The following is a 230,686-nucleotide window of genomic DNA, read 5'->3' on the forward strand; positions in this document are numbered from 1 at the left end:
CCATGTCTCCTCAACTGGCCAGGACTCCTATGCAGAGTAATGCATCAGGTGAGTTAAACTGTATCAGCTGTCACGGCCCTCACGAAGTAGACCTGCAATATGCTGCAGTAGAGGCATGCCTCAGTTGTCATAGTGATGAGCACAGCCTGGCCTATAAAGAGTCCCCCCATTTTAATGCGTGGGAGTCTAACCCCGAGCAGGGTGCCAACTGTGCAAGCTGCCATCTCCCACGGGAAGCCCATAGTGAACAAATCGTGGTGAATCACAACCAGAACCATAATCTCCGCCCCAACGAAAAAATGTTACCGGTTTGCCTAAATTGCCATGGGGCTGAGTTTTCCTTGGCAGCAATGGCAGACAAAAAATTGATCTCTCAGAATTTCAAGTATAAACCTGCGGATAAACACGAGACATTTGACTTGATTCGTGACCGTATTGCGAAGATTTCCAACAGCAAAAATAAGCAAACACAATCCCAATAGGAGGGGAACACTATGCGTATTGCCGCTTGTTTTATCGCCGGACTGGCACTGCTCACTGGCTGCGAAAAAAATCAGGGAGTTGCGCCCGAGCGAATGGCGGATGCCATCTTTGCCGTGATTGAGGCGGATCGAGCAAACTACACCAACAAGGTAGTTAACCGTTTGCAGAATGAAGAGAAAATTCTGGACGCTGACGAACACTGGCAGGATAAAAAATTACTGCCGCTACCCGCGCAAATGATGCGTATGGGAGCCGAGCGTGTTGCAGAAAAAGACTCTGGTTTTAACTATGCCCTGCTATCCCTTTGGCCTGTTAACAAACAGAATAAACCGCGCACTGATATGGAAAAAGAAGGGCTACAGTATGTAATCGATAACCCAGGTAAGAATTTTTACGGCCGTGAAAAACTGGGCGACACAGAATACTTTACTGCAGTCTATGCTGATGTCGGCGTATCCCCCGCTTGCGTCAGCTGCCACAATGACCATGTGGACAGTCCACGAGACAACTTTGAGCTCGGAGAAACTATGGGTGGTGTAGTTATCCGTATCCCGCTCTGACTTAAAAATAGCACAATCTTAAAGGGGCCTTCATTGGGCCCCTACGCCTTCCTATGCTCAACGCATCAGTACTTGGGCCCGTCAAGTCCTACTTTATTTCTGATTTTTCGCACAATCTCCAACCAATCAAATTTTTTAGGAAAACTAAGCACCTAACTCATAAGAGTTGGGCGAATTGAGCGCTTTCGCGGACCGAGATCAGCAACTTAAATTTGAGCTGCTTACAATTAATTAGCGGCCGAAATCATTTCGACCGCTCCCTCTTTCAATTGACTGGCTCTACTCCCGCTGCAACCTCGCTGAAATCATTCAGACCAGTGGTCACCCGCTGTGGGCCTATTTCCGGGTAAGTCCAGTCTCCATTACGGACCGCTTATTGTTTCACTTCGCTCCGCGAAGCACACCTAGGCATTAATATATTAGTCACTCAAAGAGGGATATCAAAGAAGATACATATTGCACTTAAGAATTTGGACAAATAGGAAAAACTTATAAAAGCTTTTCAAGTGTTACTTTGCTTTAATGGGGTGATAAGCCCCTGCAACCCTTCAACTTTGATTTCCAAAGTCAACGCCATCAGTTGCCCCAGTCTACCCTCGGGAAATCCTTTTTGGGAGAACCAAAGCAAATACTCTTCAGGAAGATCAATAAGCGCTCGCCCCGTATATTTGCCAAAAGGCATCGGCGTCCGCGCTACCTCTATTAGGTACTGTTTTTCAAACATATCAAAATCCGACAAAACTTCACTTTTGTGCTATAGCAAGCTCTCGCCCTGGAAATTTGTTGCTGCTTTCTGCCCACCTTACACTGGCTCCGAAATTGTTCGGCCTAATCCGCCGTTCCTATACCTCAGGCAATTACTAACAGAGGTGCCTATGCGTATTAAAGCTATTAAATATCTCAGCCTGGCAGCTGTGCTCAGCGCTAGCCTGGGAGGCCAAGGCTGTGCCAATATGAGTGATACCGACCGCCGAATAGGCACCGGGGTTGGCATTGGGGCCGTTACCGGCGCCCTGATTAGCGGCGGACGTCCAGGCGGTACCGCTGCAGGGGCAGTTATTGGGGCTGGAGCCGGCTATCTCTACGACAGGGAGCGCAAACGTAGAGACTACTATCGTTATCGCGGTCGCTACTATCGCTACTAATTTACTGCTATCGATCCAGGACAGGAACAGACAGTCAGTAGATAATGGTCTACGGGTGGGTGCAGCTTAAAGCCGCCCCCACCCTTAATGTTAAGAAAAGACGCTTCCCCAACCATTAAAGGAGTTGTCTAATCACATTGATTCAACCTGGACAGAAATTACCGGTGGGAAACATCCTTAGAGTAACCGGGTCTTATTTTTTCCACAGCGCTCACAACGATACTCAGTGACCAGCTTTCCCTGTTTAACATCAAACTTACGCTCGGTGATCACCTTCCATTTATGGAAACCCTCTCTACACAGGGTTTTCCCCTTGTGTTTCTGCCAGGCAGTTTTCTTTTTAAAAGGGATTACATCTCCCATATATTTTCACACATCATATTTTGAATTCTAACTATCATTTGGAATAATAAAAACTGAACTCCAGTTAAAAAACTAGCAAATGTATGCTTCCGGAGCGGAGCCTAGGCCACGCTAAAATAAGACGTACTATAACTATTCATCGTTAATCTTGGCAAGCATATACAAGCTTTTATCATATGACTAAGAATCAATTGACCGAACAGTCAACTTCTATTCTCTCTTTAAAGCTAAGAGCCCCATAAACATACAAAGCCTACTTAATCTTAATATTCTAAAGCTAGTTAAATCTCTTGAATGAGAGGCTTATGAGCGAAGCTGGCAGAGAGGTTAACCTTGACTCCACCTATCAACTGAAGCATCAATAGTAAAGACTCTAATTGGCAGTCAGAAGCTTTACGATTTAATGAATAGAGCCCACCGTAAAATCAACTGACATTTTGAATATTAATTTTTACCAAAATACCTGTTTTCAACTTCTTTCTTAAGTGTAAAATTTAAATACCGGTGCATTAATGTAATTCTCTCTATGCCTTGGTAATAGCCGAGAATTTTTACTGGAAAGACCTAATAAACTATAACGCCCTATATATGTAGATTCATCAACCTTATCAATATGGATTAAGATTTTAATTTTGGATAATTGTTTGAGGATAACGTTAATAAAAACTTGCTTAGTGGTGTTACGAATAAAATTAACTAGACTCCGGGTATTCGGTATGGGTCCCATACTACCCAGAAAAACTCTCAAAAAAATGAGTAGTCTAACTTAAGAACCGCAATATTGCCTCTAAAATCAATCGGCTTAACGGTAATCAATTGCATTCAAAATAGTCATTTTCCTACTTCACATCTCCCAACCACTTTCTCTAAATTTGTGATCTTGATCTTATTCGGAAATTGATTTTTATCAATCGACAATTCCAGTATTCACAAGGGAATTGTTTGCCTACGAGAATCCTTCTGGCTAGGAGGTTGGAGTTTCTACCCACGCACCCAATCATATTTTACAACTGCACTGCAATGGACAATCAATTACTCCAACTGCAGTGCAACTTGATTAAATACACATGAAATCACTAAAAACCAAGCACCTTGTGAAAACTTCAATTAGACGAAGAAAACACAAAACTCTTCACAGAATATTATTTAGTACTTAATCTACAGGACATACTCGAATTATATGGCCATCTGGATCTTCAACAAGAAAAGTACGGCCAAAGACCTCATTGTAAGGTTCTTTCGCAAACTTGATTTCGGTATTCTCTCGCCAATTCTCATAAAGAGAATCTACATCTTCACTAGAAGGCAACATAATACCAATCTCAGAGAAACGAGGGGTATCAGCATTTGGCTCTGCTCCCCCTGTCCAAAGGGCAAATAATGCTTCGCCATCCGCTGCAAATGCCACATAACGAGGACTGGAAAATATCGGATCTGAATTGAAAAGCATTTTGTAAAAGCCCGTTGAACGTTCAATATCAGACACGTAGATAAGTTGAAGATTAGGTTTGGGGGATACTTTAATCATATAACTTCACTTCCCTAAAGCAGGTTAAAAAATCCTGTACCAAATTAATTATACAAGGCCTAAAAATCAGCAGCAAGAATAGTTTTATCGCTGGATGCTGATATCTATAGAAAATAAATAAATAAATTTTAATAGCGTACAATCAAACAAAATCAATATATTTTAAACACTAAGGTCGCTGATTACATTGCACAGTCAAAAATTCGAGCATTGGAAAATTACAACTCTAAATATTAACAACAAACTCCGTACCGAAAATTCGTCCCTTATTTAAAATTGTAAATGTCGATTCCTGGCTATAAATTGGCATACTGGTATTAAGGCCTTCCGTTACTTCATTAAGAAGATTACGGCCATAAAGCGAAAACTTCCAGCCACCATCAGCTGGTTCTATCGAAAGGTTCACTTCGAGCATATCTGCCGCGCTCAGCACACCGCGATTGTTATCGTCATAGAATTGTCTGTCCCGGTGATTGAAAGCAACACTGCCACTGAAAATGCCAATAGAGCCAATATCTTGGGAATAGATTACCGAGGCACCATAACTCCAAGGAGCTAAACGCGGCAGGCTCAGCTTCTTATCAAAACTATTAATTTCCCCATCTTCATTAAGATCATAAAATATATGTGTATATTTATCATCCATATATCCAATATGACCAGTAAATGAAATTTTGTTCGATAGGTATACTTGACTTTCTAACTCAACACCCAATATCTGTGCATCCGCAGCATTAGTTATTGTTTGAAAAGTAACATTATCCTGTCCTATAAAGGAAATTTCCCTCTGAAGATCGTGAATCTCGTTATAGAAAGCCGATAAATTAACTCGTGTGGTATTTGAGAAATCTTTTTTGACACCAACCTCATAGGCATCCTGTTTTTCTGGATCGAATGGGCCAGGAATTGTGGTATCGTTATTACGGAAATTGTAGCCACCACTGCGAAATCCGCGAGTCCAAAAAGCGTAAACCTGAGTATCATCATCTGGTACCCATTGAAACCCAAATTTTGGAGTATAGGCTTTCCACTCTTCATTGTCATTGAACGTCACATTACAACTTTGTCTCATGAGGCTGCATCCACTAGGCACGAGATCTGCAAGGGCCGCTTCTTTTTCTTCGTGGGTAAAGCGAATACCTGCATTTAATAGCCAATTTTCAGATAAGTGCCAATCTGTTGAAGCAAAAAAGCCCAAAGTTTTATAGGTCTGATCCCCACCACCAGTTAAACGTAACGCTCCAGTATTCACCAACCGGTCTTCGATATAGTCAATATTCTGAGTAAAGTAATAGATACCCGCGGTCACGTCTACTAAGTTAAAAGTACCTGAGTAACGCAGCTCATTACTGAATTGCTCCTGGTCAGTCCATGTTTCAGCATGAGCACCTATAATTGGAGAAGAATCAATATCCGATAAGGTACCGGCTTCGTACTGACGCCAGGCAAAAACGTTGGTGAGAACACCATCTCCAAGTGCAATATTGATATTGCTCTCCGATACTGCGCTTTTCCAATCAACATCGGAATACCCGGGTTCATCAATTTGAATGTCGAATTCGCCCAGTGCCGCAATGTCCCTGTTTTGGTTGGCAGGACCATCTCCCTCCATTTGACCCAACTCCAACTTTAGGATCATTTGTAGTCCATCCAGAGGGTAAGCATTTAATGCATGACGAATAATTTTGGTCTCAGAGCGACCGTGCCGGTCACCGGTGTGTGTGTTTTCAAACCACCCAGAATCGTCGGAGTAATAGGCGGCAATCTTAGCATTTAAAAGATCGTTAATTACCGGTCCAGACAGCACTCCACTAGTGATCTTTTTTGTTCCACTTTCAAGAGCAAAACGCCCATTAGCTTGTAATTCATCACCTGGGACTGTTGTATTTAATAGAATTGCACCGCCAGTAACGTTTCTACCGAACAAAAGTCCCTGAGGGCCACGCAATATTTCTATGCTCTGTAGATCAAAATTGTCAAAAAGCACACCACCACTAATGCCCAGATACATACCATCGACAAAAACACCAACTGTTGGATCAATAGAAGGTATAGAGCTATTGATACCAAGTCCACGTATGGAGAAATTTGCATATCCAGGAAAAGTACCAATATCATCAAGGGATACATTCGGCACACTGTATCCCAAGTCACCCAAAGAAGTTACATGCCTATTTTCTAGTTGAACATTGTCAAATGCGGTGACAGCTGTAGGAACATCTTGAATACTAATCACCGTCGTTTTCTTCATTGCCGTAACTACTACTTCGTCCATGACTGAGTTCATGTTGGCTGTCGCGCTATTGGTTATGGTTAGGATTAAACTTGATATTCCAATTACTCGACAAATCAATAAATTGGTACTCGATTTTACTATCATATCTTTCATCCTGAAAAAGTTTTAATATTCCTTCATCATCCCAAATTTCATTACCACTTCACATACAAGCTGTTAAATTTGCTTTCTATTCTGCTAACTGGATTTTAACCATTGAGTGTGAACCCGAAGTCCCCGATTACACATTAAGAAATCAGCTAAATAGCCATCGTGAGGTACCCGATAATCCATCCAGGTAGTGGGAATAATGCCAATATAAACATTGGAAATGGAAGCATCCGATAGTACTCGGTGAATTAGTTCTTTCTCGCGGGATAAAAGCGTAACAACAAGAGAGCCAGATAATGCACTAAAATCTTCCTGCCGATTAAAAGGTGCAACAGTTATACAGGGAAATGGCAGTTCACGCTGGACCTTGGCATCGGTAGCACTCTCAACTAAGGTAACATGGGGTTTTAAGGGGTACCCATTAGTTGAAGTATGATCATATAGCCATGGATTTTCTTCAGCTTGCAATAGATTCATATATGCATCAACCTCCCGCCTTCTACCCAGGGTAAGGGGTTGCTGTTTCGCGCGAACTTCTAGTTCAAGCCTTAGCCGATGAGCAAAGCCATAGGGGTCATCCTCCACCAATACTGCACTGGCGCAGACGCAGGCCGCACCACCTCGTGATAAAACAGACTCAGCAACAACAGTGACAGCCTCTTCATGATCAACATCCCTACCTACAACCATTTTCGATCGTCCCGGACCTTGGACTAGAACTTTAGGATTGCTTCCATACCGCGTAGTAACCTCTGGGCCACCATAAACTATTGCCAGATCACTTAGCTCAATCAGGCTATCTACCCCCCTGTGATCAGTCGGGATCAAAGCAACGTATTGTTCCAACCCCGCCAACTCAAGAGCGCAAATAAGTCTCTGTGCAGTGAAGGGTTCGCGGGATGAAGGTCTGACCATGGTTCGGTATCCCATAGCAATAGCCTGGGGCCAAAGGCCATGGACACCCGGACCGTTACCTGCCGCAATAATTGAAACAACATCCCCTCGACGTGACAACAAGCTACAACCGTTACTGGCGGCGGAGTCTCGGTAATCCCAAACAGCGCCGGCTGGGGTAGCGGCCTGCATAATCCCGAGCATATTATTAAGACTATGAGAAATGTGAGTCATAGACTCGGCCACCAGGGATTTCTGCAACCCCGTTACATTAGCAACCATCGAAATATAGGCGTCCGGTTCCAGGCCTGCTAAATTTGCTTCCTTATATATCTGGCCAGCCTTTGCTAATCGCTCATAGCGTTGCGAAAGTGTTAGTGATTCCCCTTTCCGCATCTGTACGATTTTATCTTGTATATAAACGGTAGGGACGATCGCACTTTCACCAACGATGCGATCAGATACATCCATTATCGGCTGCCGTCGCCTGGTATGATGAGAAGCACCTAGGCAACGTGCTTCCACCTGTAGTACCTGTTGCTCAAAAGGAGTTTTCCGGACATCACTAGTGAGCGCTGCCATCAATACACTCCTTCAATCACTGCTTTACCGGAGACCTGCGCAACGGGTTTTACATCACTGACAGAAGAACCGGGACAATTCCCTAAAGTGGGAAGTCGCACTGCCGTATCACGCTCAAAGATATTGGGGAAAAATGCAAAGCGACTCAGGTGATTCATCACCACCTGTCCTCGCCCATTGTACTCAACGGGTTTTCCACTTTCTGGGTCGACCACCTCCAAAATGACATAAGGTGCGTAGCTGTCAAAGATAGGAGATCCGTTATAGTCCTGATTAATCCGCGCTTTGGTCTCCGAAAGAATCATAGTGCTTCCATAACTCGCTGTTATAGGGACATCAGGGAATACCATCGTTTTCAAATAATCTAGTGTGTCTACATCCATATGAGTTCCTCCCCAAGTGATCATCTCAAGGGTACTGTTGAGAGTTTCAGCTAAGGAGCGGCGACGCGCTATCGCCTCTAACAAAGGCGGTGTTGCAATAAGATATTTAATAGCTTGTGTAGCAATGATGGGTTCCGCCTGGTCAATAAGATGATCGGAGTAGTCCCTGGCACCTTCCATATTTTCTGCCTGGATCAATTTTTTTACCCAACGGGGATCTAAATCTACAGTGAAGCACTGCCCACCAAAAGCTCTGGCACGACGACGGTTGATGGCTCCTACGATATGAGGGCCCGTCGGTATAATTGCCAGCGTATTTTTCGGAGTCTTATCTGTTGAGGTTTCAAATCCCTCCAAACGCCAACTAACCACCTGCTCAAGCCACGCCTCATAAGCAACAACCCGTTTGGCTGTCCCCGTTGTCCCGCCACTTTCAAATATCCCGGCAAGCCTATAATCGGCCAGTCCTTTAGGTTGCAGATCTTCAATCGCTATCTCACGAAGCAACTGGCTGATATCAGGAAATAAAGACAGATCGGCCAATGATCGGACATCCTTAACTGGATCAAAATCAAGTTGACTGCGCATTGATAACCAAAATGGAGAGCCGGTATCCGGCGAAAAATGCCAGTTCAAAATGTCAGCCAAATGACGTTGGAAGTCAGGTGATTCCATAGGAATGTTCCTCCGTTGAGTAGGTGACTAAGGCTGAAGTCGTATATGCTTCCACTCCGTTTGATCCCGTTCGAATCGCAACCTCTTGTGAAGCCGATTAGAACTCGACGACCAAAACTCGATTGCTTGAGGCTCGAGAACATACACTGAAAACCTCTCGGGACAAGGCAATGCGCCTACACGATCAAGCTCTTGCGCAGCAGCTAGCAGTTGATCATAGGAATCCAAAGGCTCACTTTGATGAGAAACCGTCGACATCGCGTGCAGAGGTATTGGGCGAGCGTCCCACTCTCTAACTGCCCGCTCTCGATCAAGCTGCTTAATTTTCCCACTTACGGAGAGCTGGCGACCAAGCTCGCGCCAGTAAAAATGTCCACAGGCAAAGGGGGTCTCTTCGGTATCTTTTATTTTACGGCTACAGCTGTGCGTGGCGAAGATGATACCAATGGTCGCAAAATCCAATATAGCCATGACTCGCGATGACAGAGCGCCTGAGAGGTTCGCTGTCGCCATTACCATCGCCCGAGGTTCACGAACCTTGTTATCGATAGCCTCCTGGAGCCATTGTCGTGCAAGAGACATGGGGTCACTAGGAGGGGTCTCGTATTCAGAAAAGCTTTGATCCACTTTCCCTGTCATGCTTTCAAAAGTACTGCTCATAATTCCTTCCTAGATAAAATATTGACCAGTAGCTACCTGAAACCCATAGCCACCAACTTTGAGGAAAGGGGAGTCATTTTTTATATTGGCAATAGCATTCATACGAGAAGGTCTCCCCATTTCCACCCCCTGTGTGATCTTTATTTCTGCACCGAACTTTACCAATCCATAACGCGAAAGATGCAGTGCCAATGGCCCCGCTGCAGAACCTGTGGCCGCATCTTCTGCAACACCATAGGCTGGAGAAAACATACGAAGTCGCCAGCTCTCTCCTATATCCGGGCTAAAACAGAGCGCTGCCATATTGTGGAAATCTGATAGTCTCCTCAGGTCTGGACTGATTTGGGCAAGCTCATCCTTATTATCCACCCCGACAAAGACGTGTCTGGGCCCCACATCATACATATCTACCGGCAATGTACTTCGCCTCACTCCAAGCGCCTCAAGTAATGCCTCTTGATAATCAAAGGATGAAATTACCGGGCAGGGCTGCTCCATCTGTATGTAAGCTGAGAAAGGATTTTCTTTAACGGGTTGCACTGCAAAGTTAAAAAGGCCTTTTTTGGTTTCGATCTTTAATTCCGTAAGATCAGTTGCTTTCGATAAAGCCAATGCGGTGCCCAACAGCGGGTGCCCCGCAAAATCCAGTTCATTGACAGGCGTAAAAATCCTGACATTGACATCGCCACCTTTGCTCGGGGTTCCAATAAACGTTGTTTCTGAAAGGTTAAGTTCAGCCGCAATTCTCTGCATACTATTGCTGTCCAGGTCATCGCAATCAAAGAAAACGGCTACGGGATTACCAGTAAATGGTTCTCTACCAAAGGCGTTTACAACAGTGTATCTATGCATTTTATTATTCCATTAATCGAATACTGAAAACTCTAACCAAATTAAGGAGCCTCTGAACAACTCCGTGATGCCTCTGGCTTGCAGAGTGGTTTAAAATTAAGGCGCGGCTTCGCAGGAATATCTAGACCTTTCAAGAAGTCGCAATGCGGGGTGTGAATCGCTCCGCAAGCCCCGAAGAGTGGGCCTTAAAGGTCACGGTTACTGCGTTGCAGTTCCTGCAAAGGGCTAATGCCATTCTTTGATGCTATGCCCTATGAATTTCTATCCAGCTGGTTTGCTTTCAAAGCACACATCAAAGGCTATTCGATGATCAGGCGGTCTGTTAATAATTTCCGCTGAGATATTAGGTGGCATATCAGAGAGATTAGGTTTATCTCCACACCAGATCATTAAAGCACCCCAGCGGGGAGTGTCCTCTGAGACAAGCCAAAGCTTCGTTATCATATTAGGCACAAGCTCCCATTCCTTGAGAACTTCATCGGTTAAACAGCCCTTAAGCTCATCGGGCGCGGGATCATTATCATCAAGATCCCACCAGGCTAGTTCAATACGCATTCAACCCTCATTGATAAAACGGCATCCCTCAGAATTCTGAAGCCATCCATTGTCAATACTGATTCAGGATGGAATTGCATCGAGCAAAAGTTGGGCCCTTGTAACCCGTGAACCTGGTTTGACCCCGGATCACGATAAATACGTACTTTACCCACTGGACTTTCGATATAATCCGTGTCAGATATCGCAGTAAATGTGTTGTAAAAGCCGACTGTCTCTGTTTTTCCAAAGATAGAAATCTGCTTCTGCAGCCCCTGATTAGGCTGTTCAAGTGGCTTTATCGGTAAACCTAGAAGCGAGCATAAAATCTGGTGACCAAAACAGATAGAAACAAAAGGTTGATTATTTTCCCAAGCTTCAGTCATCACACGTCGACTGGCAACAACCCGTGGATCGTTGTGATTACATGGATCACCAGGACCTGGCCCTACAATAATAAGTTCGGAATCTGTAACTGAATTAATTAAGGTGTGGGGCACGACCTTAACCTTTAAACCTGCAGCGCGCAGTTGGTACTCCATCATTGAAGTGAATGCATCTTCATTATCAAGAATCGTAACTGTAAGCCTCTCATCCTGCTCCAAAGTAGGATCGTTCATACCTGAAGTCCCACTCAACCAAAAACTGGATAGACGTTTATTTCTATTAAGTAGAGACTGGCCAATACACTCCTTCTTTGCCAGGGAATCCATTGCACTGACACCCATGGCAGCTTGAAGTGCAGCAGCTTTCGCCGCTGTTTCTTTAGTTTCCGAGTGAGGGTCAGAATCGCGTACCAAAGTAGCACCTACTCCTACTCTCATATCTCCACTCTTTAATATCTCAGCGGTACGGATAAGAATTGCCGAGTCTAGCAAAGTCCCACAATCATTATTTTCGATCATCGCTGCAAAACCACTGTAGTAGGAACGCCCACTGGTTTCATAGCGGGCTATCACCCTGGTAGCATTTTCAAGAGGACTGCCAGTTACCGTTGGTGCAAACATCGATCGCTTCAATATTTCAGAAAGTGGCAAATCCGTGGAACCTTCAATTCGGTAACCAACATGAGCTAATTGGGACATCTGAATAAGATAGGGACCCTTTGCAATGACTTCGGAAGAACATATATGAGTCATCATTTTCAGTTCTTCATCAAGAACCATTGATAACTCATCTTCCTCCTTGCCATTATTCAGAAATTCCAAAAGTCCATCCTGGGTCGGACCCAAGGAGGGAAATCGGTAGGTACCACTGATAGGCGTCATGGAAAGCGATTTCGAATTAAGTTTTATATGCATTTCCGGGGAGGCGCCTACTAAAGTAAGATCGCCCATTCTGATAAAAAATAGCCAGTAAGCTCCCTTTTCCTGCTTTACCAAGTTGCGGAAAATAGTCAATCCAACGTGATCCTTGTAATCAGCTAGCTCACCAGTAAAGGTACGCTTGATTACAAAATTTGCTCCTTCTCCCGTTCCAATTTCCTGTTCGATCACTGCCCTTACTATATTTTCATAACTTGCATCATCGGGTATAAAGTGAGCATCTCTGAGATTGACGGGGACATCCGGTAATTCAGACAGGCCTGTTTCGAGCGGTATTGTTCTATATTGATCAACGTCAAGTGCCCGAAAAGGCACTTGATCATCGATAACTGTAAAACCACGTTCTTCAATCTGACGATATGGGGTAACAACAAGTGTTCCCCAACGACATGTATTTTTCTGCTCTTCCTGAATGAGTTCCAGTTCAGCCAGATTTTCCAGTATGCGCTCGGTTCCCGTCAAAACCTCAAGTGTCGGTTGTTTATATCGCTCGGGTCGGTAAACCAATGCATAGGCATCATAATGACCATCAATAACATTTTGTAAAACATTCGATGCATTGGCGGCGCCATCAAAGGTCATTGGCATACCTCCTCTGTTGGCAATACTTTAGCGCAACATTCCGCCGCATAATTTAATGCTTGCAAATGGTCCTGCTTGGAAAAGTCAGCAATAGAATCCTGAACGAGAAAGACCTCTATATCTCTTGAATAAGCATCCACAGCACTAGCGAGAACCCCAATATGAGCGAAAACACCACAAATAATAATTTGATCACGGTGTGTATTATGAAAAATATCATCAAGGGAAGTGGCATGGAACGCACTATAACGCCACTTGGCCAGCACCGAGTCTTCTTCCCTAGGTGCAATTTCCTCAGTAATAGCGGTATGCTCAGGACTGTTGCTCATCCCCTTTCCCCAAATATCAAAAAGAAGCCCCCGCTGTTTCTCCGACATATCTCCGCATTGCGCCGTATAAACCACTGGTATGTTATGTTTTCTTGCGTACAAAACAAGCGCCTGACAATTTTCAATCAGTGCTCTACGTAGTGGGTTCGGAAACATCTTCAGAAAATATTGCTGCATGTCATGAACCAGCAAAATACTGCGACTATTTACTTTGCTCCAATTAACAATATTGTCTGCACTTAAATCCGACGCTTGAAGTGTGTAATTCTCGATTCTTGGAATACTCATGCCCCGCCCCACATTGCCGTAGCCTCTTAATTATATATTTTCAAGAAGAAAATAATTCTGGCTTAGCAGTAAAATAAGCTGCTCGCCCTTGAAACAATCTAAATCAAGCCGGTATGCCTGCCCTAACAATCTGAGGTACCGCAATACCCAATGCCTCGAACTGCTTGCAGGGGTTCATAAATTCACGTTGAATTTTTATTTTACCGTTCTCAAATTCAAAGCTATGGATAAAATGATTTTCATAGAAACCTTCTGGATACCCTTCGAAACAGATACGGCCTTTGCCATCACACTCTACCCAAAAGAAATCCGGGTTCTGGCCATCAAATATTTTAATGTTGAACCAAAGCCAGTCAGGAAAGCACTTGAGAGACCATACAGCATGCTCCGCTAAAAGTTTTTTGCTGCGTATCATAATGGGCTCACCAGTATCGGTGGTCCAAAGACCTCCGCAGCCATCTTCAGTAAACAGTTCATGGCGCTTTAATCGATCTTGTCCCTGGGTATTCATATACTTTTCAACAATACGACGATTGTGTTGTCTTTGCTCATCTTGAGTCATGTAGTCATCTCCTATGATGTAGAACAAATTTACGAAGGGAACACCGTTGATGCCCTATCAGTAAAAAGTAACGTTTTTTCCTACCAGTCGCTGGCAAGCTACTCCTTTATCGCTGCATAGCTTAATCATCTTGTCAGATTCAATAATTTGCTCTGAATTATCTTTATAATCCAGACCCATAAAATATTTGTACCAGGGTTCTAATCCCATGGCATAAAGAAAAACCTGCCGGGCGTTGAAGGTTTCAACCATATGATATGCCTGCTCAGCATTTGAGCCGTTTAAGCGGCGTGAATGACTGATATCTTTACTCACAGGCTCAGTGTTAAGCGCACCATAAATCCATGTATAAGGCGCCCCAACACATTCCATGCCAATAGCCAGAACATCAACATCCCCAACCAACTTATGAACATGGCGATACATTACTGGATCGCTATTATTGGCATCGGCGCCAAATAAGAATTTCTTACCCATAAGCTCAATATACCAAACGGTTTTTGAACGTATATTAAGATCGCCGTGCTCTCCCAAAAAAGGTATCGCCTTTATTTTTCCATCAGAAACTTCAACTTCCTCAATGTCGCCCACCTCTATCACTTTAAAGCCCAGCTGTTGGGCGATTAGTTTCATGGAGGGGTCAATTATTGTTCCACCATTATTAACGGGTAGAATCAGTTTATCCGCTTTATGACGTAACTGTAGTAAAGTTTCCAGATTGAAATGATCGTGATGATTATGGGTAATACAGATATAGTTAATTGTCTCAGGTAGCTCAGAGTAACTGATAACATCATCGGCATAATGTTCACCTCTAACAGGAATTACCGGATCTATTAAAATATTAATCGAACGGGTTTCCAGCATAAATGAGGCATGACCGAGAAAAGTTAATTTTACTCCACCATCAGATATTGGCTTATGACGTCTTGTCGGCGGTTGCGAGGTAAACAATTCATTGTAATGTAGTCCGCCACGCACTTCGGTTCTTGAAAATATAGCTTCAGCTACTTCCCGCACTATTCCTTCTGTACGTGATTTAATTATTAAGTCTACCTCTGGCGTGCAGAAATCGACCATCCATTGCATATGATTCTCATCGGCCAGACGGGGGGTAGAGAAACAGAATGGTCTTTCCCCCACCTTGGAAAGCAAACCAAAGTAAACACTTTGTAGTGATTTTCGATAGTGTTTTGAATGATAGAGTAAAGGTTCTATTAAACGATAACCCGGATTGTGATTGATGTCCTGTACAATCTCAATGAACCCCCTTAGAGGCTCTGGAGTTTTTTTATACAGGTATTCAATCGATTTTCCGTCACTATGGGCACGGATTAATTTATCCAGTTCTTCAACCGCTTCAGAAAGTTCTAGTACATCGGTAAGTTGATTTTCCAGTTCAAGCAACAGTGATTTAATATCTTCCACCTGGTCAGCTCGGGCATTAAGAAATTCTCCACCCGTAAGAGCAGGCACTTGTGCTGCCATAATGTGAACTCTGGCATTTTCAACAAAAGAAGACATAATCCTTTTGTGCGTAATGGCCATGTAACGTGCGGCCTGAACCGGCGGAATTAAATAAGACCATGCAAACCAGTGATTAACTAAAGGTTCGAAATAGGCTTCTTCTTTCAGGTATATCAAGTCACTAGACATCCAACATCCCTATTTTGATCTAGTCAGATTTTTATTTGTTGGGGTTTTCACATTCCAGTAAAAAACATCCCCATTTCATGCCACTTGAAATTGCGCTCAGCACAATCCGATCACCTGGGTGGATATTTCCCTGCTTCCGCTTGATATCGAGAGAAATTAACTGCTCAGCGCTGCCCATATGGCCGATTTCCGCCACTAGATCTGCGTTGGTTTTATCCAATGGTATCCCTAGCCTTGATGCCAGACTCTCCATACTTTGCCGACCTTCTAATGTATGTAAGAGGGTAAATTCAGATTTTAAACTCCACCCCGCTTCAGCCATACAGGATTCAATCATTTGAAGAGTATTATCAGCACGTAGTTTCAGAAAACCTTCGAGATCACTACCGGAAAAACGATAGAGATCCATTACCCTTTCACGACCGAGTTGGTCCTCGCGACTGTCATGATTGGGCAGTAGTACCGGATTTAGACCTCCACCCCGCTCGATTCGCATCATATCCACGAAGCGAGTTTCAGAGATATCACGACCTCCCCTATAGTAAAAACTACACCCTTTCGTCGGCGAATCAGATTTGCTCACAATGGCAGCCACAGCGCCATCTGTGAGAATCGCATTCATTAATCCGAACCGGTCAAGGTGAGGCTCACTAACGCGTTGGGCATGCACAATCACACCCACTTGCCCCACTTCCAAACTGTCTATCAGGGCGCTAGCACTAATCCAGGCACTGATACTGGAGCCACAGCCTTCCACCAGGTTTAGGGTTTTAACTTGTAGGCCTCCCAACTCAGCACCAATCTGGCATGCGAAGTCGATACCAATGAAATCTGGTACATTGGATTGGCCACCAACTATAAAACCAATATCATCGACGCTATATCCTGACTCATCCAAAGCTTTGACGACAGCCTGAGCGCCGAACTCTCGGACACTGCCATTGTGCACCCAATATTTGTCATATCCGGCGTGTCGAATTGCCCTCAGATGCATTTCATTAGGATGGTCCAAATCCTCCAATCGATGAGGTTTAGCCAGGACATGGCCAAGTCCAATCATTCTCATTCCACGACCTCCACAGTAGTTTGTCCACAGATCGTTTGAATAGATTGAGTTTTGTCACGTTCTACATCAGTCGTTATCAAAACGCATTCCAGGGTATTACCTAACAGCCGAGCCACATCAACCTCAATATTGTCCCTGTCCTTCAAATTGATCGCGAGCTGAAGTGCCAGGAATGAGTTCCCACCCAGTTCAATAAAATTATCAGTTGGCCGAACGTCCGTTTCATTTAGGAGCTGCTCTACCTCGCGAATTAGCGCTTTTTGATCAGTACTCTTCCTGTTCATACATACTCCTCCTTAACGACATTCTGTCGGTTTTTCCTCTTTCGTTAATCGGCCATTGTTTATCATCAAACAATCTATATCGACTGGGCCTTAAGTAAGGCGGTAGCTTTGAGCAGGCCAGTCGTAGCTCCCGCGTTGAAAGTTCAACATCTCTGCATCCCCTAACACAGGCCAATAACAGATCTCCTTGATTGCTGGTATTCTCGACCCAAACCACAGCCTCATCTACTTTCTCATGGGACTGTAAATACTCCTCAATTTCGTATGGCTCTACACGAAAACCGTTAATTTTTTGGTAACCACTGGATCGGCCGATAAAAACAAATCTGCCCTGTTCGTCGAGCCTGCATATATCCCCAGATTGATATCCGTCGGTTAGAGGCTCTCCACCTTCATAGCCCGCAAATACTTGTGCACCACAAATTTTAAGCTCGCCGAATTCCAAATCCTGAACGTCAACTCCATTAAGCTCCAAATTTTCGGCTTCCAGATCATTAGAATTCAGCAATTCAAATTTAATGCCGGGAAAAGGCTTGCCGATAGGTATCGACTCCAGAGCCAGGTCACCTTTGGTGACAACATGAGTTGCGCAAAACACCGTTGTCTCCGAAGGTCCGTAGGCGTTAATTAGCCTCACCTTCGCTTTGTCTAACTGGTTAAAGAAGGGTGAAAAAGTACTGGTTGACAGCTTCTCTCCTGCAAATAGGATTTCCGTTAAAGGGTAGTCCTCCCAATTTACAGATCCTGCTTCACTGGAGAACAGGTAGCGGAATTCAGAGGGCGTCACCGACAATACATTTATTCCCGCTTTAGCCATCAACCTTTGTGTAGATCTGGCGTCACGCTTTTTATTTTCATCCAGAACTACCAGACACCCGCAATGAACCAAGCATCCAAAGGTTTCCCATATCGCGTAGTCAAAAGAGAGATCGTGAGTCCACAACCATTTAGCATACAGGTCAATTTTCAATGCTTTTTGGGAATTTTCCAAAAAGGAGGAGAGCTGGCCACGCATAATAGGTACAATTTTGGGTTCACCTGTTGTACCAGAGGTTCTCACGCAATAGACTTCATCACCGGCGATATCACTTCTTACCAGACCCCGGTTTGATTCGGGTAACTTCCAGAAGGTCCCAATTCCTCTTAATGAAAGGCCACCATTAAGTGGTAATTCAGTATCTGTCAGGATACCCACACAATTTGCTCTTTTAGCTTCCTGAAGCTGTTCGGATTTATCGAAGCCCCGGGGTAATGACATAAAGGATACGCCCGTGATCAAACAGCCAAGCATCAACTCATATAGCGCTATGGATCGAGGTATATCCAAAGCCAGGCGCTCACCCGGTAAGATAGCCATCTCTGTTAATTGGGTAGCAATATTTTGTGCGGACTCACAGAGTTGGCGATATGATCTCACCTTATCGTTATGTATTACAGCAGGAGCCTCCGGGTTCTCCTCCAGGGCCTTATTTAATGCCTCAACTACAGGTTGTAGCCCAAAACCCAGCTGCATCACCGTTTCTCTATACGCTTCCATACTCTTTCTTCTGCTTAAACAGTTGTACTGTCACGGCTAGGCTCTACAGAACAGGACGACCTCTGACCTAAACAGTATTCCCAAGTACCCACTTAAATACGCGATATTCGTAGGACGGATTTTTAACTAAAGTTAATGAATAAACGGGTTAAAACATTCGCGTAAGCTCTTTAGGATCACGCTCAACTCTTGATAGACCAATGGCTTCTTCTGGTACAAATTTGGAAAATCCACCATGGCGGGCTCCCACATTAACGTCCCTCCAGATTCGTTCCAAAGGGCTGCCTTTATCCAGTCCCGAAGCTCCATATATCCAAAGCAGGTCTTGAACAATCGACAAACAACCACGCATGATCTGTGTCGCACGTCCACGAATAGCAACCCGATCTTCAGTCGTTAATGTTATTTCTGGCTCTCGCGCAGCATGGTCAATGGTGTCAGCATTAAATTCCGCTGCCCGCTGGTAGATATCAAAACTGCTCCAAAGTCGCCCTATTTCAGACCTGATAGCCCCCGAATCGCTCATTGATGTATAGGTACTACCAAGAACAGGGTGTTTTCCGGCAGCGGCTGCAACATACTCCAAACCTGCTTCTGTCGCGCCGAGCATAGAACCCACCAGGCAATTCATCAGTACACCAGTGAAAAGACCTGCGTAGGATGCATGTTCTTCCCTGCCAGCTAACGCATTTAACCTACGATTCTCACCGGAGAGAATATGAGAATAGTTCTCCACATTACTATTGGGGATCTCAATATCCCTAGCCCGCACTGTGAGACTTTGCGTACCTCGCAAGCCAGCTGAGTTCCAACTTGCAGCTACATCCAGCTGCTCTGCGGGAACAGCGACCACTTGAATATCTTGGGTATCCGCACCTTCAACGGTCGCCAGACAGAAAAAATAACTGGCATAGGTCGATCCTGATGCGTATCGCCATTCACCATTTAGAAGCCATTGATTCGATGTGGGATTTTTTTTCAGCAACCCTGGTCGCCCAAGTACCATGGCCAGAATTTTATTCCGCTCCATGGAGTAGGGCTGTGCCTCTAGCGAATGAAAACAACCACGCATAGTCCACGCTGAATTGGATACACCGGCAATCCATGCTAGAGATGCATCGGTCTTCCCGAGAATTCGGCAAACACGAAGAACTTCACGTAATGACCCCGGGCCAGAATCTCTGTTTTCATCCAGGATTTTTACGATGTCAGAGGAACCAAGCACTTCTATCAAACCACTCGACAGCTCTTCCCGATCCCCCTCAGAAAAAGTACTAACTACTCTCTCAATTTCAATATCGTTGTCAGTACTTGACAGTGGTAAAGCATTCAATTTAATCGACATGCGCGGATCTCCAATCTCTAATTTTTTCCTGTGCCTCTTTTATGGCAAAATCAACAAACTCAGGCGATGTCGCCATACGTTTAGGCATCACTGACGAATCAAATATTTTCCAAAAGAAGGGCAGACTCGCTGCCGGATCATTAATGGTGTAACCACATGAGGATCGACTGACAAGATCTTGTTTATTATATTCGGACCGGGTTTCCTGGCGGCGGGCGTAAGTCGTCGCCCACCCGGTTTTATGGGGTCCGGGTTCAATACAACCCACTTGAATTCCAAAATCCTGTAGTTCAAGACGCAAGGTATCGGCTATAGCTTCAATAGCATATTTACTAATTTGATATGCACCTAGAAGAGGCCAGCAGGCCACACCACTCATACTCGAAACCAGTAATATTCGTGATGCTTCGCCCTCACGCATCATTGGTATTAGTGGCCGAATTACATTAAGCGTACCCTCAACATTCGTTTTAAACTGCTCCCTGATTTGCTCGCTGGACAAGTCCTCCAGTGTTCCAAATTGTGCAAAACCGGCAGCAGTGACTACCCGCGTTGGTTTTCCAACTTCCTTAACCGCTTGATGTAATTTTTCGCTTAGCGTGAATGAATCTCTGACATCTGCAATACACGGCACAAAGAGATCTTTGTATTCCTCCAACATTGCTCCAGCAGCATTATCAGAGCGAGTAATACCAATAACCGGTTCACCACGATCCCTAATGATCGAATCTGTCCAGCAACGACCCAGCCCACTTGAACATCCACTTAGCACCCAAATATTCATGTATTTAAAACCTCCCCCTGTACTGAATCCTGCCTACTGCTTCGAGACAGATAGGCCGCAATTGATAAGCCCAGAGCAATCAATAGGAAGCACACCAACGTTGCTAATCCCGTGATACCCGGAGACTCCCGGAGATTGGTAGCAGTTATCTCGAGATCAATTCCTAATTTCAGCCGTACAATCCAGTCAAAAAGAATTGCCACTATAACTGCCCCCATAGCACTCAACGCCTGACGTATAGAGTTAAAAAATGCTGCGGCCCGCCCCAGAGCCTCAAAGCTAACCCTGCTAAGTGCCAAGTTGGCGAGGGGTGCAAAGGCCAGGCCGGTACCCGCCCCTCCGATCATCATGACCAGGAAAAGCGCTATAAAAGTGACTGTTCCTCCCGGCATAAGAACACCAATAAAACCCAGTAACCCATTGGCAAGAGCAAATAACATCAAACCACTTCTAACTATTCCTTCAGGTTTTATACGATCGGATAGATGGCCAGCGTAGGGGCCCACCACGGCGTTGGACAGGGCGATTGTCATCATTAGTACACTGATAGCCACTGGACCAAAGTTCATGCATACATCCAGGAGGAAAGCTAATGGTAAATAGAAGCTAGCGACCCCTAATCCCAGTAATCCCGAAATAAAACAGATCCTGAAAAAAGTACCGTCAAACCACAACTCAGGGGATAAAATGTAAGCACTTTTATTCTTCACTTCTTTGCGAATCAAAATAGCAATGACTGCAGCTCCGATTAATATCAAAGCTATACCTACTCCCCGTAATATCCCCGCGACACTGATATAGTGAATACCTATAATTACACCAGCCAAACAGAGCCCATAAACTGCACTGGCAAAGGTTTCCGATAGTCGGATACCACTACCGGGATCACTGGGCAAACACCGCAGGGCGATAACTAAAGCGGCCAGTACAAAAGGAATATTAATCCACATTACCCAACGCCAATCCGCAGTCGTTAATAGTAATTGTGTAATCACCGGGCCGGTAGCAGTTGCAATTCCTGCAACTGCACCCCAAACCCCTAACGCTGTCCCCCGTCCCCCTTTAGCAAAGAGGATAGAAATGTAGGCCATGCTTTGAGATGTCAAAAAGCCAGCGCCAATTCCCATCAATGCACGCCCAACAATAACCTCTACAAAGGTTTGTCCTGCCCCACTAATCGCAGCCCCCAAACCCAAAACCAGAAGTGCACCTATTAATACAATTTTTCTATCCGTCGAATCTCCGAGCCGCCCCCCCAAAAGAAGAGATGCAGCATAAGTGATAAGATAAATATTATTGACCCAGGCAACCCTGGCTGGACTGACCGTGAATTCATCCATCAGAGTTGTGTACATCAATGGCACAGTGGTCATATCCATCATGACAATAAAAAAACCAAGGCATAGCCCAACAAAAGAAATGTGCTTATATTTCACTCTTCTTTTTCCTTGTTGGTGAATTTCTATACGGAAGCTTGAAGGGTTAAATGCCATGCGGGTAGTCTTGTCCTGCCATGACTATCCTTCTCAATCCTTAACCCTTTCTTTTTCTGGAAGTCTTCAATAGCGGCAGCATTCCCTTTGTATTCAACTCTGTCCACACACTTTATGCTCCAGCCACTGGCCTCAACACTAGCTGCAATCTCAGATAGTTCGTTAGCCAGGGGCTTGGGCATTCCTAGTCTCGAGGGTGCGAAAGTAATCAAATGAAAAACCGTTTCTTTTGTGGCCAGTCGGCGCATTTCCTCTAAATAGACGATGCGCTTATCTGCAGGTATGGCATGATAAACTGCCGAATCCAAAATGAAGTTGAACCCCGACTGCAAACCCGTATTGCAAGCATCACGTACCTCAAACGATATGCCGGAATCAGGATATACTTCCCGGCATTTCTCAATCGCTGTAGAAGAAGTATCTATAGCTATCACTTGATAACCTCGATCAGCAGCTGCTTTTGCGTTTCGACCAAGACCACAGCCGATATCCAACAGGCGACCGGGATGAGCTCTATCAAGAATTTCGCAAACCGCGGGTTGCGGTACTCCAATTTCCCAGGGAACGCTCGTTATTTCTGCGCTCCCGATTAATGATTTGCCTTCATACACACCATTGAAATCAGCATGATCATATTCGCTCATAAGATATCCTTAAATTCTATTTGGCCCGATATATTTTGAATAGAACATTTAATCTATATCGAAATATTCCTGTCCTGGCATTCATTTAACTTCAACTGAATCAACCTCGTATAGAACATCCAAACTTTAAGGCCAAATGGATATCAGCCCAACAGATTAGCTCCAAATACCGGCTAGAGTTCAATTTGTGATAAATGGAAATATTTTTTACTGGCGCTGGATAAAAACGTCATTAACCTGGGAAATGATATCTATTGTCTCATCCCAACCAATACAGCCGTCGGTGACTGAAACACCGTATTTCATCATATCCTTTGGTAAATGAATGGCTTGCTTACCTTCATTAAGGTTACTTTCCAACATTAATCCGACAACTGAGCTATTACTGTGTTTTAGTTGTTCAATAAGGTTATCGACAACCACCCTCTGCTGCCTGAAATCGTAATTGGAATTTGCATGGCTGCAGTCAATTACCAAATTACTGGGCAGCCTTGCTTCGGATAGAGTGCGAGCTACCTCTTCGACTGCTCGTTTCTCGTAGTTGGGATTCTCCCCACCTCTTAAAACAATATGAGTATTCAGGTTTCCCAGGCTGTTGATCACTGAAATTCTTCCATCTGAGTCGATTCCAAGAAAACTGTGTTTTCCAGACGCAGACTTCATGGCGTTCATGGCTACCTGAATATTTCCATCGGTATTATTCTTAAATCCAACCGGCATAGATAACCCACTAACCATTTCACGATGGGTCTGTGACTCAGTGGTTCTGGCACCGATGGCCGCCCAGCTTATTAAATCTCCCAGATACTGAGGTGTTACCGGGTCCAATACTTCCGTTGCTACGGGAATTTCAAGCTCCGCCAGGTTGATCAATAGTTTTCTGGCGGCGGTTAGACCAGCTTCCACATCAAAGGAGCTATCTAACTTAGGATCATTGATAAATCCTTTCCAGCCAACTGTCGTCCTTGGTTTTTCAAAATAGACCCGCATAACAATTAGTAGATTTTCACTGTAATTATCACTCAGGGACTTAAGGCGACTCGCATATTCCTTGGCGGCATCGATATCATGAATTGAACAAGGCCCCACAATTACTAAAAATCGCGGGTCTTTCCCATGTAAAATCTCGGTTATTGATTGCCTGGAGCGCTGAATAAAATCAGCCACATCAACGCTAACAGGATAGGCGGACCAGAGTTTTCTCGGGCTTACGATGCGATTAGCTGAAACAAAATTCAGGTTATTGGTTTGACTTGGCACAAGAACATCGAGCATATCAACAATCCTTATTCAACAATAGAAACCAACTTTACAATCTATAAAATACCTTTAACCACTATGTGAAATTTAAAATACAAAGGAATCCCTACCAGAATGAAAATTCCAGATCAACAAAAAAGGAATCCTGTCAGTACAAAAAATTAAATCTTACATAATGTACTCTTGATTTAAATCAATTCACAATTAGAGTGTTTTCTGCACGAGAGTCACAGACAAGCGACTAGTTCTTCTTTATAAGAAAACTATCAGTTTTCACAATAAGAATATGCATTACACTCTTCCGTTTTAAAAAAAATTTTATATGGCCGACACTTAAAGCCATATTGACATTATTACTATATACCAACTCAGGCTTGGTAAATTGCAACACTTTAATATTTCACAGCATCCTGCAATGAATCGATAATAACCTTATTACTTTATAAAGAAACTATGCTCTAGCTAACTCAGATGAAATTATCATTCAAAATATACAGTTTCATTACAAAACACCGTTATATAATTTTTTCTGTGGAGAAATTTCACCCTTAACTATAAAAAGCAAGCACACATAACTCACTTAACGGTTATCATTTTGAGCAACCGCTTCACCTTTCTAGATATTCATAGAATTAAATCTTATAACGAAACATCGGTGCGAATTTCAAATTCCACCATGGCAAATACCTCCACCTGGCAAATAATTTCTTAATCTTTCGGCCATCCCCTTCACTGTGCACCCTCAGATGAACAACACGTATAGCATCCCCTCTACAGTTAAAATCTCAACTCTCGGCACTCATGCTTTATTTAATTGAATTTATTAACCGATCATCTGCAAGGTGATGGAAACTCTTTACACCTACAATTTTACATCTTTGGACATCAGAATTTTTTCAAGCAAATATAGCAGTCAACTTAAAAACATAGATTACAGAGGTGAAAAAAAAATAAAAGCCGCCAATGCAAAAATAAAACTTTCACGACCAAAATAGATGACCATGTCACATTTTTTCTCATATAATTTTAAATTTCAAATTTGGTATAACCAATCAACATCGCATTAAAGTATTAAATGCTTGTTATTTTTCACAAAAAATTAAACTTAAGTTTACAAAGTTCTTACAGGAATCATATTTCTAAAGTTTTCACGCGGCCAATTTTTAGTTGGAGTTTTATTTTTCATAGATCATTAGAGGTTGCTTTAAGCTTTACCTACTTAAAACGATGGTGTCACTTATTTTTAATTTGACCAAAAAATATCGATAGCAATACTTTTAAAGCGCTCTTGAAGTAATTTATTCATCGAACATTACAACGCATATTGTTTTACCAACCAGAGATATGAATTGATAAAAATCAATTTTTATCCCGACCTACCAAACAACGTCGAGCTTTTATTTACCATCCGTGACAATTGGCTAGTGCAGAGATCTCTCATAAGAGTTTAAAAATAATAGAAAACTGTGATTGGTAAAAATAAATTTCATGAAGTGCAATGGCTCGTATAAGTAAAAATAGCTGCCAACTTATGCCTGACCTGGCAATAATTTTGGTCTTATGCCGAATTTTAATCGACCAACTTCACAGCGTGTAACAGTGATGCCTACAAAAAAAGACAGTATTTATTTCACTGAAAAGGAAGGGAGCTGGGAACCTTTAGTCGTCCGGGTGAGCTCATCGGGTAGTCGGGCTTTTCCAAACTTTACGCCGATCGCTGTTTTCATTTCCCTGAGAGCTGCCACAAATAGTTCATAGTCAGATAGATATAGCTCACTTAACAGCCGTCACACGGTCCTAGAGACTGTTGAAGCCCAGAGGACACAGAGCTGAACCACTACGTCATTGGGCGTGGAAGCTATACTTTGAAATCTATTCGACAAGCTTCAAGAGACTTGTAAATTTGAATAGGTGATGGCGGCATCAATTCAATAAAAGCTTTTATAAACCAGCAGGTTACAGCCTCTAAATAATTTCAGTCACTTATTCAAAGATTATAGTGCTAGGAGTGTATACTCTTTACTGTTCCCAGACGCCATTTGTTCTCGCACAATAAAGTTTGAACACTAATTTTATTTTGGAACAATAAAGTTTGAACACTAATCACTTCAAGAGCCTAACTGTACCTTTGGGGTATCAAACAGGTGAGATAAATGAAGAGGTAAGTTGCTTCAAATTACACATACATACCGACAATTTTATCCTAAAAAAAGAAAAAATTAGATATAGCATACCAAAAAAATCTTTATTCAAAAAATTTTTTCTAGTTATTTGCTTATTGGTTGGTTACACATCTAGCGCTCATACCTCATCATTACAAGTGAACCACTCGATCTTTGATGGAATCCATCTAGATTTGTAGCAACGCAGCCACTAATCCTCGGCAATGGAGCGCTCAGTCAGAAAGGTCAGAAATAGAAGAGTTATCTAGGTGGTAAAGACACGTCTAACGCCGCCCCCAGCTGTATTTCCCTACTTAACCAGGGAAATTAATAAACCCCAGCCCCCATAGCCTCTGAAATTCCCTATCAGATAGCAGGAATACACCTTTCGATAATCACAGATACTCAAGGTTCATATCTCTATCCAGAGATGGCTAATTCTGCGCTCTTGCAAGAGCGATCAATCGAGAATTACTCTCCTCCCAGTTTGCCTATGATAATTATAAGTGCCGGGAGGGTGCGCGTGCATTTTGAATTCAGAAGTAAAGTTTCAGCACACTATCCGCAACACAAACCATGCGACCTGAACCTTCAACCTCTACCTCAATATGATTGATCATTTCCACACTACGCTTCGATGGCACCAGGGACTTTAAAGTCGTACGAGCTCGGATACGATTGCCAGTCTTAACTGGATAAGGAAAACGCACCTGTTCAAGGCCGCAGTTTATAATCATTCTAGCTTCAGGGTAAGGCGGTTTTTCCGGATTGACAGTATCGGTGAGCTCGGGAATTAGCGATAGGACCAAAAAGCCGTGGGCAATTGTGCCTCCAAACGGCGATTCAGCCCTTGCTCGTTCTGGATCAATATGAATCCACTGGCGGTCCCCAGTTACTTCGGCAAAACTGTCAATGCGCGACTGGTCAACTACAATCCAGCGCCCAATATATATCTGCTGACCAATACGTGCTTGCCAGTCTTGGTAGAAAGCGATGGCCTTAGGGTTCTTAATGACTTGTAATTCACGATTGCTAGCAGGATCAACAACCGGCCCAGCTTTCGAAGTCCAGGAATTTTTAAGCAAGTTACTGATGTAATAGGACAACTGATGCAGGTGATTATCATGGGTGCTTTTGAGGTCCAAATTGTTAATCCGAGCCCTAAGCAACCTTTCCTTTTCCCTGATGTACTCAAGCACGTCCATCATCTCATCCTGTATTAATGACATTGAAGCAGCGTAACTGGACCTAAAATTAATTTTGTGCGGCAGCTACTTCCAACTCCACGTCTTGTTTCTAAAACGCCTTGCGGCTGAGTAGGTTAAAATGGTTTGGTTCCAATCGACCCAAAGGCGACAACGCCGGCGACTCCATCGCTACACAAAGCCAATAACGTTGCGCCAACGTGCAAAGGTTAAACCAAAAGCTCCCCCTTTCTCTTACCTTACACTCAAGCCACGTGGCTGGTTGCGAGTTAAGCAAAGATACAAGATCAAACTCGATCGTAGAAAAAGGCAGTCGAAGCCCCAAACCACACGCTTTGGACACAGACTCTTTAATGCACCAAACCCTTGTTAACAATTCACAGTGAGCAGCGCTTGGGATAGTCATTACCTGGTCATATTGCTCTGGACTAAGTAAATGCCTGAAATTTAGACCTGAGCCCAGTTCACGAGCAAGGGGCTCCAGATCTATACCTGGATCAACGGTAGAGCTAAGCGCAATCGCGACCACACCACTAGCATGAGAAATACTAAATTTTATTGGGGCCACACTTTGGTTTAAAACTCTAGGCCTGCCTTGCTCATCAGGGAAAATTTCCCAATCTGCCGGCAAAATACTTACGCCTCTTTTAGTGGATAAAACATAACGCAATAGGTAACGACCAAGCAGAAAATGTAGGCCCGCCGCTCGATTAACAATCCCACTATATCTTTTCTGCTCAGCCTCGCTAACTGTGGTGAAGACAGTTTGCGGATCATGCTTAATTAGAGTTTCAAACTCCTTCACGGTAGCAATCCAAAGACCTATATCCCTGTTAACTCCGGTCTTCATAGGGTCCGCTCAAAAAGAATAATGCAACTTAAACTCGATAAAATCCTCATCCCGTACTGGATACAGCCAAGTATCACTGCGGCCCACATTGAGGAATAAAAACGCCCGAGTTTCGATTCTAAAATAATCACTCAGACGGTGTTCTAAGCCTAAGTCGAGGTAGTTGCCATGACTATCGAAGTCATAACTTATGACTCCTCGAAATTCGCTGTCACCGGTATCACCGAAGCTAGCTCTAAGGCCGACAAAGAGATCGTTCTGACCTAATGTTTCAGCTTGCTCATCCCTATCGTCGATTAGATATTCGGCGATCAAGGACAGATCTTGCATACTATCCGGTAGCGAATAAATCGGGTGCTCAAGGCCAACGTTTGCAGCAAAGAAACCTTGCTCCAGTTCGCGACCAGTTTTCGCTTCCAACTTAAAGGTCGTGTCGCCGAGGAGATAAAGTGTGTCCAGTAAAAAATTCTCGGTTTCGATGTAAAAGGGAGTCAACATCGTCGCTGAAGGGCTAGGCCTTACCAGTAGTGGCGCCCGCCTAGTGCCTCTGAAGTAACCGATCCCTGTTTCTAAATCACCAGCGTAAAAATGGCCTCGCAGAGCAACATCTCCACCTCTATTCGAGCTTTCAAAAAGTGCCCGGTCCGAAATCGGTAGTCCGAATGACGGGCGCTCTGGAAATTCTCGCTCACGAAAAGTTGGCAGATAGAATATCGATAGTTCGCCGTTATCAAAACGCAGACCTAAAGATGCGAAGGTCTGCCCCATCTTTTCCTTTCCGTCGATAGCTTGGCGCAAGTCAGCCTGATTAAGTACATTGACTATATTCAGAGATTCAGAAACGCCCCAAAAGAAAGTACTAACACCGAGATTCAGCGATAACTGATCACGGCGCCAGTGAAGGCTGGCTTGGCGGATATCGGCATAACGACGCTCCCCATCCTGCTCATCCCAGCTACCAAACAACCGCAACTTATAGCCAGTATCACCAATATCCCCCTCAGCATTTGCTTCAATTTCAAGCCCCGGTCCGAAGCGGTAGCTATCATCAATGGCCAGCGACTCCTCTTCTGCAAATATACGAGCCGTGGCCGCGATATCAACAGAATACTTGTCAACCTTGACCTCTGCGAGGACCGGCATAATGGTAAGGCTTAGACACAGCTGCACCCAAAACGCTAAACGCAAGACCCCCATACCCTTAATCCCGGAGTGTATTGCGATGGAAATTCGCAACTGAGAGACCGGTACCAAACTCGATGCGGCTATAGCTTAAGATCGTTACGTTTCCACTCTGCTGATTATGCATAACCACCTCCATGGGCCTCCAATAACGATCGTCGTAGAGGCGAAAATCCCTTGCGGAAAAAGTCTTGAGCAGCGTTTCCTTACGGTCGAAATAGTCTATACGGAAGATACGTCGAGCACTCTGATCAACCCAGACCCGCTGCCGGCTATATGCAGAGTGAGAGTCTTCTGGCACTCGGTCAATTACGTCACAAACCAGGGCACCATCTTCGCATGATTCCTCTCTCACGTAGGTATAGCGGAAATCGTCGACCGCCTTATCAGACAAGTCCTCGAACGAAAACTCACTACCGACGAACGCACCACTCTTATTGCGAGATGAGATCCTCTTAATACGGGAATAGGCAGGCAAATATAACCACTGCTTATCGGTATCCTCTAACTGCGGATGCGTTAGAAGCGCCGTGCCCCGGATATCGGCAGGAAAATTGAAGCGGATTAACGATTTGTCTCCACCCTCGTGACTCTCAAGTGAGCTGATCTGCAGTTCACGTCGAGTTTCATCTCCGGCCCTGTTGCGTAGAATCATCGTCAATTCGGCAACACTGTCGCCGTAACCAAGGTCACGGTTATCCACTGCCACTGCGACCTCCCGCCCCTTTCTAACATCGCTAGCAGCGCCTTGAACCGGCAAACCGATTAGGCCACAAAGTATTGTCACTGGAAGGAGGAGACGGTAATCAGTTCGCATTATTTAGTTCCTTGTCGGTACGAAATTGCAGGTTCGACGTACGTGTCCTGCGCATAAAGGTTAGAACCAAGGCCGGTAGTAATATCAAGTCAAACACCAATGCCAACACAATAGACATCCCCGTGAGCATACCCATCTGGGCATTTTTCTCGAACGCCGAGGTCGACAATAGAAGGAAGCCTATCACTAGCAGCATTGAGCTAATCACGATCCCACCCATAGTCTTACTAATGGTTTCGCTTACGCTATCTTCAGGACTGAGCCCCCGCTTTAGACCGTTGACATACTGATAGAGGAAGTGAACTGTATCATCGACGATTATGCCGATCGCCATTGCCGACACCCCAGCCAGCCCCATTGAGATTTGACCATTAACGAGATACCAAAATCCAAATGCTGCCGCGACTGGAAGCAGGTTTGGAACCAAGCTCAATAGACCAATATCGAGTGAGCGGAATACCAGCATCAACGTCAATGAAATCACCACAAACGCTAGCGAGGCACCTTCAAGGAGACTTACAATATTTGATTGGCCAATGTGGGAAAAAATCACTGCGGGACTGCTGTGATAGATATCAATGGAGCGAGGTTGGTTTTGCAACAACCACTCTTCGACCCGTTTTTCAAAAGCAATTAAGCCCACCGAGCTTAGATTCTTTAATCGTGCAGTCAGTTTCACCGAGGATTTATTCAAATTCACCTGATGGGTCACATCACGACCAAACGGCAACGACATCTCGTATAGCAGGAACTGCTGTGCAGCGGTAATTGTATCGCCAGGTAACCGGTAAGAGTCCTCATCACCACCATTCATCAAACGGTTAAGATCCTTGATTCGGTGCAGGGGGCTTGCAGTTGTAAAAACTTCTGGCTGCTCATGTAGCCAGTCATCGAATGTATCAAGAAACTGTAAAAACTCTGGCTGAAACATACCGTTCTGCTCTGGTACCGAGAGCGAGTAATCGATTGTATAAATACCAGAAAAGTGGCGATCGATACGTTCAGAATCAGCACGGAAGGGCTGTGACTCATCAAAATAGCGGATTAAATCATCGTTTAATTGATTCAATGGACTGAGTGCAGCGACGCATAGGGACAAAGGTAGCATTAGCCACAATATCCGCCGGCGGTAAGCGATAACCCAGCCTGACAACAAAGCCATGCGATTAATCAGTCGGTTGGCACCTGTTTCCCGCGTTGAAAAACGAATACGCAACAGAAGCTGTGGTAGAACCGTCAACGACAAAAGTAGCGAGAAGAGCACACCTAAGGCAACTATATTGCCAAGATCTCGAAACGGCGGTGAGTCACTGAAATTCATCGCCAGAAAACCGATAATAGTAGTGACATGGCTCACCGCAATCGGCTTGAGATTGCGCCGGTAGGATTGCAAGACTGCTTCTTCACGAGAAACACCACTGCGTATCTGGCGCTGAATATAGCTGAGAATGTGGATGGCCGACGCTACTATCACCGTGAACATGATGATTGGAGCCGATACTGATGGCGCAGACAATTGAATACCGAGCCAACCAGCTAGACCCAAAGACCCTAGCAGTGCCAACACTACTACCGTCAAAATAGCGCCACCTGCAGCAGGTGATCCGAGAATCAGAGCAGCGCTGACCAGCACAAAAAGGATCATCAACGGTATCAGCGTGATGAAGTCTTTTTTTGCCGCCTGGAAAAAGGCACCGTTCATCTCCACCACACCGGTGACAAAAAAACGATGATCCGGATATTCCATCTTGAATGACTTAATCAATTCATCGACAGCACCGGTAACGGCTAGCACTTCGGCCTTATGGTCTAACCCTGGCAACCGAATGGTCGCATTGATCGCGGTAAATCGTCCGTTCTTACTAACCAAATTGCCAACCAAGTCCCTCTCACTACTAGCGGCAGTTTCAATAAAGGCGATCCTTTGCGGCGTCAATTCGTCAAGCTCGTAGACGAACTCCTCAATCAAAATATCATCGTCTTCAGCAGAGCTATAGGGGAAGTTCGTTAGCGAATCTACTCGAGAGACATGGGCCGTCCGCCACAACGCGCGTGTCATTTCATGTATAAGGCTCAGAGTACGCTGGTTGTAGATGTTGTCATCCACCGGTTCAATCATGATGAACACGTTATCAGTCGTGCTATAAGTATCTTGCATCTGCTCCAAGCGCAGTAGGTCACGATCGTTATCATCGAAGAAAACGCGATAATCACTGGCCAGCCCCATCCGTTTTAGGCCAACAGCCGACATCAATGTGAGCAACAGCACCAGCGCTAATAGCCACTTACTGGCGCCAGAGCGAATGATCCAATCGGTCTTTATATTTTTGTTCAAGGTATTTCTTTCCTTTCGGATAAAAATGCTCGCAGCGGCACCATTACTCGCTCTACATCCTTCTCAACCCCCATTACCAGCTCCGACGCTCGACAACTAAGCCATTTACGTCCCACTAAGAAAAGCCCAGGCTCTGGAGTCCTTCCATAGTTTTCAATGAAGCCCCTCTCATCGACACAGTGCGGCAACTTTAGCCAGCTCGTTCGGTCGCAATAGCCTGTTGCCCAAATCACTGTATCTATGTCATGCCAACCGACGGAGTCGAAACGGATTTGACGGCCAGAGCACTCCAAAGCACGGCCAACAATCTTTACGCCTTTAGCCTTCAGCCGTCTATTGTTGTATTCACCACAGGGGACAGGGTTACGCTTTTTTAATATCTTCGCGATGAGGCTGTTCTTATCGGCGGAAAGGATACGCAAGCGATCAAGCCACCAAAAAATATCACGTCCGAACAAACGGTTGGGAGGCAGGCCACGTGGGGAACCCGTGGCCAAAAACACATTGCAACGCCCCGCTAGCCGGTCCACGATCTGACGCCCAGTAGCACCATCCCCAATAACGGCAACAGTGTGGCCATCAGAAATGACATCGGTTGAGGCGAGACTACCGTCTAGTTGCTGCACCTCTCCAGCAAGTTGGGAACTTATCGCCGGCACCTGGGGTATCTGATTAGCACCAGTTGCATTGACGATACTGGTGGCGAGCAGAGACGTGCCGTCGGCAAGGTCGACCTGAAAACTGCCGTTCGAAAGGCGATCGAGACCAACAACTTCACAGCCTTCTCGAACCTGAAGATCAAAGTGGCCTGCATAGCTGACCAAATAATCAGCTATTTCTACTGTAGTCGGGAAGCCCTCAGGATCGCCCGGAAAGGCTAGTCCTGGCAGGGCACAGAATTGACGTGAAGTGAATAGCTTCATACCTTCGAGCCGGTTACGCCAAACGTCGCCAATACTATCCCGTTCAAGCAGAAGGTAGTTGAGATCAGCCTGCTGCAGCATTCGTGCGGTGTGAAGACCGAACTGGCCTCCACCGATAACTATGCAATCAAGTCGCGACATCAACTGCGCTCCAAAGCTGTTCTTGAAAAATTCTTTTCGAGATGTGCCACAAGAGCGTTAATCGTTGGGTAGTCGAAGGCTAGCGTCGGATCGACGTCAACAGAGAGGTGGTCCTCCACCATAGTCGATAGCTGGACATGGTCTGCCGAGTCTAGACCTAGACTTGAGAAAGAGGTGTCACTGTGCTTATCAATCGAAAATTCTGGTGTTTTAGCAGCGATAAAATCTGTGATCTGTTCCACCAGGTTTTTCATTCTAAATTCATTCGTCATCTTATATTTCCTATCAACGGTTCATGCGAGCTGCGCCTCTTCGGCTGCAATCAGATCCCTGCAGGCAGTCCTACGAACTTTGCCGCTGGTGGTTTTCGGAATACCGCCAGGCTTGACCAGCAAGAGCTGGTCGAGGGCGACATCATGTGCCAACATCACTGCCTCACGCAGCTCCTGTCGGAGTTCATCGTGGTTTCGGTTAAGAAAGGCGTGGCGGCGAATCTCAACAATGGCTGCCAGTCGGTTTTGGCCATTGCTATCCACAGTGAAAACCGAGGCTCCGTTATTGCCTGCCGCATCAGGATGGTCACTACAGGTACGTTCAATATCGTATGGATAAAGGTTGCGGCCGCGCAGGATTAACATTTCCTTGATCCGCCCGGTGATATACAACTTATTGTCACGGACGAAGCCCATGTCCCCGGTTTTGAGGTAATAATGACCGTCGCAGGGCGATATACGAGCACCGAATTGCTGCTTACTAATCTCAAGGTTGTTAAGATAACCTTGTGCTATTGAGGCACCACTAATCCATATCTCACCAATACAATCCTCATCTGCTAGCCGGCCACTCTCCGGATCAACAACCTTCAAAATCATCCTTGGCGTGATACGACCGCAGCTAACCACTTGACGCCCCTCACCAGTAGATTGCAGTCGACCAGAGTCAAATGCTGCGGGATCGAAAGCCAGGGTTTCAATGCCTACGCCTTTCGGTCCTCCAGAGACAAACAAAGTGGTTTCAGCCATGCCGTAGCAGGGAAAGAAAGCAGTAGAGGAAAAACCGTAAGGCTGGAAACGTTCAGCAAATATCCTCATAGTGTCGGCGCTGACAGGCTCAGAGCCATTCAAAGCCACCTTCCAGCAACTCAGGTCTAATCCCGATAGGTCCTCTCGCTCACCTATGAACTTGATGCAGTGCTCATAGCCAAAATTAGGTGCAGCAGAGCTATGAATTCGATAGTGAGATATCAATTCTAACCACCGGCGTGGACGCTGAACGAACTTCATCGGTGGCATGAAGACGTAGGTACCACCAAGGAACAATGGCTGCAGCATATGGCCTATCAGTCCCATATCGTGGAACTGTGGCAGCCAGCCGCCAGCAATTACACCTTCGCTGTGGCCACACGCCTGCTGGATAGCCAATTGGTTATCGATAATGTTGGCGTGACTTACCATTACACCTTTGGGTAGATCAGTAGAGCCTGAGGTGTACTGAACAAACGCCAACTCATCTGGAGCCGGAAGAGGTAACTCTACATCTTTAGCAGCACCAACCTGCTGCTCATCAATCCAGGCTTGGTCGCCCAAATTAATCGCCGGTAATTCTGCTAATTGCTCAAATAGCTGTTCACGAGTCTCAGCGGTCGTCAGAATGGCTTTGGTCTTTGCATCACCAAGAATACGAACAGTGCGCTCTAATTGCTGAGCATTGCGACTCAGGTTCAGGGGTACAGCAATGACGCCAGCCGCGAGGCAGGCGAGGAAGTTGACCACAAAATCAAGACCAGCAGGGAAAAGCAGAGCAAGCGGCTGGCCTCTATATCCGCGCTCGACTAACAGTCGGGCCCGTTCCAGTACCTGCTGATTCAGTTCACCGTAACTCAGCGATAGAGCACTATCAGGCCCATGAGGCTGGAATACGCAGGCGGTACGGCTAGGCTCATTAACCACGTGTCGGGCGAACTGATCCATGAAGCGCTGAGCTGGAAAAATCTTATCCGTCATGAGCCCAACTCCTCACCCTTTAAAGCTCATGCTTTTGAGCTGTGCCACGCACCGCTGCAATGAATCAACAAAACGATCTATATCATCAAGGCTGGTAAAGCGGCCGAAGCTAATCCTGATCGCACTTTGTATTTCTTCATCACTTAGCCCCATTCCTTGTAATACAGGCGATAGTTGACGGGTCTTGTTGTTACTGCATGCAGAGCCAATCGACACCACAATCCCATCTTTCTTTTCCATTAACAGAGCAAGCGCCTCACCCCGAATGCCTGGAATCGATAGGTTTAAGGTATTGGAAATCGCCCCCTCATAATGACTAGCACCATTGATATGTGTTTCGATAGAGGATTTGCCAAGCTGTTCGATCAAGTGCTGTTTGCACTTCAGACAGTGATGGTCCCAGTACTCAAGCTCCCTGCGACATTCGTCAGCAGCCTCACCGAGTCCGGCGATAGCGACCAAATTCTCGGTACCAGAGCGCATTGCCATCTCTTGTCCACCACCATGAATCAAGGGAGATATGCGATCTATATTCTGGATATATAGGCCGCCAATACCCTTGGGACCATAGAATTTGTGTGCGGAAAAAGAAACAAAATCAGCACCTAATGCCTCGACATCAAGAGGCCGCTTACCTACTGCTTGCACTGCGTCGACATGGAACGGAATGCCTCGGGAGCGGGTCAGCCTTGCCACCTGATCCACAGGTTGAATAACGCCGGTTTCATTGTTCGCATACATCATGGAAATCAACCTGGTGTCAGGCCGGATAGCTTCAGCGACAGCCTCAAAACTGACGGCGCCGCTCGGTCCCGGCTTCAAGCAGGTGACTTCGAATCCGAATTGGTGGGCGCAGTATCGGATAGTTTCTAGAACTGAAGGGTGCTCAATCGCCGTGGTTAGGATATGGCCGGCCCTACCCAGGTCGTTCATCAGGCTTCCTTTAATAGCCCAGTTATTGGCTTCAGAACCGCCGGAGGTAAAGAAAACTTTTTCCGGCGCGGTACCCAGTAGGCTAGCGACATGGGTCTTTGCTCGCTGGATTAGCTCACGATTACTGGTCGAAGGAAGCGTACGCCCAGATGGATTAGCAAAGAGCCGAAGCGCAGAGGACATAGCCGTAGCTACAGCCTCCGACACCGGGGTTGTGGCGTTGTAGTCGAAGTAACCCTCAATCGAGTGAGCATTTGTCATGGCATCACCTCCCGACAATCTTTGCCAACTAAGCTCAGCAACCTATGATGAAGCTGCTGCAAAATCTCAACACAATGGTGTTGTGATGGCTCTAGTTCACCAAGCATGCCTTCTATTTCGCTACTTGTTCTCCCGGCAAGCTGTTCCGGTGCCAACCCCTCAAGCGAGGCACAGAAAATGTTGGCCGTCGCCACCGAAGTAGCGCAACCCCAAGCTCTAAAGCGAGCACTGTCAATCAGTCCATTGGTGATGTTGATCTGAACGCGAATCCGATCTCCACATACTGGATTGCCAATTTCATATTCGTAATTGGGTTCGTTGATATCACCGACATGAGCCGGGTCGGAAAAGTTGTCAATGATGATGTCGTTGTACATGTTGTAGCTCCATCTTGGACAGCTGTAATTAGGCGACGACTGGACAACTGCCGCTAGCAGCCTGCTCTGCGTCCAAATCTTCAAGCCGCTTATCTAAATTAACCGCACAGCAACCAAATTCTTTTGACTCAGGTAGGCGCATTACATACTGCATGCGTTGACCACTTCTTCCCGAACGACTCGCTTCAGGCAACAGTCGCACCAAGTCCTCAGTAAGCATGAAACCAGGCGTCGAACGTGCGAGAGGGTCAAGAATTGCCAATTGGCCGGTCTGGCCCGGTTCGACCTCTCGATCTAGTTGTTTGGGGTCTCTTACCGAGAAATGAACGAAGGGGGAGACATGCTTGATTCCATACTCATCGTCAATAGCAATGACATTGGATTCAACCAAGGCGTAGATATCACGGATCTGGCTCTCTTCAACGCCCAAGTACTCGATACATTCACTGTTGAATTCTGCACGTGACAACATCTGGCCTGAGAAGCGCTTCCACCCCCCAAGAGTGATGATGTAACTACTCTTATCGAGTTTAATTCGGGTGTTGGTAGCTTTGAGGTAGCTGATAAAACGATTGATCAGGAATGGAGGACCAATCAAATGGCGACTGAATTTATCATTCCAATCCTCAAGCTGTTCTAAGGCCTCTTCGGGCTTAAAAGATTCTTGCCGAACCATGAATCTATGAGTGTCCAGTAGACCTGCGAGCATATTGAGCGCCTTGATCATGCCCATTTCAGGAATTTCCTCGGTTGAGGGGCAAAGATAAAGGCCGGCACCTTTGGAGATCTTTAGGAATTCGCGATACATCGAGTAAATCCCCAGCACCGCATTGTCAACGGTGTCTGCGCAGCGGCGCGAAACGCTGGGAATACCAGAGGTACCTGTGCTTCGCATTTCTAGCTCTACATCACGTAGGCTGACTGAAAGTAACTTATGGCTATCGTTTGATTTAAAAAGCTCAATGGGAATCAGAGGTATTTTGATCAGGTCAGCTGGAGTTGAGATCATATCCGGTGTCACTCCTTTGCTATCGCAAGCGGAGCGGAAAAAAGCATTGTTCTCATAGTGATAAGCGAATGCCTCATGGATCAAGCCTGTCTTGAAATCCAGTAAGTTATCCTCTGTCATCGAATAGAGTTCCGCCACAGATGACAGTGCCACCTTTAAAGGGTCTAACCCGTTTTCCTTGAGTATGTTTTGTAACTGTATCGACATTTCAATCTCCGTTTTTAAAGTCAAATAAGACACGGCCTCAATCGTCTATGCGGAGGCATTTAGGCTATTTTTTTACTGTTTTAATCAAGCTGATATATATCAAAAAACTTAACAAAAACCTCAAAGCTTGAATTAAGAATGGTTTAAACATCAGAGAATTTAGAACTCGACTGAAAGACCACCCGTCCGGGAATCATGCCGGGTAAACCTGCCGGGTAAACCTGCCGGGTAAACCTGCCGGGTAAACCTGCCGGGTAAACCTGCCGAGTAAACCTGCCGGGTAAATCTGCCGGGTAAATCTGCCGGGTAAATCTGCCGGGTAAATCTGCCGGGTAAATCTGCCGGGTAAATCTTTGACCACCATCAAGAGTCTCTACTCATCGATTCTATTTATTATTTTCCGAGAGAAATATTAAACACATTAGAAATTTTAACAATCACTTCAAAGTAATTTTCTTTATTTTTTTATTTTTCTTGCCGCGCAGTATGGTTTTTTTTTGCTACATGACCAGCCCATCTCACTTACACCCGCTTACAATCTTACCCCTTCAAATTACCTCTAAAAATTAGCCAGAACAATCGGTCCGCCAATCACATGAAAATCATCCTGCGATCATGAGCTCACAACAAAACGAACAGGTTTTATGCGTATTTTTTTTACTATTGAAGCTTGCACTCACACCTAACTCCGACTCCCAACGGGAAACCCAAGAAAGCTCCTTGCCGCCAATTACAGCAAATCACAGCTTATATTTTGGTAACATATTGTGACCAGTCAATTAACAAATATAAACTATTTGATGACAAGCTTACTGGAATTAATTCCATCTTAGGGGTAGCGTAAATTCGCACAAACATTCAAGCGTACACTGTCGTTTTTCCTCAATCTTTAATCTCCCTGCTATTTTTCAGCAGAAAATTCGTATTTTTAAGTAAAGATTGACACATCACATTCACATAAACCACACCACAATTAACAATACGCCCCGCAACCCAAAGTAATTTATTGGATATTTTTTTATTACAACAATCCACTTTAAGGAGAATAGTACCAAGTAAGGCGCAACTGTACTTCCACCTCCTTTTCTTTTACCTGCACCAACTAAACGCCATTAATTCTCATGACTAAAATACAAAACTCAGTCTAATTTATGAAATTCGTCCATGATAATCTATTTATTACTCTTTATTTTTTAACTATTAACAAAAAATCATCCGCATTATCATTGCGAGATTCCCTATTGCACAATTAAAACCACAGAAGCAATGGCCATTTTCAACACACAAAAAACCAGAATACCGCTTTAGACATCCCTCAGAAATACCCAATCGTGCTTACACATTTTATTACCGTAGGGAAATAGCTATTTAGCTGGCACTTTAGAAGCATCCACCAAACTAAAAATGCTGAAAGCTGAGCACCGGGGATAGATTTATCTACATTCGTAGATGAACTGAAAAGCATTATCTTTGCTGGCCAGTTTACAGAAGCACTACAAAATCGGCTTCACATATAAAGCGCATACCAAATCTCGCAGATATGACTGAGGATAAGAGCTGATTTCTAGCTAACTTTAGGAGCACTTTGCAAAATGAGAGAGCATACGGCACACGCAACCTACGTAACATTCTCTTATTTCATCTAACAATGGCGATATTTAGTATCTATAGAAACAGAGCACCTTTCTAGCAGCTCCGAGCCCCCCATTTAAGCCCCATACTTCGCCCTAACTTAGGGTTAAATTATTAAACTCAACTTTCCCACCAAAAGTATCCACTAGGCCGGAAGTTATGAAGAGTATAAATTTTTACAGGCACAGAACCACACACTTAATTGAAAATCGTTATCATTACCAATATTACCTATAGAATATGAGCGACAGAGAACTTTCTGAAACATCTAACTCGATGAAACAGCTGCTCGACAACTATTTGTCATACTGCTTTAAGACTGAAGAGATATAGATCAAATCACCGATCTAAAGCATTGCACCATACTTTGCGAGGAAGCTCACTTAGTAGACATTAATGCCGCGGCTCAATATTCTTTTCAACAGAAGGTACGTATCAATTTTTAGTTATAGTCGACTAAAGATTTAGAGCTATGAAAAAACACTTGAGGATTTCTTAGGCTTCTATACCCAAATGAAAGATATTCAACACCAACAATACTTTGACTAGGTCCTTTGGAGGCTGTAAGGGAATATTCGGCAGTATATAATAATAAAATTTCTGCCTAGACCATCTAGGTCAAAAGTGAAAAAAGTGCGTCATGTCATAACGCACTAAAATGGATACACAAAACTGCTCTATGAGAGAAAAGCACTCATAAGTTCGCCAACTCAAGCCTTAAGGGATCACTGCATCTTTTGCTCTCATAAATTAGTGACAAGCATCTTCAGGTAAGACTTCCATTGATCTACAAACTATTTTAGACAAGCCACTAAGAAGCTGATATCACTCATTACTATTAAAACCTTAAGGTCACTTAGGATATTTTGGCTTTTCGAGTGGACTCTCTCGCCTCTTTAAGAATCAAAAAACCACCTCGAATAACAACAGCTGAAATTATTAAGCCTATAGCAAGATCAGGGAAACGACTATCGATTACCGCGACTAGTAGACCTGACATAATCACTCCTAAATTTGCTACAACATCATTGGCTGAAAAAATCCAAGCAGCTCTCATATGTACCCCTCCTTCCCTATACTTAGATATTATTAGGAGGCAAACAACATTTGCTAACAAGGCAGAGGCCCCTATTGATATCATCAGTATACTTTCTGGCTCACTGCCAAAAAGCGATCTCCTACAAATCTCATACAACACCCACAACCCCAATATAATTTGAATTATTCCACTGACATTAGCTGCCTTTGCTTGATATATAACCCCTCTACCTACAACAAATAAAGAAATCCCATACACAGCAGCATCAGCTAACATATCCAGAGAGTCTGCAATCAATCCTGTTGACTGAGCAAACCATCCAAGAGTTAATTCAAGCACAAACATAATTGCGTTGATCACTAGCAGCACCATTAAAGTGCTTCTCTCTAATTTATCTGCTTGCTCTAAACCGCAACCACATTCAGACATATTCACGCCCTCTCTAAACAGAACTCCACTTAGGGATATTTATGCTTTAAATATCAACAATTACTTACTTCAAAGTCTCGCTCAAGGCTAGTTCCTGTCTTTTTTAAAAAACTCAGATCATATTTATAAGTCAACTTCATGAGAAGTAAAATTACAATTCACTAAAATCAGAAATCAAGGGCACCAGCACTTCTGTCCACTCTATTTAGGATCTATAAAGGCTGCCTTTGAACCAGAATAAAAATCTGCAAGCAGTAAACCCATACTAAACCTACACACTAAAACCCCGTCACTCTATTGAGACAATAGAAACATCTATTATTTTCTACTTATCTAATGTAAATATCAAACGTATCCATCTCTTTCATACTCAAAAATGAACCAGCGCACACTTAAATATTTTTATTAAAATTTTGCCCACCCCTACCTAAATATAGGCAAAGGTGAGCATCGTAAATTATGTTTTTATTTTTAATATACCCTCTCTTCCATGCACTATCCGATAAAGCAATGGCAGTACAAACAAGGTTAGGAGAGTAGAAGAAATTATGCCTCCAATCACCACCGTAGCTAGTGGTCTTTGAACCTCTGCTCCAGTGCCTACATTCAAAGCCATAGGAACAAAACCGAGACTCGCAACCAACGCAGTCATCAATACTGGACGCAGGCGGATCATAGCGCCATCGATAATAGATGTGAGCAACTCACCACCTTGCTGTCGAAGTTGTCGAATGAAGGAGAGCATTACCAAACCGTTTAACACCGCCACACCAGATAGTGCAATAAATCCTACTCCGGCAGAAATAGATAAAGGCATATCGCGCAACCATAGGAACAAGACACCTCCAGTAAGCGCGAGGGGTACTCCACTGAAAATAATTAAGGCATCCTTGAATGAACCAAAGGCCATCACCAGAAGCCCCAGAATTACCAATAGTGTCAGTGGAACCACTATCGAGAGGCGAGTACTGGCGGACTCCAATTGCTCGAAAGTGCCGCCGTATACTAGCCAATAACCTGCAGGCAAAGAGACCTGCTGATCAATACGACCCTTCGCCTCTTCAACAAAGGAACCCAAATCACGGTCACGGACGTTGGCCGTTACCACAACACGGCGCTTACCATTTTCCCGGCTAATCTGGTTGGGGGCAGGGGTCATTTCCAAGTTAGCAACTTCTGACAAGGGCACATAGCTACCTAATTGGCTATCAGTGGGTAACGGAACAGGTAAATCCCCAAGGTTCTCATAGTCTCGTCGTAAGCCTTCCGGCAGACGCACTACCAGATGAAAACGGCGATCGCCTTCGTAAATCAGTCCAGCCTCTTCCCCTCCAATAGCCGTTGAAACCAAATTTTGCAAGGTTTGCAGATCTATTCCATAGCGGGCGAGTGCGACTCTCTTTGGCACTATTGATAGAATCGGTAGACCTTCCACTTGTTCTACACGAGCATCAGCAACACCCTCAATTCCATTTAACACACCGAGAATTTCATTTGAAGAAGCCACCAGCTGATCCAGATCATCACCGAATACTTTAATACCTAGGTCTGCACGTACACCGGAAATTAGTTCATTAAAACGCATTTGGATTGGTTGGGTGAACTCGTAGTTATTTCCCGGTAACTGACGCACAGCTTTTTCGATTTCAGCAACCAATTGTTCCTGGGGCAATTTCGGATCAGGCCATTGGTCACGTGGTTTCAGAATCACAAAGTTGTCGGCTACATTTGGCGGCATTGGGTCTGTTGCTACTTCTGGTGTACCAATTTTTGCGAATACTTTATCTACCTGGGGAAACTCCTTAATACGCTGCTCCAACAAGCTTTGCATTTCTACAGATTGCTCTAAACCAGTACCAGGAATACGCAGGGCGTGTAGTGCGATATCACCCTCATTGAGCTGAGGAATAAATTCAGAGCCCAGTGTTGTTGCAAGCCAGCTGCAGAACAGTACTAATGCAAGAGCCCCAGAAAGTACTAACCACCGCACTTTCATTGCAGCAATCAACAATGGTTTATATAAAGATTTGGTCGCAACAATAACTTTGTTTTCTTTTTCACTGATTTTACCTGTCAGGAAAACGGCAACTGCTGCAGGCACAACGGTTAAAGAAAGCACCAATGCAGCGAGTAATGCCATCACTACAGTGGCAGCCATGGGGTGGAACATCTTCCCTTCCACACCTGTAAGCGAAAATAGGGGGATATACACCACGGTAATGATCAAAACACCAAACAAACTTGGGCGAATCACTTCGTTGGTAGCTTGGAATACTAGCTCCAAACGCTCTTGTAGGGGCAGCTTGCCTCCCTTGCGATGCTGGGCTTCTGCAAGTCGGCGAATCGCGTTCTCCACAATTATCACGGCCCCATCGACAATCAGGCCAAAGTCAAGAGCTCCGAGACTCATCAGGTTGGCGGAAACACCCGTTTGCACCATGCCGAAAATGGTCGCAAGCATGGAAAGCGGGATTACTGCTGCAGTAATAAAGGCAGCTCGAATATTTCCCAGCAACAAGAACAATACCACGATAACCAGCAGCGCACCCTCAACAAGGTTTTTTTGCACTGTAGCGATAGCTTTATCTACCAGAGTGGTCCGATCGTAAACCGCCTCTACCTTAATACCTTCTGGCACGGTTGATTTTATTCGCTCTAAGGCTTCCGCCACACTTCGAGCTACCTCCCGGGAGTTTTCCCCGACCAGCATCATGGCTGTACCCAATACGGTCTCTTCACCATCGCGAGTGGCTGCACCGGTGCGAAGCTCTTTTCCAATAGCCACTTCGGCCACATCCGAAATTTTAACCGGCACCCCGGCGCGACTGGTAATTACCACATCCTCAATTTCGGCAATATTTCGCAACTGCCCAGGTGAGCGCACTAGAAGTTGCCGTCCATTCTCCTCCAAATAACCAGCGCCGCGACTTTCGTTATTGCGACGCAGCGCTAGGGCGATATCTTCCATGGATACGCCAAAGTTAAGCATCTGCCGGGGTTCAGGTGTTACGTGATACTGCTTGTTATAGCCACCGATGGTATTAACTTCAGTAACTCCGGGGACTAAGGATAATTGCGGTTTTATAATCCAATCTTGAATTTCCCTCAGTGAAGTAGCGTCGTAAGGCTGCCCATTGGGCTGGGTGGCGCCAGGCAGAGCCTCCACGGTATACATAAAAATCTCACCGAGTCCGGTAGCAATAGGACCCATTTCAGGCTCTAACTCCGGAGGCAAATGACTTTTAATACTACTGAGACGGCTATTAATTAAGTTCCGAGCAAAATAGAGATCTGTACCCTCTTTAAAAACAACAGTGACTTGGGACAAACCGTAGCGAGAGAGCGAACGGGTATATTCTAAATTAGGCAAGCCCGCGAGTGCCGCCTCCACAATGTAAGTAATCCGCTGCTCCGCCTCTAAAGGTGAATAACCAGGAGCCTCGGTATTAATCTGTACCTGAACATTGGTGATATCTGGAACCGCATCAATTGGAAGTCTCTGATAACTCCAAACCCCCAGGCCCACCAATACAAAGATCAGGGACAGTACAAAGTAGCGCCGCTCAATTGAAAAGCGCAGTATACTTTCAATCATCTTCTGGCCTCATTTAATGGCTATGTTCAGCGCCGGACTTTTCAATATCCGCTTTGATCAGGTAGCTGTTCTCGGTGACATAGCGATCACCCACATTGAGACCACTCAACACTTCGGTAACAGTGCCGTCGCTACGGCCCAGTTTAAGTGGACGAATTTCATAGGTTTCTCCCACTTTGATAAATACCACCGTCCAATCGCGGAAAGGTTGTAGCGCACGATTCTCGACCACTAAAGGCACAGATTTTTCATTGGTTACTACTTGGCCTTGGACCATTAGATCGGTAGTCCAGAGTTCATTGGGGTTTTCAATCACCGCTCTTGCAATCGCGAAGGGCTGACCATTACTGCTCGGAGCAAGGCTGGTGATAGTTGAGTCAAAAGAACGGTCACCAGCTGTAATTGAAACCTGTTGGCCTAATTTGATCTGATCGCGACGCATCGGAAATACTTGCAACTCAGCCCACAGCTGGTCGTAGTTAGCTATGGTAAACAGTACCCGTTCGCCACTGAATTCACCTTGGCTGGCTTGCTTATCAATTATCTGACCGCTAATAGGAGCGACCAGTGGATAAATTTGCAAGCTGTCATTGGATTCGATAGTAGCAAGCTCTTCCCCTTTCGCTACCAAATCGCCAAGCGTTTTATTAACAGTGATTACGGTTCCTGGGTAACGTGCACGCACATGACTGAGGTTACGATGATCTATCGCAGTTTTACCATATAAGGTAACGCTTTCTTTAATTATACCTGGAGCAGCAATTGCAGTTTTAATGCCTGCCTTTTTTGCCATTTGTTCAGAGATCTGCACTCGACCTTCATGGGACTCATAATCCCAACTTGTGCGCTCCCCGTTGTAAAAAACAGAAACGGCAACATCAAAGGAGTGAGGTTCCTTTACTACGCCTTCACCGCGGTAATACCCAACACTATCCTCCCAGGCAAAGGGTATTTGATCCACTTTTCCGCCAAGTCTTTCAAGCTCTACGGAAACACGAGCATTCTCTAAAGGTTTACCATTCAGAGAAATCCAGGCTCGAAACTCTGGCTTTACACCACTTTCATAAATAAGCAACTCAGCCGTTAGATCCCCCTCAGTCAGTAAACGGCCACCATTGGGGCCCTTTTCCTCCCGATGGTCTTCATGTCCGCCATGGTTATCATTATGTCCATGACTAGAGAATTTCTTCTCTTCCCGTTCATCATGCTCATCATGGCTATTATTGGAGCCCGGCTCCTCAACTTGCTTAACATGTTCATCATAACCACCATTTGCATGACCCAGGCTTGCAATCCAAAATCCAGAGAAAATGAGGAATATGGATAATATTGCCAGGCGAATTACTTTACTTAATCTGCTCATATCTAAATCCAAAATTATTTTCCGTTTCCTACACTCTCGGAACCTAAAGGCCCTGCTGTAAGCTGCTCAATCTCAGCGCCGAAAAGAAGTACAGACCGCGCTGCTTCGATTCGTGCACGTTCAGCATCAAGTAACTCTTCCCGAGCAACAATTAAGTCAAGATAAGAACTCCGGCCACGACGATAGGCACGATCTACTTCAGCCAATGCCTCGCGAAGCTTAGGGATTACAGAATCCTGCAAACTGGAGACAGTAGCCAAGGCCAGTTCGCGACTGGTAACGGCAAGAAATAGCTGAGGATAAAGTTTTAGTAATGCCGCCTCGCGACGGAGCATAACCTCATCCAACTCAGTCATTGCTGTTAGCTCGGTACCACGATTGCGTTTTGCAGTAAAGAGTGGAACTTCGAAACCAGCTAAAGCAGTAGTTTCGTCAACAGCCCGATTCACGAGAAGACCTGCAAACCACCCGACATCAGGCTTAGAGTTGGACTGGGTGAGGCGAAGCTGTGAGGCTCTAAGACGGTCTTCGGAAGCAAAGCGCGCTATAGCTGGGTTTTCCTGTGCACGCGCATAAAGTTCGTCAAAACTAGCTCCGGGCTCAAAACGATAGAGCTCACTGGAGTCTACTCGATAATCTATACTCGGCTGTCCCCACAGAGCCGATAAGGCATGCCTGTAGTACACTAGCATGCTCTCATCCGTCTGCTTAGCGAGGTTTGCTTTTTCCAGGGCGGACTCCGCTCGTAGGCGTTCAGAAACCGGGCTAGCAGCAGCGCTGACTCTGGCGCTAACAGCGCTTAGCGTTTCACGTGCGAGTAATACCTTCTCTCCAGCCAATACGACTAATTCCTGGGCAGCAAGAACCTGAGCATAGCGACGGATAACTTCTGCCAGAAGATCTAGCGCCTTAGCTTGCTCATCCGCGATCAGTAAATTACGCTGGGCATTGACTACATCTATTCGAGCTCTACGTTTATCCCCTAGCTCAATTACGGACGATAAAGTTACCGTCAATTCAAGCTCATTGTCGGCATCATCCTCGGGATCTGGCGCATTATTGGAGCCACCATCACCAAAGTTCTTGTATTGAGCCTCACCTCCTAGGCTTAACGCAGGCCTAAGTGCTGCTGTCTCTTCAGCACCATCTAGACCTCTTCTCTGTAATGGGAATACCGCAAGCTCCGGATTCTGTGCGAGCGTCAGCTCAATCGCATCCGGTAATGTCAGTAAATCCCCCTCCTGCGCGGATACTGATTGCGCAGCTAAATACATTATCGCCACCATCAACTGGAATATGGCACGACGACGAATCACACTCTCAGTGAGCGTGCAGTAAAAATCCATGGGTATCTCCCAAGTCAGTTTTTATTCGCGCAAGGGGCCTAGTAGCTCTCCTTACTCGCGCGGTATTGGAGCAATCAGACTTGGGTTATAGGTGGGCGGAGTAGAGGCGTAAAATAACCACTGGGAACACGTGTATTGCCGAATTCTCGATAATTCACGATTCCGTTCAGAGTAGAGTGTAGTGATTGACCTACCAGAACGGTACACGTACTTCCATGGCAATGACAGCAGTGATTACATAAATCCAGAAGAAGTGAAGATTGGTCAGTCTCATCCCCACTGGAGGGGGCCTGTAAACTTAAATCAGAAAAGGAACTGTCCGGTTGAAACGGTAAATTTCCGAGCAGATCTTCATCATGATGTAGAGACAGGTGATTCGTTACCTCCTGAACTTCTTCATGGCTATCATAGAATGCACCTGCGGTCTGAAAGACCATAAGTACAATCAACAAAAATGATAGTCGAACTACATTCATAAAGGTTACAGGGAGACCAGAATCTACTGACTGCGATTTTAGCAAGTAAATCCAAATGCCTCAACTAAGCTCACTGCCTTAAAGTTATCATTAATCCTAAAGTATCTATTTGGTCACACCTTCTATCCAAGTGAGGAGTCAGCCTCTAGAAGGCTCGACTTACAGATAGTGACACTTACACTAGTAAGGGGTCTATCAGCCCCATAGTCTACGGAATTTTAGTTGGTAAGGTAGAGCTTTAGAAGGGCTATATTCTTCAATTAATCAGGATGCGAGACCATAATACTAATGTTAAAGTCATTGGATAAATTCGATTTCTTTTAGCTACCGTTAACCTTGCGTGAAAGTGGGGGGTTAACTTTGAATAAGCGACCCAAATAAAAGTCTATGCGACATTCATTTAGGAATGATTTTGATAAGAGAGCTTTCGTGAAGTCTTAGGAAGTTTATTCAATTATACGAGAGGGCAGAGTTTAAATATGCCCACATTATAACTTACCTTGGAGAACAAATGAATGAAGACACTTACTCGTGAATACTTATCAGAAACCCCTATGCTTGACTTTGAGAATAAAACCATTCAGATGTTAATTGAAAATAAGAAATGGCGTAAGCTATCTCAGTATGACGCCATTGGTGCCATCTATAAGTTTGTTCGTGATGATATTTTATTTGGTTACAATAGTGATGATCGTATTCCAGCTAGCAGGGTACTGAAAGACGGGTACGGACAATGTAACACTAAAGGAACATTGCTAATGGCTTTGCTTCGCGCTGTTGGCATTCCTACACGCATTCATGGATTTACTATTTTTAAAGACCTTCAGAAAGGTGCTATACCTAGTTATCTATTCTATATCGTACCTGAACGAATTATCCACAGCTGGGTGGAAGTATATTCAAATGATAGGTGGATCAACCTTGAAGGATATATTATCGACCGCCCATACCTGAACAAAGTCCAAGAAGGGTTTCGTAACCAATGCTCTGAGTTTAAAGGCTATGGTATTGCCACAAAATGCCTACAAAACCCACCCATTGACTGGGAGGATAAAGATACATTTATACAGAAAGAAGGTATCGCAGACGATTTCGGAGTTTATACGCAACCTGATGATTTTTATCTGCTCTATGGAAGTAATTTAACTGGCATTAAGAAATTACTATTTCGCTTCGTGATCCGTCATTTAATAAATATCAATGTTAAACGGATTCGAGCAAAGGGCTTAGGTAAATGTAATACCTTAGAATTAAGCTGATAAAGTATACCAACTCTAGCTCTAGTTTGAGATCTAAATATGTAACTTAACTGCCACTATAGGAGATATGGTGGGCATCATTTCCTTTAGATACGATATCCCTAATGAATCCCAGAAAATATAAAACAATCTTTTTAAACAAACCCAGGGTTACATAATCATATAAACTAATTTAACTTTCATATCAACAACCAATCAAAGTGGAGTATCTAAATAATATTAAATCGAGTACTCTTGATCTTCCCGCAATAAAAGATTAAGAGTCATAAAATACAATAGCCATCTATGAATAGATGACACAAATTTCTATGACATGAAAGGCAGAGGTTAAGCCTCTTATACAATCAAAATTATATTTATAATAAGTACATCACCTATTCGAATCAAACCAACGATACATTTTTTAAATAGTCAAGTAAGGAAGTATTCTCGAAATATTACGTGCATCATCCACACCGCGATGCTGCTGACCTTCAAAGACAATACCGAGAGACTGTAGAGCAGATCCAAGTCCTGAACGACGCTTCTTACCTGTCTTTTCTTGCCATACTGCTTTCAGGTTGATATGCGGTTTAGCAAAAAAATCTGGCGCGCAACCGTGCCGTGTCAGCTCTACTTTGATCTGCTTCCAATCGTATTCCCCCCAGCTAGCCCAGGCTTGATACTCATAATGAGATAACCATAGGTTAAGGAGACTCGTGCTTTCTCTAAAATCAGGCGCACTAGCCACCATGCTATTTTTGATACCTGTAAGCTCACTGCAAAACTTACTAAGTTTCGGATTAATCACTGGTCTAACAAATTGACTATGACTAGCTAAGATGTCACCATCCAAAGTAGTCAGTACAAGTCCGAATTCAATGACCTCCATTACCCCAACAGATAGTGGGCGATCATTCCAACAAGTTGCCTCAAGATCTACAATCAGCAGGCGCTTAATACCATTGAAGCAATTCTGAAAAACCATGCTAAACCCTATAGTATTTTTTAAAAATGAAAAAAATCATTAGCATACAAAAATTATAATATACATATAAACAGAGTGAAATATTGAGAATGAGCCCGACATCAATTGACGTGGCTCAATAGAGTATTGGAAATTTTTCAAGGGATATACTATATGGAAACAATAACATGTCCTTTAAGTACTTTTAATTATTAAATATTAGATTTCTTGGTATGTCAGTAGGTATTCATAAAAAATAATAGGCATTTCAAAATATATGTGTGTATATTTATGAAACTCTATAGCTCTCAGAAAAAACTTATCAGCAAGCTAGATAGAGAAACTACAATCCACACAATATTTCTATATTGACAATATGGTATAACCATGCTTAGAGCATTGCAACAGCCGGATGAATCCATCCATTCCTTTATATTAAGAGTTTTTATAAAAGCTGGGTTTCGGAATATAAATAGCTTAATAGCTGGCGGGGGTGGATGGAGAGAGTACCCTTCAATTCCGGATACAGCCAAAAAATATTTCACTTTTTATCCCGAGAAAGTACTGATTGATATTTTTGACTCTACTTACTCTATCGGAACAGAGGACACTTTTAGCAGAAATAGATTTACACATTTTAAAGGCTTCCCACAAATTCTTAACTACTCTCATGGGCAATTTACTGGAAAACGAATACCTATTAAGTTTTGTAAAAAGTGTATTGAAGAAAAACTTGCAAATCAGGGTCATGCGTTTTTCGAAAGCAAGTGGTTATATATATCATATTGCGAAAAGCATAACTGTCCGTTATGGCAAATCAAAAGAACTCCTTCAGTAAAAAACAAAATTAAAAACGTGATTTTAAGTGTTTTATCGGCTAACTGGGAGAAAGTATCCAACTCAATAAAACACTTAACTTCAGAAGTAGACAGCAATAAATATTATCTGGACCCCATAAAGAAGTGGAAACTTTATTTTTCTCCCTGTGCAAAATTAAGCTACATAAAATATTTTGTTCAGACTTTATCCTATCAGAAAGATTACATTGAAAGGTTTTCTGATAGGAGACTAGCAGAACCCACGGGCGACCTAAACCTCTTAAGAGCAAGATTAAAGAGGTATTGTCTATTGAGCTTTTATGATGTGTACAGCAAAGAATTAAAATCAAACTACAAAAACATTAAAAACTTCGAAAAAGAAGATCTTGAAATTATAAAAGTTAGACAATGGGGAATGGAGTTCCCTGTACTTAAAGATAAAAAAGAAACCTGCGCATCTTGTGCCCGATGGAATATAGATTCTTTCACTGATTGTTCAATTTCAGGCGTTATAGCTAGTTCTCGTGAAAGCGATCATTCAAGAATGGTAATTAACAGCAATAACTATATTGATTTTACAAAAAGGTGCACCATTACTTGGCTAAATATACAAAGGTATGAGTTCCGCAAGAAGTATGGTTATAAACATCCCTTAGGCCTCCCTGCACCTCTCAATGAATAAATATTTCCTCTATTTTTTAGGATACCTCCCTTTAGCCTTTAGAGGTTTAGGTAGAGCAACCTCTAGCCACTCACGATCATATAAATACAACCAATAAAAGGCTTTATTACAGTGAAACTTAATATCTTTACGAATTGCTTTAGGGTGTAATTTGTAATATTTAAGAATTTTTAGTCTATAGCGACGTCGCATTGACTCCATATGGCATCGTTTACGATAAGTTACTAGTTCAGGGTGAGTTGAGATAACTTGCTCTACTGATCCTACACCAATTTTGCAGATTGTAGCTATTCGATGCCGGTTCATCCTTGTATACCCTAGGCGAATAATTTCATCTATACAGGCCTTAGATATTTTTCGCGGCTTAAGATTCAAGGGGATATTGTGGAGCGCTGCAAGTCTTTTCAGATAAGTTCTACTTCTTCCTGTAATTTTAGAAGTTTCGTTAAGCGACCTGCTTCGTAGAAGCTCAACACATTTCCTCTCCCTCCTTTTCGTCCTCTTAGCAAATTCCTTTTTACGGGTCTTAAACTCAAACTCTACACTATTATGACCCTCTAATAATTGCTGGAAGGTAGAAAAAAGCCAGCTTGAGAAAAAAATATGCTGGAAGGGATTATGGTTTTCTCCTGGGACTAAAAGTTGAGAAATATATCTGAAGTCTTCAGACGATTTGGGGAGCGAGCTATTATAAAATGGTCGATAGTTTTGTGAAAATACATAAAAATTTTGCATTAATTTTAGACGCCTAATACGGCCACTATTCGTTACCAGGCCCATACTTTGCAATTTATAGCGATATTTTGAAGAAATATCTATTAACGGAATAGGCCATTTGATCTTTCTTAAAAGATCATATCCAAACTTACCTACTTTATATTCAACACTAGATGCTTCTTTAGCACGGCAGGTTACTGATGGTAACATCCCAAGGCTAATTCGTTGACGATTATGTAAGTCAATTCTCTCTAAGAGAACTGGATGTATACCACAAGAAGAGACTCCAGGGATTTGATGCGATCTATGCCAATAAGCAACTCCATATTGATTTATATCGCTACAGGCGCACTCTTGACACCATTTCAAGCATAGCGAAGAACCTGCACCAAATGATGGGAGCTGACTTTCCCTTATTGATCTCGCGCTATCATTACTCAACATAAATTTTATTATGTTATTTGAGTACTTAGGCAAATAAAATATATATATTGGAGCCAATGTCTGACCAAATAAAATTTCGTACGGTTCATCATCTGTAAGGGCTGAAAGTTTTTTTAGATTCGATGTCAAAAAGGGGTGTATGGAGGCCCTCTCCTCAGCAAGATATATTTTATTAAACTCTTTACCCTTTAATCCAGAAATAGTAGCAAAGCGAATAACTCGACTAAAGAAAAGTTCATCAGGAAAAGCTTTGGGCAGGAGCATATTGCCACATATGGGGTGAAACTTACTTTGAGGATAGATGCTTGATCGGATTTTTAAATAAAACTCCCATTTTTTTTAACTCAGCTTCAGGATTCTCTGAAATAGATGCTCGCCTTATCAAGTCTGGATCTTTAATAAGTTCATTTAAGTCACCAATAGATTGTAAGTAAGATAGCTTCTGATGAAACTCATGGTGCTGGGGGCGATTTAAATCTCCAGGGATAATCATAACTTCTGATGTCGAAGTATCTATAGATTTAAATGAAATTTCACTAGTTTCGACCTTAGACCTATTATTACTCTTTTCCCTTCTGATACGCCGAAATTTTTCAAGCCTATTTATCCTTGCTTCATCTACAGATTTTTTGGAGAAATTTATAGCTTTCTTTGCTGCATACTCCAGGACATATTCCGTTATAGACTCGTTATCTGAACCAATTACTAAACGCTGAGATTCCCTATAAATTCTTACAGCCAGATCCATATTACCAATAGATAGATCATATAATTTGTCACTAAGAGATTTAGTTAAAGGAGTTTTTTCCTTTGTCCATTGCAACACCCAAAGTTCTTCAATAAACATGCTCCACTCCTCATCATTCTTCATCAAGTCCATAGTAAAAGAAGCTTGACTTTCTGCACGCCTTGCTGTCTTTAGAGTTTTCCCTAATAACTTGTCAAAGGGAGGGTTTGCACACAGAAGAATGGGAACTCCCAATTCATTCATAAGATTATGAAGAAACCCCAGAAATTTATCTTCGCCTCCAGCTTTTGCCAAATTTAAATGCTGCATTTCATCTATTATTATGACACCTAAAAAGCTAGACTTTATTTTAGCTTCAATTTGCTTAACAAGTAGATCACTCGTTTTTTCTGGCTTAGTCTCTTCTCCTCCAAGCTTTCTATCAATTTCCGATAAAATCTTAAGACAAAGGGCTCTGATACTCGAATTTTCTGGGCAATCTACTTTAGCCCATACTACTTGCTTAATATATAAAGGCTCACCTTGGTATTTACGATGCTCAATAACTTCTGGAAAACAATTTAAAATCTGCTCTAGCATACAACTTTTTCCGACACCGCTTTCCCCAAGTAAAGTTATACCACTCCCGTTAGATTTGAAATAACCTGTTCTAGGAGCAACTTTAGATCGTTGGTCTATAGGGTAGTGTAAATAGTTCATGGTTGTCGGCGACAGGGGATTCTTGCTTGAATAACCTTTCTTAATCGCAATTTCAATTGCTCTAAAGCATTCTAGATATACTGGAAGAGGCTGCCTTAACTCATCGATTCTTGTAAGGTATTCAATACGCTCGAAAGCACTCAATTTTCTCTCGCTTTCAGAAAATGAAGGATAGCTACTTAATTTTTCTACCAAATCCTCATCTTTCAATTTTTTTGGTAATGCTTCGATCAAGGGGTTCCCCCGATGCTCCGGGAGTATTGCAATGTTATACTCTGCATCATTTACACCCCTCACTGGTTCCGCCTCTTCCTTTTTATTAATGAGACAGCTTCATTTTTCCTTTTTGACTCTAGGTTCTGATCATCGGGATATACTTCTGATTTCTCTTCTCTAATGGATTCACCGTGTTCAATTCGTCTATCAAGAACCGCCTCTTTTCTTCGTGTTCTCATTCCCTTTATTCGCTCAGTCTTACTCTTATCTTGTATATCTTTTTTTGTTTCACTTTTTGCTACTTGGCTAACTAATTTACGTCTATTATGTCTTTCTATAGACTTTTTACCTGGTTTATTTTTACTTTTTTCTTTCTTTTTCCAATCTTTAAAATACAATATATCAGCTTGATGTTTATCACTAAGGCTTGCAGAAAACTTCATCAAGTTGCATTTAGTGAACCCTTCGCGCTCCTTAAGGCGAACATATATGAATGAAGAGTTATCTTGATCGATACGAGCTTCCATTTTCCAGCACTTGGTAGACCGGGCAAGCACTTTCCATTCTTGAAATTCTTCCCGGTCACATTCATAGTACATATCCTCATTTAAGCGGATACCTTTACTCGTCATAGATACTTCTACCGCAGGTAGAAGTTTAGCCCTTACTTCGGACTCCTCTGATCTACTTAAAGCATGTCGATGCTTTTTTAGATGGATATTCCAATAATTAAGCGGTGTAGGGGCCAATCCATTTTGCACTAACAAGACGGATTGTGCAGCTAAGCCGTCAAATAGAGAATTATTATGCTCCATAACTTCATCAATAAGTAATTTTGTCACTTCATCTAATGTATATGTTGCATCGAGACGTGGATCACGATCACCTCGAATATAATGATGTCCTCTAGTTGTTCCTAATAATTCATGGACTAGATTTTTATTCAAAATTTCGAATCTTCGTTCCACAATGCCTTTAAGATCGGCGCGATAAGGTGGAGCTATACTCAGGTGACCGATTAATGGAACGGCTAATTTTTCAGCGCTCTTACATATAAACTCCCCTCGATCGCAAAGCAAACGCTGGGGGATATGATGGCAAGGCCATTCATGATCTTCGATTTCGATACCGAACCTAGAGCAATAACTTTTCTTATCCGTAAAGCTATTGACAAGAGCTTGACGGCCTGCACGCCAAGAAGCATATTCCATAGAAACGTGAAGCCCAACAATCATCCTGCTTTCTTTATCTACCACACAATAAACAGTAGGCCTACCTAGAACATGAGAGCGCCTAAATTCAGAGACAATATGAACATCCAGTACCGTTGAATCCAATTCAAAGCAACTTCCAGGAACTTCGGTATGATCTGTCGCAGCTCCTCTTAATCCACGCTTGTTTCTTTCAAAGTCACCCGCTGTAGTTTGCTTTCGGATTATTTCATTTTTTGGAATTAATTTTTTAATCCAATATATAAAAGTACGATATGATGGAACATTCGGCGACCTAAATTCACTCTCTGCCAGTATTAGTTCTTGTGAGTATAACTCCTTCAACATTTTTTCATAAACTTGACTAAATGGAACTCGACGCCCTTTCAAGCCATACTTCTTCATCGCGAAAATAAAATTATTCTTATCATTTTCCGTAGTGTTAACCCCTTGATATATTTCCATGCTCGGTGTAAGCATTCTTACTGGAGCTCCACGTTTAAGACATCCTGAAACCCTAACTCTTCCAGCTCCTCCTGAATTCTTGTAAGCAGGCAGGAGGGCATTTCTTTCTTGCCCACCCCTCCAATATTGATTTAATAACCTATATATTCTCTGAGCCCTTACCCCTTTACTTTTCGCCTGATTTACCAGAACTTTGCTTCTTTCTTCAGTAGAAATCTCAAGGAGAAAATCTGGATTTTCTATTAGCTCACTTATCAGCTCAATATTTCTATCACGTTTTTTAATATGAGCTTCAGGTATCAACCCCTCATCAGCTAGCTGATAGTAGGGAAGAGGACTAAAGTTTCTTTTCACAGCTCCTCCTTTAATCGCACACAAAAATCTGGAGCTATCAATCTTAATAGGCCTTCTTAAACCTCCAGATTCTTCAAGATTAAAAAGAACCAGAATATTTATATCATAAAAAAGTTCAAGAACACGATACACACCACTATCAACCCCATCAATATCAGTTACACTCCAAACACTGTTTCGTTCAACTCGCATTTTTACCTACCGATTGATGAAAGAATATTTGTTATATCTATAACTCCAGACTCTACTATCGGTTTACTTAAGTCTACCTCAACTTTCTTAATAGCGATTAAATGCTTCAAAAGTACTAAAGCTTCATCGTTCTCAACATCTAAATTTTTACAGAATCCATTGCATATATCTTCGATTAAATTGATCCCAACATGTAATGTCTCTATGGCTTGCTTTTCTATATTTTCCTTAAATCTACGTCCTTGTCTATATGCAGAGGTAAACCACTGAATATTTTTAGATTGAATAACCGATATTTCATTTATAGTATATATATGGAAATTTACCCCCAGAAGCTCCCACCAAATACGTTCAATTTCTAATTTTTCAGCTGTACGCTTTATTGATAGTTCTTGGGCTGATTTAACAGAGATAGCCTCATACCAAAAGTCGTGTTTATCTGTGCAAGTCAAAACAAAGTCTGTAGTCATGACATTGTATGATCCAGAACCAGGCACTTTTGGATGATTTATATCTAGATTCTTTGCAATCTTGATAGAAAAGTCTAAGGGGAGAAGGGGAAACTGTTCCCTTATATCGATTACTGAATCACAATTTTCAACCAGATAGAAGAGACAGCTTTCGTTTTCTGAGAGGGTATGATGCTCTCTATTAACTTTAATGCCCTGAATTTTTCCACTATTTCCCTTAGATTTAACATCCTGAACTCTCAGCCAGGGTTTGTATTCTTCTCCAGCTCCCAGCCCATACTTGTTTTTCAGAGCTCTTTGAAAATCAGTTAGCCTCTCTAACCTTCTGTGTCGCGCCAAAACTTTTCACCCCAATCTGATTTATGACTAAAGCATTAACATCTTAGGTCTGTAAGATTTATTAATCCGATATCTATAGTATACATACTGAGGTCATATTTAAGTGGTTGTGTTCATCCTTATTCAAACATTATGAAATTTAGCAAATCTTACAAATTCGTAGGACCGCTATGCCTAAACCGTAGAGTGTTTCTACCTATTATAAATCTGATTTTTTTATGTTATATGATTTAAGGATTGTCTTGATAATTTCTTATAAAAAGAAAATATCTCATAAAATTTTCAGCCAAAGTAAATCTACTATGAGTCATAGAAATAGGCTCTATGACTCATTTAATGGGTATTTTGTGAGTCATAGAAATAGGCTCTATGACTCATTTAATGAGTATTTTATGAGCCATATAAAGCCTTACACAACTTCTGAGCTTGGCTTAAAATACGGATGGCCTTAAAAGGTGGCATTCAAGTCAACAGTTTGCACTTAAAATCTATATATAAGATTTGGTTTGTTATCGATTTTGAACTAGTAACGAAGGATATATTGTTATATTCATCCTCATTTATTCCAGCTGCATAGGCTGCACGACTACCTCTCCCGCTGAGTACACTCGCAGATGTGGCAATATTCAAACTTTATAATTAGTGTTCAAACTTTATTATTCAGTGTTCAAACTTTTTCTACAGTGTTCAAACTTTATTGTACCGGCACACCATTAGACAACCTCCCCTGCAGCATGACCTGAAGCCCAAGCCCATTGGAAGTTAAAACCTCCCAACCATCCGGTCACATCAAGCACTTCCCCAATAAAGAAGAGCCCCGCCTGGGTTTTACATTCCATTGTGCGCGAAGAAATCTGTTCAGTATTCACCCCACCCAAGGTAACTTCAGCAGTGCGATACCCCTCGGTGCCCGCGGGTACCAGCTTCCAGATTTGCAGCTTGCTACCCATATCGCGAAGTTCACCGTCCCCAAATTGCTTCAAGGGGCGGCTGGAGAGGTTTTCTCGTTGCAGGAAATACTGCACCAGCTTTTTACTCCAGATCTCGGCCAATACGCTATGTAAATGGCTTTCCGGATTCTGTTGGCGACGCTGCTGTAGCCAGTCAGGCAGACTATGGTTAGGGGCAAGATTAATTACAACTTCCTTGCCTTCACTCCAGTGACTGGAAGCCTGTAAAACTGCTGGGCCGCTCACCCCCCGGTGAGTAAATAGCATTTGCTCTAGGAAACTGCCCTCGCCACAGGAAGCAGAGACTTCAAGAGCACTACCCGGCAGAGTGCTTTGCCGTTCCAGCTGGCGTTTGTGTTGGGTAAAAGGTACCAACGCTGGACGAGTGGGAACCAAGTCCAGGCCAAACTGCCTGGCAATCTCATAGCCAAACCCTGTAGCCCCCATAGTGGGAATCGAAAGACCACCTGTAGCCACAACTAAGGATTCACAGGTAACGGTGCCCAAACTGGTTTTCACCTGATAGCCCGCGGCTTGTGCCTTTATCGTGGATACAGAACAACGGGTGCGAATCTGTGCTTTGGCTGCACGACACTCAGCTAGCAGCAGGTCGACGATATCCTTGGACTTGTTATCGCAGAATAGCTGGCCGAGAGTTTTCTCGTGATAGGGAATCCCATATTTTTCAACCAGTGCAATAAATTCCCACTGGCTATAACGCGCCAAGGCGGATTTACAAAAGTGGGGATTACGACTGTAGAAATTTTCAGCGCTGGTATAGAGGTTGGTGAAATTACAGCGACCACCACCGGACATCAGAATTTTTTTACCGACCTTATTCGCATGGTCCAGTACCAGCACACTGCGACCACGCTGCCCAGCTGTGGCAGCACACATTAATCCCGCTGCCCCGGCACCGATAATCAATACATCGACGCACTCAGGCAACTGGCTATTGGATACTTCAGACATGGAAAGATAGCTTATGCAGCTCAATCGCCCTTGGCGATCAGGTCCGGGGCAGGGTTACACCACGCTGCCCCTGGTATTTACCACCTCGATCTGCATAAGACACATCACAGACCTCATCAGATTCGAAAAACAGCATCTGTGCCACGCCTTCGTTGGCATAGATCTTCGCCGGCAGATTAGTAGTATTTGAGAACTCAAGGGTCACGTGCCCTTCCCACTCGGGTTCCAACGGAGTGACATTGACGATAATCCCACAGCGCGCGTAAGTGGATTTACCCAAGCAAATAGTCAGCACCGAGCGGGGAATACGGAAATACTCCACCGTACGTGCCAGGGCAAAGGAATTCGGTGGAATAATACAGTACTCGCCCTCGACATCGACAAAGCTGTTCTCATCGAATGTCTTGGGATCCACGGTAGCAGAGTGCACATTGGTGAAGATCTTAAATTCACGGGCACAGCGCACATCATAACCATAACTAGAAGTGCCGTAGGAGATGAGTCTGTCGCCATCATTGCCATGGCGTACCTGGCCCGGCTCAAAAGGCTCAATCATGCCGTGCTGCTCAGCCATCCGGCGAATCCACTTATCGGACTTGATACTCACTCCGTCCCCCTAAAAAGAATAATCAGTACTCAACAAAAGAAGCGGAATCATAGCCGGTTTAGGCTGTGCAAAAAAGTGCCGATCAACCCCTCCCTCTCTTGTTGCCCTCAATCATTTACTGTATAAATTAACAGCAATACTGTACAAGCATACAGCTCTTTGCCAGCTTCAGGCCGGTAGGAGGGCCTGAATGGAGCGGCGGAATCCGTGAATAGCGCAGAAAACTTCCTTCAAAACAAGCAGTTAAAGCATCAGTCTGAGCGCCGAAATCTAGAGCAGATACTGGCGAGAACGGATATTTGGCAGGCAGCCAATGAGCAGCGGCGCCCTCTCAGCGGTATCCCCACTGGTTTCAGAAGCCTGGATGCCGTTCTCAGAGGCCACGGTTGGCCTCGCAATGCCACTACTGAACTTCTGCTCAATCAAACCGGTATTGGCGAAATGACCTTATTACTGCCAACTCTGGCCCAGCTGACTCAAGCAGGACAAATGGTAATACTGGTCAGTCCGCCTTTTATTCCCTACGCTCCAGCACTGGCTCAAAGTGGCATTCAACTGGGAAATTTATTGCTTATACACCCCCGGGGACATAAGGATACTCTCTGGGCGGTGGAGCAATCTCTACAATCCGGAAGCTGTGGTGCCTTATTGAGCTGGCAAGGGAATCATACTTTAGAGGATAAGGAACTGCGGCGTCTGCAACTGGCAGCTCGCAATGGGGAGTGCCTGCACTTTCATTTCCGCCCTATATCTGAATCCCAGAACCCCTCTCCCGCCAGCCTGCGCCTGCAGCTAGGCAGTGATGGGGAACAACTGGCTGTGAATTTATTAAAGCAACGGGGAGGCACTGGCGGCCAGTCTTTGCACTTGGCCCGAGGCGCCAATTTGATTCGCCGTGACAGGCCAATACATTGACCATCGCCCCGAGGTCCAGCTCATGCTTTGGCTTTGCATCCAATTTCCCAAGCTTCCTCTTGAAGCCCTCATCCGCGCCCAGGGTCGAGATACACAGCCAGGCGTTCTCGCCGTGGTCGAGAAGCAACTTGTTGTTCAGTGCAGTAAAACAGCCACTGATCTCGGTATTGAGCCAGGCCTCAGTATCGCTACCGCCTGCGCACTGAGCGCAGACCTTCAACTGTTAGAGCGGGATATACAGAGAGAGCAACTGCAACTCGAACGGCTGGCCCAGTGGGGCTACAGCTTTACCCCAGTCGTCTCCCCCAAGGCTGCCAACACTGTAGAAAACGGAAGCAGTGACCCAGCCTGCTTGAATCTTGAGCTCAGCGGATGCCTGAAAGCGAATGGTGGCCTCAGGGCCTTTCTGGATCAGTTACAGAATGAGCTGGGCCAAATGGGGATTAGCAGTGTTATGGGACTCGGACACAGCCCCAGTGCCGCACGGATGCTAAGCCAACTGAGAGAACATCGCCAGTGGCTGGCAGAAACTCGTGTAGCCCCCAGCCCACAACAGTGGAAACTATGGATTAGTTTTTCCCCGAGCAAGCTACTCGACTGCGACAATAAAACCATTACCAAACTATATGCCTGTGGTATTAAGCGAGTAAGCCAATTGCTTGCCATTCCCCTATCCGAAGTGGGCTCCCGTTTTGGTCGTCCTTTTGTAGATTATTTGGCACGTTTAAATGGTAGCCGTCAGGACCCCGTACCCAACTTTAACCCTCCCGCCCGGTTCGATAGCGAATTATTTTTTCCCGATCCACTGGATAACAGTGAACAGCTGCTCTTCCCCGCCGGCCGCCTGATTAGAGAGCTATGCCAGCAGCTACAACGCCGCCAGCTTTATACCCAGCAATTACACTGGCAGCTGGATTATGGGCAGGGAAAAAACAAGGAACTCATCGTGGAAGTCTCACACCCACTGCTAGATCCACAGCGCTTAATAGCGCTTACCAAGCTGCAGTTTGAAAGAGTATCCCTGGAGTGCCCGGTACAAACACTGCGCTTGAGTAGCAAGCAACTACAGCCGTTAGTGGAAGAAGAGTTCGGAGAGGACTTCTTTGATGCAGGCAACCAAGGCGAGCGCAGCTCTCAACTTTTGGACAAACTCAAGGCCCGTCTTGGACACCAAGCGATCTCCGGTATTGCCCTGAAAGAGAGCTACCTTCCCGAGCAGGCCTGGCAGAGCGCCGATAGCTTGCTAATAAAAACCAGCTCAAAGAAAAAAACTCACCAATTGACACCAATAAAAGCACCGCGCCCCTCCTGGTTGCTTCCCCGCCCTACCAAATTACTCAGCCGCAATCAAAAACTATTTCATCATAGTGAATTACAGCTGCTACAGGGCCCTGAGCGAATTGATGGCTACTGGTGGCAACATGGCCGCCATGGACGAGACTACTATATAGCTAAAGACCAGGACGGCAGTCTTTGTTGGATATTCCAGGATCTGACAACTGAAGAGTGGTTTTTACACGGCATATTCTCTTAATTATTGACAATTCATATCTAACAAATCTTCAGAAAAGAAACTTAACTTTTTAAAAAAAGAAGCTGAACATTCTTCAAGTTTAAATATCAAAGAGCATCAGCATGAGGTACGCAGAACTCTTTTGCCAAAGCAACTTTTCTTTTTTGCAGGGTGCATCACATCCCTGGGAATTGATACAGGAGGCTTACAATCTAGGTTATTCAGCACTAGCAATAACTGATGAGTGCTCCCTCTCCGGTATAGTTCGCGCTTATAAGGAACTTAAAAACATCAATCTTTCCCAAGAGAATTCAAAAGACAGAAAAAAACGGGAAACGCCCTTCAAACTTATTTGTGGAAGTTATTTTCGCCTTCAAGATGGCGGAAAGGCCGTTCTACTTGCCCCAAACAAAAGTGCCTATAGTGAACTCTGCCAACTTATCTCCACTTCTCGATTAAGAGCAGAGAAAGGCCAGTATAAAACTTTTCAGGAAGACTTACTTAAAATCTGCAGCGAGACTATTGCAATCTGGTTGCCAGAACCTGAAAAAGTCAGCATACCCGAGCCTATCAAGCAACACTTTGATGGCCGGCTATATATTGCTTACAGCAACCTTTTAAATGCAGATAGTAATAAACTGGCACAGGATCTTGCCCAGCTATCAAAGCAAGAGAACATTCCCCTTGTCGCCACCAATGCCATTTTGATGCACTGTCGCAGCAGAAAGCCCTTACAGGATGTACTCAATGCCAATTTTCACAACTGCACCCTGAATGAACTTGGATACCAACTCCAACAGAATGCTGAGCGCTACTTACGCAGTCTTGAAGATATTGAAAGACTTTACCCTGAAGAGGCTATCTATAGAACTATAGCTATCGTAGAGCAGTGCAGCTTCTGTCTCAGTGAACTCCGCTACCAATACCCCTCTGAAGTTATCCCAAAAGATAAATCTCCAGCCTGCTATTTACGGGAACTGGTAAAGCTGGGCCGAAAATTTCGCTGGCCTAAAGGACCGGAAGAACGTATTGATATATTGATCGAAAAAGAGCTATCCATGATCGCCGAACTGGAGTATGAGCACTACTTCCTCACAATTTACGATATTGTCCAGTTCGCAAGAGATAAGAATATCCTCTATCAGGGGCGAGGATCTGCCGCTAATTCAGTTGTTTGCTACTGCCTTTTTATTACTGAAATTGACCCACATAAAATCGGCCTTTTGTTTGAACGTTTTATCTCTCGTGAGCGCAATGAGCCACCAGATATCGATGTAGACTTCGAGCACGAAAGACGCGAGGAAGTCATCCAGTATATTTACCAAAAATACGGTCGAGACAGGGCCGGTCTTGCCGCCAGTAAGATTACTTACCGTTTTAAAAGTGCCCTTAGGGATATTGGTAAAGCGCTTGGTATAGGTTCAGCCACCATAGAACAACTTATTGCGGAGCGTGCCTGGTGGGACTCACTCGATGAATTCCCAAAACAGATGCAAAAGGTCGGCATAGACCCAAACAGCACCACTGGTAAAAACCTACCTCTGCTATTGCAGCAGATATATGGATTCCCGAGACACCTTTCCCAACACGTAGGAGGCTTCGTTATTACCGAGCAGCCACTTTATCAGCTGGTTCCTATTGAAAATGCTGCAATGGAAGACCGCACCCTGGTGCAGTGGGATAAAGAGGATATTGAAGACTTAAAATTGATGAAGGTAGATGTGCTCGCGTTGGGTATGCTGACCGCCCTGCGCAAATCCCTGAGCTATATTTCACTCTATGGCCCCAAACTACGTTTGCAGGATATCCCGGCTGAAGATCCCCAAGTGTACGAAATGATATGCCGCGCAGATACCGTCGGGGTTTTTCAAATAGAATCCCGCGCGCAAATGAGTATGTTACCCAGGCTACAACCCTGCAGCTTCTATGAACTCACCATTGAAATCGCCATAGTTCGCCCAGGACCAATCCAGGGTGGCATGGTACACCCCTACCTGAAACGTAAGCAGGGTCTGGAAGCCGTCAGCTACCCCCATGAAAGCTTACGACCAGTATTAGAGCGTACCCTCGGCGTACCGATCTTCCAGGAACAGGTTATCCAGCTCTCCATGGTTGCTGCAGGCTTCAGCGGGGGTGAGGCAGATGAATTACGCCGTGCTATGGCCAGCTGGGGAAAAAATGGAGATCTCTATAAATTTAAAGACAAGTTGGTTAAAGGTATGCTGGAGAATGGCTATAGGGCTGACTTTGCCGAACAGCTGTTTAACCAAATGAAAGGCTTCGGATCTTATGGCTTCCCCGAGTCACATTCCGCCAGCTTTGCCCTCTTGGCTTATTTTTCTGCCTGGATTAAGTTTCATCACCCAGCTGCTTTTTATTGCGGCCTGCTCAATAGCCAGCCTATGGGGTTTTATGCACCGGCACAGCTTGTTTACGATGCGCAAAGGCATGGAGTAAAGGTGCTGCCTATTGATGTACTTTACAGCTACTGGGATCATCACCTGGAACCTCGAGAGCAATCGAAATTTTTTCATAATAAACCAGACATTATTCACCCATCCCTTCGTTTGGGGATGCGCTTGATTAAGGGCCTGAAGAAAACCGCGGCAAAAGCTATTATCAAGCTTAGGGGAAAGCAAAGGCTGCACTCAATAATTCAGCTTAAACAATGTTACGAACTGGATAATGAACAAATTACCTTTTTGGCAAAAGCCAATGCTTTCCAAAGTTTTGCACAAAATCGTTTTCAAGATAGCTGGCTATCCCTGGGAGATGTACAAGACACTCACCGGGACAATTACCAGACACACTATATAGTAAAAGATGCCACCGATAGCGACTATACCAGCACAGGGCTAAGTTTAAATGAACATCCGATTGCCCAACTACGTCGGAAGAAGCAATTTGAACACTGCATTCGCGCAAAAGACCTTACTCTTTGTAAAAACGAACAATATATCACTTTCGTTGGTATGGTTACCTGCCGACAACGACCTGGAAGTGCCACAGGTATCATTTTTTTAACCTTAGAGGACGAGACAGGGAGCGCCAATATAATTATCCACAAACAGCAACAGGTACGGTATAAAAGAGAGGTTACGCGCGGGAATATTTTAGTGGTAAGCGGGAAGTTACAATTGGTCAAAGACCCTGACAACTTAAACTACCAAACCATTCACCTGATTGGCTATAGGCTTACCTGTCTCAGCTATAAATCCAGCCAGAAAACAAGAAACTTTCACTAAATCCCACTCTTGTATACATGAGCATTCATATCTGTATGATTATGTTCTGGGCAAGCACTCAACACCTAACTGAATAATTCACCAAGATTATATGCTGCCGATAAAATAAGACTAACTAAAGTTAGATCTTAGTAATCCGACAAAATCAGTGGCGCTCCATTCCCCCAAAATCTTGGGCCGCGGACTTGCTCCTGTTGTCCCGCCTGCTGAACAAGGTATTTCCCTGCAAGATCTACAAACACAATTAAGCAAATAGCGCACAAGAATCGCACAGCAACGCTGACCGACTGATTTACTCTCAGAACTTTATGGCCTTCTAGATTAGCCCCTCCTAAGAGCAGCCCCATAAACAAAAAGAACAGCACCTGAGGTGCAGGCATCACAAAAACCCCACTGAAAAGGGAATAAAAAGATGCCGCACACAAGGCATAAAGTAAGGCGGCCTGAATATCTTTTTTTGTACTATCGCCATCACCCTTAAGCTGCTGATAAGAAGTCCAACACACCCAAAGTATGGCAGCCACCGCCGAAAGCGTAGCAATAGCCCCCCATTCATATAAAAACTGCAGAATGCTATTATGGGGATGCCCAAAAAAATAAACAAAGTCACGGAATGTGTAAGCGCCCACCCCATTACCGAAAAAGATATTCAAAGTTGAAAGTTTGCTTAACAACTCCCACCAAATAGCTAGGCGTCCGGAGGTACTGGTACGGAAAATATGACCCACATTACCCAGCCACTCCAAAATCAGGAAGTACGCCATATAAGCAAAAGCACATACAATCAAACCATATAGAATTTGACGGCGCCAAGGCTTAAGAAAAACAAACGACAGCAACCCAGTTACAATAATCGACAACAGCAACCCTCTGGCGCCGCTAGCGAAGGCCAACAGAAAATTAGCAAATAAGAATAAATACGCCAGACTATAAAACTTTGTTCTTGAAGCAAATATCAGCAGAAGCGGAATAATAAAAACCTGCACCTGATTAAAAAAACGGATATTACCAAAAGAAGAAAATATCATTCCCGCACGCAAAGACTCACTTACAAAAACTTCAAACCCCAAATCAAGTAGGCCTTTAAAGACTACCATTCCATGGACGAGCAAATAAATGCCCAAAAGCCTTTGAGTCAGACCTGCCTTGGCGATATAAATGCCAACAAAAAAAACCGAGGGCAACATCAACCAGTGGAGACCCTCTAAAATAGAATGGTATTTATTATCAGAAAAGACCGCGGAGCCAAATATAAAAAAGCAGGAAGTCAGCCAGGGCAGAACCAATCCTCTAAGATTGAGAGTCTTGGAGACTCCAACCCTGTATTCTCTAAAAAAAACCAATAGGGTCGCAATCCCTATCAATACTATCTGCACAAACCTCTTATAATTGTAATAACCCGAGCCGAGATCCAATATCAAAAGGTGGAGAGGATTAATGGTTAGAAAAAACCATAATGAACAAATGGCAATACAAAACCAACCATATTTACTCTCACGACAGAAATCAGTTCCATGCACGGTAGAAACTGAATCACGAGCAGGTAATATTTTATAAAGCTGTGCCATTATTATTTTTAATACTATCTGCTAGTGCAAGGCAGCCAACAGCAAAGAGTTCTTTATTAGCAGGATTTTCAAATAAAAATGGACCACTAAAGTGGTCCATTTTTCAATAAAGCAGTCAGTCTTTACTGTATATTAAGAAGCATTGCGACATTCTGCTGGAACGTATTTCTGGTTAGCTTCAGGAACACTACCACATGCCCAATTTACACTACCAGTGGCTTCAACGGTCGGTTTTAATTTAAAAGAAACGCTCTTAGCTGCAGCACCCATAGTTACAGTGATTTCTCCACTAGAACATGCCAATGAGGCTACATCACCTACTGCAGTAGTAAATGTATTTACCCCATTACAGGTAGAAGCATCCAAAGTACCTGTGCCCGCATTAGCTATATTCTCGGCAATTGTGGCTTTAGCGGCAGATGCCAAGCCAATACCTTCAGAAACACGTGCACGCACTGTGTAATCCTGGTAAGCCGGCAGTGCTACCGCCGCCAAAATACCAATGATCGCTACCACGATCATCAATTCAATCAGTGTAAAACCCTGTTGCTTTTTCATTGTAACCGTCTCCATACAGACTTTTAAATAATGGTGAATCCCGTGAGGAAGTCCCGGAACAAGATACAAGGACTGTGCCAAGTTTGGCAAGCTGTAAGGAAAATTAAGAGTTGTCAGTGAGTAACCCATCACTTCCCACTAGAAAGTGCGTAGTGCTATAGCATTACCGCTGACAGCAGATGCCCAGTTATGACAAAATTTGTCATCTTCTGTATGTGTATGTACTTATCAGGGCCTTGCATGATACTCATAGTGATGTTTGGCTCGCGCCCGGTAATTCGCTATATTTTACCTTCCTTCTTTTTATACGCCTGGGTTTACACAGGGCGGGCAATAAACTGGCCCATTCTCAATACTTGGCCCAAGGTAATTTTAGCGGCAGCGTAATCAATGACAACTTCCCCCCTTAGCGGCCTGGCCAAACGCCTGGTCGCAGATCAGGTTCTCGATGAATCGACGGCAACTTCTGCCATAAAAGCTGCGCGCAGGGAGAACCAGACCTTTGCCCAGCATGCAGTGGAGGCCAAGCTGGTCAAAAGCCGCGAGCTGGCCAATATCGCCTCCCAGGCCTTTGGTACCCCCTTGTTTGACCTGGGTGGCTATAACTTCGACCTGATCCCCAAGGATGTTGTCGATGAGAAATTAATCAGCAAGCACTTCGCACTACCACTATACAAACGCGGCAACCGCCTGTTTATCGCCGTGGCAGACCCCACCAACCTGGCCGGCCTGGATGAGATAAACTTCAATACCGGCCTAAGCACCGACGCGGTATTGGTTGAGGCGGATAAACTGGCCAAGGCTATTGAAAACTATCTGTCCGACAGCGGTGATATGGGTGCCGGCCTGGAGGGTATGGACGATGAAGAGCTGGATGCTCTGGATGTTGGTGGAGATGAGAAAAGCGAGGCCGATGATAATGACCCCGGCGGAGATGAGGCCCCTGTTGTGCGTTTTGTCAACAAGGTACTGCTCGACGCAATACGATCGGGTGCTTCAGATATCCATTTCGAACCCTATGAAAAATCCTACCGGGTCCGTTTTCGTACTGATGGCGTACTCCACGAAGTAGCCAAACCTCCTATCCAGCTCGCACCCCGCCTCTCAGCCCGCCTGAAAGTAATGTCCAAAATGGATATTTCCGAGCGGCGTATTCCACAGGATGGCCGTATCAAAATGAAGCTGTCCAAAACCAAGGCGATCGATTTCCGGGTTAACAGTTTGCCTACGCTTTGGGGAGAAAAAATCGTTCTGCGTATTCTGGACCCCTCTTCTGCCAAACTGGGAATTGATGCGCTCGGCTATGAAGATGAGCAAAAGCAAATCTATATGGACGCCCTGGCCCAGCCTCAGGGAATGATCTTAGTAACCGGCCCCACAGGTTCAGGCAAGACCGTGTCCCTGTATACTGGCCTTAACATCCTAAATACCGCAGAGCGCAATATATCCACGGCGGAAGATCCAGTGGAGATTAATCTGGAGGGCATCAACCAGGTCAATGTACACCCCAAGGTAGGGCTTAACTTTGCCGAGGCATTGCGATCTTTCCTAAGGCAAGACCCAGATATTGTTATGGTGGGGGAGATTCGGGACTTGGAAACCGCGGAAATTGCAATCAAGGCTGCGCAAACCGGTCATTTGGTGCTCTCCACGCTACATACCAACTCAGCTCCTGAAACCTTGACACGCCTCATGAACATGGGGGTTCCCACTTTTAACATCGCCACTTCTGTCAGTGTAATTATTGCACAGCGATTGGCACGACGTCTGTGTAATGAGTGCAAGAAACCGGTGACATTGCCATCAGAGGTCTTGGAGGCGGAAGGTTTCGCTACGGTTACAATTCCTAAAAGTGAGTGGGCGATTTTCCAGCCCGTTGGTTGCGAGCATTGCTCCAAGGGCTACAAAGGACGCGTTGGCGTGTATGAAGTGGTTCGCATCACCGATGGCATCTCCAGAATTATAATGGAGGGCGGCAATTCGATTCAGATTGCGGACCAGGCCCGCGAAGAGGGCTTTAATAATCTGAGGATATCGGCACTGCGCAAAGTTGTGATGGGTGTCACCAGCCTGGAAGAGGCAAACAGGGTGACCAAAGATTAGTCCTTTACGACTAGTGAAAACCTATTTGTCCTAAACAGCACAGCTCTGGAACCTGAATTTTATTTTGATCAAAATTAGTTCCAGTACCCGAGAATTAGCATCTATTTTCGAAAGAGACATTAGAGCAAGTTAATTAACATACACTACTTCAACTTTTCAGATCTTCGCCTAGTTGAAGCTCTACACTCACGAACAATAGAGTTAAGAAGTACAAGAAATTTCAGGTTTTTCTGAGATAAGAGATAAAAAGCAGGAAAAGCAAATATGGCCAACGCTACAGCAGTTGCATACATCTACAAAGGAGTGGATAGTAAAGGGGCCAAGGTTCAAGGGGAAATAAATGGCACCAGCCCCGCACTGGTAAAAGCCCAATTACGCAAACAAGGTATTATAGCGAACCGGGTACAAAAAAAACCAAAGCCCCTGTTTGGCGCTGGCAAAAAGAAAGTAAAGCCTGCAGATATCGCTCTATTCACCCGGCAGATGGCCACTATGATGAAGGCCGGGGTTCCATTGGTGCAAAGCTTTGAAATCGTTGCCGATGGCCTGGATAACCAGGGGGTCAAAGAGCTTATTTTCAAACTCCGTGATGATGTGGCTTCGGGCACTGCATTTGCGGAGGCACTGCGCAAACACCCACTCTACTTTGATGATCTTTTTTGTAACCTGGTAGCCTCTGGTGAGCAATCCGGTGCACTGGAAACAATGCTGGATAGGATTGCTACTTACAAAGAGAAGACGGAATCGCTAAAAGCAAAGATCAAAAAGGCGATGACTTACCCCATTGCGGTAATGGTGGTAGCGATTGTAGTCACCTCAATTCTATTGATTAAAGTTGTACCTCAATTTGCAGAGACTTTTTCCAGCTTTGGGGCAGATCTGCCCGCATTTACCCAGCTGGTAGTAGGCATGTCCGAATGGATGCAAGCCAATTGGTTTTTTGCGCTGCTCGCTGTAGTAATCAGCATCGGCGGCACTATCGAAGCCAAGAAGCGCAACAGAAAAGTGGCTGAGTTCTTCGACCGCCTAATATTGAAACTGCCCATTCTGGGAACAATCACCTATAACTCCATTTCGGCACGTTTTGCGCGTACCCTATCTACTACCTTTGCTGCCGGTGTCCCTCTTATTGATGCCTTAAAGTCTGTGGCTGGTGCTACGGGTAATAGCCTCTATGAGGAGGCAACGCTTAAGATCAGAGACTCTGTAGCTACTGGTATCCCCCTCAATGCGGCACTTCGCTCCTCTGGCCTATATCCGACCATGCTGGTACAAATGGCAGCCATTGGTGAGGAGTCCGGAGCTCTGGACGATATGCTGGGAAAGGCTGCCGACTATTACGAGGAGGCTGTCGACAATATGGTGGACAACCTTACAACTCTTATGGAACCAATGATCATGGCTGTTTTGGGTATTCTGGTTGGCGGCTTGATGATTGCCATGTATCTTCCTATCTTCCAGTTAGGTCAAGTAGTATAAGAAAGAATACGATGCTCGAAACGTTAGCTTCATACCCAGCGCTGCTCCTAAGCAGCGCTTTTATTTTGGGCCTACTTATAGGCAGTTTCCTCAATGTCGTTATTCTGCGCCTGCCAGTAATGATGGAGCGCGAATACAAGCGGGATTTTTACAGCTACTTTGACACAAAGCCTGACAAAGCCGAGCAAGAGGAGCTGAATAAACCGTTCAATCTGGTGTTGCCCTACTCCCATTGCCCCAAGTGCAAAACCGAAATCAAACCCTGGCAGAATGTACCGATAATCAGTTTCTTATTTCTACGTGGTAAATGCGGCTCCTGTGGCACAGCAATTTCCAGACGCTACCCCACGGTGGAACTGATCACAGGGATTCTCACCGCAGTAATTGTGTGGCAACTGGGCTTTACCTGGCAGGCACTGGCTGGCTGTGTGTTTACCTGGGTTTTGATCGCTCTCACCGGCATAGACTTTGATAAACAGCTACTGCCAGACAACCTTACCCTGCCGTTACTCTGGGGGGGACTGTTCATCAACCTGTGGGGGGTATTTGCCCCCCTGCAAGACGCAGTGATCGGTGCAATTGCTGGCTACCTGTCACTGTGGCTTGTATTCCATATCTTTAAGCTGGTCACCGGCAAAGAGGGTATGGGAGCTGGGGATTTCAAGATACTCGCCGCTATCGGGGCATGGTTTGGCTGGCAGATATTACCATTGGTGGTAGTACTCTCTGCCGCAGTAGGCGCTATTGCAGGTATTGCTTGGAGCCTGGCCAAAGGGCGAGACCATAGACTACCAATCGCCTTTGGCCCCTATTTGGCTGGAGCGGGCTGGATTGCCATGTTATGGGGAGATCAGATCATCGGTTGGTATTTGAACTTTTCGGGGCTCGCAAACTGAAAACTCTTCTCAGTTAGCTCTAGCAGAGTAAGTGATTTAACATAAACCCGGCCCGGCATTGGCCGGGTTTCTTGTTTATAACCCCAGTTTTTAGTTCAAGGAGGCAACATATTGTTCCGGGTAGGCTTAACTGGTGGTATTGGCAGTGGAAAATCTGCCGCCGCTGAGTGCTTTCGTGAGCTGGGCATCCATGTGGTAGATGCGGACTGGGCTGCCAGGGTAGTCGTACAGCCCGGCAAGCCAGCACTAGAGAAAATTGCCCAGCATTTCGGCGCTGGGATTTTACTTGAGAATGGCGAACTGAACCGAGCGCAGCTGCGCAGCCTGATTTTTGAGGATACTGAAGAGAGAGCCTGGCTGGAGGGCCTGCTACACCCTCTGATACGGGAGGAGATCCTCAGCTCCCTGGAACAAAGCCCAAGCCAGTATGCGATACTGGAATCGCCCCTTTTAATTGAATCCAGCCAGTACCAGCTGGTGGACAGGATTTGTGTGGTGGATCTGCCAGAGAACTTGCAGGTAGAAAGGGCCACTGCAAGGGATAACAATCGCGAAGAGCAGATTCGCAAAATCATGGCGGCACAGCTGGGCAGACAGGAACGACTGGATAAAGCCGATGATGTGCTGGACAATTCTGCCGGCCTGGCGGAACTGCGCGGCCAAGTTGAATTACTGCATCAAAAGTACTTACAAATGGCGGCCACCACTAAACACAACTGAATTAGTAATACTCCAAGTTAATATGTCCAAAAGTAAAGAAACCCCAACCTTAAGCTGCCCCACCTGTAAAAAGCCTGTGGAGTGGAATGATAAGTTTCCATTTAAGCCTTTTTGCAGTGAACGCTGTAAGCTGATTGACTTGGGCGAATGGGCCAGCGAAGGGCATAAGATTCCAGGTGAATCTATTTATGATGACGTTCTAAGTGACGACCTGGACCCGACCAAGCAGCGCCGCAACTAAGTTTCGGGCCTAACTGGCCCGAGCTGATTTATTTGCTGACCTTTAAGAGAATGGCGCAACGGTTTTAATCGCCTCAATAATCGCCTGGTTGGCATCGGGAAACTGAAAGTTATCCAACTCCTGAACGGCTACCCAGGCAGTCTCCTGCCCTTCCTGACCCATAGCCTCCCCGGTAAACGCCGTTACCTGCCAGGTATCCAGCAAGACTGTTTTTTCTGGATATTCGTGGCGAATTTCCACCAGAGGAACCAGTTCAGTTATCTCGATTGCCACTTCCTCACGCAGCTCGCGGGAGAGCGCCTGCTGCACACTCTCCCCTTCCTCCACCTTGCCACCGGGAAACTCCCAGCGCCCGCCCATATGCAAGTGGTCCGGGCGGCGGGCAATCAGGATTTTGCCATCATCACGAGATACAACCCCAACAGCAACATGAATAACACTGGTCACTACAACTTCCTCAGGTACGGTACTCGGCGTTGATGGTGACATACTCGTGGGAGAAGTCACAGGTCCAGACATGCTCACTACAGTTGCCACGGCCCAATTCTATTCGAATAGTAAATTCAGGCTTGGAAAATACCTGTTCACCCTGCTCTTCAAGATAATTTACTGAGCGCCCTCCGGCCTCCACCACCTGTACCTGATCCAGGTATATATTGACCTTGGTGGTATCCAGACTTCCCGGGATTGCATTACCAATCGCCATCACCAGGCGCCCCCAATTGGGATCTGAGGCATAGAGCGCGGTTTTTACCAGGGGGGATTCGCCAACTTCAAAAGCAACACGCAATGCCTCTGCGCTACTCCCAGCACCCTCAACCTGTACAGTGACAAACTTGGTTGCACCTTCACCGTCTTTAACAACCGCCTTCGCCAGCTCTATGTGCAGCTGGGTAATGGCCCCCATCAGCGCGGAATAAGCCCGATCTTCGCTGTTTTCAATCTGGCTGCCAGTCGCTCCTGTAGCAATAAGCACACAGGCATCATTAGTTGAGGTATCCCCATCCACACTGACCCTGTTAAAAGAAGCATTCACCGCTTCCTTAACCATCTTATCAAGCAGAGGTTGTGCAACATGCGCATCTGTAGCGACATAAGCCAACATAGTCGCCATATTTGGCTGGATCATGCCGGAGCCTTTGGCGATACCGACGACAGTAATCTCTTCGCCACCAATCTCCAGGGTTCGGCTCGCTGTTTTTGGGTGAGTGTCCGTGGTCATAATGGCCTTCGCAGCACCGTCCCATCCACTATCTGACAGCTGCTCGGCAGCACGGGGAATCGCATCCAGCAAACGCTGGAGCGGCAGATGTTCACCAATCACACCAGTACTAAATGGCAGCACTTGCTCAGCACGGATATTGATCGCCCTGGCCACGGCCTCACAGCAGGCCTGGGCATCACTAAGCCCTCGACTCCCGGTGGCCGCATTGGCATTGCCCGCATTGATCAGCAAAGCGCGCACGTTTCCTTTGGAAATATGTTCCTTCGCCACAACCACAGGCGCTGCGCAGAAAGAGTTCTGGGTAAAAGTGGCTGAAACCGAGGCCTCTTTAGAGATTTCGATCAAAAGCAAATCGTCACGCTGCCAGTCCTTTATTCGAGCTGGAACACTGGCGAGGCGGACCCCTTTAACTGGGGGGAGTAATGAGCTAGACATAACAGTAAGACTTTTGCGCCAACTGGGAGCAAGCGCTCTCGGAGGCCAGTAGTGATTAAAAGAGCGTCATTATTAAAGCGTAACGAAGATTGGGCAAGATAAATTCAGGGCTTAATGCGGATTCAAAGTATCTAGCCGCAGAATATTTTGAAAAGAGATAAAAAAGACCCCACTCATGGCGGGGTCTTTGCGGGCTAAATGCCTCTATCTACGCGCTAAAACTCGTCCAAGACGTTAGCTTTGCGGAGAGGAAGCCAGCTTGCCGTGGCACTGCTTGTATTTCTTACCGGAACCACAGGGGCAAGGATCGTTACGGCCTACTTTTGGCCCGCGACGCTCAGGCACAGACGCTGCCTGTGGCTGTGGTTCGCTCTCGGGCAAGGCGGAAGCCGCGGCATGCTGCAAGTCCAGTTGTTGCTTGCGCTGCTCTTCCAGGCGCTGCTGCTCCAATTCATCCATTTGCTCGCGGGTCATCGGCTCTACATGGGCGAGGATTCGCACCACTTCGTGCTTGAGGTTTTCCAGCATGCTCTGGAACAGGTGGAAGGACTCACGCTTGAATTCCTGCTTGGGGTTCTTGTTGGCATACGCACGCAGACCGATGCCAGCCCTCAGGTGGTCCATGCTGGAGAGGTGCTCTTTCCACAGCTGGTCCAGCACCTGTAACATAATCTGACGCTCGACTGTCGGCATCAAATTTTCATCACCAGAGGATTCACTGATACGCGTGACCTTGGTTGCATAGGCTTCCTGGGCTGAAGCAATCACTTTCTCGCGCAAGCTCTCCTCATGCAGAGTACGGTCTTCATCCAGCCACTGCTGTACCGGCAACTCGATACCCAGCTCTCCCGCCAGCTGTTTCTCCAGTGCAGGAATATCCCACTGCTCTTCAACACTCTGCGGGGGCACCGAGGCAGAAATGATTTCATTGACAACATCTTCACGAATCGCACCAATGGTGTCACTAATCTGGTCCGCCTCCAGCAACTCATTACGCTGACTGTAAATGACCTGGCGCTGGTCATTGGCCACATCATCGTATTCCAGCAACTGCTTGCGGATATCGAAGTTGCGACCTTCAACGCGACGCTGGGCCTTTTCGATAGCGTTGGAAACCATGCGATGCTCAATAGCCTCACCGCGCTCCATACCCAGCATCTGCATAAAGTTTTTCACCCGGTCAGAGGCGAAAATACGCATCAGATTATCTTCAAGAGACAGGTAGAAACGGGTTACACCCGGGTCACCTTGACGCCCGGCACGACCGCGCAACTGGTTATCGATACGACGGGATTCATGGCGCTCGGTACCGATAATATGTAAGCCACCGGCTTCGATTACCTGGTCATGACGCTTCTGCCAATTTTCTTTTACTGCAGCAATCTCATTCTCTGCCAGCTCACGGCCCTTCTCTTTAGCCTGTTCCGCAGCTTCGGCTTCCCAGTTCCCCCCCAGGACAATATCAGTACCACGACCGGCCATATTTGTGGCAATCGTAACTGCACCAGGGCGGCCAGCCTGGGCAATAATCTGCGCTTCGCGCTCATGGTATTTTGCGTTCAGGACCTGGTGCTGGATACCGGCCTTTTGCAGCATGCGGGACATTTCTTCAGAGGTTTCGATAGACGCTGTACCGACAAGGATCGGCGCCTGCTTTTCACGGCAGAACTTCACATCCTCAATGATCGCATCCATCTTCTCTTCTTTGCTCAGGTAGACCAAATCGTTGAGGTCTTCCCGCTGGATATCTTTGTTGGTCGGGATTACTACCACATCCAGACCGTAAATCTGCTGGAATTCGAAGGCTTCGGTATCGGCAGTACCGGTCATACCGGAAAGCTTTGGATAAAAGCGGAATAAATTCTGGAAAGTTGTAGAGGCCAGAGTTTGGCTCTCACTTTGGATCTGAACGTTTTCCTTCGCTTCCAACGCCTGGTGTAAACCTTCAGATAAACGACGGCCTGGCATGGTACGGCCAGTATGCTCATCAATCAGCACCACCTGGCCATTCTGCACGATGTAATCCACATCTTTATTAAACAGTACATGCGCACGCAGAGCCGCGTGAACATGATGCAGCAAGCCCAGGTTACCGGGCGCATAGAGGGACTGATCTTCTTTCATCAGGCCACTGCGGGACAGTAACTCTTCGATCAGCAAATGGCCCTGTTCAGTCAACTCTACCTGGCGAGTCTTCTCGTCTACCGTGTAGTGACCTTCCCCCCCCTCTTCCGCACGCTCAAGCTGAGGAACCAGCTTGTTCATGGCCATATAAAGATGGGAGGAATCCTCCGCGGCACCGGAGATAATCAGCGGCGTACGCGCCTCGTCGATGAGGATCGAGTCTACCTCGTCGACAATCGCAAAGTTTTGCGGGCGCTGGGTGCGATCCTCTTTACGCAACACCATATTGTCACGCAGGTAATCGAATCCGAATTCATTATTGGTGCCGTAAGTAATGTCAGCCTGATATGCAGCTTTCTTATCATCCGGGTGCTGCTGGGAGACAATGACACCCACGCTCATGCCCAGGAATTCGAAGACAGGGCGCATCCAGTTGGCATCCCGGGATGCCAGGTAGTCGTTTACCGTAACAATATGCACACCCTTGCCTTCCAGTGCATTCAGGTAAGCTGGCAGGGTCGCTACCAGTGTCTTACCTTCACCGGTACGCATCTCTGCGATACGGCCTTCATGGAGAGTCATACCACCAATCATCTGCACATCAAAATGACGCATACTCAAGGTGCGACGGCCGGCCTCACGCACCGCAGCGAAAGCCTCCGGTAACAGCTGGTCCAGTGTTTCCCCATCCGCTATGCGCTTTTTAAATTCATCTGTTTTGGCGCGAAGGGCCGTGTCATCAAGCTTCTGGAAATCCTCTTCCAATGCATTGATCTTTTCCACGATCCGTCGCATACGCTTCAGCTCGCGGTCATTTTTTGAACCAAAGACCGATTTAATCAGTTTGCCAATCATTATCTAGAAACCACTTATCTTATGTGCGCTGTCGGCGCCAATTCTGGGCAGATTGTTGCACCGACACTCCTTTATGCGTGGGGTGCAAGTAAACAGGAAGGCGCAACCGCTGGCAACTCTTATGCCAAGCTGCCGGCAATTACGCGTAAAGGAAGAATAGTTGTTATCTGCCTGTGCGGCGGATGTAGCTGGCCGGGTCGACCGTGCGATTATTCTTAAAGATTTCGAAGTGAACATGTGGGCCGGTAGAGCGACCGCTAGAGCCCATCTGGGCAATAACCTGCCCTTTTTTTACCACATCACCGAGGCCAACCTTAAGCTCGCTATTATGGCCATAGCGGGTTGAATAACCATTGCCGTGATTTATTTCTACCAACTGGCCATAGCCATGGCGCTCATCTGCCCAAGTCACCACACCAGCAGCGACGGAAACCACATCGGAGCCCATCTTGCCAGCAAAATCAACACCCTTATGCCAAGTACGGCGCCCAGTGAATGGGTCGGTACGATACCCATAACGGGAAGACATCCAACCCTTGGTGATCGGACGTCCGGCAATAAACTGCTCGTCCTCAAGCTTCAGGTTGGCCATCAGGGACTCAAGGGTATTGAGCTGCATCTGGCGATCGTCAACCTGATGCGACAGATCACCAATAACATCGATAAATTCAGGGGGCTGATAGGGAAGTTCAGAAGCGCCAGCAATGCCCGGATCTTCAGGTCCACCTATAGCAGGCGCCGCGCTGAACTCGAACTCACCTTCATCGAGATTGGCGGCCGCAGTGAGTCGCTCACCGAGGGCATCCAGACGGGTAAGGCGGGCCTGCAGCTCAGCCAGCTTCACCGTTAAGGCCACCAGCTGTTCACGTGCCTCCTGATCAGCCTCCGCAATCTCTTCCTGCTGCTTGCGCAGAGCGCGTTCCCAAGCTTTAGCAGTGCGCGCATCAAACAGGTCTGTTTTAGCCACAGGCAGGTTTGCACCGAGAAAAAAAGCACCTACCGGAAGGCCGAGCAGGCACAAGCTCAGTAGAGCTTTGCTCAGGCCACCGAAATTGAAACTGCGGGTTGCACCGCGCTCATTGACCAGGATTACTTTCATAGTAAGCGGAAGAAGTTCGACATATTCTAATTTTGATCACCACTGATATGAGACGTTATCTGTACGCTACACCTCATGCCAATCATCTGGCGACTTCAATTAACCCAAGGATACCAGAATTGCCAATAGCTTCTCTGTGAATCAGGCACGTAAAAAAGCCGGCAATGTCGTGCCGGCTTTTCGCGAGAGGATCATACTGCCAGTATTGGCTTTATGTAGGAGATAGGAGCCTCCTGCTCACCCTCAAAGGTCACCATTTCCCAGGCATCCTTCTGGGTCATCAGGTGGCGTAGGGACTTATTATTCAATGAGTGGCCAGATTTGAATGCCTTGAACTCACCAATCAGGCTGGTGCCCAGCAGGTACAGATCACCAATAGCATCGAGAATTTTGTGTTTCACAAATTCGTCTTCGTATCGTAACCCACCCTCATTCAGAATACGGTACTGGTCGATCACAATAGCATTATCCACTGATCCACCCTGAACCAATCCTTTGGAACGCAGGTATTCAATTTCGTGCATAAAACCAAAGGTGCGTGCCCGGCTCACTTCTTTAACAAAAGAAGTGCTGGAAAAATCTACAGAAGACGTCAGGTTACGCCCCTGGAATACCGGGTGATCAAAGTCGATCGTAAAGGACACTTTGAAGCCGTCAAATGGCAGGAAGCTGGCAACTTTGTCGCCTTCCTCAACTGTAATTGGCTTCTTGATACGCAGGAATTTCTTCGGCGCGGACTGCTCCTGAATACCTGCGGACTGAATCAGAAATACAAACGGGCCTGCACTACCATCCATAATCGGCACTTCCTGGGCAGACAGCTCAACAACCGCATTATCGATGCCGAGTCCAGCCATGGCCGAGAGAAGGTGCTCAACGGTAGCAATACGTACATCACCCTTTACCAGGGTAGTGGAAAGGAGGGTATCCCCAACATTCTCTGCACGGGCCTCTATTTCAACCACCGGGTCCAAGTCGGTTCTACGGAACACGATGCCGGTGTCTACGGGCGCTGGTTTAAGGGTTAGGACAACCTTTTTACCAGTGTGCAGACCTACGCCAGTGGCGCGAATAGCATTCTTAAGCGTGCGCTGTTTGATCATGAAACTATCTTTTCCCAGTCGGTGGTCTACGCCTAATGCGCAGCAAGCCGCCGATATTAGCATAATTGCGACGCCAATACCAATTATGAGGGGGTGGTCACTACAACATCCGCCACCTACCTTAAAGGATAGCCCAAGCAAAGATTGGAGCGCCACATCCTAGTCGCTAAGACAGCATTCTAAGATCTCAAACTCCATGAGCACTGTAAAAAATTGTTAATTATCTTATTTTTTTCGACCTGCCAGTCTAAAAGATTCCCAAGGAAGCCTTATTTAAAAAACTGCTTACACTAAAATCCGAGCAAACTCAGGGTGAGCCGCACCACAGAAGCGACACCCGATCCGGGAATCGGGCGGACATGAGCGGTGTACTGCCACTGTGGTGCCGACACTTAATCTGCCTGGCGGCGGAGGAAGGCTGGAATATCCAGGTACTCCATATCCGCATCAGCAGGATTCAGTGCAGGTGCTGGTCGCTTGGGACGCTCAACCTCTACACGGGGGCGAGGGTCAGTAGCTTCACGGGACACCAGACCAGCTGCGCCATGGCTCTCTCGCATATCGCGGGACTCACGAGGCTCACGCACCTCTCGCGCATCTGCGCGGCGAGCGTTGTCCACCACCTTAGCAGGGCGAACTGCCGGGGTACCCTCCCCCAAACCTGCTGCCACAACGGTTACTCGCATCTCATCTCCGAGCTTGTCATCCACCGCGGTGCCGATCACAACAGTAGCTTCGTCGGAAGCGATTTCCTGAACAATCTCACCAACCTCTGAGTACTCACCCAGAGTCAGCTCCTGACAGCCGGCTTCTTCGCTGCCGGTAATAATATTCACCAGGATACCGCGGGCACCGGACAGATTCACGTTATCCAGTAATGGGCTGCGCACAGCTTTTTCCGCTGCCTCTCGGGCACGGTTTTCACCGATAGCGGAACCGGAGCCCATCATCGCCATGCCCATCTCAGACATAACTGTGCGCACATCGGCAAAGTCCACGTTCATAATACCGGGGCGGATCATCAGATCAGCAATACCCTGTACCGCACCAAGTAAAACATTGTCAGCCTCTTTGTAGGCAGACTTCATAGTGATCTTGCTGCCCAATACTTCCAGCAAGCGATCATTAGGGATGGTAATCAGGGAGTCGACTTTATCGCGCAGTTCAAGAATACCTTCCTCGGCAACTACAGTGCGCTTACGCCCTTCAATTTTAAAGGGGCGGGTAACAACTGCGACGGTGAGAATACCTAATTCTTTTGCAATTTCAGCAACAATTGGGGCACCACCAGTACCAGTACCACCGCCCATACCTGCGGTGATAAATACCATATCTGCACCTGTCAGAACCTCAGCGATGCGATCGCGATCTTCCAGTGCTGACTGACGGCCAATATCGGGATTGGCTCCAGCACCCAAGCCGCGGGTAATGGTGTTGCCAAGCTGCAGGATTGTTTGCGCCTGAATATCTTTCAGTGCTTGGGCGTCAGTGTTTGCGCAGATAAAGTCCACACCCTCCACGTCGTTGGCCATCATATGCTTAACAGCATTGCCGCCACCGCCGCCGACCCCTATTACCTTGATGACAGGTTTATCCTGTACGCTATCAACTAGCTCGAACATCGCTGTTCCCCTTTCTTGCTCATGTCGAATTTTACAGCCACGCCTAAAAAAAATCCCTTATGGGACGGCTAATTCTGGTTGCACGCTATTACAAATTACCGCGAAACCAGTGCTTTACTTTATCCCACCACGGATTATCGTTACGCGCAGGCTGCATTCTGCCCTCTGCAGCCTCTTCCTGCTGCATCGCATACATCAATAATCCAACTCCAGTGGAGTAAATTGGATTGCTCACAATATCAGTCAATCCAGAAATTCCCTGAGGTACTGCAAGCCTCACCGGCATATGAAAAATTTCCTCAGCCAGCTCAACTGCACCCTCCATTTTTGAAGAGCCTCCAGTCAAAACTACACCTGCTGCGCACAGGTCCTCAAAACCACTGCGACGTAATTCTGCTTGAACCAAAGTAAACAGTTCGTCGTAACGCGGTTCCACGACTTCAGCCAACGCCTGCCGAGACAAATCCCTGGGCGCTCTATCCCCAACGCTCGGCACCTTGATGGTCTCACCTTCCCGCGCAAGCTTTGCCAGGGCGCAGGCATATTTAATTTTCAGATCTTCTGCATGCGGTGTCGGAGTACGTAAGGCCATAGCAATATCATTGGTGACCTGATCTCCCGCAATGGGAATGACACCCGTATGGCGAATCGAGCCACCGGTAAAGACTGCAATATCAGTGGTGCCACCACCGATATCCACCATGCACACTCCCAGCTCTTTTTCATCTTCAGTCAGTACGGCATAACTGGAGGCCAATTGCTCCAAAATGACATCCTCAACCTCAAGGCCACAGCGACGGATACATTTCTCAATATTTTGAGCTGCATTAACAGCACCGCTGACAAGATGTACTTTCGCTTCCAGTCGCACGCCAGACATACCCAGCGGCTCCTTCACTCCTTCCTGGTTATCAATCAGGTACTCCTGAGGCAGTGTATGTAGAATTTTCTGGTCAGCAGGAATAGCCACTGCCCGAGCCGCATCAATTACCCTATCGAGATCCTGCTGGGTTACTTCCCGGTCTTTAATGGCAACAATACCGTGGGAATTGAGACTGCGAATATGGCTGCCGGCAATCCCGGCATAAACTGAGTGAATCTCGCAACCAGCCATTAACTCTGCTTCTTCTACTGCGCGTTGAATGGACTGCACCGTTGACTCAATATTGACTACTACACCCTTTTTCATTCCGGTGGAACGGTGGGAGCCTATACCGACAATATTGAGTTCACCATTCGCCGAGACCTCACCGACAATGGCGACTACTTTAGATGTGCCGATATCCAGTCCTACAATCATGCGCTGATCGGATACTTGTGTCATTTTTGTTCCAACCTCGCTCGGCTGCGTCCAGGGTCTGTTTATTCATTCCACCTGGATACAAGCCTCGCCTTTAAACTTTACTTTCAACAGCAGCTCTCGCTGCATCCCTGTTTACTTTTCTTCGTTCTTCCACTGAACCGCAACCGCGTTACCATAACGGGTATCCACCCCCGCTATCTTATGTAAATGCGGCGCGAGCAAGCCACGACTCAGGAAAAGGAAGCGGTTAACCCGCTCCAGTAACGCATCATGCCCGAGTTTTAATTCAATTCCCGACACTAACTCCAGGTGCCAGCCGCCAAGGTCATCAAATGACAAGCGTTTTACTTCCATATCCCGCGTAGTTAAAAGACCCGCGAGAGCCTGGTATTGAGACATAATTTGTCCAACCAGCTCTTCGTCCCCAGCAAGTTCAGGTAATGCACCGAGACGCATATGCGCTGGGCGCGGTAGTAAAGCTCCACTAGCTACCAGTAAGTGCGCTTTACCCCAAACCGCTAATGGCTGAGCCTCTGTCACCTCAACCACAACACCCTTAGGCCAATGACGGCTAATCGACACCGAAGTAATCCAGGGGTTGGCCATTATCGCAGAGCGCATCGCCCGAATATCTGCGGAAAAAAAACCAGCCTGGAGATAGGGCAACAAAATTTCTTTTAATTGCTCCTCAGACACCGCATTAAAAGTGCCACGAACCTCAACCTGCTCCAGTGTATCCACTTCACTCAGCTGGATTGCTGGTAGGCGCTGCCATAACCACAATCCTCCACTGCCAAGCCCAATAACCAAGCCTGCCACCAGTAATAACAGCAACCAGGGACGCCAGTTAATTCTGCCTGTGCTGCCGTCGCCCCCCATGGGGCTAGCTCCGCGAATAGGCTTATCTTTCTTTCGCGTTAGCTTTTTTTTTGCAGACTTCACCGTACCTTAAGCCTCGGAAGTCTTCTCGCCCAGGCGCCACTGTGCCAACTTCTGGGACAAAGCTCCGACATTCCCGGCCCCCTGAGTCAAAACTATGTCTCCCGGCTCCAACAAATCCGCCAACACTGGTGGAACCTGATCGATGGTCTCAGCAAATATTGGATCAACTTGACCGCGATTGCGCAGGCTGCGTGCTAAGGTACGACCATCAGCACCTGGGATTGGCGATTCACCCGCGCTATATACATCCAACAAAATTAGTTTGTCCACCTCTGACAGAACCTGAACAAAGTCTTCGAAAAGATCCCGGGTCCGCGTATAGCGATGGGGCTGGTAGATCATTACCAGTCGCCGTTCAGGCCAACCATCACGCACAGTCTTGACCGTCGCAGCAACCTCTCGAGGGTGGTGGCCATAATCGTCCACCAGCATCACTTTTTCTGCGCTACCGTCGTCACTAACTGAGAAATTTCCGTAGATTTGGAAGCGACGCCCCACTCCCTGGAAACCATCCAGCCCTTTGCGGATAGCCTCATCACTGACACCCTCATCAGATGCAACGGCTATCGCTGCAGTAGCATTGAGTACGTTATGGATACCTGGTGTATTGACTGATACCCGCAACAAGTCACCACCAGGGCGCTGGACAGTAAAGTGGCTTCTTAAGGGTTCCTGGTTTACCTCGACGATACGGAAGTCATTGCCCTCAGAAAAACCGTACGTGAGCACTGGGCGTGAAAACTTCGGTATCACTTCCTGCACGTTTGCATCGTCACCACAGACCACGGCAAGACCATAAAATGGCAGGTTGTGAACAAAATCGATAAAGATCTGCTTCACTTTTTCGAAGTCGCCGCCGTAAGTTTCCATATGATCCGCATCAATATTGGTAATTACGGTTACCATAGGCTGCAGGTGAATAAAGGAAGCATCGCTTTCATCCGCCTCAGCAATCAGGTATCGGCTTTCACCCAACGCCGCGTTAGCTCCAGCTGCATTGACCAAACCACCAATAACGAAGGTGGGGTCTTTTTTATCTGCGGCAAAAATCGCAGCAATCAAACTGGTTGTCGTAGTTTTGCCGTGAGTCCCAGCAACAGCAATCCCATAGCGATAGCGCATTAGCTCACCAAGCATCTCTGCCCGACGCACCACCGGAATACGCTTGTTATGGGCAGCAATCAACTCAGGGTTATCCCCATGTACTGCTGACGAATTCACTACAACGTCTACGCCCTGAATATTTGCCTCACTGTGCCCTATCTGCACTTCGACACCGAGTTTACGCAGCCTCTCTGTCACCGGTGACTCACGCAAATCAGAACCGGAAACCTCATAGCCCTGGTTCTGCAATACTTCTGCGATGCCGCTCATTCCAGCACCACCAACCCCAATAAAGTGGATACGGCGGATGCGGCGCATCGCAGGAACAGCGTAACTTTTATCTGCGTTTGTACGCTCAGAAGACATTCTCTTAACCTTCGTCCACTTACTATTAATTATCTGGCCAAAGCCAGTTCTTCACTGCAGGCAGTCACTACCTGCTCAGTCGCATCCGTTTTAGCTGCGCGCCGTGCGGCCTCAGCCATCTCCAGTAGTTTCTTTGGGCTCGAAAGAAGTTCCTGTAACAACATGGAAAGCGCCTGTACATCCATTGCGTTCTGTTGAACCACAATAGCCCCCCCCGCACTTTGCAACCACTCCCCATTACGTGTCTGGTGGTCATCAATAGCAAATGGGAAAGGAACCATAATTGCGCCTACTCCTGCGGCGGCAATTTCAGATACAGTTAAAGCACCTGCCCGGCAAATAATCAGATCCGCTGCGCTGTAAGCTTCAGCCATATCTGAAATAAAAGGTACAACCTCAGCTTCTATGCCTGCAGTGCGATACGCTTCCTGAGCCAAGTCCAAGTGGCGCTCGCCCGACTGATGTACTACTTGCGGCCGCAGAGAAATTGGTAATTGAGCTATCGCCCTGGGCACCAGCTCATTAATAGCCACTGCTCCCAGGCTGCCTCCCAGCACCAGCAAGCGCAAAGGTGACTCTGTACCTATACGCAACTGAGGCTCCGGTAAGGAGGCAATCTCACTGCGCACAGGGTTGCCGACCTGTACAGCACCGGGCAGGCCACTGGGAAAAGCTTCTAATACCCTGTTGGCAATTCGGGATAGTAAACGATTAGTAGTCCCCGCCACTGCGTTTTGCTCGTGGATAATCAGCGGAACCCCACAAACCCTTGAAGCCACACCACCAGGGCCTGTCGCGAACCCTCCAAAACCGAGCACCAAGTCTGGCTGTACTTTTTTAATCACTGCGCGCGCCTGAGAAACAGCGCGTATTATCTGTAATGGTGCCTTTAAGAGGGCCAGTTTACCTTTACCACGTACCCCCTCCACTCGAATAAAATGTAGCGGGATATCCGCCTCGGGAATCAAACGCGCTTCTATTCCGCGCTCGGTGCCTAACCATTCAACACTGGCACCCTGATCATGCAAGGCCTTAGCCACCGCCAATGCGGGAAAGACATGCCCTCCGGTACCACCTGCCATTACCAAAAATTTCTTGCCGGGAAAAATCTTTTCGCTCTGGGACATTACACTGCCTCCCCATGGGTCATGGTGCCGCCGGAACGTGCCAGGCCGAACATTGGTAGCTGCCTGAAAAGACCGAGGGCTGCATTACCACCATCTGATTGCGTGTGCAATTCACTGCGAATTCTCAATGCCAATCCAAGTAGCGCACAGCAAATTATTAAACTGCTACCACCGGAACTGACGAAAGGTAAGGTCAGTCCCTTGGTTGGTAATAAACCCGAGGCCACCCCCATATTTACAAAAGCCTGTCCAGCCAACTGCACAGCCATACCAAAGGCCAATAGTGCTGCGAAGAATTTCTGCTGAGTCAAAGCCGTACGTACAAGACGCAGTAGCGAGTAGGTCAATGCCACAAAAAGACCAACTACCACCAGGCCGCCAACCATGCCCCATTCCTCGGCAAGGATGGCGAAAATAAAGTCGGTGTGCGCCTCGGGAAGATAAAATAGTTTCTGCACACTATTACCAAGACCTACACCAAACCACTCTCCCCGACCAAAAGCGATTAACGACTGGGTCAACTGGTAGCCACTGGCAAACTGGTCGCCCCAAGGGTCTAAAAATGTCAGTAGTCGCTGCAAGCGGTAGGGACTCGTGAGAGCCATCAAGGCAAGTCCACAGGCCGCTGCCGCTACCAGCAGGAATGTGTGTGGCAACCGAGCCCCACCCAAAAAAACCATTGCAAGCACTGTACCGGAAAGCACTACCACAGAACCAAAGTCCGGCTGTAATAACAGCAATAGTGCAACAGTGCCTAAAATAACCACCGGAACCATAAAACTGCTCCAGTGATGCAACTGCTTGTTACGGCGAGTCAAAAAGCTCGCAAAAAATACCAGCATGCAAAACTTGGCCACTTCGGCAGGCTGGATGGTAATCCCGGCAAGAACCAACCAGCGACGACTACCATTTACTTCACGCCCAATACCCGGCACCAATACGACAATCAGTAACAGGCAGGAAAACAGTAAAAGCGGCCATGACAAGCGCGACCAAATAGCCAACGGAATCTGGCTCACAACCAGTGCCACCACAGCACCTATCGCCAGGAATGCCAAATGCCTCTTAAGGAAATACCAGGGATCCGCATAAATATCACTCGCAAACGCGATAGAAGCAGAAGCGACCATCACCACTCCGATACTGACCAGTGCCAGTACACTGAGCGGCAATAGGGCATCGAGGAAATCTCGGCTATTTGAAGGTGCCGGGAGTTCGTTCATCCGGCCCCCCCAGCTTCACAAAGTGCGAGAACCGAATTGCGGAAATCATCGCCTCGGGCTTCAAAATTACGATACATATCAAAACTGGCACAAGCCGGCGACAGCAATACGTAGTCACCATTATGCGCCAGCCTTCGAGCCTGAGCGACGGCATCCACCATAGATTCAGCCCGACAAATTTCACACTCGTCTGCAAAACTTTGAGCGACCTTATCGCCATCGGCACCAATAGAAACCATTGCACGCAGTGTATTTACACTGCTGCTCAATGCAGAAAAGTCAGCGCCCTTGCCATCGCCACCAGCAATCAATACTATTTTACGGCTTTCCGTTGCCAGGCCATCCAGCGCCGCCTGGGTTGCGCCCACATTCGTACCTTTGGAGTCATTGACATAAATAACCCCATCCAGGTCGGCCACCCGCTCACATCGATGTGGTAACCCTCGGAAGGTCTTCAGCACTCCAAGCATTGCCTGCATAGGCAATTCAACAGCATTACCCAGTGCGAGCGCTGCGAGAGCATTGGCAACATTGTGCTTGCCCACCATGGCCATTGCTTCTATCGGCAGCAGTCGCTCAGTACCCTGAACCAGCCAACCCTGCCCATCGACAATACGCACACCAAACTGATTAAGATCAGGCTGGTCCAGGCCAAAAGTCCACTCACGTCTCTCTCGTGACAAGGGCCCCTGAGTGAGGGGGTCAGCGCGATTGACAACAAATTGTTCAGCACCGCGATAAACCCGCTGCTTGGCCCGGTGGTACTCCACCATACTGGGGTAGCGGTCCATATGGTCCGCACTCATATTCAAAATCGTGGCGACAGTTGCCGCTAGCGAATAGGTCGTCTCCAATTGGAAACTGGAAAGCTCCAAAACGAACAATTGCGGCAAAGGCTTCTGAAGTAAATCCAATACCGGTACGCCAATATTTCCCCCCACACGCACATCGACACCTGCCGCCTCAGCCATCTTGCCAAGTAAGGTGGTTACCGTGCTTTTGCCATTGGAGCCGGTAATTGCCACTAGCTTTGCGGTAGACTTTTCACGTATAAGCGCTTGGGCAAATAACTCAATATCCCCAATCACGGGAATACCCTCGGCCACAGCTTGTTGCAACACAGGCTCAGCCAGGGCAACGCCTGGGCTGGCAATAATTAAGCTGGCTGCAAGCAGTGTGTCTGGACGTAACGCTCCGGTTTCCACCGGCACTTGCGGAAACTCTTTATAAAAAGCATCTAATCCCGATGGCTTTTCACGACTATCGACAACCACAGGTGTGTGACCGTGACGCAGCAGATAGCGCACCACCGATTTTCCGGTAGCGCCAAGACCAATTACCACTTTCTGTTGCGAAGAAGTCGCGATCAGGCTCATTTGTTTTTATCTAAGCTTGAGTGTTGCCAACCCGGCTAATACGAGGATCACAGTGATAATCCAAAACCGCACAATTACGCGTGGTTCCGGCCAACCTTTTAATTCAAAATGATGATGCAGCGGTGCCATGCGGAAAATACGCTTACCAGTCAGTTTGAATGACGCCACCTGCAGGATGACAGAAACTGTTTCCATTACAAAAACGCCACCCATAATGAACAGTACAATTTCATGCCGCGTAATTACCGCAATGATTCCCAGTGCCGCACCCAGTGCCAGCGCACCCACATCTCCCATAAATACCTGGGCGGGATAGGTGTTAAACCATAAAAAACCGAGCCCGGCGCCACACAGAGCCGCACAAAACACTGCCAACTCCCCAGCTCCGGCAATTGCGGGAATATGCAGATAATTGGCAAACTCAACATGCCCAGATAAGTAAGCAATAATTCCCAGGGCTCCGCCTACCATTACCGTTGGCATAATGGCTAGACCATCCAGGCCATCGGTCAGGTTGACTGCGTTACTGGAGCCGACTACGACAAAGTAAGTCAGTAAAATAAAGCTCACTGGCCCCAGGTTAATGGCAACATCCTTGAAAAAAGGCACAAAAAATTGAGTTTCCGCCGGGCTTGTTGCACTCATATAGAGATAAATCGCAGCGCCCAAGCCAGCAATGGATTGCCAGAAATATTTCCACCGGGCAATTAAGCCGCGAGGGTTCTTATGTACAACTTTTTTATAGTCATCGACAAAACCGACAGCACCAAATACAAAGGTAACCAACAGGGTTACCCATACGTAGCGGTTACCCAAATCCGACCACAATAGTGCAGAGGAAAAAATAGAGGCAAGTATCAGTGTACCGCCCATAGTGGGTGTACCCGATTTACTTAAGTGGCTCTGAGGGCCATCGTCACGGATGGCTTGCCCAACCTGTAAATGATTGAGCCAGTTGATCATGCGCGGCCCAACAATCAGGGAAATTCCCAAGGCAGTAAGTGCTGCCAGAATTGCGCGCACAGTTAAATAATTGAACACCGCAAAGGTGCTCACATGTTGTTGTAATAATTCCGCCAGCCAAAGCAGCATTACATCTCCCCTCTGCTGTTGCCAAGCAGTGCCTGCGCTACCAGTTCCATTCGAGCGCTGCGAGAACCTTTCACCAGTACGGTAGTATTGTTGTCAAGCTCTTGAGTCACAGCCGCGATCAGCAGCTCTCTTTCCCGGTAATTGCGCAGAGACTCATGGCGCCCCTCGATAAAAGCCATACTGGCGGCAGTACCCAGCGGCCCAAAAGTAAATAGCGCATCAAGCCCCCGCTTGCGCGCTAGGGCACCGACACCACGGTGCATATCCTCGGCGTCAGGGCCCAATTCACCCATATCGCCCAATACCAAAATTTTCTTACCCGGCCGTTGCGCGAGCAGCTCTATAGCGGCCCCTACTGAACCCGGGTTTGCGTTGTAGCTATCATCAATCACCGTCGCTCCGGCGATGCCTGGCTGCTCCTGCAGACGCCCGGATACCCCGCTGATATTTGCCAGCCCCTGAACAATTTCCGCAGCCGGGATGCCTGCGGCAAAAGCGCAGCCGGCAGCAACAAGGGCATTGTGAACGTTATGCTCGCCCAGTAACTGCAACTTAACTGGGTGCGTAACACCCTCAATAACCAAGTCAAATGCGGCGCAGCCGGTTGCATCCAACTCAATATTCTCAGCGTACAGCGCACACTGATTGGAGAGACCTATCTCCAAAGTGCGCACACCTTCCGGCATGCGCTGCCGCCAGTAATCCGCATAGTTATCATCGGCATTGATAATTGCAGTACCACCAACTTCCAGACCTGAGTAAATCTGCCCTTTTGCCCTAGCAATGGCATCCACCGAACCAAAGCCTTCCACATGGGCAGGCATCACATTATTGACTGCGCTGACCAGAGGCTTGCCGATACCGCACAAATAACCGATGTCATCAGGCCCGCTGGCCCCCATTTCCAGAATCAGTACATCGTGCTGATCAGAAAGGCCAAAGAGGGTCATTGGCAAGCCGAACTGATTGTTCAAATTCCCCCTGGTCACACAGGGCGTGTGGCGCTGAGAAAAAATAGCCGAGAGCATTTCCTTGACGGTGGTTTTGCCACAAGAGCCAGTGATAGCAATTACCGGTCCCGTAAACTGTTCGCGGCACATCAGGCCAATCTGTCCAAGGGCTACAGTAGTATTCTCCACCCTCCACTGCGGCAAGCTGCAACCGGGGACTTCGCGATCAACCACTAACCCCAATACCTGGCCATCCAACTCGCCTACAAAATCATGCGCATCGAAGTTCTCACCCACTAATGCCACGAACAAAGCTTGGGGATTGAGTTTCCGGGTATCAGTAAACACCTGCGAAAACTTCACGGAACCGTTAACCAGCTCACCGCCAAAACGGGCCTGTAAATCCTGCAGGGACAAAGACCTGATCACTGGGTTTCTCCCTCCATACCCTCAGCCTGCGCAGACTTGCCAGCGCGCAAACGCAGTGCTGCCGCAGCATGTTCTCGATCGCAGAAATGAATTTTTTCACTACCGATAATCTGGTAATCCTCGTGACCTTTGCCTGCAATAAGGACGATATCCCCCGGTTGTGCCGCTGCGACAGCTTGGGCGATAGCTTTGGCACGATCGATTTCCACTTCAATATTATTGGCGGCGCCTTCAAGAATATCGTCGATAATTTTTTGTGGTTCTTCACTGCGGGGGTTATCGCTGGTCACAATTGCACGATCGGCCATCTCTGAGGCAATGCGCCCCATGGATGCACGCTTGCCGCTATCCCGGTCGCCACCACAGCCAAACACGCAGAGTAAATTGCCTCGGCAGTATGGGCGGGCAGCAGCCAAGGCAGCGCGCAGAGCATCCGGGGTGTGGGCATAATCCACTAACACTCCCACTTCATCCGCCCCCTTTACCTGTACTCGCTCCATACGGCCAGGCACCGCTTTTATAGTGGGAAAAACGGCGAGAATTTCCTCAAACGGCATGCCTGCAGATGCCGCCGCTGCAACTACCGCGAGTGCATTGTAAATATTGAAATCCCCGATCAGGGGCGCGTTTAATTCACCACGCCCCCAGGGTGAATCGAGTTCAACAGAAAAGCCCTTTTCATGACGGCAAAGATCGGTCACATGCAGGTCACCAGCTTGCAGTCCGTAAGTCAGCACACGCAGGCCGCGCAATTTACAGCGCTCTGCCAGCTGGGCACCAAAAGGGTCATCCAAGTTGATAATGCCGCGTTTCAGCTTCGGTAGCCCGAACAGTTTTTCCTTGGCAGCACCATATGCAGCCATATTGCCGTGGTAATCCAAGTGGTCGCGGGAAAGGTTGGTGAATATAGCCGTATCAAAAATCAGACCATGCACACGCCCCTGGGAAAGGGAGTGGGAGGAAACCTCCATTGCCGCAGCTCGTACTCCACGATCCCGAAAATTGGCAAAGTCTGCCTGCAGATACACAGGGTCTGGCGTTGTGAGCCCAGTTTCCTGTAACTCAATTTCCCCGTCATTCCAAATACCATTACCAATGGTGCCAATCACAGCGGCGTTGCCAAAATGATGGGCCAATAATTGAGAAGTCAGGTAGGCACAAGTAGTCTTACCATTAGTACCGGTCACCCCAACCAGATGCATTTCTCCACTGGGGTTTCCATGAAAACGCGAGGCAATCTCACCAACACGCTTGGCCAAACCCGGCACACTGACAATCTGAATGTCACCGCGGCTTTTACATTCCAGTGTATCGCCATCAGCTAGCACTGCTGCAGCGCCAGCCTCAATTGCAGAGTCAATATATTCTCGCCCATCTACGATAGAACCGCGCAGCGCCATAAATACATCGCCGGCTTTTACCTTGCGACTATCCAGGGCAACGCCACTAACGGCAATATCGGGGATACCCGCATAACCTGGCACTAATTCCTGTAGGGAAATAAATTGTTTTTCGCGCTGAGTCACGATTTTGAACCTCTCTCGCTTAACTGCGCGGCCAGCTGTCGTTCCGCTGGCTCCACTTGCTCTGGCGGTACCTGCAGCAGGCGCATAGCTCCAGCCATTACCGATCCGAATACCGGTGCCGCCACTTCACCACCGGAATACTTGTCATGGCTGAGATCATCAATAACTACAACCGCAGCCAGGCGGGGTTTGTCAGCAGGGATAAAGCCAGCAAATACCGAGCGGTAACGACTATCTTCATAACCTCTGCGGCCGACTTTGTGCACCGTGCCGGTCTTACCAGCAACACGATAACCGTCCACCTTGGCTCGACGCCCCGTACCACTAGCACCAATAACCGTCTCCAACATGGCGGTTACCTGCTGCGCCAGCGGCCCTTCAATCACCCGTTCGGGCTCAACATCGACTTTATCCCCAGATAACACTAGGGAGACTGGCCGCTTGAGCCCGGCATTGGCCAGCACGCTATAGGCCTGAGCCAACTGCACAGCATTTACTGTTAAACCGTAGCCGAAGGCAAAATTGGCCCGCTCGATTGGGTGCCAGCGACTACGGCTTGGCAGAATGCCCGGTGTCTCTCCAGGAAACCCACTGCCAACTGCCTCTCCCAGGCCCAGGCGGTAAAAGAGTTCCCGTAGCGAATTTGGTTCCAGATCCAAGGCAATTTTTGTGATACCAACCTGGCTCGACTTGGTGATAATGCGAGTGAGATCCAACTTGCCATAATTAACCGGGTCAACAAGGGTTTTGCCTGGCACACGTATATAGCCGGGACTGGTATCAATCTGGGTGTGAGGTTTGTAGCGCCCGGTTTCCAGAGCAGCTAACACAGTCAAGGGTTTTACCGTGGAACCGGGCTCAAACTGGTCGATTAGGGCGCGATTACGCATGGCTGAGGCCTTCACGCCTTTGCGGTTGTTGGGATTAAATGAGGGCTGGTTGGCCATCGCCAACACATCGCCACTATGGGTGTCGAGAATCACCATAAAACCCGAGGCAGCACCATTTTCAGCAACAGCTCGCTTTAACTCACGATAAGCCAGGTATTGCAGGCGCATATCGATGGACAGGCGCAAATCCTGGCCTGGCTGTGCTTCTCTCTGAATGGCCAGCTCCTGGACAGTGCGGCCTTTTAGATCCTTTACTACTTGCTGTGCACCAGGTTGGCCAGAAAGCCACTTATCGTAGGCCAGCTCCAGACCCTCCTGGCCACGATCATCAATATTGGTAAAACCCAAAAGTTGGGCAACCACCTCCCCAGCAGGGTAAAAGCGTCTGTATTCTTTCTTGCTATAAACCCCAGAAAGCCCGAGATCCAGTACCTTGCCGGCCTGTTCAGGGGTCAAGTGACGGCGCAAATACATAAACTCTTTATTGCGGTACTTTTCCAAGCGCGTGGCAAATTTAGATGGCTTTAACTCAAGGGCCCGGGCCAACTCATCAAGCTTTTTAATACCACTTTCTTTCAAAAGCTTGGGGTTTGCCCACAAACTATGCACCGGTGTGCTGACCGCTAGTAGTTCGCCGTTGCGGTCGACAATGGAGCCCCTATAAGCAGCGATTTCCTCCGTGCGAATAGTCCGCGCACGCCCCTGGTCCTGTAGAAACTGATAACCGCGTTCTGCAGCGGGCACAACCTGCAAGCGCGCCAGATGTAGCACCAAAGCCACTGCAAGCAGGCATAACAGAGCTGCCACCAGCACAAAACGCCAGCGGGCAATTCCCGGTTGAACTTGCTTTTTCTTGATTGCGCCCATATTTTTCCAGTTGGCGTTATTTTTTCACTTTGAAATCAAATTCCTTCAGGGCTCTCTTGAACAACCCGCCTAAAACCCTTTACGCTCAAAATTCTTATGCTTATTTTGGTGCCACTCTTCAAAGCACAAAGACATACAAACCACGGGGCCTAATCTATTAAGGCTTGTAGTTCTTAATATCAATCCACCGTTACCAGCACCTGATCAGATGGAGCTGGCACATGCATTTTTAATTCTTCGCGAGCTACCTTTTCCACGCGGCTGTAGGCAGACCAGGCTCCTCGCTCCAACAGCAAACGCTCCTGCTCATAGCGCAATTCATCCTGAGCTTTTTGTGCTCTACCCAATTCAGCGGTCAGTTCTCTGCTGCGCTGGGTTGAATAAACTACAGACAGGGCTGAAGCCATCGCGGCCAACCACAAACACCCGAGCCCGATCAAAAGTTTGCCCCGCATTGCTATCAGTTCCCTGACAGCTTTTCCGCAACCCGCATTACCGCACTGCGCGAGCGCAGATTCTCATCCACCTCAACTTCATTGGCTTTCACTGCCTTACCCAGAGAGCGCAGAGACCTGGCGATCTGACTATCCATTACCGGCAGCCCCCGGGGCAGTTGCGGGCCACGCTCCTTCTCGCGAATAAAGCGCTTGACCATGCGATCCTCCAGCGAATGGAAGCTGATAATGACCAACCGCCCTCCCGGAGCCAGCAGCTGCAGGGATTTATCCAACGCGCTCTGCAAATCATCCAACTCGCCATTAACATGGATACGAATTGCCTGAAAAACCCGGGTGGCGGGATGCTTGCCTTTCTCCCAGGCGGGATTGGCCGCTTTGACTACTTCCGCTAAATCTAAAGTTCGCTCAAAGAGCTTTTCCACCCGGCGGCGCACGATAGCGGCAGCCATACGGCGAGCGAAACGCTCCTCCCCATACTCTTTGAAGACCCTGGCCATTTCAGCCTCATCTTCGGTATTCACCCATTGTGCTGCGCTGAGACCACGACTGGTATCCATGCGCATATCCAGTGGCCCATCCTGCATAAAACTAAAACCGCGTTCAGCTTGATCCAGCTGCGGGGATGAGACGCCCAAATCCAATAAAATGCCGTTGACCCGCCCCGACTGCTCAGCCGCCGCACTGTCCATATCGGCAAAAGAGCCGTGCCAGATCGAAAAACGTGAATCAGACTGAAAGCGCTGATGGGCGTATTCAATCGCCTGTGGATCCTTATCAACGGCCAGCAAACGTCCCTTGGGACCTAGCTGTTCCAAGATTGCGGCACTGTGGCCACCACGGCCAAAAGTCCCATCGATATAAAAGCCGTCTGGATCAGTAATCAGGGCGTCCACGGCCTCGCGCAGTAACACACTGCGATGCAATTCTTGAGACACCCCGTGTACTCCTTATAAAGAGAGGGATGCCATTTCCTCTGGCATTCCCTCCTCATCTTCACTGTCATCGAGCCAGGACATCCAGCGTTCCTCGCTCCAAAGTTCTAATTTTTTTCCCTGCCCTACCAGCATCAGCTTCTTTTCCAGCCCGGCGTATTCACGCAAGGTAGGTGGGATCAATACCCGGCCATTACCATCCACCTGCAATTCGCAGGCATAGCCAATTAAAAGACGCTGGGCGCGGCGCGCCACTTTATTAAAACTGGGTAGGGACTCTATCTTTGGTAAAATCTGCTGCCACTGGGGCGCAGGGTAAACCAGCAAGCAGCGCTCCTCTGTATGCGCAGTAATCACCAAACAACCGGCGCAGTCATCCAGCAGCCGGTCGCGGACCCGCGCTGGTATCGCCAGACGCCCCTTGGCATCCATATTGATTGCATGGCTACCCAAATACACTTTGAGATTTTCACTCGCTATCAATTACGCCTATCGCTGCGAACTGCACCTTTGCAGGTTGCTAGCGGGAAAACCCAAACTTTATTCGCGCAATGTAAACACCCACTTACTGGCTGCGAATAAACCACAAAGTTCCACGATTTTCCACTTTTTCCCACCTTTGACACTATAAAACTGGGTATCGCAAAGTCAAGGAAATCGACCCCAAAGTCCCCATAAACCCCAGTAAACTCGCGGCTTACAGAATAGATTTGGCGAGTGGCGCCAATATCATCTTCACATATCAACAAATTAGTGCGAGTACTCACTCACAAAATGATCGACTATTTTAAACTAACAATCCAAGTCGTGTGACACACGCCACATAGTCGCACTGCAGCCTCGCCACATGAATTAAGCGTCAAAAACAGGGTTCTGGATTTATAGAAAAGAGAAAACCCGGCACTTGCCGGGCTTCGGGAATGGATGAGCTGGCCTATAAGCCGGGTTCTGTCGAGGACAATCATTCATCTGGGATGCCTGTCACCAGACACCTCAAGCGACCTACCCGCCCTCAGTGCGGGTCACACCTATAGAGGGCCTATTTGGTCTTGCTCCGAACGGGGTTTACCATGCCGCGGACTGTTACCAGCCGCGCGGTGCGCTCTTACCGCACCCTTTCACCCTTACCTGTGCTTCCGAAGAAGCCATCGGCGGTCTACTCTCTGCTGCACTTTCCGTAGGCTCACACCCCCCAGGCGTTACCTGGCGTTCCACCCTATGGAGCCCGGACTTTCCTCCATCACACAAGGTGACAGCGATTGCCCGGCCAGCTCGCGGCGAAGAGTAATGAGGCGACAGCGGGATTGCAACAGGCAAAGCTTAATTACAAAGAAAAGCCCGCGCCTTATTTCTGCTGCAAGCTCCAATTGTAAAGCTCTTTCTTGTTAACGCCGGTAATTTCCCCAGCGATAGCCGCAGCCTTCTTGGGCGGCAACTCCGCAAGGAGTAGCGACATCACTCTCTGCGCCTCCGCATCCAGCTCATTGACTAGGCGACGCTCGGCTCCGCGTACCAGCAGGACAATTTCGCCACGCCGCTGATTAGCATCCGAGCGCACCCAGCTGACCAGCTCACCGAGCGGCATAAGGCGGAAAGTCTCGAATGCCTTGCTAAGCTCACGAGCAATTACTGCTTCACGCCCAGCACCAAACACTTTTGCCATTGCTTCAAGGGTATCCGCAACTCGATGTGGCGCCTCGTAAAAAACCAGCGTGCGGGTAGCACCAGCTAACTCTTGCAAAGCCCGCTCCCGGGCTCCGGCCTTGGCCGGCAGAAACCCCTCAAAACTGAAGCGATCACTAGGCAAGCCTGCAGCACTCAAAGCAGCTACAAAGGCGCAGGGCCCAGGTATCGGCGCTACACGGATTCCCCGCTCACGCGCCTCTCGCACCAAACGATAACCTGGATCTGAAATAAGAGGGGTACCCGCATCAGAAATCAGCGCCACCGTCTGCCCCTGCTCAAGCCGCTGCAAAATCTGGCCAGTGCGCTTGTCATCAGAGTGGTCGTGATACGCCATCAAGGGCGTTTCAATATCGAAATAGGAAAAGAGTCTCTGACTGTGACGTGTGTCCTCCGCCGCAACCAGGTCGGCACATTGTAGAACTTCAACAGCTCGCGGTACCATATCGGCCAAATTACCAATAGGCGTAGCGACAATATAAAGCATCGCCTGATCCGGCCCCATAGTTGTTCACTCCAAATATAAATATTGCGGGAGAAGAATATGTCCGCCTCTTCCCGGCGCACGTCTACTGTGATCACCAGCATGGCTGCGGCAGCACTGGCACTGGCTTTAACCGCCTGCCAAACTCCAGCCTCCCGACCGGGGGCTTACCAGCCCACCTACCCGGCCAGCCACAAAGCCAGCCGCAGCGATGCCGTTCGCCTACTGCGTAGCGCCGAGACCTTGCCGGCTCCCGCGCGGGACCAGCAGCGCCTTCGGGCGGCCGCCATTCTATACGAGCTGGGAGAGAAAGAGTCAGCCAAAGAAGCTGTTGTGAAAATTATTCCCGAACAGCTGGATAACACCCTGTATGCCAGCTATGCACAGGTGTATGGCAGTTTACTTGCCGATGGCGATGACTTCTTCGAAGCCCTGGACTTAGCTACATCTCCACGCCTTGAGGGTGCTTGGGCGCAATTGCCACAGTCGACTGCGCTACCCTTACGCAACTTGCGCGCAGACCTTTGGGGCCTCCTTGGTAATCTCGACAGCGCCATTAGTGAGCGACGTGAGATTTCTTACCTTGTGAAGTCTGATGATGCGATCGTTGAGAACAACAATGGCTTATGGCAACTACTTACCCAGCTACCTTCCAGTGAGTTAAAGAATCGTGCCAATAAAAGCAGCGACACCCAAATGCGCGGCTGGTATCAGCTGGCGCTACTGGGTCGAGATACTCAGACTGATATCAGCTCACAACTTACCGCCCTTAGCCGCTGGCGTGAGCGCTGGCCAGCGCATACCGCCAACACACATCCACCACAAGCATTACAGCTGCTCGAACGGCTAGCGGCTCAACGCGCCGATAGCATCGCCCTGCTACTGCCTTTATCCGGCTCACTTGGCAGTGCCGGTCGCGCGATCCGCGATGGCTTTATGGCAGCACACTACACAGCCCTGAACGCCGGAGGAGCCACTCCCAGGGTCATGGTATACGATACCGGCACAGAGCAGCCCTTCGAGGAAATCTACCAGAATGCCGTGGATGCAGGCGCTCAGTTCATTATTGGCCCCCTGAACAAGAGCAAAGTCTCCAACCTACTGGCGACAGAGAAGCTGCCAGTACCCACCTTGGCGCTAAACTATGGTGACCAGGGACGACTCACCAATGACCTAGTGCAGTTTGGCCTCGCTGTTGAGGACGAAGCCCGTCAGATCGCCCAACATGCCTACCGTCAGGGCCACCGCCAGGCAATGGTACTCACCACCAATAGCAGCTGGGGTCAACGGGGGGCCGAAGCATTCCGGGAGGAATGGCAAAATCTCGGCGGCTCAGTCAGTATTGGCAAGACATTCTCCAATAACAGCAAGTTTGCCAGCCTGGTTAGCGATGCTTTACTAATCCCAGCCAGCAAAGCGCGCAAAAAGGAACTGCAGGGCCGTTTGGCCGCGCCATTGGAGTTCACCCCACGGCGCCGCGATGATGTCGATATGGTGTTTGTAGCAGCCCTGCCCCAACAGGCCCGCCAACTCAATCCTATGCTGACCTACTACTACGCCGGCGACCTACCGGTTTATGCCACCTCCCATGTTTTTGGTGGTAGTGTCAATCCAAATCGTGACCGCGATATTAACGGCGTACGCTTTACCGCCCTGCCCTGGCTATTTGAGAATAACCAGACCAAGCAAGACATAGAGCAACAAGCCGCTCCGGCACCAGCATTTGCCCGTTTATACGCTCTGGGCGCCGATGCATTCCGCCTCTACCCACGCCTTCCCATGTTGCGCCAGTTTCCGCAACAGAAAGTACATGGTCTCACTGGGGCACTCAGTCTGAGTGCTGATGGCCGCATTGTGCGAGAACAGATGTGGGCACGAATCGAGAAGGGGGTGCCTGTGCCAATAACAACTGTAGAGCCGCTGTCGATACCTCAAGACAACGGCCAGCTGACAGGAAACAGTGAAGCTCTTTAAGCGTCCAGCCAGTACTGTCGGCGCACGCATGGAGGGTGCCGCAGCGCTTCACTTACAACGCGCGGGGCTCTCGGTGACTGAACGCAATTACCGCTGTCGTCACGGAGAGATAGACCTTATCGCCCGTGAAGGCGATACTGTCGTGTTTGTGGAGGTGCGCTTCCGCCGTAGCAGTCGCTTTGGCGGTGCCGGAGCCAGCGTGGATATTCGCAAGCAGCAAAAGCTGCTAGCCACCGCGCACAGCTATTTACAACAGCACAAACTGGACTGTCCCTGCCGCTTCGATGTCCTTGCCATAGACGGCGATGCGCAAAACATTCAGTGGATTAAGAACGCCTTCGAAGCCTAAGGCAAAACCGAGATTTACCTTGCCAAGTTACGGCGAACTGCGGTTCGCCTGAATTAAGGACACAATGGAACAGCGAGTCGTAACCCTTTTTCACCACAGTCTGGAAGCCACCATGAACGCCGGTGAGATACTGGCGCCCCTGATTGCGGAGGCCAGTGAGATGGTGGTGCACACACTGCTAGCAGAGAGCAAAATACTTCTTTGCGGCAATGGTGTCAGTGGCGCCCTGGCGCAGAGTTTCAGCTCGCAATTAACTGGCGGCTTCCAACGCGAGCGCCCCGGCCTGCCAGCAATGGCACTCAATAGTGACGGTGTCTCCATGGGCACCGTCGCACAAAATCATGGCAGTGCGGATACTTTCGCCCATCCAGTACGCGCTCTTGGCCAACCCGGCGACCTGCTGATAATAATTAGTAGCGATGGCGGGGACTCCAACTTGGTACAAGCTATGCGCGCCGCCCGAGACCGCGACATGGGAATCCTGGCCCTCACCGGTGGAGATGGTGGCGATTGCGCTGCCCTCTTGGATAACCACGATATTGAACTGCGCGTGCCTTCCGATGTCGCAGCAGAGGTACACCAAGTACACCTTCTGACTATTTTTTGCCTGTGCGACTTGATCGACAGCAGCCTGTTCGGTGGCTATGAGGACTGAACCATGAAAACAAAACTATCTTCTGTTGGAAAATGCCTTCTGGCCGCGCTTGCCATAGCCTCTCTGCTTGGCGGCTGCAGTACAGTTATGGAGGCCACTCACGATGGCCCCATCCAGCAAGACCCAGGGAAACGCTCGCTGGGGACTTATATCGATGATGAGAGAATCGAAACCATTGTCACAGTGAATATCAACAAAGCCCACCCCGACCTGAAAGCAGCAAATGTTGACGTAACCTCCTTCAATGGGGTGGTTTTGCTCACAGGCCAGGTACCCAACCAGGAACTTCGCATGCTTGCCGGCCGCACTGCTGAGCAGGTTCAGAACGTACGACAGGTGTACAACGAGACACAGGTACGCGGCAAAGTCACCTTTCTCGCCTCCACCAGTGATGCCTGGCTGACAACTAAAGTGAAAACCAATTTGCTTGCAGATAAGGAAATTGATGGGGCTCGCATCAAAGTGGTAACAGAAAATGGGGTGGTTTACTTGATGGGGCTTCTGACCCCGGCGGAAGCAGAACGCGCTGCGGGCGTAACCCGTTCAATTGGTGGAGTACAGAAGGTCGTAAAAGCCGTGGAGTACATCAATTGATACAGTGATGTTGTACCCCATTTAACAATTTGATATCCGAATAAAAAACGGAGGCTAAGCCTCCGTTTTTTATTGGTGAAGCTTTAAGCCAAAGTTACAGGCGCTCAATAGCTATCGCCGTGGCCTCACCACCACCGATGCAAAGGCTAGCGATGCCCTTCTTAACATCGCGCTTCTCCATAGCGGCCAACAGGGTGGTCAAGATTCGAGCACCGCTGGCACCCAATGGATGGCCTAGGGCACAAGCGCCACCGTTCACATTAACCTTATTCCAGGGGAGTTCCAGCTCACGCATGGCTGCCATGGTTACCACGGCGAAAGCCTCATTAATCTCAAACAGGTCAACATCGGCAGCAGACCAGCCGGTGTTTTCCAGCAACTTATGCATGGCACCCACTGGGGCAATAGTGAACCACTCGGGCTCACGGGCAAACTGAGCTTGCCCTTTGATAACCGCTAATATTTTGAGTCCGCGCTTATCAGCCTCACTTTTTCGCATCAGTACCAATGCCGCAGCGCCATCGGAAATAGAACTGGAGTTGGCTGCAGTGACAGTGCCATCCTTGCGGAAAGCCGGTTTCAACTGCGGGATTTTGTCTGGACGAGCACTGCCTGGAGCCTCATCTACACTGACGACTACCTCTCCACGTCGGGAAGCAATGGTTACCGGGGTAACTTCACGGGCAAAATCACCATTTTCAATTGCTGCCTGGGCACGAGCCAGGGACTCCAGGGCAAACGCATCCTGCTCTTCACGAGAGAACCCATACTTATCCGCAGTACCCTCAGCAAAAGCACCCATCAATTTGCCGTCTTCAGCATTCTCAAGGCCATCGAGAAACATGGAGTCCTTAACCTCACCGTGCCCCAGGCGCATGCCGGAACGGGCTTTAGGCAAAAGGTAGGGGGCGTTGCTCATACTTTCCATACCACCGGCAACAATGACCTTGCCCTCCCCCAACAACAGCGCATCCCGGGCCATCATCACAGTCTTCATACCAGAACCACACACCTTATTGACGGTAGTACAGGGCGTGCTGTCTGGAATACCTGCTGCCAGCGAAGCTTGGCGCGCAGGCGCCTGTCCCACACCTGCTGGAAGCACACAACCCATCAGGACTTCATCGATATCTGCGGGGGCTACCCCTGCATCTTCCAGAGCCGCACGAATTGCCGCTGCGCCCAACTGTGGGGCACTCAAGGAGGATAAGCTACCCTGCATGGCACCCATCGGGGTCCTCGCCATTCCGACGATCACTACGGGGTCTGAAGTTACATCACTCATTCTGTCTGCTCCCAGTTCTACACCGCCCTCTCTGCTGTGGCGGCAATTGTGTTTTATAGTCGCCGCATTATAGCCGAAGCACTACCCTGCTCCGCCAGAGCCAGTTTCACTACTAGCGTCGCCCGGCAGATGGAGCGTGTTACTATCGGCGCCAATCATAAGAAAAAGTGGCGAGAGGACTTATGGAGTTATCAGGCATTATCGTGCTGGTGGTTATTGCTGCACTTTTGTTTTATGGAGTAGGGGTTTATAACAAACTGGTTTCCCTAAAAAATCGCAATGAGAACGCCTTTGCACAGATAGAGGTACAACTGAAACGGCGCCACGACCTGATCCCCAACCTGGTGGAAACTGCTCGAGGTTACCTGAAACACGAACGGGAAACCCTCGAAGCCGTAACTGTTGCGCGCAATACCGCCATCAGCGATCTCAAGGCAGCAGCCTCAAACCCGTCAAGTGCCACTGCCATCGGCAAACTTGGCCGTGCAGAGAGCGCCCTGAATGGAGCCCTGGGACGCTTTACTGCAGTAATGGAGGCATACCCGGACCTGAAAGCCAACCAGAACATGATGCAACTCAACGAGGAGCTGAGCAGTACTGAGAATAAAGTTGCCTTTGCACGGCAGGCATTTAACGACTCGGTCACAAATTACAACATATACAAACAAAGCTTTCCGCCAGTATTGCTGGCTGGTTTTTTCGGGCATCGCGCCAATGCCCAACTGCTGGAATTTGCCGACTCAGATGCCGCTCAGGTAGCTCCTCGTATCGAGTTTTAAGAGATGAATTTTTTTGAGTACCAGGATCGCGCCAGACGAAACAGTCTCCTGCTTGTAGGGCTTTTCGCTCTAGCCGTAGTTTTGCTGATCTCCCTGACCACTTTAGTCGCTGCCGCAGCGATAGCGCTCTCTCGCGGCCAGCCTTTTTCATTCAGTACTATCGAGCAATTACTGGGCTGGCAAACTGTGATATCCATCGCCCTGACGATTGCTGCCATTGTCGCCCTCGGCAGCCTATATAAACTGTACCAACTCAACGCCGGCGGCAGCGCAGTGGCCGAATCCCTCGGCGGACGCAAGCTCAATATTGCTCCGCAGAATTCCAACGAACAACGCGCACTGAATGTTGTAGAGGAATTGGCAATCGCCTCAGGTACCCCTGTGCCGGATGTCTACCTGATTGAGGATGATGCGATCAATGCATTCGCCGCGGGCTCCAAACCCACCGATGCAGTGATCGGCCTCACTCGAGGCTGTGTTGAAAACCTTAATCGAGAGGAACTGCAAGGTGTAGTGGCACATGAGTTCAGCCATATCTTAAATGGCGATATGCGTTTGAATATCCGTATCGTAGGAATGCTGAACGGTATCCTGATTATTGGCCTGCTCGGCCATTGGCTGGTTCGCGGAATTTACCCTGGCAATCGAGAAAACCGAGGGCGTGCGGCTCTGTTTGGGCTCGGTGCAGCATTAATGGTTGTGGGCTATACAGGAACCTTCTTCGGCAACCTGATTAAGTCTGCAGTTAGTCGCCAACGGGAGTTCCTTGCAGATGCCTCTGCAGTACAATTTACCCGGAACAATATAGGTATCGCTAGCGCACTAAAAAAGATTGGCAGTTACGGCTCAAAATCGACTCTGACCAGCGGCAGGGCAGCGGAATACAGCCATATGTTTTTTGCCAATAGCATGAAGCGTTCGCTATTTAACCTCTTCGCCACACATCCGCCTCTGTCAGATCGTATCACCCGACTCGACCCCAGCTGGAATGGCCTTTACCCCGACAATACTAATAACGCCTCACAATCACAGCCCCCTGCATTTGTTGAGTCCGCGCAAGTATCCACTTTCGCAAAATCCGCACCCTTCCAGGCAGCGCTGGATGCTGTAGATAACAGCATTGCCAACCCGAGCGAACAACAGGTGCAATACGGACGCCAGCTGCTTCAATCTATTCCCTCTGGACTTCAGCAGGCAGCTCATGACCCCTTCGCCGCACGCGCGCTAATTTATCACCTGCTGTTACACAAGGAGGGGGCAGAGCGGCAAGTACAACGCGAACTACTCAATAAAATTGCCCATCCAGCAGTGGTGCGGGAAATGCGACAACTGGAGACACAGCTGGAAAGCCTGCCCAATAGTGCACGCTTGGCCCTGTTGGATCTTTGTGTTCCCGCCCTGAGAGCACTGGTCCCTCAGCAGTATCAAGTATTCAAGAGAAACCTGATCAAACTGCTGCACAGCGATGGGAAAATTGAGATTTGGGAGTGGGCCCTATATCGGGTACTGATGCACGCACTGGAGGGCTCTCCTGACCGACAGCGGCTTTCCAATAAAAAGGGAGCCAGCAAAGATGCCAACTGTTTCCTTCTCGCCGCTATCGCCCATTCGGGCAATAGTGAGTATCTACCTGCCAAAAGGGCTTATGAGCAAGGCCTCAAGGCTTTGGGTATAGAGGTCACACCACTGCCAAGTCACAAGGATATAAATTTACCGCGGCTCGACAAGGCCATCGCCATTGCAGGACAGATGAAAGCTCTGGATAAACCGGCATTGTTAAAGGCAATGGTACTAACCCTAAGCCATAACGGGGTGATCAAGGCAGAGGAAATCGAATTGCTCCGGGCCGTAGCAGATAGCTTGGACTGCCCAATGCCACCTCTGCTACCAGCGCAGCCATAAATCGGGTCGACTAACCAACAAGCCGGCATTGCCGGCTTGTTTCCACTTATTTATTAAACGTGATGCTGATAGACAGGGCCTATTCCTACGCTCCACAAAATTACCGAAGTAATTAAGACAGTAACCATCATGACAAGCGCCACAGTGAGCACCGCACAGGCATAAAGAAATGCCCGCTCTTTGTTCATCTTCATCAAAATTGGGATACCGGCAAATACCAGATAGATTGAGTACATCCCCGCAATGCCCACGGCGGCCATAGTAAGCCAAGGGTGGGGGAAAAGAACCACAATACTAGCGAGGAAAATTGGCGTAGTGATAAAGACCGCAAGCGCGGTGCCTTCATAATGGCGTGTAGGTTCATCACCCTCGACACCATAGGACCTCGCCATCCAGTTAATAAATTCCCCAAGGCAATAGACTCCGACCAGTAACGCAAAGTAGGTCACTATAGACAAAACTGCTGCACTCTCCGGAGTCAACTTGGCCAGATGCCCCCCCACCTCAAATCCCACCCGTGTGACACCAAAGTAGCCGGCAACTGTAGGGATCAGAGCCAGAAATGGAACATGGGTCACGAAAACCTGGAAAAAAGAATGTCTATCCGCTCGGATGGCTTTCCACTCTTTTTCAGGATTAGTAAGAATGCCGATTGTGTGACTGAGTAATCGCACGCTGAAACTCCCTTCAATACCCTGCATTGCAGTATCGGGGGACGGCGCGGAATTAACCAATGCGAATAAGAAATTAGGCGCCACTTTTAAATCAGGTTGATTTATATCAAGCGCGAACAGAGACGCGATTCCGGCCGCCCCGCTTTGCCTTGTAAAGGGCCTGGTCAGCGGCCTTAAGGACAGTATCAGGCCCTCTGAACTCCTTACCCCTCTGAGCGAGGCCAATACTAACGGTTACCTTAATCTGTTGATCTGAACGGCGTTCAGAACGCCACAATTTAGGACCGGAAATACGTCCTCCAGAGCGCAAGCGCATGGGATAGGCCGCTATTTTCTCCCGAATAAGCTCCAGCTGTCTTTCTGCGGCTGAAAGGTCACGACCAGAAATAATTAGCACAAACTCCTCCCCCCCATAGCGAAATAATTCCCCTGACGAATTTCGAGCAATCTGGGTAGCAACCATTCGCAGTACCTGATCACCGACCTGATGACCAAAGCGATCATTCAATTTCTTAAAGTAATCGATATCAATCATGGCAATAGAATAATGCCGGCCGGGAGTGAGCATCCGATACCTGAAAGCCCTCCGAGACCGGACTCCGGTCAACTCATCGCGGAAAGCCAGCTCATAGCTGCTACCCAGCAGCGAAAAGATAAGTAGGAAACCAGCTACTGACATTAAAGGAACCAGAGGCATCCCACTCCAGACGCCATACAACGTAAGCAAGATGCAGCTGAATAACCCCACAGCCGTGGGCCCGGGGTAAAGAGCCAGCAGTGCCAATGCGCCAAGTGAGGCCACCATACAGGCCAAGAGTGGTAAAGGTGGGGAAAACCGGTCAAGAGCCAATAGCCAAGCAGGCAGATGCTGCAAAGAAAACATCTGAGCTAACGGCCCATAATATTTCTGCAACCAGAATAGGGCTATCCCCTGTGCACCCAGGATCAACAGCCAAGCGACCCCAAAATTACTCCATATGCTACGGTCGCGGCTGCAGCTAAATAACATCAAGTTGAGGGCGATCAACCCCAGATAGAGGGAAAAATCCTGCTTCAACAGTATTTCGAGACTGATCGTCCCATAGAAAAACATTAATAGTAATGCGGCCAGACCAACCCGGCTTGAGCGATAAAATAAACTGAGCAGCAGCGCTGTTACCAATAACAGAAAAGGCAGCTGGACATTGTTCAGGGACGCCAGATCGAGCCAGGGTAAATGTTGGGCAAGTGGCAAAATCAGGAGCAGTCCGGGCAACCAGCTAAAACGCAGCCACTGCAAATACGACGGCATGGTAAATTGGGAGCAAGAAATAACAGAGAATTATACGCACCTGATAACAGTAATTTCTTAGACTAGGCGCACAAAAGAGAAGACCGACGAAAACAAAAAGAAAAAATAAAAAAGGGGCAAAACTGCCCCTAGAAATTTTTTAAAGCCGAGCTTATTTCACAACGCGCAATGCGGGCTTCTTCACCGACTTTTTGCCCAAGCTGGTGGGCGGGGTAGGTTCGGGCGGTTCTGGGGTTTCTTCTGCCTCAAACACCATACCCTGGCCATTCTCACGGGCATAAATTCCAACTACCGCGCCAACCGGAACCTGGATATCAGTGGGAACCCCACCAAAACGCGCATTAAACCTGATCGCATAGTTATCCATGGTCAGCCTCGCAACAGCACTTTCAGAGATGTTTAGCACTATCTGCCCATCATCATTAACATGCTGTTGTGGCACCAGCACCCCGGAAAGGTGCGTATCGACAAGAATATAGGGAGTGCACCGGTTATCGGTAATCCACTCGTAAAATGCCCGCAAAATATATGGGCGATTGGAGGTCATGACCGGCTTACTCACCTAACTACCCTCAACGCATTTCCCGTTCGTACTCGGTAAGGCTCTGCTGGAACGCTTCACGGGCAAACAGGCGATCCATATAATCCAGCAGCGGCTTCACTTGCTTAGTCTTGGGCAAGCTGATTTCGAACTGCTCGAGACGCCAGAGCAGTGGAGCCATACAGCAATCCACCAGGGAAAATTCTTCATTGAAGAAGTACGGCAGCTCAGTAAACATCGGCGCAATGCCAACCAAGCTATCACGCAGCTCCTTACGGGCGGATGCAGCATCTTTGCCTCCTGCCAGAATTTTATCCACCAGCGGACACCAGTCGCGCTCAATACGATGCATAATCTGGCGACTTTGAGCGCGCGCAACCGGGTAAACGGGCAGCAGCGGCGGGTGTGGGAAACGCTCGTCAAGATACTCCATCATAACCTTGGTTTCGAAGAGCACCAGATCGCGATCAACCAGAGTCGGCAGCGAATTGTAGGGGTTGAGGTCAGCGAGCTCGGCGGGCTTATCATCCGAGTCCACATCTATGATTTCTACGGACACCCCTTTCTCTGCCAGTACGATACGCACCCGATGGCTATAGTGACTGCGACCATCAGAGAAGAAGGTCATAGAGGAGCGCTTGTTGGTAGGCACACCCATGTTCAAACTACCTCAAACTTGTTGGCCGACAAACACCGGCCTTTATTCAAAATATAAAAGGGCGGCAGAGTATCTCCACCACCCATCAAAAAGAAACCTGCGAATCTTAGTGGTGTATGTCTTTCCAGTACTCGCGGTTCAGCAGCCAAGCAAAGATAAAGAATATAAAAATAAACGCCAGCACATAGAAACCAATGCGCTTGCGATCTTCTGCCATTGGCTCTGCAATGTACTCCATAAAGTTGACCAGGTCATACATAGCCTGATCAAACTCTTCCGGATTCATGGAACCCTTCACACTACCAACCTTGAGGCTGCCACAGTCAGCGTCCATGATCGGGTTACCCAGCTCATCGCGCACGATCTTACCATGGTCGCGCTTAGGACCAGGGGCACATTCCGGCAAGCCCTGCAACTCCATCAATACATGCGGCATGGCGACACTGGGGAATACCAGATTATTCACACCGGTAGCACGACTGTCATCCTTGTAGAAACTGCGGAGATAAGTGTAGAGCCATTCCGGTGAGCGGGAGCGGGCAACCAGCGTCAGGTCCGGCGGCGTGGCGCCGAACCATACTTTGGAGTCATCCGGGCGCATGGAGATCTGCATCAGGTTACCGATCTTGTCGTTACCCAGGATCAGGTTCTCCATCATCAGCTCTTTGGGGATATCCAGATCTGTAGCAACACGCTCCCAGCGGGAATAGTTGGCACTGTGACACCCCATGCAATAGTTGACGAAGTACTTGGCTCCACGCTGCAAAGACGGCTTGTCCTGAAGGTCGATACTAATAGGGTCCAGCTCAACACTGGACTCAGCGCCTACCGCTTTGATTGGGATAAAGGTCAGCAGGCCAACAACCACAATACCGATAAACAGAATACCGAATGTTTTTGCTCCAGATGGGCTGGTTACACGCTCAGGCTCTGGGTATACCTCATCGCGGCTAGTAATCCAGGGCAGCAAGGCGAAGAAAGCTGCCAACAAAACAGTCACTACTCCCATAAAGGTATTTACCGAGAAGTTAGCCACTGCCATCCACAGGAACAGTACACCGAAGCCGATGCTTACAACCCAGGAACCCACTCCCTTGCGCCCCTTTGGATTCGTCCAGACCGGCATGGTCAGGAAGAACGCAAAATAGAACAGGGTCGCCACCTGAGACAGGAAGTTACGCTCTGGGGTCGGAGATTTAACCCCCAGGTAACCCAGGATAATAAATACCGCTGCGAACAAAAGGAGCAAACCTTTTGGCAGCCAACCTTTGTAACGGATGGAACGTACGGGGCTCTTATCGAGCCAAGGCAGTACAAACAGCACCGCAATGGCCGCACCCATAGCCACCAAACCAAGGAACTTGGCTGTAAGAGGACCAATATCCATAGTTACCGCACGCAAGATCGCGTAGAACGGCGTGAAGTACCAAACAGGTGCAATATGGGGAGGGGTCTTCAGTGGGTTTGCTTCTTCGAAGTTAGCGTACTCCAGGAAGAAACCGCCCATCTCAGGGAAGAAAAACACAACAGTAGCGAAGATAAACAGGAATACCGCAATACCCACCAGGTCATGTACAGAATAGTAAGGGTGGAAAGGTACGCCGTCTTTGGGGATACCGTTCTCGTCCTTATTTTTCTTAATCTCGATACCATCAGGGTTGTTAGAACCCACTTCATGCAACGCCAGGATATGCAGGACTACCAGCAACACAAGAACCAACGGCAATGCAATAACATGCAGGGAAAAGAAGCGAGTCAGGGTAATACCTGAAATCAGATAATCACCGCGAATCCACTCAACCAGGCTATCGCCAATACCGGGTATTGCACCGAACAGGGATACAATTACCTGGGCACCCCAGTAAGACATCTGACCCCAGGGCAATACATAGCCCATAAAGGCTTCAGCCATCAGCACCAGGTAGATACACATACCAAAGATCCACACCAGCTCGCGGGGCGGCTTATAAGAGCCATACATCAATCCGCGGAACATATGCAGATACACAACCACAAAGAAAGCAGATGCACCCGTCGAATGAAGGTATCGAATCAGCCAGCCCCATTCCACATCGCGCATGATGTATTCAACAGAGGCGAAGGCACCTTCAGCCGAAGGATTAAAACTCATCACCAACCATATACCGGTCAGAAGCTGGTTAACCAGTACGAGCAGTGAGAATACGCCGAAGAAGTACCAAAGATTAAAGTTTTTGGGCGCGTAGTACTTGCCCATATGCTTATCCCAGGCCTGGTAGATCGGCAGACGCTGATCTACCCAGTCACCGAAATCTGCTAGCCATTTCATGCAGTGCCCTCCTGGTCTACACCAATCACGATTACCTCATCGCTCTCATAGGAATAAGGCGGAACTTCCAGGTTGGTAGGTGCAGGAACACCGCTGTAAACACGGCCGGCCATATCGTATTTGGAACCATGGCAGGGGCAGAAAAAGCCGCCCATCCACTCATCACCACCCAAATCGGCGGCGCCCACTTCCGGGCGGTACATAGGTGCACAACCCAAGTGTGTACACAGGCCAACCAGAACCAACAACTTTGGTTTGATAGAACGATTTTCCGGATTTACATAATCTGGCTGGATAGATTCCTCAGAGTTGGGATCGCGCAACTGCGGCTCCACTTTCTCTAGATTTTGCAACACTTCATCGGTGCGGCGTACTACGTAGACCGGCTTGCCGCGCCACTCAACAGTAACCATCTGGCCCGGTTCAAGTTTGCTAATGTTGTATTTAACCGGAGCACCAGCAGCTTTTGCCTTGGCACTCGGATTCCAGGAAGCGACGAAGGGAACGGCAACCCCAACCGCTCCCGCACCACCAACAACTGAGGTGGCAGCGGTTAAGAAACGGCGCCGTCCTACATTTACACCGTCATCACTCATGACGTAGTTCTCCCATCACAGCGATCCCGGATACACCGGAGATGCGCTGGCCCAAACCCAAAAAGTCTTGAAAGAAGTCCCGCTCCGGCAGATTGCCCGCGCGAATAAACCCCACAAATCAAGCGGATACAAATCCGCGCAATGTTAAAGAAAATGCCATTTTGATACAAGGCAAAGACATAGGAACGTCGGGAATTACGCAGCGAAACAGCGAGAAATCGAGCAAAGCATCACAAGCACTGCTCAACACACCAAATGCCGGAGATAAAAAAGCCCGGCAGATGCCGGGCCCAAAAGAAAGCTTAACGCTTGGAGAATTGCGGCTTCTTACGCGCTTTGCGCAGACCGACTTTCTTACGCTCAACCTCACGAGCGTCGCGGGTAACATAACCTGCGGCGCGCAGCGGTTGACGCAGCGCTTCATCGTACTGCATCAGGGCGCGAGTCAGGCCGTGACGGATAGCACCCGCCTGACCAAAAGAACCGCCACCTTTTACAGTTACAGTAACATCGAATTTTTCAACCATATCGGCTCTTTCCAGCGGCTGACGCACGATCATGCGAGCCACCTGACGACCGAAGTATTCGTCCAGGGTACGACCGTTTACAGTGATCTTGCCCTCACCAGGCACGATAAATACACGAGCAGTAGAGGTCTTGCGGCGGCCGGTACCGTAGTATTGAGTAGTTGCCATCAGATTTATTCCCGTTTAGATCGCCAGTTCAGTCGGCTGTTGAGCCGTGTGAGGATGTTCACTACCGCTGTATACTTTCAGCTTCTTGAACATGGCGCGACCCAGAGGACCCTTCGGCAGCATGCCTTTTACGGCGCTCTGAATGGTGCGCTCGGGCGCTTTCTCGATCAGCTTCTCAAAACTGATGGACTTGAGACCACCGGGGTAGCCAGAGTGGCTGTGGTAGATCTTGTCCTTGGCCTTATTGCCGGTCACGCGAACCTTTTCTGCATTAATTACGATAATGTAATCGCCAGTGTCCACGTGGGGCGTATATTCAGGCTTGTGCTTGCCGCGCAGGCGGTGGGCGATCTCGGCAGAAATACGGCCGAGGGTCTTGTCCGCAGCGTCAACAATGTACCAGTCGCGTTTTACCGCTTCTGGCTTGGCACTGTATGTCTTCATGTTATAAACACCTGTAATATGACCCCCTGAATTAGGGGCCGTCCCACAAAAGAGCGCGGATAGTACAAAAGGAGTGCTCGCTTTTCAAGCGATATTTCGACGTGTCACGAGGCGTCATTAGTCGGGGCGATGCGCCCGCTCCAGGTACTCGCGGGACTGCATTTCCAGTAGGCGACTAACAGTGCGCTCAAACTCAAATCGCAGTTGTCGCCCACCATAAAGTTGATCGGCCGACACCTCCGCCGAGATCACCAATTTGACGCAACGGTCATAGAATTCATCAACCAGATTGATGAAACGTCGCGCCTGGGCATCCATCCTTTCATCAAATCTGGGCACCGCAGCGAGCAGCACAGTCTGAAACTCCCGCGCCAGTTCGATGTAGTCATTTTGCGAACGAGGCCCATCACAGAGGTCAGCAAAATCAAACCAGGCCACATCATCAGCTACTTTAAGTGCACGAATAGGCCTCCCCTCCACCTGTAAATCCACATCGCTTCGAACCTCACAGCCATCCACGCTCAACTGTGTAAAGCTGTGCGATAGATTTGCGATCGCAGCGTCATCCAAAGGTGCATGATAAAGCTCCAGTAATTCAAGGGTACGCAAGCGATAGTCGGTACCTCCATCAACATTAACCACTTTGGTATGACGTTGAAGGAGCGCAATCGCCGGCAAAAAGCGCGCCCTTTGCAAACCATCTTTATAGAGCCCCTCTGGCTCGATATTAGAGGTAGCCACAAGGGCCACCCCGCGACGAAATAAGGCCTCCAATAAACCTGCAAGGATCATGGCATCGGCAATATCGGACACAAAAAACTCATCAAAACACAGGACCTGGGCCCGGTTCGCGATCTTATCGGCCACCTTCTCCAGTGGGTTTTTCTCCCCAGCATACTGCTTTAAGCCCCCATGTACTTGGCGCATAAAACGGTGGAAGTGAGTCCGCTGCTTCCTGGGGAAAGGCAAGGACTCATAAAATGCATCCATCAAATAGGTCTTACCGCGTCCCACCCCACCCCAAAAGTAAAGCCCTCGCTCCGGACCGACATCCGCCCTGCGAAGGCGGGCAAACAGATTCCCAATAATGCCCCGCTCAGCCCTCTCGACCAGACGCCGATGCAAATCCTGCAACTCCTGCACCGCCGCTCGCTGCGAGGGGTCCTCAATAAAATCCGGGCGCTGCAGATCATTCTCATAACGCGCTATCGGGGAACAAAATGACGGGTTGGCAGGAGGCATAAAGGAAGATTCTTCAACAACTGTATTACTGGCGCGCACTCTATCAAATTCACTATAGCGCCGCCTAGATAGCAGAGAAGCCGCCATCAGCCCTAGGCCCACCCACTCAACCCAGTGCAATTCGCCAGGAGCCAGCGGCAATTCGGAACTGCAGGCTAACCTGCGTGTCGCAATTTACCAACAGTATTAATTGTCGGGTTAATAATCGCGTATACTGGGTCCGCTAACATGGGGTTGATAGTCACTTGAGGGGGACTACCCGAGGCGTGGGGCAGTGCCACTACCGCGCCGGCATCCATCACGGATCGCCAATGCCATATAAAAGCAAGTTGAGGAGGTAGTAAGTGCACTCTACATCGGTATTAATTCTAGTCGGCGTCCTGGGCATGACCTTGGGCGCCCTGCTGGCATTCCTCGCAGTCCGCGGACGCAGCAGTGTCGACCGCACTCAGGAACTCGAGCTACGCCTGCGGGAAGCCAATAATAAAATGGAGGACTTCCAGCTCCAGGTAAACGAGCACTTTGACCAGACATCCCAGCTCGTTCACAACTTAACCGAAAGCTACAAGGAAATTCACGAGTATTTATCCAACAGCGCTCTGCGCCTTTCCAGCCAGGATATCGGTCGACAAATGCTCGAAGCCGGGAGCGGCAAGCTGAAGGAGGATGACAAACAACTTCAGGATATGGAGCCCCCTAGAGACTGGGCTCCCAAGGAGCCCGGAGCCAAAGGTACCCTTGCGGAGGATTACGGCCTGGAAAAAGAGGCACACGCAGGAAGTTAGACTTAGCCATCAACTGTTACTTCGGCAGAGCTTTCAGTTGATAACCCAATTAAAAAGGCGGGATAACCCGCCTTTTTAATTGGAAACTTTACAAACTCTGATAGTAATCCATGAGAATTTGCGCCACCTCTGGGCGAGAGAACTCTGGGGGCGGAGCGATACCATTACCCAACATCTCACGCACCTTGGTACCAGATAATAGAATGAAGTCCTCTTTAGAGTGATCCGGCACATCACGCATCATCACGACCTTATTCAGCTTTTTTGAATAGGCGGTATGGTCAGCACGAAAGATTTCAATCTCCAATGCACCCTCGGGTACCCTTCCATCAAAAATAGTCTGGGCATCAAAAGCACCATAGTAGTCACCGACACCCGCGTGGTCGCGCCCAACGATCAAGTGGCTGCAGCCACAGTTTTGGCGGAAAACGGCATGCAGTACAGCTTCGCGAGGGCCCGCATACAACATATCGAAGCCATAGCCTGTAACCATTACAGTATTTGCCGGGAAGTAAACTTCCACCATCTTACGAATTGATGCATCCCGGACCGGCGCTGGAATGTCCCCTGGCTTTAGCTGGCCCAGCAACATATGAATCAGCACACCATCGGCCTCCACAGCCTCCAGCGCCATTTTGCATAATTCTTCATGGGCTCGGTGCATCGGGTTGCGTGTTTGAAAGGCAACCACCTTATTCCAGCCCCGCTCGGTAAATTCATTGCGAATTTCCACAGCCGTGCGGAAAGTATCCGGGAAATCATTCTGGAAATAGCTGAAATTGAGCACTTCGATTGGGCCGGAAATTAACTTCCTCCCAGCTGACTTAAAGGTCGCAACGCCAGGATGTTTTTCATCGAGCGTGCCAAATACCTGCTCAGCCATGCTATTCATTTGCTCATCAGTAATGGTCTCAATGGCTTCTACATCCATTACCGCCAGCACTGGGTTGCCCTCAACATTGGGGTCACGTAATGCAATCCGGGAAGCACCTTCTATAGCACCGCAGTCCTCTACCACATTCAAGACAGGAACCGGCCAAAAGAGACCATCAACAGTGCGCAAGGTCTCAGCCACACTCAGCGCATCGGCCAGATTCATATAGCCGTGCAGCGGATTAAAGTAACCAGCCCCCAACATCACTGCATTGGCCGCCGCGGCAGAGCTGACCACAATCGAGGGCAGCGACTCCGCTTCATGCATCAGTTGGTGATGCCTTTCACTGTCGTACACAAAGCGCGGCTGCAGCTCAATACTGCCATGGGGGCGAACTAGGGACATGCTGGTCTCCAAATACAAATATTGCCGGTTAGTCTTAAATTTTCGACGGGCCATTATACGCACTTGCAGGATGCGACCAATGCCAGCCCATCACAGGAGACGGGATTATAGACCCTGCCAGTCCACTCTAATAATTACCCTCCAAAATCTGGTTAACCTCCCCCATGGGAAGGCGCAAGGAGAAAGTGCTATCCAAAAGCGACAAACATCAAAATTGAACAGTGATGGCAAAGGACTTAAAGGAGCATTTAGGAGGGGGGCTTCCATTCACAAAGCCAACTTAACTTGTAGTTTCCTATCAAGGAGGCACCACGTGAGTTGGGCCAACAAAATATAGCAGCGGCCTTTTAGGCTGCTTCTAGATACACGAGAGCACGATCTGAAAGTAGCCTTAAGAAGCTCTGTATACGGCAATTAACTGGGCATAAAGCCTTTGCTTTGAAAGCAAAATTTTACATTACAAATTTGATTTTTGAGATAGGCACGGAAACATATAATAACCCACGAACAGATTGGGCCATAAACGATAGAACAGCAGATAAACCTACAGATAAGAGGCAACAGCCAATAAAAGAGCTGTTTCCTTAGGCCAGCTGTGTATGGACCTTATATTGCCATCTCCACCCCAACACTTCGCATATCAACCTTAAAACCATGAGTAAAGGCCCATATCTACTGACATAAACAATCATAAATCTCCTTTGTCTCTCCTCGGCCAAAGACAGCAAAATGCCCCTCCCGGCGATTCCATTCCAAGACGTGTGTATAATCAGCGCAAAGAGGAGTCGAGAGTGTCCCAAAATCGCTTTTTACAAGACTGGGCTTTACCCATTCTGGTAGGCCTGGCCATGGCGGCCTTGCTGTTAGTTATATTCCCGCAATTGCGTGGCACTGCTCCAACCCCCAAAGGCGGAGATTGGCAGGGCCCCGTATCCTATGCCCATGCAGTCAATGTTGCAGGACCTGCTGTGGTTAACATTTACACCCGTATGGCCCTGCCCCAGCGACAGCACCCACTATTTAATGACCCCCTTTTTCGCCGTTTGTTCGACAATATGAACGTTCCCCAACGGGAAAGGATGCAATCAAACTTGGGATCAGGAGTTATCGTTAGCGACAACGGTTACATCCTTACCAATCACCACGTAGTGGATCAGGCAGACGCCATAGTCATTTTATTAGCCGACGGCCGCGAGGCCCAGGCCCGCATGGTCGGTAGCGATGCTGACTTTGACCTAGCAGTTTTGAAAATTGAACTCGACGGACTCACTTCTATCTCTGTTGGTGAGCCAGAGTCAGCCCAAGTGGGCGATGTCGTTCTGGCCATAGGCAACCCTTTCGGGGTCGGGCAGACGGTCACCCAGGGGATTATTAGTGCCAAAGGGCGTCACTTGGAGAACTCAGGAACCGGCAGCCATCTGCAAAACTTCCTGCAGACGGATGCCGCTGTCAATCCCGGCAACTCCGGTGGAGCACTGGTAGACTCCCGCGGTCGCCTGCTCGGGATTAACACCTCTATCCTCAATCAGTCCGGCTACTCCGGTGGCATTAGCTTTGCAATTCCCGCTAATATCGCCTTCAAAGTTATGCAGGATATTATCGCTTATGGTCGTGTGGTGCCGGGGTGGCTCGGGATCGAAGCCAGTGCCATCAGCCCACAGATGGCTCGCGAGTTCAAACTCTCTTCCTCAGGCGGAGTCATGATCACCGCAATTTACAACGAGAGCCCGGCTCATAGTGCAGGCCTCAAGCCAGGGGATGTGATTACCCATATTGATGGCCTGCCAATTGGCGATGGTAAGCAAGGTGAGGCAACTATGGCTACACTCCGCCCCGGAGATACCATCTCGATCACTTTTACCCGCGAAGGTGCCTCCCACACAGTGGAAGCAACAGTTTCTGTGAAACCAGAAACCACTACGACAACTGAGTAACCATTGGAAGGTGCAAATATGCGTGCAGCCATTCTGTTTATTTTTCTAGCCCTAGTTGCTGGGCAGACTCAGGCCGATGACCGCAAAGATTTACAGAAACTCCTAGACAACTTTATTGCTGGTGCCGCTACTAGTACAGAAGTCCATAAACGTTTTTGGGCCGAGGACCTGATCTACACAAGCTCATCGGGCAAACGCTTTGGTAAGAGCCAAATAATACAGGGGATGGAAAGCAGCTCAACTGAACCTGTAACAACAAGTTACGCAGCAGAGGATGTAGATATCCGCTTACTGGGTGACACTGCCGTAATTGCTTTTAAGCTGGTGGCCAATGATACCTCTAGCAAGGAAACCAGCCACTTCTTCAACACAGGCACTTTTGTGAAACGAAATGGCGTATGGCAAGTGATCGCCTGGCAAGCCACTAAGATCCCAACTGAGGGCTAAATGCCATATGAGGCGGTCAAAAGAAAACCGCCTCTTTCAATTCAGGTTAATTAACCACTTGCTTATCACGCCAATTCGCACGAACTTTTGCCATAAACTTGGATTCACTAGGAACACCTGCATTCGCAATTAACCCACGCGCAAATGCCTCCACCTCCGCCCTATTCCTCCCCACTCCGGCAAAAGAAGCACGAACCTTGATAAATTTATCCTTGCGCACAAACAGGTAAGTGTGTGTGTCAAAACGCTCCCCATCTGCTGCAAGGAAATGACCGGAAAGACGTGTTACCGGAGTCGCCTCTCCATGAACACTCCAGATCTCAGAAACCTCTTCACCGAGATCCAGGGATTGCCAACGCGCCTCCCTTTCAACTAGAGCCAATTCCCGCCGAATCCTTTCGACCTCTCGAATTTGCGCTGACTTTGGGTCTTCCCAATTCCAGTTAGGTATCGGATAAACGAAAACATCCACAGAGTCAAAGTGAAACTGACGGTGCACATAACGAGTTTGCGCACCATAAAGGGGATGATTAGCCAGAACTAAAGGATTGCTTACATACTCTCCTACTGACTCCGGTAAATTGAGAGTTTGGTGATAGTCACTGGCCTCTATCGTTTGGAAAAGTAACTCTGGGGCCATGACCTGATCTTGCTGCAAGCGAGATATCAACTCTGATGCAACTGCCTTTGCAAGATCCCGATCGGCCTTTCCGGCTGGGGTGAGTAGACTTATTCTTGATGTAAATGGAATTTCAAACTGATAGCGCCTTAATGGCAGGCCGTGCCAGGTGAGTGTTGCATCAATATGTATATCACGGCTCGTACTCAAGGGAGCCAGCATCATCGTTGCACCTGCGATTACGGCCCCGCCGATATCCTCTGCTCCCTCCTCCAAATATCCAGCTGAAGTAATGAGCAGTTGGTACGGAACTTCATCTTCACCCAGCAGGACCAAATCAAAAATGCCCGAACTCTCGAGCTCCCTGTGCAACTCCTGATAATCAATCACATCGAACTGGCAGTGCTTAAGAAGAGATCCATTGGCAAACTCATCACAGCGCCGCTCAAAGTCTGGCTCTGGTATTTTGGCAAACAAAGTGACAGGCGGCAGACTCTGTGGGTCCTGCATATAATCGGCAACTACGAAGTCATTGGTTGTCGCACAGGCGACAACCAGTAATGCGACAAAGCACAGAAGTGTTTTTTTCATCTTATGCCTTCCGACAAACTATTTGCACAAGAGGGCAAGCTGGCAACTTAACGCTTTACCCGATAGATGGCCGAGCGCGCATGGGCCTCAAGGCCTTCCCCACGAGCAAGAGTAGCGGCAACACGGCCGAGTTTATCGGCGCCCTCAGGAGAGCAATAAATAACAGAGCTGCGCTTTTGGAAATCATACACACCCAGTGGCGACGAGAAACGTGCAGTTCCACTGGTTGGCAGCACATGATTAGGACCCGCACAATAATCTCCCAAAGCTTCAGCAGTATAGCGCCCCAGGAAAATTGCACCGGCATTGCGAATTTGTGGGAGAAGGGACTCTGGATCTGCCACAGAAACCTCAAGATGTTCAGGAGCTATGCGATTGGAAATTTCCAATGCTTGCTTCACAGAGTCAACCAGTATCAAAGCCCCACGATCAGCGAGGGACTTAGCCGCAATTTCTGCTCTTGGCAGGTCGGTTAACTGGCGCTGCAGGGAGGCCTCCACTGCGTCCAGGAATGCCACATTCGGGCACAACAGAATCGACTGGGCCTGCTCATCATGCTCAGCCTGAGATAGAAGGTCCATAGCGATCCAATCGGGATCGGTAGCACCATCACAAATCACCAATATCTCCGAAGGGCCCGCAATCATATCAATGGCTACATGACCAAACACCGCGCGTTTAGCAGCGGCAACGAAAACATTGCCGGGACCCACTATCTTATCCACAGCAGGGATTGTCTCAGTGCCATAAGCAAGAGCAGCTACAGCCTGAGCCCCACCAATGGTATACACCCTGTCAACACCTGCGATTGCCGCAGCTGCCAGAACCAGATCGTTAAGTACCCCCTCAGGAGCGGGCACTACCATGATGACGGAATCGACGCCCGCAACCTTCGCCGGAATCGCATTCATTAATACGGACGACGGATAGCTGGCCTTACCACCGGGTACGTAGATACCAACCCTCTCCATCGGCATAATTTGTTGGCCAAGTACAGTCCCATCAGCCTCGGTATAACGCCAGGATTCCTGCCGCTGATGCTTGTGATATTCACGCACTCGCTGTGCGGCAGTCTCCAGAGCTTCACGCTCATCAGCACCAATACGCTCAAGTGCTGCAAATAAATCGGATGAGTCAAGTGCAAACTCTTCCGCCAAGGTTAACTCGCGACTGTCAAAACGATTGGTATATTCGATGACGGCAGCATCACCACAATTGCGTACTTGCTGGAGTATCTCCGCAACAGTCGCCTCAACGCTCTGACTAGCCACCGTCTCCCAGGACAGAAGCTGCTTCAACTCTGTATCAAAATTATCAGCGGTGGCATTCAGCCGGCGAATACTCTTTTTAGTCATGATTTCCTAGACTTTTTCACTTTATGCAACTGCCGCTGCCAGCTTCTCAATCAAGTCGCTGATAGGCTTGTACTTCATCTTCATGGCTGCCTTATTGACAATCAGACGGCTACTAATATGCGCAATAGTCTCACGAGCCTCCAGGCCATTGGCTTTCAAGGTATTTCCGCTATCGACAATATCTACAATCTCATCAGCCAGGTCCATTAGTGGAGCCAGCTCCATTGCACCATATAATTTGATGATATCTGCCTGACGCCCCTTGGCAGCGTAATGGCGCTTGGCGCTCTCCACAAACTTAGTTGCCACTTTAATCCGACCGCTAGGCAAAGTTGCACCCTTCACACCAGCAGCCATGAGGCGACAACGAGCAATTCCCAAATCCAGAGGCTCATAGATGCCATCTGAATGATGCTCGAGCAGGGTATCCTTACCAGCTACTCCCATATCCGCAGCGCCATGCTGCACATAGGTAGGCACATCAACACCTCGAAGAAGTAACAGGCGAATACCGTCACAGTTGGTTGGGAAAATCAATTTACGACTCTTGCCAGGGTCCTCCAGTGGCTCCAGCCCTGCAGCAGCGAGCAATGGTAGGGTTTCTTGCAAGATTCGCCCCTTGGTCAGAGCGATAGTGATTTGCATAGTCATGATAAGGCCGGATTATTTTCTGGCAGCCGCCTCAAGAAAAGAGGCGGCGAGTTTCCCTTTAACCGGGTACGCGGCGAATATTCGCCCCCAGCTGCTGTAATTTTTCCTCAATACATTCATAGCCACGGTCAATATGGTAGATACGATCCACAGTAGTAGTACCCTCAGCCACCATACCCGCAATTACCAGACTGGCCGAGGCACGCAAATCAGAGGCCATTACAGGAGCCCCTTTAAGCTTCTCCACACCAGTAACAAAAGCAGTATTACCTTCCAGGGTAATATTGGCTCCCATGCGGTTTAACTCATGCACCTGGATCAAGCGATTCTCAAAAATGGTCTCAACCACTGCTCCTTTACCTTCAGCCACAGCATTCATCGCAGTAAACTGAGATTGCATATCTGTGGGAAATGCCGGATAAGGTGCCGTGCGAAAGCTAACAGCCTTGGGGCGATTCCCCTTCATATCCAGCTCAATCCAGTCATCCCCACAACTCAAGTGCGCACCAGCTTCCTCAAACTTAAGCAATACGGCATCAAGAATATCAGCACGAGTGTGCAATAAACGTACTTTACCCCGTGCAGCTGCAGCAGCCGCCAGAAAGGTGCCTGTCTCAATGCGATCGGGCATGACAGTGAATGTACAGGGAGCTAACTTTGGAACTCCGTGAATACGTAAAGTATCAGTGCCTACACCCTCAATTTGCGCGCCCATGGCAATCAGGAATTCTGCCAAATCGACAATCTCGGGTTCCCTCGCCGCATTGTGCAGAACGGTTGTACCTTCCGCCAACACCGCGGCCATTAGCAAGTTCTCAGTGCCGCCCACAGTCACTTTTTCCATGACGATATTGGCACCTTTGAGGCGGCCGTTGGAACGCGCACGGATAAAACCACCGTCAATTGCGATTTCGGCGCCCATAGCCTCCAGCCCCTTGAGATGGATATCTACGGGACGGCTACCGATAGCGCATCCCCCGGGAAAAGACACGTTTGCCACCCCGTGGCGAGCTAATAATGGCCCCAACACGAGTATTGATGCCCGCATGGTTTTTACCAGTTCGTAGGGTGCTGTCAGGTCATTGACTGAACGGGGATCTATCTCTACACCTAGCTTTTCGTCAATTGTGACATCACAACCCATGCAGCGCAGTAGGGTGATCATAGTGGTGATGTCATTAAGGTGCGGCAGGTTGTGAATATGTACCGGGCCATCTGCCAACAGGGCAGCAGCCAAAATAGGCAGCGCAGAATTTTTTGCGCCGGAAATTCGCAATGTACCGGATACAGGGCTGCCGCCCTCTATTATTAACTTATCCATTCGGTCTCATATTTCGGGAGTCGCTGTTTTCACAGTGACAGGTTAACGACTGGCTTCTTCTGGAGTAAGTGTCTGCATCTGTACTGCATGAAGAGTACCATCGGCAATTTTTTCATTGAGCGCTGCATAAACAAGCTGCTGCTTTTTTAGGCGACTCAAACCTTCAAAGGCACTACTGACCACAGTTACCAGCAGGTGACTGCCTTCAAAAGTGACATCGACATTACTCTCGGGAATATGACCCTCAATCAGGGCTTTGATTTCATCTGGTTGCATAGGCGGGATTTGCGTTGAGTTAAAAAACAGCACGCAAGTGTACTTGAATCGGGGAAAGCGCGCAGCTGCGCGCCCCAAGTTCGCTAACTAGCTCACCTTATCGACAACATCTTCACCAGCAGACCAGTTGGATATGACCTTGTCGATATCACCGTAGGTCTGCATGGACTGGGCAAACTGGCTGCGAAAAGTTTTGCCCAGATTGACGCCATTCAGAATGACATTAATCAACTTCCACTGTCCCGCACGATTACGTACCAGGGTATAGGATACTTTGGTGATGCCTTCTTCACTGCGCACTTCCTGTAAAACATTAACCCGATTTCCAGAGGGAAGGGTTCCAGGATTGACAACTTTCACGTCCAAATTACCAAAATTTGCCACACCACGTGCGAAGGTTGCCACCAGGTCACGACGGAATGTACTGGTGAAGCGGGAGCGTTGCGTCGCCGTGGCCTGCTTGGCATAACGCCCCATAACACCACGCGCAATAAAATCAAAATCCACCACTGGGTCCAGAACGCCCTCAACCGCACTGTAGTATCTCTGGGGGTCAGAATTAGCGTACTGAGAATTTGTCTTAATTACACCCAGCAACTTTTGGGAAACCCCCTCGATCATGTTATAGGGGTTTTGGTTGGCGTGTGCCACAGGAGCCACAGCAGAAACCACTACCGCGAAGAGTAAAAAACTAAGCCACCGGGAAAAATCGTACCGACCAGCCCAAAATGATGTATTCACAAATAATCTCCAATTAGCAAATCATTCCTTGGACGCACATGGCTTTAATAAGTGCCATGACGATGCCACTGCCCTTAAGTCCCATAGGAACCCCTGAGGCCTTGTCGATCGTCCTTTGAGTGACAGAGCTGACAGCAGCGGCGGCAGACTATACCATGGCCGCGCCCGGAGTTGTGGCGGTGTGCGAGCGTGTCATTTAATGCCCCTGAGCCAATTTCTGAACTCTTACAGAGCCAGCTATCCGCTAATAATATAGATTAGCACGACAACAGCCGTGACCTGGTCAAAGCCACCGGCGCCAGAGCCTGGCAAGTGAATTTAGGCGCCATAGGCGAAGAACTACTTTGACCAATATCCCCGACAAACAAAAGTGCTTAACCAGAGGTACTCAATGACCCAAGATTTAGTATTACAAGCAGGACAGCGTACCGTTCGCATGGAGGTGGAAGCCGTTGCTGAACTGGAAAAAAGAATCAACGGTGAGTTTCAACGCGCCTGTGAAATGATTTTACAATGCCGTGGACGCGCTATTGTTACCGGCATGGGGAAATCCGGGCATATCGGCCGTAAAATGGCGGCCACACTGGCCAGCACAGGCACCCCTAGCTTTTTCGTTCACCCAGGCGAGGCCAGCCATGGGGACCTGGGAATGATAACCCGCGACGATCTGGTAATTGCCATCTCCAATTCAGGCTCATCCGCAGAGGTGCTGACTCTGCTTCCATTGCTGAAGCGACTCAGTATTCCAATGATCAGTATGACGGGTAAAAGAGACTCCCCCCTTGCCCAAGCGGCCGACGTCAACCTGGACATTGCTGTACAAACTGAAGCCTGCCCCCTGAATCTAGCCCCCACCTCCTCAACGACTGTCACATTGGTGATGGGCGATGCCTTGGCTGTAGCCTTATTAGAAGCCAGAGGCTTTACTGCAGAAGACTTTGCGTTCTCCCACCCAGGCGGTGCCCTGGGAAGACGCCTGCTATTAAAAGTTGAAGATGTAATGCATGCAGGTGATGAGTTGCCCCAGGTACATACTGATACTTTGTTATCCCAGGCCCTATTAGAGATGACCAGTAAAGGCTTCGGAATGACAACTATTGTCGACCCCAAAGGAGAACTTATCGGAGTTTTCACTGATGGTGACCTACGCCGTGTTATTGACCAAAAAATAGAGTTGGACATAGCCACTATGGAACAGGTGATGAGCCGCCGACCTAAAACAGTCTCAGCTGATACCCTGGCTGCTGAAGCTTTGAGGATCATGGAAGACTACAAAATCACTGCACTGGTCGTAGAAGACGAAGCACACTTCCCAATCGGCGTATTACATATGCACGATATTCTCCGCGCCGGAGTAATCTGAGATAATCAAAAGTTACTGAGCGAAAAAATATCGCCCATCACAGCATGTAAGGAATACCCGGTGATTTCTGAAAAAGAATTGAATTCTGCACTTAAAAAGGTGCGCTGGTTGGTCTTGGATGTGGACGGAGTCCTAACCGATGGCAAACTATATTTTGACAATAGTGGTAATGAGCTCAAGACATTCAATACGCTGGATGGACATGGAATTAAAATGCTGCAGAACTCTGGAGTGAGAGTAGCCATCATCACAGGCAGGCGCAGCAGCGTAGTCGAACGCCGCGCTCATGACCTAGGTATTAAAAAGCTGATCCAAGGCCGGGAAGACAAATTTGCAGCACTAAAAGAGCTACTCGCTGATGAGCCCTGTCGCCTTGAAGATATTGCGTATATCGGCGATGACTACCCGGACCTGCTGGTGATGACGCATATTGGTTGCCCTATCGCACCCCCCAATGCTGCTCCTCCTGTGAAAGACCGCGCCTTGTGGATAACCAGTTCCCGAGGTGGCGAGGGCGCTGTCCGTGAAGTCTGTGATCGCATCATGCTGTCCCAGGGTACTTTTGACGCAGCCTTAGCACCTTATATCGGAGAGCAGTGATGCGCACCTGGTTGCCACTTTTATTTGTGGTAGCGCTCATCAGCGCAGGACTCTGGTTTTCCGAAAGCCCTCCGGAGCAGTTGCTGGGAATCCGTCCAACGCCTCAACAACAGGGCCGTGCTGCCGATTTGATAATCCGCGATGCCAAAACTCGTCATTTTAATGAGGAAGGAAATCTAGCCTACCGAGTTGATGCAGAACAAATTACCTATTACCAGTTCAAGCGCCGAGACAGGGCCGAACTCACCGAGCCTCGAATGCTTTTCTTCCAGGAAGACCAGCCGAAGTGGCGCACTGAGTCCAGGCAGGGAGCAGCATACAACCGTGGTGAGCGTGTTGTTTTAAGTGGTGATGTAGAAATTGATGAACTCCCTTCTCCTGGTGGTATCAAACTGGAGACATCAAGCATCACTATTTTGCCGGATAAGGAATTCGCCGAAACAGACAAAATTGTTACTATTAGCTCCGGTCCTAACCAGACTAAAGGAAAGGGAATGCGCGCATACCTGAATGAAGACCGGGTGGAAATCCTATCCGATGTAAAGAGTAACTATGATCCCAAGTAAACTTTGCCACTACCTAGTCAAGAGTTCCGCGTTCACCATGCTTCTGATTGCGACGTCAATGGCAAACGCACTCCCCGAAGACCGCCAACAGCGCATTAATATTAGCTCGGATGCGATGAATGCGGGTTTAAGCAGCAACCTAGTGGTTTATAACAATAACGTAGTGATAACCCAAGGCTCTTTAAAGATAGAGGCGGACCGAGTAGAGGTTTATTTCACCCCGGAAAAGGAAATCAGTCGTGTTATTGCCTTAGGCAAACCTGCACGCTTCCAACAGAAAATACTGGAAGGCGAGAACCCGATAAAAGCACGGGCTCAGCGCATCGAATATGCAGTCGCCTCTGAAGAGCTACAACTTACCGGGAAGGCCTACGTAGATCGTGACGGCAACACCTTAACCGCAGAGAAAATTGACTACGACCTAACTACCGAACAAATGAGCGCCCAGGGTCAAGCTGGCAAACGGATAGAGATGATCTGGCAGCCAGAGAAAAAAGATGGAAGCCAGACTCCAAGCAACGACGGCAGCCAGTAAAGACATTACCCAGAGCCGTAAAAAGTAAAGATTTCATCTATCACCCTCTTCACCGGCGAGCGTTTGTGCTCGCAACATGGACAGATTTCGGTAAATACTATGCCAACGCTGAAGGCGTTACACCTAGCCAAGCAATACAAGAAAAGAAAAGTCGTTCAGGACGTATCCGTCAGTGTCTCTAGCGGACAGGTCGTCGGTCTCCTTGGGCCTAACGGTGCAGGTAAAACCACATGCTTCTACATGATTGCTGGCCTGGTCCAGGCTGATGCTGGTCAGGTATTGATCGATGATGAGGATATAACCCGGCTATCCATGCATGGCCGCGCCAGAAAGGGAATTGGCTACCTCCCCCAGGAAGCCTCCGTTTTTCGCCGCCTATCCGTTCGGGATAATATCCTAGCCATTCTAGAAACCCGCAAAGACTTAACCCGCGCCGAGCGCCAACAGCAAGCACAGGAGCTACTCCAGGAGTTCAATATCACACATATTGAAAACAGTCTGGGAATGGCCCTCTCTGGCGGGGAACGCCGTCGGGTAGAAATTGCCCGCGCCCTAGCAACAAACCCCAGCTTCGTACTGCTGGACGAACCTTTCGCTGGGGTGGACCCTATTTCCGTCAATGACATCAAGGAGATAATCCGCCATTTGCGAGATCGTGGAATCGGCGTCTTAATTACCGATCACAACGTGCGAGAGACGCTGGATATCTGCGAGACTGCCTATATCGTTAGTGAGGGTCATATTATTGCAGCGGGCACTCCAGATGAGGTGCTGGCCAACCAGCAGGTACGCGAAGTCTATTTGGGACATGAATTTACCATTTAGAGACAGATCGCTACATTTGTCACCAGACATCTTGAATATTGACAAAATTAATCGCCGAAAGAGCTACTTAACAATAAGGCAGCCAATCTAACCGGCATGCTTATTGCTTGTAATACTTTTTAGGCCGGGGTAGTCTGCGCCATCTGAGGTTATTTATACCTCCATGTGATCTCAGCCTGCAGCACCCCAATATGAAGCAGTCTCTTCAACTAAAGCTCGGTACCCAGCTGACCATGACACCTCAGTTGCAACAGGCAATACGCCTATTGCAGCTTTCGACTTTGGACTTACAACAGGAAGTCCAAGCCGCCCTGGATAGCAACCCGATGCTGGAGGCTGAAACTGACGAAATAGCTTCCAGCGCAGATATCTCAGAGCTACAAGCGGAGCCTATTAACGAACAGGCCACCCCCTCTACTGAGCATACCGTAGAGGAGCGGGATCTCATCGAAAGTGACTGGAGTCAAAGCATTCCTGAAGAGCTTCCCGTAGATTCACGCTGGGATGACGTCTACACCAGCCACAGCGGTAGCACCGAGAGCGAAGACCCCAGTTTTGAGCGCAACACCTCTACGGACGGCCTGCAGGATCACCTGCGATGGCAGCTCAACCTGACCACCCTCTCCGAGCTGGACAAATCAATCGGAGAAAATCTGATAGACGGCATAGAACCTAATGGTTTGCTATGCACACCTCTTGATGAAATTGCAAACTCCCTTTCTGTTGGGGAGGATGAGGTGCTTGCTGTGCTCAGGGCTATCCAGCAATTTGAGCCTGCTGGGTGCGGAGCGCGTAATTTACAAGAGTGCCTATTACTGCAGTTACAGCAGCTCCCTGGTGAGACTCCATGGTTAAAACAGGCCCAGTGTATTATCCAGCGCCACCTTGACCTTCTCGGCAAGCGGGATTTCCGTCAGTTAAGTCGGCGCACACGTCTAAATGAAGCCCAACTGGGCGAGGTCATCCGGCTGATCCAAACCCTGAATCCTAATCCAGGTGAGAGATTCGCTGAGCAGGAAGCCACCTATGTGACCCCGGATATTATTGTTTCACGTAGGGAGCTAGGCTGGCAGGCAAACTTAAATCCGGAGATCACCCCCAGAATTCGCGTTAACAGTCACTATGCCTCCATGGTTAAGCGGGCAGACAACTCCAGAGATAACAACTTCCTGCGCGACCACTTACAGGAGGCACGTTGGTTTTTAAAAAGCCTACAGAGCCGCCACGAGACTCTGCTGAAGGTCGCCAATTGCATCGTGGAAAAACAGCAGGGATTCTTTGAAGAGGGACCTGAGGCCATGCGCCCTATGGTACTGGCGGATGTAGCTGAAGCCATTGGCATGCACGAATCTACTATTTCCAGGGTAACCACTCAAAAGTACATGCTCACTCCTCGCGGAACTTTTGAGTTGAAATACTTTTTCTCCAGTCATGTAAGTACTGATTCTGGCGAAGACGCCTCTTCCACTGCTATTCGTGCATTAATTCGCAAACTTATAAATGCGGAAACGCCTCGCAAGCCCCTTTCAGATAACAAAATCACCCAGGAACTGGATCAGCAAGGCATTAAGGTAGCGCGACGCACTGTAGCAAAATACCGGGAATCCATGGGAATTCCCTCTTCCAGTGAGCGAAAACGCCTGGTCTGATCCACAAATATGATTTTTAGACCAACCTAAGAACCTGGGTCACAAACTCGTTGGCACCACACTTCACCCCTCTGCAACCAAACTCCAAACTTTGAGTGTATCCTTCCATTCTGGGCCACTTCCTAGTAGGGTTGCGACCCGAAAGGGAGACGTGCCGGTATGTGATGCACCCGATTAGGAGAAATCCATGCAGATCAACATTAGTGGTCACCACGTCGATGTTACCTCACCAATGCGCAGCTACTGCGAAAGCAAGCTGGAGAAGCTCTCTCGGCATTACGACAATATTACTAACGCTCAGGTTATCCTATCCGTCGAAAAATTGATCCAAAAAGCAGAGGCCAGAGTACATATAAATGGTCACGACCTCTGTGCCGGCTCGGAAGACAAGGATATGTACGCGGCCATTGACGCTCTGACTGATAAGCTGGACCGCCAACTGAAGAAGCACAAAGAGAAGTTGCAGAACCACCGCTGAACTATGACACTGGAAGCTTTACTCTCTCCCCGCCTGAGCCTTTGCCATCTGGCGGGGAGTAGCAAAAAAAAATTATTGCTCAATATTGCCCAGGCTATTGCCGAACAATACCCGCAACATGACTCCGATACCATCTTCAACCAATTGATTGCCCGAGAACGCTTGGGATCAACTGGAATTGGGGAGGGGGTTGCGATCCCCCACTGCCGTCTGCCTGGTTGTGAAGAACCAATTGGCGTTCTCTGTACCATTGAGCCTGCAATTGATTTTGACGCCATCGATCGCCAGCCTGTTGATTTGTTATTTGTTCTACTAGTCCCCGAGGATGCGGAACAGCAGCATTTAGAAACTCTGGCCGAGATAGCAGCGCTATTTTCCAATAGCGTAGTAAGAGATAAGTTACGCCAGGCCAAGACCAGCGACGAACTCTACGCACTTGCCATAGATAGCGCTGCAGCCGCGTGATCCAGGTAGTGAACCAGCCCATGGGTAAACTGAAGTTAAATGCTAATGTTGATGACAACCACTCTGTCACTATCAATCACAATGCAGTTATTTTAAAAATCAGTGATACACAGACCTTAGAAAGGGGACACCCATGCGCTTGGTTATTATCAGCGGCCGTTCTGGTTCCGGAAAAAGCTCTGCCCTTCAGTTATTAGAGGACGAAGGGTTTAACTGTATTGACAACCTACCGACCAGCCTGCTACCAGAACTAGTCAAAAGGGTTCACGAGCAACCGGCAGAAGGGGATACTCAGCTGGCTCTTGGCGTCGACGCCCGAAATCTTTGGCAGGATATCAAACAGGCCCCACGGGTAATTGAATCCCTGCGTGCAAACGGCGTAAAGTGCGATGTTATTTTCCTCGACGCCCGTGAACCAGTGTTAGTTCAGCGCTTCAGTGAAACCCGGCGGAAACACCCTCTCAGCAATGACTGCACCCACCTACTAGAAGCACTCAACCAGGAAAAGGAACTACTCACACCGATCTCTGCGATGGCGGACATGGTGATAGACACCAGCAATCTCAGTTTGCACGAGCTACGTGGATTAGTGAAAAACCGGGTAGTAGGTGAAAAGTCAGAGAGCATGGCAATCCTTTTCCAATCCTTTGGCTTTAAATACGGGGTTCCCGTAGATGCGGATCTGATATTTGACTTACGCTGCCTGCCAAACCCTTACTGGGAGACAAGCCTGAGACAGAAAACCGGCCTGGACCCCGAGGTTGCCGAATACCTACAAGGCCACCCTGAAACCGGTAAAATGCAGGCGGATATCACCAGCTTCCTGAATAACTGGTTGCCCTCCTACCAAAAAAGCAATCGCAGTTATACCTGCATCTCCATTGGATGCACTGGCGGTCGCCACCGCTCTGTATATATGGTGGAGCAGTTGGCCAAGATTTTTTCAAAACAGTTTAATAACGTTCAGATCCGGCATCGTGAGCAGAAGTAACATCCAATTAACTTAGACGCACTTATGCAAAAACAGCGCCTCACCATTATCAACAAGCTCGGTCTACACGCCCGCGCAGCCAGTAAGTTCGCCCAGACCTCTGCGCGATTCTCTGCAGATGTCAAAGTACACTGCCAGGGCAAATCAGTCGACGGAAAGAGTGTAATGGCGCTTATGCTGCTAGCCGCTGGTAAGGGAACGGAACTTGAATTGGAGATTGAAGGCCGTGACGAAGACGATGCGGTGAGCGCTATTAGTGATTTGGTATCAGAACGCTTTGGCGAAGCCGAGTAGTTTGCAAAAATAGCCCCCTCTAGATAGAGTCCCGCCATGGGCATAAAATCGCCACTTATCCCAAGCGACCTCAGCCCGCAATCACCGCTAAGTAGTAAGGATTAGTCGTGTCCAGCCCACCTCAAGCCGAAATTAAATTCCGCGCCCAAAATCAGCTCAGCGAGCTATTTGCCGCGCTCGATAGCGGCACTGGGCAGGAAGTCCGGCGCATGCTCAAAACCCTGACCCCCCAGAGCATTGCCCAGTTACTAGAAAGCTCCCCTCCCCGCATTCGCCAGGTACTTTGGAATTTAATTGAGCGAGATGTAGAAGGTGAGGTACTCCAAGAGCTGACAGATGAGGTGCGCAGCCAGATCCTCGACACCATGGATACCGAGGAGATGGTGGAGATCATGGAGGGGCTGGATGCGGATGATATCGCTGATATCCTCCAGCAACTTCCCGAGCGTGTTGTATCGGAAGTTCTCTCCTCTATGAGCGAGACCGACCGACTGCGAGTGGAAAGTGTTCTTGCCTACGATGAGAACACCGCCGGCGGCCTGATGGATACCAATACCATCTCTGTGCGCCCTAACCTTAGCCTAGATGTGGTTCTTCGTTACCTGCGTCGCCACGAGCAACTGCCAGAATCCACAGACAGCTTATTCGTAGTAAATCGTAAGGGACAGTACATAGGGTTACTGCCACTATCAAAGCTACTGACTACAGATCCATCAGTAACAGTTCGCGAGGTAGTAAATACCGACGTAGAACCTATCCCTGCAGATATGCGCGACACCGAGGTTGCCCGACTGTTTGAGAAGTACGACTGGATCACCGCGCCAGTGGTCGATGAGGATAACCGCCTGTTGGGCCGCATCACAATTGACGATATTGTGGATGTAATTCGCGAAGATGCCGATCACTCACTGATGAGTCTGGCCGGCCTTGATGAAGAAGAGGACACCTTTGCCCCGGTAAGGCGTACGGCTCGAAGAAGAGCTTTGTGGCTGGGCATAAACCTCCTAACTGCCCTGCTCGCATCCTGGGTTATCAGCTTATTCCAAAATACCTTGGAAAAAGTGGTGGCACTTGCAGTGTTAATGCCGATCGTTGCCAGTATGGGGGGCGTTGCTGGCAGCCAAACTCTCACAGTAGTCATCCGGGGCATGGCACTCGGACAGATTGGTAAAAGTAACCTGAACTGGCTACTCTCCCGCGAGCTGGGCTCAGCTGCCCTGAATGCCTTACTCTGGTCACTGGTTATGGGGGTTATTGCCGCACTTTGGTTTAGCGATATCACTATCGCCATTATCATTGTCGCAGCTATGGTAATTAACCTGCTTACCGCCGCATCGGCGGGCGCAATATTACCTGTAGCCTTGCGAGCTATGCGTATTGACCCAGCGCTGGCAGGTGGCGTAGCCCTGACTACCATCACCGATGTTGTAGGGTTTATGTCTTTCCTCGGCCTTGCCACCTGGTATTTTGGCTGAGACGTGAAATATCCCAGTGGCACAATGCCTCTGGTTAGAGCAAAATCGGGAAAGCCCCGGTTAACGTGCGGAATTTGAGATGTACGAAAACGATGATTATGAGGATGACCTGCCAAAGAGTAAAACTCAGGTCAAACAGGAAATGCACCAATTACAGGAGTTGGGCAAACAACTGACTGAGCTATCTAAGGCCCAACTTGCTGAAGTACCACTGGATGAAGATCTGCGCGATGCCATAGATACCATGGCACGAATCAAATCTAACGAGGCCCGCCGCCGCCAGATGCAATTTATCGGCAAACTTATGCGCAGTAGCGATCATGAAGCTATTGAGGCAGTTTTGCTGAAATTCAAAGAGCGGGACCAACGTCACCTGCACTTCGATAAAATGGCAGAGGATTGGCGCAAGCGCCTGCTTGAAGGTGGGAACAGTGCCCAAGGTTCTTTTTTTGATCAGTATCCGCAAGTGGATCACCAACAGTTGCGTCAGTTGGTAAGGGACTCCCAAAGAGAGGTTAAAAACAATAAGCCCCCCACAAATCAGCGTAAATTGTTCCGCTACTTACGCGACTTTTTTATGCAGGATACCTGATACCCCAGAGTAGCTCCCCGGGGTGGTATTTCTCCCGCCCCGAGTCCCTCCCAGCTTACCAAGCCACCATCCCAGAAAGACCTTTAGCAACAATCGCTAATTATTGCTTGTTTACAGTTGCTGGCTCAAAATCTAAGGCAAGGGAGTTCAGGCAATAACGCAGTTGTGTCGGTGCCGGACCATCCTTAAATACATGCCCCAAGTGCTCCCCACATTTTGACAGCACTTCTGTACGGCGCAGGCCCCAACTAAAATCGTCTTTTAAGACTATATTTTGCGGATATGCCACATCCCAGAAACTGGGCCAGCCGGTACCTGACTTATATTTGTGCTTTGAGCTGAACACCGGCAGGCGGCAACCAGCTGTTACATAAGTCCCCTCTTCCTCGTTGTAGAGTAACTTACCAGTAAAGGCTCGCTCAGTATCCTTTTTCCACAGGACCTTGTAACGATCCTCAGGCAGAATCTGTTTCCACACCGATTTGGGAATCTGTTCCAGCCCCTTACCTTCGGAGATCCTCTCCTTGGCCTCTCCTACGGTCATCGTCTGGATACGCTGGTCATCGGCCTCGGAGCATGCCGATAATGCCACGGCTACCACCAACAGGGAGCCGAGTATTTGAGATTTCGTCATTTGCAAAACTCCATTCTCTAGCGCGTTGCCGTTATCCTAAGATTAGAGCGCCTTGAAGTGGATGCAGTTCAGAAAAATCGTAACAGCTAGCTTCCTGCACCAGTACTTATTGGCAGCGTAGATGGCCCCCCCGAGCCCACCTCCTCCACAGCCTCAGCTTTATCTTTTAATGAGGCAGCCCCCTGGCGCTCGGCACCACCGCCATCAAACAGCCTTTCAAAACGCATTTGTGGATCTGCCCAGTCGCCACTGATACGATAGCTAACACTGGCCACTTTTTTCACCTGCTTTTTGAAAGCCTTACTAATTAGATATACCCCTGCAGCAGCCGGAAGTCCTCCTGCCAGTGCAGCGACCAGAGCAAGGTTATTACTTACCGGTAAAGTTGCCACTAGGGTAAGATCTAGGTCCTCGCGCAACAGATTCACCCTGCCAGCCATCTGCAGCTCACTGGTTGGCCCTTCCACTTGAATAGGCACCGCAATCAACAGTTGTCCATCCCCTTCAAAAACCACTTCCCCGCGAACCCGATCAAAGGCCATACCGCTCTTGTAAAGATCAGAGAAATCCAAGCGCAAACGACGCGCCCAGGTATCGAAATTAAAAAGAGATAACAGGCGCAACACCGTAGAGCCAGCCGTACCTGTAGAGCGAAGGAAACGCCCATCCCGGATATCAATCTTAAGCTCCCCAGAGAGCAAACTGCCTTTGACCAGGGCTGGAGATCCGTCCCAGCGCAAGGCGGTATCAAAGCTGGCGGACTTGCTCTCAATAAGAGGCTCATGTCCCATTGTACGCTGGATATCAGCGAGATCATCGGCCGCCAGGCGACCAATAAACTGGGAAGAACTCTTCCCCTCGGCATCGCGCATCCACATCAACTGCGCACCAAGAGTTTCCCCACCTTTGCCGCGCCCTTCAATACGGAAACCACGCACACTACCGCGAATATCACTGACAACCAAACGCTCTTTGGAGGGGCGTACATTAAAGGACCAGCGCCCCAGCTCCTCATCACCAAGCTGCAAGCTCTCAGTACTAAAATCAATAGCCGGCAAGACCTGGAAATCGAAATCTGCCCATGGATCAGGGGCCTCCTCAGCGAAGGGTTCCAGAGAGAAGGGGTCCTGCTGAAGCTCACTCTTTTTCTCAAGGGCAGGCAAGCGTAAATGGGCCAATTGCAACTTCAGAGGTGTCTCTCCACCCAAAGTGCCTTTCAATTCGCCTGCAGCCATCTCACTATCGAAATCCAGCTTCCAATCAGCCCCCACACCATTGCCAGTAACATGAATATGCTCAATATCAACAGCCCCCAACTGCAAGCGGTCGGTACTGAGATCCAGACTCACTGGTAAAACTTCGGCGGAAGCTGCTATTTGATCATCGAGATTTATGGTGGTAACCGGTTTGCCAGAGTCGAATACACTCGCCGCCTGCTCCTCCAGAACCTCAACTCCAGGTTTTAGAACACCATCTCCGGCAGAGGGGGGGGCTTCACGATATACACCCAGTAACTTCTCCCAGTGGGGTAGGTCGATATTGGAAATATCACCGGTGATGGACAACCCACGCTCGGCGGGGAGCTTAGCTTCGGCATTCAGGGCGATAGAGGCACGATCAAGTTCCCCCTGTACCAGCCAGAACTGCCCCTGGAGATGTTCACCGTAGTTCAGGTGGAATAAACTGCCCTGGTCACCAATCGGCGCCCGCAGAACAAAATTGGTCTTTACTTCAGCGGGTTTACCTAAAGGTTCAGGTAAGTTGACATTGATACCCGCCAGGTTGGAGGTAAGCTCAAAAACTGCTGCATAGGGGGCTTCCTTTGCTTTGGCAGGTATAGTGATCAGGGCTTGGTAGTCCATATCGCCATCCAGCCATTTCAGCTCGGGTCGCTGGCTCCAGGTAAAAATTGACTCAATGTCGGCATTACCATCCACTACAACCTGTGTGTCCCTGGAAGCTCCCTTACCAAAGTGACGGATATGTGCGCTGACAGGTCTGCCCCAAAGTGTGCCGCTGACCCGTGTACCTGCAAGCCCTCTCTCGCTATCATAAATCACATCCCCAGACAGCTCCTGTGTCTGCAGACGAAGGTTCTTAAGCTCAAGCTCCCCATCACTTAACTGCAAATCTACATGCTGGCTGCTATTCAGGTCAGCTCCCCCCAAGGCTTGAGTCAAATTGAGCTGGCCGGCAATATTTCCCGCCAAATGCCAATCATCAAACCCACTACCCAACTGCTGACGCAGAGGGGACTCCCTGAGAAGCCGGAGGCCATCAGCTGCAGGACCGGAAAGCTGGGCCTGCACATCCAAGCGCGATCCCTTCCCGGCAAGGGGGGCAACTGCAACGAAAATATCGCTGGCATCAATGTTCCAAAGTTTGGCCTTTACCGCACCAACAGAAACAGCTCCATCATTCAGTAACAAGCGCCCATCGACATTTTTAGCTGAAGGCCATTCCTCAGCATACTTCAAGCTAGCCTCGGTAAAATCCGCTGCTAACTGTATAGTTTGGCGATTACGATGAGCCCCAAGAGCCTGCAGTGACTCCTCTTTTCCATCTGCTCGATAACTACTGCCTCGATAGATAAATGCAGCACTCTCCACTCGCCCGGAATTTCTTGCACCCAGTCCTTTATTGAGCCAGTCGCGTAGATCCTTACTAACAGTCGTTGGTACCAACTGTTCCTGGGTAGTAACGGCAGCATCATGTAAAGATAGAGCCAACACTAGATCTGTCGGTCGGCTCTGAGCTTTGACAGGCAGGGATAACATAAACTGGCCATTAACTTCCCCTAAAGCACCATCAAGCCGTAGAGGACCAGAAAATATGCTGATCTCGTTTGCATCCCTGTCCAGGTTCCAAGCCACAGTGCCACTGGCCTGGTCAAATGAAAAAGTATTTCGATATAAATTTGGGAAGTGTGCGGTAAAAGCTGAGCCATCTAGCTCTACCCTGCCATTTGCACCCTCAAGCTCAAGGTAACCAGTCAAATTGGTAATCGCAGGAGCCCCCCGGAATGCCTTGGCTTGTACACCCTTCAGGTTGGCCTGCAAACTGACCGCCCCCTCCGGGCTGCGCAACAGCTGGACCCGGCGTAACTCACCTCCAGGCTCCAAGGCTCGCAACCAATTATCAGCAGCCCCTTCGAGCACATCCAGGTTTTTGAGAATATCGCTCCAGCCCGCCAGATCGACAACATCGGCACTCATAGATAATCCCTGCTGATCACTGCTGACCTGCAAATTGAGTGGCGGCATCTGCAGATCCTGCCAATCGATCTGGATGTCCTGTAAAGCCAGGCGCCAACGTTCACCGGGCAGCCAATGTCCAGATAGATCGCCGGAGAAAGCCCGCAGCGGCTTCATAACATGGTCATTTGCGATAGTGGCTTCTGCACTGTCATCTAGTACGCTGTCCAGCTTCTCGACTTGGGCGAGGTCTAATTGCCCCACCAGGCGATAGCCATTTTTGGCATCGCTGTGAAGCCACAAGCGACCATCTGCCCATTTGCGCCCATGCCAGTGAAAGCGATCCGGCAGTGGAGTCAGTTCATGCAGAAGGGTAACGATATCTTCATCCAGTAACAGCTCATTGAGCTGCATATAACCACGCAGGGAGAAGCGCTTTTTATCCCGAGGGTTACCGCGCCCCTCAAGAACTAATCGCAAGGTTTCAGAATGCGTATCCTCAATCTCTCCCTCACGGGAAATAAACGCACGGGCTACGAGGCGGTGAAAATCACCCTGGTTTTCAAGTAGTATCTGCGGCAGGTTAATCTCGGCCAGCTGGTCATCGGGGAGCCGAACCGTGATTGCAGCATCCTGAATTTGGATCTTGGGGCTGAGCTGGAACAATCGCGCAGGGTCCGCTGCCTTGGGGTCGGCAACCACCCTACCATCAGGCTTCAGGGAAATATCAGGAAAGCCATCCAGGCGCCACTCTCCCTGTGCATTCCGGCTGAGGCCGGCGGCGAAAGTGTGCATTTGAAGATCTTTCCACACCAATTCGCGATTCCAAAGGCTGGCGAGCAAGTCCAGCTGGAAAAGGCCGTGCCCCATTCGCAGCTCACCATTTTCCCCCAAGCGTAAACCATCTAGCTGCAGTGCTACCTCCAGGGCTTCCCAGCGCAGGGAAATCCGGTCCATTTGCACCGTTACCCCTAGCTGCTCTGACAGCCAGCTGCTGATCTGCGGTCTGTACTCTTCGACCTGAGGGGACAACAAGCGGCCGGTCTGAACCAGGATCGCCAGGGCAATAACCAGGCTAACCGATAGCAGCCAAAACTTGCGGGCGAGCCAGCGAATCACAACCATTACCACCCTCCCCTGAGCGCACGAAGACAATGAACACCGTTGCATTCATTGCCAGGTATCAGAGGAAAAACAACTGGTAACTCACACAAGAACAATGTCGTACTGCTCCTGGTTATAGATAGGCTCAACCTGAAACTGTATAGGACGGCGAATAAATTCCTCCAGGTCGGCAACATTAGCCGACTCCTCATCGAGTAAAAGGTCTATAACTACCTGACTTGCCAGCACCATAATTTTTTCGCTGTCGTAAGCGCGCGCCTCACGGATGATCTCACGAAAAATTTCAAAACAGACTGTTTCAGCACTTTTCAATGTGCCACGCCCCTCACATACTGGACAGGGCTCACAAAGTATCTGCCCGAGGGATTCACGCGTGCGTTTGCGCGTCATCTCAACCAAACCCAGCTCTGAGACACCGGTGATACTGGATTTGGCATGATCCCTCTCCAGTGCTTTTTCAAGTGTTCGCAATACCTGGCGTTGGTGCTCGGGGTCCTTCATATCGATAAAGTCGATAATGATGATGCCTCCTAGATTACGCAGTCTCAGCTGCCGGGCAATTGCGGTCGCCGCCTCCAGGTTGGTCTTGAAGATAGTTTCTTCCAGATTTCGATGGCCGACAAATGCGCCGGTATTCACATCAATAGTGCTCATCGCTTCCGTTTGCTCGACGATAAGATACCCACCTGACTTCAGAGTCACCTTATTTTGCAATGCGCGACGAATTTCCTCTTCCACACCATAGAGATCAAACAGTGGGCGCTCACCGGGATAGTGTTCCAGACGGCCAGCGATTTCCGGTGCATATTTGCCGGCAAACTCCGCGGCGCGACCATGTGCCTCGCGGGAGTCTATACGAATCTTCTCTGTATAGGGACGCGCAAGATCACGCAATGCGCGCATAAACAGTGGTAAGTCTTCGTAGATTACCGAGGGGACAGGGCGCTCGTTGATTCGCTGATCCAGCTCGCCCCACAACTTATAAAGAAAGGGGATATCCCTGAGTAACTCCTCTTCACTCACTCCTTCAGCCACGGTGCGCAAAATAAACCCGCCATCTGCTGAAAGCCCGTCTTCGGCAAGACGAGATACAGCAGCTTCTACCAATTGGCGCAAACGCTCACGCTCACCCTCATCCTCAATACGATTGGAAATCCCAATATGGCGAGTCTGGGGCATATACACGAGATAGCGCGCAGATACTGACAAATGAGTGGTTAAGCGCGCACCTTTACTACTTATCGGGTCTTTGACCACTTGCACCACCAGGGACTGTCCCTCGCGTACCAAAGCGCGGATATCTGCCACTTCGGCATCCCGCGCTTCCATCCCCTCATCATCTAAAGGGGCTATATCTGAAGCGTGGATAAATCCAGCCCGCTCCAGCCCAATATCCACAAATGCGGCCTGCATACCTGGCAGAACCCGAATCACCTTGCCCTTGTAGATATTGCCAACTATTCCTCTTCGCGCGCTACGCTCGAGATAGACCTCCTGCAGTACGCCATTTTCCACCAGGGCAACGCGGGTCTCTGTAGGTGCAACATTGATTAAAAGCTCTTCACTCAAGACTGGTTCTCCTGCCAGTAAGGGATACCCGCATGCTCAAGCATGGGAACCAGTGCCTCCAGGGGCAACCCAACCACATTGCTATAACTACCGCTAATAGACTCAACCAGTGCGGCGCCCATTCCTTGGATACCATAGCCTCCGGCTTTATCTTCAGGCTCACCAGTACTCCAATAAGCTTCAATCTGCGCCTTCGACAAGTGACGAAAGCGCACCCGTGTTTCCACCACGCGGCTAAACTGACGCTCCCAACTACGCAGACAGATCGCACTCAATACCGAGTGTTCAGTACCGGACAAAGACAACATCATGGATTCAAAGTCAGCGTAATCCTTCGGTTTCTCCAGCACCTTGTCCCCGGCGAGTACCACCGTATCAGAGCCCAGGGCCCATACACCTTCCACGCCCCCCAGGCCAGCAGTAGCCTTATCGTGGGCCAATCGCTGAATATATTCCTGGGGAGTCTCAGCCAACTGCTTTTGCTCGGGAACAGCAGGTGTTAACTGGGAAAAAGAGACGCCTATCTGCGTCAAAAGCTCGGCGCGACGCGGGGAACCCGAGGCGAGCAGGAGACGGTTTGATGTGGTGGTATTTGTCACTGTACTACATATTCCCTGTGGGCCAGCGGCTGATTATAGCTATATCGATCGAAAAATGATCAATTTTTTACATTGATTTACAATCTGACGGTTCAGTCAGCGAATGTGAAGGCGATTACAAAGGCCTCGCAAAGGAGGGGTAACACAGGGCCACAATAATGCCGTAGTAAGTGCGGGCCATAGAAAGGTCAGTCCAGGCACTGTTTTTCCCTCCAACCCATGCACCCAGTTTCCTACTACCTGATTAATACCCACCAGGACAAAAACCCACAAGAGTTGTTGAGCCGGGTTGAAGACCCTTGTGCGCTGGTAGGTCAAAAGACTGAAATACGCCAATACAGCGAGGGCCAAAGCATGGGTACCGAGACTTGCTCCAGTTACCAGATCCTCCAGGATTCCCACCAGCCAAGCAAAACCCACACCGAGAGACTGGGGCATCCGCGAAACCCAAAATATGATAAGTAGGGCGGGAAATGCCGGGCGAAACCAGAGCCACTGTTGAGGCAAGGGCATTACTACCAGCAGCATTGACAGAAAAATGGTAGCGGCGATAAACCAGCGGCTACTCGCTTGCAAGGCCCTGCCCCCTGTCACTGATAACCGCAAGCACAAAACGACTGCGGTTCATGCGGCCGCGGGGCAACACTTCAGCCTCCGCAAAAGGCTTGCCCGGGTCACGAGTGACCGACATCACTTCTCCAACCGGGTAACCTGCCGGAAAGCGACCACCAAGGCCTGAGCTCAGTAGCAGGTCTCCCTCGCGAATATCACTGGTATTGGCCAGGTGACGCAGCTTAAGCCGATACAGATCCCCAGTACCTTCGGCTACGGTACGCATGCTGTTGCGCAACACCTGTACCGGGATGGCGTGGCTGGAATCTGTGATCAACAGAATCCGGCTAAATGAATTTCCGGCTTCAATCACCTGCCCGAGCAAGCCGCCTGCATCCATCACCGGTGTGCCCACATCGACACCGTCATCCCTGCCTTTATCAATAAGCAGGACATGCTCCAAGGGGTCAGGGGACACGCCGATAATCTGGGCGACCAGCACACGGTCATCAACCATCTCAGCCGAGTTCATCAGCTCCTTGAGCTGGGTATTTTCCGCCTTTACGGCTGCTAATAACTGGCTGCGTTGCTCCAGCAATAATACCTGGCGCTTGAGGCGGTCATTTTCTTCGAGCAATTCATCACGGGAGCGAAACTGCTCACCGGCCCAATCAGTCACTCTCTCAGGGGTACCGGTAATCCAATAAAGAGGGGCGACGGCATCGAATAGCCGCTCACGGATAGTGTGGAACCAGTCGGTAGAGTAGCTGATTACAAACAGGGCGATTGACAAAACAGCCAAAGTAATCAGGCGGGTCTCTTGGGAGGGGCCGCGGGTAAATAGCGGTTTCAAGGGCAGCCCCCTTTATAAAGATCAATGCTTATTGTTCTCACAATATATATCGGATGTCACTGAAACGTGAAACTAACTGCCAAGACGGCCCCGCTATTCTCATCGGAACACTGCCTCGACCTTACTTGACTTAGTTTGACATCAGATACAAACGGCTGCGATCCAGCATATCCAGGGCCTTACCGCCACCACGGGCCACACAGGTCAGAGGATCATCTGCAACAATTACCGGCAAACCGGACTCCTCCATCAGCAATCGGTCCAAATCGCGAAGCAAAGCACCGCCACCGGTCAACACCATACCGCGCTCAGCAATGTCCGAAGCAAGCTCGGGGGGCGATTGCTCCAGAGCGCTCTTCACTGCTTGTACAATACCAGTCAATGGCTCCTGCAGGGCTTCGAGAATTTCATCTGAATTGAGGGTGAAACTGCGGGGCACCCCTTCCGCCAGATTACGACCACGCACATCGATCTCACGTACCTCACTGCCCGCATAGGCACAGCCAATCTCTTCTTTGATGCGCTCGGCAGTGGCATCACCAATAACGCTGCCGTAGTTACGACGCACATAGTTGACGATGGCCTCATCAAAACGATCACCGCCAATACGCACTGAATCAGAGTAAACCACGCCGTTCAAGGAGATAATGGCAATCTCAGTGGTACCACCACCGATGTCTACCACCATGGAACCACTCGCCTCCTCCACATTCAGGCCGGCACCGATTGCTGCGGCCATAGGCTCTTCAATCAGGGACACCTCGCGGGCGCCAGCACCAAGCGCAGACTCGCGGATCGCACGGCGTTCCACTTCGGTAGACTGGCAGGGCACGCATACCAGCACACGCGGGCTTGGGCGCATCCAGCTGTTTTCATGCACTTTTTTAATAAAGTGCTGCAACATTTTTTCAGTTACCTGGAAGTCGGCGATAACACCATCCTTTAAGGGGCGGATAGCAGTGATATTACCGGGAGTTCGGCCGAGCATACGTTTGGCTTCTACACCGACGGCCTCAACGATTTTCTGGCCATTGTAATGACGAATAGCGACGACTGATGGCTCGTCGAGAACTACGCCGCGATCGCGAACGTAAATCAGCGTATTGGCGGTTCCCAGGTCAATGGAGAGATCACTGGAGAACATACCCCGCAAACGTTTAAACATGGAATTCGATTACCTTGTACTAATTGTCAGCCCCCAGGTCGGGCACTGCGGGCGCGGCTTATTTTATGGATATAAATCCTAATTAGTCCGCGCAAATAATTCTGAGTTCCGAGCCGCATTTCGAATCGGAATTTACGCAACACACCGGAGTCTCTCACCGCCCGGCAGGATTCGGCAAACTCTAACAATGGCGCCGGTTCAGAGCAAGGCTGAAGCTGGACTAATCGATTGCAATAATCCCGAGTTGCCAGGGCCGATGAGAATAACAGCATGTTGTGCTAAATTTGCCGGTTCTGCCCGGCATGCGTCTGGGTAAGCATTGATTCGCAACTCAAGCTGGAGGAGTTCCATCGCCATGGCCGTGGATACACAAACCGTAGAAAAGCTGGCCGAGCTAGCCCGCATCGCCATATCCAACGCAACCATAGAGGAAGTCAGCAGCCGCCTTGGTGACATTCTACAACTGGTAGACCAGCTGCAGGCCATCAACACCGATGGTGTAATCCCCATGGCACACCCCCTTGATGAGGTGCAAACCCTCCGTGCCGATGCGGTAACCGAAACCGACCAGCGAAATAGTTTCCTGTCTTTGGCCCCTCAGTCAGATGAGGGGCTCTATCTGGTACCCAAGGTGATTGACTGAGCCGGGACCCATCACTTCAAAGCCCACTCGAAAGCCAATCATCTGATCCCGCCAAAGCCTTAAGGGAATATCATGCATCAATTTACTATCGCCGAGATCATTCGCGGATTGCGGGGTAAAGAGTTCTCCAGTACTGAGCTTACCCAACATTTGCTCAAGCGTATCCAGCAGCTGGATAGCAACTACAACAGCTTTATCACTGTCACTGAAGAGCTCGCCCTCAACCAAGCTAAAGCGGCCGACGAGCGCCTCGCTGCCGGGGAAGCTCCTGCCTTGTGTGGCGTTCCTATCGCACACAAGGACATTGTCTGCACCAAGGGCATTCGCACCAGCTGCGCGTCAAAAATGCTGGACAATTTTATTCCGCCTTACAACGCCACAATCGTGGAAAACCTGAATTCGGCTGGCACCGTTACCCTGGGCAAAACCAATATGGATGAGTTTGCCATGGGCTCCTCCAACGAAAGCAGCTACTATGGCGCGGTAAAAAATCCCTGGGACACTAATTACGTACCCGGCGGTTCGTCAGGCGGCTCAGCAGCCGCAGTGGCAGCCCTCCTCGTCCCGGGAGCCACCGCTACCGATACCGGCGGCTCTATTCGCCAGCCAGCAGCATTGACCAATACGACCGGCTTGAAACCCACTTATGGCCGTGTATCCCGCTGGGGCATCGTCGCCTATGCCTCAAGCCTGGATCAAGCCGGTCCTATCGCGCGCAATGCAGAAGACGTAGCCTATTTGCTATCCGCTATGGCCAGCCATGATTCAAAAGATTCCACCAGCCTGGATCGCCCCCAAGCGGACTATACCGCGAGACTGAATGATTCCGTCACCGGGCTCAAAGTTGGTGTACCCAAGGAGTACTTCGGCGAGGGGCTCGATGGTGATACCGCTGTCCGGGTGCAGGATGCTCTCAAGGAATTTGAAAAACTCGGGGCTGAATTGGTCGATATCAGCCTGCCGCACACTGAGTTGGCAATTCCCGCTTATTACGTCATCGCACCGGCGGAAGCCTCTGCTAACCTGTCCCGCTTCGATGGTGTGCGCTATGGGCATCGCTGTGAACAGCCCTCCGATCTGCGTGATCTGTACATGCGCTCCCGGGGCGAAGGCTTCGGCGAAGAGGTCCAACGCCGAATCCTGGTGGGCACCTATGCCTTGTCAGCCGGCTATTACGATGCCTACTACAACAAGGCCCAGCAGGTACGCCGCCTGATCAAGCAGGACTTCATGCAGGCCTTTGAAAAAGTGGATGTTATAATGGGACCCACCACCCCCTCCCCCGCTTTCCAACTGGGTGCCAAGAGCGCCGACCCGGTTGCTATGTATCTGGAAGATATTTATACCATCGCCACTAACCTGGCAGGCCTCCCTGGAATGTCTATCCCCTGCGGGCTTGTAAATAATATGCCTGTAGGTCTGCAGATCACCGGAAATTACCTGGATGAGGCTCGCATGCTTAATATTGCGCACCAGTATCAGCAGGTAACAGACTGGCACAAAGCCAGCGCCGTATAAGGAGAAATATCGTGGAATGGGAAATCGTTATCGGGCTGGAAGTTCACGTCCAGCTCTCCACCGAATCAAAACTATTCTCCGGTGCGAGCACCCGTTTTGGCGCCGCCCCCAATACTCAAGCGTGTGCTGTAGATCTGGCCATGCCCGGTACCTTGCCAGTACCCAATGAACAAGCTTTTCGCTATGCGATAATGTTTGGCCTGGCAATGAATGCGGAAATTAGCAAACGATCCGTTTTCGAACGTAAGAATTATTTCTATCCAGATCTACCCAAAGGCTATCAAACTACCCAGCTGGAACAGCCCATCGTCGGAGCAGGGGAAGTGGAAATTCACCTGGAGGATGGAGGCAGCAAAAAAGTGCGCTTGCACCATGCTCATCTTGAAGAGGATGCAGGTAAATCCCTACACGAAGATTTCCATGGCATGTCTGGAATTGATCTCAACCGAGCCGGAACCCCGTTGATTGAAATTGTATCCGAACCCGATATGCGAAGTGCTGCCGAAGCAGTTGCTTACCTCAGGAAAATTCATAGCATCGTGACCTATTTGGGAATTTCTGATGGAGATATGTCCCAGGGCTCCCTACGCTGTGATGCCAATGTATCCGTGCGATTAAAAGGTGAGGAAAAACTGGGCACCCGCACCGAGCTAAAGAATATCAACTCTTTCCGTTTCGTTGAGCGGGCCATCAAAGTGGAAGCAGAGCGCCAGATCGATATCCTCGAAGACGGCGGCAGTATCGAGCAGGAAACCCGTCTCTACGACGCCGACAAAAATGAGACCCGCTCTATGCGCAGCAAGGAAGTTGCCAATGACTATCGCTACTTTCCCTGCCCGGACCTTCTGCCGGTAGTACTCACCGAAGAATATATTGAACAGCTGCGCAAGGAACTGCCGGAGCTGCCGGATACCAAAGCCGAGCGTTTCCAGTCCGAATTCAATCTATCTGCATATGATGCCGATCAACTGACCCAGGATCGCGACAGTGCGGAGTATTTCGAAACTGTATGTAAGTCCTGCGGCGAACCCAAGCTGGCCGCCAACTGGATAACCGGTGAGCTGGCTGCGCTGCTAAATCGCAAGGAAATCAGTATTGCCGAGTCCCCCGTTTCCGCTACACAGCTGGCAGGCCTAATTACCCGTATAAAAGACAACACTATTTCAAGCAAGATTGCCAAGCAGGTGTTTGAGGCAATCTGTGAAGGTGAAGGCAGCGCTGATGACATCATTGAAAAACGCGGCCTGAAGCAAGTATCTGATACTGGCGCCATCGAAAAAATGGTGGATGAAGTTATCGCCGCAAGCGACGCTCAAGTGGATAATTACCGTAGAGCTGACGAATCCAAGCGTCCCAAAATGATGGGCTACTTTGTTGGCCAGATCATGAAAGCCTCCAAGGGTCAGGCAAACCCACAAATGATCAACAAAATTCTCAAGGAAAAGCTGGACGCCCTGCTTTAATTATTAACCCTTGAATACTTGAGCTGGGTAACATCCCGGCAGTAAAGACAGCAGTAAGGAAAAGATTTTGAGCCAGAAAAAAGACAAGCAAAAAGTTCTCGGGGAAGTTTTTGATACGGAGCGTATTGCCGGCTTCCTGATTGGAGAAGCCCCCAAGGGAGTAAACCTCGACTACCACCTGCTTGAGCGTGCTTACCGCAGTATGAAAGCAGAGAGCTTTGCCTCCTTTGTTCAACTATTTCTTGCCGAAGGGAAAGACCTCAACAGCCCTGGCCCCGATGGTAAAACCCTATTGAGCCGAATTAAAGAGCACCGCCAGGGTAAAGAGTACGGTGAAATACTGAAAGCCGCCGGCGCTGAACAATAAAGACTATCGCCGCACCGGTAAGAGGTAAATTTATGACTTCAAACCCCATCCACGGTATCGACGCGCTAGTGCGCGGTGTGCACCTGATAACCCGGCGCGAACTGCGCCCTTTTATCCTGGTTCCATTACTGATCAATCTGGTGCTGTTTATCATTATCAGTGGCATCATGATTTCGCAACTGGGAGGACTCAGCGACTATATTGGCAGCCTGCTATCTCACACCCCTGTCGATACCGCGAATATGTCCTGGTGGGAAGCAATCATGGCCAAAGGTGCCGCCTGGGCCGCCAGCATTTTTCGCTGGCTTGCCTGGATTATTGCATTCCTGGTGTTGTTTCTTTTTTTTCTTGTTTACGGTTATCTGTTTGCTGTAATTACCAATATTATTGCCGCACCCTTCAATGGTATTCTGGCTGAAAAGGTAGAGGAGCTTCTCACCGGAAAGACACCGCCGGCAGAGCCGTTACTGCAAATGATTTGGCGCACCCTTGGCCGAGAACTGCGTAAGCTGGGCTACTTTATATTCTGGGGGCTAATTATTTTATTGGTGGCTACGGCCACCAGTTGGACAATTATTATCCCAGCAGTATTAACTGCTGTCTGGGGTGCCTGGTCCATGGCCATCCAATATGTGGACTACCCCCTCGACAATCACCAACGGCCATTTGATGAGCTTAAAAGTGTCTTGCGCCGTCGTAAACTAACCAGTCTCACATTTGGTGGCACAGTGATGTTGGCAAAGATGGTGCCGATCCTGAATATCTTTGTAATGCCAGCAGCTGTAGCCGGTGGCACTGCACTGTGGATTGAACGCCTGCGACAAGAGGGTGATCCCGGTACAGATAGCTTCCCTACCCAACAGCAAAGCAACTCTTCAAGTAAAAGCATTACTTAAACTTTAGCCTCAGGGGCTCGATACCGAGCCCTGAATCAAACCTCTGCAGCATCCCTATTTACCTTTCTGAGCACTTTTTTCTTTGAGCTAAGCGATACTAGGTCTTTTGCATCCGGGCAATATGTGCTGTCTAAACACGTCAATGAGGCAACCCATCCAATTCTTCCAGGACAGGGACCATAAATTTCCAGCTAGCAGTGTCTGAATTCGGTTTACTAACAACGCATCGTATAAGCCCACGGGACCCTTAATGCCTGCCACAAATAGGTAAGGAGTCCCTGCCGAATACTTTTCTACACAGATTTAGCTCTGAAAAGTAGTCATAGTAAATCTCGATATTTTCATTGAGGTTGGGAAAGCGCACCCAGAATGCTCCAATAACTTACTGGAAGAGCTTAATTTTAAACCGAGGCGCTCAGCTGAGAAGATCTCAAGGCGCTGATTCAGGTAAAAGGTCAATCGGCCATTTTTTTGCACACGTCGATGTAGCCATAGAAGTTTCCTCTTTTCCCTAAGGATAGAAACTCGACTCCCTCACTTCTCAACTGCTGTAAATTCTGCTTGAGGATGTGCTGTAAAAGCTGGACTCAATTTTATGGATGAGGGGAGAGAGTCCGCATTCGCACTATAACAATTTCATGTAAGGGAGAAATTTTCGAATGCTGACACGCCCCAGGGTCAACTGCACCCTGTGTGTTATTGGAGCAACAGTATCCAATTTAATTCAAAAACAAACTTAAATGATTGAAGAGGGCTGAAGACGCACAGCTATTATCCCAATGCTAATCCTACCCGCCGATGAGACAGTATCTCTGTAGACTCATGACAGCAGTAACTTTATTACTAGCGGGCATCAAGGCCTAACCATTGGGGATACTATCCATCATCTGCGGGACCAAGCGTATTGAGCCAAAAGTGCTCAGGTGATCATCATCACGATACAGGGGCTCCCCATCAACCTGAATCTGGCATCGAGATGGACATAATTCTGGCACCAAGCTTACGCGCTCTATCTGGAACTCCTTTCCCAGACTATTAAAGATTCTTGTAACTCTCTTATTACGCTCTTCTACATCTCTCTTGGTCGGAGCGCCCTGCAGTTGTGCGCCGATAAATTCGGCGCTGGCGATGGCAAGCGGAACAGAAAAAGAAATTTCAGGGATCCCCTCTACAATTATTACCTCACGCCCACTCGCACGGATACGAGCAACAGTCTGATGGAGACCTTGGGCAACCAGCTCAAAATTATTCACAGAAGCTCCTCCAGAAGAGGGCTTTTCATATGCCGTCTTTGCCAACCCCATTACTGCCGGCGGGCCACTTTCACCGGCGGAACGACTCCCCTCCACTACCAGCGCCCACCGCGCCACTAAAACTACGGTCTTCACATCCTTTCGCTGTTCCAGCATCTCCATTATTTGGGCATTAAAAGTATCGCATCCATGCATAGCGCCCATCTCTAGACGAACAATACCAAGGAGTGGCGCACAGGCAGATTTTGCAGCCACAATACCGCGATAACCCTTTACTTTCAGCCAGTGCTCAAAACCAGGCAGAAACGCACCTGCATGGGAATCCCCCCAGAGCAGGTAATCCACTGAGGCTCCACTGCTCGCCTCACCCAATTCACAGAGCCCTTCTTCAGGTAAACGCTCCATACAACGACGCTCTTTAGACGTTCGTTCTTTGGCATTTTGATAGGTGGCAAATAATGGCTCGGGAAGACGGGAAGGCACACCCTTTTTGACATTGATTACCAGGGAGACAGAAACGATCAGCATCGCCATTACACCGAAAGTGTTTGCCAGGCCACGTTTTGATACCCCTCGCGCGGAGGGCTGGCGAAAAGGTGCTTCCACAAACTTCCAGCTCACCCAGGCAAGCCCCCCCGACACCAGGATTGCCTTTATGGCTATTTCAAATGGAAGCTCAGCCGAGCCATTTAAAAACCTAAACAAAACCAACACAGGCCAGTGCCAAAGGTATAGAGAGTAGGAAATCAAGCCTACCGAAACCAGAAGCCGCGACGATAGAAGAAAGCCGGCCACTGTTAGTCGCTGACTGCCGGCCCAGATCAGCGTGGCAGTGCCCACACAAGGCAATAAAGCGGCAACACCCGGGAAGGGAGTAGAGGCATCAAATAAAAACACGCTGGTGAGGATCATTAAGGTGCCGAGCGCCCCTGCCAGCTCCAGAAGCCAAGCCCGCTTCACATTCGGAAATGCTCCCAGTGCTACTAACGCTCCAATCCCCAACTCCCATATCCGAGTTGGAGTAAGGAAGTAATTAGCAAAAGGTTGTGCACTGGTGGCCCAGATTGAAAGGCCGAGAGAAAGCAGTGATATTCCCGCCACAACAAGCCACATCGGGCCGCGCCCTCGGGCAGCCAAGAGACATATTAAAAGAGGGAAACCCAGGTAAAATTGCTCTTCAACCGAGAGGGACCAGGTATGCAGGAGAGGCTGCCAATCTGCGCCAGCCCCAAAATAATCCTCTGTGCTCTGCCAAAACCATATATTCGAGACGAACAGGACTGTAGCGAGCACCGATTGAGCAAGCTCTTTCAGAGGCTCCGGCGGTAAAACAAACCACCCCACCGCAATCGTTGTTATTAAGACAGCAAAAAGGGCAGGTAGGATGCGACGGGCGCGCCGTTCGTAAAAATTTGCCAGGGAGAAGCTACCTGCCTCAACCTCCCTCACCAGGATACTGGTAATCAGGTAGCCGGATATCACAAAGAAAACATCGACACCGACGAATCCACCTGAAAACCCTTCTAGCCCTGCATGGGCAAAAACTACCGGCAGAACCGCTAAAGCGCGCAACCCGTCGATATCGCGTCGATAACCAATACTACTCAAAACCTTGGAACCACTAACTCTCAGTATCGATAGATATGCTTTGTATTGGGTTTTAACGCCTTAATGCCGGCGGTGGCGACGGTGACCTCCGCTACTGCGGCTACCTCTATCCTCACGGCTTCGCTGAATTTTCACTCGCGGGGGCTCTACCAATAGTTCCTCCGGCGGCACTTCACATTTCAACTTTTGGCCCAACAGTTGCTCAATCGGCTCAAGGCGCATGGCATCATCTTCACAGGCAAAGCTGATAGAGGTACCTGTTTTGCCCGCCCGGCCTGTACGACCAATTCGGTGCACGTAATCTTCCGGCTCCTCCGGTAGAGTGAAATTCACCACATGACTGATACCATCGATATGGATACCACGTCCGGCAACATCTGTTGCCACAAGGACTTTGGTCTTGCCCGACTTAAAGTCGTCAAGGGTGCGCACACGTTTGTTCTGTGCGACTTCCCCTGAGAGCAAACCAGCAGCAATACCGTGGGCAAGGAGATGTTCGTGCAGTCGTCGGCACTGGTCGCGGCGGTTGGCGAATACAATCAGACTATCGACTTCCTCGCGCTGTAGGATGTTGTAAAGCAGCGCATATTTTTCCTCACTAGCGGCCAGGTATACATGCTGCTCCACACTGTCTGTGGCAACCCGCTCAGGCTCGATTTCCACAATTACCGGATCATCGGTCCACTGCTCAACCAGTGCATCCACCTCGGGCGTGAAAGTGGCAGAAAAAAACATCGTCTGGCGATGAGTTTTGCGGGGAGTTTGGCGCACAATTCTACGAACCTGGGGGATAAATCCCATATCCAGCATGCGATCCGCCTCATCGATTACCAGGACTTCTACCTGGTCCAGATAACAATCGCGATTACCGACAAAGTCCAGCAGGCGCCCAGGCGTGGCAACCAGGATATCCACCAAACGCTCATTCAGGTTGCGCTGCTGTTTGTCGTAATCCATACCACCAACCAGGGTATGGATTTCCAGGCCCGTGTACTTACACAGGGCCTTGGCGTCATCAGCGATCTGCATCACCAATTCACGCGTAGGTGCAATAATCAGTGAACGGGCCTCACCGGCATAGCGCTCGCCTTCGAAGGGGTGGCGAAGTAAGTCTTCAATGACAGTAATCAGAAAGGCCGCCGTTTTACCAGTACCCGTCTGCGCCTTACCGACTAAATCGTGACCATTCAGAGTATGCGGCAGGGAGCGCCCCTGGATAGGGGAGCAATACTGGAAGCCCAGGTCGTGAATTCCCCGCATCAGTTCCGGGGGCAAACCCAGATCGTGAAAGCGTACCTTGCCCTCTTGTTCAGGAACCTGGAAGTCATCCAGTGACCAAGGTGTCACCGCAATCTCCACCTTGGGTTTGCGACTGCGCTGGCGCCCCTTGTGGGAAGCTTTACCGCCGCTCCGGCGCGACCTACCCTCGCCCTGACCAGACTTGTCCCGAGCAGAATGGCCTTTTGAGGCGCGATCCGCTGGATTCTGGTCATCTTTGCGGCGCTTGGAGCGCTCATCTCCCTGGCGTGGGCTCTTATCCTCTTTAGAGGAGGAACGACGGAACAACTTTCCTATCAAGTGAAATACTCGCTCAAATGTTCAAATAATCGGCGAGTATACCATCACTCTAGACGGATTCCCGCCTGCTAAAATGGCGGCACAGCCAATAATCAAGGCTGGCAAAGCGCCCGGCCCCGCTGCAGAGCAGCGCCAACAACATAATGAAATAGGTTGCGGAGAATTCAATACCGTTCTTCAGGACAGTGATACTGCCCGCCTCGGATAACCATTGATAATTACCATGCTCCTTCAACAGCTCAACCGCCCTTTCCTTACGGGTAATGGCCTCATCAATCAAATCCTCACGCCATTCCCAAGGAGCCACTAACGTCTTATCCGGCAGGGCCGACCAACCATTCTCCCAGTGCGCGGTGATCGCAGCCACTGCCATTACAAACATCAGTGGAATCGCCACCACTCGGGTAGCAAAGCCAAACAGAATGGCAATACCACCAAAGAATTCAATCAGCGCCGCTGCCCAAGCCATAAACATTGGCGCCGGCAGGCCCAGGCCCCAGTCAGGATTGCCAAACCACGCAGCCACCTCATCAATACTGCCCATTTTGTTGAGCCCGGCCAAAATAAATATGGGTGCCAGGTAGATTCGTAACGCTAGAGGCCCAAGCCAGTCAATCTTGTGCACGAAATGCAAAAAGCAACCGTACCAGTTGCTCAGGGTATTCATCGCACCACTCATTATCATCACTCTCTTTGCTGTATTTGTTCACTTTAGTCGAGCGAATACGGCATCTCTTACAAGAGAGTCCCTGCCACAGCCAACTATGCTTGTTCCTTCAATGGCAATATGAGGACAGTTGGGTGAACACCTATGTACTTGTCCACGGTATGTTCCTCGGGGGCTGGTGCTGGGCCCGCGTAGTACAGCACCTGATAACCGCCGGGCACCGGGTTTTCACCCCCACGCAGACAGGTTTAGGCGAACGACACCATTTGCTATCCCCATCCATAGGGATGGATACGTTTATCCAGGACCTGGTAAATGTGATTGAATTCGAGGAGCTGGAACAGGTTATCCTGGTAGGCCACAGCTTTGGCGGCATGGCCGCTACTGGTGCCGCAGATGCCATGCCGCAACGTATTCGCCGCCTGGTCTACCTGGATGGCGCTATTCCACTACCCGGCCACGCTTTTGCTGAACAGCTGCCAGAAAAAATACGCTCCCGGCGGTTAGCCGCGGCAAAAGAGACTCAAGGTACTCGCTGCTTTATGCCGATGGACCCGAGGTTGATGGGGATTAAGAAGTCACAGGAGCTAAACTGGCTGCGTAGGCATATGACACCACACCCGGTAAAAACCTACCTGGACCCAATCCAACTGAGCCAAGCCCCGGCACAAGGGCCGCCTTGTACATATATTCGTTGCACCAAGCCTTATTACCCCCCTGCCAACATCAGTGGCGAACAGGCACGCAAAATCCCCGGGTGGCATTACCTTGAAATTGCCGAGAGCCATGGCTGTATCATCAATGCGGCGCAAACAGTCGCCAAACTATTGCAGGAAATCCCCTCCTAACCGCTGGGCGAAGAACAGATTTCACCGTAGAATAAGCGACCTTTTTGGCGACGGGTTACCTGTGCTGTACTTCCCTTTCAGCCCCCCACCTAGCCTTTAAGGCCATTTGGCAAAGCCGGTCAATTCGATAAAAACTGTATTGCCACAGTCTTCTGGTGGAATTGGCTGGTATCTCACAGTTATCCACAGGCACTATTCCAAGAAATCTGGTTCACCCATTGTTTAAGCTTTATCGACGCGCCATCTCCACCGAATTATCCCACCTGACTACGCTGGGGGGACCACTAGTGGTCAGTAACCTGGCGGTAGTGAGTATGGGGGTTGTGGATACTATTGTTGCCGGCCGCGCTGGTGAGGTGAACCTGGCGGGCTTGGCGCTCGGCTCCAGCATCTGGGCAGTATGCGCTGTAACCCTGATCGGTCTTCTTGCCGCAGTATCCCCAGCAGTTGCCCACCTACGCGGCGGAAGAGATGAAGAAGGCTGTGCCAAGCAACTGCACCAAGCCCTGTGGATTGCCCTTATTGGCGGGATACTCGTACTTCTCGCGCTGCTTGCGGTCCCCATATGGAGCCAGTGGATTGATACGGAAGAACCAGTTCGCCAGGTTTTAGAGGGCTATATTCTGGCTCTCACCGCCGGCACGCTACCATTTGCCCTGGGCACCGCACTGCGCGGTTACTGCGAGGGTATGGGGCAGGTGCGCCCGGTCATGCGCATCTATTTAGCTGCCGCCCTGCTTAATATTCCGCTGGATATCCTCTTTGTGTTTGGTGCTGGCCCCATTCCCGCCATGGGCGGCGCTGGTTGTGGTTGGGCCACCGCTGCAGTCAGCTGTCTTATTGCCCTGGCACTGTTCTGGCATGCAGGTAATGATCCGGTTTATCACTCCTTAAAGCTCAGGTTAATACCTGATAAACCCCATTGGCCAACCCTGCGTCATTTGCTCGCGGTAGGCCTGCCTGTGTGCGTGGGCGCTGCTGGCGAGGTAACATTCTTCGCAAGCTTGACAGTTTTACTGGCCCCCTATGGTGCAGCCATCGTAGCTGCCCACCAGATCAGCATGAATATCGGCTCGATTTTTTACCTGGTGGCACTGGCACTAGCGCAAGCACTTAGCATTCGAACAGCGCATCTTCTCGGCCAGGACCGCCCAAAGCGGGCGATGTTTACTGGCAAAGTGGGCATCGGTACCGGTGTAATCTATGCCTTGGGGACCGGTTTGCTGTTAATTACTCTGCGCAGCCTGTTTGTACAAGCCTACACAGATAATGCGGAAATTATCGCTGTAGCCACAAACCTGCTGTTGCTCTGCGCCGCTTTCCAGTTGGTGGATGTCGTCCAAGCTATGACTTGGGGAGCACTTCGGGGTTACAAAGACACCAGGGTTCCCATGTATGTCCAACTTTTCTCCTACTGGTTGGTTGGCCTCCCCAGCGCCTACTGGCTGGGAGAAAATTTCTGGGGTGTTTACGGCTACTGGACCGGTGTGTGTATTGGCCTCGGAACCGCTTCAGTTTTACTGATACTACGATTTAGGCATACCAGCCGTGTAGCGATAGCACGCGCTAGATAGCCCCTGTAGTTGGCGATGTATCACATTCTCAGGGAACGCTTTGACTATACTGGCGCTCCAAGTCCCCAAGCGTGCTGAACACCAGCCAATAATCAGCACAGCCCGCCATACGAAGTTGACCGGAGTACCGAATGATTTTGCGCCTCTCCCTGACCAGGCCGCACCGCCTGCTTAGCCTCGCCCTATTTTTTACCTCGACCCAGGCCACAGCCCTGAGTGAGGGTGATAAGGGACAGGAGCAGGCCGTGCCCAAAGCGGAAAACTTACAGCTGGATCAGCCAGTTATCTCAGAGCTAGGCCCACCGACAGGAGCCAGTGATGACGACAACAGTACAGAAACTGTACCGGCAACTACAGGGAATGAGAAAAGCGCGGAGCAGCAACCTCTGCCACAGGCAGAGAATCTGCAGCTGGATCAACCAATCGGCGAGCTCGAAGTTACCCCCACCACCAAGAAAGAGCCGGAAACCAACCCCTCTGCTCAGCCAGTATCCAAGGCAACCCCAAGCTCCCAGGGAAATATTTCCATAGAGGTAGAAAAGGCCAAACCCCTTCGCCTGCTCGGCGCCGAGGTACCTCCAGCCACCTCCACTCGCCTGGCTTGGTCACCCAGCCAGCATTTTGAGGGGGTTTACAGCCCTACTGCTGTACTCGTGGTCAATGGAGCAAAGCCCGGACCGGTACTCTGCCTTACCGCTGCGGTTCACGGAGATGAACTAAATGGTGTCGAAACAGTGCGCAGGGTTATGTATGACCTGGATGCTGAGCAGCTAAACGGTGCGGTTATTGGGGTACCTATTGTCAATTTACAGGGTTTCCACCGCAGCTCCCGCTATCTCACGGATCGCCGCGACCTCAACAGGCATTTTCCCGGTGATCCCAATGGCTCCTCCGCTTCTCGCATTGCAAATTCTTTTTTTCACGAAGTGATCACCCACTGTAATGCAGTGGTTGATCTGCACACAGGTTCCTTTTACCGCACCAACCTGCCCCAGTTACGCGGCGACCTGACCAATCCAAAAATTGTAAAAATGACCAAGGGCTTTGGCTCTACCGTGGTACTGCACAGTGCCGGGGCCAAGGGCACACTGCGCCGAGCAGCCGTGGAGGCGGGCATCCCCACAGTGACCCTGGAAGCCGGCGCACCCATGGTCCTGGATGAACGCTCTGTCAGCCACAGTGTGAAAGGTATTCGCACCCTGCTTAACCAGCTGGGAATGGTAAGTAAGTTCCGCCTGTGGGGGGATCCTGAGCCCGTGTATTACAACTCCACCTGGCAGCGGTCCTCCAATGGCGGCATTATTTTCAGTGAAGTTCAGCTGGGTGAGTTCGTACGCAAAGGAGACCTGCTAGGTACAGTCACCAACCCCATTACCAATGTGCGTACCGAGATACGTTCAGAGCACGACGGAAGAGTACTTGGTATGGCTCTGGACCAGGTAGTGCAGCCCGGATTCGCCGCCTACCATATCGGCATCCAGGCCCCTCAGGAGCAGATCAGCCAGCCTCAGGAAGTTGTCGCGGAAGGGCCTGCCAAGGAAAACACCCACAACAAAGCCAGCAAAGCTTCAGCAGCTGCCCCCTCTACTGAAAACCCAGCGAAGTTGCGGGGCGAAGAGGACTAAGCGCCGCTGACATTATCGATAATAGTGATACTTTCCTGCGCTATAGGCTCCGGCTGCAGGGTAATATGATCAATACCAAAGCGCTTGATCAGGGTCTCCCGCAAGCGCTCCAACACCGCCGGCCAAGCCTGCAGATCATCCACCACAATATGCGCCGAAAGAGAGATGGTACTGGAGTCCAGCCGCCAGATATGCAAGTCGTGCACTGAACGCACTCCGGTAACCTGCACGAGGGTCTCCCCCACTGTTGGCAGGCTCAGTTCACGCGGCACCCTTTCCATCAAAACATCTACAGCATCGCGCAGCAGGCGCACACATGAAATCAGAATCAGGAAGCAGATCAGCAGCGACAACAAAGGGTCAATCGGCACCCAGCCAGTGAAATAAATCACTGCCCCCGACGCTAAAGCTGCTATTGAGCCCAGCATATCTCCCATCACATGTAGCAGTGCGCCGCGAATATTGAGCGTGCGCTCCCCCCGTAACAATACCCAGGCCGCCAGGATATTGATCAATAGGCCTGCTGTAGCTATCAGCATCACGGTGCTACCGTGTACCGGCTGCGGGTTACGCAAGCGGTTGATGGCCATAAAGGAAATTCCCACGACAATCAGCAGCATAATCAGACCATTGGTCACTGCCGCCAGTACTTCTGCACGCCCCCAGCCAAAAGACAACTCACGGTCCGCAGGCTTCTTCGCCAGCACCGCGGCAATAGCTCCAAGCGCCAGGGCAAATGTATCTGTGAGCATGTGGGCGGCATCCCCGAGCAGAGCAAGGGAACCCGACAGCCATCCTCCGATGGCCTCAACAATTGAAAAGCTCAGTGTGAGAAGCAAGGCAATAACGAGTGGGCGCAATGCACCATTGCCGTTGCGGTGGTGGACGTGATCGTGCATAGACTCCCTCCCTATCAGTCCTCCAGACTATTTTTTAGTGCCGGGCCACAGCTACTTCCGACCCAACGTTATTCTCTCCCAGCCGGAATAATCCCTGCGACTTTCAACATCCCTATACCCCGCTGCAATAAAAATCTTCCGAACGGATTCCGCTTGCTGCCAACCGTGCTCTACCAACAACCAGCCATCTTCATCCAGAAAATCTCCGGCTTGCTCAGCAATCAGCTCTATATCTGCCAGCCCCTCCCGTTTTGCCACCAGGGCCGAGCGCGGCTCAAAGCGTACATCCCCTTCTACTAAATGGGGGTCGGCGGCATCAATATATGGGGGATTGCTGACGATTAATGAAAAGTGCTGCGGTGGCAATTGTGCAAACCAATGACTCTCCAAAACCTGCACATTGCCGAAGCCAAGCCGTTTACGATTACTCTCAGCCAGTGCCAGCGCCGCTGCAGATTTCTCCGCAGCCACAATTTGCCAGCCAGGTTTTTCAGAAGCTAACGCCAGTGCAATAGCTCCAGTACCGGTACCCAGGTCGAGCGCTCGCAGTGTGCTCTGAGGGCAAAGTGCCAGGGCTGTTTCCACCAGCAGCTCGGTATCAGGGCGGGGAATCAAGGTAGAGGCATCGACTTTTAAAGTGAGCGACCAGAACTCCCGCTCACCGGTTAGATGTGCAACCGGCTCGCCGTTTTTACGCCGCACAAGCAATACGTCAAACTCATACTGCTCGGCAGTAGTGAGTTCATATTCTGGCCATGTATAGAGCCAGGTGCGCTCACGGCCGAGAATATGTGCAAGCAGCACTTCTATATCGAGACGAGCCGACTCGCTATTAGTGAGTTCAACACTACGGGCGAGATTGCCCTTCACACTGCTCATAGGAAAACTCTACCCAATAACGTCTCACTGAACTTCAACTACTGCCCCATAGCTGCCAGCTGGTCCGCCTGGTGCTCAGTGCGTAGCGGACCAATCACCTCCTCCAGAGCACCCTGCATCACCTCATCGAGTTTGTATAAGGTCAGGCCAATACGGTGGTCAGTCACCCGCCCCTGGGGATAATTGTAAGTACGGATGCGTTCGGAGCGATCTCCGCTGCCAACCAGACTCCTGCGCGCATCAGAAATTTCCTGTGCGGCAGCGGCCTCTTGTTCACTGGAAAGCTTGGCCTGTAAAAGCGCCATCGCCTTGGCTTTGTTTTTATGCTGAGAGCGTTCGTCCTGGCACTCAACCACAATTCCGGTGGGCAAATGGGTCAGGCGCACAGCGGAGTCAGTTTTGTTTACATGCTGGCCACCGGCACCCGAGGCGCGATAGGTATCCACACGCAGGTCGGCCTTGTTTATTTCAATAGCATCGCGCTCATCGGGCTCAGGCATCACCGCCACTGTGCAGGCGGAGGTGTGAATACGCCCCTGGGATTCCGTTTCCGGAACTCGCTGCACACGGTGAGCACCGGACTCAAATTTCAGTTTGGCATACACGTCTTCACCGGCCACTCTAGTGATAATCTCCTTGTAGCCTCCATGCTCGCCGGCATTCTCACTGACGATCTCAATACGCCAGCCCTGCTTCTCCGCGTAGCGCGAATACATGCGAAATAGATCACCAGAGAAAATTGCCGCCTCGTCGCCACCAGTGCCTGCACGAATTTCCAAAAAGACATTTTTGCGATCATTGGGGTCGCGGGGTAGCAGCAAAGTCTGCAAATCACGCTCCAGGGGTTCCACCTGGGCCTCGGCCTCGCGCAGCTCCTCCTGGGCCATTTCACGCATTTCCTGATCGCTCTCATCGAGCATCTCCTGCGCAGCTGCCATATCTTCTTTAAGCTGTTTATAGCGGCCATAACATTTGACCACTTCTTCCAGCTCGGAGTATTCCCGCGATAACTCGCGGAACTGATCCTGGTCGGAAATCACACTGGCATCACCTAGCAGCGCCGACACTTCCTCGTGACGTTCCTGCAAGTTTTCCAGTTTATTCAGTAGCGATTCTTTCATCTGTGTTTTTTCTCTGATTCGATATCGGCAAGGTCATCCAACCCAACCACTTCGCGGGCAATGCGCAGCCGCTCCAGGTCGCCTTCAGCTGTCGCTTTTTTGAGGCTGATCGTAGGCGCATGGATTAATTTATTTGTCAGTGAGCGGGCCAACTGCTCCATCAGGCGGCGAGGATCCTCACCCTTATCCAGTTGCAAGAGTACCCTTTCTAATTCAGTACCGCTGATTTGCTGTGCACGCTGTCGATAGCTGCGGATGGTATCCACTGCACCAAGCGCCCGACTCTCTTTAGAGAATTCTGCCGCGGCGACTTCAATAATTTCTCTCGCCGCCTCTGCCGCCCTCTCTCGAGAGCGCATGCCCTCATCAATCACTCCGCGCAAGTCATCTACGGTGTAGAGGTATACATCATCGAGTTCACCAGCCTGGGGCTCTATATCCCGCGGTACCGCTATATCCACCATAAACATCGGGCTGTGACGACGCTTGCGCAAAGCCGACTCCACTGCTCCCTTACCCAAAATTGGCAGTTGGCTGGCAGTAGAGCTAATTACAATATCCGCGCGGGCAAGATGTTCGGGAATATCGGCAAGCAGAATCGCTTCAGCACCAAAATTCTCTGCCAGCAACTGCGCACGACTGAGGGTACGGTTGGCCACAATGAGTTGTTTGATGCCCTGATCCAGTAAATGACGCGCAACCAGCTCTACTGTCTCGCCCGCACCAATCAAAAGTGCGGTTTGCTTTTTCAGATCGGTAAAAATGCGTGAAGCGAGAGAAACGGCAGCATAGGCCACAGACACCGGGTTTTCGCCGATAGCCGTTTCGGTACGAACTTTCTTTGCCACAGTGAACACGCGCTGAAATACCCGGTGCAGCTCACTACCCACACTGCCAGACTCCCTCGCCACAGCATAAGCAGACTTGATCTGGCCAAGGATTTGCGGTTCGCCCAGAACTAGTGAGTCAAGGCCGCAGGCAACACTCATCATGTGGCGAACTGCCGCTTCCCCAGTGTGGGCATAGCTGCAGCCCCGCAGTTGTTCGAGCGGTATCTGGTGGTATTCTGCCAACCACCGCAACAGAGGCTCCGCCTCCAGGTTCCCGTAGATTTCGGTGCGGTTGCAAGTGGATAGAATCGCAAGCTCCCGGCAGTCGAGCGCTTTGCGCGCATCCCCCAGGGCACCGGGCATCACCTCGGGCGCAAAGGCGACCCGTTCGCGCACCTCTATCGGTGCACTATCGTGGTTGATCCCCAGGGTAAGAATTGGCATAGAGTTCCGTCGGCTATAAATCTAGGAGTACATCATCCGTATAGGGGGCGCATTTTCACGGGCCGCCGCTTTGCTTGCAAGGTCGGGAGACGGTTTAATTGCGCGCTGATTTGACTTAGCGGACCGGGACCCAGCGTCCAGAAGCGGATTCGCGACTAGAATTATATGGCGATAATCGTTTAAAACACGCCACTCGTATACAGCTTACGCGCCGCAGCAACGTATGGACACGATCTATGCTCCCACCCCGACAGCCCGATTCAAATCATAATGCCTCGGCCACCCTGCTTCTGACCATCTGCCTGCTGCTGGCAGCCTGTGTCCAGGTTCAGCCCCGAGAGGCAGCTACTGATGCCAAATCACCACCAGTGGCTCAGAACCTAAAAGAGGATGGCGCCGACGCCTCCCCAGAGAGCGAACCCCGCGCTTTTCCTATCGATACTTTCTACACACTTCTGGTGGCTGAAGTTGCCGGTATTCGTGAACAGTATGATGTAGCACTGGCCAACTACTACCACCAGGCAGAAGTTACCAAGGACGCCGGCGTCGCCGAACGAGCCACACGTATCGCCCGTTTCCTGAATGCCCGTCAGGCTGCCCTGCGCTCAGCACAGCTTTGGGTTGAGCTGGAACCAGACAATGCCGATGCCCAATTGGCGCTCACTGCTGAGCTAACTCTTGCAGGAGAACTCTCAGAGGCCATGGTCCACGCGGAGCAGGCTCTAAAATTGGGAGGCAAAGCACCGCTGCAATCCCTCGCCGCCACAGCCATTGGCCGTGAAAAGCTCGACGATCAGATACGCGCAGAATTTGCCAGGCTGGCGCGGGCGCACCCAAACAACGACGAAGTGGCACTGGCCCATGCAATGGTGCTACGCGCTACCGAGCAATACAACCAGGCACTAGTAGTAGTACGCCGTATCCAGGAGAGTCATCCAGACCAACTGGATGCTCCACTGTTACAGAGCCATCTGCTGGTGGACCTGGGCAAGCGGCGTGAAGCCATTGAGCTCCTGGAAAAACTGGTCAGCGTGCACCCCAATGAGACTCGCCTGCGCCTCCAATATGCGCGCCTGCTAATACGCGAAGACCTTGCACTGGCGCGCCAGCAATTCGCCGAGCTGGTCAAACAACGACCTGAAGACGGCAACCTAATCTTGTCACTGGCCCTGATTCAATACGAAACCAATCAGCTGGATTTGGCCAAACCACTGCTCGATAAACTTCTGGAGCTGGAACAACACGAATCAGCAGCACATTTTTATCTTGGCGGCCTGGCCGAAAAGCGAGGAGAGATTGCCACTGCCGTGAAACACTTCCGCCAAGTGGAGCCCGGCAACGATTATGTGGAAGCCATTACCAAAGGCACAAAGCTGCTCGCAACCAGTGGCAAGCATGATGAAAATGAAAAGTGGTTTACCAAACTTCGCCAACAACACCCTCGACAGGAAGAACATTTTTTCCTGATGGAGGTCGAATTGTTGCGAAAAAATGATGAACCACTAAAAGCCCTGGAGCGGGTTGAGCAGGGACTAAAAGTAATGAGTGGCAGTGGTCGTTTGATGTACACGCGTGCACTTCTCAACGACCAACTTGGCAATGCCACTGCCTTCGAGCAAGACCTGCGCAGCTTGCTGGAGCGCGACCCGGAAAATGCCACTGTACTCAATGCCCTGGGCTACAAACTGATTGATGATGATGCCCGCCTCCAGGAGGCTTTTGAGCTGATCAGTAAAGCGCTGAAACTGGAGCCCGAAGATCCAGCCATTATCGACAGCATGGGTTGGGTCCAGTACCGTCTCGGTAATTTTTCTGCTGCGGAAAAGTATTTACGTCAGGCTATGGACAAACTACCCGATCACGAGATTGCTGCGCACCTGGGAGAAGTGCTCTGGGTACAGGGCGATCGTGAAGGAGCTTTAAAAATCTGGAGGGATGGAATGAAGCTCAACCCCCAGAGCAAAATTATTCCGGCCGCAATGAAGCGTTTACAAATTAAAGAAACACTGGAACAGCATGCATCTGACAACTGAAACCACCGTTACACGAAAGTTCTATTTTTTACTGGTGGCCACCCTCGCTCTATTGGTGTCAGCCTGTGCAGGGCAAAAAGCCAAGGAACAACCGGCAGCCGATACCCCACAAGAAACTGCAACACCCACATCGGTGGCACAGCTTAAGCAGTGGACGATTAAGGGCAAGCTCGGGGTGCGCTCGCCGGCCGATAATGGCAGCGCCAACCTGACATGGCAGCAAAGCGGTGCGCAAAACTTTCGTATTCACCTGAGTGGCCCGCTTGGTGCCGGCACTACAGTCATTTCCGGCTCCGCAGGCGGCGTCAGCTTGGTGCGCGGTGATGAGGCCCCGGTTGTCGCGCGCAACGCAGCCCAACTCACTGAGCAAACCCTGGGTTGGCCACTGCCCGCCAGTGAAATGTTTTACTGGGTACGAGGTCTGCCTGCTCCCGGGCCCAGGGGTGCAGAAAGACACAATGATCAGGGACTGTTGCAAAGCCTGCAGCAATCTGGCTGGACCCTCAGCTTTAGCGACTATCGTCAAAATGGGCCTTTCACCCTGCCCACCCGCATCAAGGCACAAACCAACGCCGCCGCCGGACCTGTGAATGTAACCCTGGTTATCAAGGACTGGGGTTTTTAAATGCCGAAACCTCAGCATGCGGGTATCATGGGCCAAACAAAGCTAACCGACCCAACCACCACGCATGCTGAAGTTACCCGCCCCCGCAAAACTGAACCTGACCCTGCGTATTCTTGGCCGACGTGCCGACGGCTATCACGAGTTGCAAACCCTTTTCCAATTACTCGACTACGGTGACGAACTGGAGTTTTCTGCACGCGCTGATGATGTCATCAGCGTAGATGCCGGTGAACTGGATGTAGCCGAGCGGGACAACCTGGTTTACCGGGCTGCCCTGCTTCTTCGAAAGGAAGCCAAGCTTGCCGGTGAAAAATTGCCTGGTGCACATATTCGTCTGATTAAAAAACTACCGCACGGTGGGGGTATCGGCGGGGGCAGTAGTGACGCAGCCACTACTTTATTGGGCCTTAATCATCTTTGGCGCTGCAACCTGCCTATAGATACCCTGGCCGAGTTGGGCCGCCAACTCGGTGCCGACATTCCACTTTTTGTCCGCGGACATACTGCCTGGGCCGAAGGCGTTGGGGAAAAATTAACTCCTGTTATCACTGAAAAACGCCACTACTTGGTGGTGTCTCCTGGTTGCGAAGTGAGCACTGCAAAAATTTTTCACGATTCGCGTTTGACAAGAGATTCTGTCGCAATTACATTAGCGGCCCTTCGCGAGGGGCAGCTCACAGAAACGCCGCTCAGCAGTGAAAAACTGGAAGCTTTTTCCGGTAATGACTGCCAGGCACTGGTTGAGAGTCTCTACCCTGAAGTTCGCGATGCCAGAGAGTGGCTAGAGCAATTTGCACCGGCTCAACTCACAGGCACTGGAAGCTGTGTCTTCACCGCCTTCCAAACTGAGCAAGCAGCCAAATCGGCACTTGCCAGGCTACCGCGAAAATGGCAGGGTTTTATAGCAAATGGTATCCAGGTTTCACCTGTACACCAGAAGCTCGCGAAATTAACCTCAAGAGATTGAGGAAAAATACTGGGGCGTAGCCAAGCGGTAAGGCAGCGGGTTTTGATCCCGTCATGCGAAGGTTCGAATCCTTCCGCCCCAGCCATTTTCTTTTGTATGCTGTGGCGCAAGCAAAAACCGGTTCCGACATGTCTCAGTCGACACTGACCCAGCCGGCCCGGGCCATCCGCATAGGGCTGAGAGCAGCCTCCCCCCAATTTTACAGAGATGTCACAGGCAAGCTTTTTGGCAAACACCTTTCGACAACCTGGAGGCTCCCCAAAGCTAAGAGCAATCACCTGGATGACCAGGGCAAGCCAGCAATCTACTCCAACTTTGCTTCGCTCCCCCCTGCATTCCCGAATATAAAAATGATGCTATCGCATCCCAACTTCTAGCGGAAAATGCGGGCATCTACACTTCAATTCACATCAAGACAGAATCAAAGGAACTCGCAGTGGCTGACTTAATGGTCTTTACCGGCAACGCAAACCCGGAACTGGCACAGAAAATTGTCGACCATATGGCGATCCCCCTGGGCGAAGCTGCGGTTAAGCGCTTCTCCGACGGTGAGATTGCAGTTGAAATTACCGATAACGTACGCGGTCGCGACGTTTTCGTTGTGCAGTCCACCTGCCAACCCACCAACCGCAACCTGATGGAGCTGATCCTTCTGGTAGATGCCCTGCGCCGCGCCTCTGCTGGCCGCGTTACCGCCGTAGTACCTTACTTCGGATATGCTCGCCAGGATCGCCGCGTAAGATCCCAGCGTGTACCTATTTCCGCAAAAGTAGTTGCCGATATGATGGTAAGCGTGGGCATCGACCGCGTACTGACTGTCGACCTGCACGCTGAACAGATCCAGGGCTTCTTCGATGTGCCCGTAGATAACGTATATGGCTCTTCTGTACTGCTCGACGATATCGAGCGCCAGAAGTACCAGAACCTGGTAGTAGTATCCCCGGATATCGGCGGTGTTGTGCGCGCTCGCGCAGTGGCCAAGAGCCTCGACTGTGAGCTGGCTATTATCGACAAACGTCGCCCGGCTGCTAACGTCGCAGAAGTGATGAACATCATCGGTGAAGTCAGCGGCCGCACCTGCCTGCTGGTAGATGACATGGTCGATACCGCCGGCACCCTGTGCAATGCCGCCAACGCCCTGAAAGAACATGGTGCAGAGAAGGTAGTTGCCTACTGTACCCACCCGGTATTGTCCGGTAACGCCATCAGTAACCTGAACAACTCCGTACTGGACGAGCTGGTAGTGACCGACTCCATTCCCCTTGGGGACAAGATGGAGAAGGCCCCGAAGATTCGCCAGCTGACCCTGTCCGCAATGCTGGCCGAATCCATGCGTCGCATCAGCAATGAAGAATCCCTCTCCGCGATGTTCCGTTAAGGCCGGAATGGGAGTGCATACCAAATAAACACAGAGTGTCCCGCTATGCGGGGCACTTTGCCTTTGGCTCTGATTCCCGTAGAATACGCGCCCGCCCGGCACCGCCGGGCGATTACTTTTGGGCCCAACAGCCCAATTTACACAAACGCCAGAGCGGTCCGGTCGCAGGTCTCTCTGGACAGACAACCCGAGGTTTAACCCATGTCTGATATCAAACTGAACGCCATTGCCCGCAGCGATGAAGGGAAAGGTGCGAGCCGCCGCCTGCGTCGCCTGGAAGGCCGTGTACCCGGCATCGTTTACGGTGGTGAAGCTGAGCCGCAATCCGTATCCCTGCTGCAAAAAGACCTGTTCAAGGCCCTGGAAAATGAAGCATTCTTCTCTTCCATGCTGACCGTGGACATCGATGGTAAAGAAGAGAAAGTGATCCTGCGCGATCTGCAGCGCCACCCCGCCAAGCAGCTGCTTCTGCACATCGATTTCCAGCGCGTTTCTGCCAGCACCAAAGTACACGTTAAAGTGCCTCTGCACTTCCTTAACGAAGACACCAGCAAAGGCGTTAAAGCCGGCGGTATCGTTTCCCATACCCTGACCGAGCTGGAAGTGAATGCTCCTGCTGGCAAGCTGCCTGAGTTCATTGAGGTGGACCTGGCAGACCTGGAGCTGGATGGCATCCTGCATATCTCCGACCTGAAACTGCCAGAAGGCGTTGAATCTGCAGACCTGAGCCACGGCGAAGACCACAACCTGGTTGTAGCGTCTATCCACAAGCCTCGCGGCGCCGTTGAAGCTGACGCTGAAGCCGAAGCTGGCGAAGGCGAAGAGTAATCGCCTTGGCTGCGGCACCGGATACCCCGATCCAGTTGATTGTCGGCCTGGGAAACCCCGGGCCGGAATACGATCGGACACGGCACAACGCCGGTGCTGATTTTGTTGTCGAGCTGGCCCGCCAACATGGCACCCAGCTCAGCCAGGACAGCAAATACCACGGCCTCACAGGCCGTGTGCGGATCGGCAGCCGGGAAATCCGGTTGCTGATCCCCACCACCTATATGAATCGCAGCGGCCAGTCTGTCGGCCCATTGGCGAACTTTTTCAAAATTCCCCCGGAAGCCATACTGGTGGCTCACGATGAGCTGGACCTCGCCCCCGGTATCGCGCGCCTGAAAGCCGGCGGCGGTCACGGCGGACACAATGGCCTGAGGGATATCATTGCCGCACTGGGCAACAACCGAAACTTTATGCGCTTGCGACTCGGCATCGGCCACCCTGGCAGTTCGAGCGAAGTGTCCCGGTTTGTACTCCAGCGAGCTCCCAGAGCGGAACAGGAAACACTGGCTGATGCCATCGATCGCTCGATCGACGTACTGCCCACCGCCGCCACTGGCGACTGGGGCTCAGCCATGAAAACGCTGCACACCGCCAAATAGATCCCCCCGGGTAGCTTGCCTTTTGCCCCGGAAATCTCGATAGTGTGCTGCGCCAAATTGCCGGTATTTTCCCGACTGGCCCGGATCATTCAGCGGCCGCGCTACCCAGCCTGCCCAGACTTCCGCCAGCGCAATCACTACCGGACTTCAAACGCAATTAGCAGAGTGCGCGCTTCGCGCCTCAGGCAAACGGAAAAATATCACCATGGGTTTTACTTGCGGTATAGTCGGCCTGCCTAACGTGGGCAAATCCACCTTATTTAACGCACTGACCAAGGCGGGCATCGATGCAGAGAACTTCCCTTTCTGTACCATCGAGCCCAATGCCGGCGTAGTGCCGGTACCAGACACCCGCCTCGACAAGCTGGCGGAAATCGTTAAGCCACAGAAAGTTATTCCGACCACGATGGAGTTCACGGACATCGCCGGGCTGGTTGCGGGCGCCTCCAAGGGCGAAGGCCTGGGCAATAAGTTTCTCGCCAATATCCGCGAGACCGATGCCATCGCCCACGTTGTACGCTGCTTTGAAGATGACAACGTAATCCACGTGGCCAATCAGGTGCACCCTGTTGCTGACATCGAGGTGATCAACACCGAACTGGCCCTCGCCGACCTGGATACCGTTGAAAAAGCTCTGCAGCGCTTTACCCGCGCGGCTAAAGGCCAGGACAAGCACGCTATCAAGATGAAAGCGCTGCTGGAGAAAATCCAGCCGCACCTGGATGAAGCCAAACCACTGCGCTCCTTCGGCCTTTCCGAGGATGAGCTGGCAGACCTGCGCGAGCTGAGCTTGCTCACCGTTAAGCCAACCATGTATATCGCCAACGTGCACGAAGACGGCTTCGAGAATAATCCACACCTGGATGCCGTTGCTGCCATCGCCGCCGAAGAGAATGCGGTACTGGTGCCAATCTGTAACAAGCTTGAAGCGGAAATTGCCGAGCTGGATGACGATGAGAGACAGGAATTCCTGGAAGAACTGGGTATGGAAGAACCCGGGCTGAACCGTGTTATCCGCGCCGGCTACCAACTGCTGGGCCTGCATACCTACTTCACCGCCGGTGTAAAAGAGGTGCGCGCCTGGACCATTCCGCTGGGAGCTACCGCGCCGAATGCGGCGGGCAAGATCCATACTGACTTCGAAAAGGGCTTTATCCGCGCGGAAGTGGTCAGCTATAGCGATTTTATCAACAACAATGGTGAGGCTGGCGCAAAGGAATCCGGCAAATGGAGACTGGAAGGCAAAGATTACATTGTTGCCGATGGTGACGTGATCCACTTCCGTTTTAACGTCTAATACCCTCTCCCTTTTTCGCCTCCCCCCAGAGGGGAGGCTTTTCCCATCAGCGTAGAAGCAATGGCGCAATCAAACTGGAAAGTGGGCCTGCCCCTGACCCTGGTCACCATATTTATGTGGGCGACGCTGCCCATCGCCCTCAAAGGGCTCCTCGGGCATATCAGCCCTGGTACCGCCACCTGGTATCGCTTTGCCGGTGCAGCTCTGCTCGCAGGGCTCTATTACGGCCAGGCGCGCGCACTAAACTTGCGACCACTATTTAGCCGCATACTCCTGCCATTCACACTGCTGGCTGTAATCGGCCTCCTGGTAAACTATCTCGCCTATGCCAGCGGGCTGAATTACATCACCCCTGGTGCCGCTCAGATGGTTATCCAATTGGCGCCCCTGCTTCTGCTTATCTCCAGCGTACTCTGGCTGGGGGAAAGTTTTTCCCTTCGCCAATGGGGTGGTGTAGCTCTGGTGGTGATCGGCCTGCTACTGTTTTTCAACCAGCGCCTGGAAGAACTCACCAGTGGTGCGGGTGGAGACTATCTGCTCGGGCTTGGTTATATCCTGATTGCCGCTGTCACCTGGGCTGTGTACGGTTTCTTCCAGAAGAAAATCTTGAGCAGGGCAACACCTCAGGACCTACTGGTAGTGATTTATATCGCAGGCACCCTGTGCTTCCTGCCAATGGCCGATCCAATGAAGGTTTCCCACCTCGGCTGGCTGGAGTGGGCCCTGCTCGCCTTCCTTACTGCAAACACCCTGATCGCATACGGCGCCTTCAGTAAAGCCCTGGCAAATTGGGAGGCATCCAGTGTCAGCGCTACCTTGTCATTAGTGCCAGTGATCACCCTGTTGCTCAGTACGCTGATCAGTAGTATCTGGCCGGACTATATTGCTGTTGAGCCCCTGAACTGGATCAGCTGGGCTGGCGCCGTTGCCGTAGTAGCGGGTTCGGCATTTGCCGCTATCAGTTCCGGGCGCCACCCCAGCAAGCCCCTGGGTTCAGATAAAAAAAATCGCTAACTAACTGAAAAGAATACAAAAAAGGTGTTGACACACCCAGCCCATCGATTAATAATGCGCGCCCTCGGTAAGGCCGAGGCAACAAAAGAAATGGCAAGGTAGCTCAGCCGGTTAGAGCGCAGCACTCATAATGCTGAGGTCGGGAGTTCGAGTCTCCCCCTTGCTACCATTTCAAACCACAGAGACTATTCTTTGTGGGTCTTGAAACTGGGGCGTAGCCAAGCGGTAAGGCAGCGGGTTTTGATCCCGTCATGCGAAGGTTCGAATCCTTCCGCCCCAGCCATCTTCCAAAATTTATTCTTCAGGCCCAGTCCAGGGCAGCAATCAAAAACTAGCGTGCTGATTTCAGAGTACAGCTCCATTCGCCTCTATCTAGCTAGAACAGTAACTACTTAAGACCCTGTACAAGCACCGGGTCGGTATCCACTGAACCACGCTCACCCACCAGATCCTGACAGCCAGCCGATAACTGCCTGTTCTGTTCCCGGCGCAACCCCAGAGCCCGCAAACACTCAAAACCCGCCAGGCAGATCAGTAACGCCAACAGCACCAGCCAACCACCATAACCGCGCATAGCCTCTTCCTCAGACATACAGGTCCACCCAAGCTGTACCACACACAGGAAGGCCACAATCAGAAGCGTGGGCTTGCGCCCAATCAGGCCAACCACAAAGACACCCAGGGGGGCGCCCAGAGCCACCACCGGCGCCGCTGCCAGCCAATTGCCAAATACACCCGGCTGCCAGTCTCCGACCAAAGACTTCACCAGTACCCCGAGCACAGAGCAAAACGCCATAATCACTACCGAAGTAGGGATAGCCACCTTGAGGTCTACGCGACTCAACAGCACCAGAGCTGCATAGACCAACATATCCACACCCACACCAGTGACTGCCACAACACTGAAACCTGCAAAGGCCCCCAATAACAAGCCCACCCGAAAATCTGTTGGGCACTGAGGGTCGCCCGCATGCTCACAATCGGTGATCTCGCTAAGTCGGTACAAGTGAAATATTCCGAAACTGCCCCAAAGCACGGCGAAAGACAGTTTTACCCACAGCTCGGGAATCAGTGGTGCAAACAGCAGAATTCCTGCGGGTGTTGTCAGGAGTGCCCCCAATAGGGCTCCGCGCAACATGGACCATGCCAATTGCTGCTGCCGGCAAAGAATGAAGAGGCTCGCACTGACCATACCAATGGATTGCACAGCAAAGCTGAAATCACGACCGTGGCTGGCCGGCATATCAAACAGCAGCACCAAGACAGGAAACCCCACGGTACCGCCACCCATCGGCGTAGAGCCAGCCGCATAACTGCCAATCGCCATGGCCAATGCCATAGACCAGTTTTCCAGGGCCAATGTCAGATTGTCCCCTTGGACAATCAGAAACAGCCACACCCCGTAGAAAACCGCCAACCAGGCAAACCAGTAGCGGAGGGAAAGCCGCGCTAGGTATTTCATCTTATTATTCGCGAGCTAAAACGTCAGAGGGCGCTAATAGTGGTACGACAAGGAGAAGGGATCAAGGCGGGATACAGAATGCTGATAACTACATCCCGAAAATCTGACGACTATAGGCCGCCCGACAACCACAGCTGCCGGGCGGAACAGGATCAGTTCAGACGCTTCCGGCGAATCAGGCTTTGAACCTGCATGGAGGACATCATAGAAGCGTAGATAGCCGGCAAAGCACCGCGCTTACGCAACTCAAGGAAGTCCTCATCAGACAGATTGTTCAGCTTCTCCTCATCAACCACGAAGAAACCAGTCAGATCGTAAGGCTTATCATCTTCGCTCACACGCAAAGTCAGTTTTTTCTGGGTCAACAGGTCTTTAGACACCAGGAACTCAATAAACGACTCGGTAACCGCCACACGCTGGGCAGTTTCAATCACTGCCTGGGCACGGTTTTTCAGGTAGTCAGTCTGCTCACCTTCACCATCAAACAACGGCTCACCTTCAGACTCACTCAGCATATTGGAATCTTCATCGATACAGAGAACCGCCTGATCGGCATTTTCCGGATTTTTCACCAGCACGAACGGGTAGGTGCGAACTTGCAAAGGAACATAGCTGCCATTCCAACCTTCAGAGCCGGAGAACAGGTTCTCCCCCGGACGCAGACCAGTTAAGGCAACCACTTTAAACTGCTCAGTATTCTGATCTTTCACAAACAGGATCGGGTAGCTCTGGGCCGCCTGAACAATCTCTTGAACTACCAAAGGCAGAATGTGGTTGCCGCTGACATGGTCAAAAGTAATGTCTTGGGTGAGTTTCAGGTTGGCATGTGCCTTTTTATCCAAAGCTTTAATCTGTGCCATAAGTACAACTCCTAGCTACTTTTATAGTTACTTAATTTTCAGAGATACCCTAACGTACCACTTTATCGGCGCACTAACGATGACAAACGCTTTCCCGCCGTCGCCGGAAACCAAAGCCAGCATTAAACAGGTAAGCGAGCCAACAGGCAAACAAAGCCTGTTGTAAATGCCTTAAAGCAAAAACTAATCGATTATAGAGACTGTTTTCAAGACAGCAGTGCCAATAGTGGCTTCAGACCCCCATAGAAACGGGAAATAGCCAATAATGGCACCTTCTGATAAAAGCCCCTGTTGCAGGCACCTTCAAAATCTATGACGCACAGTATCCACAACAGCAAGGGGCTCCCTTAAATACATGGGAGGAACCTGACCGTCGAACGGAATCGATAATCGCGAGCCAGCTCATATCAGGGAGGAATTAAAGCTTAACCCTAAGCTCGTTCAGCGCTCTCTCGAGCACTTCGTCCTTATCAGAGCGCACCGTATCCAGCGTACTCTCAACCAGGATATCCGGCTTAATACCATAGCCAACAAACTCCCTGCCATCGGGGAAGGTATCCCGCTTGGTACACACCCTGAAAGTACCACCTCCTGGGAGGTCCACGAACATAGGTTGCCCCGTGCTGCCATAAGTTGGCTCACCCACAGTAGTAAAATGTTCGAGAGAATCTGCATATACCAGGAAGTCCTCAGCTGCTGAAACGGTATTTCGGCCGATCAACACATAGGTTGGCACTATGTGGTTACTATCCAATTTGGGCTCAACTATATCCCCGGAGTCTTCACCAAACTCCCATATAGTGCCTTCTGCATAGGGGCGATACTTCTCTAATTGCTCGAACTGATTGGCAAATGATCCCCAAGCTTTATAAGCCGCAATATGTTTGGGGGTTTTCCAAACAGAACCCTGTAAAATACGATCAGCCAAGTAAGAGATTATCTCTCCGGCATAAGCAGAGTTACCTCCATTATTAAAGCGCAGATCAATAATCAACCCTTTGGACTTAACAATCTCATCGTGGTGAGATTTAAACTGATCAACAACCTCCTGTTTCTCAAAAGTATTTAAAGCTACATAGGCTATATCATCATCAAGCCACTTAAGCTCAAATGGCTCGCCATTCGACTGAGGTTGTGTAATAGAGATGTAATCAATCTTCCTCCCACGCGCATCCCGTTTAACCTGAACCTCTTTCACTTTGCCGTCTGGAGTCTCAATAGTGAATTCTGCCGTGGTATCCGGTTTACCATCCAAGGCATCCCGAACCGCAGTACTCCAGAGAATATGCTGGGTCGAGCTGGCAATATAAGGCATTACCTGCTCCTTTAAATAGGTTTGAAGATCCTGCCCATTTACCGAAACGACAACAGAGCCAAGTGGAATCACGGACTCCACCCCCTTCTCGACCCCCGTAACTATTGCTTGATGGCCAGCTTCGGCCAAGCGAACAGCAGGCCAATCCAGGTACTTGGCTGACATACCTTTAGGGTAATAAATATTGGTATGGCCATCTTGCAGGAGTGCATTAAGCCGCTTTAGCTCACGATAATACTCATAAGTGTTTTCTGTAGCCAAAACCCGCGGAATAAATTCCTGATACCTTGCATCAAAGTCCAGTTCAGGAACCTGATCGAAGAAAGCGAAGTTATAGCTAACCTCTTTCCAGTAGAGAGATAAACCATACAGTTTTTCTGCATCGGATAAATTTTCTGTTACCTCATTAACGTTATCTGCGTATACAGAGCTGGTGGTGGTAACAGCAATTGAAAAGGCCAGAGCAATCTCTTTAAGCACAATAAAAACCCTAAATTTATTAGGGTTCCCATTTTATACATTTAGAAAAGTTGGTAAATGTAGACTAACTTAACAAGGCAACAATTTGTCGAAACCAGTGGTATGAAATGATCTTATTTGCCTCCTATTTATCCTTATCTGTTATTTATAACCTCTGGAAATCAGCGCTAGTACTTCTTTCACCACCATTTCGGGCTCATCATTTTGAGGATAGTGATAGCTCTTCTCAGTCAAAACAGCTTTACCCCGTGGAAACGCTTTGGCCCAATTTGAATGTAACTCCCCCCACCTATCCCGGGCCTCATCAGTAAAGAAAAGAAGAGGAGGGTTATCATACTTTTTAATGGAGGCAATTACTGTGACGGGTATATCGGGGATTTGTGGATAATCAGGTAAAGGGCGTTTAGACCAAAAGTCCAGGTACTGATTCGACATGCCGTTCTTCATATCATCCAGTTTTACCTGAGCAATTTGCTCTTCGGCCAACTCCAAATTCAGCGATCGCATAATATCCACATCATGCTCGGAAGAAGGCTCTATCAGCATCAACGCTGCCATTCTTTCAGGATACCGTGCGGCAAAAGTTCGGGCTACATGAGCACCATAGGAGTGCGCAATATAAGTAACTTTCTCTTTAACCCCCAAAGCCGCCAATAAAGCCCTGGCCCCTTGAGCATAATCCTCAGAGCTAAAATGCTTCTTAATGGCCGTTGATTTTCCGTTGCCCACACGAGAATAACGTATTACTCGTGCATGCTTCGCCAAGTCATCATAGATGGAATCCCAATCCTGCATCCCGGCCGAACCCCCGGCTTCGAGAAACAAGGTGGCCTCACCAGAGCCTTTGATCTCATATTCAATATGATATTCACCAACAGAGATTGTCTCTGAATTTACAAATGTACTTAGCGGCAGAGTAAATATCATTATTAAGAGAGCTACACGCATATAGAATTCCTATTTATTAAAATTCCCGACCTAGAATTAGTAGGGAGCTGCTAAGTTGCAGCCACCCCCTGCCCCAGGCGCGCTTCATTGCCTGGTCCAGGTTGCTCCGGCACTAGTTGGGCCAAACCAAGAGAGACCAGGGCCATCAAAGATCCGGCAAAGAACACCATAGCAGGAGAGGTCAGCCAGAGCAGGCCGAATAGAACCGGAATAATAACCGCTGCAACGTGATTAATAGTGAAACTAACACCCGCAGATGCGGCGATATCACGCTCATCCACAATCTTTTGGAAGTAAGTTTTGATTGCAATGGCCATAGAGAAGAACAGATGATCAATAATATAGAGCGCCGCAGCTACTATCGCACTCTCCACTAAAGCATAACCGGCAAAAACCAGTATCAAACCGATATATTCCAAAGTAAGGATACGGCGCTCTCCAAACCTTACGATAAACTGACCGATTTTTGGCGCGATATATAAATTGAGCAGGTGGTTTACTGTATAGAGCGCAGCAATTTCGCCAACACTATAACCAAATTTTTCCACCATTAGAAAACCGGCAAAGACAATAAAGATTTGTCGTCGCGCGCCGCTCATCATCGTTAACGCATAATAAAGCCAGTAGCGCTTACGTAGCACTAATTGCTTGCGCTGACTATGGGGTTGAGGAAACTGCGGGAAAAGTACCCAGGCAGCCAAAGCAATAAGAACAGTGACGCCACCGCCGATCATATAAACCCACGAGTAGTCTAAACCGGCAAAGTCCATCAGACACCAAACCAGACCATAGGCTAGAAGCGCTGCAAATGAACCTGCAGCGGCCATACGCCCCATCCAGATTGCCGAAGTCTTCTTTGGAAACCACTGCAAAGCCAGAGAGGTTTGCAGGGTTTCATAGAAATGAAAGCCGATCGACATCAATAATGTCGTGAGTAATAAACCTGTGAGAGATGGAAAAAAACCGGTCAGCATCACGCCAATCCCGGTCGCTACAAGTGAGAGAAGTGCTAAGCGCTGCTCCCGGATAAGTAGCAATACAAATATCACTGTAAACGCCAGGAACCCGGGTATTTCCCTGACACTCTGTAACAGGCCAATATCAGCTCCGGTAAATGAAGCCTTGGCTATCACAAAGTTATTAAGGAGAGTATTCCAGACAGAAAAAGACAGTGGCATTGAGGCTGCAAGGACTAACAGCAGAATTTCCGGTCGACGGAGGCGTTGTAACATGGCGGGACTCCTACAATAAGGGCAGCAATATACGCTATACCACGTTGACGTGTAAATTGAGGGTAATAGGACTGCCAGGTACCGAAAAACCGCCTGTTAATTCTACTCAGCTGTAAAGACAAGACTCCTCTCAATTGAGCCCCACAAACTCAACAAGAACTCGCCAAATGGAACTCTGGAACTTTAGTCTCTCCTCGTGAATATAATTGGGTGTACCGATTATATTCCTGACATCTAACTGGCTGTTTGAAACCGCTCTTCTGCGAAATATCGATTTTGTAAACCTTTATAAATGAGCACCAATTATCACCTATGCTTTGACCAGGACTCAGCTCACATATATTTCCATGCTAGGGTATAAACACATAAATTCTCCTTGACGGCTTAATCATTGGAACTGGCATATGAATATCTACCCAAAACTTCATACGCTGTCACTAAAAATCGCTATCTGCGCCATTTATTTCTTATCTACTCCATTAACTTCTGAGGTACAAGAAAATAAACTGCCAGACGGGCTCAAGTTAAATGAGTGGAAAGTACCCTGGCAGGGGCTGCCCAGAGACCCCCATGTGGATAACAAACAGCAAGTTTGGTTCTGTGGGCAGGCCGGCAACTATATCGGTCGATTTACCCCATCCGATCAGCAATTTAAAAAATTCGAGGTTCCTGAAGGAACACACCCTCATAATCTGATAGTGGATAAACAGGATATGATCTGGTATGCAGGCAACCGCAATGCTCACATTGGGCGTATGAATGCAGAGACAGGTAAAATCACTCAATACGCAATGCCTAAAGGCGTAAATGATCCACATACACTGGTTTTCAACCATGATGGCAATATCTGGTTTACAGCCCAGCAGAGCAACCGCATAGGCATATTGGATGTCAATAGTGGAGAAGTGAAAATAGCCACACCTCAAACGGCCAACGCACGTCCTTACGGAATCAAGGTAGATTCACAAAATCGCCCCTGGGTTGCCCTATTTGGTACGAATAAATTAGCTTGGGTAGACCCTAAAACCATGGCGGTAAACGAAGTCTCAATTCCCCGGCCGAACGCTCGGCCTCGTAGGCTGGAAATCGATACCTCCAACAATATCTGGTATGTAGACTATCCAGAAGGCTATCTTGGCAGATATACGCCCAGCACAAAAGAATTCAAGGAGTGGAAGCTCCCCACTGAAAACCCTCGCCCCTACGGAACCGCAATGGATAACAAAGGCCGGCTATGGGTAGCAGACACCGGCGATATTCCTAACATCATCTTTGCTTTTGATATAGAAACACAAAAATTTGTCAGCCAAACTACCGTACCCAGTGGAGGAAACATTCGATATATGTATTTCGACAACAAAGATGGAAGCTTTTGGTTTGGTGTCGATGCTGGGTTCTTGGATCAGGGAATACCAAAAAACTGAGCCAGTTCTAAGTTTAAAAAATATTAACCCCTTAACCAAGGGACCCTCTGTTGGTCAAAATAATTTTTTGAAAGTAGTTAAGCTCAAACTTTACTACCCTATCCAGTTATTTTATCTTCTTTCCAAATATAAAAATCACACAAGGAGATAAACATGCCAAACAATCCTATAGGAAACAAAATTTATCCAACTGGAGGAGCCTCGCCTTTAGTAGACGTTCTTATGAATAGAGGATCCGAAGGGGGAAACCCAATATATATTCACTACACAAGTCAAGCTGGATTTAATCAGATCTTAATGATAGACAAATTTATTAAAGGAACCCCTGACAGGACACGCCGGGGTCTGTCTGCTAAAACTGGAGTTTATTTAACGCCTTCAACACAGTGCTTTAGCCCAAGCGATGCCCACACCCTTCTTTTTTTCTCAGAAGATAGATATAAAAATAGTGCCACTCATATGTTTATTTTTATATTCAAGCAAGGCGTTGAACTTGAGGATTATGCCGTTAGCTCCAGCAGCCCATATCGAGAACTAATTTATAGGGGAGATGTTGATTTTCGTGCAAACGGAAATGCAAAAATGCTCTACGGTGGAAGAAATCGATTTATTGATGGGAACCCCTGGAATTGAATCTACCAAAAAAATCATAAGCTCCGAGAATATCTCTCGATACAGGGCCAGCTTTCCGAACCTTATCGAGGGATTACTTTTCAACGGCTTGCAACCTTTGATTTAAGAATTACTAATCATCATAAAAGGTTTCCGTGAATTAATTAAGGAGACACTAAAATTTTATTTAAATCTTAACTACACAAAAAGTAAACATCAAAAAGTAAACATGCAGGTGCCTACTCTGGTGGAGGTTGCCAATTGATCACAGCGGGATAGGCCTTATTCTCGCATAACCAAATCACTGCTCGAACCCCAGGCCTAAGTCCTGCTTGTGGATCAGTCACTTTTCCCCAGTCACTCGCCAGAAACTCTTTCCCTTGTAGGCGGAACTGCGCTAAAAGTGCTTTCCAGCTAGGCATTGTCAGCACTAATAATTCTTTAGTGTCGTAATCAGTGGAAATCCATACCTTAATACTGTTTCCTTCACGCACCAATTTTGTCACCTCTCCCTGCCAGGAAGTCAACTGATTTCTATCACAAGTGACATAACCTGGCACAGCGAGCCTCTGGGCAGTTACCTTAGACGTACTCACCAATATCAAGGCACATAGGATAAATAATCGGATGCTGTTCATAATTGTCAGTGTATCGGGGGGAATAATCCCCCCGAAAAATTATTATAGGCCCCGATAGGTACTGCTTTGCTCATCAGCGCGAGTGGCCTGCCCCTCTGTAAATTCGTACATGCAGCTATCGTCCGTGTAATCCATAAAATTTGTAATCGGATCAAGACCGGCTGCGTTCCGTCCCCTTGTACAGGAATCCCTGCCTACTGGGCACCCATAAGCCGGTGACCTTTCTGCAGGGGTATCAGAGACATAATCCCCATTTCCACCACAGCCGCCTTGGAAGGTATGATACAAACCTAACCAGTGGCCAACCTCGTGAGTAAGGGTATCGCCCTCATTGTAAGGCGCAGCATCGCCGCCAGGCACAGAACCGGTTAAAATAACTACCCCATCATCCAGTGGATCTGAGGAATAGCTGCTTGGGAAAGTTGCCCACCCAAGTAGGCCACCACCGATATCAGCCACATAGATATTCAGGTCTCCCGCATCACCAACACGCAATGAGCTTTTCATAGCGCGCTCTGCGGAGGAACCATAACCAACGTTATACCAAGAATTATTGGCCGTTACTGAAGTTGAAACCAGATTAAAAGTAAATGGTGTACTCGCATAAGCATCATTAAGCACCGCCATTTGCGAATTAATTACATTGCTGGGTAGCGAACCATTATTTGCGTTATCAGTAATAACATGAAAGTACACATCAATAGTTACAGAGCCAGCTGGACGTAGCGTATGACCTCCACTACTTATATTACGAGACTGTCCACGCAGCGCAGTGAAATGCTGCTCTTTCAAAGCAGCCTCCTGAACAGAGGGATGATTAGTGCCACAACGTTTAAATTTAGCATTGTCATTAGCACGCTCAATCGAAGAATCACTCTCAGCAAAACCGACAGCAGGTGATATTAGCAAACACAAAGATAATGCAGTTTTTATTGAAGTTGAAAGATTAGCTTTTCTCATAACCGGAACCTTAATTTTTTTTATTAAATTGATAACCCCAGACAGCCCGATCACCTTCCACTCTCAAACCAACTCATGTCAATAGTACCAAATCTCAAAAGCGTGATAATGACATCAATTTCTTTTATAGGGCGGCAAGTTCGACATAAAAAAACCACCCCCCATAAAGCGGGAAAAAACCCAACCAACAAAGGAAAATAAAAAATACACCAATGACAGGAAAAATAGTTTCAAGAGAAATTATTTTCAAAGCAAAAATAAGGGACCTATTAAAATCGGCAAGCTATACCCAAAACAAATACAAACCTTGGATACAACACAAAATATTTAAGCAACCATAGATATAAGAGCCACCGCAACTCCAACAAAAAGAGCAATTAAAAGATGGGGCCAAATTCCAAACAAACAAAAATCTCAGTAATTATCATCACCTGCCCCTTTGCCATATTTCTCGCCTCTACACCAATCAACCTTATTTTTATTAATATAAATGCTATTGGAATTGGCATATATTCGAAAACCCAGATATGCATTATCATTAGTGCGACTTTAATTTTAATCGTGAATCACAGCTTATTAATGACAACCACAAAGATAACCAGAGTAAAATTCAAGATGTACGTTACTCCGGAAGAATACTAAGAAAGTGGCCTCAGCCAGAAGGATACATCTGAACTAGCAATGCAGGAGCTAGAGAGAAGCCATAATACTCATCGTAATTTAACAGAAAATACTTACTCCTTTGCTGCCCTTGTATTACCATTCATATTGGCTTTTCCTTCCATAATTGCCACCACTTCTTGGATTCGCCATAGCCAGACCTGGTCACACTGACCTACCTTACAGGCAACAGCAATTTGCGTGGCTTATTTATAAGTTAGTCTTTTAGTGATGTATGGAATGGCAAGCTATTTAATTATTGCCTGGACCGCTTAATATATTATTGGACCTGAAAGGTTTAGCAGTTATTTAGGCCATCACTTACACAACCAACAATCCTAGGGCCGTTCAGCTTGTTGTGCTGGAGCGGTAGCGAGTTTTAGAAATTTTCTAATCGAGAGACGACATGAATAAAAATAGGCGCCCAAATAATCTTATTCAATTTTATTAAGTTTTTTTCAGCATCAAAACTACGTAAAATCAATAGAATTTGATCAGCAATATGGGCCATACTCGAACAAGCCTCTATGAGTTCATACCCCCAAATAACTAAAGATAACTAAAGATAACTAAAGATACCTAAGATCTTTTTAAATGACCCATTTTCTCTAAGGAGAACGTTAGCGTGAAGTAAGTACAGATAAAAGGCGCTGACCCAAGGTGCTACCAACACCAGGGGCCAGCTAACCAAATTGATAATCAGACTATCAAAGTGGCTATATGCATAGTACGCTAGAAACCTGCTCGTCTTCAATAAAGGCGAACACATTCAGTAGCTTGGAGCGATTTTCCAAGCTCTGGGAGCGTAGCGTCCGCCTTTTCTTATTTCACGCCTACCGTTCTCGTGCCCCACCCTTCCTTTCCTGCCAGCATTACTTTCCAAGCCCTCTCATCCCGGAAGGTCTACCCATGGTTAGAGTTTAAATAGGAAACGAATATGTTGATCTTGAAGCGCAGGACCGGCGAAAACCTAAGGATTGGGGCTAATGTCTCAATCACAGTATTGGAGATTAGAGGTAACCAAGTGAAGATAGGAATACAAGCTCCCAAATCATTACCTGTTCATCGCGAGGAAATTTACAAGCGTATCCAAAAAAAACTAGAACTGACCAATAGAAACCGTTTAATAAAAGAGTCTGCCAATAGGAAATGCTCAACCCAGACCGAATAACACTAAGCTATTCTAAGTTGATTATAGTTTTTGCATACTCTCTCTAAATATTACTAGAGTTCAACCATCAGGGAGCGGGACTGGACTACACCTTCACCAAATGAAGCTGAACATTATCCAGTCTTTTGTCCAAAACAATGATCCTGGTACCTTTTAGGGGTGGAATCGAAACTGCTAAATTTATTTAGCCTTCAGTGTGTTTTACAATACTACTCAGAATTCTTATAGTCCAGCTGCCTCTGGTTTATACCCTCTTTCCTAGCTGTCACTAAAGATGCATATAGGTCGCACCTCACAATTGCCTCCTTTACGCTATAACTTTATTAAGCCTTAAACTCAAAAAAAACGAGCACACATTAAATATATTCTTTTCCAGAATCTGGATTGGCAACACTAACCCTAAAGTCACTAGTTTTTTTCAACTCCCCAATCTCCTTCATTACCATTGGGGAATTCAATACTTCAGCACACACTTGAAAATACTTTTCTCCGTCGAGCTTTTTATTTTCAGATTGTGAATAATCAGCTTTCATCACCTCAGCAAGCTTTTCGGACGCTTTCCAACCAGCACAGGTTTTGGAGAACTGAAAAAATCTCCAATCAGCCATTTCCTCTGGATCTTTTAATAACTCATCATCCTCTGCTTCATCTTTTGTTAAGAAAGCAAGTTCCAAAAATCCATTCCAAGGATGGCAATCTAGTGCCAACATGCTCACCTCTAAAGCTGGGTGCTTTTTCCTCCACTCATCAATCGTCAGTGCAACTGCTAGCTGAAAATCCTTCTTCCAATCATCAATTGTCATAATTCCGCCTGTTTAAGAATCTATTGCCCCCAATGAGGGTCACTCTTTTGTAATCTTACTTCATTATTAACAAGTGCATCTCGCACGGTATTCTCCGCTGAAGAGATCTCTGAAAGTAGATTTTCATCTGAAATTTCACCTGCATCATACCCCTTTTGAATTTTAGCCGGCTCATCATGCACCAACTTATCTGCGGAACCATCATGTCGAGAGCTTAAATGCCTACCGGTATGAAGAGGTAGGCCCGTTTCCTTAGCCAAATCAATGTCAGTTGGCAAAGCTATACCATTGGAACCTCTGTTAATGTTATAACCTAATTCAGCTGCTTTATGCATAACAGGGTATTGCTGGGCAATTTTGATACTTAAAATATGATGTCCAGCATGCCCCTCAGGAACTCCACCTGAAATCTGATCATTAAGAGTAAGCCCCGTATCTCTTTCTAAACTTCCCTCTTTACAAGATAAGCCAAATGGATCAACCCATCTCACAGGGTTAGGCACATACCGATAATTATTCGCCCCGCCCAACAACCCTATGGGGTCCTGCTGAATAAACTCCCCAACCTGCGGATCATAGTACCTAAACCGGTTGTAATGCAGCCCAGTCTCTTCATCAAAGTACTGACCTTGGAAGCGGATTGGCTGCTCTATCTGATTTTCATGGGCCAGGGCAATATTGCCATAGCTCTTGTAGGCAACGCTCCAGACCACTTCACCTTCCTGGTTCGTGAGGGTATCCGGGGTGCCGAGGTGGTCCAGGTGATAGTGGTAGACCTGTTCTTTATCTTGTTCGCTTTCCTTTAAAGCAACCGGTTTAAAGGTGCCCGGTTCGAAGTAATAGGTGCGGGTACTGAGATCCTGTTTGGTTTGGTTGTCCGTTTTGTTTTCCTGTAGGAGGACATCGCTATCCCAGAGGAATTCGGTTTGTTCGCTGTTCGTGACTTTGCCAATACGACGGCCCAGGGGGTCGTATTGGTAGTGGATCACCTGTTGGAACTGTTCTGTGCCCTTCTCTACCTTGAGCTTTTCTACACGTACCAGCTGCTGGCGGCTGTTGTAGTGGTAGCGGGTTTGCAGTTTTTGCCCTTTACCGCGCAGTTCGGCAATGCGATTGCCGTGGATATCGTAGCGGTAGTGGGTATCACCGCGGAAGGCTAAACGGTTGCCTTTGACCTGGGTGGCACTGGCCTGCTGTTTGGCTTCGTCTTTTGAGTTGGCGGCCGCGAGAATATTGTGTGCGGGGTCGTGCACAATATATTCAGGGTTGGGGCCGTCTACCTGGGTCAGACTATCGTAGGCGCAACAGGGACTGCGGCCATCAGAGTCGGGCGTGCCAACAACCCCCGGGGGACTGTAGCTGTATTGGGTGCGGACGCAATCTACGGAGATTACCTCATGGATACGACCCTGAGCATCGTATTCGCAGACAGCAATCTGAAACCTGATTAAAGGTTAATTAAACGCCAATAATTTACTCTGACCTCAATTATTAATCAGCAACCACCCACATAGCGGGTGCTATGGTGAAAGCCTCCAAAGGAGGCTAGTTACAATCCGGCCAGCTACATCTGCTGTTGACGGCGCACTCCAGCTTCTTGATTCTTGATGTACTCTCGAATCAGCTGCTCATCGAGCCTCACCCTACTAACGCAATATCCTCAAGCCCAAAAGTGTCTTCCTGTAAATTTCTCTGTACATGCTTGCACTTCTGAAATATCTGGATCGAAGATTTTCCCTTCAAAGAACCCAACCGTATTGGAAACACTGAATTTCGGAGGAATCATTAACAACATATGAGTGTGCCCCCTCACTATGTACCCCTCGACCAAATCAATGCCCTTTTGACGGCATAAGTCTCGAAATATCGCTCCAATCTCCCGTCTCAATGTTCCAAATAATGCTTTCTTTGGATGCTTAAACACACATACTACGTGGTACCAGCAATAATGCTTCACAAGAGCTTCGCACTACCAATTTCGTATATGGCCTCCTTTATAGAACTTGCCAGTTCATGGAGGCCATATTTTTCATTCTGCGCGCCGTAACGGAAGAGCCCTGTCAAGTCTCATCGACAGAGGCGGTGGTTTACCTATGTATTAATTAATTCGTTCACAGTGTACGATGATGGTTGTAACTTGCCTGTCGGAAAGAATCCATCTAAATAAGCTTTAAGCATAGCCGCAACCCAAAGATTATCAGATGATACAACTATAGATTTAGCAATAAGCTCAAAATCATCACAAACGTATTCAGATATTTCATTAACCCCGACAGCCTTGCTTGTCAACTTAAAAGCAGCTTCTCTAATCTCATCGATTAAGTCCTTTGAATCTTGACTTAATGAAACTTGAGTAAATTTCTCCCCTATACTTTTATTTGCACTCACCCAATCACTATCAAATGGGTCATCATCTCTTTGATCAAGAGCAAAATCAATATTCAGATTTTTAAAGTTTCTTAACCCAATAACTTTTCCATCTTTTATCAACTGGAGTAAAGAGGTTAATTTATTACTCATAGCATTCCAATACCCTTCAAATATTCTTCCATTGTTTCCACAGCATTCTTAGGAGTAAGATCCTCTCCTAAATTGTACTTTCCATTTGGTGATTTAACATCCACTTTAATATCATCAAGATTTTCATATGCTTTTTTATATGCATCCATAAGTTCTTGATCAGTACCATCAAAGTCTCCTTGTCTCGGGCCAATTACTTCTCTTTCAGCATTATGTAATCTCCAATGATCACGTCCTGGATCATCACCTTTAAAATGCAATGTAGGTCGGTCCTTATCCGATCTCTTAACCTCGAACGGCCTTCCTTTGCTTTTTCTTACCGCAGGAACATGATGCCCAGACTCTCCGACATTGATCCTTTTTATGGTATCACAATCACCTTTTTCAGCCGTTAAGCCGAATGGATCTACAAATTGAACTGTATTTGTCACATAAAGGTAGCTATTAGGCCCACCTTGCAACCCAATCGGATCCTGCTGAGTAAACTCCCCAACCTGGGGATCATAGTACCTAAACCGGTTGTAGTGCAGCCCAGTTTCTTCATCAAAGTACTGACCTTGGAAGCGGATTGGTTGGGCTATTTGGGTTTTATGGGCTAAGGCAATATTGCCATAGCTCTTGTAGGCAACACTCCATACCACTTCACCCTCCTGGTTCGTGAGGGTATCCGGGGTGCCGAGGTGGTCCAGGTGGTAGTGGTAGACCTGTTCTTTATCTTGTTCGCTTTCCTTTAAAGCAACCGGTTTAAAGGTGCCCGGTTCGAAGTAATAGGTGCGGGTACTGAGATCCTGTTTGGTTTGGTTGTCCGTTTTGTTTTCCTGCAGGAGGACATCGCTATCCCAGAAGAATTCGGTTTGTTCGCTGTTCGTGACTTTGCCAATACGACGGCCCAGGGGGTCGTATTGGTAGTGGATCACCTGTTGGAACTGTTCTGTGCCCTTTTCTACCTTGAGCTTTTCTACACGTACCAGCTGCTGGCGGCTGTTGTAGTGGTAGCGGGTTTGCAGTTTTTGCCCTTTACCGCGCAGTTCGGCAATGCGGTTGCCGTGGATATCGTAGCGGTAGTGGTTATCACCGCGGAAGGCTAAACGGTTGCCTTTGACCTGGGTGGCACTGGCCTGCTGTTTGGCTTCGTCTTTTGAGTTGCCGGCCGCGAGAATATTGTGTGCGGGGTCGTGCACAAAATATTCAGGGTTGGGGCCGTCTACCTGGGTCAGGCGATCCAGGGCGTCGTAGTGGTAGCTGCGGGTTCCGCGCAGGCTGTCTTCGATTTTGGCGATCTGGCCGGCTTTGTTGTACTGGTAACTGCGCTCCAGAATTGAGCTTGTGTCCTGGGTGGGATCGGACACCGGGCTCTGGTTTGCATTGCCGGTTTTGCCCAGGCGCAGCTTGTGCAGGCGGCCTTGTGGATCGTAGTCTCTTTGGCTTTCCAGTCCGTTGCCGTGTTGGCGCTGGCTTTCCCTGCCCTGTTCGTCGTGACTGATACTGGTAATCAGCTGATCGGTATCGCTGCCTAAGGGGCGGCGGTGCAGGCTTTGGAATTGACCGGCGGGGTTAAAAGCAAAGTTAAGTACCTCGCCACCGGGTAGTGTGGTGGCGATACGGTTGCCGGCGGCATCGTACTGGTGGCTCAGTTTATCTTTGCCCTGCCAGTCGGTGGTAACGCGGCCATTGGCATCGTATTCCCAGCGCAGTTTGCGGTGGGTATTTTCTGCTTCGATAAGTTGTCCGCTGCGGTTGTAGCGGAAGTTGGTGATTCCGTCCGGGGTGGTTTCTTCCAATAGGCGGCCGAAGGGGTCGCGCTCGAAGATGGTGTCGATGCCTTTGCCGCTGTCTGTGTCGGTTACGGCTCTGGAGCTTACCAGATGGCCGGCGCGGTTATAGGCGTAGCGGGTAACGCGGCCATCGAAGCCAACTTCTTCAATCAGGCGTTCATTGAGGTCGTATTTAAGTTGGTAGCGCTCGCCATTTTCATTGGCTAGGCCAATTAAGTTGCGTTCGCCATCATAGTGATATTCCAGGCGGCTGCCGTCCGGGTTGGTACGGGTCTTAACCTGGCTGAGGCCGTCGTAAGCGTAGCAGGTACTGCGGCCTTCAGAGTCAATGACTTCGGCAAGCAATCCTTGGGGGTTATAGCTGTATTGAGTCCGGGCACCGTCTGGGGTGGTCACCGCATGGATACGGTCCTGGGCATCGTATTCATAGCGGGTTATCTGGCCCGGAGCATGCTGCACTTCAGCCAGGCGACGAGCACCGTCGTAGCGGTAGTGCTGGGCGCGGCCCATGGGATCTTTGATCGCGGCAAGATTGCCTTCGGGGTTCCAAAGGTAGCGGGTGGTATTGCCGAGAGGGTCGGTAACGCTGCCGATTAAGCCAACAGGGTTATAGCCGTATTGGGTGCTGTTGCCGAGGGGGTCTTTGCTGGCAACGATCTGGCCATTTTCGTTGTATTCCCGTTGCCAGCTATTACCGGCGGGGTCGGTAACTTTTGCGGGCAGGCCTTCACCGTTGTATTCGATACGGTGGTTGTTGCCGGCGGCATCGGTCTTTTGTATCAGGCGACCCTGATTATCGTACTGGTAAATTTCTTCGCGCAGGCTGCCATCGTCGCTGGGCAGCTGTACCCGGGTGACCTGACCCAGGTCGTTGTAGCTATAGAGAGTCTCTGCACCTTCCGGATCGCGGTGATAGATTGGTAGGGCACGGTCATTAAAGCGGTAGCGCTCTTTACCGCCGCGGGTGTCGGTAACGGTAACGCCCTTGCCATCATCATCCCAGGCAAACTGGTAATTGTAAGTATCCTGCCCATCGATAGGATCGCCCCACTGGCGCACACAGCGGGCGGAGGGGCCTTCGGCATCCCATTCAAAGTGGAAGCGGTAGCCGGTTTTTAGGGTGCGCTGCTTAATGACGTGCTGATGGTACTGGTACTGCTCGCTGTGTCCGTCGGCGTCGATGGCTTTGATCAGGTCCCCTTCACCACTGTACTCATAATTTGCGAGTACTTTAATACGGCCGTCGCGGGTTTCTTTTTTCAGCTCACCAATACGCTGGCTGTTTGGCTGCCCTGGCGGCGGGCTGATATGCAGGGCTTCACCGATGCTGCTTTCGATACAGATCAGACGTTCGTCGACATAGTGGAACAGGTAATAATTGCCGTAGCCATCGCGGATTTCTGCAAGCTTGAGGGAGCCTTTATCTCCGGTGGCTTTAAAGTGTTTTTGTACACCTTTGGGGGCACCGTAAGGAGTCACTATCCAGTGATCGTCATTAATGCGGGTGAGGCTTAACTGCTCCACTACGTTGTGACTGCGGCCGCTGTCTCCTGGAGCAGGCAGACTGTTCACCCTGCCTTCGGCATCGTGGAACTGCACTGCTTTACCCGGGCGCCACACCAGCTTTTCACCCAGGGTGTGGGTCCAGCCGTGGCCCAGGCCGAAGTCTTTGGAATTACTGCTGCGGTAGGTGCGCGCCACGGTGAGTGGCAGTGGACCATCCAGTACGGCATCGACCAAAGTAAGGCGTTCTTCACCCGTTTTTAAGTTAATAGGTTCGCCGCCTTCGCAAGCCTTGCCATTACATTGGGAGCTATCTCCGTTATGGTTTTTCCCGGTTTGGCTATTGGTTTTATCCGCTTCGCTGGATTGGCTGGTCTTACTGCTATCGCTAGCCTGAGAATTATTGCTGTTATTACCAGAGCTATTTCCGCTTTGGTTACTGTTATTGGCACCAGAGCTGCTGGAGCTGCCACTGGAGCTCGAACTGCTCGAAGAGGGGCCATTCGAATTGGATGGGGCGGCTGCATCGGAAGAGCTCAGGTCGGAAAAGCTGGCTCCATTACCCTTGGCATTACCACCTCGCTTTTTGGAAAGCAGATTACGTTGCTTTTTCAGCTTGGCGAAGTCGAGCATCAAATCGCCAATACCGCGGAAAGCCTTCAGCAGACGGGCATTTTTAACCAGGGATGCCACAGCACCGGCACCACCTGTGACTGCAGCCAAGACGATAGTAAGAATAATCTCGAATGCACCACCACCGGCCATCTCGGTGATTTCGAGGCTGTGCTGGGCTTTTACATAATCCTGAGCAAAACGGAAAATCGTATCGCGTAGTGCCGGCTCGTCATAAATCACCTGGGCCACTTCGAGGGCCAGCTCCAGCTGCTGCTTGGTGATCTTGGATGGATCAAAGCCAAGCACATCAACGGCTTCCCGATGCACTGCAGAGAGGTACTCTTTGCCGGATTCCTCGAAGCTCTTATCGTACAAAAGGTAGTTTGCTGTTGCCGTGCTGAGTTCCCTGGCCTGGCGCATGGGATTAACTAGCGCAGCTACTTCCATCACGTCCTTGCCCCAAACCGCCAGGCCCCAAGCGGCATTGCCTAAGCCGGTAGCACCGCGATCAATATAGGCACCCACTTTCTCTAAGGTGGAGCGCTGCTCGTGACGCTGTTGGATCAGCGCTGCCTCAGCTCGTTCTTGGGCAATAATCTGCTGCAGCCCCATGCGAATCTTGGTAATCAACTCTGACTGCTTATCAGCAAGCGCCGTGGCTGCAAACGGGGCTTCTTCAATAATCAGGCGATTTTGGATCAGGGCCAGGTAAATTTCCTGTTCTCGACTGGAAAGATGGCCGGGCGCTTCACTCAGTGGCCCTAAGAAGACAGTGCCCGCCTGGCTTGATTGAATACTGACACTCAGCGCATTACAGGAGATACCATTCATGCCAAAGAAGTGTTCGTGAATCTCCTGGATTACAGCATCATCAAACATGGACAACAGCTGGCTGGCATTGACCTTCAGGGGAATGCCCATCTGGTATGCCCAACCAACTCTGACCATATAACGAACGCCTTGCCTGTTCTCGACACTTAGCTGCATGGATAATCCTTCAAACGCCGTAAGCCCGCTGTGCGCCAGCCTCTAGTTATCATTTCCTGACCCAATAAATCGTCTTGATTTATTTTTGGTCTCGGCATTGGGAATACCAACTCAAAGAGCCGGATTCACCTTTGACTTGCTCAATTTGCAATCAAAAACCCTGTTTTCCGCACGGTTGAATACCCCTAGAAAACATATTGAATTAGGGTAATCGCAATTTGTGAAATCTTAAATAGTGAAAATCACCGCCTTTCTGGCTTATGGAAATTCTACTCGCCAATAGTTCTAATTCACCGGCACTAGGATGAGGTGAGGCCAAAGCTACTGGCAGGAGATACCTGAAATTGCGACCTGTTGAAGCAGGTTACCGCAAATAGGCTGGTTGGGATAGATAAGTGTTATTACACGAATAAGACAAACCAAGGAGTCAGTTTGACACCCAGGGAAAAAAGAAATAATCAAATAAAATAGTTTAATTGTTTTATTTCGGAGTTAACAACCGTAGATAATTTACAGAAAGAGCTCTATTGGAAAATATAATTCAGCAGCAAAGCCCTGCCGCAGAATTACCCATACACAAGATAAGTAGCCCTGAAAATGCTGTGGTTTTTTAATAGGCAATAAACATATTTATTTGCCTAGAACAGCAAAAAATCAATAAATAAGGAAACAATATGGAACTGTAGTCTTATATTTTTGCGCAAATAACAACCAAAATATAAGAAAAGAATAAAAAAGCGCAGGAAAATTTTTTGAGGTCACAGCCATTAAATTACATCAACAACTGCTGCACCATCACCAGCCCTCTTGGGTTCAGGGCAGGTGATGGCTTACACCGAATAATTGGTTACTCGATCTCTTTAATACGCATGGAGCTGGTGTGTCCACCTACATTCAAGCGTTCACCTTGGGTGATCAAGACTCTCTGCCCTTTCTGTAGGTCAATACGCGAACTGAGCACTTCAATAATGGACTCGGTAAGATGCCCCAGTGGAACTGCCGCCGGATCAAAGCTGATGGGCTCAACACCACGTAACAATACCAATTGGCGCGCAACATTCGGGTGTCGTGTCATTGCATAAATAGGTAGGCGAGTATTGGCCCGTGACATCATCCGTGGTGTACGCCCTGATTCTGTCAGGGCAGCCACGGCACAGAGGTTCTCCACTCGAGAGGCGACATCAATCGCAGCCTGGGCAATGACCGTGTCAATACGGTCGGAGGCACCATGCTCCTCAGGGGTGTATGGGACACTGCCAAGATACTGTTCAGCACCCACAATCACCTCACTCATGGATTCCACTGCCGCCACCGGGTAATCACCCGCAGCGGTCTCAGCAGAGAGCATCACAGCATCTGTACCATCCAACACTGCATTGGCAACATCCATCACTTCTGCGCGGGTGGGTGTCGGGCTGGTGATCATGGACTCCATCATTTGAGTCGCAGTAATCACGCCACGATTGAGCGCATTAGCGCGATTGATCAATTTCTTTTGTACACCCACCAGGGCCGGATCGCCAATCTCAACCCCGAGGTCACCTCGAGCGACCATGATGGCATCGGATGCAAGAATCAATGCATCCATCTCCGCATTGTCAGCAACTGCCTCAGCGCGCTCCACCTTGGCCACTATCGCTGCCTGGCTGCCAGCTGCCTGCATAGCCTTGCGAGCAGTTTCCAGATCTTCCGCACAGCGAGGGAAACTCACCGCGAGAAAATCTACCGCTAACTCAGCGGCCAGCTCAATATCCCGGTAATCTTTCTCTGTCAAAGCCGGTGCGGAAAGGCCACCCCCAAGAAGATTGATGCCTTTGTTGTTAGATAACTTGCCACCTTGCAATACCCGACAATAAAGCTTACTCGGTGTGGTACCAGTTACTTCAAGGCGGATCTTGCCATCGTCCAGAAGTAGGATATTGCCAGACTCACAATCACTAATCAGGCTAGGATAATCAACCCCAACACGGTGCTCATCACCACCTTCGGGGGGACAGTCGAGATCCAAAGTAAATTCGTCATTATTTTCCAGGTCAACGCTACCGTTGGCAAAGCGCGCTATGCGTATTTTGGGTCCCTGCAAATCCCCCAGCACAGCCACAGTTTTACCCTGTGCTGTTGCGGCTTCGCGCACCTCTTCCACCCTGCGGCGGTGGTCTTCGGCGGAGCCGTGGGAAAAATTCAGGCGCACAATATTTACCCCGGCACGAATCATCTCCTCGATTACGTGGGGTTTGTCTGTGCCGGGTCCCAGGGTGGCGACAATTTTTGTATGGCGAATCATATGGTCCCGTCAGCTATTCAGTTTGAAAAAAGTTCTTTGGACTGGCCAACCTTATTCCCTGATGGTTTTTACCAGCCCTTAAAGTACAAGACGAATTTATAGGTTATCCCGCACCTATATTCCGGCACTAAGCCGGCGTTCCGCTCAATCGAATCAGGCCGACTCGGCCACAGGCAAGTCCAATTGCAGTGCCGCAGCCATGGCCAAACTGGTATCCAGCATACGATGGGAGAAGCCCCACTCGTTGTCATACCAGGCCATCACTTTCACCAAATTGCCATTTACACGAGTGTGATTGGCATCGAAGTGGCTGGAAGCACTGGTGTGATTAAAGTCTACCGATACCAGTGGCTGGTCACAGTAAGTCAAAACGCCATTACTGGCTTCCGCTGCCTGCTGCATAATACGATTGATCTCCTCGACCGTAGTGTCGCGACCGGCAATAAACTGGCAGTCCACCAGGGAAACATTGCTTACCGGAACCCTTACAGCCATACCGTCCAGGCGCCCTTTCAATTCAGGTAGCACCAGGCCAACAGCGGCGGCTGCACCGGTCTTGGTAGGAATCATATTGTCAGCTGCAGCCCTCGCCCGATAAATATCAGCGTGGACAGCATCCTGGGTGTTCTGGTCATTGGTATAGGCGTGTACCGTAGTCATTACGCCGCGCTCTATACCGAGCTCGCGGTGCAACGCCTGGGCCACTGGCGCCAGACAGTTAGTAGTGCAGGATGCATTGGAAACCACGCGGTGATCTGCGGTCAGGTTGGCGTCATTAACTCCGTAAACAACAGTGAGGTCAGCATCCTTTGACGGCGCAGAGATGAGCACCGCAGAGGCGCCTGCTTCGAGGTGTGCAGAAGCGGAGGCTTTATCGGTGAAGCGGCCAGTACACTCCAGCACCAAATCCACTCCGAGTTTTTTCCAGGGCAACTTGGCCGGATCTCGCTCCTGGCACACCTGCACTCGATCACCACCAACTACCAGTGCATCACCATCTACTTTCACATCCGTGCCAAAGCGGCCGTGGATGGTATCAAATCGGGTCAGGTGCGCATTGGATGCCACCGGGGCGAGGTCGTTAATCGCAACCAGTTGAATACGATCACTATAATCGGACTCGTAGATGGCTCGGGTGACGTTGCGGCCGATACGGCCGTAACCATTGATGGCAATTTTAATTTTCATCTGGCTTTACCCTGTTTATTAGCTTCTGGTTTTCCATGCTGCACCCATCAACGGATGCACCTTACCGAACGTTTGTGACAATTAACTCGGAAATGTAACAAGCCATCCATAACTTGCTGGACGATCACTCCTGCGAATAAAAAAATCATTTCTTCAGGAGCTAGCACCAGTCCAGGTCAGTGCTAGGTCAAGACTTCAATGTCGCAGCCTGCTTTGACAGGCGGGTAATCTCAGCCCAGTTCTTCTCGCGTACCAGGCTACTGGATGCCATCCAGGACCCCCCCACACAAACCACATTATTCAGGGCCAGATAGTCCGCTGCATTATCCGGGCTAACTCCTCCGGTTGGGCAGAATCGGACTTCAGCCAGTGGCCCCGCGAGAGATTTCAACATGGGCACACCGCCGGCGGCCTGGGCCGGGAAAAATTTCTGGTACCTATAGCCGCGTTCAAAAAGGCGCATTACCTCGGATGCACTGGCTGCGCCAGGCAACAACGGCACATCGCTACCATCAGCCGCAGCCAGCAATTGCTCTGTAGCTCCGGGGCTAACCATAAAACCGGCTCCGGCATCAGTGGATCGACGCAGGTCATCGCTATTTAATACAGTGCCTGTACCCACATGTGCCTCTGGTAAATGCTTGGCAATTTGCTCCACAGCACCAAACGCAGCCTCTGTGCGCAAAGTCACCTCAAGAACATTCAAACCACCTTCAAGCAGTGCCGTAGCCAAAGGTAGAGCATCTTCAACCTGTTCTATAACCAGCACTGGGACAACGCCAGCAGCCTGCAAAATGTCGGCGATATTCTTCTGCATCAATCAATTCCAATCGTTCGTTAAGGTGCCCAATAGACAGTGACTGGTTTCAGCCCCTGTTTGAGGATACTGCGCACCGGCATTTCCATCTCATCACTGCCTAGTAAAGCCTCACGATAAACTTTGAGTTTTTCTTCACCAGTAATTAGCAGTTTGATATTTTTAGCCTGTAAAATTGCACTCAAAGTCAATGTCATGCGCTCGGTATTTGTACCGGTAACCTCACTCTGCTTAGCGGTAATTGCACTGCATAATTTTTCAGAATCTGGACTCAAAGCATCCTCAAGACCTTGTGCATGGGGAAATAGTGAGGCGGTATGACCATCACTACCCATTCCCAGAATGCAAATATCGAAAGGGCGCGACAGCTCGGCATAAGCGCGCTCGCAATCAGCCTCACCCTGAGCAGCAGTGGCATGTAGATTCTTCATGCCCAACAAAGTGGCTTCCGCCGCATTATTTTGAATTAAACTGTTTTCAATAAATGCCTGGTTACTACCACTGTGGGATTTATCTACCCAGCGTTCATCTACCAGGGCGGCGGTTATCTTTGACCAGGGCAAAGGGCGCTTGGAAAGCTCCCGATAAACCGGTTCAGGAGTACTACCACCAGAAACCAGAAATGTGGCCTGCCCTCGATCTTTTATACCTTTTTGCAGCTCACTGGCGCAGTCGTGAACCAGTGCCTGCACCAGGCGTTCTCGATCTGAGTAAAATTTTTCTTCAGCCATGGAGATTTCCATTTTTTAGAGGAGACATGCCCGCATTTAGCCAGTCATACCCCATAATCATTACTTGGCGTTAAACCAGTGACGGCCACTACGGGCCAGTAATTCACTAGATTCCTTCGGACCCCAGCTACCAGCGATATAATCTTTTGGCTGGTTATTAGTCTCTCGCCAGTGTTCAATAATTGGATCGACCCAAGCCCAGGCTGCTGCCACTTCATCACGGTGAATAAACAGAGCCGAATTATTCGCCGCTGCATCCAGCATCAAACGTTTGTAGGCATCGCTGTGGAAGCTGTCGTAAGTATCCGAAAGAGTTAAATTCAGTTCCGCTGGCTGTAGTTCAGTAGTAAGGCTGTCCATTTTCTTGGCCATTAGCACCAACTTGATGCTCTCTTCGGGCTGCAGGCGAATAACCAGGCGATTGGGAATAACTTTGCCGGCGCTTTCGTCATAGACGTGGTGGGATACGTTTTTGTACTGCACCACAATTTCTGCACAACGTTTTTCCATACGCTTGCCAGTCCGCAAATAGAAAGGCACGCCAGCCCAACGCCAACTATCGATATGCGCCTGGATTGCGACAAATGTTTCCGTGGAACTGACACCGCCTTCCAGTTCATCCAGATATCCAGGCACTTGCTGTCCATCAATGTCACCAGCTATGTACTGTCCACGAACTACATTTTTGTCCACTTCCAATCCGGTAAGTGGGCGCAAGGCTTCCAGCACTTTAATTTTTTCCGCACGGATATTTTTCGCGGACATGGTATTAGGCGATTCCATTGCAATCAGGCACAACAACTGCAACAGGTGGTTTTGCACCATATCGCGTAAGGCTCCGGTTTCGTCATAAAAACCGGCGCGACCTTCGAGACCAACGGTTTCAGAAATACTAATCTGGATATGATCAATGCTCTTGGCATCCCACAAGTGCTCAAACAGTACATTGCTGAAACGCAGCGCCAGCAGGTTTTGTACAGTTTCCTTACCCAGGTAGTGGTCAATGCGGAAAATATTATTTTCCGGGAAGTAACTGGCAATCTTGCTATTAATTTCGTCAGAGGTCTGCGCGTTATAACCCAAGGGTTTCTCAACAACTACTCGGGAGTTTTTGCTAATCAATCCCTTGATAGAGAGGTTTTCACAGCAGGGACCAAATACCGCAGGAGGAATTGCCAGGTAAAAAATACGTACCCGCTCTGGATCTGTACCGAGAATATCTGCCAGATGCTCCCACTGCTCATTGGGAACAGCGATATCCAATGCTATTGGACGCAGCAGTTGGCTAAAGCCATCCCAACTGGAATCACTGTACTCACCTTCACGCAAGTACTGCTTTAGCGCTTGGTGAGCAGTCGTTAAATATTGATCGGCATCTTCCCGGCGGCGACATACGGGAAGAACACGGCAACCATTCACCAGGCTGCCCTCCCTGTATGCGCGGTACAGGGCTGGTATTAACTTGCGCAACGCAAGATCGCCACCGCCACCAAACAACACCATATCAAAAGGGTTAAGCATAAATTTCGCTCTAAGCTCGTATTGCTGCAGTGCCAATAAGCACCGCGTTAATTAGTAAAGAATACTGGCACCGCTCTCTGCACCACTGGCGATCGCGCGCATATTGGCAAAGAGTTCTCGACCCATGCCCCGTGCATTTTCAGACAGATCACACTGTGCAGCTTCACGTGCGGCAAATTCCGCTTCATCCACATGTACCTGCAGAACACCAGCCTCCGAATTCAGCTCGATAATATCGCCATCGCGTACCTTGGCGATGGGGCCACCTTCAACCGCTTCTGGTGACATATGAATAGCTGCAGGTACTTTCCCCGAAGCTCCTGACATGCGCCCATCGGTAACAAGTGCTACTTTAAAACCGCGGTCTTGCAACACCCCCAAGGTCGGAGTTAATTTGTGCAATTCCGGCATGCCATTAGCCTGAGGGCCCTGAAAGCGCACAACCGCAACAAAATCCCGTTCCAACTCACCTGCTTTGAACCTCTCCAACAGTTCATCCTGGTTATGCAGGACAATTGCGGGGGCTTTGACTTTGAGGTGCTGCGGCTTAATCGCCGATACCTTAATCACGCTGCGTCCCAGGTTACCCTCGAGCAACTGCAGGCCACCGTGGTGAGAGAAAGGATCACTAACCGGGCGAATAACGGAAGTATCGCCACTCTCTTCCGCAGTTGGACGCCATACCACACCATCACCCGCATCGTTAAAGAAGGGGTCATTGCAATAGGGTTTGAGTCCGGTGTCGCCCAGTACTGTGTGTACATCGCCGTGCAGGAGCCCCGCGGAGAGCAGCTCACGAATCAGGAATTGCATACCACCAGCCGCAGCAAAGTGGTTGATATCAGCACTGCCATTCGGATACACATGACACAGCAAGGGCACCACTTCAGAGAGATCTGCCATATCCTGCCAGGTCAGCTGAATACCTGCGGCGCGGGCCATAGCTACTAGGTGTAAGGTATGATTGGTAGAGCCGCCTGTAGCCAGAAGGCCAACTACACCATTTACAAAAGCCTTTTCGGTAAGAATTTTAGCGATTGGTGTGTGCTGACTGGGCTCAGTAATTTGGGCTAGCTGCGCCACCGCGGCTTCATTCAGGGCATCACGCAGACCAGTCCCCGGATTAACAAAAGAACTGCCTGGTAACTGCAGCCCCATAATTTCCACTAGCATCTGATTGCTGTTGGCGGTGCCATAGAAAGTACAAGTACCAGCACTGTGATAAGAGGCGCTCTCCGCTTCCAGTAATTCTTCACGACCAACCTTGCCCTCAGCATAGAGCTGACGCACTCGAACTTTTTCTGCATTGGAAAGCCCCGTAGGCATTGGGCCTGCAGGAATAAAAATGGATGGCAAGTGGCCGAAGGCCAGGGCACCTATCACCAGGCCGGGCACAATCTTGTCACAAATGCCGAGGAACATAGCGCCCTCAAATACATCATGGGACAGGGCTACGGCTGTGGACATGGCAATCACATCGCGGGAAAAAAGGCTCAGCTCCATACCCGGGCGCCCCTGGGTGACACCATCACACATGGCGGGCACCCCCCCTGCTACCTGGGCAGTGGCACCATGACGAGCCGCTGCTTCTTTGAGGCGTGCGGGATAGGTACCGTAGGGCTGGTGCGCTGAAAGCATGTCGTTATAGGCGGTTACAATCCCCAGATTAGGGCCTCGCCCTGAGGCGATAAGCTGCTTTTCCTTTTCTGGAGAGGCCGCAATTGCATGGGCCAAATTGCCACACGACAGGTGCGCAGCCGCCCGGCCCTCAATATGCGCTTTTTCAACCTGTGCCAAATATTGGGCACGGGTTTCCTCGCTCCGCCGGGTTATGCGATCGGTAACTGCCTGAACCTTGCTGTGAACCATGACTATTCCGTATTAATTTTGCTTTAACACCGACAAAGGCCCAATTAGCCCAGGTCGTACTCCGGCGATATTTCAACCACCGCTAAACATCCATCCTTGAATAGGCAGTCCAATTGAGGGAGTCCCATCCCAACTATTCGGTTGTAGTGCGGCTGCAGATCTATCACCCGGCAACAGCGCTAAAAGTAAAAAAATCTATTTGCGCCACTGCGATAAAGATTAAAAATTTATTTCATAAAAAAAATAGGTTTGAAACTAAGAGACCAGTTCCTAGCCTCTAAGAGCACCGTTTTACTGAAAACCATCCACTTTCCGACCAAAACTCCACAGCCTGCAATATTCAGCTTGGCCAGCTGGCATGTTAGTTGGGCTATGTGGCAGCCACCTCCTCCCCTGTTCCGGGGTAGAAGCTTTTAACGCCCAGCGAACCTCCAAAACCCACTTAAAGGCAGCCCAACCTTAATTTGCGCCAATTATGTAGTAAAACTACAAAAAAATTCAAGTACTCACACATAGAATTCAGGAGAAAGAGCTAAGTACATTAAAAATGGCGTCATACACCTCTAAAATACCAATCTTAAAGGGAGTAACGGCGAGTTAATCAAAGTCGCTACTATCGACACGGCAGTCAAACTGTAAGAAATTTACACAAACTAAAGGTATTCACAGAGTGAGCCAAAAAAGGCTCTGACACCTGAACGGTGAATGACGGTAAGGCACTGCTAGAATCTTTGCCTGGTGGAGGCAGAGGGCCAACTACTGCCAAACTAGTAACCAGGCAGTCTCAAGGGAGAGTTCCCGCAGGAAGGATCGGTATCAATGAAAGTCACTATCAATGACGTGGCGGAGCGAGCCGGCGTATCGATAAAGACCGTCTCACGGGTCATAAACAATGAACCCTCAGTTCGCTCAAGCACCAGAGCGCGGGTTCTCGAGGTGGTGGAAGCACTGAATTACCGCCCCAACCTGGCTGCACGCAACCTGGCCGGAACACACTCTTACTCAATCGGTTTTATCTACGATAATCCCAACGCTTACTACGTCATCGATATGCAAAATGGCATACTCGATGCGTGTCGGGCACAGGGCTACGAATTGCTGATACACCCCAGCAATGCCCAATCCAGTACCATTCATGAGGAGTTGCGCCGCCTGGTGGAGCAGAGCAGAGTCGCGGGACTGGTGCTAACCCCCCCATTTTCAGAAAGCCAGGAGGTAATCAATACGCTCAAAGCTATGGATGTAGAGTTTGTACGTATTGTCTCATCTCACGGCCACAAAGTGGCGGAAAGTAATTGCATCCTGATCGATGACACCGCCGCCGCTTTTGCAATCACGCAACACCTGCTGGATTTTGGGCACAAACGCGTTGCTTACCTAAGCGGGGGTACTGAGCACTTTTCCACCCAGGGACGCCTGGAGGGCTACAAGAAGGCCCTCCAAAATGCTGGATTACCTTTCGATGAGCAGCTAGTTGAACAGGGGGAATACTCTTTTGATTCCGGCGTAAAAAGTGCCACTAAGCTGTTGCAGTCTGGCGAACCGCCGACAGCAATTTTTGCCGGCAATGATGAGATTGCCGCTGGCGCACTGTTTGCGGCACGCATGCTCAATATTGACGTTCCAGAACAGCTGTCTATTGCCGGTTTTGAGGATAGCCCTTTTTCACGCCAAACATGGCCAAAACTCACCACCGCTCACCAGCCTAACGAGGAAATCGCCCAGCGCGCAGCGGAACTGACCCTGGAGCGTATTCACTTCAAGAGCTGTGAGGAAAAGGGCATAAAAGAAAAGAATGGCGCAAAATCAACTAAGCAGAAAAGCAATACTGGCTGCTACTTCACCCCAAAGCTGGTCGTGCGTGAATCCACTGGAGCCGCTCCGCAAAAAAATGCCAGAAGATGACTCCTCCCAATTCAGCAAACACTGAGGTTACCTGGTAAAAACCTGGTAACCGCCAATCCAGGTTTTCTGTACCTGTATATCTTTATCAAGCAGGATCATGTCAGCTCTACTGCCAAGTGAGATTCTGCCCATATGCAGGCCCAGGAACTGCGCTGGGTAGAGGCTTGCCATGCGCAACCCCTCTTCAATCTTCAAATGACACCAGCGACAAATATTGCGTACTGCACCACTCATATCCAAGTGCGAGCCGGCCAGTTCCCCGGTACTGGAGGTCAGCTTATCTCTCTCCCGAGTCACCACCCGATCAAACAGTGGAAAACTAAGCGCATCACTGCCCACCAAAGGCATCGCATCAGTAACCAATATTAATTTGCCTCGGGGCTTGGCCTTTAAGGCAAGTTTCATTGCTTCGACACAAACGTGATGACCATCGGCGATCAAGCCACACCAGGCCTCATCCCTGATCAAGGCTGTGCCCACCATACCCGGTTCGCGTGAGTGCAGTGGCGACTTGGCGTTATATAGGTGGGTAAACCCTGACGCTCCGGCTTCCAGCGCAGCAAGCGCGGTTTTCCCATCCGAATTGGAGTGCCCCAAGCATACACAGACTCCCATAGATACCAGCCGATGGATATCCTCCACCGGTACGGTTTCCGGAGCCAGGGTAACAACTTTTATTCCCAGGTCGTCGCGTGCATATAGGGCCCATTCGGCATCACTCAGAGGGCGAATAAATGATTGCTCATGGGTGCCTTTTTTAGGCACACTCAGATGTGGCCCCTCAAAATGAATACCGATAACTCCAGGAATTTCCTGCCGAAGGGCCTCGCTGACTGCACTGGCAGCGAGCTGCATTACGTCGAGACGGTCAGTAATCAAGGTGGGGAGAAATGCACTGGTACCAAATTGCGCATGAGCTTTCCCTATTGTTCGCAGTGCCTCGACACCAGGCTCCTGATTAAACAGTACACCACCACCACCGTTAACCTGTATATCCACTAGACCCGGAGCTATCAAGCCGTGGACATACTGGGCGTGTGCTGGCGCAACACCTCCAAGAGAAACAATTCGCCCGTCATCACCGACAACCAGTGCCACGTCCTCAAGGATCTCCTCACCATCAAATAATCGCTCTGCTACCAGGGCAAAACCCACGCTCCCCTCCTCACTTAATCTCCCCACGGCGGGTTTACGGGCAAATTATTACACGGTATGGGTAACTTTCTTCAGCCCCGCGGGTTCATCTGGATTAATACCCCGGCTCACCGCTACATGGGCAACATCAATATAAAAGCGCTGCAATAGTGCCAATGGCGCTACTCGCGGGTGCACACCTTTACTCGGCACATGCAAATTAATCAGGGCACCGCCCCGCCGGATAATGTCATCGATTTGTTCGCTATGGCATCTGAAAGATTCATCTTCAATGGGGACATTCACCACGGTCAATTTATCTTCAACCAAAGTGACAGGGCCATGTAAAAACTCGGCACTGGAGAAAGACTCTGCATGAATGTTGCACACTTCCTTTAGCTTAAGCGCCAATTCACGCGTGATTCCATAGCCGGGCCCCCTGCCGAGTACTACCAGATTTTGCACCGCAGCCAAATCTTCAGGACGCAGCTGGATATCCGCGCGTACGGCAGCCTCCAGAGTATCCGGCAATTTCTCCAGAGCCTCTTTTAAAGCTTGATCTCCAGTCCAGAATGCCACCAACTGCAAAACAGCAGACAGAGTCGCCAGATAACTTTTGGTTGCCGCCACAGCCCTTTCCGGCCCTGCCTTTAAAGGGACCACCTGATCGACAATATCCCCAATCGGCGCCTCCTCATCATTCACCAATGCCACGGTAAAGGCGCCACACTCCTTTGCCATACGTGCCTGGGCAAGGATATCCGGGCTGCGACCCGATTGAGATATCACCAGCACAAGCGCGCCTTCCAACTTCAGCTTTCGCCCATAAACACTGGAAACAGAGGGTGCCGCAGCAAAGGTAGGCGTCCCCGTTTCAATTTCAATCAGATACTTAGCAAAAACGCCGGCATGATCGGAGGACCCGCGTCCCACAATCATGACAAAGCGCGGGGGCTGCGCGCGCAGGCGTTCACCGAGGTACGCCATAATCCCTGCATTATTCTGTAGCTGCTCAGCAATTCTTGCCGGAGCCTCCCGAGCCTCGACTTCCATTAAGGTGGTAGCCATGCCGAACTCCACTCGCGATGATATTTTTGCGCGGCTTTGCGCCTTGCACAGGACAAAAAAACAGTGCTGCAACAACTAGTCTAAATGCTGGCCACACACAGGCCATACCTAATTAGCACTATGGTTTGCCATTAGCATATACCCCTGCCAGCAAGGTGCTGTATTCACTGTATGCACAATCTTTAAGGCGCCACATCACAGGCCAATAGTTCATCATCTATGCTTGGGATTGACCCATCGGCAGCGGCCGAACAATTTCCACAGGAAAGAGTCGATGGCAAAGCCAGCTGGTACGCCAACATTTGTTTTCTGGCGCAATGTCGCGCTAATTGTCACCCTTCTATTAATCAGTAGCTGCTCCAGTATTCAATTTGTCTACAACAACGTCGATTACTGGATACGCTGGAAGGCTAACGACTACGTTAATCTGGACAGGATACAGAAAGGCGAACTTCAAGCTGCATTACAAAGCTTCTTTCGGTGGCACCGGCAAACACAGCTACCCCGCTACGCCGATTTCCTCACCAATCTGGCAGACAGAGTTGATGAGGGCGGTTTGGAGAATCCTCAGTTGGAGCCTGTGGAGAAACAGGTTGAGCTGTTCCTAAATTCTGCCAGCGAAAATGCTTACAACTTACTATTGCCTATTGCCGCGCAGCTCAATGATGAGCAAGTTGATGAATTACAAGGCAATCTTCTGAAAGAAGATCAAAAAAAACTGAAGAAATGGCAGCAATCCCCAGAAAAAATCCGGCGTAAACGGGACAAGCAGATCCGCAAGGAAAGCGTCCGGTGGCTTGGCAGCCTGACAGAAGAACAAAAAAACCTGATTGCGGCTATGGTATCCAAGATGGAATACAACCCCATGCAACGCAGTGAGCAAAGGCTACTCTGGCAAGCAAAAGCCATGGAGTTATTGCGAACAAAGCCGACGGATTATCTGGACAAACTGCGTAGCCTACTCCTGAATCCAGAGCAGCTCTGGTCGCCACAATATCAACAGGCACAAGAGAAACGCAAACAGCAAGCACGTGAGTTGGCCAAGCAAATATTATTAAGTACCAGCCCAGCGCAAAGAAGTCACCTCAGCAATACATTGAGAGAATATGCACAAGACTTCCGCACCCTCGCCAGTCAATAGCATCCCCCCCTAATTACAGCCCCAATTCCTAGAACCAAAGTAGATTCAAAAGAAACTATTCATTCTGTGCCTAAACAGGGCTGACGAATCTGCATATAGGCTGCTAAGCTCGCCAACTCCAGTGACCTGCCAGGGGAAATTACGTGCATATTGAATCCGCTAATAGCGCCCAACTTACGGAATGGGAAAAGGAATTAAGCGCCCACTACGAACGCATTTGCCAACATGAACTGAACTTGGATATTACCCGGGGCAAACCTTCAGCGGAGCAACTGAACTTATCCGATAAGCTTGATGGGATTCTCTCTGCCGATTACCGTGCCGCCGATGGCACTGACACTCGTAATTATGGTGGCCTGATTGGCCTCACCTGTGCGCGTGAGCTGGGTGCTGACATGTTGCAGGTACCCACAGAGGAGGTTATCGCCTGTGGTAACAGTTCCCTCACTCTGATGTATCACGCAGTTATGACCGGCTACCTATTCGGCTTTGCCGGCACCACTCCCTGGAGGGAACTAAAAGAGCCCAAATTTCTATGCCCAGTACCTGGCTACGATCGTCACTTTACAATTTGTGAGCAACTTGGCATTGGCATGATTAATATCCCCATGGGGGAGGGAGGGCCCGATATGGATGCCGTGGAAAAACATGTCAAGGAAAATGGCGATATAATCGGCATCTGGTGCGTTCCCAAGTACTCCAACCCCACAGGCATTACTTACAGCCCAGAAACCGTCGAGCGCTTGGCACAATTGGGACATACGGCAAACCCTGGTTTTCGTATTTTCTGGGACAATGCCTATTCAGTGCACGATCTCGGTCACTATGTGGGCCTCCCCAGCATCCGTTCTGCAACTCTGGAAAATGACACCGTAGATTCTGTATTGCAGTTTGCTTCCACCTCCAAAGTGACCCACGCGGGATCTGGGGTCGCGTTTGTCAGTGCGAGTAGCGCCAACCTGGATTCTTTAAAACAGCAGATGCAGGCTATGACTATCGGCCCAGACAAGGTAAATCAGCTACGCCACTCCCGATTTTTTGCCGAGCACACGACCTTAAAAGACCATATGCATAAACATGCTGATATTCTCAAACCTAAGTTTGAGTGTGTGCTGGAACACCTGCAAAATGGACTCGGCGATACTGACCTTGGTCGATGGGAAAAGCCCGAGGGTGGTTACTTTGTTTCTTTCAATACCCGCCCGGGTTGTGCAAAAGCGGTGGTAAAACTGGCTGCCGATGCCGGAGTCAAACTTACACCAGCAGGCGCCACCTTCCCCTACGGAAAGGATCCTGAAGACAGCAATATCCGTATTGCACCAAGCTTCCCCCCTCTGGACGAACTCGACACCGCCATGGCTGTATTTGTTCTCTGTGTAAAACTTGCGAGCATACGACAACAGTTGCAGAAACTGGCTTAACCCTTAAATACAGCTACGTAGAAAATACCAATAAAAAGGCGGCCAATAGGGCCGCCTTTTTATTGAGGAATTAAATCAGCTAGCCAAATATCGTTTAGCGAATTTCTCGTCAGCCAAATGAAGGTCCACCACCACAAGTCCATCAACAGAATCACAGAATTCCGGGTCAATATTGAAAGCGTGAAAACTGGTTCCGCCCGGTTTGGTCAAGGCAGCATATTTTTTAAAAAGAGGTGGCAAAACCACCCCCTCTTCACGTAGCACCTGCTTTAGCTGGCGCATGTCCAAAACAGAATCCCCCGAAAGATCAGGCAGGGGTTCACCAGCCTGTAAGAAAGGCAATCGAGCATCACCGAGAGGATTCTCTGGGGAAAAATAATGGGAAAAATAGCGCACAATTGCGGACTTGGCACGCACCGAAAATGTTCCCGGCATTGATACCGGTCCGAAAAGATAACGCACTTTACTGCGCAACACCCACTGGCCGATCGCGGTCCAAAGTAAATCGAGGCCGCGCCCGCGCCAATATTGAGGTAGCAGAAAACTGCGTCCCAACTCTGCCGACCCAGGCAGGCATTGACTGGGTGGCAGAGGGTAATTGAACAGAGTGCTGCTATAAATTTCACTCTCGCCCAGAGACTCTGTACTTGCTATGCGATAGGCCCCTGCAATTACCTGATACTCATGGTCCCATAAAAGCAGATGATCGTAGTGAGCATCAAAGCAATCCCAATCCCGGCTTTGCCCCGTACCCTCACCCACGGAACGGAAAGCTACCTCACGCACCCTTGCCAACTCTCGCATCACTGGACAATCTGCCCTCTGCCGGTAAAGACGTACAGAAAACGCTCCCTGTTCGGCCAACACCTCACAGTTATCAATTACATGCGCCACCTCCGACTGAGATTCAGCCGGCGCAATCAATTCTGGACCAAGAGGTGCCGGCGAACTCTGCAGTTTGTAAACATGCTTTCGCCAAAGTGCCGCCTGGGCCCGAGGGGTCAGCGGCCAGCTGCGGAAATGCTCCGCCTCAAGCGGATGGCCAATCCGTATATCAATACCGCGTCTCTCCTGCTTAAACATCTCCCGGATCAACCAGAGTGTTGAAAGAGGTTTATTCAGCATGGACAGACCGTAAAACCACCAGGAATTTCTGCCGAGCACCTGTACAGGAAGAATTGGAGCATTGACTCTTTCTGCGAAGCGCACGAAGCCCGGATTCCACCGACCGTCACGCACCCCCTGCGGGCTAAAGCGCGATACTTCCCCGGCGGGAAAAATAATAATCGCCCCCCCTTCTTCCAGGTATTCATAAATTCCCTGCACATCTGCACGGCGGGTGCGTCCACGGAAATTATCCACAGGCAGGAAATAGGGGCGTAACGGTTTTATATTCCACAGCAACTGACTTGCCACCGCACGGACATCCTTGCGCACCCGGGCCACCATATCAATCAGAGCGAGCCCATCGAGACTGCCCAGCGGGTGGTTGGCTACGATAACCAGCGGTCCATTGACCGGAATCCTTTCCAGCTCAGAGGGATTCAGTTCATAGCGAAAATCCAATTCACTAAAGAGCTGCCGAATAAAATCAAGCCCTCCCAGATGTGGATAGTTTCGACCAAACTCCACAATCCGCTCTTCACAACAGATTTTTTTCAGAGTTGCGGAGACAATTTTACGGGTTGGTTTTTGCGGCGCAGCGCTATACCAAGCATTTTTTTGTAGGAGTGCTTCCAATTGGATCATGCTGCCACCACCTCCGTCATTATGCTGGCAATTTTTGGTGCCCTGTACCAGTGCAACAACTCCAAGCTACCGTCGTGCTGTTCAATCACCGCGCTCATAGAGTCAACCCAGTCACCACAATTGGCATAAGTCACAATGCCCTCCCCGATCTTTTTTTCCCGTAGCGCGGGGCGATGGATATGTCCACAAATCACACCATCCACGCCACGATTTACCGCTGATATCGCGGCAATATCTTCGAAGTCGCTCATCATTTGCCTAGCCGCACCCACCCGGTTTTTTATCTGGCTGGCCAGGGACCACCAAGGCTTATCGAAGCGGCTGCGCCAGTAATTTATCCAACGATTAAAACGCAGCATCAGGTAATAACTGCGATCCCCAATGTGATAGCTCACCGGGTGCATTTTTATATGGTGTTCAAATTGATCCCCATGAGTGACCCAGTAACGGCGACCATTACAGGCCGTATGTACCCAGTCACGCTCTATACGGATATTGCCGAGGCGCTTACCTGACCAGCTGCGCATGGGTGCATCGTGGTTTCCGGGGATATAAATCACTTCCGGAATCTCATTACTCAACTCAGAGAGCATCCCCAATAACATGCTGGATGCCTGACACCAGGTGCCTCGCCCTTGGGACAGGGCATGCATATCAAAAATATCACCCACCAGATAAACCGTTTCGGCTCGATTTTGCGCCAGGAAATCCGCCAAACGATGGGGCTCACTGTCTCTACTACCCAAATGGACATCGGATATCCACAGCGCGCGGTAGCGATTGCTCATAGAAAGGTTCCAGCATTTGACCAGTTATTAGCTGCGATCAATTGCCTCTACCAACAGAATGGGAGTGAACTTCAGCTCATTTCCACTCAGCCAGGATTGCAGGCGATAGTTCGCAAGCTGCGATCAAGCAATGGAAATAAGGTCGCTGATCGCCCTGGCAATCACTTTGCAGCGATTTGATGACAGTCACGAGGATTTTTATTGAAGCTTATATTGCAGTGAAACCCGCTAGACTGCGAGGGCTTTAGGCGCCCGAATCAGCCTGGCCCAAGGCCCGCTGACTCGGTAAAAGGAGGGAAGATTATTCGGTGTCCTGGGGATGACGAATGGGCGGCGCAAAGGGGAATTTTGCAACTTTATCGCCTTTAACCTCGACAATTTTACCAGTTCCCTCTTTCTCCACTTCATCGATACGCACAATACTGTGCATCGGGATATAGGAGCGAGTTACCGAAGCAAATTCTGTTTTCAGCTTTTCTTCACTGGGGTCTACAACCAGCTGGGCCTTCTCCCCAAATACAAACTCTTCGACTTCGATAAAGCCGTACATATCACTCTGATAAATAGCCCGGGCATAGAGTTCATACACCTGGCTCTGGTTGTGGAAAATCACTTTATATATCGGGTTGGCCATAAGTTTCTCAGGATGGGGAATACCCCGAAGCTCGAAATTGTTCAGAAAGCGGGCAAAGCCCGAAAAAGCGCGCAAGAATAGCACAGGTTCTCAAGGGCTAATATAGCCATCTATGCAGTGCCTGGTCCTGTCGCTATAATGCCCCACCCGTTTAATTGACCAGTTTTTAATCAGGCACAATATGTCCGATACACCGGCTAAAAAGCTATACATCAAAACCCACGGCTGCCAAATGAATGAGTACGATTCCGCCAGGATGCGCGATCTGCTCGGCGAGTCACACGCCATGGTACCCACCGACGACCCTGAAGAGGCGGATGTGCTACTGGTCAATACCTGTTCTATTCGCGAGAAAGCCCAGGAAAAACTATTCCACCAGCTGGGTCGCTGGAGACGCCTCAAGGAAAAAAACCCCGAGCTGGTTATCGGCGTCGGAGGCTGTGTGGCCAGCCAGGAAGGCGAGGCAATCGCCAAGCGTGCGCCCTATGTCGACCTGATTTTCGGTCCGCAAACCCTGCATCGCCTGCCAGAGATGATGGAAACCAAAGAGCAGAAAAATGGCGTGGTCGTCGTAGATATCAGTTTCCCTGAAATCGAGAAATTTGACCGACTGCCCCAACCAGAAGCTGACGGCGCTACCGCCTTCGTCTCTATTATGGAAGGTTGTTCCAAGTACTGCACCTTCTGTGTGGTTCCCTATACCCGCGGAGAGGAAGTGAGCCGTCCAGTTACCGATGTACTGGAAGAGATTGCGCACCTGGCGGACCAGGGAGTACGCGAAGTCAACCTGCTGGGCCAGAATGTAAATGCCTATCGCGCCACTGGTGAAGACGGTCACGAGGTAGATTTTGCCGAGCTAATTACTTATGTAGCGGCAATCGATGGTATCGACCGTATTCGCTACACAACATCACACCCGGTTGAGTTCTCCGATGCCCTGATCGATGTGTATGCGCAGGTACCAGAACTGGTTAGCCACCTCCACCTTCCGGTGCAAAGTGGCTCAGACCGTATCCTAATGGCCATGAAACGCGGCCACACAGCTTTAGAATACAAGTCCAAGATCCGCCGCCTGAAAAAGATACGCCCAGATATCTGCCTGTCTTCTGACTTTATTGTCGGCTTCCCTGGTGAAACCGACAGGGACTTCGAAGCCACCATGAACCTGATCCAGGAGGTAGGCTTCGATATTTCCTTTAGCTTCATCTACTCTCCGCGCCCGGGTACGCCGGCAGCAGACTTGCCGGACGACACTCCAGAAGACCTGAAGAAAGAGCGCCTGCAGCTGCTGCAAAACCGTATCAACCAACAAGCCGCAGCCATCGCCCGGCGTATGGTGGGCAATACTGAGCGGGTTCTGGTCACTGGCGTCTCCAAGAAAGACCCGGGACAATTACAAGGGCGCACGGAAAATAACCGTGTAGTCAATTTCCGTGCCGATAACTTGGCATTGATCGGTAAGTTTGCCGATGTGGTAATCGAGGAGGCCTTGCCTAACTCATTACGTGGCACACTGGTCACTTCAGAATTGGAAGAGGCTCTGTTCTAAGCCACTACAGACAGCCTTACCATCGGCAAGATGCTTTTTAAAAACACATCTTGCCGCCAAACTGCCCCTTATAACCTGGCTAAATTACAAGACGTAATTAAAATCAGGTAAAGTTAGAACCTATTGGTAGCACTCAAGACTTTCCCATACGGGGAAAATGGGTATACCCTAGCAATGAACCCTACAGATTAAGGTGCCGGAAACCAATTTGGAAACTCATACCCTAGCTCACAGCATTACTCTCGAACCCAACGACGCCCGCCGTCTCGCAAATCTCTGCGGCCAATTTGACCAACATCTACGCCAAATTGAACAACGACTGGATATTGAGATCCGCAATCGTGGCAACCAATTTGCCATCTATGGCGAACCTAAGCCTGCCAAGGCTGCAGGTGAACTGCTGAGCTTTCTCTACAAGGAAACCGACTCCCAAAACCACCTTACGCCCGATGAGATTCACTTGGCCCTGCAGCAGGCAGGCGTCGAGGAACTGCTCAATAAAGGCGATGAGGAAGGTTCCTCAGAAGTCGACCAAGTAGTCTTAATTCGCACTAAGAAGTGTTCCGTGCGCCCGCGCGGGCTGAATCAACGCAAGTATGTGCATGCCGTTCAGTCCAATGATATCAATTTCGGCATAGGCCCAGCTGGCACCGGCAAGACCTACCTGGCAGTGGCCTGCGCAGTTGAGGCCCTGCTCAAGGACCAGGTAGAGCGCATTCTGCTGGTGCGCCCGGCGGTGGAAGCCGGGGAAAAACTGGGTTTTCTGCCTGGCGATTTAAGCCAGAAGGTAGACCCTTACTTGCGCCCCCTGTACGACGCTCTCTACGAGATGCTCGGCTTTGAGACGGTTGGCAAGCTTATCGAACGCAATGTGATCGAAGTAGCACCACTGGCCTATATGCGGGGACGCACCCTGAATAATGCCTTTGTCATTCTTGACGAAAGCCAGAACACCACTCGCGAGCAGATGAAGATGTTCCTGACGCGAATTGGTTTCGGTTCCACCGCAGTAATCACAGGGGACCCCAGCCAGGTAGACCTGCCCCGCGGTCAGGCATCGGGCCTGCGCCACGCTGTTGAAGTGCTCGGCAAAGTCAACGGTATCAGCTTTACTCATTTCGGCGCCAAAGACGTGGTACGCCACCCACTGGTTCAGCGTATTGTGGAAGCTTACGATATCCATGAGGCTGATCGGGAAATGGACGTCTCCAACAAGGCTGGCGAGAATGCCGCCTGAGGTTTCGTCGTACCCATATGATTGATTTAACTCTCGATGTACAGCGGGTCAGCCGCTGTACAGGCCTGCCCTCCGATGAAGATATTCGCGCCTGGATAATCACGGCACTGACCGACCACCGTGAAGAAGCGGAACTCGCTGTGCGTATTGTCGACGAAGAGGAAAGCCAGCAGCTCAACAGCCAGTATCGAGGTAAGGATAAACCGACCAACGTCTTATCCTTTCATACCGACTTTCCAGCGGAGCTGAATCTCCCCTTGTTGGGAGACCTTGTGATCTGTGCACCAGTTGTACAAATGGAAGCGGACCAACAAGGCAAATCGATCTCGGCGCACTGGGCACATATGCTGGTCCATGGCACACTGCACCTTCTGGGCTATGACCATATAGAAGACGCCGAGGCCGAGGTTATGGAACAGCTGGAGACAAAACTATTGACAGGGCTAGGCTATGCCGACCCCTATGCCCCTTTGGAAGAGGCGGGGTAACTACCCAGGCCCAGCCAAAGTTACCGATTAACTGTAATTAATTAGCAAGAGACGAGAGATACCCGGAGCATGGCCACTTCCATGACCACTGACGAGCCCCCAAGTAGTCACTCTTCAAACAAACCCCGATCGAGTGAAAAAAACTGGCTGGAAAAATTGTTCAGCGCATTTTCTGCTGAGCCAAAATCCCGCGACGAATTGCTGGATATTATTAAAGACGCAGCTGACAACCAGCTGGTCGATGCTGAGGCACTATCCATCATTGAGGGTGCCCTGGACGTTTCCAGCCAGCAGGTTCGGGAGATCATGATTCCCCGCTCGCAAATGGTGGTGGTGGGACTGGAGGACAAGCCTGAAACATTCTTGCCCAAAATTATTGAGTCAGGCCACTCCCGCTTCCCGGTTGTCGGTGAAAGCATTGACGATATCCGCGGAATTCTTCTGGCCAAGGACCTGCTGCCTTTACTCCTCAAAGGCGTCGGCGAATTCCAGCTCGAAGATATTATTCGCCCCGCCAATATTATTCCCGAAAGTAAACGCCTAAATATCCTGCTGCGCGAATTCCGCGAGAACCGGTACCATATGGCGGTCGTGATCGACGAATATGGCGGAGTCTCCGGCGTTGTCACGATTGAAGATATTCTTGAGGAAATTGTCGGTGAAATCGAAGATGAAACCGACGAAGAAGAAGCAGACAGCTTTATCCGTCGGGTTGGCGACAATGACTATATCGTTAAAGCGCTTACCCCTATTGAAGAGTTCAATGAATTTTTCGAATGCGAATTTAGCGATGAAGAATTCGATACGGTTGGCGGTTTGATTATGCAATCTTTCGGTCATTTACCTGGCCGCGATGAGGTCACCCGTTTAGGCGACTTTATGTTCCGGGTACTTTATGCAGACAGCCGACAGATCCACCTACTGCGCGTAGCGCATATGCGCAAACCACCAGAAGAGGACTGACCCAGGACGCGACTCCTCGCAGACCACCGCCGGGAGAGGGCCAAAGACTGCGCTCCCCGCTCTGTGTTGGGGGTAGAGAGATTCGATCCGCTGGCACTTGTGTCCGGCATCAGCTAAGCGAATTTATGCGAAGATTACTTTTTCCTATCACCAGCGCCGCTGCCGGCGGCTTAATGACACTGTCGTTCGCCCCGTTTAATTACTGGGTATGCGGACTGCTGTCCCTGACCCTGCTTGCATGGGTTTACCTGCAAGCATCAGGGGGAAAGGTAATAAAGGGGCGTCGCGCCCTGTGGCTGGCGTTCTGTTTTGGCCTGGGGCTGTTTGCCAGCGGGGGCTCCTGGGTTTACGTTTCTATTACAAACTTCGGTAACGCCGCCCCCCCATTAGGAGCGGCCCTTACCGGTGGATTCGTTGCCCTGATGGCGGCATTGCTGGCCGCTCCCTTCTATTTCCTTGGCCGTTTTACCGATAACAAATTCAGCTTTGCCCTGGCCTTTGCCGCCCTCTGGTTTATCAGCGAGTGGTTCCGCAGCTGGATGTTCACCGGATTTCCCTGGTTATTCTCTGGTTATGCACATCTGGAAACCTGGTTGTCGGGCTGGGCCCCGGTACTGAGTGTTTACGGCGTCGGTTTAATACTCGCGTTCAGCGCAGCAGTACTCGCCCTGGCAGTCAGTGGTCGTTTGGTGCCTCTCAAACAACGCAGCCATATAGCATTGCTCGGTGCCGCGCTAATTACCTGGCCAATAGGTGCCACCCTGGCCAATGTAGAATGGACTCGCCCTGAAGGCGGAATTATCACAGTCGGCCTGGTGCAGGCGAATATTCCACAGGAAAAGAAGTGGTTGCCCGAGTTTCGCGGTGAAACCATCAGCCGCTATCAAGACGGCACCCGTGCCCTGAGTGACAAAGATGTGGATGTGATTATCTGGCCTGAAGCCGCACTGCCCATGCTCTATGGCCAAGCTCCAAATCTAATGCGGGCATTACAGCGCAATGCAGAAAAAACCGGAATCGACCTGATCAGTGGAATTCTCTTTGACAGACGCGACCCTGACCAGAGTGGCAATGTCATACACAACTCAGCTGCAGTATATGGCCGGAACCCCAGTGTCTACCATAAACGTCACTTGGTACCTTTTGGTGAGTATGTCCCCCTGGAAGATTTTATCCGGGGTACCATCGAGTTTTTTAATTTGCCCACTTCCTTCATTAGCTCAGGGCCTGATGAGCAAAGCCCACTGAATGCCGGAGGGGCCAGCTGGGCACCATTAATTTGCTATGAGATCGTTTACCCACGTCTGGTAGCCAGTAGCGCCCTTTCCGCTCAGGTGCTACTCACCATTAGCAACGACGCCTGGTTTGGTGATTCCATCGGCCCATTGCAGCATATGCAAATGGCACAGATGCGAGCCCTGGAAACTGGTCGCTATCTGGTACGCGGCACCAATACCGGAATGACGGCAATAGTGAACCCCCGCGGGCAGATCCTTGAGCAGTTGCCACAATTTGAGCAAGCCAATATGACCGGTGACATTCGTGCCATGCGCGGCTCCACCCCATTTATGCTGACCGGGATCTCTATCGTATTTGCCCTGGCTTTGCCAATGTTGGCCTTGGCAATCATTCTACGTCGTAAGAAGGTCGTTAAGACCGGTAGCCCTATCACCGGTGAGGCCACTGACCAGTAAACCGACCCCAAATTCACTCTCTCAATCCCACGCCCAGATATTCTTCCTGGGCCAGGACCAACCCTACGGCCGCCAGCAGCACCGGGCTGCTATGCTGCATTCAAATTACCGGTAAAAATTTGGCAGGGATGCCTTTGTATGCATTGTTTAATCAGTGGTGGCACAGGCCTGATAGGCAGACTTTTTTGCCAACGCTGGCTCGCCCGCGGCGACACAATCACAGTTCTTAGCCGCCAGCCAGATAAGGTGCGCACACTCTGCGGGGAGGCGGTCGAAGCAATTAGTGAACCCGAAGAGGTTAAACACGCAGTTGATGTGGTAGTAAATTTGGCGGGCGAACCAATCTCCCGCCGTTGGAGTGAGAGGCGCAGGACCGAAATTCGCAACTCCCGATTAAAAACCACAGAGAAGTTAGTGCGCTGGGCCCTAACTCAGAGGAAACGTCCAGATTACTTCCTTTCCGGGTCAGCAATTGGTTACTACGGGGACCGTGGTGGCGAACTTCTTAGGGAGGACAGTCCTCCCGGAGGAGGGTTTTCTGCTCAATTATGTCGCGACTGGGAGGAGGCAACACTTCCCCTGCAAAGAGCAGGAATCTGTGTCGGGATCATCCGCACTGCTATTGTACTCTCCACCCGTGGCGGAGCCCTGCCACAGATGTTACCAGCTTTCCGCCTTGGTCTTGGTGGGCCTATGGGTTCCGGGGAACACTGGATGAGCTGGATTCACGAGGAGGATGAGGTGGGGTTAATGCTACATGCGATTGACAAGCACCTGTGCACAACATTCAATGCCAGTGCTCCCGAAGCGGTAACCAATAACAGCTTTTCCAGATTGCTGGCCAAACAGCTGCATCGTCCATCCTTTATGCGTTCGCCTGCGTGGTTGCTTAAAACACTCTTCGGAGATATGGCAGAGGAGCTGCTACTGGCCAGTGAGCGGGTGGAGCCGCGCACCGCTCTGGACAACGGCTACAGTTTCCAGTTTCCCACTTTGGAACAGGCCCTTGCCGACCTTCTGAACGGCGGCAATGCAGCCAATAGAGCGCAGGCTTAGGGCACAGCTTCAGGCAGCCGCCATACTGCTCTCCAACGCCTCCGATAGGTAGCGACGACTGGATTCGCTAGTTACCAAATCCCCGTGGCACTCCATTGGTGCGGACCCTACCCACTGGGCGTGCCATCGATACCACTGGGATTCACCGGCTCTCTCGCGCAGCTCGATAAACTCCACCTCTGATGGGTTAAAGCGGTACTCGCGGACAATTTGCCCGGCGAAGGTTTCAAAATTCTTGCTGAGTTGAGCGCCACTCTCCGCGCCGGCACTAAGAAATAATAGAGTTCGCCCATCCTGTTCTACGCGCTTGAAGCCAACCCAAACCGCTCGATTCAAGCGGTTGTGTAATTGGATGGGAGTAAAAGAAACCGGGATGCCCTTCATCTTAAGGTTATCTCGTTTATTGTTATGTTTGTAATCCACAGTCGCCATTCCATGTTAAAAAATAATCAGTGGGTTAGTCCTGTGGCGCCAGTCATCCTAAATCCGGTGCAACTAGCATTCAAGAGTACTTTCTCTTGCTCGACGCCTGTTACCTCTTATCCTGTAGGCCTCTGAAATTCCTTTGATATAAAAGTTCCTCAACATTTTCTGGTTGGCGGCAATGGCCTAATGCTGTACCACGCCTGCCCCAGTAATTCCCGCCAGTAAGTCTGTGTTTGCAACAGGGCTGCCGCACTGGGAACCCAGCGTAGCAAACCCTCCTGAGCCCGCGGCAACAATTCTTCAGCACTGCCAACAGGAAGCGGCTTTACTACTAAGCCGGCTTTATTGAACACAGCTGCTGCACGGGGCATATGCCACCAGTGGGTGACCAGGACAATACGTTTCACACCCGCTGCACGCAATATCTCAGCGCTGTTTACTGCATTCTCTGCGGTAGTACGACTGCAATCATCACGCCAACTCACAGAGCGAGCCAATTTTCCCTCCAGTAGGGACTCCATCATTTGAGACTCAGCCGCTCGCTCATTTCGATAGACACGCCCTCCGGAAACCAAAATTGGCACCCCCCCTGGCGCCTGTTCAGCAGCCCACAGAACACGCTCCAGGCTAGCGGCCGACAGACGTTCACTGCCCGATTCCCCGTTTCTATAGCGCCCACCACCCAGGATTATGACTGCCTCAGGAGAAAAACCCGCAAGGTCCGGTGCAGCCCCCAGGCGCTTTCCCAGCCAATTCGAAAAAGCCGGAGTGGCACTCATCCAGAGCACAACAAATGAAACCAGTGCCAGCGGTAGGGAAACTTTCCCCAGCAGGGATCCTTCAGGCAGAAATCGTAGTAAAAACGCCAGCACTAACCCCAACATAGGTGCCAAAGGCGGCATTAGCAGGTTGGTCATAAACGTATGAAATTCAATCAATATTCAAGACCGCCCTCTATTTGTCGAAAGCAACCATAGCCACAGCGGTGGCACGGTGTGATCTGTGTATTCTCTGGTGGGAGAGCGCGGTAGCCACACCCCAAGCACTGCAGCTCCTCATCAGCACCCACATATTCGCCAGCCAGGGCCCAGGGTTTTCCCTCACGAATACAGCGCATCAGGTTGGGCCAGGCCGTTTCCGTCGGGTCTGCCGCATTCAGCAGCCAATCGCCACTGCGCTCTTCCAATGTACGCAACTCGCCGCCAAGGCCTTGGAGATAATCAGAAGCACGATGAAGGTCATCCTTTAACCAGGCACGCAGGAAGGCGACTTTATTCGCGGTTAGGTCTTCAACTGCCAGCTCACCCTCAACCAGATTCTCCAGATCCTCGCGAAACTCATCGGCTAGATCATCCTTCGGCGGCAACTTTGGTTCCTTCGTCACGGTATCCCTCCTATAATCTCGCGTTTACGCATCCTAATGGATGCCCTGGAGACAGCAATTGATCGCGATCAATCCTATGGATTGCAGATCATAAGCAGTCCCATCCAATATATGTAACGGTTTCCCCGCAAATTTTTGATCACAGAGTATAGGTCCCCAATCGATGGAAGAGCAGTACAACCCCTCCGCAGTCGAAGCTTCTGCCCAGGAATTCTGGGAGGCAGAGAAAAGCTTCGAGGTTAAGGAAGACACCGGCAGGGAAAAATTCTACTGCCTGTCCATGTTCCCCTACCCTAGCGGCAAGCTGCACATGGGCCATGTGCGAAATTACACCATCACTGACGTAATCACCCGCTACCAACGAATGCAGGGTAAGAACGTATTGCACCCTATGGGCTGGGATGCTTTTGGTCTGCCTGCAGAAAATGCAGCGATCCAGAATAAGACTGCACCGGCCAAATGGACCTATGCCAATATCGATTACATGAAGGGCCAGTTGAAAGCTCTTGGCTTTGGCTTTGACTGGTCCCGTGAACTAGCTACTTGTCAGCCTTCCTATTACCGCTGGGAACAATGGTTCTTCACCCGCCTGTATGAAAAAGGCCTGGTCTACAAGAAGAACTCCGCAGTGAACTGGTGCCCCCATGACCAGACGGTACTTGCCAATGAGCAAGTGGAAGATGGGGCCTGCTGGCGTTGTGGCACTACCGTAGAACGCCGCGAGCTAGCCCAGTGGTTTATCAAGATTACCGACTATGCGGAAGAACTGCTCGAGGATCTCGACAAATTGCCCGATTGGCCCGAGCAGGTGCGCACTATGCAGCGCAACTGGATCGGCAAGAGCCGAGGTGTGGAGCTGAGCTTCGCCCTGCCTGCAACTGTAGCCGGCATGGATCACTTCGACGTCTATACCACCCGCCCGGACACCTTAATGGGAGTTACTTATGTATCTCTCGCTGCCGAGCATCCTATCGCCCTGGAGATGGCGGAAAGTAATCCGAAACTGAGAGAGTTTATTGCTGAGTGCAAAAGACAATCCCTGTCCGAAGCCGACATGGCCACAATGGACAAGAAAGGAATGGATACCGGGCTGAAAGCGATTCACCCCATCACTGGTGAAGAAGTCTCCGTCTGGGTCGCCAACTATGTATTGATGGATTACGGTTCTGGAGCCGTAATGGCAGTTCCGGCACACGACCAGCGCGACTGGGAATTTGCCCATAAGTACCAACTACCAATGGTACAGGTAATTGAAGCTTCCGATAGCCAGCCTATTGACCTGGATAAAGAAGCCTATACAGAGAAAGGCAAGCTGGTGAACTCCGGTAGCTTTGATGGACTGGATTTCGAGAGTGCTTTTACCGCAATCTCCGAAGCACTCGTCGCTACCGGCAAAGGCCGGGTCACCACTAACTATCGTCTGCGCGATTGGGGCGTCTCCCGCCAACGCTACTGGGGTGCACCTATTCCCATGTTCAATTTAGCTGACGGAGGGGAAATTCCGGTTCCTGCGGACAAACTGCCGATTCTATTACCGGAAGATGTGGAGCTAGATGGTGTTCAATCACCCATTAAAGCTGACCCAGAGTGGCGCAAGGACGAGTTCAACGGCACTGCCGTAGAACGAGAAACCGATACCTTCGACACCTTCATGGAATCCAGCTGGTACTACGCGCGGTATACCTGCCCAGATTTTGAAGAGGGCATGTTGGATCCGGACCGCGCCAACTACTGGCTGCCTGTCGACCAGTATGTAGGCGGCATTGAGCACGCTATCCTGCACCTCCTCTACGCACGCTTCTTCCACAAGCTAATGCGCGATGAGGGGCTGGTAAACAGCGATGAACCTTTCAAGCAGTTGCTGTGTCAAGGTATGGTTTTAGCTGAGTCTTTTTATAAAGAGAAACACGGTCATAAAACCTGGATTAATCCAGCCGATGTGGATGTCGAGCGGGATGACAAGGGGAAACCCATCAAAGCCATTGAGCGTGCGACCGGCGAAGAGATTATTGCTGGTGGAGTAGTGAAAATGTCTAAGTCTAAGAACAATGGCATAGACCCGCACGCAGCAGTCGAGCAGTATGGCGCTGATACCGTACGTCTATTCACTATGTTCGCCGCTCCCCCTGAGCAGACCCTGGAATGGCATGACGCTGGAGTGGAGGGCGCCAGCCGCTTCCTGCGCAAGCTCTGGAAAACTGTTCACAGTCATGTCGCAGCGGGTTCAAGCGATGTAGAGATCGATCAACAATCTCTGAGTGACCAACAGCAGCAACTGCGCCGCAAGGCCCATGAAACCATCCAGAAAGTGGGTGATGACTACGGGCGCCGCCAAACTTTTAATACGGCTGTTGCCGCAGTTATGGAGCTGCTCAATGAAGTGGGTAAGTTAGCAGAACGGGATAATGAGCAGGGCCTCGCTGTAGAGCGGGAAGCACTACAAGCTGCCGTCTTACTGCTCGCACCAATTACCCCGCACATATGTCACCAATTGTGGCAAGTGCTGGGTAATTCCAGTGCATTGATTGATACGGCTTGGCCACAAGCGGATGAAAAGGCTCTTGTACGTTCAACCATTACACTGGTAGTCCAGGTCAATGGCAAAGTCCGTGCAAAACTGGATGCTCCGGCTGATGCGGATAAAGAGGGCTTGGAAAAAATGGCTCTGGAAAATGAAAACGTACAGAAGTTTATTGGTGATTCCACAGTACGCAAGGTCATTGTCGTACCAGGCAAACTGGTAAATATTGTTGCGAAATAGACTCGCAGCCCGAATGCCGGGAGCTATAAGCTCCCGGCTCACTCAGGCAGCACATACAGTTCAGGCCCGATTAAGCCAGGTAGTTTATGAAAAAAATCGCAAGACGAGTTATCTCCTTAATTGCCATTCTTGCCATTGCCAGTTGTGGCTGGCATTTACGCGGCACACCAAAGAACTTCCCTCCAGGCAGCACTATTTATATTTCCAGCGAAAACCCACGCAGTGATATTGCTGATGAACTCAGTCGCCTGCTCCACAACGGTGGTATTCCCGTTGCTGCAACTCCCATGGAAGCAGATTACGTAATGGTTATTAACAGGGAAATCGAACGCAAACTCACAGTTGCCGTAGACTCGGAGGGGCGCGCATCAGAATACGAACTGATCACCAGCGCTATCTATAGTGTTCGTACCGGTAGCGGTGAAGTCTTGCTAAACAAAGCCCAGGCAGATGTTTACCGTTCTCTTGAATGGGATGTATCTGAGATTGTGAGTAAGGGCGAAGAGGAACGCTTACTGCGTGCTGAAATGCGTCGCGAACTTATCAGCCGGATGATTGACCGACTGCGTCGAATTGATGTCAATGCCCCGCTGGAGGATAAAAGCTACTAAGTAGCTGTACAGTAATGCGTATCAACCCCCAGCAACTACCACAGAGTCTCAAAAAGGGGCTGGCCCCGGTTTATATTATTTCCGGAGATGAACCCCTGCTGGTCCAGGAGTGTTGTGACCAGGTTCGTAAGGCGGCGAAGAAGGTTGGCTTTGATGAGCGTGAGCTTCTCCATGCCGAGCACAACTTTGATTGGGGGCTTCTACTCGCCTCTGCTGGCAATATGTCGCTTTTTGCCGAGAAAAAGTTGATCGAAGTACGCGCACCTGGTGGAAAACCGGGGGACAAGGGCAGTAAGGCCCTTCAGGAATTCGCAGCCCTCGCCAGCCAGGACTTGGTTCTGCTTTTAATTCTACCCAAACTGGAAAGATCACAGCTCAACAGCAAGTGGGTAAAAGCACTGGAACAAGAAGGCGTACTAGTCCAGATCTGGCCAGTGCCTGCCCAGGAAATGCCACGTTGGATCAATCAGCGGCTTAGCGCTGCAGGACTGACTGCCGAACCCGAAGCAGTAAAAATTCTGGCAGAACGCGTGGAGGGCAACCTACTTGCCGCTAGCCAGGAGATAGAAAAGCTCAAGCTATTAAATAAGAGCGACACCACAATTACCGTCAGCTTACTGGAACACAGTGTTACCAGCTCCGCTCGCTATAGTGTATTTGACCTAATAGATAGAGCCTTGGCCAGTGAAGCCGATAAAGCAATAACAACTTTACAGGGATTACGCAGTGAAGGCATTGAACCACCGGTAGTGCTTTGGGCCCTGGCACGGGAAATTCGCTCATTGCTGGAAATTGGGGAAAAGCTCAATCAGGGCCAACCACTGGCTCGCCTGGTGCGTATTCAAAAACGTCAGCCACTAATTCAATCCGCTCTTTCCCGGCTGGCGCCTCGCCAGCTTGAAACTCTGCTTTTACGCGCTCGCGCTATCGATACCGCCATCAAGGGTGGCACTGGACACCAATCACCCTGGACGGGCCTACTGGAGCTCACTTTAAACCTGAGTGGCCAGCGCAGCGTCTAGCTCTCGGTTTACCCTCACCTAACTACCAATCTATTTAATAAACAACCCCTGCCCCTAAAGGGGAGGGGGTGTTTAGGCGAACTAAAATCAGGGTTAGTTCTGAGTAATCGTAGCCATGTTGCTATCACCAATCTGATGAACACTGGCCATATTGAACTCGCTAGATTGAGTAACAAAAGTGGCGTTATTGTTACCAGACTGTCCCAAGTGGGCGCCATGCTCAAAGCCAGATTGAGACAGAACAATCATGTTGTCCCCGCCCATATCCTGGTGAACTTCTGCCAAGTTAAGCTCGCCAACCTGGTCAATATCAACCATGTTAGCTACGCCTTCACTGTAGCCGAAGGTAGAGTTAGCGCTACCAGACTGATCAATAGTCACCTGGTTCAAATCACCGGTCTGAGAAAACTCACTCCAGTTCATGTCACCATTTTGAACCAGGGCAGCAGTATTGCTGTTGCCGTATTGATACATGTCACCAATATTATTAGTGTCGTTCTGAGCGATAGTGGTTACGTTGTCATCGCCATACTGAGCTGCAACACTGGAGTTACCGATTCCATCCTGGGCAATGGTCGTAACGTTGTTAATACCCGCTTGGGACATATCCAGGTAGTTGTAATCTCCAGTTTGCACCAGATTTGCAGTATTTTCAGCACCGCTCTGGTAAGCGAAGCCCACGTTACCCTCACCAACTTGACCGCCCAGGAAGCCATCCGCCGATGGATACCAGGTGCTGCCCCAAACACTGTTTGAGTCGCCAACCTGGGTGCTCACAAACAGGTTGCCATCACCTTCCTGCTGCAAGAAAGCAGTATTGTCATTACCATCCTGTAAAGCATCCATGGTGTTATCATGGGAATTAGAGTACTGGTCCAGGTGCATTACGTTTTCACTGCCCATCTGGGTAGCAAATGCTGTGTTTCTGGCACCATCCCATTGGTGAATAACACCCTGGTTACCCTCTCCCTGCTGGAAAGTGTAGGCTTGTGAACCATCCTGGTTATTCTGGCTGGTAGTCGCATAGTTGCGATTTCCAACTTGGGTCTGGTCAATAAAGTTACTATCAGCAAATGACTGCTCGGTAGAAGCGAGATTGTCATTACCTTCCTGCCATTGATAAGCGGCATTATTGGTAGACTCGACTACCTGATAAATGTCAGCGGCATTATCGTTGCCAGCTTGCAGTTGATCACCGTAGTTACCATCAGCCACGGCCTGTCCAGCACCTACAAGCATTGCAATCGCGGCAGCAAGTGAAAGCTTTTTCATTTATGTTTCTCCCTCGGACTAAATAAACAAATACAAACAAAAAGAAAGCAGCGAGCTAGTCATACTGGACTACCTCCACCGCATGGTTGTCACCGAACTGCGCGACAAATCCAAATAGCCCATCACCGTTTTGAATGATGTTGGCTGAATTTCCATAACCAACTTGATTTATAAGGGCAATATTATCTATACCGTTCTGTATAGCAGTTGCTTGGTTGTAAGCCCCAGACTGTGAAATAGCCGCATAGTTATAGTCACCACTTTGGTGAACTACTGATTCATTGGACGAACCATCCTGAACCAGGAATACCTGGTTGTACTGACCTGTCTGTACTACTTCAGCTACGTTGTAGTCTCCTAACTGCGTTACTTCAGCCAGCTGTCCATTAATTGAATCATCCCGCTGAAGAAGTAGATCAAGTGCACCTTGCCCAGATAACAGTTCATCGTGACTATCGAGATCTCCAGCCCAGGACAATGTAATGGGCATTAAAACTAGAATCAGATAGAAAACAGCCGCCCTAATAGCAGTCACTCAGATTTCCTCAGTCAAATTAAATAAACTATATAAAGCTCATCTACTAAGGAAACTATAGGAATAATAAGAACAGGAATAAATCAGAAGAAAGCGTATTTTTCTATACAAAAATAAGCAGAAACGTAAAACTTTTGTATGATTAAGGAAAGATAAAAGCTATGAAACAGATAAAAATCTGTGAGAGCAACCAGGAGCCCCGTAAATTACACCAACTTACAGAAAAGTTCAACTCGCAAAAAAGCTGGCCACCTAACCACTTTTAATTCAGATAGATATTGCCAGCTTTTTGAATAATTAAATTATTATTAATCAACAATAATTACATTGTTTTCATGAGATCAGAGAATTTTCACCGGACTTTCAGAGTATTCATCCAAGATCGATGCAGGAAACTCACTACTATCCTGCAAAGCCCATAAATTTCCAGTAACCCCATTAGCAATAAGGTGAATCACGGCAGACTCGATAGCCGAAAGTACACAAAGCTGAGCAGGATCATTGGTCGTCATCCCAGCCTCAACCTCTAATAAACGTTTATATTCTACAAATGTGTAAATATCTCCTTGCACCTGCCGGGACAAAATCTTTTTACTGGTAAGCACGCTACTTAGTACACGACCCGTTCTTACATCGACAGCACGCAAGTTTACTGTCACTTCATCAACACGGTACTGTGAAGAAAGGCCAATTCCAAAATACCTTGCCCCTGCTCCACCAGTTTTGATATTGGTGTCATAAGCGACAATCCCTCCTTCCAACATAATATTTGCTGACATCAAGGAGGGTAAATCAAAAGGAGGAACTGTATCTTCCTCTTTCAGTGCAGCACGAATTATCTTTCTCTCTGTCAGCAGGTTTTGCAGTCCTTCCCGCTCTAAAGTAACAAACCATCCTGATTCATTTAAGACCTGCACCAACATAGAAGCAGCGCCCTGAGTCACTGCAGTTGAAAACGAGCTTGATGGGGCCGGCCTGTACTGCCCTGTCTGGTCACTAAAACCATAAACTGCTACAACAATTTTCCCCCTGGGAGAGGGCAAATTGATCAAGTCGGCATAGGTGCTCATTCGATCTGTTAAAGTGGCCTTCTCATATCCTGGACCAAATAGAGCCTCACGGGTTTTCTGAAAAAAACTACAACCACTTATGAAAATAATAAATACTACAAGCAATATTCTAGGCAACATCACCACCACCCCTGAAATCCTCAAAAATGCCATCCAATGGCAGTATGGCTGTTAATTTCCCGGATCTAATCCTACTACGACAATCTCAGAAATTTCGCCGGTGACAGCATCTGTAATAGTTATTGTTAAAGTTCCATCCACATCAATTATATTTACAATAAAGTCATCGGTTACCAGAGTACCATCATTTCCATTACCTACATCGGTCAAGAGTTGAGACAACAATCTGGATTCCAAAGTATCAGTGAATCTATCTAGAGAGGAAGATTCTGAATAAGGTGACTTACCTGCTTTTGGATCTTTCTTACTATTCTGGGCGCTCGCATTATTCAGTAGATAGTTACCATTTAATGGGTTGCCACCGAACGAGGGGTTAACCGGTGTGTAAATCAACTCAGTAGCGTACCCTGCAAAAGGAATCATTAATATAAGCGTAAATAGAGTAACTAAAAATCTTTTCATTAAATTTCATCCCCTGCCAAATCCAAATTTTGAGAGAACAACTCTTGCAGCCTCTGCTGTCGAATATTGTTATTTATTTGAGTTGCTGCTTGAGCAACAAGCTCTCCAAAACGCCTTCGCCCAGGGTAGATCACAGTTCTAAAAACCTGTTTATTTTCATAGGTAACCCATACCACGCTACCCCACCTTGCTGAAGGTCGCTCATGAACGGTTAGGTTATAATCGAATTCCGTGAGGTTACTGGTGATATAAATAGAAAGAGAACGGGCAAATTCGTGACCAATACCGCTCACAGTACTGTCGATAACCAGCCCGGTAAGAAGGGAGTCCTCACCCTCTATTGACTCGAGCTCTTGCGACTGGACAAGTGGGGAGATTGAGATAAGCAGAATTAGGAGAGAAACTCTCTTAAAGCAGTAAAAATAGATACTCATTTTATAAGTTCTGGCTAGCCCAACTACTTGCTTCTAAGCGATTTTTACAGCCAATCTTTCTGTATATCTTATAAAGATGACTCTTAACCGTGTGCTCACTAACACATAAAACTTCTGCAATATTTGCATTGGTATGACACTCACATATCAACTGCAATATTTGCGTCTCACGCTGAGTGAGATTCGACGCTTTTTCCCGCCACTTTTTTGGCTTCCGGTGCTGACGTAAAAAATTATGCAGTACATCCCTGGGAAACCAGTATTCACCAGAAAAAATCCTGCCCAATCTTTCCATGATCACTTTGGGCTCACATTCCGAAGGCATCAAGCCAAGAACCTTCTCCCAGTGAAGAACAAAATCCAAATCAGTTGTATCCGCTACATTAATCAGAACAATACTGGGTGGATTGGAAATTGTATGAATGTCACGCAGAATCAGGTCCAGATCGGATGATGAGAGATCTGCGCAGTCCAGGAGAAGATATTCAGTGATAATTTCTTCAAGCGAAGAAATTGACAAACGCTGGAATATAGAACACTTAGTCCTAAACTCATCCTCTATACGCCCTGCAAAGATAGAGGATTGAAGATTAATAGAAGCCGTTAAAAAAGCTACTTCCGGCCCTTCGGATTCATGACCCGGAGTCACAACTTCAAGGCGTGCATAATCCTTATGCAAATTCATCTGGGTTCCCCCAACATGCGGTCCTTTTAAGATCTTACTTAATATCTGATTTGCTCTTATTTTCTATTTATTCTATGGCCGTCTTTCGCTGTGAGCTAAATCTATTCGATCAACTCCCTGCCTGCAACAAGAAGTGATCTAGATATCAAAATTTCAATCTTAAGTGTGCCAACATAAATTTAGAATGTCATTTTTACATACAAAGGTATTACATTTACAGCTGTAAACCACCTCATAGAACATCCTTTGGTATAGACTCAGGAGCCCACAAAAAATTCAACGAATATCGAGAAATTTGTACTGGTCCACAAAATTAATAGATTAATTTTGATAAAAAACAAATTTTTCTGATCTGAAGAATGTGAACAGTCACATATAATCCACGAAGCATCTTAAAATATAAATTAAATCGTTTAGCACTATTCAATTGATATTAAATAAAAATCAAATGAGAAATAGAGCAAACGGTATTACTTTGAATAAAAGTCACAAAAAATATAAGTCTAAAAACACAGCCACAATTTTTTCTGAATTATCCGCAAACAGGTTCCGTATAAATAGTAATCAGTTTGAAGTTGATTTAACCTTAAATACAGACTTCCCAGTGTTAATAAAGCACTTGAAGCTGGGATGAATGTACCGATTAGACCAAAAAATAGGCTATATTCAGCCCAAACTGCATGGAATAAATTCATGAGCACCAGTATCCAACCCTCCGTACATGCATCCACTCATACAATCAATAATCAGGTTCCCCCTCTTACGGGCCATAATTTATACGCGGGGGATCAAGCACTTAGAGAAGCAGTACATATCAATGGAGGACACTGGGCCGAGGAAGATTTACAGCGCTATGGAGAAGTATGTGGTCGCCCAGAAATGATTGAACGTGGTTACGCTGCCAATGAATTCAAGCCAATATTCGAAAGCCATGACCGTATCGGCAATCGTATAGATATAGTTCGTTACCATCCTTCATATCATCAATTAATGCAACTGGCACTCTCGGAAGGATTGCACTGTTCACCCTGGACGGATCCACGTCCGGGAGCGAACGTGGTAAGGGCAGCAAAGAACTATTTACAATGTCAGCTTGAAGCTGGTCATGGATGCCCAGTAACTATGACTTTTGCTTCTATACCGTCAATTCAACTCAACCCCATTGTTGCCGCTGAATGGGCCCCCAAAATATTAAGCAGAGGATATGACAACAGTAATCGCCCTTACTTTGAAAAGTCCTCTCTAACTATCGGGATGGGTATGACGGAAAAACAAGGCGGCTCTGATGTACGTGCTAATACCACGACCGCTATCCCTTTAGGGGATAACGTCTATGAGCTGCTCGGGCACAAGTGGTTTATGTCTGCTCCCATGTGCGACGGTTTTCTGATACTAGCCCAGGCACCCGGAGGGCTCTCCTGTTTTCTGGTACCCCGCTGGCGTCCAGATGGTAGTAAAAATCCCCTGGAAATCCAAAGGCTCAAAGTGAAAGCCGGTAATGTCTCCAATGCTTCTTCAGAAGTGGAGATGCGAGGTGCAATGGGTTGGTTGTTAGGAGAGGAAGGCCGAGGCGTAAACGCAATTATTAAGATGGTAGCCATCACTCGCTTCGATTGTATGGTCGGTTCTTCCGGAGGTCAGCGTCAAGCAGTTGTTCAGGCCATTTACCATGCCTCACAACGAAAAGCCTTTGGCCAAAAGTTGATTGACCACCCCCTAATGCGCAATGTGCTGGCGGACCTGCAATTAGAAGTTGAGGGATCCATTGCCTTAACTATGCGTATGGCAAGGGCTATGGATCAGGAGGACCAGGAGCACGAAAAAATGCTACTTCGTCTGGGAGCTGCGGTGGGAAAATACTGGATCTGCAAACGCAGTCCTCACCATGCCTATGAGGCTATGGAATGCCTGGGAGGAAATGGGGTCATCGAGAACTTTATTACTGCCCGCCTATACCGAGATGCTCCAATCAATGCTATCTGGGAAGGCTCTGGCAATATACAGGCTCTGGATGTCCTTCGGGCAATCACAAAAACACCCAGTGTAGTAAATCACTGGTTGGACGAAATGGCAGCCAGCACAGGTAAGAATAATTATTTTGATAAAGCACTAGATTCATTAAAGAAAGAATTGGCAGATTTAGATCAGTTTGAGTACCGAGCTCGCGCTATCGTAGATCAAATGGCAGTTACAATGCAGGCCCATCTACTTATTCAATCTGGTGATAAGGCAGTCAGTAGCGCTTTTATTCTATCAAGGTTGGAGGGCAAAGGCGGCCATAGCACTGGTAGCCTACCCAGGGGAGTCGATATAGAACAATTGCTCACACGCGGGAATCCACTTTCAGTATAAAAAATGAGCTATATTAACTTAAACTGAAAACCCGGAATAACCGGGTTTTTTCTAATAAAAAATAAAGATCAGCTAAAAAAAACTATAGCGAAAGCCCAGTTGGCCACGAACCCCATAATACTCAACTTGCTTTGGCCTATCTTTATCACCAATATAATAAGTTAAAGGTTCATTCGTAAGGTTTAAGGCCTCAGCAAAAATAACTAAATTGTCCCCAATCGTATAATTTGCACTCATATCCAGGCTTGTGTAAGCACCGTAGTACTGGTCTTCATTTTTATTGCCACCATGCTCTTCAATATACTCTCCCTTATGGTTTTGAGCCAGGCGAATGGAGACAGTACCATCATCATAATAGATAGAGAGATTATGTAATAAATCAGCTTGACGGGAAATCGGCACCGCACCATCACGGCCCGGAATACGCATTTCTGAATCCAGCATAGTTAAATTTGTCGATACCCCAATATTTGAAAGAAATCCAGGGAGGAAATCCAATTTTCGCACGATATTAAATTCCAATCCCCCCAACCACGCATCTTCACCATTTTCCGGACTATAAATATCGACTCCTGACACCCCATTATATTCACCTTCTTTCACATCTTTAAAGATTGGATCTGTAATATCTTTATAAAATAAACCAGCAGATAAAATCCCCGAGTCATTAAAATAGTACTCATACATAAAGTCCAGATTCCAAGAGTAAGTAGGATCAAGATCTGGATTACCTCCTATAAACTCATTATCGTGCTCGGCATAGTACCCTCCCGGATTCAGATCACCAAAGTCCGGCCTGGCAAAGGTTCTGGTCAGCGCGAGCCTGATATTGCTATCCTCTGTGAGCGCATATTTT

The 230,686-nt window shown here is 48.9% G+C and carries 195 protein-coding genes, 3 tRNA genes, 1 other RNA gene and 1 pseudogene (2 of these 200 cut by a window edge); 70 read left to right on the plus strand and 130 right to left on the minus strand.

Annotated elements, in window-relative coordinates; all coding sequences use genetic code 11:
* On the plus strand, positions 1–482 hold the 3' portion of the coding sequence (locus ACJJI7_RS01130; protein WP_282952684.1) for a cytochrome c3 family protein. Its footprint begins 871 nt before the window's first position; only the last 482 of its 1,353 coding nucleotides appear in the window; the start codon falls outside the window, past its left edge; it ends in the stop codon at positions 480–482.
* 12 nt (positions 483–494) lie between these two features.
* Positions 495–1,043: a Tll0287-like domain-containing protein gene (locus ACJJI7_RS01135; RefSeq protein ID WP_020412672.1), complete on the plus strand. Its 549-nt coding sequence runs from the start codon at positions 495–497 to the stop codon at positions 1,041–1,043.
* Positions 1,044–1,545: 502 nt separating this feature from the next.
* Here ACJJI7_RS01135 and ACJJI7_RS01140 read toward each other — a convergent pair.
* Entirely contained in the window at positions 1,546–1,767 is a 222-nt protein-coding gene (locus ACJJI7_RS01140; protein WP_282952683.1) for a DUF3820 family protein, read from the minus strand.
* A 151-nt stretch (positions 1,768–1,918) separates the two neighbouring features.
* Between ACJJI7_RS01140 and ACJJI7_RS01145 the strand changes: the two genes are divergently transcribed.
* On the plus strand, positions 1,919–2,188 hold the full coding sequence (locus tag ACJJI7_RS01145) for a YMGG-like glycine zipper-containing protein (protein ID WP_020412670.1): 270 nt from the start codon (positions 1,919–1,921) through the stop codon (positions 2,186–2,188).
* A gap of 177 nt (positions 2,189–2,365) precedes the next feature.
* On the opposite strand, the gene ACJJI7_RS01150 is transcribed toward ACJJI7_RS01145, so the two are convergent.
* The 35 genes from ACJJI7_RS01150 to ACJJI7_RS01320 all read right to left on the minus strand — a co-directional run bounded on the left by ACJJI7_RS01150 (position 2,366) and on the right by ACJJI7_RS01320 (position 48,009).
* The gene (locus ACJJI7_RS01150) at positions 2,366–2,551 is read right to left on the minus strand and encodes a hypothetical protein (protein ID WP_020412669.1); all 186 of its coding nucleotides are present in this window, start codon (positions 2,549–2,551) and stop codon (positions 2,366–2,368) included.
* Positions 2,552–3,704: 1,153 nt separating this feature from the next.
* Positions 3,705–4,079: a VOC family protein gene (locus ACJJI7_RS01155; protein ID WP_282952682.1), complete on the minus strand. Its 375-nt coding sequence runs from the start codon at positions 4,077–4,079 to the stop codon at positions 3,705–3,707.
* A 226-nt stretch (positions 4,080–4,305) separates the two neighbouring features.
* A complete protein-coding gene (locus tag ACJJI7_RS01160) occupies positions 4,306–6,354 on the minus strand; it encodes a TonB-dependent receptor (RefSeq protein WP_282952681.1) in 2,049 nt (682 codons plus the stop codon).
* A 198-nt stretch (positions 6,355–6,552) separates the two neighbouring features.
* The gene (locus ACJJI7_RS01165) at positions 6,553–7,941 is read right to left on the minus strand and encodes an aldehyde dehydrogenase family protein (RefSeq protein WP_444901125.1); all 1,389 of its coding nucleotides are present in this window, start codon (positions 7,939–7,941) and stop codon (positions 6,553–6,555) included.
* Complete coding sequence (locus tag ACJJI7_RS01170) at positions 7,941–8,999, minus strand: phenylacetate--CoA ligase family protein (RefSeq protein WP_444901124.1); 1,059 nt, start codon at positions 8,997–8,999, stop codon at positions 7,941–7,943. The genes ACJJI7_RS01165 and ACJJI7_RS01170 overlap by 1 nt, the downstream gene beginning before the upstream one ends.
* Before the next feature lie 27 nt (positions 9,000–9,026).
* Positions 9,027–9,659, minus strand: coding sequence for a pyridoxal 5'-phosphate synthase (locus ACJJI7_RS01175; protein WP_282952678.1), 633 nt, complete (start codon positions 9,657–9,659; stop codon positions 9,027–9,029).
* Positions 9,660–9,668: 9 nt separating this feature from the next.
* Positions 9,669–10,511: a PhzF family protein gene (locus ACJJI7_RS01180; protein ID WP_282952677.1), complete on the minus strand. Its 843-nt coding sequence runs from the start codon at positions 10,509–10,511 to the stop codon at positions 9,669–9,671.
* Between the two features lie 261 nt (positions 10,512–10,772).
* Positions 10,773–11,066, minus strand: coding sequence for a hypothetical protein (locus tag ACJJI7_RS01185; RefSeq protein WP_020412660.1), 294 nt, complete (start codon positions 11,064–11,066; stop codon positions 10,773–10,775).
* Positions 11,051–12,952: an anthranilate synthase family protein gene (locus tag ACJJI7_RS01190; protein ID WP_444901123.1), complete on the minus strand. Its 1,902-nt coding sequence runs from the start codon at positions 12,950–12,952 to the stop codon at positions 11,051–11,053. Before ACJJI7_RS01190 ends, ACJJI7_RS01185 begins: the two co-directional genes overlap by 16 nt.
* Positions 12,949–13,569, minus strand: coding sequence for an isochorismatase family protein (locus tag ACJJI7_RS01195; protein WP_020412658.1), 621 nt, complete (start codon positions 13,567–13,569; stop codon positions 12,949–12,951). The genes ACJJI7_RS01190 and ACJJI7_RS01195 overlap by 4 nt, the downstream gene beginning before the upstream one ends.
* A gap of 103 nt (positions 13,570–13,672) precedes the next feature.
* Positions 13,673–14,131 carry a PhzA/PhzB family protein gene (locus ACJJI7_RS01200; RefSeq protein ID WP_020412657.1) on the minus strand — a complete coding sequence of 153 codons (459 nt, stop codon included), beginning with the start codon at positions 14,129–14,131 and terminating at the stop codon, positions 13,673–13,675.
* 57 nt (positions 14,132–14,188) lie between these two features.
* On the minus strand, positions 14,189–15,787 hold the full coding sequence (locus tag ACJJI7_RS01205) for an MBL fold metallo-hydrolase (protein ID WP_444901122.1): 1,599 nt from the start codon (positions 15,785–15,787) through the stop codon (positions 14,189–14,191).
* Positions 15,788–15,818: 31 nt separating this feature from the next.
* Complete coding sequence (locus tag ACJJI7_RS01210) at positions 15,819–16,853, minus strand: 3-oxoacyl-[acyl-carrier-protein] synthase III C-terminal domain-containing protein (RefSeq protein ID WP_282952673.1); 1,035 nt, start codon at positions 16,851–16,853, stop codon at positions 15,819–15,821.
* Positions 16,850–17,137, minus strand: a complete 288-nt coding sequence (locus ACJJI7_RS01215) for a phosphopantetheine-binding protein (RefSeq protein WP_020412654.1) — start codon at positions 17,135–17,137, stop codon at positions 16,850–16,852. The genes ACJJI7_RS01210 and ACJJI7_RS01215 overlap by 4 nt, the downstream gene beginning before the upstream one ends.
* On the minus strand, positions 17,118–18,674 hold the full coding sequence (locus tag ACJJI7_RS01220) for an AMP-binding protein (protein ID WP_444901121.1): 1,557 nt from the start codon (positions 18,672–18,674) through the stop codon (positions 17,118–17,120). The genes ACJJI7_RS01215 and ACJJI7_RS01220 overlap by 20 nt, the downstream gene beginning before the upstream one ends.
* Positions 18,675–18,822: 148 nt before the next feature.
* A complete protein-coding gene (locus ACJJI7_RS01225) occupies positions 18,823–20,019 on the minus strand; it encodes an acyl-CoA dehydrogenase family protein (RefSeq protein ID WP_444901120.1) in 1,197 nt (398 codons plus the stop codon).
* Entirely contained in the window at positions 20,009–20,803 is a 795-nt protein-coding gene (locus ACJJI7_RS01230) for an SDR family NAD(P)-dependent oxidoreductase (RefSeq protein ID WP_444901119.1), read from the minus strand. Before ACJJI7_RS01230 ends, ACJJI7_RS01225 begins: the two co-directional genes overlap by 11 nt.
* Positions 20,800–22,239: an MFS transporter gene (locus tag ACJJI7_RS01235; protein ID WP_444901118.1), complete on the minus strand. Its 1,440-nt coding sequence runs from the start codon at positions 22,237–22,239 to the stop codon at positions 20,800–20,802. The genes ACJJI7_RS01230 and ACJJI7_RS01235 overlap by 4 nt, the downstream gene beginning before the upstream one ends.
* A gap of 26 nt (positions 22,240–22,265) precedes the next feature.
* Entirely contained in the window at positions 22,266–22,940 is a 675-nt protein-coding gene (locus ACJJI7_RS01240) for a class I SAM-dependent methyltransferase (protein ID WP_444901117.1), read from the minus strand.
* 207 nt (positions 22,941–23,147) lie between these two features.
* Complete coding sequence (locus ACJJI7_RS01245; protein WP_444901116.1) at positions 23,148–24,215, minus strand: 3-deoxy-7-phosphoheptulonate synthase; 1,068 nt, start codon at positions 24,213–24,215, stop codon at positions 23,148–23,150.
* Positions 24,216–26,898: 2,683 nt separating this feature from the next.
* Positions 26,899–27,591: a MaoC family dehydratase gene (locus ACJJI7_RS01250; protein WP_444901115.1), complete on the minus strand. Its 693-nt coding sequence runs from the start codon at positions 27,589–27,591 to the stop codon at positions 26,899–26,901.
* A 67-nt stretch (positions 27,592–27,658) separates the two neighbouring features.
* Entirely contained in the window at positions 27,659–28,372 is a 714-nt protein-coding gene (locus ACJJI7_RS01255) for a 4'-phosphopantetheinyl transferase family protein (protein WP_444901114.1), read from the minus strand.
* Positions 28,373–28,426: 54 nt separating this feature from the next.
* Entirely contained in the window at positions 28,427–29,614 is a 1,188-nt protein-coding gene (locus ACJJI7_RS01260) for a hypothetical protein (protein WP_444901113.1), read from the minus strand.
* Positions 29,615–29,618: 4 nt separating this feature from the next.
* Complete coding sequence (locus tag ACJJI7_RS01265; RefSeq protein ID WP_152454483.1) at positions 29,619–30,416, minus strand: outer membrane lipoprotein-sorting protein; 798 nt, start codon at positions 30,414–30,416, stop codon at positions 29,619–29,621.
* Positions 30,406–32,751: an efflux RND transporter permease subunit gene (locus ACJJI7_RS01270; RefSeq protein WP_444901112.1), complete on the minus strand. Its 2,346-nt coding sequence runs from the start codon at positions 32,749–32,751 to the stop codon at positions 30,406–30,408. Before ACJJI7_RS01270 ends, ACJJI7_RS01265 begins: the two co-directional genes overlap by 11 nt.
* Entirely contained in the window at positions 32,748–33,815 is a 1,068-nt protein-coding gene (locus tag ACJJI7_RS01275) for a flavin-containing monooxygenase (RefSeq protein WP_152454485.1), read from the minus strand. Before ACJJI7_RS01275 ends, ACJJI7_RS01270 begins: the two co-directional genes overlap by 4 nt.
* The gene (locus ACJJI7_RS01280; RefSeq protein WP_444901111.1) at positions 33,815–34,087 is read right to left on the minus strand and encodes an acyl carrier protein; all 273 of its coding nucleotides are present in this window, start codon (positions 34,085–34,087) and stop codon (positions 33,815–33,817) included. Before ACJJI7_RS01280 ends, ACJJI7_RS01275 begins: the two co-directional genes overlap by 1 nt.
* Positions 34,088–34,108: 21 nt before the next feature.
* Positions 34,109–35,818, minus strand: a complete 1,710-nt coding sequence (locus ACJJI7_RS01285) for a fatty acyl-AMP ligase (RefSeq protein ID WP_444901110.1) — start codon at positions 35,816–35,818, stop codon at positions 34,109–34,111.
* 12 nt (positions 35,819–35,830) lie between these two features.
* A complete protein-coding gene (locus ACJJI7_RS01290; RefSeq protein WP_152454487.1) occupies positions 35,831–37,012 on the minus strand; it encodes a cysteine desulfurase family protein in 1,182 nt (393 codons plus the stop codon).
* On the minus strand, positions 37,009–37,389 hold the full coding sequence (locus tag ACJJI7_RS01295; protein ID WP_152454488.1) for an iron-sulfur cluster assembly scaffold protein: 381 nt from the start codon (positions 37,387–37,389) through the stop codon (positions 37,009–37,011). The genes ACJJI7_RS01290 and ACJJI7_RS01295 overlap by 4 nt, the downstream gene beginning before the upstream one ends.
* 28 nt (positions 37,390–37,417) lie before the next feature.
* Positions 37,418–38,605: a LuxE/PaaK family acyltransferase gene (locus ACJJI7_RS01300; protein ID WP_152454489.1), complete on the minus strand. Its 1,188-nt coding sequence runs from the start codon at positions 38,603–38,605 to the stop codon at positions 37,418–37,420.
* A gap of 2,488 nt (positions 38,606–41,093) precedes the next feature.
* The gene (locus ACJJI7_RS01305; protein WP_444902624.1) at positions 41,094–41,705 is read right to left on the minus strand and encodes a cation efflux transmembrane domain-containing protein; all 612 of its coding nucleotides are present in this window, start codon (positions 41,703–41,705) and stop codon (positions 41,094–41,096) included.
* 457 nt (positions 41,706–42,162) lie between these two features.
* Positions 42,163–45,300: an efflux RND transporter permease subunit gene (locus ACJJI7_RS01310; protein ID WP_444901109.1), complete on the minus strand. Its 3,138-nt coding sequence runs from the start codon at positions 45,298–45,300 to the stop codon at positions 42,163–42,165.
* Positions 45,301–45,313: 13 nt separating this feature from the next.
* Entirely contained in the window at positions 45,314–46,663 is a 1,350-nt protein-coding gene (locus ACJJI7_RS01315) for an efflux RND transporter periplasmic adaptor subunit (protein ID WP_444901108.1), read from the minus strand.
* 14 nt (positions 46,664–46,677) lie between these two features.
* A complete protein-coding gene (locus ACJJI7_RS01320) occupies positions 46,678–48,009 on the minus strand; it encodes a TolC family protein (RefSeq protein WP_444901107.1) in 1,332 nt (443 codons plus the stop codon).
* A 991-nt stretch (positions 48,010–49,000) separates the two neighbouring features.
* Between ACJJI7_RS01320 and ACJJI7_RS01325 the strand changes: the two genes are divergently transcribed.
* Complete coding sequence (locus tag ACJJI7_RS01325) at positions 49,001–49,744, plus strand: transglutaminase-like domain-containing protein (RefSeq protein WP_152454492.1); 744 nt, start codon at positions 49,001–49,003, stop codon at positions 49,742–49,744.
* A 403-nt stretch (positions 49,745–50,147) separates the two neighbouring features.
* Here the strand turns inward: ACJJI7_RS01325 and ACJJI7_RS01330 are convergent, their stop codons facing one another.
* Positions 50,148–50,711, minus strand: coding sequence for a 3'-5' exonuclease (locus tag ACJJI7_RS01330; RefSeq protein WP_444901106.1), 564 nt, complete (start codon positions 50,709–50,711; stop codon positions 50,148–50,150).
* A 366-nt stretch (positions 50,712–51,077) separates the two neighbouring features.
* Here ACJJI7_RS01330 and ACJJI7_RS01335 point away from each other — a divergent pair, with 366 nt between their 5' ends.
* Positions 51,078–52,190, plus strand: a complete 1,113-nt coding sequence (locus tag ACJJI7_RS01335; protein ID WP_444901105.1) for a hypothetical protein — start codon at positions 51,078–51,080, stop codon at positions 52,188–52,190.
* A gap of 9 nt (positions 52,191–52,199) precedes the next feature.
* On the opposite strand, the gene ACJJI7_RS01340 is transcribed toward ACJJI7_RS01335, so the two are convergent.
* The 6 genes from ACJJI7_RS01340 to dcd form a co-directional block, all read right to left on the minus strand.
* On the minus strand, positions 52,200–53,615 hold the full coding sequence (locus tag ACJJI7_RS01340; protein WP_444901104.1) for a TnsD family Tn7-like transposition protein: 1,416 nt from the start codon (positions 53,613–53,615) through the stop codon (positions 52,200–52,202).
* A 22-nt stretch (positions 53,616–53,637) separates the two neighbouring features.
* The gene (locus ACJJI7_RS01345) at positions 53,638–55,032 is read right to left on the minus strand and encodes an ATP-binding protein (protein ID WP_444901103.1); all 1,395 of its coding nucleotides are present in this window, start codon (positions 55,030–55,032) and stop codon (positions 53,638–53,640) included.
* Positions 55,033–55,091: 59 nt separating this feature from the next.
* Positions 55,092–57,236 carry a TnsB C-terminal domain-containing protein gene (locus ACJJI7_RS01350; protein WP_444901102.1) on the minus strand — a complete coding sequence of 715 codons (2,145 nt, stop codon included), beginning with the start codon at positions 57,234–57,236 and terminating at the stop codon, positions 55,092–55,094.
* A 2-nt stretch (positions 57,237–57,238) separates the two neighbouring features.
* Complete coding sequence (locus ACJJI7_RS01355) at positions 57,239–58,045, minus strand: TnsA endonuclease N-terminal domain-containing protein (RefSeq protein ID WP_444901101.1); 807 nt, start codon at positions 58,043–58,045, stop codon at positions 57,239–57,241.
* Between the two features lie 713 nt (positions 58,046–58,758).
* Entirely contained in the window at positions 58,759–59,967 is a 1,209-nt protein-coding gene (locus tag ACJJI7_RS01360) for a BaiN/RdsA family NAD(P)/FAD-dependent oxidoreductase (RefSeq protein ID WP_444901100.1), read from the minus strand.
* Between the two features lie 37 nt (positions 59,968–60,004).
* Positions 60,005–60,574, minus strand: a complete 570-nt coding sequence (dcd, locus tag ACJJI7_RS01365; protein WP_020412646.1) for a dCTP deaminase — start codon at positions 60,572–60,574, stop codon at positions 60,005–60,007.
* Between the two features lie 207 nt (positions 60,575–60,781).
* Between dcd and imuA the strand changes: the two genes are divergently transcribed.
* The 3 genes from imuA (at position 60,782) to ACJJI7_RS01380 (ending at position 66,247) form a co-directional block, all read left to right on the plus strand.
* Complete coding sequence (imuA, locus tag ACJJI7_RS01370) at positions 60,782–61,489, plus strand: translesion DNA synthesis-associated protein ImuA (RefSeq protein ID WP_282952667.1); 708 nt, start codon at positions 60,782–60,784, stop codon at positions 61,487–61,489.
* A 22-nt stretch (positions 61,490–61,511) separates the two neighbouring features.
* The gene (locus ACJJI7_RS01375) at positions 61,512–63,023 is read left to right on the plus strand and encodes a Y-family DNA polymerase (RefSeq protein WP_444901099.1); all 1,512 of its coding nucleotides are present in this window, start codon (positions 61,512–61,514) and stop codon (positions 63,021–63,023) included.
* 101 nt (positions 63,024–63,124) lie between these two features.
* On the plus strand, positions 63,125–66,247 hold the full coding sequence (locus tag ACJJI7_RS01380) for an error-prone DNA polymerase (RefSeq protein ID WP_282952663.1): 3,123 nt from the start codon (positions 63,125–63,127) through the stop codon (positions 66,245–66,247).
* Between the two features lie 128 nt (positions 66,248–66,375).
* On the opposite strand, the gene ACJJI7_RS01385 is transcribed toward ACJJI7_RS01380, so the two are convergent.
* Both ACJJI7_RS01385 and ACJJI7_RS01390 read right to left on the minus strand, forming a co-directional pair.
* Positions 66,376–67,815 (minus strand): O-antigen ligase family protein, encoded by a 1,440-nt coding sequence (locus tag ACJJI7_RS01385; protein ID WP_444901098.1) that lies wholly within the window; start codon positions 67,813–67,815, stop codon positions 66,376–66,378.
* A 132-nt stretch (positions 67,816–67,947) separates the two neighbouring features.
* Positions 67,948–68,373 carry a pilin gene (locus ACJJI7_RS01390; RefSeq protein WP_282952660.1) on the minus strand — a complete coding sequence of 142 codons (426 nt, stop codon included), beginning with the start codon at positions 68,371–68,373 and terminating at the stop codon, positions 67,948–67,950.
* A 390-nt stretch (positions 68,374–68,763) separates the two neighbouring features.
* On the opposite strand from ACJJI7_RS01390, the gene pilB reads away from it, so the two are divergent.
* The 5 genes from pilB (at position 68,764) to yacG (ending at position 73,812) form a co-directional block, all read left to right on the plus strand.
* Positions 68,764–70,476, plus strand: a complete 1,713-nt coding sequence (gene pilB, locus ACJJI7_RS01395; RefSeq protein WP_444901097.1) for a type IV-A pilus assembly ATPase PilB — start codon at positions 68,764–68,766, stop codon at positions 70,474–70,476.
* Between the two features lie 264 nt (positions 70,477–70,740).
* Complete coding sequence (locus ACJJI7_RS01400) at positions 70,741–71,955, plus strand: type II secretion system F family protein (RefSeq protein ID WP_020412638.1); 1,215 nt, start codon at positions 70,741–70,743, stop codon at positions 71,953–71,955.
* A gap of 11 nt (positions 71,956–71,966) precedes the next feature.
* Positions 71,967–72,851, plus strand: a complete 885-nt coding sequence (locus tag ACJJI7_RS01405) for a prepilin peptidase (protein WP_444901096.1) — start codon at positions 71,967–71,969, stop codon at positions 72,849–72,851.
* 111 nt (positions 72,852–72,962) lie between these two features.
* Positions 72,963–73,571, plus strand: coding sequence for a dephospho-CoA kinase (coaE, locus tag ACJJI7_RS01410; RefSeq protein WP_444901095.1), 609 nt, complete (start codon positions 72,963–72,965; stop codon positions 73,569–73,571).
* 22 nt (positions 73,572–73,593) lie between these two features.
* Positions 73,594–73,812 (plus strand): DNA gyrase inhibitor YacG, encoded by a 219-nt coding sequence (yacG, locus tag ACJJI7_RS01415; RefSeq protein ID WP_020412635.1) that lies wholly within the window; start codon positions 73,594–73,596, stop codon positions 73,810–73,812.
* A 42-nt stretch (positions 73,813–73,854) separates the two neighbouring features.
* Here the strand turns inward: yacG and mutT are convergent, their stop codons facing one another.
* From mutT to rsmI, 21 genes are all read right to left on the minus strand, one after another.
* The gene (gene mutT / locus ACJJI7_RS01420; RefSeq protein ID WP_444901094.1) at positions 73,855–74,259 is read right to left on the minus strand and encodes an 8-oxo-dGTP diphosphatase MutT; all 405 of its coding nucleotides are present in this window, start codon (positions 74,257–74,259) and stop codon (positions 73,855–73,857) included.
* Between the two features lie 10 nt (positions 74,260–74,269).
* Positions 74,270–75,472 carry a bifunctional glutamate N-acetyltransferase/amino-acid acetyltransferase ArgJ gene (gene argJ, locus ACJJI7_RS01425; protein WP_444901093.1) on the minus strand — a complete coding sequence of 401 codons (1,203 nt, stop codon included), beginning with the start codon at positions 75,470–75,472 and terminating at the stop codon, positions 74,270–74,272.
* Between the two features lie 234 nt (positions 75,473–75,706).
* Positions 75,707–78,451 carry a preprotein translocase subunit SecA gene (gene secA, locus ACJJI7_RS01430; protein ID WP_020412632.1) on the minus strand — a complete coding sequence of 915 codons (2,745 nt, stop codon included), beginning with the start codon at positions 78,449–78,451 and terminating at the stop codon, positions 75,707–75,709.
* 163 nt (positions 78,452–78,614) lie between these two features.
* Positions 78,615–79,550 carry a M23 family metallopeptidase gene (locus tag ACJJI7_RS01435; RefSeq protein WP_020412631.1) on the minus strand — a complete coding sequence of 312 codons (936 nt, stop codon included), beginning with the start codon at positions 79,548–79,550 and terminating at the stop codon, positions 78,615–78,617.
* Between the two features lie 191 nt (positions 79,551–79,741).
* Entirely contained in the window at positions 79,742–80,653 is a 912-nt protein-coding gene (gene lpxC, locus ACJJI7_RS01440; protein WP_020412630.1) for a UDP-3-O-acyl-N-acetylglucosamine deacetylase, read from the minus strand.
* A 392-nt stretch (positions 80,654–81,045) separates the two neighbouring features.
* Positions 81,046–82,275, minus strand: a complete 1,230-nt coding sequence (gene ftsZ / locus ACJJI7_RS01445; protein WP_020412629.1) for a cell division protein FtsZ — start codon at positions 82,273–82,275, stop codon at positions 81,046–81,048.
* An 88-nt stretch (positions 82,276–82,363) separates the two neighbouring features.
* On the minus strand, positions 82,364–83,599 hold the full coding sequence (gene ftsA / locus ACJJI7_RS01450) for a cell division protein FtsA (RefSeq protein ID WP_020412628.1): 1,236 nt from the start codon (positions 83,597–83,599) through the stop codon (positions 82,364–82,366).
* Positions 83,600–83,710: 111 nt separating this feature from the next.
* On the minus strand, positions 83,711–84,520 hold the full coding sequence (locus ACJJI7_RS01455) for a cell division protein FtsQ/DivIB (RefSeq protein ID WP_353376034.1): 810 nt from the start codon (positions 84,518–84,520) through the stop codon (positions 83,711–83,713).
* A gap of 6 nt (positions 84,521–84,526) precedes the next feature.
* A complete protein-coding gene (murC, locus tag ACJJI7_RS01460; protein ID WP_020412626.1) occupies positions 84,527–85,990 on the minus strand; it encodes a UDP-N-acetylmuramate--L-alanine ligase in 1,464 nt (487 codons plus the stop codon).
* Positions 85,991–86,019: 29 nt separating this feature from the next.
* Positions 86,020–87,117, minus strand: coding sequence for an undecaprenyldiphospho-muramoylpentapeptide beta-N-acetylglucosaminyltransferase (gene murG, locus ACJJI7_RS01465; protein ID WP_444901092.1), 1,098 nt, complete (start codon positions 87,115–87,117; stop codon positions 86,020–86,022).
* Complete coding sequence (gene ftsW / locus ACJJI7_RS01470; protein WP_444901091.1) at positions 87,117–88,340, minus strand: putative lipid II flippase FtsW; 1,224 nt, start codon at positions 88,338–88,340, stop codon at positions 87,117–87,119. The genes murG and ftsW overlap by 1 nt, the downstream gene beginning before the upstream one ends.
* Positions 88,337–89,716, minus strand: coding sequence for a UDP-N-acetylmuramoyl-L-alanine--D-glutamate ligase (murD, locus tag ACJJI7_RS01475; RefSeq protein WP_020412623.1), 1,380 nt, complete (start codon positions 89,714–89,716; stop codon positions 88,337–88,339). Before murD ends, ftsW begins: the two co-directional genes overlap by 4 nt.
* A 6-nt stretch (positions 89,717–89,722) precedes the next feature.
* Positions 89,723–90,808, minus strand: coding sequence for a phospho-N-acetylmuramoyl-pentapeptide-transferase (mraY, locus tag ACJJI7_RS01480; protein WP_020412622.1), 1,086 nt, complete (start codon positions 90,806–90,808; stop codon positions 89,723–89,725).
* The gene (locus ACJJI7_RS01485; RefSeq protein ID WP_444901090.1) at positions 90,808–92,187 is read right to left on the minus strand and encodes a UDP-N-acetylmuramoyl-tripeptide--D-alanyl-D-alanine ligase; all 1,380 of its coding nucleotides are present in this window, start codon (positions 92,185–92,187) and stop codon (positions 90,808–90,810) included. The genes mraY and ACJJI7_RS01485 overlap by 1 nt, the downstream gene beginning before the upstream one ends.
* Positions 92,184–93,713 carry a UDP-N-acetylmuramoyl-L-alanyl-D-glutamate--2,6-diaminopimelate ligase gene (locus ACJJI7_RS01490; protein ID WP_020412620.1) on the minus strand — a complete coding sequence of 510 codons (1,530 nt, stop codon included), beginning with the start codon at positions 93,711–93,713 and terminating at the stop codon, positions 92,184–92,186. Before ACJJI7_RS01490 ends, ACJJI7_RS01485 begins: the two co-directional genes overlap by 4 nt.
* Complete coding sequence (locus ACJJI7_RS01495) at positions 93,710–95,470, minus strand: peptidoglycan D,D-transpeptidase FtsI family protein (protein ID WP_282952652.1); 1,761 nt, start codon at positions 95,468–95,470, stop codon at positions 93,710–93,712. The genes ACJJI7_RS01490 and ACJJI7_RS01495 overlap by 4 nt, the downstream gene beginning before the upstream one ends.
* Before the next feature lie 179 nt (positions 95,471–95,649).
* Complete coding sequence (gene ftsL / locus ACJJI7_RS01500; RefSeq protein WP_020412618.1) at positions 95,650–95,925, minus strand: cell division protein FtsL; 276 nt, start codon at positions 95,923–95,925, stop codon at positions 95,650–95,652.
* Positions 95,926–95,930: 5 nt separating this feature from the next.
* Positions 95,931–96,863, minus strand: a complete 933-nt coding sequence (rsmH, locus tag ACJJI7_RS01505; RefSeq protein WP_444901089.1) for a 16S rRNA (cytosine(1402)-N(4))-methyltransferase RsmH — start codon at positions 96,861–96,863, stop codon at positions 95,931–95,933.
* A 12-nt stretch (positions 96,864–96,875) separates the two neighbouring features.
* Entirely contained in the window at positions 96,876–97,319 is a 444-nt protein-coding gene (gene mraZ, locus ACJJI7_RS01510; RefSeq protein WP_282953554.1) for a division/cell wall cluster transcriptional repressor MraZ, read from the minus strand.
* Between the two features lie 462 nt (positions 97,320–97,781).
* An RNA gene (gene rnpB / locus ACJJI7_RS01515) (RNase P RNA component class A) lies at positions 97,782–98,135 on the minus strand.
* Positions 98,136–98,205: 70 nt separating this feature from the next.
* Positions 98,206–99,048: a 16S rRNA (cytidine(1402)-2'-O)-methyltransferase gene (gene rsmI / locus ACJJI7_RS01520; protein ID WP_444901088.1), complete on the minus strand. Its 843-nt coding sequence runs from the start codon at positions 99,046–99,048 to the stop codon at positions 98,206–98,208.
* A 39-nt stretch (positions 99,049–99,087) separates the two neighbouring features.
* Here rsmI and ACJJI7_RS01525 point away from each other — a divergent pair, with 39 nt between their 5' ends.
* The 4 genes from ACJJI7_RS01525 to ACJJI7_RS01540 all read left to right on the plus strand — a co-directional run bounded on the left by ACJJI7_RS01525 (position 99,088) and on the right by ACJJI7_RS01540 (position 102,599).
* A complete protein-coding gene (locus ACJJI7_RS01525) occupies positions 99,088–101,001 on the plus strand; it encodes a penicillin-binding protein activator (protein WP_444901087.1) in 1,914 nt (637 codons plus the stop codon).
* A complete protein-coding gene (locus ACJJI7_RS01530) occupies positions 100,988–101,350 on the plus strand; it encodes a YraN family protein (protein ID WP_020412613.1) in 363 nt (120 codons plus the stop codon). The genes ACJJI7_RS01525 and ACJJI7_RS01530 overlap by 14 nt, the downstream gene beginning before the upstream one ends.
* 64 nt (positions 101,351–101,414) lie before the next feature.
* Positions 101,415–102,005, plus strand: coding sequence for an SIS domain-containing protein (locus ACJJI7_RS01535; RefSeq protein WP_020412612.1), 591 nt, complete (start codon positions 101,415–101,417; stop codon positions 102,003–102,005).
* A gap of 3 nt (positions 102,006–102,008) precedes the next feature.
* A complete protein-coding gene (locus ACJJI7_RS01540) occupies positions 102,009–102,599 on the plus strand; it encodes a BON domain-containing protein (RefSeq protein ID WP_282952649.1) in 591 nt (196 codons plus the stop codon).
* 94 nt (positions 102,600–102,693) lie between these two features.
* Here the strand turns inward: ACJJI7_RS01540 and ACJJI7_RS01545 are convergent, their stop codons facing one another.
* Positions 102,694–103,884, minus strand: coding sequence for a thiolase family protein (locus ACJJI7_RS01545; RefSeq protein WP_026305002.1), 1,191 nt, complete (start codon positions 103,882–103,884; stop codon positions 102,694–102,696).
* A gap of 182 nt (positions 103,885–104,066) precedes the next feature.
* Between ACJJI7_RS01545 and ACJJI7_RS01550 the strand changes: the two genes are divergently transcribed.
* Together ACJJI7_RS01550 and ACJJI7_RS01555 are read left to right on the plus strand one after the other, a co-directional pair.
* Positions 104,067–104,663, plus strand: coding sequence for a LemA family protein (locus tag ACJJI7_RS01550; RefSeq protein WP_282952648.1), 597 nt, complete (start codon positions 104,067–104,069; stop codon positions 104,661–104,663).
* 3 nt (positions 104,664–104,666) lie between these two features.
* Complete coding sequence (locus ACJJI7_RS01555; protein WP_444901086.1) at positions 104,667–106,565, plus strand: M48 family metallopeptidase; 1,899 nt, start codon at positions 104,667–104,669, stop codon at positions 106,563–106,565.
* 53 nt (positions 106,566–106,618) lie between these two features.
* Here the strand turns inward: ACJJI7_RS01555 and ACJJI7_RS01560 are convergent, their stop codons facing one another.
* The 9 genes from ACJJI7_RS01560 to zapE all read right to left on the minus strand — a co-directional run bounded on the left by ACJJI7_RS01560 (position 106,619) and on the right by zapE (position 115,014).
* A complete protein-coding gene (locus ACJJI7_RS01560; RefSeq protein WP_020412607.1) occupies positions 106,619–107,239 on the minus strand; it encodes a Yip1 family protein in 621 nt (206 codons plus the stop codon).
* 106 nt (positions 107,240–107,345) lie between these two features.
* Positions 107,346–108,530 carry a GGDEF domain-containing protein gene (locus ACJJI7_RS01565; RefSeq protein WP_444901085.1) on the minus strand — a complete coding sequence of 395 codons (1,185 nt, stop codon included), beginning with the start codon at positions 108,528–108,530 and terminating at the stop codon, positions 107,346–107,348.
* A 151-nt stretch (positions 108,531–108,681) separates the two neighbouring features.
* The gene (locus tag ACJJI7_RS01570) at positions 108,682–109,077 is read right to left on the minus strand and encodes a ClpXP protease specificity-enhancing factor (protein ID WP_020412605.1); all 396 of its coding nucleotides are present in this window, start codon (positions 109,075–109,077) and stop codon (positions 108,682–108,684) included.
* Between the two features lie 25 nt (positions 109,078–109,102).
* The gene (locus ACJJI7_RS01575; RefSeq protein WP_020412604.1) at positions 109,103–109,729 is read right to left on the minus strand and encodes a glutathione S-transferase N-terminal domain-containing protein; all 627 of its coding nucleotides are present in this window, start codon (positions 109,727–109,729) and stop codon (positions 109,103–109,105) included.
* A gap of 106 nt (positions 109,730–109,835) precedes the next feature.
* Positions 109,836–112,037: a ubiquinol-cytochrome c reductase gene (locus ACJJI7_RS01580; protein ID WP_444901084.1), complete on the minus strand. Its 2,202-nt coding sequence runs from the start codon at positions 112,035–112,037 to the stop codon at positions 109,836–109,838.
* Entirely contained in the window at positions 112,034–112,633 is a 600-nt protein-coding gene (gene petA / locus ACJJI7_RS01585) for a ubiquinol-cytochrome c reductase iron-sulfur subunit (protein ID WP_020412602.1), read from the minus strand. Before petA ends, ACJJI7_RS01580 begins: the two co-directional genes overlap by 4 nt.
* Before the next feature lie 302 nt (positions 112,634–112,935).
* Positions 112,936–113,328 carry a 30S ribosomal protein S9 gene (gene rpsI, locus ACJJI7_RS01590; RefSeq protein ID WP_020412600.1) on the minus strand — a complete coding sequence of 131 codons (393 nt, stop codon included), beginning with the start codon at positions 113,326–113,328 and terminating at the stop codon, positions 112,936–112,938.
* A 15-nt stretch (positions 113,329–113,343) separates the two neighbouring features.
* Entirely contained in the window at positions 113,344–113,772 is a 429-nt protein-coding gene (gene rplM, locus ACJJI7_RS01595; RefSeq protein WP_020412599.1) for a 50S ribosomal protein L13, read from the minus strand.
* Between the two features lie 117 nt (positions 113,773–113,889).
* Entirely contained in the window at positions 113,890–115,014 is a 1,125-nt protein-coding gene (gene zapE, locus ACJJI7_RS01600) for a cell division protein ZapE (RefSeq protein ID WP_026305001.1), read from the minus strand.
* 344 nt (positions 115,015–115,358) lie between these two features.
* Between zapE and ACJJI7_RS01605 the strand changes: the two genes are divergently transcribed.
* Complete coding sequence (locus ACJJI7_RS01605; RefSeq protein ID WP_026305000.1) at positions 115,359–115,799, plus strand: Z-ring associated ZapG family protein; 441 nt, start codon at positions 115,359–115,361, stop codon at positions 115,797–115,799.
* A gap of 88 nt (positions 115,800–115,887) precedes the next feature.
* On the opposite strand, the gene sat is transcribed toward ACJJI7_RS01605, so the two are convergent.
* Positions 115,888–117,078: a sulfate adenylyltransferase gene (gene sat / locus ACJJI7_RS01610; protein WP_020412596.1), complete on the minus strand. Its 1,191-nt coding sequence runs from the start codon at positions 117,076–117,078 to the stop codon at positions 115,888–115,890.
* Positions 117,079–117,869: 791 nt separating this feature from the next.
* Between sat and ACJJI7_RS01615 the strand changes: the two genes are divergently transcribed.
* Both ACJJI7_RS01615 and ACJJI7_RS01620 read left to right on the plus strand, forming a co-directional pair.
* Entirely contained in the window at positions 117,870–119,012 is a 1,143-nt protein-coding gene (locus tag ACJJI7_RS01615) for a S1C family serine protease (RefSeq protein WP_020412595.1), read from the plus strand.
* Positions 119,013–119,030: 18 nt separating this feature from the next.
* Entirely contained in the window at positions 119,031–119,459 is a 429-nt protein-coding gene (locus ACJJI7_RS01620) for a nuclear transport factor 2 family protein (protein ID WP_444901083.1), read from the plus strand.
* A 46-nt stretch (positions 119,460–119,505) separates the two neighbouring features.
* Here the strand turns inward: ACJJI7_RS01620 and ACJJI7_RS01625 are convergent, their stop codons facing one another.
* The 6 genes from ACJJI7_RS01625 to ACJJI7_RS01650 all read right to left on the minus strand — a co-directional run bounded on the left by ACJJI7_RS01625 (position 119,506) and on the right by ACJJI7_RS01650 (position 125,013).
* Entirely contained in the window at positions 119,506–120,669 is a 1,164-nt protein-coding gene (locus ACJJI7_RS01625; protein ID WP_020412593.1) for a hypothetical protein, read from the minus strand.
* Positions 120,670–120,716: 47 nt separating this feature from the next.
* A complete protein-coding gene (hisD, locus tag ACJJI7_RS01630; protein WP_020412592.1) occupies positions 120,717–122,024 on the minus strand; it encodes a histidinol dehydrogenase in 1,308 nt (435 codons plus the stop codon).
* Positions 122,025–122,045: 21 nt separating this feature from the next.
* Complete coding sequence (gene hisG, locus ACJJI7_RS01635; protein ID WP_353376025.1) at positions 122,046–122,675, minus strand: ATP phosphoribosyltransferase; 630 nt, start codon at positions 122,673–122,675, stop codon at positions 122,046–122,048.
* A gap of 58 nt (positions 122,676–122,733) precedes the next feature.
* Entirely contained in the window at positions 122,734–123,996 is a 1,263-nt protein-coding gene (gene murA, locus ACJJI7_RS01640; protein ID WP_020412590.1) for a UDP-N-acetylglucosamine 1-carboxyvinyltransferase, read from the minus strand.
* Between the two features lie 42 nt (positions 123,997–124,038).
* The gene (locus tag ACJJI7_RS01645) at positions 124,039–124,272 is read right to left on the minus strand and encodes a BolA family protein (protein WP_020412589.1); all 234 of its coding nucleotides are present in this window, start codon (positions 124,270–124,272) and stop codon (positions 124,039–124,041) included.
* Between the two features lie 87 nt (positions 124,273–124,359).
* Positions 124,360–125,013 (minus strand): MlaC/ttg2D family ABC transporter substrate-binding protein, encoded by a 654-nt coding sequence (locus tag ACJJI7_RS01650; RefSeq protein ID WP_020412588.1) that lies wholly within the window; start codon positions 125,011–125,013, stop codon positions 124,360–124,362.
* Positions 125,014–125,404: 391 nt separating this feature from the next.
* On the opposite strand from ACJJI7_RS01650, the gene ACJJI7_RS01655 reads away from it, so the two are divergent.
* From ACJJI7_RS01655 to yjgA, 12 genes are all read left to right on the plus strand, one after another.
* The gene (locus tag ACJJI7_RS01655; protein ID WP_444901082.1) at positions 125,405–126,376 is read left to right on the plus strand and encodes a KpsF/GutQ family sugar-phosphate isomerase; all 972 of its coding nucleotides are present in this window, start codon (positions 125,405–125,407) and stop codon (positions 126,374–126,376) included.
* A gap of 60 nt (positions 126,377–126,436) precedes the next feature.
* Entirely contained in the window at positions 126,437–126,976 is a 540-nt protein-coding gene (locus tag ACJJI7_RS01660; protein WP_020412586.1) for a KdsC family phosphatase, read from the plus strand.
* The gene (gene lptC / locus ACJJI7_RS01665; protein ID WP_020412585.1) at positions 126,976–127,542 is read left to right on the plus strand and encodes an LPS export ABC transporter periplasmic protein LptC; all 567 of its coding nucleotides are present in this window, start codon (positions 126,976–126,978) and stop codon (positions 127,540–127,542) included. The genes ACJJI7_RS01660 and lptC overlap by 1 nt, the downstream gene beginning before the upstream one ends.
* A gap of 58 nt (positions 127,543–127,600) precedes the next feature.
* Positions 127,601–128,077, plus strand: a complete 477-nt coding sequence (gene lptA / locus ACJJI7_RS01670; RefSeq protein ID WP_245556673.1) for a lipopolysaccharide transport periplasmic protein LptA — start codon at positions 127,601–127,603, stop codon at positions 128,075–128,077.
* 99 nt (positions 128,078–128,176) lie between these two features.
* The gene (lptB, locus tag ACJJI7_RS01675; RefSeq protein ID WP_026304998.1) at positions 128,177–128,902 is read left to right on the plus strand and encodes an LPS export ABC transporter ATP-binding protein; all 726 of its coding nucleotides are present in this window, start codon (positions 128,177–128,179) and stop codon (positions 128,900–128,902) included.
* A 191-nt stretch (positions 128,903–129,093) separates the two neighbouring features.
* A complete protein-coding gene (locus tag ACJJI7_RS01680) occupies positions 129,094–130,551 on the plus strand; it encodes an RNA polymerase factor sigma-54 (protein WP_444901081.1) in 1,458 nt (485 codons plus the stop codon).
* 187 nt (positions 130,552–130,738) lie between these two features.
* Positions 130,739–131,029: a ribosome hibernation-promoting factor, HPF/YfiA family gene (gene hpf / locus ACJJI7_RS01685; protein ID WP_020412581.1), complete on the plus strand. Its 291-nt coding sequence runs from the start codon at positions 130,739–130,741 to the stop codon at positions 131,027–131,029.
* Positions 131,030–131,032: 3 nt separating this feature from the next.
* On the plus strand, positions 131,033–131,494 hold the full coding sequence (gene ptsN / locus ACJJI7_RS01690) for a PTS IIA-like nitrogen regulatory protein PtsN (RefSeq protein WP_020412580.1): 462 nt from the start codon (positions 131,033–131,035) through the stop codon (positions 131,492–131,494).
* A 133-nt stretch (positions 131,495–131,627) separates the two neighbouring features.
* Entirely contained in the window at positions 131,628–132,485 is an 858-nt protein-coding gene (gene rapZ, locus ACJJI7_RS01695; protein ID WP_020412579.1) for an RNase adapter RapZ, read from the plus strand.
* A gap of 24 nt (positions 132,486–132,509) precedes the next feature.
* Positions 132,510–132,779, plus strand: a complete 270-nt coding sequence (locus ACJJI7_RS01700; RefSeq protein WP_020412578.1) for an HPr family phosphocarrier protein — start codon at positions 132,510–132,512, stop codon at positions 132,777–132,779.
* A gap of 107 nt (positions 132,780–132,886) precedes the next feature.
* Positions 132,887–134,254: a magnesium transporter gene (gene mgtE / locus ACJJI7_RS01705; protein WP_020412577.1), complete on the plus strand. Its 1,368-nt coding sequence runs from the start codon at positions 132,887–132,889 to the stop codon at positions 134,252–134,254.
* Positions 134,255–134,333: 79 nt separating this feature from the next.
* Positions 134,334–134,846: a ribosome biogenesis factor YjgA gene (gene yjgA / locus ACJJI7_RS01710; RefSeq protein WP_020412576.1), complete on the plus strand. Its 513-nt coding sequence runs from the start codon at positions 134,334–134,336 to the stop codon at positions 134,844–134,846.
* 100 nt (positions 134,847–134,946) lie between these two features.
* Here the strand turns inward: yjgA and msrB are convergent, their stop codons facing one another.
* The 7 genes from msrB to ACJJI7_RS01745 all read right to left on the minus strand — a co-directional run bounded on the left by msrB (position 134,947) and on the right by ACJJI7_RS01745 (position 144,537).
* Positions 134,947–135,480: a peptide-methionine (R)-S-oxide reductase MsrB gene (msrB, locus tag ACJJI7_RS01715; protein WP_444901080.1), complete on the minus strand. Its 534-nt coding sequence runs from the start codon at positions 135,478–135,480 to the stop codon at positions 134,947–134,949.
* A gap of 86 nt (positions 135,481–135,566) precedes the next feature.
* On the minus strand, positions 135,567–139,799 hold the full coding sequence (locus tag ACJJI7_RS01720) for a YhdP family protein (RefSeq protein WP_444901079.1): 4,233 nt from the start codon (positions 139,797–139,799) through the stop codon (positions 135,567–135,569).
* 81 nt (positions 139,800–139,880) lie between these two features.
* Positions 139,881–141,368: a ribonuclease G gene (gene rng / locus ACJJI7_RS01725; protein ID WP_020412573.1), complete on the minus strand. Its 1,488-nt coding sequence runs from the start codon at positions 141,366–141,368 to the stop codon at positions 139,881–139,883.
* Complete coding sequence (locus tag ACJJI7_RS01730) at positions 141,365–141,967, minus strand: Maf family protein (RefSeq protein ID WP_020412572.1); 603 nt, start codon at positions 141,965–141,967, stop codon at positions 141,365–141,367. Before ACJJI7_RS01730 ends, rng begins: the two co-directional genes overlap by 4 nt.
* Before the next feature lie 96 nt (positions 141,968–142,063).
* On the minus strand, positions 142,064–142,543 hold the full coding sequence (mreD, locus tag ACJJI7_RS01735; RefSeq protein ID WP_020412571.1) for a rod shape-determining protein MreD: 480 nt from the start codon (positions 142,541–142,543) through the stop codon (positions 142,064–142,066).
* Positions 142,530–143,372 carry a rod shape-determining protein MreC gene (gene mreC, locus ACJJI7_RS01740; protein ID WP_020412570.1) on the minus strand — a complete coding sequence of 281 codons (843 nt, stop codon included), beginning with the start codon at positions 143,370–143,372 and terminating at the stop codon, positions 142,530–142,532. The genes mreD and mreC overlap by 14 nt, the downstream gene beginning before the upstream one ends.
* Before the next feature lie 130 nt (positions 143,373–143,502).
* Entirely contained in the window at positions 143,503–144,537 is a 1,035-nt protein-coding gene (locus tag ACJJI7_RS01745) for a rod shape-determining protein (protein WP_020412569.1), read from the minus strand.
* A 355-nt stretch (positions 144,538–144,892) separates the two neighbouring features.
* On the opposite strand from ACJJI7_RS01745, the gene gatC reads away from it, so the two are divergent.
* The 5 genes from gatC (at position 144,893) to cysZ (ending at position 149,424) form a co-directional block, all read left to right on the plus strand.
* Entirely contained in the window at positions 144,893–145,180 is a 288-nt protein-coding gene (gene gatC / locus ACJJI7_RS01750) for an Asp-tRNA(Asn)/Glu-tRNA(Gln) amidotransferase subunit GatC (protein ID WP_020412568.1), read from the plus strand.
* Between the two features lie 72 nt (positions 145,181–145,252).
* On the plus strand, positions 145,253–146,698 hold the full coding sequence (gene gatA / locus ACJJI7_RS01755) for an Asp-tRNA(Asn)/Glu-tRNA(Gln) amidotransferase subunit GatA (RefSeq protein WP_020412567.1): 1,446 nt from the start codon (positions 145,253–145,255) through the stop codon (positions 146,696–146,698).
* A gap of 11 nt (positions 146,699–146,709) precedes the next feature.
* Positions 146,710–148,161, plus strand: coding sequence for an Asp-tRNA(Asn)/Glu-tRNA(Gln) amidotransferase subunit GatB (gene gatB / locus ACJJI7_RS01760; RefSeq protein WP_020412566.1), 1,452 nt, complete (start codon positions 146,710–146,712; stop codon positions 148,159–148,161).
* A gap of 67 nt (positions 148,162–148,228) precedes the next feature.
* The gene (locus ACJJI7_RS01765; protein WP_020412565.1) at positions 148,229–148,528 is read left to right on the plus strand and encodes a PA4642 family protein; all 300 of its coding nucleotides are present in this window, start codon (positions 148,229–148,231) and stop codon (positions 148,526–148,528) included.
* A 32-nt stretch (positions 148,529–148,560) separates the two neighbouring features.
* Positions 148,561–149,424, plus strand: a complete 864-nt coding sequence (gene cysZ / locus ACJJI7_RS01770) for a sulfate transporter CysZ (protein WP_020412564.1) — start codon at positions 148,561–148,563, stop codon at positions 149,422–149,424.
* 860 nt (positions 149,425–150,284) lie between these two features.
* Here cysZ and ACJJI7_RS01775 read toward each other — a convergent pair.
* Genes ACJJI7_RS01775 through ACJJI7_RS01785 form a run of 3 tightly spaced genes read right to left on the minus strand, consistent with a single transcriptional unit; the run spans position 150,285 to position 154,542 of the window.
* Positions 150,285–152,285 carry an acyltransferase family protein gene (locus ACJJI7_RS01775; protein WP_020412563.1) on the minus strand — a complete coding sequence of 667 codons (2,001 nt, stop codon included), beginning with the start codon at positions 152,283–152,285 and terminating at the stop codon, positions 150,285–150,287.
* Between the two features lie 60 nt (positions 152,286–152,345).
* Positions 152,346–153,863, minus strand: coding sequence for an ATP-dependent RNA helicase RhlB (gene rhlB / locus ACJJI7_RS01780; protein WP_157533416.1), 1,518 nt, complete (start codon positions 153,861–153,863; stop codon positions 152,346–152,348).
* Between the two features lie 49 nt (positions 153,864–153,912).
* Positions 153,913–154,542 carry an HvfX family Cu-binding RiPP maturation protein gene (locus ACJJI7_RS01785; RefSeq protein WP_020412561.1) on the minus strand — a complete coding sequence of 210 codons (630 nt, stop codon included), beginning with the start codon at positions 154,540–154,542 and terminating at the stop codon, positions 153,913–153,915.
* Positions 154,543–154,664: 122 nt separating this feature from the next.
* Between ACJJI7_RS01785 and ACJJI7_RS01790 the strand changes: the two genes are divergently transcribed.
* From ACJJI7_RS01790 to ACJJI7_RS01800, 3 genes are all read left to right on the plus strand, one after another.
* The gene (locus ACJJI7_RS01790) at positions 154,665–155,378 is read left to right on the plus strand and encodes an alpha/beta fold hydrolase (protein ID WP_026304995.1); all 714 of its coding nucleotides are present in this window, start codon (positions 154,665–154,667) and stop codon (positions 155,376–155,378) included.
* A gap of 155 nt (positions 155,379–155,533) precedes the next feature.
* Positions 155,534–156,952, plus strand: coding sequence for an MATE family efflux transporter (locus ACJJI7_RS01795; RefSeq protein ID WP_444901078.1), 1,419 nt, complete (start codon positions 155,534–155,536; stop codon positions 156,950–156,952).
* 131 nt (positions 156,953–157,083) lie between these two features.
* Complete coding sequence (locus ACJJI7_RS01800; protein ID WP_020412558.1) at positions 157,084–158,577, plus strand: succinylglutamate desuccinylase/aspartoacylase family protein; 1,494 nt, start codon at positions 157,084–157,086, stop codon at positions 158,575–158,577.
* On the opposite strand, the gene ACJJI7_RS01805 is transcribed toward ACJJI7_RS01800, so the two are convergent.
* The 4 genes from ACJJI7_RS01805 to hemA are packed head-to-tail and all read right to left on the minus strand — an operon-like array spanning position 158,574 to position 162,750.
* Positions 158,574–159,476, minus strand: coding sequence for a cation diffusion facilitator family transporter (locus tag ACJJI7_RS01805; RefSeq protein ID WP_020412557.1), 903 nt, complete (start codon positions 159,474–159,476; stop codon positions 158,574–158,576). The genes ACJJI7_RS01800 and ACJJI7_RS01805 overlap by 4 nt on opposite strands.
* A gap of 51 nt (positions 159,477–159,527) precedes the next feature.
* The gene (prmC, locus tag ACJJI7_RS01810) at positions 159,528–160,355 is read right to left on the minus strand and encodes a peptide chain release factor N(5)-glutamine methyltransferase (protein WP_020412556.1); all 828 of its coding nucleotides are present in this window, start codon (positions 160,353–160,355) and stop codon (positions 159,528–159,530) included.
* Positions 160,356–160,393: 38 nt separating this feature from the next.
* Positions 160,394–161,476, minus strand: coding sequence for a peptide chain release factor 1 (gene prfA / locus ACJJI7_RS01815; protein ID WP_444901077.1), 1,083 nt, complete (start codon positions 161,474–161,476; stop codon positions 160,394–160,396).
* Positions 161,473–162,750: a glutamyl-tRNA reductase gene (gene hemA, locus ACJJI7_RS01820; protein WP_444901076.1), complete on the minus strand. Its 1,278-nt coding sequence runs from the start codon at positions 162,748–162,750 to the stop codon at positions 161,473–161,475. The genes prfA and hemA overlap by 4 nt, the downstream gene beginning before the upstream one ends.
* A 236-nt stretch (positions 162,751–162,986) precedes the next feature.
* Here hemA and ACJJI7_RS01825 point away from each other — a divergent pair, with 236 nt between their 5' ends.
* From ACJJI7_RS01825 to ACJJI7_RS01875, 11 genes are all read left to right on the plus strand, one after another.
* Positions 162,987–164,783: a tetratricopeptide repeat protein gene (locus ACJJI7_RS01825; protein WP_444901075.1), complete on the plus strand. Its 1,797-nt coding sequence runs from the start codon at positions 162,987–162,989 to the stop codon at positions 164,781–164,783.
* Positions 164,767–165,408: a lipoprotein insertase outer membrane protein LolB gene (lolB, locus tag ACJJI7_RS01830; protein WP_282952621.1), complete on the plus strand. Its 642-nt coding sequence runs from the start codon at positions 164,767–164,769 to the stop codon at positions 165,406–165,408. Before ACJJI7_RS01825 ends, lolB begins: the two co-directional genes overlap by 17 nt.
* Before the next feature lie 64 nt (positions 165,409–165,472).
* Positions 165,473–166,375 (plus strand): 4-(cytidine 5'-diphospho)-2-C-methyl-D-erythritol kinase, encoded by a 903-nt coding sequence (gene ispE, locus ACJJI7_RS01835; RefSeq protein WP_282952620.1) that lies wholly within the window; start codon positions 165,473–165,475, stop codon positions 166,373–166,375.
* 10 nt (positions 166,376–166,385) lie between these two features.
* A tRNA-Gln gene (locus ACJJI7_RS01840) sits at positions 166,386–166,460 on the plus strand.
* A 363-nt stretch (positions 166,461–166,823) separates the two neighbouring features.
* On the plus strand, positions 166,824–167,753 hold the full coding sequence (locus tag ACJJI7_RS01845; RefSeq protein WP_040628500.1) for a ribose-phosphate pyrophosphokinase: 930 nt from the start codon (positions 166,824–166,826) through the stop codon (positions 167,751–167,753).
* A gap of 201 nt (positions 167,754–167,954) precedes the next feature.
* Positions 167,955–168,581 (plus strand): 50S ribosomal protein L25/general stress protein Ctc, encoded by a 627-nt coding sequence (locus ACJJI7_RS01850; RefSeq protein WP_020412549.1) that lies wholly within the window; start codon positions 167,955–167,957, stop codon positions 168,579–168,581.
* 5 nt (positions 168,582–168,586) lie between these two features.
* Positions 168,587–169,183, plus strand: coding sequence for an aminoacyl-tRNA hydrolase (pth, locus tag ACJJI7_RS01855; protein WP_282952619.1), 597 nt, complete (start codon positions 168,587–168,589; stop codon positions 169,181–169,183).
* A 205-nt stretch (positions 169,184–169,388) separates the two neighbouring features.
* Positions 169,389–170,480 carry a redox-regulated ATPase YchF gene (gene ychF, locus ACJJI7_RS01860; RefSeq protein WP_020412547.1) on the plus strand — a complete coding sequence of 364 codons (1,092 nt, stop codon included), beginning with the start codon at positions 169,389–169,391 and terminating at the stop codon, positions 170,478–170,480.
* Between the two features lie 60 nt (positions 170,481–170,540).
* Complete coding sequence (locus ACJJI7_RS01865) at positions 170,541–171,494, plus strand: DMT family transporter (protein WP_020412546.1); 954 nt, start codon at positions 170,541–170,543, stop codon at positions 171,492–171,494.
* A 92-nt stretch (positions 171,495–171,586) separates the two neighbouring features.
* Positions 171,587–171,663, plus strand: a tRNA-Met gene (locus tag ACJJI7_RS01870).
* Between the two features lie 39 nt (positions 171,664–171,702).
* Positions 171,703–171,777: transfer RNA gene (locus tag ACJJI7_RS01875), tRNA-Gln, on the plus strand.
* Positions 171,778–171,882: 105 nt separating this feature from the next.
* On the opposite strand, the gene ACJJI7_RS01880 is transcribed toward ACJJI7_RS01875, so the two are convergent.
* From ACJJI7_RS01880 to ACJJI7_RS01900, 5 genes are all read right to left on the minus strand, one after another.
* On the minus strand, positions 171,883–172,956 hold the full coding sequence (locus ACJJI7_RS01880) for a sulfite exporter TauE/SafE family protein (RefSeq protein WP_353376012.1): 1,074 nt from the start codon (positions 172,954–172,956) through the stop codon (positions 171,883–171,885).
* Positions 172,957–173,108: 152 nt separating this feature from the next.
* Positions 173,109–173,816, minus strand: coding sequence for a SapC family protein (locus ACJJI7_RS01885; RefSeq protein WP_020412544.1), 708 nt, complete (start codon positions 173,814–173,816; stop codon positions 173,109–173,111).
* Positions 173,817–174,234: 418 nt separating this feature from the next.
* Complete coding sequence (locus ACJJI7_RS01890; protein WP_444901074.1) at positions 174,235–175,611, minus strand: S41 family peptidase; 1,377 nt, start codon at positions 175,609–175,611, stop codon at positions 174,235–174,237.
* A 141-nt stretch (positions 175,612–175,752) separates the two neighbouring features.
* Positions 175,753–176,559, minus strand: coding sequence for an alpha/beta fold hydrolase (locus ACJJI7_RS01895; RefSeq protein ID WP_020412542.1), 807 nt, complete (start codon positions 176,557–176,559; stop codon positions 175,753–175,755).
* Between the two features lie 50 nt (positions 176,560–176,609).
* Complete coding sequence (locus ACJJI7_RS01900) at positions 176,610–177,791, minus strand: MFS transporter (RefSeq protein WP_020412541.1); 1,182 nt, start codon at positions 177,789–177,791, stop codon at positions 176,610–176,612.
* A gap of 404 nt (positions 177,792–178,195) precedes the next feature.
* Here ACJJI7_RS01900 and ACJJI7_RS01905 point away from each other — a divergent pair, with 404 nt between their 5' ends.
* Complete coding sequence (locus tag ACJJI7_RS01905; protein ID WP_444901073.1) at positions 178,196–179,215, plus strand: Vgb family protein; 1,020 nt, start codon at positions 178,196–178,198, stop codon at positions 179,213–179,215.
* Positions 179,216–179,368: 153 nt separating this feature from the next.
* A complete protein-coding gene (locus ACJJI7_RS01910; protein ID WP_020412539.1) occupies positions 179,369–179,848 on the plus strand; it encodes a hypothetical protein in 480 nt (159 codons plus the stop codon).
* Positions 179,849–180,066: 218 nt separating this feature from the next.
* On the opposite strand, the gene ACJJI7_RS01915 is transcribed toward ACJJI7_RS01910, so the two are convergent.
* Complete coding sequence (locus ACJJI7_RS01915) at positions 180,067–180,465, minus strand: hypothetical protein (protein WP_444901072.1); 399 nt, start codon at positions 180,463–180,465, stop codon at positions 180,067–180,069.
* A 42-nt stretch (positions 180,466–180,507) separates the two neighbouring features.
* Positions 180,508–181,257 (minus strand): zinc metalloprotease, encoded by a 750-nt coding sequence (locus tag ACJJI7_RS01920; RefSeq protein ID WP_282952610.1) that lies wholly within the window; start codon positions 181,255–181,257, stop codon positions 180,508–180,510.
* A gap of 28 nt (positions 181,258–181,285) precedes the next feature.
* On the opposite strand from ACJJI7_RS01920, the gene ACJJI7_RS01925 reads away from it, so the two are divergent.
* Both ACJJI7_RS01925 and csrA read left to right on the plus strand, forming a co-directional pair.
* Positions 181,286–181,510 carry a hypothetical protein gene (locus ACJJI7_RS01925; protein WP_444901071.1) on the plus strand — a complete coding sequence of 75 codons (225 nt, stop codon included), beginning with the start codon at positions 181,286–181,288 and terminating at the stop codon, positions 181,508–181,510.
* Positions 181,511–183,022: 1,512 nt separating this feature from the next.
* A pseudogene (csrA, locus tag ACJJI7_RS01930) lies at positions 183,023–183,205 on the plus strand (carbon storage regulator CsrA); the annotation flags it as partial.
* A gap of 407 nt (positions 183,206–183,612) precedes the next feature.
* On the opposite strand, the gene ACJJI7_RS01935 reads toward csrA, so the two are convergent.
* The 11 genes from ACJJI7_RS01935 to edd all read right to left on the minus strand — a co-directional run bounded on the left by ACJJI7_RS01935 (position 183,613) and on the right by edd (position 199,869).
* Entirely contained in the window at positions 183,613–184,059 is a 447-nt protein-coding gene (locus ACJJI7_RS01935; protein WP_444901070.1) for a hypothetical protein, read from the minus strand.
* Between the two features lie 20 nt (positions 184,060–184,079).
* Positions 184,080–185,312, minus strand: coding sequence for an RHS repeat-associated core domain-containing protein (locus ACJJI7_RS01940; protein WP_444901069.1), 1,233 nt, complete (start codon positions 185,310–185,312; stop codon positions 184,080–184,082).
* A 407-nt stretch (positions 185,313–185,719) separates the two neighbouring features.
* Positions 185,720–186,016 carry an IS200/IS605 family transposase gene (gene tnpA / locus ACJJI7_RS01945; RefSeq protein ID WP_444901068.1) on the minus strand — a complete coding sequence of 99 codons (297 nt, stop codon included), beginning with the start codon at positions 186,014–186,016 and terminating at the stop codon, positions 185,720–185,722.
* A 134-nt stretch (positions 186,017–186,150) separates the two neighbouring features.
* Positions 186,151–186,579 carry an immunity protein PIM1 family protein gene (locus ACJJI7_RS01950; protein WP_282952603.1) on the minus strand — a complete coding sequence of 143 codons (429 nt, stop codon included), beginning with the start codon at positions 186,577–186,579 and terminating at the stop codon, positions 186,151–186,153.
* Positions 186,576–191,459 carry an RHS repeat-associated core domain-containing protein gene (locus ACJJI7_RS01955; RefSeq protein WP_444901067.1) on the minus strand — a complete coding sequence of 1,628 codons (4,884 nt, stop codon included), beginning with the start codon at positions 191,457–191,459 and terminating at the stop codon, positions 186,576–186,578. The genes ACJJI7_RS01950 and ACJJI7_RS01955 overlap by 4 nt, the downstream gene beginning before the upstream one ends.
* 847 nt (positions 191,460–192,306) lie before the next feature.
* Entirely contained in the window at positions 192,307–193,743 is a 1,437-nt protein-coding gene (pyk, locus tag ACJJI7_RS01960; protein ID WP_020412533.1) for a pyruvate kinase, read from the minus strand.
* Between the two features lie 153 nt (positions 193,744–193,896).
* The gene (gene gap, locus ACJJI7_RS01965) at positions 193,897–194,931 is read right to left on the minus strand and encodes a type I glyceraldehyde-3-phosphate dehydrogenase (protein WP_020412532.1); all 1,035 of its coding nucleotides are present in this window, start codon (positions 194,929–194,931) and stop codon (positions 193,897–193,899) included.
* Between the two features lie 187 nt (positions 194,932–195,118).
* A complete protein-coding gene (locus ACJJI7_RS01970) occupies positions 195,119–195,748 on the minus strand; it encodes a bifunctional 4-hydroxy-2-oxoglutarate aldolase/2-dehydro-3-deoxy-phosphogluconate aldolase (RefSeq protein WP_444901066.1) in 630 nt (209 codons plus the stop codon).
* 20 nt (positions 195,749–195,768) lie between these two features.
* The gene (gene pgl, locus ACJJI7_RS01975) at positions 195,769–196,479 is read right to left on the minus strand and encodes a 6-phosphogluconolactonase (protein ID WP_282952599.1); all 711 of its coding nucleotides are present in this window, start codon (positions 196,477–196,479) and stop codon (positions 195,769–195,771) included.
* 60 nt (positions 196,480–196,539) lie between these two features.
* Positions 196,540–198,000: a glucose-6-phosphate dehydrogenase gene (zwf, locus tag ACJJI7_RS01980; RefSeq protein WP_020412529.1), complete on the minus strand. Its 1,461-nt coding sequence runs from the start codon at positions 197,998–198,000 to the stop codon at positions 196,540–196,542.
* Positions 198,001–198,051: 51 nt separating this feature from the next.
* A complete protein-coding gene (edd, locus tag ACJJI7_RS01985; protein WP_020412528.1) occupies positions 198,052–199,869 on the minus strand; it encodes a phosphogluconate dehydratase in 1,818 nt (605 codons plus the stop codon).
* Between the two features lie 819 nt (positions 199,870–200,688).
* Between edd and ACJJI7_RS01990 the strand changes: the two genes are divergently transcribed.
* On the plus strand, positions 200,689–201,774 hold the full coding sequence (locus tag ACJJI7_RS01990) for a LacI family DNA-binding transcriptional regulator (protein ID WP_444901065.1): 1,086 nt from the start codon (positions 200,689–200,691) through the stop codon (positions 201,772–201,774).
* Positions 201,775–201,801: 27 nt separating this feature from the next.
* On the opposite strand, the gene nagA is transcribed toward ACJJI7_RS01990, so the two are convergent.
* A complete protein-coding gene (nagA, locus tag ACJJI7_RS01995; protein ID WP_282952595.1) occupies positions 201,802–202,929 on the minus strand; it encodes an N-acetylglucosamine-6-phosphate deacetylase in 1,128 nt (375 codons plus the stop codon).
* A 48-nt stretch (positions 202,930–202,977) separates the two neighbouring features.
* A complete protein-coding gene (gene nagB-II / locus ACJJI7_RS02000; RefSeq protein WP_020412525.1) occupies positions 202,978–203,976 on the minus strand; it encodes a glucosamine-6-phosphate deaminase NagB-II in 999 nt (332 codons plus the stop codon).
* Between the two features lie 274 nt (positions 203,977–204,250).
* Here nagB-II and ACJJI7_RS02005 point away from each other — a divergent pair, with 274 nt between their 5' ends.
* Together ACJJI7_RS02005 and ACJJI7_RS02010 are read left to right on the plus strand one after the other, a co-directional pair.
* A complete protein-coding gene (locus tag ACJJI7_RS02005; protein WP_020412524.1) occupies positions 204,251–205,117 on the plus strand; it encodes a DUF6279 family lipoprotein in 867 nt (288 codons plus the stop codon).
* A 143-nt stretch (positions 205,118–205,260) separates the two neighbouring features.
* Entirely contained in the window at positions 205,261–206,538 is a 1,278-nt protein-coding gene (locus ACJJI7_RS02010; protein ID WP_444901064.1) for an aspartate aminotransferase type Ic, read from the plus strand.
* A 75-nt stretch (positions 206,539–206,613) separates the two neighbouring features.
* On the opposite strand, the gene olsF is transcribed toward ACJJI7_RS02010, so the two are convergent.
* From olsF to ACJJI7_RS02025, 3 genes are all read right to left on the minus strand, one after another.
* Complete coding sequence (gene olsF / locus ACJJI7_RS02015) at positions 206,614–208,287, minus strand: bifunctional ornithine lipid synthase OlsF (RefSeq protein ID WP_353376001.1); 1,674 nt, start codon at positions 208,285–208,287, stop codon at positions 206,614–206,616.
* Positions 208,284–209,075, minus strand: coding sequence for a UDP-2,3-diacylglucosamine diphosphatase (locus tag ACJJI7_RS02020; protein ID WP_444901063.1), 792 nt, complete (start codon positions 209,073–209,075; stop codon positions 208,284–208,286). The genes olsF and ACJJI7_RS02020 overlap by 4 nt, the downstream gene beginning before the upstream one ends.
* A 301-nt stretch (positions 209,076–209,376) precedes the next feature.
* Positions 209,377–209,709, minus strand: a complete 333-nt coding sequence (locus ACJJI7_RS02025) for a DUF1820 family protein (protein ID WP_211214910.1) — start codon at positions 209,707–209,709, stop codon at positions 209,377–209,379.
* A 181-nt stretch (positions 209,710–209,890) separates the two neighbouring features.
* Here ACJJI7_RS02025 and miaB point away from each other — a divergent pair, with 181 nt between their 5' ends.
* The 6 genes from miaB (at position 209,891) to ACJJI7_RS02055 (ending at position 216,696) form a co-directional block, all read left to right on the plus strand.
* Positions 209,891–211,258 carry a tRNA (N6-isopentenyl adenosine(37)-C2)-methylthiotransferase MiaB gene (miaB, locus tag ACJJI7_RS02030; protein ID WP_020412518.1) on the plus strand — a complete coding sequence of 456 codons (1,368 nt, stop codon included), beginning with the start codon at positions 209,891–209,893 and terminating at the stop codon, positions 211,256–211,258.
* Positions 211,259–211,466: 208 nt separating this feature from the next.
* Positions 211,467–212,495, plus strand: a complete 1,029-nt coding sequence (locus ACJJI7_RS02035) for a PhoH family protein (RefSeq protein ID WP_026304992.1) — start codon at positions 211,467–211,469, stop codon at positions 212,493–212,495.
* Positions 212,496–212,512: 17 nt separating this feature from the next.
* A complete protein-coding gene (gene ybeY / locus ACJJI7_RS02040; protein ID WP_020412516.1) occupies positions 212,513–212,983 on the plus strand; it encodes an rRNA maturation RNase YbeY in 471 nt (156 codons plus the stop codon).
* A 69-nt stretch (positions 212,984–213,052) separates the two neighbouring features.
* Positions 213,053–213,946, plus strand: coding sequence for a CorC family transporter (locus ACJJI7_RS02045; protein WP_020412515.1), 894 nt, complete (start codon positions 213,053–213,055; stop codon positions 213,944–213,946).
* A gap of 125 nt (positions 213,947–214,071) precedes the next feature.
* Positions 214,072–215,640, plus strand: coding sequence for an apolipoprotein N-acyltransferase (gene lnt / locus ACJJI7_RS02050; RefSeq protein WP_444901062.1), 1,569 nt, complete (start codon positions 214,072–214,074; stop codon positions 215,638–215,640).
* 138 nt (positions 215,641–215,778) lie between these two features.
* On the plus strand, positions 215,779–216,696 hold the full coding sequence (locus tag ACJJI7_RS02055) for a TIGR01777 family oxidoreductase (RefSeq protein WP_020412513.1): 918 nt from the start codon (positions 215,779–215,781) through the stop codon (positions 216,694–216,696).
* Between the two features lie 9 nt (positions 216,697–216,705).
* On the opposite strand, the gene ACJJI7_RS02060 is transcribed toward ACJJI7_RS02055, so the two are convergent.
* From ACJJI7_RS02060 to ACJJI7_RS02070, 3 genes are all read right to left on the minus strand, one after another.
* Positions 216,706–217,119, minus strand: coding sequence for a hypothetical protein (locus ACJJI7_RS02060; protein WP_020412512.1), 414 nt, complete (start codon positions 217,117–217,119; stop codon positions 216,706–216,708).
* Positions 217,120–217,277: 158 nt separating this feature from the next.
* The gene (locus tag ACJJI7_RS02065; protein ID WP_444901061.1) at positions 217,278–218,060 is read right to left on the minus strand and encodes a YdcF family protein; all 783 of its coding nucleotides are present in this window, start codon (positions 218,058–218,060) and stop codon (positions 217,278–217,280) included.
* A complete protein-coding gene (locus ACJJI7_RS02070) occupies positions 218,057–218,506 on the minus strand; it encodes a zinc ribbon-containing protein (RefSeq protein ID WP_020412510.1) in 450 nt (149 codons plus the stop codon). Before ACJJI7_RS02070 ends, ACJJI7_RS02065 begins: the two co-directional genes overlap by 4 nt.
* Positions 218,507–218,669: 163 nt before the next feature.
* Between ACJJI7_RS02070 and leuS the strand changes: the two genes are divergently transcribed.
* From leuS to holA, 3 genes are all read left to right on the plus strand, one after another.
* The gene (gene leuS / locus ACJJI7_RS02075) at positions 218,670–221,267 is read left to right on the plus strand and encodes a leucine--tRNA ligase (RefSeq protein WP_282952583.1); all 2,598 of its coding nucleotides are present in this window, start codon (positions 218,670–218,672) and stop codon (positions 221,265–221,267) included.
* 86 nt (positions 221,268–221,353) lie between these two features.
* Complete coding sequence (locus tag ACJJI7_RS02080; RefSeq protein ID WP_282952582.1) at positions 221,354–221,878, plus strand: LPS-assembly lipoprotein LptE; 525 nt, start codon at positions 221,354–221,356, stop codon at positions 221,876–221,878.
* Positions 221,879–221,892: 14 nt separating this feature from the next.
* Complete coding sequence (holA, locus tag ACJJI7_RS02085) at positions 221,893–222,900, plus strand: DNA polymerase III subunit delta (protein ID WP_444901060.1); 1,008 nt, start codon at positions 221,893–221,895, stop codon at positions 222,898–222,900.
* Positions 222,901–222,993: 93 nt separating this feature from the next.
* Here holA and ACJJI7_RS02090 read toward each other — a convergent pair whose 3' ends face one another.
* From ACJJI7_RS02090 to ACJJI7_RS02115, 6 genes are all read right to left on the minus strand, one after another.
* The gene (locus tag ACJJI7_RS02090; RefSeq protein ID WP_444901059.1) at positions 222,994–224,172 is read right to left on the minus strand and encodes a hypothetical protein; all 1,179 of its coding nucleotides are present in this window, start codon (positions 224,170–224,172) and stop codon (positions 222,994–222,996) included.
* A 55-nt stretch (positions 224,173–224,227) separates the two neighbouring features.
* Complete coding sequence (locus tag ACJJI7_RS02095; protein WP_020412505.1) at positions 224,228–224,707, minus strand: hypothetical protein; 480 nt, start codon at positions 224,705–224,707, stop codon at positions 224,228–224,230.
* Between the two features lie 341 nt (positions 224,708–225,048).
* Entirely contained in the window at positions 225,049–225,897 is an 849-nt protein-coding gene (locus ACJJI7_RS02100) for a CsgG/HfaB family protein (protein ID WP_282952578.1), read from the minus strand.
* A gap of 51 nt (positions 225,898–225,948) precedes the next feature.
* Positions 225,949–226,359 (minus strand): curli assembly protein CsgF, encoded by a 411-nt coding sequence (locus ACJJI7_RS02105; protein WP_020412503.1) that lies wholly within the window; start codon positions 226,357–226,359, stop codon positions 225,949–225,951.
* Positions 226,359–226,793 carry a CsgE family curli-type amyloid fiber assembly protein gene (locus ACJJI7_RS02110; protein WP_444901058.1) on the minus strand — a complete coding sequence of 145 codons (435 nt, stop codon included), beginning with the start codon at positions 226,791–226,793 and terminating at the stop codon, positions 226,359–226,361. Before ACJJI7_RS02110 ends, ACJJI7_RS02105 begins: the two co-directional genes overlap by 1 nt.
* 1 nt (position 226,794) lies before the next feature.
* The gene (locus ACJJI7_RS02115; protein WP_020412501.1) at positions 226,795–227,478 is read right to left on the minus strand and encodes a helix-turn-helix transcriptional regulator; all 684 of its coding nucleotides are present in this window, start codon (positions 227,476–227,478) and stop codon (positions 226,795–226,797) included.
* A 693-nt stretch (positions 227,479–228,171) separates the two neighbouring features.
* On the opposite strand from ACJJI7_RS02115, the gene ACJJI7_RS02120 reads away from it, so the two are divergent.
* Positions 228,172–229,830, plus strand: coding sequence for an acyl-CoA dehydrogenase family protein (locus tag ACJJI7_RS02120; RefSeq protein WP_444901057.1), 1,659 nt, complete (start codon positions 228,172–228,174; stop codon positions 229,828–229,830).
* Positions 229,831–229,902: 72 nt separating this feature from the next.
* Here the strand turns inward: ACJJI7_RS02120 and ACJJI7_RS02125 are convergent, their stop codons facing one another.
* Positions 229,903–230,686, minus strand: the final stretch of a protein-coding gene (locus ACJJI7_RS02125; RefSeq protein ID WP_444901056.1) for a TonB-dependent receptor. Its footprint extends 1,802 nt past the window's final position; only the last 784 of its 2,586 coding nucleotides appear in the window; its start codon lies off the right edge, out of view — the gene reads right to left on this strand; the stop codon is at positions 229,903–229,905.

The sequence above is a fragment of the Microbulbifer variabilis genome, from assembly GCF_056232115.1.

Excerpts from the sequence above, each read along its gene's own strand:
- ACJJI7_RS01135 (WP_020412672.1), top strand. The coding sequence starts at position 495 with ATGCGTATTGCCGCTTGTTTTATCGCCGGACTGGCACTGCTCACTGGC.
- ACJJI7_RS01140 (WP_282952683.1), bottom strand. The coding sequence starts at position 1,767 with ATGTTTGAAAAACAGTACCTAATAGAGGTAGCGCGGACGCCGATGCCT.
- ACJJI7_RS01145 (WP_020412670.1), top strand. The coding sequence starts at position 1,919 with ATGCGTATTAAAGCTATTAAATATCTCAGCCTGGCAGCTGTGCTCAGC.
- ACJJI7_RS01150 (WP_020412669.1), bottom strand. The coding sequence starts at position 2,551 with ATGGGAGATGTAATCCCTTTTAAAAAGAAAACTGCCTGGCAGAAACAC.
- ACJJI7_RS01155 (WP_282952682.1), bottom strand. The coding sequence starts at position 4,079 with ATGATTAAAGTATCCCCCAAACCTAATCTTCAACTTATCTACGTGTCT.
- ACJJI7_RS01160 (WP_282952681.1), bottom strand. The coding sequence starts at position 6,354 with ATGGACGAAGTAGTAGTTACGGCAATGAAGAAAACGACGGTGATTAGT.
- ACJJI7_RS01165 (WP_444901125.1), bottom strand. The coding sequence starts at position 7,941 with ATGGCAGCGCTCACTAGTGATGTCCGGAAAACTCCTTTTGAGCAACAG.
- ACJJI7_RS01170 (WP_444901124.1), bottom strand. The coding sequence starts at position 8,999 with ATGGAATCACCTGACTTCCAACGTCATTTGGCTGACATTTTGAACTGG.
- ACJJI7_RS01175 (WP_282952678.1), bottom strand. The coding sequence starts at position 9,659 with ATGAGCAGTACTTTTGAAAGCATGACAGGGAAAGTGGATCAAAGCTTT.
- ACJJI7_RS01180 (WP_282952677.1), bottom strand. The coding sequence starts at position 10,511 with ATGCATAGATACACTGTTGTAAACGCCTTTGGTAGAGAACCATTTACT.
- ACJJI7_RS01185 (WP_020412660.1), bottom strand. The coding sequence starts at position 11,066 with ATGCGTATTGAACTAGCCTGGTGGGATCTTGATGATAATGATCCCGCG.
- ACJJI7_RS01190 (WP_444901123.1), bottom strand. The coding sequence starts at position 12,952 with ATGACCTTTGATGGCGCCGCCAATGCATCGAATGTTTTACAAAATGTT.
- ACJJI7_RS01195 (WP_020412658.1), bottom strand. The coding sequence starts at position 13,569 with ATGAGTATTCCAAGAATCGAGAATTACACACTTCAAGCGTCGGATTTA.
- ACJJI7_RS01200 (WP_020412657.1), bottom strand. The coding sequence starts at position 14,131 with ATGACTCAAGATGAGCAAAGACAACACAATCGTCGTATTGTTGAAAAG.
- ACJJI7_RS01205 (WP_444901122.1), bottom strand. The coding sequence starts at position 15,787 with ATGTCTAGTGACTTGATATACCTGAAAGAAGAAGCCTATTTCGAACCT.
- ACJJI7_RS01210 (WP_282952673.1), bottom strand. The coding sequence starts at position 16,853 with ATGAGAATGATTGGACTTGGCCATGTCCTGGCTAAACCTCATCGATTG.
- ACJJI7_RS01215 (WP_020412654.1), bottom strand. The coding sequence starts at position 17,137 with ATGAACAGGAAGAGTACTGATCAAAAAGCGCTAATTCGCGAGGTAGAG.
- ACJJI7_RS01220 (WP_444901121.1), bottom strand. The coding sequence starts at position 18,674 with ATGGAAGCGTATAGAGAAACGGTGATGCAGCTGGGTTTTGGGCTACAA.
- ACJJI7_RS01225 (WP_444901120.1), bottom strand. The coding sequence starts at position 20,019 with ATGTCGATTAAATTGAATGCTTTACCACTGTCAAGTACTGACAACGAT.
- ACJJI7_RS01230 (WP_444901119.1), bottom strand. The coding sequence starts at position 20,803 with ATGAATATTTGGGTGCTAAGTGGATGTTCAAGTGGGCTGGGTCGTTGC.
- ACJJI7_RS01240 (WP_444901117.1), bottom strand. The coding sequence starts at position 22,940 with ATGAGCGAATATGATCATGCTGATTTCAATGGTGTGTATGAAGGCAAA.
- ACJJI7_RS01245 (WP_444901116.1), bottom strand. The coding sequence starts at position 24,215 with ATGCTCGATGTTCTTGTGCCAAGTCAAACCAATAACCTGAATTTTGTT.
- ACJJI7_RS01250 (WP_444901115.1), bottom strand. The coding sequence starts at position 27,591 with ATGTCATTAATACAGGATGAGATGATGGACGTGCTTGAGTACATCAGG.
- ACJJI7_RS01260 (WP_444901113.1), bottom strand. The coding sequence starts at position 29,614 with ATGGGGGTCTTGCGTTTAGCGTTTTGGGTGCAGCTGTGTCTAAGCCTT.
- ACJJI7_RS01265 (WP_152454483.1), bottom strand. The coding sequence starts at position 30,416 with ATGCGAACTGATTACCGTCTCCTCCTTCCAGTGACAATACTTTGTGGC.
- ACJJI7_RS01275 (WP_152454485.1), bottom strand. The coding sequence starts at position 33,815 with ATGTCGCGACTTGATTGCATAGTTATCGGTGGAGGCCAGTTCGGTCTT.
- ACJJI7_RS01280 (WP_444901111.1), bottom strand. The coding sequence starts at position 34,087 with ATGACGAATGAATTTAGAATGAAAAACCTGGTGGAACAGATCACAGAT.
- ACJJI7_RS01285 (WP_444901110.1), bottom strand. The coding sequence starts at position 35,818 with ATGACGGATAAGATTTTTCCAGCTCAGCGCTTCATGGATCAGTTCGCC.
- ACJJI7_RS01290 (WP_152454487.1), bottom strand. The coding sequence starts at position 37,012 with ATGACAAATGCTCACTCGATTGAGGGTTACTTCGACTACAACGCCACA.
- ACJJI7_RS01295 (WP_152454488.1), bottom strand. The coding sequence starts at position 37,389 with ATGTACAACGACATCATCATTGACAACTTTTCCGACCCGGCTCATGTC.
- ACJJI7_RS01300 (WP_152454489.1), bottom strand. The coding sequence starts at position 38,605 with ATGTCGATACAGTTACAAAACATACTCAAGGAAAACGGGTTAGACCCT.
- ACJJI7_RS01305 (WP_444902624.1), bottom strand. The coding sequence starts at position 41,705 with ATGTCTGAATGTGGTTGCGGTTTAGAGCAAGCAGATAAATTAGAGAGA.
- ACJJI7_RS01310 (WP_444901109.1), bottom strand. The coding sequence starts at position 45,300 with ATGATTGAAAGTATACTGCGCTTTTCAATTGAGCGGCGCTACTTTGTA.
- ACJJI7_RS01315 (WP_444901108.1), bottom strand. The coding sequence starts at position 46,663 with ATGAGCAGATTAAGTAAAGTAATTCGCCTGGCAATATTATCCATATTC.
- ACJJI7_RS01320 (WP_444901107.1), bottom strand. The coding sequence starts at position 48,009 with ATGGATTTTTACTGCACGCTCACTGAGAGTGTGATTCGTCGTCGTGCC.
- ACJJI7_RS01325 (WP_152454492.1), top strand. The coding sequence starts at position 49,001 with ATGAAGACACTTACTCGTGAATACTTATCAGAAACCCCTATGCTTGAC.
- ACJJI7_RS01330 (WP_444901106.1), bottom strand. The coding sequence starts at position 50,711 with ATGGTTTTTCAGAATTGCTTCAATGGTATTAAGCGCCTGCTGATTGTA.
- ACJJI7_RS01335 (WP_444901105.1), top strand. The coding sequence starts at position 51,078 with ATGCTTAGAGCATTGCAACAGCCGGATGAATCCATCCATTCCTTTATA.
- ACJJI7_RS01340 (WP_444901104.1), bottom strand. The coding sequence starts at position 53,615 with ATGCTCCTGCCCAAAGCTTTTCCTGATGAACTTTTCTTTAGTCGAGTT.
- ACJJI7_RS01350 (WP_444901102.1), bottom strand. The coding sequence starts at position 57,236 with ATGCGAGTTGAACGAAACAGTGTTTGGAGTGTAACTGATATTGATGGG.
- ACJJI7_RS01360 (WP_444901100.1), bottom strand. The coding sequence starts at position 59,967 with ATGTCTGAAGTATCCAATAGCCAGTTGCCTGAGTGCGTCGATGTATTG.
- ACJJI7_RS01375 (WP_444901099.1), top strand. The coding sequence starts at position 61,512 with ATGCTTTGGCTTTGCATCCAATTTCCCAAGCTTCCTCTTGAAGCCCTC.
- ACJJI7_RS01380 (WP_282952663.1), top strand. The coding sequence starts at position 63,125 with ATGAGGTACGCAGAACTCTTTTGCCAAAGCAACTTTTCTTTTTTGCAG.
- ACJJI7_RS01385 (WP_444901098.1), bottom strand. The coding sequence starts at position 67,815 with ATGGCACAGCTTTATAAAATATTACCTGCTCGTGATTCAGTTTCTACC.
- ACJJI7_RS01390 (WP_282952660.1), bottom strand. The coding sequence starts at position 68,373 with ATGAAAAAGCAACAGGGTTTTACACTGATTGAATTGATGATCGTGGTA.
- pilB (WP_444901097.1), top strand. The coding sequence starts at position 68,764 with ATGACAACTTCCCCCCTTAGCGGCCTGGCCAAACGCCTGGTCGCAGAT.
- ACJJI7_RS01400 (WP_020412638.1), top strand. The coding sequence starts at position 70,741 with ATGGCCAACGCTACAGCAGTTGCATACATCTACAAAGGAGTGGATAGT.
- ACJJI7_RS01405 (WP_444901096.1), top strand. The coding sequence starts at position 71,967 with ATGCTCGAAACGTTAGCTTCATACCCAGCGCTGCTCCTAAGCAGCGCT.
- yacG (WP_020412635.1), top strand. The coding sequence starts at position 73,594 with ATGTCCAAAAGTAAAGAAACCCCAACCTTAAGCTGCCCCACCTGTAAA.
- argJ (WP_444901093.1), bottom strand. The coding sequence starts at position 75,472 with ATGTCTAGCTCATTACTCCCCCCAGTTAAAGGGGTCCGCCTCGCCAGT.
- secA (WP_020412632.1), bottom strand. The coding sequence starts at position 78,451 with ATGATTGGCAAACTGATTAAATCGGTCTTTGGTTCAAAAAATGACCGC.
- ACJJI7_RS01435 (WP_020412631.1), bottom strand. The coding sequence starts at position 79,550 with ATGAAAGTAATCCTGGTCAATGAGCGCGGTGCAACCCGCAGTTTCAAT.
- lpxC (WP_020412630.1), bottom strand. The coding sequence starts at position 80,653 with ATGATCAAACAGCGCACGCTTAAGAATGCTATTCGCGCCACTGGCGTA.
- ftsZ (WP_020412629.1), bottom strand. The coding sequence starts at position 82,275 with ATGTTCGAGCTAGTTGATAGCGTACAGGATAAACCTGTCATCAAGGTA.
- ftsA (WP_020412628.1), bottom strand. The coding sequence starts at position 83,599 with ATGACACAAGTATCCGATCAGCGCATGATTGTAGGACTGGATATCGGC.
- murC (WP_020412626.1), bottom strand. The coding sequence starts at position 85,990 with ATGTCTTCTGAGCGTACAAACGCAGATAAAAGTTACGCTGTTCCTGCG.
- murG (WP_444901092.1), bottom strand. The coding sequence starts at position 87,117 with ATGTCCCAGAGCGAAAAGATTTTTCCCGGCAAGAAATTTTTGGTAATG.
- ftsW (WP_444901091.1), bottom strand. The coding sequence starts at position 88,340 with ATGAACGAACTCCCGGCACCTTCAAATAGCCGAGATTTCCTCGATGCC.
- murD (WP_020412623.1), bottom strand. The coding sequence starts at position 89,716 with ATGAGCCTGATCGCGACTTCTTCGCAACAGAAAGTGGTAATTGGTCTT.
- mraY (WP_020412622.1), bottom strand. The coding sequence starts at position 90,808 with ATGCTGCTTTGGCTGGCGGAATTATTACAACAACATGTGAGCACCTTT.
- ACJJI7_RS01495 (WP_282952652.1), bottom strand. The coding sequence starts at position 95,470 with ATGGGCGCAATCAAGAAAAAGCAAGTTCAACCGGGAATTGCCCGCTGG.
- ftsL (WP_020412618.1), bottom strand. The coding sequence starts at position 95,925 with ATGCGGGGCAAACTTTTGATCGGGCTCGGGTGTTTGTGGTTGGCCGCG.
- rsmI (WP_444901088.1), bottom strand. The coding sequence starts at position 99,048 with ATGGGGCCGGATCAGGCGATGCTTTATATTGTCGCTACGCCTATTGGT.
- ACJJI7_RS01525 (WP_444901087.1), top strand. The coding sequence starts at position 99,088 with ATGTCCGCCTCTTCCCGGCGCACGTCTACTGTGATCACCAGCATGGCT.
- ACJJI7_RS01535 (WP_020412612.1), top strand. The coding sequence starts at position 101,415 with ATGGAACAGCGAGTCGTAACCCTTTTTCACCACAGTCTGGAAGCCACC.
- ACJJI7_RS01540 (WP_282952649.1), top strand. The coding sequence starts at position 102,009 with ATGAAAACAAAACTATCTTCTGTTGGAAAATGCCTTCTGGCCGCGCTT.
- ACJJI7_RS01545 (WP_026305002.1), bottom strand. The coding sequence starts at position 103,884 with ATGAGTGATGTAACTTCAGACCCCGTAGTGATCGTCGGAATGGCGAGG.
- ACJJI7_RS01550 (WP_282952648.1), top strand. The coding sequence starts at position 104,067 with ATGGAGTTATCAGGCATTATCGTGCTGGTGGTTATTGCTGCACTTTTG.
- ACJJI7_RS01555 (WP_444901086.1), top strand. The coding sequence starts at position 104,667 with ATGAATTTTTTTGAGTACCAGGATCGCGCCAGACGAAACAGTCTCCTG.
- ACJJI7_RS01565 (WP_444901085.1), bottom strand. The coding sequence starts at position 108,530 with ATGCCGTCGTATTTGCAGTGGCTGCGTTTTAGCTGGTTGCCCGGACTG.
- ACJJI7_RS01570 (WP_020412605.1), bottom strand. The coding sequence starts at position 109,077 with ATGACCTCCAATCGCCCATATATTTTGCGGGCATTTTACGAGTGGATT.
- ACJJI7_RS01575 (WP_020412604.1), bottom strand. The coding sequence starts at position 109,729 with ATGGGTGTGCCTACCAACAAGCGCTCCTCTATGACCTTCTTCTCTGAT.
- ACJJI7_RS01580 (WP_444901084.1), bottom strand. The coding sequence starts at position 112,037 with ATGAAATGGCTAGCAGATTTCGGTGACTGGGTAGATCAGCGTCTGCCG.
- petA (WP_020412602.1), bottom strand. The coding sequence starts at position 112,633 with ATGAGTGATGACGGTGTAAATGTAGGACGGCGCCGTTTCTTAACCGCT.
- rpsI (WP_020412600.1), bottom strand. The coding sequence starts at position 113,328 with ATGGCAACTACTCAATACTACGGTACCGGCCGCCGCAAGACCTCTACT.
- rplM (WP_020412599.1), bottom strand. The coding sequence starts at position 113,772 with ATGAAGACATACAGTGCCAAGCCAGAAGCGGTAAAACGCGACTGGTAC.
- zapE (WP_026305001.1), bottom strand. The coding sequence starts at position 115,014 with ATGCCTCCTGCCAACCCGTCATTTTGTTCCCCGATAGCGCGTTATGAG.
- sat (WP_020412596.1), bottom strand. The coding sequence starts at position 117,078 with ATGTCCCTAGTTCGCCCCCATGGCAGTATTGAGCTGCAGCCGCGCTTT.
- ACJJI7_RS01620 (WP_444901083.1), top strand. The coding sequence starts at position 119,031 with ATGCGTGCAGCCATTCTGTTTATTTTTCTAGCCCTAGTTGCTGGGCAG.
- ACJJI7_RS01625 (WP_020412593.1), bottom strand. The coding sequence starts at position 120,669 with ATGAAAAAAACACTTCTGTGCTTTGTCGCATTACTGGTTGTCGCCTGT.
- hisD (WP_020412592.1), bottom strand. The coding sequence starts at position 122,024 with ATGACTAAAAAGAGTATTCGCCGGCTGAATGCCACCGCTGATAATTTT.
- hisG (WP_353376025.1), bottom strand. The coding sequence starts at position 122,675 with ATGACTATGCAAATCACTATCGCTCTGACCAAGGGGCGAATCTTGCAA.
- murA (WP_020412590.1), bottom strand. The coding sequence starts at position 123,996 with ATGGATAAGTTAATAATAGAGGGCGGCAGCCCTGTATCCGGTACATTG.
- ACJJI7_RS01645 (WP_020412589.1), bottom strand. The coding sequence starts at position 124,272 with ATGCAACCAGATGAAATCAAAGCCCTGATTGAGGGTCATATTCCCGAG.
- ACJJI7_RS01655 (WP_444901082.1), top strand. The coding sequence starts at position 125,405 with ATGACCCAAGATTTAGTATTACAAGCAGGACAGCGTACCGTTCGCATG.
- lptC (WP_020412585.1), top strand. The coding sequence starts at position 126,976 with ATGCGCACCTGGTTGCCACTTTTATTTGTGGTAGCGCTCATCAGCGCA.
- lptA (WP_245556673.1), top strand. The coding sequence starts at position 127,601 with ATGGCAAACGCACTCCCCGAAGACCGCCAACAGCGCATTAATATTAGC.
- lptB (WP_026304998.1), top strand. The coding sequence starts at position 128,177 with ATGCCAACGCTGAAGGCGTTACACCTAGCCAAGCAATACAAGAAAAGA.
- ACJJI7_RS01680 (WP_444901081.1), top strand. The coding sequence starts at position 129,094 with ATGAAGCAGTCTCTTCAACTAAAGCTCGGTACCCAGCTGACCATGACA.
- hpf (WP_020412581.1), top strand. The coding sequence starts at position 130,739 with ATGCAGATCAACATTAGTGGTCACCACGTCGATGTTACCTCACCAATG.
- ptsN (WP_020412580.1), top strand. The coding sequence starts at position 131,033 with ATGACACTGGAAGCTTTACTCTCTCCCCGCCTGAGCCTTTGCCATCTG.
- rapZ (WP_020412579.1), top strand. The coding sequence starts at position 131,628 with ATGCGCTTGGTTATTATCAGCGGCCGTTCTGGTTCCGGAAAAAGCTCT.
- ACJJI7_RS01700 (WP_020412578.1), top strand. The coding sequence starts at position 132,510 with ATGCAAAAACAGCGCCTCACCATTATCAACAAGCTCGGTCTACACGCC.
- yjgA (WP_020412576.1), top strand. The coding sequence starts at position 134,334 with ATGTACGAAAACGATGATTATGAGGATGACCTGCCAAAGAGTAAAACT.
- msrB (WP_444901080.1), bottom strand. The coding sequence starts at position 135,480 with ATGACGAAATCTCAAATACTCGGCTCCCTGTTGGTGGTAGCCGTGGCA.
- ACJJI7_RS01720 (WP_444901079.1), bottom strand. The coding sequence starts at position 139,799 with ATGGTTGTGATTCGCTGGCTCGCCCGCAAGTTTTGGCTGCTATCGGTT.
- ACJJI7_RS01745 (WP_020412569.1), bottom strand. The coding sequence starts at position 144,537 with ATGTTTAAACGTTTGCGGGGTATGTTCTCCAGTGATCTCTCCATTGAC.
- gatC (WP_020412568.1), top strand. The coding sequence starts at position 144,893 with ATGGCCGTGGATACACAAACCGTAGAAAAGCTGGCCGAGCTAGCCCGC.
- gatA (WP_020412567.1), top strand. The coding sequence starts at position 145,253 with ATGCATCAATTTACTATCGCCGAGATCATTCGCGGATTGCGGGGTAAA.
- cysZ (WP_020412564.1), top strand. The coding sequence starts at position 148,561 with ATGACTTCAAACCCCATCCACGGTATCGACGCGCTAGTGCGCGGTGTG.
- ACJJI7_RS01785 (WP_020412561.1), bottom strand. The coding sequence starts at position 154,542 with ATGAGTGGTGCGATGAATACCCTGAGCAACTGGTACGGTTGCTTTTTG.
- ACJJI7_RS01800 (WP_020412558.1), top strand. The coding sequence starts at position 157,084 with ATGATTTTGCGCCTCTCCCTGACCAGGCCGCACCGCCTGCTTAGCCTC.
- ACJJI7_RS01805 (WP_020412557.1), bottom strand. The coding sequence starts at position 159,476 with ATGCACGATCACGTCCACCACCGCAACGGCAATGGTGCATTGCGCCCA.
- prmC (WP_020412556.1), bottom strand. The coding sequence starts at position 160,355 with ATGAGCAGTGTGAAGGGCAATCTCGCCCGTAGTGTTGAACTCACTAAT.
- prfA (WP_444901077.1), bottom strand. The coding sequence starts at position 161,476 with ATGAAAGAATCGCTACTGAATAAACTGGAAAACTTGCAGGAACGTCAC.
- hemA (WP_444901076.1), bottom strand. The coding sequence starts at position 162,750 with ATGCCAATTCTTACCCTGGGGATCAACCACGATAGTGCACCGATAGAG.
- ACJJI7_RS01825 (WP_444901075.1), top strand. The coding sequence starts at position 162,987 with ATGCTCCCACCCCGACAGCCCGATTCAAATCATAATGCCTCGGCCACC.
- lolB (WP_282952621.1), top strand. The coding sequence starts at position 164,767 with ATGCATCTGACAACTGAAACCACCGTTACACGAAAGTTCTATTTTTTA.
- ispE (WP_282952620.1), top strand. The coding sequence starts at position 165,473 with ATGCTGAAGTTACCCGCCCCCGCAAAACTGAACCTGACCCTGCGTATT.
- ACJJI7_RS01845 (WP_040628500.1), top strand. The coding sequence starts at position 166,824 with ATGGTCTTTACCGGCAACGCAAACCCGGAACTGGCACAGAAAATTGTC.
- ACJJI7_RS01850 (WP_020412549.1), top strand. The coding sequence starts at position 167,955 with ATGTCTGATATCAAACTGAACGCCATTGCCCGCAGCGATGAAGGGAAA.
- ychF (WP_020412547.1), top strand. The coding sequence starts at position 169,389 with ATGGGTTTTACTTGCGGTATAGTCGGCCTGCCTAACGTGGGCAAATCC.
- ACJJI7_RS01865 (WP_020412546.1), top strand. The coding sequence starts at position 170,541 with ATGGCGCAATCAAACTGGAAAGTGGGCCTGCCCCTGACCCTGGTCACC.
- ACJJI7_RS01880 (WP_353376012.1), bottom strand. The coding sequence starts at position 172,956 with ATGAAATACCTAGCGCGGCTTTCCCTCCGCTACTGGTTTGCCTGGTTG.
- ACJJI7_RS01885 (WP_020412544.1), bottom strand. The coding sequence starts at position 173,816 with ATGGCACAGATTAAAGCTTTGGATAAAAAGGCACATGCCAACCTGAAA.
- ACJJI7_RS01895 (WP_020412542.1), bottom strand. The coding sequence starts at position 176,559 with ATGCGTGTAGCTCTCTTAATAATGATATTTACTCTGCCGCTAAGTACA.
- ACJJI7_RS01900 (WP_020412541.1), bottom strand. The coding sequence starts at position 177,791 with ATGTTACAACGCCTCCGTCGACCGGAAATTCTGCTGTTAGTCCTTGCA.
- ACJJI7_RS01905 (WP_444901073.1), top strand. The coding sequence starts at position 178,196 with ATGAATATCTACCCAAAACTTCATACGCTGTCACTAAAAATCGCTATC.
- ACJJI7_RS01910 (WP_020412539.1), top strand. The coding sequence starts at position 179,369 with ATGCCAAACAATCCTATAGGAAACAAAATTTATCCAACTGGAGGAGCC.
- ACJJI7_RS01915 (WP_444901072.1), bottom strand. The coding sequence starts at position 180,465 with ATGAACAGCATCCGATTATTTATCCTATGTGCCTTGATATTGGTGAGT.
- ACJJI7_RS01935 (WP_444901070.1), bottom strand. The coding sequence starts at position 184,059 with ATGACAATTGATGATTGGAAGAAGGATTTTCAGCTAGCAGTTGCACTG.
- ACJJI7_RS01950 (WP_282952603.1), bottom strand. The coding sequence starts at position 186,579 with ATGAGTAATAAATTAACCTCTTTACTCCAGTTGATAAAAGATGGAAAA.
- ACJJI7_RS01955 (WP_444901067.1), bottom strand. The coding sequence starts at position 191,459 with ATGCAGCTAAGTGTCGAGAACAGGCAAGGCGTTCGTTATATGGTCAGA.
- pyk (WP_020412533.1), bottom strand. The coding sequence starts at position 193,743 with ATGATTCGCCATACAAAAATTGTCGCCACCCTGGGACCCGGCACAGAC.
- gap (WP_020412532.1), bottom strand. The coding sequence starts at position 194,931 with ATGAAAATTAAAATTGCCATCAATGGTTACGGCCGTATCGGCCGCAAC.
- ACJJI7_RS01970 (WP_444901066.1), bottom strand. The coding sequence starts at position 195,748 with ATGCAGAAGAATATCGCCGACATTTTGCAGGCTGCTGGCGTTGTCCCA.
- pgl (WP_282952599.1), bottom strand. The coding sequence starts at position 196,479 with ATGGCTGAAGAAAAATTTTACTCAGATCGAGAACGCCTGGTGCAGGCA.
- zwf (WP_020412529.1), bottom strand. The coding sequence starts at position 198,000 with ATGCTTAACCCTTTTGATATGGTGTTGTTTGGTGGCGGTGGCGATCTT.
- edd (WP_020412528.1), bottom strand. The coding sequence starts at position 199,869 with ATGGTTCACAGCAAGGTTCAGGCAGTTACCGATCGCATAACCCGGCGG.
- ACJJI7_RS01990 (WP_444901065.1), top strand. The coding sequence starts at position 200,689 with ATGAAAGTCACTATCAATGACGTGGCGGAGCGAGCCGGCGTATCGATA.
- nagB-II (WP_020412525.1), bottom strand. The coding sequence starts at position 203,976 with ATGGCTACCACCTTAATGGAAGTCGAGGCTCGGGAGGCTCCGGCAAGA.
- ACJJI7_RS02005 (WP_020412524.1), top strand. The coding sequence starts at position 204,251 with ATGGCAAAGCCAGCTGGTACGCCAACATTTGTTTTCTGGCGCAATGTC.
- olsF (WP_353376001.1), bottom strand. The coding sequence starts at position 208,287 with ATGATCCAATTGGAAGCACTCCTACAAAAAAATGCTTGGTATAGCGCT.
- ACJJI7_RS02020 (WP_444901063.1), bottom strand. The coding sequence starts at position 209,075 with ATGAGCAATCGCTACCGCGCGCTGTGGATATCCGATGTCCATTTGGGT.
- ACJJI7_RS02025 (WP_211214910.1), bottom strand. The coding sequence starts at position 209,709 with ATGGCCAACCCGATATATAAAGTGATTTTCCACAACCAGAGCCAGGTG.
- miaB (WP_020412518.1), top strand. The coding sequence starts at position 209,891 with ATGTCCGATACACCGGCTAAAAAGCTATACATCAAAACCCACGGCTGC.
- ybeY (WP_020412516.1), top strand. The coding sequence starts at position 212,513 with ATGATTGATTTAACTCTCGATGTACAGCGGGTCAGCCGCTGTACAGGC.
- ACJJI7_RS02045 (WP_020412515.1), top strand. The coding sequence starts at position 213,053 with ATGGCCACTTCCATGACCACTGACGAGCCCCCAAGTAGTCACTCTTCA.
- lnt (WP_444901062.1), top strand. The coding sequence starts at position 214,072 with ATGCGAAGATTACTTTTTCCTATCACCAGCGCCGCTGCCGGCGGCTTA.
- ACJJI7_RS02055 (WP_020412513.1), top strand. The coding sequence starts at position 215,779 with ATGCATTGTTTAATCAGTGGTGGCACAGGCCTGATAGGCAGACTTTTT.
- leuS (WP_282952583.1), top strand. The coding sequence starts at position 218,670 with ATGGAAGAGCAGTACAACCCCTCCGCAGTCGAAGCTTCTGCCCAGGAA.
- ACJJI7_RS02080 (WP_282952582.1), top strand. The coding sequence starts at position 221,354 with ATGAAAAAAATCGCAAGACGAGTTATCTCCTTAATTGCCATTCTTGCC.
- holA (WP_444901060.1), top strand. The coding sequence starts at position 221,893 with ATGCGTATCAACCCCCAGCAACTACCACAGAGTCTCAAAAAGGGGCTG.
- ACJJI7_RS02090 (WP_444901059.1), bottom strand. The coding sequence starts at position 224,172 with ATGAAAAAGCTTTCACTTGCTGCCGCGATTGCAATGCTTGTAGGTGCT.
- ACJJI7_RS02100 (WP_282952578.1), bottom strand. The coding sequence starts at position 225,897 with ATGTTGCCTAGAATATTGCTTGTAGTATTTATTATTTTCATAAGTGGT.
- ACJJI7_RS02105 (WP_020412503.1), bottom strand. The coding sequence starts at position 226,359 with ATGAAAAGATTTTTAGTTACTCTATTTACGCTTATATTAATGATTCCT.
- ACJJI7_RS02110 (WP_444901058.1), bottom strand. The coding sequence starts at position 226,793 with ATGAGTATCTATTTTTACTGCTTTAAGAGAGTTTCTCTCCTAATTCTG.
- ACJJI7_RS02115 (WP_020412501.1), bottom strand. The coding sequence starts at position 227,478 with ATGAATTTGCATAAGGATTATGCACGCCTTGAAGTTGTGACTCCGGGT.
- ACJJI7_RS02120 (WP_444901057.1), top strand. The coding sequence starts at position 228,172 with ATGAGCACCAGTATCCAACCCTCCGTACATGCATCCACTCATACAATC.